Below are 230,686 nucleotides of genomic sequence, written 5' to 3' on the forward strand. Positions count from 1 at the left end.
TCTGACCAGTGATCCGGGAGATTATGCTTTGGCAGTAAAGGGCAAGCTAAGGGCGCAGGAGATCAAAGTGGATGCTCCTGCCAACTGGCCGGACTATGTGTTTGAGAAAGGTCATCAGAAAATGACATTGGAGGAACTGGCCGCATATGTCAAAGCTAACAAACACCTGCCTGGTATACCCGGTGCGGAAGAGGTGAAAGAAAAGGGGATTGATCTGGCAGAAATGAACAGGCTATTACTGGAGAAGATAGAGGAATTGACACTGTATTTGATCAAACAAGGCAAAACCATTCAGGAGTTAAAAAACACGCAATAAAAGCGTATACCAAGTTAAAACTGATATGGTATTGGTACAATTAGCACCAACAGTAGCAATTATGTGTTACGAAAGTGGTTGCAGTCAAAATACTGGATCTGTGGGGCCTGATGCCTATCTACTGAATAGTCACTTGGAGAGGTGCCAATCAGAAAAATAAGGCAAATATAAAATTACGTCGACAAGGAATGGAGCAGAAGAACAATTAATGTAAACGAGGAATTAGGGATTAGTTGTAAAAGCTTAAAAAATATTAAAGTATAAATTAAATTGTCGAACATGAAACATATGACAGATCGTATTTATTTTGATAAATTCAAATTGATTGTTCTATTTAGCGTATTTGTATTATTGTGTACAGGCAACTTTTTAAATGCGCAACAACCTAATTTAAATAATAGTTCCTATATCCCCGGAATAAATATCAAAAGTCCTGATGTGTCAGAAATAGTGAAATATATAGAATATCCGGTTGATGTGTCAACCGGTATACCTCAAAACAATGTCCCTTTATACACGATCAATACACAAAAGTTGACAGTTCCGATATCGTTAAGCTATCATGCGGGAGGAATAAAGGTAGATCAAAGAGCTAGTGTGGTTGGTTTAGGTTGGACTCTAAATGCGGGAGGAGTTATATCGCAAATTGTAAAAGACAAATCAGATATCGGGATGTTTTCGAACCATAATGAATATGGATTTATCCCTGATCTGGGGCAGAATGTTCTAGACTCTATGCTTTTTTCAGCGCCTTTTGGTCAATATTATCATGTTGTTAATAATAACGGGGTGAGTGATAGCTTAGGGATAATTGTAAATGATAGGCTTCGGAATTATGATAATGAACCTGACATATATTATATATTTGCTCCTGAACTTAATGGAATTATTTCATTAGATAATTCGAAAAAATTTGTGTCTTATGGCTTAGATACTCTTATTGTTATTAAAGGGCCACGGCGCTATGAGGATAACACTCAGCTCATTCTTAAGAGTAAATTTGGCACGATTTACACGTTTGGGAAAGCTATTTCAGGTAATAATATATATATTGACACAACTATCTCCAGTACTAGTAGTAATTTAATACCGAGACAAACGGATAGCTATAACTGGTATTTAAGCTCAATTATATCCAAAGATCTTTCTGATACAATACGATTTGAGTACCTAAGAATGCATGATGAGGATGGATTAGTAACAAATGTAGTTCAATCGCAAAATAGTAATCTTATCTATCCGGGTAACACCGTTGTCGATTTCCATAACAAAGATTTTACTTATGTTTCTAAAACTGTTAACGGAGAGTGTTTTATAAGTAAAATAATATTTAAGGATGGCCATGTGGATTTTAATTATATTTCAGATAGATTGGATGTCTATCATAAATTACGTCTTTCGGAAGTAGCTGTCTATAATAATGACGCGACTCTGATTCAAAAGATCAAGCTTCATAATAATAGTTATTTTAATAGAAATGGATGTTGTAGTCTTGATTTAGCGGGAATATATGGCGCCCAAAATATTGATCTTAAATCTCTAAAATTAGATGGATTACAAATCTTCAGGGAGCCTTCTCAAACTCCTTTGCAATATTATTTTTACTATGATACATTAAATGCACTACCACGAGTACATTCTGGGTCTCAGGACATGTGGGGATATTATAATGGTAAATCGGGAGGTGTTTCCCAGACTTTTTTCGTAGATAATTATAATAGACCTGTTATAGTTGGAGAAGATCGGACTCCTGATCCCAATTATATGAAAGCAGGTGTTTTAAATAGAATAGTGTATCCTACGGGTGGCTATACCACTTATGAGTATGAGCCTAATCAGTATCTTTCAACCCAAACACCTTTGCAGGGTAATTTGATAACTACAACAAAATCTTTATCAACCCAAGCCATGAGTTCAAATAACTGTTCAGGTGTATTCGCTCAATGGCCTTCTCAGACTATTCTTCGAGATACTATAAAAAATTTACCACAGAATCCTTATTATGCGAATTATAGCATAACATTCTCCGGGTATAATGTTATTGGGAACGGCCCCATGTATTGCACTGTTGATGGAACTCTTTACCAGTATTATCCCAATGCATCATCAAAAACAATCACGGGCCAATTGACTGTTTATAATGGAAGTGTTGTTACTTTTGAATTGAATACAAATGGCGCAACAGGAGGTGGACAGGGTACACCCGCTCAATGTCCCTACCCTTATATAAATGTTACGCTGTCGTATGACTACTTAACAACTCAGAGTAATCCAACTGATCACCCGCTCCTGGCAGGAGGGCTGAGGGTTAAAAGAATTAGCAGTATTGCTAACTCTTCAAACGAACCTTCATATGAGAAACTATATGAATATGATAATCCGCAACAAGCCAACGGTACAGGTGTCGGAATTTTGCTTACAGATCCATACAGTACAAATGTTTATTTTAGTGATTATCTAGGAACACGTGCTACTAATAATTATGAAGATATAATCACTTCTGCTATTAACATTTTATCGAACTCAACTTTAGAATTAGGAGAAAATAATGGAGCCTCGGTGTTTTATCCTAAAGTAACAGAGTATAATAATAGCAATGGTACGCCAAAAGATAAAACTGAATATTATTTCATGGCTATCAAACCATATAGGGATAATAAGCCTGCAACTTATTACAGATATGATGCTTTTTATTATCCATCTTGGCTATCTACACCACGAAATACAGAAAAAATTCTGTTTTCATATAGCAATGGAAACTTTGATACCATATCTAAAACCAGCAACTACTATACATTAAACTACAAATACCCGATTCGGGCACTAAAAATATTGACGATTGGTCCCGAGTGGACAATATATAATCATTACCCTCAAGGCCAAGGCACCGGTGGCTATTTTGGAGCTAATTATAATAGATACTGGGCATATCTTCAATATATTCCAAGAGGCGGTTATCAATTATCCGCTACTGCTACGAGTACTTATGATAATGATAGCTTAAAACTTACTGAAAGCGTAAGCTATGATTACAACAAGGCTAACGATTTAATTTCAAAAAAATATGTTAATAGTAGCGGTAAAAATATCAATACCTATATTCATTATACAGGGGATTTGTCTCTCAACGTTCTTTCGAAAAAAGGAATTCTTTCAACACCCGTTTCTATAGAAAATACGGTCAATAACCAATTGGTTTCAGGAAGTTTTTACAGTTTTGACACTTTATCAAATATAGTTAAGTCTTATGATTTCGAACGGACATTAGTTAGGGATGTAAGTACTAATATTCAATACAATGTACCTCCTGATAATTATAAACCAGTTTACCAATTATTATATGGCTTAAATAATAATTTGAATGAAAAACAGAAATATAATGACAATCGAGAGGTCTATCTATGGGGATATAAATCACAATATCCGGTTGCTAAAATTATAGGAAGTGATTATGCTACGGTAAGTGCTGTTGTAACTCAAGCCCAAATTGATGCGGCTGTGGCATCTGATCAGAATTTGCGAACCTTAATGAATACACTTCGCACTGATAGCCGGACGAGAAATGCGTTGGTTAGTAGCTATACCTACAAGCCATTGGTGGGTATGACCTCTGAGACAGATCCTTCCGGGCGTACCACTTATTATGAATATGATGGCTTTGGCCGTTTAAGTGTAGTGAAAGATGATACAGGCAAGGTGCTTAAAAAGTACTGTTATAATTACGCCGGCCAGCCGGTTAACTGCAATCAATAAACTCAAAGCCAAAACAAACGGATATGTACAACACTAAAATATTATTAACGATACTGCTGTTGATGGTTGGTTTTATAGCGGTGGCGCAAAAGCCAACGAACCTACCGACCTATACTTCATCAACCCCGGTCAATTATATCCGTACCTGGACGGCTACAGCGCCGGTAACAACACCAGAGGCCTTAATGCAGGGAGGGCTGCTGCAGAGTAAAATGACAACGCAGTATTTTGATGGTTTGGGTCGCCCTTTGCAGACGGTGGTCAAGAAAGGCGCGATGGTCACCACGACAACGGCAAGTGTGGGAACAGATACGGTTAATGCCAAAGACCTGGTAACTCCGGTATTGTATGATGAATATGGCAGGGAGCAGTACAAATATGCGCCATATGCAGCCCCAAGCTCCAATGGATCATTTAAAACGGACCCCTTTACAGAACATCAGGCTTTTATGACCAGCAAATATGGTACGCCGCAGGGAGAAGATTATTTTTACAGCCAGACGGTATTTGAGGCTTCTCCCTTAAACCGGGTAATGGAGCAGTTTGCACCCGGTAAAAGCTGGGCGGGGAGCTATGGAGCTACCACAGAGGCTACGCGCCATAGCATAAAAAGCAAGTACTGGATCAATACAGCCAGGGATAGTGTGCGGATCTGGGAGGTAACAGATGGAACGCCCGGCACAGGTGCGTCTTCAGTGCCTGCCACACTCACAGTCAGCCAGGCGCACCAGCCTGCTACCACGGAATACGTGGCATCCCAGAGCATCACGTTTGCGCCGGGGTTCAGCGCTCCATCAGGCAGCAACTTCCGGGCGTATATCAGTAATACGGGGGGTGCACCGGGAGCAATCATCACCAGTACCTATGCCAGTACAAGAGTGTATGATGCCGGCCAGTTGTACAAGAATGTAACGGTGGATGAGCAGGGCAGGCAGGTGATCGAGTTCAAAGACAAGGAAGGCCAACTGGTTTTAAAGAAAGTACAATTGGAAAGCACAACCCTGGATGATGGGCAGGGCAAAGGGCACTGGGGCTGGGTATGCACCTATTATATCTATGACGACCTTGGGAACCTGCGGTGCGTGATCCAGCCGGAGGGGGTAAAGACAATGAATGATGCAAAGAACTGGACGCTGACGCCGACTTTGCTTAAAGAACAATGCTTTCGTTATGAATATGATGGCCGTAACCGGATGAGGGTCAAGCAGGTGCCGGGCGCTTCGGAAGTGGTGATGGTCTATGATGTGCGGGACCGGTTGGTAATGACGCAGGACGGCAACCTTCGTAAGGATAGTATCTGGAACTACACGCAATATGATGGGTTAAACCGGCCGGTAAGAACGGGTTTGGTCATAGCCGCCAATAATCCCAATAGCCATTGGGCGGCTGCCATGGCCTTTAACAGTGATGATAATGCAGCCATCCAGTACCCGACCACCACCCTGCTGAACAATGGCAATGCCAGTATACTGACAGAGACGTTTTATGATGATTATAATTGGGTAAGTGCAGCGCCTTACTCAACAGAGCTGTCCGGCAAGCTGGCTTCCACCTTTACAGCGGCAGATACGGCCGGTAATTTACTGCCAGTGAGTAACACAGTATGGCCGTATGCGCAGAAACCAGCAGCAGACAGCCGTACCAAAGGGATGGTAACGGGCAGCCGGGTAAAAGTGCTGAACAGTACGGTGTATACGTATACCCTAACGCTTTATGATGATAAAGGGCGCCCGGTGCAGGTAAAGTCGCTGAATCATACAGGGGGAGTGGATGTAATGACTACCCAGTACAGTTGGAGTGGCCAGCCGCTAACCGTGATCAGTCGCCAGAGCAAAGGAGGTACCGGCAGCACTTCTCTGTTAACCGTAAGCAGAAATACCTATGATGCTTTAGGCAGGGTGGTAAAGACCACCAGGCAGGTTAAAAAAGATGCCGGCGCGTTGAGCACAGAAAAGATCCTGGCTGTCAATAAATATGATGAGCTGGGTCAGCTGGTGAGCAAAACGCTGGGTGCCACGGATGCCACGGGATCGGCTGGCGTGGAAAAGCAGACCTATGAGTATAATATAAGAGGCTGGCTACTGGGTATGAACCGGGGTTATGTGAACAGTGCCACAGCCGCCAGCACCAATTTCTTTGGATATGAACTCAATTACGATAAGGCTCCCTCTTTTGGAACAGGAACGGGGAGCGGTTTGCAGTATAATGGCAATATAGCAGGCATGAGCTGGCGGGGTCAGAACAACAGCGCCCCGATAAGAAGATACAGTTTCAGTTATGACAACACCAACCGCCTGCTCAAGGCAGACTTTGGCCAGTACAGCGGCAGTGCTTTTGTAAAGACCGCGGTAGATTTCACAAGCCAGATGGGTGATGGCAGTACAGCAGCCAGTGCCTATGACTACAATGGTAATATTAAAGGAATGAGCCAAAAGGGGATGTATAACAACGGGATCATTAATATGGATAACCTGGTGTACAGCTACCTGCCGGGCAGCAACAGGCTGGCAAAAGTCACAGAAACCGGTGTCAATACCAAAACCTACGGATTGGGAGATTTTAACGATGGAACCAATGGCACAACCGACGATTATGCCTATGACGGGAACGGAAATCTGACCAAAGACGAGAATAAAAGCATTAGTGCGATAACCTATAATATCTTAAATTTACCGGAGCAAATTACGGTAACCGGGAAGGGCATGATCAGTTACCAGTATGATGCAGCGGGTAATAAGTTACAAAAGAAGGTAACAGAGGGCTCAGCGACAAAGACAACGGATTACCTGGGTGGAATGATCTTTGAAAATAATGTATTGCAGCATATAGCGATGGAGGAAGGGCGTATCCGTCCGAATGGAACTGGGTTTGTGTATGATTACTTCCTGAAGGACCACTTGGGTAATGTGAGGGCGATGGTGCAGGAGGATAAGACCTTACTGGAAGAGACCCATTATTATCCGTTCGGGTTGGTACAAAGAGGAATATCCACTCAGGCTACAGGAGCTCTTGCCAATAAGAAGAAATATAATGGGAAGGAAGAACAGCGGCAGGAGTTCAGTGATGGATCGGGATTAGAGTGGTTAGATTACGGTGCCAGGATGATGGATAACCAAATCGGACGTTGGAATATGGTAGATAAAAAGGCTGAAATGTATTTTGCAACGTCGCCTTACGTATATGCTTTAAATCAGCCAACCAACGCTATTGACCCTGACGGGCATCTCGTGATTTTTATTAATGGGATGGCTCCCACTTATGAAGCAGGTAAGCCCGAGTATTGGCGCACCTATGAGAAATATGATGCCGGCACAAAATGGACTAAAGGCGCTTTTGGTAGATGGCAGGAGGAGCATTTTACCATGACTCGGGAAACATATGCCTTTGATAGAGCGGTGATGGATCATTTTAAAGATAATAATAGCCTATACAGAGACGGTAGCGTGGGAGGTACAACAGGTTTATTGTTTGATGGAAGCAGTGTTAATGTATCTGACAGGATTTCTGCGGGAAGCAAACAAGGGGCAAAAGATGCCGCTTCTATATTAGCCCATTTAGCAAGAGATAAGAATGGAAATATTATTGAATCTATAAAAGTCGTTACTCATAGTATGGGCGGTGCTTATGCTAAAGGGTATATTCAGGCAATAGTCGATTATGCCAAGAAACATCCTGATAAGGCGCAGGGGTTACAAATGACCGAGTATGATTTTGCAGCTTTTCAGCAGAATAAATTATCAGCGGTGCCAGGCGTTCCTCTTTTTCAATTAGATAATGAAGGAGACAAAGTCGTTGGAGGAACGATTGGTTGGTTTAACGGTAGTCATCATGCTAAGCAGAAAGGAAGAGAAGAAAACGGCAGCAATGATAATGTTAATCCCAATGGAGGGCATTCAATAATGGATTTTATATCTGCGATTGGGTCTCTGCAAGAAGGGACGTATAAATATATTAACGGACAGTTTGTTAGACAATAGCATCTATATGAAAAGCAGTGAAAATATCTGGTTAACGCCTCCCAAGATTTACTTTTTATGGGTACTACTTTATTTTTTGTTTTTGTTGATAGGAATCCCCGTATATAATAATGGGCATTCAGGGGGAGAGCAACGCCCTTTAACCCTTATTGCTTATTCTATAAATTATTTTTTATATGGTATAATATTCATTAGTTTCATAGTTATACCAGTCTTTTTCTTGAATTGGTTTAAAAGGCATTGGGTTGTACCCATCGCTATTGGAATATTGTTCCTTGTCTTTTTAATAGGAGGACTTACTAATAAATAACTTGCCACCAGTTAACGAGAGAATGAGATGTAAAGTATGATTTACTGCGCGTAAGCCTTTCTGGCTTTAGCGTCTCTTAGGAGGGCGTCAATAGTTTTAATAATAGCATTTTTATCCTCGTCATTCAGTTTTTGGATGTCGAGGATTTTTTGTGTGATGGTGTTATCGAGTTCATAATCTGCGAACCCCACGAGGTAATCTAAAGATACGCCGATGGCTTCGGCCATTTTAGTAGCTACTTCAATAGAGGGCTTTACCTCGTTACGCTCGCGGCCAGTGGAAATCGTACTGATCGCTTTAGCCGATCATTTTTGGCTCATTGTTTATCTTGAGAACATCGTTCAGTTAGTACCCTGGTTATTTTGGACTAAAAATTCTGGCCACTTTTATTGAATTTTAAATATTCGCTGTATCTTTAATATCTCTTGTAATAAACCTGATGTTGAATACAAAGAAGAACGAAAACCGTTTATGAATTAAAAACAAAACTATGATTATGAGAAAGGCAACCTGTTTTTTTACGTTGTTTTTAGGAATATCTCTCAGCGGCGTTAACGCTCAACTTCCATCTGCTGGTACGTATGTATGGAATGCCACAGATGCGCCCAAGGTTTTTAGCAATCAACTGCAACTTTCCTTTGTAAGCAGTAATGAGGGCTTTCCATCTTATGGAACGGTAATTGCCGGCGGTGGCTACATTAACAGCCAGGATGGTAGTGTGTTCCAGCTTTATATACCTTACAATGAGATATATGGCGGTATTGCCCCTATGATACGACTGGGAAAATACAATAACAGTGGATGGAGTGGATGGAGCACTTTTTATACATCGGCTAACGCGAATGTGTCAACTGCTAACTGGACTGCTAAAGATCTTTTTGCCTATGGAAATGTAGGCATCGGCACTACATCGCCACAGGCCCGATTAGCGGTAAACGGCAATATCCTGGCTAAAGAAATAAAGATAAAAACAGATATTTCAGTTCCGGATTATGTTTTTGACCCCGGTTATGAATTGCCTGCTCTCAGCGAGGTTGAAGCATATATAAAAAAATACCGGCATTTGCCGGAAGTACCCTCTGGAAATGATATCCGTCGGCAAGGACTTGACCTTGCGGCAATGAATTTATTGCTGCTTAAAAAGGTGGAGGAGCTGACCCTGCACCTGATTGAGATGGAAAAAAAGATGGAGCAACAAAAACAGATCAATAGTGAGCTGATGGAAGCTGTCGGCATACTGAAATAAACATGACGAAGCACCGGAGCATATCTGAAAGGTTACTTTAATGCCTATGATTGCCTAACTGGTAAGTATGGTGTAGCTGCAAAAAGTGATCGTCAACTCCCTCTAAGAAAAAATACGGCAGGCTATATTACAAACTGCTTTATATCTGATAAACGGATCAACACAAAATACTATCTGCCTGACCTTTATGCATTAAATTTTGTAACTAAAACTGTTAAAATAAAATAAAATGAAAAAAAGTCTGCTCTTTATTCTGCTCCTTTTAGGTACGGCATCCTTGTATGCCCAAACGCCCACAACAGCCAGCGCAACGGCAGGCTGGAAAAGAATTGCTTCTATATCATCGCTCGCCGGCCGGGGTTTTGGTAAAGTGACCGTATTTACCACCGGAGGGTCTTATGTACCTTATCAAACCGATATCCACTGGTTTAAAGATTGGGGGAACGCGGGTGGTATATCGGTTTACAGCAACAGCAAGTCTGCTTACTGGACCCAGGTACGGCTTACTGTTAAGAACGACACAGCTTATATTGAGGTCAACTTTTCCAGGGATGTGACCGATGTAAAAATCATGTCTGACACATATGGATGGAATAAGGCAACTTCATATTCCGGTGTTTTGCCGGATGGCGGCGGTGGCACAGTACTGGCATCGGCTAAAACCTCACGGCTTAATATCGAAGATAAACTGATGGTTGCCTTTAATGGCAATGTTGGTATTAATACGGCTTCGCCCGGCGAACAGTTGTCTGTAAACGGCAACATCAGGGCCAAAGAGATAAAAGTAGAAACTGCCAACTGGCCGGACTATGTTTTAAAGAAAGGATATCCATTAATGTCGCTGGATTCGTTGCAAAAAGAAATAAATACGCTGGGGCGCCTGCCCGGTATGCCTGCGGCGCATGAAGTTGAAAAAAATGGCCTGGCATTGGGCGAATGGAACCGGCTGCTGACAGAAAAAAATGAGGAACTGACCTTGTATATATTGGAGCTTTACAGGGAGATAAAAGCGCTGAAAGAAACACAGCGTAGAGTGGAACAAAGACTTCAACCTAAAGATAAGCGCCACAAGTACTGATCACTGGTCAGGTGAATAGATTTTGTATATGATCTGAACAGCGCCTTAAACCTCGGCAGGATAAACATCAGCGAAAAAGGCATGGGAATAAGCAAATGGCTTGCAATTGCAATAGCCCGGTTGTTTTGGGGTTAAAAATCCAGCAGCAGTTTTATTGGATTTTAGATATTCATTGTATCTTTGATATCTCTTGTAATAAACCTGATGTTGAATACAAACAAAGAGCTAAACCGTTTATGAATTAAAAGCAAAGCTATAATTATGAGAAAAGCAATGTGTTACTTTTCCCTGTTTTTAGATAAGCCCTTTAAATGGGCGTGATATGAGCTATACGACTGATCTCCTTAAACCTTAAAAGAAACAAAATGCAACTGCACGATTTAAACTGTCTAAACGCTTTACCGGTATTCTTTTTGGCATTATTGACGATGAATGCCAAGGCCCAGACTAATGATCTTTATTTTTTTGCAAAAGATTATTCAGTAAGCAGTACAATATTGCGGCCGATTACGGATAAGGATAACCTTCCGCTTAAGGCAGGCTCCGTGTACCGTGTAAAACTAACAGTACCTGCTACCGGTACGCATACCGGAGCAGAATACCTTGTATGGAAGTCAGATGCAAGCTGGAAGATCCGGCCGGTTACATTGGCCGGTAATAACAGCAATCATCCTTTACTGGTTGTTGACAGCAATACAGTAAAAGTAATGACCAATCATGCCAATAATTATACGGTGAGAGTTTATACGGAAGTGCTGCCGGCGGGTGCTGCTGCCGGGATGCCGGCAATCTTTGGTGCTTCAGATCAATGGCAGCGGCTTGGAAATAATCTTTTTTACGAGGATGGGAATGTGGGGATTGGCACTGATGCCCCTGCGCAGAAATTATCTGTAAACGGCAACATCAGGGCCAAAGAAATAAAAGTGGAAACAGCCAACTGGCCAGACTATGTTTTGAAGAAAGGATACCCGCTAATGTCGCTGGAGTCACTGCAAAAAGAAATAAACAGACGGGGGCATTTGCCGGGTATGCCTTCCGCAGGTGAAGTTGAAAAAAAGGGCCTGGCACTGGGCGAATTGAACCGGCTGCTGACAGAAAAAAATGAAGAGCTGACCCTGTATATATTAGCGCTTTACAAGGAGATAAAAGCATTGAAAGAAACACAGCACCGGATGGAACAACGACTTCAGCATTTGATGAAAGATTAGAAGCCGGAATATCCCTTGCATTCCTACCAAGGATGAACTGAACTAATAGCTGGAACCAATAAAATATAAACTATGAAGAAAATTGTATTAATAGCAGTAATCCTGCTTGGCACCTTTTATAACTATGCTCAAAGCAGTGATATTTATGAAACATCTGTGACCTTCCCGGCCAATTACCAGGCAGGTGATTATATAGAGTTCTTAAAAGTAACGCCTTTCAGCGCAGGTGCATCGGGCTATTATGAAATCTCCATCAGTTATACGCGTGGCAATATAGCAGCCGCAGCAACTTACCTGGCCAGTATAGGCCATAGTAATCCTAACCTATGGATGGAAGCTGGCTGTGTCAATGCGAATGATTATACCGCCGGTGCCCGCAGTTTTGTAGTGGATTGCAACCCCGCTTCTGGTAATGTACGTTTTCGTGTACGGGCAATAGGTACTTATGGCATTCAGGCAGACCTGCCCGTGCTGATCAAAGTCCGTTCCATTAATAAGACTGCTTCATGGACAGCCTTATCTGCCACTGGAAATGATCTTAGTGTAACCAAGCGTTTGCCGATGACCCGGGAGTGGAACCTATATACAGGCAATGGCTGGAAAGCAGGTAATACCGAACCGGCGTTGGCCATCCGGGTAATTGAGAACGGGAATGTTGGACTGGGAATTCCCAATCCGGCTGAGCGCCTGGCTGTAAACGGCAATATCAGGGCTAAAGAAATAAAGGTAGAAACCGCTAACTGGCCGGACTATGTGTTTAAAAACAGCTACCGGCTAAAGTCGCTTGACGAGGTGGCAGCATTTATAAAAAAGAATGGGCACCTGGATGGCGTCCCTCCGGCTGAGAAAGTTAAAAATGAGGGAGTAGCACTGGGGGCTAATCAAGCTGCTTTATTAGAAAAGATCGAAGAGCTGACCCTGTATCTGATTCAGCAAAATGAACAAATAAAACAGTTACAGGAAACCGTAAAGCGATTGGAAGTACAGAAAAGAACATTTGCAGGTCCCGCGAGTGCCACATGGCAGGTAAAGGATAAGAAGATGCTGAATTATTGAAAATTACTGAACTTAAATTGTTTATATCCTCGAAATGTCCTGAATTGGGCAGTGCTTCTGTATAAATGTCAAAATAAAATTTATCATTTAATAAAATTCTCCTACATTTAGCACAAATTGATCTGCTTTTAAGATGTTCAAACACCTGAAAATACAAGCCACTAAACGTTATGCTGCTTTTACCCTTACAGAAGTGCTCGTTGTGCTGATTATTATCGGGATCCTGGTTTTATTGGCTCTCCCAAGCCTGATGCCCTTGATTTCCAAAGCTAAAAGCACGGAGGCCAAATTGCAACTGGAGCATGTGTATACGCTGGAGCGCTCTTACTTCTTTGAAAATTCAGTATATTCAAACGACCTGAACGCCATTTCCTTTGAACAGCAGCCGCTGGTAACCAATGGCGGACAGGCCAATTATAAGATAGAGATCATTGATGCGTCTGCAAAGGGATTTAAAGCCAGGGCAACGGCCATTGTGGACTTTGACGGGGATGGGAACTTTAACCAGTGGGAGATTGATCAGAATAAAAAGCTGGTGGAAACAGTACCGGATTAATAGTATATGCTGCTGCTGAGTTTATTATTATTGATTATTATATTATCAGGTATGCTGATCCGGGATGTGCTGTACAGGCAAATAGAGCTTTCTTATTTCATCCTGTTGGGAGCTGGCATCCTGTTTTACTCGCTGTTGAGGTGTGACAGGCACACGATCCTGGTCAATTTTTTTGTAAACAGCCTGATAATAGCAATGATGACGGGGGCTTTGATCCTTGTGTACGCTCTGAAGAAAAAGAATAAAAATTTCTTTCATACAAAGCTGGGCGCAGGGGATGTGCTTTTCTGGATACTGGTAACGCCTTTGTTTGCTCCTGCCAACTTTATACTCTGGATGATCTTTTCCCTGTTGCTAAGTCTTTTACCGGCAGCAGGGCAAACACTTAAAAAAGGTACCGCCACAGCTATTCCGCTGGCGGGGTACCAATCAGGTATTCTGGTAGCTGTTTTACTTTTAAATAATTTTTTATTGCATTGTAATTTGTTTGAAGAACCCTTATTTTTACCGGCCCTTTAACCCATATGGCATCGATAACTGCAGATATTGAAAAACTAATCACCCCGGAACTGGCATGGAAATACCATGTGGCCTTTTCACATACAGAAGAAGACCGGTTGGTGTTCTGGATTGATGACCAGTTAAGTGGATCCGATCAGCAATTATACCGGGAAGAACTGGAACTGATCACCGGACATAAGATAGCCTTTGCAAAAACAGATGGAGTATTGCTGGCTGAAAAGATCAACAGGCAGTATACAAAAAAGGACTCAACGGATCATCGCCTGCAACACAGCTTTTATACCGGTCACCCGGATCATTTTTTAAATGATCTGATTGCCGAAGCAAAAAATCTGAAAAGCAGTGACATTCACATTGAAACGTATGAAAACGATTGCCGCGTGCGCATCCGGGTAGATGGTTTGCTGGTGCTGCGCTACCTGATCGAAAAAAAGCAGTATCCTTCGCTGATCAACAAGATCAAGATCAGCGCCAACCTGGACATTGCAGAAAAACGCCTGCCGCAGGACGGGCGTATCTTTTTCCAGCGGGGAAATGATAAATTTGATATACGGGTATCTATCGTGCCCACACTGCACGGAGAGAAAGTTGTGCTTCGCTTATTAAGCAATGATGCCACGGATATACAGCTGGAAACCCTGGGGTTTTCAGAAAACGATTTGAAAAATTACCTGGAGGGATTGAAAAAACCTTATGGCATCCTGCTGATCAGCGGTCCCACGGGCTCGGGGAAGACGACCACACTGTATGCTACGTTAAAGCTGCTCAATCTGTCAACAAAGAATATTCTGACGATCGAAGATCCGATTGAGTACACGTTGAAAGGTATTAACCAGGTGCAGGTAAAAGAAAACATCGGGCTAACCTTTGCTATGGCACTGCGTACTTTTCTGCGCCAGGACCCGGATGTGATCATGCTGGGGGAGATCCGGGATGCAGAAACGGCCAATATGGCGATCAGGGCCGCCCTTACCGGTCACCTGGTGTTATCGACCATACACACCAACTCTGCCTGGGGCACAGTTTCCCGGCTGATCGATATGAACATTCCGTCTTTTTTGATTGCCAATACGCTGAATACTTCCGTAGCGCAGCGGCTGGTACGCCTGCTTTGCCCGGAATGCAAACGCAGGGAAGCCTTTCAACAGGCCTATTTTCCCAAGAACTACCGGCCGCCGGAAGCGCTGGAAACGCATTATGTGCCGGTAGGATGTGCCGGTTGTTATAATACAGGCTATAAAAAACGGAAAGCCATATACGAGGTAATACCTATAGATGCCGACCTGGCGGATGAGATCAAAAAGGGAACTTCAAGAATTGATGAACTTTTAAAGGAAAAACAAATAAAGACCTTAGCTGACAATGCTTTTGAGTTGCTGAAAACCGGGGAAACCTCGCTGGAGGAAGTGTACCCTATGCTGCTAAACTAACGGTTGGGGTGCTGCAATTTTATGAATAACTATTTTACGAAAATACTGGTATTGATGGCCTGCTGCCTGCAGCTGACCGCGCAGGCGCAGGAGGACCGGTTGAGCCGTACCCGCAGCTACCTGAATACGCTTGCTATGGATCTTCCAGGGCTGAACCAGCCCATACAGATGGATGTAGCGGATATTGCCATAGCCGATTTTATGCGGAGCCTGGCACAATCCTACGATCTGAACATCAACATAGCGCCGGACGTCAATAAAAGGATGACCAACCATTTTGCCAATGCTGCTGTAAAGGATGTACTGCTGTTCATCGCAGAACAGTACAGCCTGGCATATGATTTCCAGGGTACCATTATTAATGTGCGCAATTACCGGGACCCGGCATTAGACCGGCCGCCGCCGCCCAAAGAGATAAAGGCCAGCTATGATTCTGTTAGTAAATTGATCACCCTGGATCTTTCAAACGACACCTTGTATGATGTAACAAAAAAGATCACACAATTGTCAGGCATTAATATTGCCGTAATGCCACAGATCATGGATAAGCTGGTATCGGGCTATTTAAAGGAGTTACCCGTTCCTGTTGCCCTGGAAAAGATCGTGGTATCTAACCGGCTGCGGATGTCATCCTCCGGCAATGATAATTTTATAATAGATGCGCTCGATGATAATGAAGAATATGTACTAAAGAATACAAGGCCTGCAGATAACGGCTATACCATTGCCCGCAAGACCGGGGGAAATGATAAAGCCGCTCCCGGCCGCCTGTCCGTTGATGCCAATATGGTAGGGGAGGAAAAGCTGTTAAATGTGAGCGCTGTAAATACGCCCCTGAAGGAGCTGGTCAGGAGCCTTTCAGAACAGGCCGGAGTTCCTTATTTTATTTATGCGGAGCTGAACGGGAATGTGACTGCAGAGGCCCATAATCTGAAATATGCAGATGTGCTGCAGAAGGTCTTATTGGGCACTCCTTATTCTTTTTCGCAGCAGGACGGCATTTTTATGATCGGCGAAAAAACGTTTGAAGGCATCAAAGGGCAACGGCTGATACAACTGCATCACCGGTCAGTAGATTCCCTGGCAAATTTTCTTCCGGATGAGCTGAGGAAAGACGTTACTATTAAAGAATTTAAGGAATTGAATGCATTCCTGGCCACCGGTTCAGAACCACAGCTGAATAAGATAGAACAACTGGTAAAACAAATAGACCGGAAAGTACCAATGATCACAATAGAAGTGATCATTATGGATCTGAACAAAGGATCGGTTGTGAAAGGCGGTTTGAAGGCCGGGATATCAGACAGTGTGCGCACCGGTGGTAATTTGCTGGGCGGTGGGCTTGATTTTACATTGGGGTCCAAATCGATCAACAATATTATTGATAAGATCGGGTTGAACAATGTCTTTAATTTAGGCCATGTAACGCCCAACTTTTACCTGCAATTGCAGGCAATCGAGAACCGGCAGAACGTGGAGATGCGGCAGACGCCCAAGCTCTCTACACTAAACGGTCATGCGGCAACGCTCTCTATTGGTAATACCCGGTATTACTCGGTGTCTACCCAGAATATGATGGGCTCGCTTTCTCCTACCAATGTGATCACCCAGCAGTTCTATCCCATAGAAGCCAACCTGGAGCTGAAGATCACTCCTTTTGTGTCGGCCGATGAAGATGTGACATTGAATATGGAAATGGATATTTCCAATTTTACTGCGGATACAAAAATCAATGAGCCACCGCCTACTGCTACCAGTAAATTTAAATCGATTATAAGGGTAAAGAATGAAGATATGGTATTGCTGGGTGGCATTGAACGAACGGAAAAAGGCGATAGTTATGATGGTATCCCCTTATTAGGCCGCATTCCGGTGCTAAAATGGCTGTTCAGTTCCAGGGATCGCAGAAATACAAAAGTGGTTTCAGTGGTGTTCATTAAACCAACAATTGTTTATAACTGACATGTTCACCGCAATAAAAAATAATATCATAACGATCAAAGAGGCAGTTGGCCTGGATGTGCACATTCAGCCGGATGATCGCTGGCTGTTCAGTGCAGTTTATGTAAAGATTACTAAAGGAAAGTTGATAAAAGCGGCAGACTATCCCGGTGTCAGAACAATAAAAGAGCTGAAAAACCGGCTTCCCCCAAATGTACCGGTAGCTGTTTGCATAAATGGAAAGGGCATCCTGATGAGGGAAACGGATACTACGGTTACCAATCTTGTTAACCTGTTATTTCCCGGCTCTAATCCCGGTGACTTCTATTCCGTTCCCCTGACAGCAAATGAAACCAAACAGTTTAATTTTATCTGTCGTAAAACGCTGGTAGAGCAGGTACTGCAACAGTTAAAAAATGCTGGCATAGAGCCCGTTGCTGTTTCAATAGGAGTGACCTTGTTTTTGAACATCCTGCCATTTTTAGCGGAAGAAGCGCTTGAGATTCCTGCTCCTTCATATACGATAACCGTTAAGAATAAAGCGTGTGCATCCATAATTTACAGGATAAACTCTGAAGAACATACTATTCCTTCATTAAACATCGGAGGCTTTTCTTATACCAGCCCGCAGGTAAACCTGCTAGCTACAGTGCTGGACCTTTTATTAAAGCCGGCTGACTGGCAGGGAGGAGCAATAGTTACGCCCGAGATAACGGCGGCCCGGCAAAACTATAAATATTATAAACTGTTCAGTTTTACAAAATGGGCCGTATTGTCAGTAACCCTGTTTTTACTACTGGTCAATTTTTTTGTGTTCAGCTACTATTTCAATAAAAATAAAGCAGTGGTGCAGCAGGGCAATTTAGTAAAGGAGACGAGCCAGGCAAATGCATTGGAAAGCGCAAGGTCCGATTCTTCTTATGCTTTTTTTGTAAATGCGGGATGGAATAAAAATACGAGGCACGGCTTTTTTATAGACCGTATTGCAGCGCTGGCGCCGCCTACGGTACAGTTTACCCTGCTGCAGACGGCTCCTGTACAGGAATCTTTAGGAACAGGCGACTTTCTTTTTTCAAATAACAAAATTATTTTAAGCGGGATTTCCTCAGATCCTACAGATCTGGAAATTTTTAGCAGGGCTGTTAAAAATATTCCCGGTGTTGTTACGGTTACATTAAATAATTATCTCTATAAAAGAGACCTTGCCGCGGCTGTATTCACCATAGAAATTACTGTAAAAGTATGAGTAAAGTAATCGACATAAAACCCGGGCGCAGTTACCGTCAGAAGTTGCAGGTATTGCTATGGTCCGTTATACCGCTGCTGTTGCTGTGCTATCTTTTAGGGTTCAAAAAAACGGGTGGGATTGTAAAAGATTATCATAATAATGTGCGTTTACAGCAGCAGGGAAGCCTTTTGGCAGATAGCATGGCGGTTTTTGAAAAAAGGCTTTCGGCTGTCGCAGCCTGGAAAAAACAGTACCTGGCAGACAGTTCAGGAATGGATGGTAAAACACTGGCGGCTATTAACAATCTTTGCAATTCCCTGGAACTGGAATTAAAAGAATACAAGCCATTGGGAAAAAGCAACCAGGGCATCTGGACAAGAATGGTAACGGTTTCAGGCCCCTTTCAAAAGATTTTATCATTGATCAGCCAGCTGGAGCAAAAGGAACGTTTGTGCCGGATCGCATCAGTAAAATACCAGAAGATAAAGGACGGTGAAAAAGAAGAGCTGGTCAGTACCTTATATATTCAAAACATATTGGAGAAATGAGAACCGGTATCATTTTAACAGGAACAGTATTGCTGGGCGTATTGATGACACAGACGTCGTGTGAAGCCATTTTTGATGACGATTTTTCTGCCTATTCTGTAAAGCTGGCAGCGCCGGCTGATAGTATTGTGCTGGCGGATACGGTGGTCCAGCTAAGCTGGAATGCTATTGAAGCCACGGCTGATTACCAGGTGCAGCTGGCGCAACCGGAATTTGATTCACTGTCTGTACTACTGAAGGATACGGTTACCCGCAATACGATGTTGCGTGTAACCGGTCTTGAAAGAGGCCGGCAATATCAATGGCGGGTCCGGGCCATCGGTAACAGCTCGGTAAGCCCCTATACCGAGCCCCGGACATTTGCAATACAAAATACAGAACCGTGAAAAATAACCCCAATATAAAGTATTTACTGATCGGACTGGTTGTTTTTATTTGGGGGCTGATCATCTACAAAGTGATCAAAGGGCTTTCAGGGGATGACGCGCCACCGCCGGTAACCAAAATAAAACCGCCGGTAATTGAAGATACGCTAACCGGCTATGCGCTGACAACCGCTGCGTATCCGGATCCGTTCAGTAATGATATTTTTGAAGAAGAGGATACAATTGAAGAAAAGGTCGCCAACGGGGCAGTTATAAATGAAGGCCAGCAAGCGGCTAACGGGGCACCAGGGCCTGCCCCCCTGCCACAGCCTGTAATGGAACCTCCGCCTGCCATCAAATACAGCGGATATATCTATAATCCGAAAACAAGACGGAAAACAGCGATGATCAGTTTTAACGGGCGGATAATGACGGTAGGGGTTAATGAGAAAATTGATGATAAAACAAAGGTGACGGATATTTCAGATCAGCAATTAACAATCCGTTTTAACGGGAAAAAGGTAGTGTACGTTCTGGGAGGATGAGTTTTGTATTATATAGGCTATAATTAAAGGGGCAATAATGTGTTGATTATAAAAAGCTGCTTAATTAAATTTAAAAATAAAGACTAAATTGTTATGAAAAAACTGTACTGCTTATTGTTAATGGGCATATCCTGGTATTGTGCCTGTGCTCAAACGAATACGTTCCCTGCCAGCGGTAATGTGGGAATAGGAATAGCATCTCCCAGATCTCAGCTACATATTTCGGGTGCTAACTTAATAAAACAACCCAATGGTACTATACTAATGTCCCGGTACTGGCAAAATGATTCTAATGTCAGGGCTTCAGCGCTTTTTCATTATTATGACAGTTATGATAAATTAGCAATTGCGGTATCAAGTGGAAGAAGTCCATTAGATTCTTCATATGTAAAAATGGTCATACAGTCTAACGGAAATGTAGGGATTGGAGTACTTATTCCTTCGGAAAAACTATCGGTCAATGGTAACATCCGTGCGAAGGAGATAAAGGTGGAAACAGCTAACTGGCCGGATTATGTGTTTAAACCCGGTTACCAGTTGATGCCATTGAACAGAGTAGAAAGTTTTATCCAGGAGCATGGTCATTTGCCGGACGTGCCTTCTGCCCGGGAGGTCGCTGAGAAAGGTATAGATGTAGGCGCTAACCAGGCAATATTATTGAAGAAGATAGAAGAACTGACTTTACATATAATTGAACTTGAAAAAACGGTGAGAGATCTGAAGCAGCAGCACCTGGATATGGAACATGGAAAGGATGACGACCGCTGACCCGCTTTCATGTAATTGAATTTAAAATAGTATTCCCGATTAAAAACAAATATATGAAACAAGCAATTTTATTAACCATCCTTGTTCTTGGTTCAATCCGGCTAAATGCCCAGATACAAACAGGCGTTTTTAGAAACCCGCCGACAAATACGGATTATAATTTTTTTGTAAGGCGGGGAGGTGGGGCTGCCTTATACGTTAACCAGGCCGATAGCGCTTCACCTATTCTAAGACTGGGCAGTAAAACAACCAGCCCGGGAGGTGGTTTGGTCTTTAGCGTAGAGAATAATGGATATGTGGGTATAAAAACAATCACACCTCAGGCGCCGCTGCATATTGCTGAAAATGATGCAAGCATCAATACTCCCCGGGCCGCAATTCTTTTGTCAAGATACTGGGCTTCGGCTACAAATGCACGTGCGGGTGCCATATTTGAATACTCTGATGGGGCGAAAGACAAATTGGTTCTTGCAGTGTCAGGGAATGGAGGAGCATTGACGACACCGATAGACATTAGCCAGGCAAAGATGACCATCCAGGCTGATGGCAATATAGGTATCGGCACAACAACGCCCGGTGAAAAGTTATCCGTTAACGGCAATATCCGTGCAAAAGAAATAAAGGTAGAAACTGCAAACTGGCCGGATTATGTATTTAAACCCGATTATCCGTTAATACCGCTGAACAAGGTAGAAAGCTTCATTAAAGAAAATGGTCACTTACCCGGCGTACTATCGGCAAAAGAAGTTGCTGAAAAGGGTGTAGCTGTAGGAGCCAATCAGGCAATATTGCTAAAGAAGATAGAGGAGCTGACGTTGCATATGATCCGGTTGGAAAAAGAGAATGCAACGCTGAAAAACAGGTTACAACTAATTGAAGATAAGATGAAGGATGAAGTTTCTTCTGATAAAAATTAATAAAAATGAATGCTAGAATTTTGACGCAATTAAAAGCGGGTATTGGTTTGCTCCTGTTGCTTTTTATCTCGGAAGGTGTTACGGGGTGTGCACTTAAGGATTATACCATACCTGCAGTGGATAGCCCCTGGGTAAACCTTGGTGCCGTGAACTCTGATGTTTCGGATAACTATGCACTATACCATTACAAGCTCCTGCAGGTAGCTGCGGCTGCTGATCCTTATGCAATGATCCTGGATATAAATGTATTGGGAGATGTAAATTACTATAATAGACAGGCTCTTTACAGGATCTATGTTACCAAATATACCGGAACGCAAAGCCGGTTCGATGGATTGGAAATTGAGTGTACTTCAGGCAACCCGGAAGCTGCTATTTTTTATGTATATAATAATGAAGTGTGGGTGCGGTCACGCTATCAATGGGGCAGTATACAATATAAGATCATCCGGAACTTTGCAGCAAAGAACCCGGTACCGGCTACAGTAACCCGGACGCTTACAGTACCCACCGGGTTCCTGGCCAGCACGCAGAACTATGGCCTGAAGTGCGACTTTGATAACAATGTGTTCATCAAACTGCCTTATCGAAACGCGGCCGGTAATTTTTTAGTGGACGGAAATATTCTGACTGGGAAGACTTCTCAGGCCAATGCTGCCTACAAACTGGATGTAAATGGGGATGTACGTGCCAATAAACTGGTAGTGAATACATCAGGGGCCGATTTTGTTTTTGATTCAGCATACCGGCTACGGTCATTATCTGAAGTAAAAGCATTTATCCGAAATAATAAACATCTGCCGGAAATACAGTCTGCTGCTGAAATGCAGGCGGAGGGACTGGATGTGGGAGACAGCCAAACAAAATTGTTGCAAAAGATAGAAGAGCTGACGATGTACCTGATTGAGCTGGAAGAACGCGCTGCAACGCAGCAAAAGCGATATGAAGAGAAACTTACTGCGTTACATAAACAGCTTAAGATACTACAGAAAGCTAAGTGAACATTAAAATAATTCAAAAAAATATTTGGAGATATTCTTTTGTATTGTAACTTTATCAATGATAACAATAATGAACCACTAAAACAAAACAAACCTCAAAGCCATACTGTTTTTGAAGTAGCACATAAACAAGGATAGATAAGACACCTGACTAAAATGATGTTGTGAGAAAGTCTCCGGTACAATCTGTTGCCTGGCTGGCAAAATATAGTGTAAGGAAATAATTAATATACATATTAAAGATGCGTATGCAGGTTCCTGTATACCCGGCTATTAGATAATGATTTAATTAATAGTGGAATTAGTGTATGTCCACAGATCGGATATCTAATGATTTTAGAGATAGCCCAATGGCCATTTTATGCCTTGGTTTTGAACCAGATGGTTCTGGCGTTTGAAAAAAAGAGAAAAATAATAAACGAATATGAAGAAACTAACTTTTACCAGTTGCTTGCTGTTGCTGTTACTTATCTGTAAAGGGCAAACAAATGTGTTTCCAACAACGGGAAATGTAGGAATAGGGACAACTACCCCTGTAACACCGATAGATGTAAAGGGTGATATAACAGTTGATGCAGCTAACCCCGCTTTACGATTAAGTACATCCTCTACCGATCAGAACCGATACCTGGCTATTCTCAATTCAAAAGCACTTGGTGCTGCCGGCGGTCTAAAAGCAGGTGGGGTTTTAATATCCGAATCTTACGCTTATGCAAATCCGGCAAAAGGTGATCTTGTAGTAAAGGGTAATATCAGTATTGGAAGAGCGACTCCAGTAAGTGGTTACAAACTTGCTGTTGCTGGCAAAGCCATAGCGGAAGAAATGAAAGTGCAGTTGCAATCCGGCTGGCCGGACTATGTGTTTAAACCGGACTACCAGTTAATGCCACTCAAAAACGTAGAAAGTTTTATTAAGAAGCATGGCCATTTACCGGAGGTGCCTTCAGCCAAGGAGGTGGCTGAGAATGGTATAGAAGTAGGTGCTAACCAGGCTGTGTTGCTAAAGAAGATTGAAGAGCTGATGCTGCATTTGATCGAGATGGAGAAGAAGGTAAAACAACAGCAGGAGGATACGGAGCGTAAGATCAGGGAGCTGGAAGGCATTATCAAACAGCAAACAGCAATAATTGAGCAACAAAACAAAACTGATAACCACTAAGAAACGAATCAAAATGGAAAAATACAGCATTGCCGTTTTTATAGCTTTGTTTTTCGCCGTGTTCTATATCCATGCCCAGGATGCTACCAGGCTTATTATGGCAGATACACGATATAAAGATTTGCCAGCGGCCAGTTATAACAGGGGGTTTTTTGGTGATTTCAGGCGTAGCGATAGCATCAGCGCTCCCGTGGGAGCTTCAAGTTTCGGAGGCTTGCTAACTATAGCTCCATGGCTGGATGCGACAGGTGGGAAGAAGCACCAATTATTTTTCAATATTGGCGGTATCTATTATCGCCAGGGAGTGCATGGACAACCCAACTGGGAAAAATGGCAAAAAGTGTTGGTTGAAGATACCTCCGGACGGGTGAGTATTGGAACAACGGCCATTCCTGCCGGTTACAGGCTTGCTGTAGCCGGTAAAATTATCGGCGAGGAAGTAAAGGTAAAATTGCAGTCCTCCGGCTGGCCGGATTATGTGTTTACACCTTCCTATCAGCTAATGCCGTTGGATAAAGTAGAAGCCTTTATTGAGGAACATGGGCATTTACCAGACGTGCCATCGGCTAAGGAGGTTGCTGAGAAAGGAGTAGAAGTAGGCGCGAACCAGGCAATACTATTAAAAAAAATTGAAGAGTTAACACTATATATACTTGAGCAGGATAAAAAGTATCAGGACCTGTATTCTAAATATATGACCCTCGAAAAAAAAATAAACAAATGAAAAAATTACTATTCGTCTTTTTGCTGATTTGCTGTTTTCAGAAATCCGAGGCACAGTTTTACCAGAATATATTGAATTATAATCCAAAAATTACGCCGGCAAATGGTGTTAAGATTAAAACAAACTTGATTTATCAAAGCAGCCCGTATCAGATGGTTACCCTGTTTATTGACGGGTACAGTTATGGCAGCAAAAAAACGATAGGGTTGAAACTAGTATACTATATTTATAATGGCGAATTTATTAATTACAGTGCTTCATCAACCGGAGCCCGTACGCCAAAAATTTTCCTGGCAAATGAGAATGGTAAAGTCGTGGTGTTCCTGGATGATAAAATATACTACCAGCATTTTACAGTAAGTGCCCTTTGCTTTGGTATAAGCGCGACCAGCTTCCAGGGTTGGTCGGCAGTGGATGAAGCCGTTACCGGTACCAATGTGAAAGAATTGACATATGAAAATGCGTTTTCCGGAAATGTAAATTTTTCTGGTGGAATATGGAATGCAGTCGGGAATGTAGGTATTGGAACAACTACTCCGAAAGAAAGACTGTCCGTTAACGGCAATATTCGGGCAAAAGAGATAAAAGTGGAAACAGCTAACTGGCCGGATTATGTATTCCAGCCTTCCTATCCGCTAATGTCGTTGGATAAAATAGAAAGCTTCATTAAAGCAAATGGCCATCTGCCGGATGTGCCTTCTGCTAAAGAGGTCGCTGAAAATGGCGTAGAAGTAGGTGCGAACCAAGCGATGTTGTTGAAGAAGATTGAGGAACTGACATTGCATTTGATTGAAACGAACAACACCATTAAAGAACTTCAAAGGGAAAATAAGGCCATGAAAGAACAATTATCAGATGGCCGAAAAAAAGTGCAATTAAAACATGAAAAACACCACGGACGTTTTGTATTGCAATAACTCTTAGGCAAACAATATTATTAAATAAGAAGTTTTCCTGATTTATAAATATATGTGCAATAAAATATTTCTTAAAAGTGAAAATATGAGATCCATCACTTTCTTCATTTTGTTTTATCTTTTAACTAATACTGGTGCTTTGAGTCTTAAAGGGCAGGTCATATCCAGCTCGGGAGGTACGTCGGTACTTCCAAAGGTGTATACCAACAGCCCCGAAGCAGCTTCTTTAGGCTCTTATTCGGAGCAAAAAATTAATATGTTTACTGGTCAACCTGATGTCAATATTGGATTATATACGTTGTCTGTCGGGAGTTATAAAATGCCTGTATCGCTGAATTATGATCTTGCAAGTGTCAAACCTGACGAACATCCTGGATTAATGGGCTTGGGTTGGCGTCTCGTGGTGGGAGGCATTGTTACAAGAAATGTTAGGGGTGGAGTAGATGAATACCTGTCATATACGTATGGTAATACATATTCATATTATGATCACTATTCAACATTGGATCGTAGCGATTGGTTCTCTTCTGCTTTTTTATCGGAGTTGGCGTCAAAAATGCGTACATATGCTCCTTCCGGAGGACCTGTTGCTTACCCGGCACCCGATGAGTTCAATTTTTCCATCAATGGTATTTCAGGATCTTTTTATAAAAATCATAAAGGTCTTTGGGTATTAGCATCAGGAAGCAATATGAACTTAAAGATCTCTGACACATTAACTCAGGATTATGTTATTAATATAAATGGATTTACCAGCCCCTCCGGAGAAATAACTTATCCCAAAAGTTTCAGTATAAAAAGAATTATTTACGGATTTACCATCACAGATGAAAACGGAGTAAAATATATATTTGGCAGTCAGCCCAATTCCATCGACTTTTCGGCTCAAGCTGATCCTGTAGCAGCCGTTGATACGTACCGGCCAAATTTTGTTGCAAAAGCCTGGCATTTAACAAAAGTAATATTGCCTGATCGCAGGGAAATGAATTTTACTTACTCATTCGATAATATGCCAACATTTAAAACCTTTAAAAATATTTATGGTGCTGCTTCCGGAGTGAATGCCGGGTCGATTGGGTCGTCATCTGCATCATCGGACAAAACGCCAAGCTTGATAAGAGATTTCTACGTCTACCCTGACAAGATAATAACACCTGAAGTTGAAGTAAAGTTTTATAAATCATTATCAGACGATCCGGATTATGATTTTCAATTTGCCCCCTGGGAGCAATATGCCAGCGATCATGGCGAATATATAAGCGAATATTATCCCAGTGTAAAACATTGGTATAAACTGAACCGCCTGGAAGTGAGGTCCCGCCTGACGAACAAGATTGTATATGCATTATATCCCATGTTTCCAGACACCAGCCCTTTAACAAGATTACACCTTTTAGGTATTGCGGAGTATGGGAATGAGGCAATAGTTGGAGATGAGACAAAAATTCACAGATTCGAATATGTTACGAATACCTTGCCAAGTTATGGCTCCGAGCGGGTTGATCACTGGGGATATTACAATAATCTTAATTATCTGACCAGTGTGACTTCCCCTTTTTCATATGCCAATTTAAAAAATGTTTATTCACAATATAGGGTGCCTTCAGCAGATTCTGTGATTAATCAGGCTGAAGTCCTGAAAAAAATAATATATCCAACCGGAGGATCAACTACATTTTTTTATGAACCACATCAATATTCCCAATATGTAAAAGGAAATCTTCAATCCGGTTTTTCGCTTATTAGTACGGCCAACGCACAAGCAGGGGGACTACGTGTAAAGAAAATTGTTTCCGATCCCGGGGACGTTGGAACTTCGTTAATCAAAGAATATTTTTATGTTCAGGATTATCTAAACGGTAATACCCTGTCTAGCGGGATTTTGTCAGGACGACCCACGTATTTTGAAGAGGGCTCGGATGGTGCAGCGCTTCGATTTTACAAAATGCAAAGTGCTGGTATTTTGCAACCCAATAATACGAATGGCAATCATATCACCTATTCAAAAATATATGAAAAAAATAGTGATGGAGGGATCACTGAAGTTGTTTTTTCTAATCATGATAATGGTTCTATTGACAAAAGTGCCAACGCTTACCTGAGCACCTTTTTATCGACCGATGAACTGTCGGGAAATGTATTAAATAAATTGGCTTTTAACTCAATAGAACAGGAAAGAGGACGGATCTTGTTAACGAGAACATATGATCGTACAAAAAAGCTATTAGAAAAAGTTCAGTATGTTTATAATGATGCTCCTGTAAGATTTGATGATAAAATCAGATCAATTGACTTTAAATCGGAAATCTTTGGAAATATAGTGAATGTACAAGGTTATCCCAGGTTAGAGGGGTCTACTGAAGTGATAAAGATGTCGGCATCCAATATTTATGCCTATTACCCTTATTTGAAGACAAAAACAACTACGACTTACGGAATATCGGCAAACGATTCCGTAAATCAAACGGAAGAATATTTTTACACAGACGCTCCTTATTATAAACTCAGGAGAACAGTGGCAACAAATTCAAAAAATGAGGTTGTGAAAACTGAGTACAAATATCCGTTTGATTTTCCCGGAACAGCGGTTTATCAGGAAATGGTCTCTAAAAATATGATTGCCCCGGTTATTAGAAAAACGGACAGCCTGGGCACCAAACAAACTTCGCTGAGTAGTACCAATTTTTTAAAATTTAATAGTACAAGTCCTCTTTACCTTCCGGGGTCCTATCAGGTACAGAATAGATCGTTTCCGCTGGATACTATATATAAATTCATAAAATATGACCGCCTGGGAAATATTATAGAAATGGGAAAAGCAAATAATGTAAAAGAAGTTTACTTATGGGGGTATAAGGGATTGTATCCAGTGGCTAAAATAATTGGTAATAAAAGCTTTGATGAAATAATAAGCCTGTCTGGTTTAGATACAGCACAGTTAAGTAATCCGGCGAGCGATGGGAGCTTAAGAAGTTACTTAGGTTCATTGAGAAATATTGCCGGTATTCAGGTGAGCATTTATACCTATCAATACCATATTGGAATGACGTCAGAAACCAATGTTGGAGGCCGTACTATCTATTATGAGTATGATAGGTTCGGCAAACTGAAGCTGGTGAAGGATGATACTGGAAAAGTGATTAAAAAGTATTGTTATAATTACGCAGGAAATTTAATTGATTGTGCTACGGGAGTGTCAACCGGTCCGAGTTGGACTCCTACCGGTCTTATACGTTGTGGGAAAGATGCAAATAACAATAATACAGGATACCAGGAAAGACAGGAAAGAGACATAAATGAAAACAGCATTACATTCGATCAACTGAGATGGGTGAATATTGGTATCAATTTGACGGCTTGCCCAGTAGCAAATCCCATTTACGCAAGGGGCCGAATTGAAAATACAACATCCAGTTCAGGTTCTGAGTTCGGAGATTTGTATGTAGACTTTTTTAGCGATGCTAATTACACAGTGCCGGTTTCTGTTACCAATTTGAATGTGAACTATGAACTAAGAAAGTATGCCTGTGATGATGAACATATCATTGCATCAGACCCTGGCACAAAATTGTGTAATGGTACATCCACTTTCGTTGGAAATGTGGAACTGCATCGTAATATTGGAGGTGAGTGTTGGGGAAGGGATTATTTTATCAGGCAGGGAAACGGTTATTTAACGAATGACTAAAATAACTCTTTAAATGAATTTGAGTGTACTCATTCACAGAAAATTGCAAAACTATGCTATATAGACTAGTATTATTATTTGCCATACTATTATGTATTACGGCTGGAATTAAGGCACAACCGCCAGTTAACTTACCCACTTATTCAACGTCCAATACGCCTGTAAATTATATCCGTACCTGGACGGCTACAGCGCCGGTAACAACACCAGAGGCCTTAATGCAGGGAGGGCTGCTGCAGAGTAAAATGACAACGCAGTATTTTGATGGTTTGGGTCGCCCTTTGCAGACGGTGGTCAAGAAAGGCGCGATGGTCACCACGACAACGGCAAGTGTGGGAACAGATACGGTTAATGCCAAAGACCTGGTAACTCCGGTATTGTATGATGAATATGGCAGGGAGCAGTACAAATATGCGCCATATGCAGCCCCAAGCTCCAATGGATCATTTAAAACGGACCCCTTTACAGAACATCAGGCTTTTATGACCAGCAAATATGGTACGCCGCAGGGAGAAGATTATTTTTACAGCCAGACGGTATTTGAGGCTTCTCCCTTAAACCGGGTAATGGAGCAGTTTGCACCCGGTAAAAGCTGGGCGGGGAGCTATGGAGCTACCACAGAGGCTACGCGCCATAGCATAAAAAGCAAGTACTGGATCAATACAGCCAGGGATAGTGTGCGGATCTGGGAGGTAACAGATGGAACGCCCGGCACAGGTGCGTCTTCAGTGCCTGCCACACTCACAGTCAGCCAGGCGCACCAGCCTGCTACCACGGAATACGTGGCATCCCAGAGCATCACGTTTGCGCCGGGGTTCAGCGCTCCATCAGGCAGCAACTTCCGGGCGTATATCAGTAATACGGGGGGTGCACCGGGAGCAATCATCACCAGTACCTATGCCAGTACAAGAGTGTATGATGCCGGCCAGTTGTACAAGAATGTAACGGTGGATGAGCAGGGCAGGCAGGTGATCGAGTTCAAAGACAAGGAAGGCCAACTGGTTTTAAAGAAAGTACAATTGGAAAGCACAACCCTGGATGATGGGCAGGGCAAAGGGCACTGGGGCTGGGTATGCACCTATTATATCTATGACGACCTTGGGAACCTGCGGTGCGTGATCCAGCCGGAGGGGGTAAAGACAATGAATGATGCAAAGAACTGGACGCTGACGCCGACTTTGCTTAAAGAACAATGCTTTCGTTATGAATATGATGGCCGTAACCGGATGAGGGTCAAGCAGGTGCCGGGCGCTTCGGAAGTGGTGATGGTCTATGATGTGCGGGACCGGTTGGTAATGACGCAGGACGGCAACCTTCGTAAGGATAGTATCTGGAACTACACGCAATATGATGGGTTAAACCGGCCGGTAAGAACGGGTTTGGTCATAGCCGCCAATAATCCCAATAGCCATTGGGCGGCTGCCATGGCCTTTAACAGTGATGATAATGCAGCCATCCAGTACCCGACCACCACCCTGCTGAACAATGGCAATGCCAGTATACTGACAGAGACGTTTTATGATGATTATAATTGGGTAAGTGCAGCGCCTTACTCAACAGAGCTGTCCGGCAAGCTGGCTTCCACCTTTACAGCGGCAGATACGGCCGGTAATTTACTGCCAGTGAGTAACACAGTATGGCCGTATGCGCAGAAACCAGCAGCAGACAGCCGTACCAAAGGGATGGTAACGGGCAGCCGGGTAAAAGTGCTGAACAGTACGGTGTATACGTATACCCTAACGCTTTATGATGATAAAGGGCGCCCGGTGCAGGTAAAGTCGCTGAATCATACAGGGGGAGTGGATGTAATGACTACCCAGTACAGTTGGAGTGGCCAGCCGCTAACCGTGATCAGTCGCCAGAGCAAAGGAGGTACCGGCAGCACTTCTCTGTTAACCGTAAGCAGAAATACCTATGATGCTTTAGGCAGGGTGGTAAAGACCACCAGGCAGGTTAAAAAAGATGCCGGCGCGTTGAGCACAGAAAAGATCCTGGCTGTCAATAAATATGATGAGCTGGGTCAGCTGGTGAGCAAAACGCTGGGTGCCACGGATGCCACGGGATCGGCTGGCGTGGAAAAGCAGACCTATGAGTATAATATAAGAGGCTGGCTACTGGGTATGAACCGGGGTTATGTGAACAGTGCCACAGCCGCCAGCACCAATTTCTTTGGATATGAACTCAATTACGATAAGGCTCCCTCTTTTGGAACAGGAACGGGGAGCGGTTTGCAGTATAATGGCAATATAGCAGGCATGAGCTGGCGGGGTCAGAACAACAGCGCCCCGATAAGAAGATACAGTTTCAGTTATGACAACACCAACCGCCTGCTCAAGGCAGACTTTGGCCAGTACAGCGGCAGTGCTTTTGTAAAGACCGCGGTAGATTTCACAAGCCAGATGGGTGATGGCAGTACAGCAGCCAGTGCCTATGACTACAATGGTAATATTAAAGGAATGAGCCAAAAGGGGATGTATAACAACGGGATCATTAATATGGATAACCTGGTGTACAGCTACCTGCCGGGCAGCAACAGGCTGGCAAAAGTCACAGAAACCGGTGTCAATACCAAAACCTACGGATTGGGAGATTTTAACGATGGAACCAATGGCACAACCGACGATTATGCCTATGACGGGAACGGAAATCTGACCAAAGACGAGAATAAAAGCATTAGTGCGATAACCTATAATATCTTAAATTTACCGGAGCAAATTACGGTAACCGGGAAGGGCATGATCAGTTACCAGTATGATGCAGCAGGTAACAAGCTAAGCAAGAAAGTGACGGAGGGTAGTACGCAAAAGATTACCAACTATGTTGGCAATATGGTGTTTGAGGGTACAAACGGGGAAGTTCTTTCATTTATTGGTATGGAGGAAGGGCGTATCCGACCCAATGGAACTGGATTTGTGTATGATTACTTCCTGAAGGATCACTTGGGTAACGTTAGAGCAATGGTGCAGGAGAATAAAACGTTGTTGGAAGAGACGCATTATTATCCATTCGGCTTGACACAAAAGGGAATATCCTACCAGAATACAGGCGTTGCGTTAAACAAGTTTAAGTATAATAACAAGGAGTTGCAAAGTGGTGAGTTTTCGGATGGCACAGGGTTGGATGCTTATGATTATGGGGCAAGGATGTACAATGCACAGATAGGGCGCTGGTTCCAACCTGATCCTTTAAGTGAGAAATATTTTAATGTAACACCATATAACTACACGCTTAACAATCCGATTAGTTTATTTGATGTTGATGGAAGAGACGCTATTATTACGGTTGAGCGAGATCGAAATGGAAATATTACAGGAATAACAATCACATCTACTATTTATTTGAGTCATGGCACTAAAGCTCAAAGGGATGAGTTTAAAAAACAAGCCAATGACTTTGTGCAAAATGGTAAAAACAAATATTTGTTTAGCAGCAAAGCGAATGGGGACGATGGAGTGAATATTAATATCAATTTAACGTATGAGAATATTGATGTTTTAGAAGGAAAAGCAATTGGAGAAGGTAATAATGAACTCAATTTAGATGAGCTGGATAATACAACGAAAGCATCGGAAGTGTGGTTAAGCCCTGTTAAAAATACTGATGAGAATAATCGTGTCCTAAGTCAAGGGCCAGATGTACTAACTTCCACAATTGGATACCTTAGGGCCGATGCTTTTCAAAATCCAGGAGAGACTATTGTCCACGAGAGTTTTCATTTTCTTGGTTTAATGGATCGATATTCAAGGAATAAATCTGAAGCTGCTAAAGGTTTTGTAAGAGGAGGAGGCGGAAAAATAAAGCCAAATGATGTTATGGCATATGGAACTATATATGCTTCACTTGGCCAAAAAATGAGTATGAGCTCACTGCATTTCCAAAATTGGCGTAACTATATTATTAGCCAACCGCAGGTACAGCAACAGGCGACTCAAAGCAAAACGCAGTTCACTTTAAAGTATTTAGTTGATGCAACATCTGATATTCACGGGAATATAAAACTCAAAAATTAACGATGAAATATCTTATTTTTACTATTTTCATTCAAATATATCCAAATTATTTGTTTTGCCAATCTAGTCATAAGTATAAAGGGTGGCTGGTTTTATTTAATAATGAACAAGTATGCATTCCAATTAAACCCGGTGAAAAAAAAATAAATGCATCAAGTTTTTTCGACTGTCAAAAACGCCTTAATGGGTTTGATGTAGCACATTCTTCAGTGAATTTATGCCTTCTTAAGATGCAAAGTAAACGATATTTAATTGAAATATATGGAGGCATGACAGATACAATGTATGTATTGCCTGTGATTTTTGAAACAATGAGTAAAGATTATTCTCAAAATCCGGCTTTAAAAGAAAGGAATAAAGCGGTTATCTATGAATTTAGACATAATAATAAAGTACATGAGGTTGGGTTTAATATTTTTGATTCGATTAAAACAACTCGAATTCACCCATATTTAAAAATTGATAGACGCCAAATCAAGCATAAAGAATGTGATGAATATTATGGGCCTTAAGAAGGTCCATAATTATATTGCTGGGATACACATCGCATTATTATCCGTTCGGGTTGACGCAAAAAGGGATATCCTACACGAATACAAGCGTTGTAATCAATCGGTATAAATACAACAGCAAAGAACTAAATAACCAGGAGTTCTCTGACGGTTCTGGTTTGAAGCCTGTGATTTTAATAGACGTTATTATGATCACCAAATAGGCAGGTGGCAGAGTGTTGATCCGCTTGCAAGCAGAAGCAGGCGTTGGAGCGTTTATAATTATGCATTTAGCAACCCTTTACGGTTTATAGATCCGGATGGAATGAGCCCGACAGATTGGGTGCGGTGGACGGATAAATATGGGGATCAGCATGCGGATTATGTTGCAAGTGTAAAAAACCAAAGTCAGGCTGAAGCCTGGGCAAAAAGCCAGGATGAGGATGCAAGCAAGATCAGCACTCAAAAAACGGGTATTGTTGAAAGAGGATATACAGATGCTGATGGTACAAGAAAAGGCTATCAGCTTAATGAGGATGGTACAGTAACAGCTTTAGCATATGGCAAGCCAACTTTTACGGAGCATGATAAGTCCAATGCTGAGCCGGGAGAGATAGAAGGTGGTGTGCCTGGTGGTGTTGAGGGAGGTAAAGTTGGGAGTGAATTAGGTGGTAAAGGAACAGAGGAGCCTAAGCCTAACGATCCTTTAGATATAGTGGATAAAGTAAATAGTGGCACAGGGATGACTAATTCCGTAATAGACACCGGAATTGAGGCTGCGGAGGCTGAAGCAAAGACTACGGGGGCAGCTATGAATGGCCTGAAGGTTGCTACTAGAGGGCTTGGCGGAATCTCAGCAGGTATAGATGCTGGCATAGCTATTAAACAAGCATACGATAATCCGACTGCGGGCAATATTACTAAAGCGGCAATTAAAGGTGCATTATTAGAGTTAGAAGTATTTGGAAAAGTAAATCCAGTTGTTGGAATTGTAACAGACGTATTAGACTTAACAGGAGCGACTGATGCATTATTTAGATGGTAGAGTTATAAACGTTTATGAAAAAAATCAATTTGTTGCCTGCAATTATTTACAGGATGTTTAAGGCAAAAGGGATAGATATTCCGCATTTGAGAACAATTATTATTTTAGTTTTTCTCTTGTTTTTTCATTTGGTTCAAATCGCATTATTGTTGAAAATTCCGTCTGTTTACATTATGCCGTGGAAATCAGATAGCCCAAAGAAGGAACAATGTTTTTTTGCAAGTATATATTTTGGGGTAATACTTCTAATTTTTTCTTTTCTGTTTTCAAAGAAAAAATTAGAAGAAATTGAGGTTACGGAGAACCAAATCAATAAGTGTAGGAAAATCTTGCCAATATACTTTTCAGTTAGTTTGGCCTTATTAATATTGCTTCTTATATTTAAGGCAAAATAATTTTTATTTGTGCGGACTGGAACTACGATTGACAAAATTATGTTGGAAGAAGTTCTTCACGTAATATTTCGTATGGCGTTTTTCCTTTGAGAGCTGCATTAGGTCGATGGCAGTTATAAAATATGTTTGCCATTGCAGGTGTTCCGCGTGCCGCCGTTGCTGTGTCTTTTGCCCAACAACTGAAGCTAGGCTGGAATGTATTATCATAACTAAAGCGCTGTTTGGCATAGGTTTTTGGCGGCATTAAGAGCAATCTCAATCAGCACCATAGCATATAATATCTTAAATTTACCGGAGCAAATTACGGTAACCGGGAAGGGAACGATCAGTTACCAGTATGATGCAGCGGGTAATAAGTTGCAGAAGAAGGTGACAGAGGGGTCAGCAACAAAGACAACGGATTACCTGGGTGAAATGATCTTTGAAAACAATGTATTGCAGCATGTGGCGATGGAGGAGGGGCGTATCTGTCCCAATGGAACAGCGTTTGTCTATGATTACTTCCTTAAAGACCACCTGGGCAATGTTAGGGCGATGGTGCAGGAGGATAAGACCTTACTGGAAGAAACGCATTATTATCCTTTCGGGTTGATATAAAGAGGAATATCCACGCAGGCTTCAGGCGCTTTAGCTAATAAGGATAAAACGTTCCAGGGACAAAAGTTCGATGATGATCTAGGGTTGAATTATTATAGCTTTAAGTACAGAAATCACGATCCACAGATCGGGAGGTTTATAGAGGTTGACCCATTGTCAGATAAGTATGTACACAATAGTACCTATGCGTTTAGCGAGAATAAAGTAACAGCGCATGTGGAATTGGAGGGCTTAGAAGCAGAATATATAATTGATAAGTTTAAACGAGCAATAGCAGCAGAGTTTCAGGATATTTCCAATAAGATAGATAATGCAGTTAGTTATTTTTCCAAAACCAGTACTTCTACAGAGGTATCATCTACTCCTGTTGCTACGATCAGCGCAGGAGGGACTGTTACTACAACAGCAAGTACTAACTTCGGAGGTAAGATGAACTATTTAATCTACAATAACACTTTAGACGGAAATAAGGAGCCATTTTTTAAAACGACCGTGAGCACTTCCGTAGATACAAAAACTGAAGCCAAAACGGGTAACACATCAATAATAGAGAAAACGAGTGTTGATACTAAAGGAACTGTTACACAAGAAATAGGGGGTAAGACTACTGTTAATGTCAAAAAAATACCTATGACTGTACAAGGGGCAGTATCAACGAGTACTTCTGGAGAAACAAAAACAACAGTTCAGGCGAGCGTTGGTAGTTCTACTACACAGGCAGTAGGTAATGTGCAAGTTGGGACAAATGGAAGAAGTCAAAGTATCTCCATAGGTGTAGGCGGGCAACAGAAAGTGGGAAAAACTACTTTTACACAAACATTTGGATTTAAGTTTTTATGGGAAAAATGATTAGCAGAATTATTGTTTTTTGTTGTGCCAATTTTTTTTTGTCACTTTCAACTTTGGGTCAATCAGAATGTACTGAGGTGAGAAATGGAAAGTTTTATTTCTATCCTCAAAACTCACGGCAGTCTTTTTTAATTATTCGCAACAGTTCTTTGCAAAGGGAAATCAACGTTGCTACCAATGATACCTCTTACTGGAAAGTACGTTGGAAAAGTCCTTGCATGTTTGATTTGATATTTTTAAGAACGACAAAGGTGTTGCCTGCAGAAGAGATGAAGTTTTACAAATTAAATTTTATAAGTGCACAAATACTCAAAGTGACAAAGGATTATTACATTTTCAAAGGTGGGATAAACGGTCTAGATGTAAATGCAGTTACGGATACGATGTGGCTTAGGAAGCGATATTAATTTTTATCACTACTGATTTTGCTAACCAGTCATGCAAAGCTCTTCTTTTGTTATTAGTAAACATTGTTACTAACTCTATTTCAATCCAGCTCAATGAGATGTAAAAACTGAGATTATTATATTTTTCAAGGGCAGTGTTGGTGTTATCTGTTCTATATACAAAAAGGATAAAAAATAGATAAACCAATGCAGCCATTGTAATAATAATCCAAGGGAACTCCCTTAGAATGGCTTTTTTGAATCCAATGGGTTTTGTTTCAGTTATATCGAAAATCTTAATGCTCATTATTTTTTTACCAAGCGTTTGGCCATATTTTCCCTGCAATACTACGAAGTAAAGAATAGAAAGAACAGACTCTGCTATTATACCTATATAAAAATAACCGTTGCTTGTGTTATATAGAAAAGTGAGTGGAAAAAGTATTATTCCATCAATAATAGCCGCTGCTAATCTTCTCCAAAAAGTGTGGTATTTACTCACGAAATATTTTTAAATTAATATGAGCTCAAAGGCCGTATCCGGAAGCCTAGCGTTCGCCAGGCTTTACTATTTACTATAAGCTTGTTTATTTTTAAAATCCCTGATAAGCGCATCAAGTGTGACAAAAATATATTCCTTGTCTTTATCGGAGAGTTTGGTTACTTCCTGAACGCGGTCGAGAGTATTTTTATCCAGTTCGATATCGGAGTTGCCGGTGAGGTAATCCAGTGATACTTCGAGGGCCTGAGCAATTTTTACCGCCATTTCAATGGTGGGTTTTACTTCGTTTCGTTCATAGCGGCCATAGGCGCCGTCATTAATACCGATCATCCAGATACTGGTATACAGCAACAAGCTGGCAAAAGTGACGGAAACCGGGATCAATACCAAAACCTATGGATTGGGAGATTTTAATGATGGAGCCAATGGCACAACCGACGATTATGCCTATGACGGGAACGGTAACCTGACCAAAGATGAGAACAAGAGTATTAGTGCGATAACGTATAATATCTTAAATTTACCGGAGCAAATCACGGTAACAGGGAAGGGAACGATCAGTTACCAGTACGACGCAGCAGGTAACATGCTAAGTAAAACGGTCAATGAGACCGGTCAGTCTCCAAAAGTAACTACTTACTTGAGTGGAATGATCTTTGAAAATAATGTATTGCAGCATGTAGCCATGGAAGAAGGTCGTATACGACCTAATGGAACATCGTTTGTGTATGATTACTTCCTGAAGGATCACCTGGGCAACGTTAGGGCGATGGTGCAGGAGGATAAGTCCTTACTGGAAGAAACGCATTATTATCCGTTCGGGTTGATACAAAAGGGAATATCCTCACAGGCTGCAGGTGCTCTAACAAATAAATATAAATACAACGGTAAACAAGAGCAGCGTAATGAGTTCAGCGATGGTTCAGGTCTTGAATGGTTAGATTATGGAGCAAGGATGTATGATAACCAAATAGGAAGATGGATGGTAATAGACCCATTGGCTGATAGAATGCGTCGTTGGTCGCCTTACAACTATGCGTTTAATAATCCGATTAGATTTATTGACCCTGATGGAATGGCTCCGCTAACCGATTATTATAATTTAAAAGGTCAGATGGTTAAACATGTCGAAGATGGAAAAACGGATAAGAAAGTAGTATTAACAACCAGTAAGAAGGAGGCAGATGTAAACAAAGCTATTGATGATGGTCATGTTGTTAATCAAATAACAGATGGGCAGGTAAAACAAATGGACAATATATATGCTTTTGCCCAAACCGATAAGACTAATACAGAGAAGGGGTTTATGTTTGGTCAGAACGGGCAGTCATCTAAAACAGTCACAGGTGAGAAAGAGGGGGAAATTGGAAATGATGCTTGGAGGGAAGCACGAGCTGATTTAACATCAAAAGGCGATAAGCCTGCATCAGATGCTCATTTGCATCCGTTGAAATACGATGCTGATGGGAATATAGTAGAATATGGATTGTCCAAACCATCCAGTACTGATAGTGACCCCAAGAATAACAGAGGATATACTCAACCCTCTATGGTATTAGGATTTAGAGAAGAAGTAAAACCATTGCCGCCCGGTCAGATAGGCGGAACACCTGAAAAAAGCTATATCCCCAGAGTTGGTTTTTACAATACCGGAGGAGTTATAATACAGATTGATTATTCTGATTTAAAAAGGGCGATTCAAAAAATTAATAAGTAATGAGATTAATATTTAAAATATTACTTGCAGTCCTATGTTTAATTAATATAAGCTCTTGCAGAACTTATTTAGATATTGAAAGAAATAGTATAGCATCGGACTACATGACTTTCAGGTATAACAAAGACTATAATGAATTAGACTATTTTAATAAGGTTAACGGTGTTGCGGACAAAGAGGTATTTTATACGACCCACTTTACTATTAGACTTCCGAAGAATATCGTTTACTGGAAACAGTTAGGTAATAAGTTTTATTTTGAGTATGCCTCTAAGCAAATCATTTATATTTATACTTCGTATAAAAATGAAGGGAAAGAATCTGATAATTGGGAAGTGAGAGACTTAGAGGAAGGAAAGGATTTTTCTTATCTGGATGAATATTGGACAAATGAGAGGGGTTATAATGAGGATGATTTGTATAAAAGGAATAAGGAAAGGATAACGAAATTTTACACTAATGGTAAGTATGCAATACTTCTGTATAACATAAAGGAGAAGAATTATCCTCCATTCCTTGAATCAATAAAAACCTTTAGAGTTAAATAACAAAGAAGCCCGGCACAACGCCGGGTTTTTACCGATTTTTTCTAAAAGTCAAATGCGAACTCTCTCTTTTAAATAGTGTTGAACTGTTGTGGTAGATGATAACCGTACAACGATTTCTTCATTCCAGTCAACGAGGATTAATTGAAATTGTTTTCCTAATATAGTTAGAGCTTGTAAAAGCTTAGAGTTACTCGTTTCTCTCGGGAGATCGGCTGATTGGCACATCCAAATATTATTAACAATATTAAGTTTTGTTTCAAAGAATAATACGAATCGCTCAAAGCCAAGGGTTATGGTGTTTTCTTTGAGAGATTCTTTATTGCCATATCCTGTGATAACAGTGTCAAATTTTTTAATTGTAAAGGGGCTTAAAGCGTTTTCTATAATATCTATATGAATTTTTAAAACTTCGGTTTTAACGGCTTGCTCTTTTGAGAGTATAAAATAAATTGTGTAAACAGATTAAGCGACTGCATTTAGAGGCGGCATCTGTTGTCAAAGATAGTTAAGAACTGATGGAGTATGAACCCCCAATTTTGGATGGGCATACTCCATTTTTTTTCGATATTAGTAATAGCCATGTAAACAGCCTTTAAGGCGGCCTGATCATCAGGTGGATATTTCACTGCAAAGTATACCAGTTATTTCACAGCAAAGGGTACCAGGATTTCACAGTAAAGGGTACCACTTTCGGATACTTTAATTTTTAAGGATTTCACTTCAAAGTAGACCAGAGGTTGTTAGTTTTTAAACTGACAATACGGCGCAAAGTATACCACCAGGGGTTACCTTAGTTTTGATGAGCTAAGGGCATTTTATTCACCCGGATTTGTTTTGTGTAAAAACAAGACATGTCCAACAAAGTGATTACAATGCACCAGGTTCGCTCTATTCTTCAATACCTGATCAAAGGATTTTCGCTACGCGCTGTTAGCCGGGAGTTGCGGATGTCCCGTAAGACTGTTACACAGTACACACGTCAATTCAAAAGCCATACTGCTTCCTTACAGCAACTGCAGCATCTAAGCGATGCCGAACTTGCCGGTATTGTCTACGCCCCGGTAAAACCGCCTGTTGAAGATACCCGCAGAGCGGAGTTTGAGGCGCAGACAGATTATTTCTTTGCTGAGCTAAGCCGAACGGGTGTTACGCGCTTACTGCTCTGGCAGGAGTATCGCAGCAAGTTCCCGAACGGCTATGGCTATACGCAATTCTGTATTTTACTGTCCAGGCAAAAGCATGTCGACACCCCCACTATGCGGTTTGATTACCGTCCCGCAGAGGTGGTTATGATTGATTTTGCAGGAGATCCGCTGTACTACACCGAGCGGTCTACCGGAGAGCTGATCACCTGCCCGGTACTCGTCTGTGTACTACCTTATAGTGGATATAGCTTTGTAAAGGCACTGCCCAATGCTACGTTAGTTCAGTTGATGGGTGCGCTGGGCGATTGCCTTTCATTTTTTGGCGGTGTGCCCAGGGAGCTTAAAACCGACAATATGCGGCAGATTGTTGTAAAACCATCCGCTATGAACCAGCCTTTACAGAAGCTTTTGCCCAGTGGGCACAACACTATAATATAGCCATTACCACTGTGCGTGTGGCCAAACCCAGGGATAAGGCCCCGGTAGAAAACGAGGTAAAAATCACCTATCGTCGTATTTATGCCCCGCTGCGCGACCAGGTATTTTTTAGCCTTGATGCTTTGAACAGGGCTATCAGTGAGCAACTGGCGATCCATCACGATAAACCCTTTCAAAGAAAAGACTACAACCGGCAGGACTGCTTTAATAAAGAAGAAAAACACTTGCTGCAACCGCTGCCTGCAACCCCTTTTGTAATAAAGCACCGGGTACAGGCTAAAGTGCAGCGCAACTATCATATCACTTTGGGCGAAGACTGGCACCATTACAGCGTACCATACGGTCATATCGGTAAAACAGTAATAGCGGTTTATGACGCCGATACAGTAGAGATTTATTTGCAGTTCCAACGGATTGCACTGCATAAACGCAGTTACAGGAAGCATGGCTATACTACTGTAAAGGAGCATATGCCTGAAGGCCACCGGCACTACCTTGAACAGCGTGGCTGGACGGCTGACTATTTTGTCCGGCAGGCCACTGCAGTAGGCGCATCCGCAAAGCAATACATTGAAAGACTACTACAGGCAAAACAGTTTACTGAACAAACATACAATGCCTGCCTGGGTATTTTAAGGCTGGGCAAACAATACGGTAACGACCGGCTGGAGGCGGCCTGTTTGCGCGCCCTAAAGGGCGAACAGTTCACCTATCGGACTATTGACAATATCCTTAAAAGCAACCTGGATAAGCAGCCCGCTTCACAGCAGGCTGAACTTTTCCAGACCCCGCCACATAACAATCTGCGTGGCCCCGAAGCATATCAATAATTTTCATTCATTCAATAAATCAAAAAAAATGAACACAAACACACAGGCAACACTTCAACAGTTACAAGCATTAAAACTCTATGGCATGGCTAAACGTTATGAAGCTGTGATGCAGTTACACAGTCATCAGCAGCCTGATGCCCATACCATCATTGCCAGCCTGGGCGAAGCAGAGTTGTCTTACAGAACCCACCGGCGTACAGAACTCTACCTGCGGTTATCCAAACTCCGTTACAATGCCACACCTTGAACAAATTAACTGTTCCGGCCAAAGGGGAATTACCAAAGAGCAACTGGCTATATTTTGCGATGGAACTTTTATTGACAAAAACGAGAACCTTCTTATCAGCGGTGCAACAGGGTGTGGAAAGTCTTACCTGGCCTGTGCTATCGGCAGACAAGCCTGTATGCTGGGCTACAGAACTATCTATTTTTCTATGAACCGGTTTATTGAAGCCCTTTCCTCGGCAAGGCTGGATGGCTCCTATATAAAATTGCTGAACCAGATCGCTAAAACACCTCTGCTCATCTTTGATGACTTTGGCCTGCAACCGCTGACACATGACATGAGAATTACCCTGTTACAGATACTCGAAGATCGCTACGCGAATGGTTCCACCATCCTAACCTCGCAATTACCGGTTAATAAATTTTATGAGTACATAAATGATCCCACATTGGCCGATGCAATTTGTGACAGGCTGACAGCTAACGCTCACAAAATAACACTCACAGGAGAGTCGCTGAGAAAAAGAAAAAAAGATTAGTTTTACACCGCTCTTAGCTCAGCAAAAACAATGGTATACTTTGCAATGAAATGGTGGTATACTTTCACTGAAATCTCCATCGTGTGGGCTGGTTGTGCGGTCTGTATTATGCAGATGCTACCAGCCTTTCGGTCTGTCACAACCGGCGCATTCAGAGCAATAAAGTTTTTTATGACAAAGCCAGGCGTGGCAAGACTTCCATGGGATGGTTCTACGGGTTCAAATTATTCCTTGTCGTCAATGTTTTTGGCGAAATCATCCGTGTGATGTTTACCACGGGTAATGTAGCCGACAATAATACAGAACAGATGCTCAAACTTTTTGATAAACTGAAGGGACAGGTGTTTGCTGACAGAGGGTTTATCAATCAGAAAGCTTTTGAACAATTATTGGGCAAAGGGTTACAGGTAGTAACCGGTACTAAATCCAACATGAAAAACAAACTAATGAACTTCAATCAAAAGTTATTGCTTAAAAAAAGAGGTATGATAGAATCTATTAATGATATTCTAAAAACGGTTTGTGATATTGAGCATACACGCCATCGTAGCCCCATCAATGCCTTGTTGAATGTTTTTGCCGGGCTTTGTGCTTATACTTTCCTGGAACGGTTACCTAACATCTTTGCATAGAAAGACACAAAACTCACGTTAATATAGGTTGTAGGTAAGCTCACCACATAAAATAGGATTCAGCGGCTTTATATAGTGTATCTTTTCGTTGGCTACTTCAAAACAGCATTCAATTACAGCAATATTACCGGTAACATAAATAGTGCAAGGCTTGCGTATATCATAATGACTGATCCATATATCAAAGTGTTTTCCCGGAATATGTTGAAAGGTGATGTTCCCGAAATCTTCATTAATGATATAGCAAACCGCACCTGGAATGTAAAGAGGATGCGTTTTAAATCGGTGTTTGCGGATACATTTAAGTTCTCCAATACCGGGCATGGAAAAATGCAACAGCTCATTCAGATAGGTTTTTTGGGGATGTTTTTTATACATAGTAATGGCTTTAAAGGCACATTACAAAGTTGTAGCTATTCTGTAAAAGTATTTTTTAAAAAAGGTATGAAAAAGGGGTAAAAAGTTATGCGAAACGGACTATTTTTTCGATATCCTGAGTTTATACCAAATTTTCTGTTTGAAGGCCCGCGAAATGCCGTAATTGAAAAATGCAATTTCAAAAAATACAATAGCTTCAAATGAATTAATCTGGCTTTCTGGAAAAAAGAACAGATTGCTTACACAGTAAAAAATGATTAACTTAGCTGCAATTAGTTCTTTCACACCTTCCCGGCAAAAATTTGTTTGCAAATTGTGTGCAAATAAAAAAGACCCACCAAGTGAGCCTTTTTCTAATTGATTGATAATCAAGTGCCCAGAACAGGAACAATAGTATTTGTTATTACTAATTGATTATCAATTGGTAATAAATTTTTTTATAGGTGTGTGGAACAATAGCGGAACAAAATTTTAAATTTTGCTCACTTTTGGAGTATTATGCCAGCTTTAGCAGCAGATTGCCATCTACGCCTAAATTCTGATTAAGCGACTTTAAAAATGCCAGGGTAGGCTTGCGCTTGTTGTGCATGATTTCGGATAACTGGGTACTGGTTGTATTAAGCACTTTTGCCAGGTCCTTTTGTTTTAACTGCTTCTCGTACATTTTGAGCTGTAAAATACCCTGAAGACTCTCTGGCATAGGAAGCACATAATTCTGTTCTTCATAGATCCGTACGGTTTCTGTATATCCATCCAGCAATTTGCTTTCTTTTGGGGTAAGCGCATCAAACCCGCCTTTAGCAGTAGCTTTTGCCAGCAGCTTTTCCATTTCAGCTTCCGCCTTTTTAAATTCCGCTTTTGTAATTGTCTTGCTCATATCATATTGTTTTACAGTCAATGGCATCATATTCTTTATGGGTACCCACAAACCGGATGTACAAAGTACGCCTGCTGAAGTGGATCATAGCAACCAACCGGTATTTATTGCCTCCGATATTGAATACAAACCGGTCGTTTCCAACAGCATCCACACTGTTAAAGGTCTTTTTGACGTCCGAAAAACCGCTCCAATCACTGCCCAGTACCTCATAGTACCATTTCAGCAATGGTTCCTTTGCCCGGTGTTCTGCATCGTAGAACTCAATTAACCTTGCTTTTGAAATGATAACCATGTGGCACAAAGATACTACAAGTTCACAAAAACGAAAAATAATTATCAAAAATAAAAATACTTAACTATCTTGGTTTCTTTAGTAAAATGCCCAAACGTTGAAATAAGGCTTTCTGTTTAGATCGACTGTACCGTTCGCCTCTACACATAAAACAGCTACATGGCTTACCGTGAGACCGGAGGCTATAGATGTTACCAGTTTCATTGCCGATTAACCTATAAATTTTTAACCGCCTTTTGTATTTGAGCATTTTTAGTTGATGGCGTCTGCCCTTATTGTTTTCCATATAGTGAAGTTAATAAAACTGGTGATTTTAATCAGGATGCCTTGTTTAAGGCATGAATCCTTATGGGGATATTAAAGGAGGTCGGTAATACCGACATCCCCCGGCAGGCATGCGGGCTGATGGTACGCGTAACTGACGTATGTATTGCATACGTCAGCTCTCAAACTGATAGTTTTTCTTCGGATGCTTTGTTTAAGAAGTACTCTTGTTGATCGGGTTCAAGTTGTGTTACAATATTGTGATGGCCGAAGGATAAATCTTCCTTACGTAAGGAACTGTCAACTTTTTCTGAAACATGTTTATAATTTTGTAGTGTTTTTCTTTCGTACCCCGTTATTTCCTCCAACTCATCATAAACAGCAGGAGCAATATACTTACCTGTAAACCCTTTTTTTTCAAATCTCGTCCAGTCAGCAATCCAGAATTGAACGCTTCAAATAGTTACATCCTCCTTTGTTTTAGGGAGTTTAATAGATAATGCTTTTTCAACATCATACATAACCACACCAAGGGGCGTCTCTACCTGAGCATCTTTAATATATTTTACTCGAGTTGAAAAAGTCGAACTCTTAATGCCCAGCACCTCGCACAGCTGCTGCCGGTTAATGAGGGTGCGCCCTTTAACCTTTACTCCGTGAATATGAATTACAGTTTGCATCATAATTATAAATTTTCTTCAATTTACATATCAACGTAATCTTATAGAATTATCGTTTTCTTATTGTGACCCTAAAGGGATCGAACCTGTAGCTCTTGAAACTTCTATAACATCCATCGTATAAGGAATTTATAATTCAATATTTCATTTTGAGCTACTTTTGAGCCACTATTTGAGCCATAAAAAGGATAATTATTTATAATTTCCATAACAAAAAACCGGAGCATAATCCCGGTTTTGTAAAAGTTATCATGGTAGATAAATTCCCCTTTTCCGTAACGCAAAATACTCTTCCGGTGTCCTTGCTTTAGGTAGATCAATCCATCCCTCATTTTCGTGCCACACTTTATTTGCAGGAATTTCTTCAGGTGTAAATATTTGACAACTGATATTCTTTACTCCATTATCATCAATATACGCCCTATAAAACTGGTAACCTCTGATCTTGATGTAATGCGCTGAAAGAAAACAAACATATGCTTCAAGATGGTTTTTAGCATAGTCATAGGCATCACCATCTCTTGTAACATTAGGGACATGTAACTCTATTTCCGAAGTAGAACCATCTAAATAAAACATCTTAACCCCGGCGATTTGCGTTTTAATATTAGGAGTTGGTGCAAAAAAATCAACAAACGGTATCGTATTCATTGCTTTAAATTTTATTATTTGAAAAATACATGCGTGGCAGGTCATGCGGCAGGTTCTAATTGTCTGACAACACTGGTAATGTATTCTACAAAGCAGAAATCTTCTGTATCCAGCCTGTTTTTGATAATACCGACTATTTCCTGAATTTGATACAACCCTTCAGCAGGAGTAATGTCTGAATTGGTGCCAGCTAAGATTGCTTCTGCAATGCAATATATTGACCCTAATAAAAGCCGTATTCCTGTTTGATAGTCGTTATGGTCTATTCGCTCAATCTTGTTTGCCCATTCAATAAGTTTATGATACAATTCTATATTTACGTTTTTCATTGTTGTAAAATTTTAAGATGAATTAATTGCAATAAACATGAGACAATTTCCGAATCCGTTCGTTGGTGACAAAAAGATAGAATTCGCTGCAATCTGCATCTTTTGGGCAAAAGTGTACTTCTTTTTGAGCTACCAAAGAAGACGCAGGGAAGACAAACGGACACCTATGTTGAAATCTACAATTTGCGCATTTATCGCAAAGTTTTACTTCCAGTGTTGAAACACCTTGTTTAGGAATAGGATTGACATTAAGTAAAGTCTTTTGAAGATTCGCAATATTTAGGTAAGCTTCACTCAACTTTTTATAAAGATTCATTTCCCTGTCTGTTAAAGGTTCAGATTTTTTCTTTCTTGGCATAGTAATAAATTTTGGGGGTGAATTAATGACTGTATACAATATGCAATGCATTGGCAAAGTAATTAGACACTCGTGTAACCCACCATAAATCCATATCATGGATGCCTGACATTGTACTGTTTCGCTCACCAAGAGCAAGAGTAGATTCATTCAGGGACTCTATAACATTCACAGCGTTTGGCATATCTTCGGAAGAATCCATAAAAGATGCTGAAAACAACTTGTACATGCGTAAAGCCTTGTTAATCATTTCCGGTTCTACTTCTTCAGGTAGTTGATCGTTAGTGAGTGAATCCACCTGCGCCATCAGTTTAGCCTTGTTTTCGGCAAGCTGTTCGGGGGAAAGATTTTGTTTCATAACATAAAAATTAAGAATACGCGCACTCGTCCTAACACACTTCAGAAAAGTGAGGTACAGGGCTTTCACCTGCCGCGTGCGCTTATTGTCAATAAATATGTATTCAGATTGCTCTGAAATGTGTTAGGACTTCAAAGATACATCCCGGGTTGAAACTACCAAAAAATATTTTTTACGGGATTCCGGAATGTTGGTAAACTTATAGTAACTTTCTTTGCGAACAAAACACAACTATTATGAAAAAAACATTAATTATCCTTGTGTTGCTACCAACAATAATTTTTGCTCAAAAAAATTATAAAAAGGGGATGGATAGTTTAATTACAACGAGCGGATGGGTGATACATAAGGGGGATACCATAACATTGGGAGCCGGGTCAAGACCTACAGGTGATTTCGCCTTTATAGCTCCATTGAGCCTTAGTGTTGCAGATGTATTAATGAGCAAACCCGCAGATGCTATGAGTAAGTTATTTTCCGGTTCAAAATTTATAGTTTCAATAATTGGCGGAGACAGGATTGTAATAAGTGGAGGAAAAAAGGATCGTATAAAGGCCTTTGTAATGGTTGAGCCAGCTATTCAAAAAGGTGAGATCGTTATTCCATATAAAAATAAAGATCAATCGCCTCTCACCCTTTCCAAAGCAGACGAACTGACCAAGCTCAAAAAATTATTGGATGACGGGGTATTAACGAAGGAGGAATTTGAGGCTGAGAAGAGGAAGATATTGGACAAAAATTAATCGCATCTGACATGAAAAGGACTTTTCTGGTAAGAAAAAGCCACCGGAAACGGTGGCTATGCTTAAAACAATCCTTTTATAAACTCCCATAACCTTTGAAGCCATGAAAGCTGCCTCCTTCAAGTATTGCCCGAGGAAGTTGTTTTAAAGTTCTCGTACATATCATTATTTTCATCAGGCATTATCTTGCTCCTGTAAGGTTTATACTCAGGATTCAATTGATAAGCTGTTAAACTCAATGCGGCCTTTTTTAGGTCGTAATTAGAGTGCATAATCATGTAATTACCGGGTATAAGGTCGGTACTTTGGGCCGCATTTGAAGAATACCTGAATGATAACAAATCTGACAGGCTTACCTCATTAGTTAAAATATCAGCATCAACCCGGTACCTGGGGGATCTTCTTACTGCCATTTTCGATGATAATAACCAATCCTGTAACCGGTTGGTTGTGGATGCGGTACCCCTGTAAACGCCAGATGAATAAGTACCATCCGACTTTAACAAGCATCCTGTAATACCATCATTAGTAAAATGACCCATGTATGTTTGTTTGGTATCCTCAATAATTGAGTACTTTCCGTTCTGCGTCAGATAAGTTTTTTCGCCGGTAACTTTTGATCCGTTTACGGATGTTGTTTTTGTTAATATTACTTCAAGAATATCAACAAACTGATCAGCCGTTGCAATTGCAACAGGTTGGCCATCTTCCCACACCGCACCCATTATTTGCACTGTTACGTACCCATCAAAAGGCATTTTGCCTAAGGATTTGCCGTATTCCTGGACATCTTCGGTTGAATCCACCCCAATAAAAATTTTAGGAGGTAAATAGATCTGCCCCTCAAAATTAGGTGCAAATACTATGCTGGGAAATGGCACCTCTTTATAATAATCCACCTTATGCATCTGGTCAGATTTATTCGTGTATTCCAGATCCTGCACATCGACAGCGAATTTTAAAGCAGGCCAACCACCCGGGTGGTTAATATCCGCATCCTGGAAAATAACATAAACAATTAACCACGGAATTTTAGTTTCATTCTGCGAAATACCGTACTTGGTTTTGTAGTCCTGATATCTAAACTTAATACTTAAATTAACATTATCGTCAGCCTTAAAATAGGCATCATCCCAAATACCCTGATTCACAGGCTCGTTGCTGGTAATGGATGATACATCGGGGCCGCCGTCTCCAATTAATCGCATTGCATAAGGGTCAATAGGCCGGCCTGATCCAACACGCACCACCGTAGAGGCATTATAAGACCGTACAACTACACCGGAATCATTTACTGCATCAGCATAAGACCAGTAAGGAAATAAGCCTGTATTCTGATCATAAATAACAAACCGGCCATTTGTAAGAAGTCCCGAAGCTCTTCCATAATCATAAGACGAACTGATTTCTTTTGAAGTGTAAACCTTCGTTATACTTTCAGTATTGCCTAACAAAATATTTCTATTGATGTCATGCGTCTTAATAAAGATGCTTTTTATCTGCCTGCTATCACTATAAAAAGGGTCTAATATTTTTAGTTTATTATTCTCCCAAATACAATAAAAGCCAAACGAAAGCATTGTTTTTTCGAGCATATCATAACAATACGGCGGCTTGCCTCCGTCATCATTAAAACCCTCCATTATAACTTTCAGGTCTTCAAACAAATCCGATACACCGGAGGAATCCGCTTCTGTATAATCTGAGTAAATTTCGTAAATCGGTTCAACAATGGATGGGAGAGATCTGCTTAACGCTGTTTCGATAATTATCTTTAGTGATTGTTGCCTGAATAACATTATCCCACTATCATTAAGTAATTGCTGACCCTTCATTATCGCGAAGGGAGATGTTACCAGGATAGATATATTGAAATTGTACTCATCAAATGACCGCTGTATCTGGTCGGGTAACAGCCATCCGGATGTAAACACTTCTCCGCTCCTGATGATCTCCACCCATAGATCCTGATCCTCACCACTCGTTATGTCATTATACAGATCAATATTAAATCGTGGCATCAAAATGTTGATGGTTGCTTTTGTCTGCCTGATCGGATCCATTGCCTCGTTTTCATCTCCATCGGTACTAATGGCAACAGGCGAAGCTGAGCCGGTCAACTGGGTTATATCGCCAGAATATGTACGATGCCTGAAATCAACTCTATACTGTTCACCTAAAATGTCTTTAAACAACATTTGATATTTTATATTCCATGTATCTGCCATTTTCTACCTCCTTGTTGTTTTTATCTTATGCCTGGTTATCATTAAGTCCATTTCTTCGCCGGTGACAGCTTTTTTAAGAGTAAACGTATAATCGTTGCCGCCTACACCTCCCATAATATCCGTGAGCTTATTCAATGGTGCTATCACCTCAGGGTTACTTGAAGCCCCGGGGTATTCCCCTACTAAAGCCTGTGTAGGCCCGTAAACAATACCTCCGTTAGCGAAAGCCCGACTACTGCCACCAATATTTACAGACTTTAATACGTTACCTCCCACAATCAACAATCCGCCCGCAATCATATCTTTTACGCCTTTTTTAACCAAAACACCGCCGCCAAACTCAGATAACAATGAACCCGCAGTAACTAACAAGGTCCCCATTTCGACCAGCTTTTTACCGTAATCTGCAATCCACTGACCCATCATGTGCAATAGATCATTCAATATGTCTTTAAACCCTCCTTTCTTTCCTATAGCAGCCCCGATTGATTCACCCAATCCCTCTATTGCAGAAACACCCAAATTCTTGTATGCATCAGATATATCCTTCGACAGGCTATTAGTTTTAGCGATCATATCCTGTAAACTGTCCTTTGTTATATTAAACTGATCATTGATACTCTTTGTAAAGGCCTGGAGCTGCTCAGGAACCTTAGCATCAATAAGCGCTTTGGCAGGGTTAAACTGAATTGATGTTTCCAACTGAAGCATCGGGTTCTCCTTAGCCGTCAGATCCCTCATCTTAGCCAGACTTTGATATAGGCTTTCAGACGCTCTTTTACCCAACTCGGGATCCATACGCCGGGCTTCGGCGTTGAATGCCATAACCGCATTTTGGGCGTCCCTTAGTTGCTCTGCTATTTTCTTTACAAATGGTGATTCCGGATTCTGCTTTAGGTCACCGGTTAGCTTTTTGTAATAGTCATTTAATATTCTAACCTTTTCTTTTGTAGCATCTAATGGAGATATTAATCCATTTTCTATTTGTGCTTTCAGCGCATCCAGGGAATCCCTAAAATCGTCATTAGCCTTTTTTGCATCGGAAATCTTATCCGGCTTTATCTTGTCGAGCTTAATCCCTAAATCATCATATTTATCAACTAACTGAAGTGCGGGCTTTAAACTATCCATCAATGCCTGCTTTATCGCCTGCTGCCTTGCCTCGAATGAGGATTGCGTTTGTATTTGCGCATTCATTACATTATTGGATGCAATCTGGGCCAAAACTCCATCTCTGACAATGCGTGTAACATCAGCCCCCTGTTGAATCTTTTGTTCATTATAAGTCTTTTCTGCTGCGGCCCTTTTCTGCGCTGCGTTTTTTCCGGCTTCTTCGGCTTGCTGTCTCTTTTTCTCCTGCAGTTCGAGTTTTATTAATTGCTTGGCCGTTTCTTCAACCTGCTTGGATATTTGATCCTGCAATCCTTTTACAACGGCCTGCCTAAGCATCTGATCTATTACCTGGTTATAAGCCTGGGTGATATTATCAAGCGTGGCCTTTTCTTTTCCTAAATTCGTCAGATACTGCCCGTATTCCTGGTTTACCGCCTGTACCGCCTTCTTTTTGTCCGATAGCGATGTATTATGATTCTGTGTGATCCCGTATAAGGCGGTCAGTTTTACCAATGAATCAGCATAAGTTTTTGCTAATGATTCCAGTTCCTTCTCTGCCTGCTTTTCTGCTTCGGTGGCTTTTTTATGGCCGGTAATGAAGTCCACCAGTTTAGGCCCGTAAGCGGTAAGAGCGGTTACACCTGCTAATAATAGTGTATTCCAGCTAAATAAAGCACCACCAACGGCGCTTAATGCTGTTTGGGTCGGCTTGCCTTGCGCCGCCAACTCTTTATTTTTGTTCTTTAGATCGGTAAGCGCGTCAGCCAGAGGCGCAATATTATTTGAAATTGCCATAAAGCCCGTCTGCATGCTATTAACAAAGGCGGGCATTTCCCTGGTAATCTGGTTTATGCTGTTCTGCACAGGGTTCCAGGCCGAAGCATAGTTGCCGACATTGCGGAAGTTACGGCCAGTGGCAGCATCAATATCCTTTAGCTTTTGCGTTAGATTGTCAGCCCTTTTGGATGCATTTAAAAATTGCTCTGAAGTCTCACCGTACCGGGCACCTAACTGTTGTGCCCACCGGGTGGCTTCATTAGCTAACTGTGCTAATCTGGCATACGCATCCTGTGTGCCTTTAGTTGTACGGTTGATCTTTTGAAGTTGTTCATTTAGCTGATTGTAGGTGTCTGCCAGTTGTTTACCGGTAGCAGAGGAAACACTACCCCCGCCCGCTAAAAATGACTGCAAATTATCTTTTGCGTTCTTTACTGCTTCTTTTAATTGCTGTATTGCGGATTTAGCCGTATTTATACTGCGCACCGCCCCACTGCTGTCAACAGATAAGTTAGACAACCCTAAATTATCTAATGTTTTTTTCAGCTTCGCAATCCCTGCCTGCACTTCTTCATCGCTCCATTTAGCTACTATATTAATTCCTGCTTGTTGCATAAAATATTATTTATTGAATGTTTATAATTTGATGCTCTGAAATGATTCCATGAGAGGTACAACCTCATCATTATAACGTTCCAGAAATTCCGGGCTGGGCTGACACCCTGCCTGTGAAAGTGAACTGATCTCGCTTGTTGTTTTTCGCATCTCTGATACAACGGCTTGTATAGCCTTTACAAGCATTGATAAGCGCTGATTGGTATGCAAAAGGTATCTTTCTTTGTCTGTCATTTGATTTCGTTTTATAGTTTAATAAATATTTTATGAATGGTTAGCGACATCAGCAGGTAGGTTAACGTTGTTAAAACGCCCATCCCGAAAATTATGCGGCATCTTAAAAACAATCTGTTTGCCCCCGGTGTAGTGGTTAAACTCGTCTTCAGTCATTACCCGGTCTTCAAAATTCAGATAGTATAACCCCTTATGTTTTACATAGTCTATAAATAGGGGCTTTTCCTGGCTGTCCAATATATCCCGCAGCGGATACGGATCCCCTTTAGAAAAGGCGGTCAATGCCTTGATTTTATCTTTTCTGTTCATTGTAGAAGTTTTTTGGATTTGTTTTTAAGTGCTCCAATTCTTGCGCAGTTACATTTATCTCCGGATATATTTTAGACTTTTCGATAAAGATTACTTGATACAGGTCATTATCTCCACCTCCTATAATTAACATGCCGGTAATTGGTTCCGGGCCTATAATCCGTTTAAACCGGTTGTAATTGCCTTTGGACAACTCCCGTAACGCTGTTATTTTATCTTCTCGATTCATATTTCAACAAATATTACAGGATCGTTAGGATGGTTTGCCTTTTCCTCGGCAACTCTTTTATCTATTACCTCTTGTGGTATTTTTTGATCATTACGGACCTCAATCCAAACCAACTGTTCTGTCATTCTCTTAAAAGGTTGATCATTGCCCTTTGCCAACTCGGCAAGGGCATTTATCTTTTGTTCTCTTGTTCCCGGGTTTATCATTGTATTTGTTGTTTTAATTGTTCAATAATAATATCTAACTGCTCATCTGTTAGCTGCTCAAAGTTTGTGGTAAGGCTGGTAGCCTGTAGCTGAGGTAAAGAATACTTTAATAACCTCTCAAACAATACAATCCGGTCTTTTGGCTCTAAAGCCAACCAATCCTGCTGTATCTGCCCCCGGTTATTTTCTATAAAGGCAGTAATCCACTCTCTTAGGTTGCCTGTTACCTTATTGGGCGTTCCCGCAATCCGGCCGCCCGTCTTGGGTGTTCCTTTTTTTCTTCCTTTCATTATCTATAATTTTCTACAGTAGAAATCTCCTTTGCGCGCGCGTACATCTCGGAAAACTCACAATACCAGGTAAAAAACTGGTCCATATCCTTAACTACGATATAAACACCCCCGGCAGCTTCAACTCATGCGGTCCCTTCCTATTTTTACTTCGATCTTAACCGGAGTTCCGTTTATGATAGCGTCAATATCAGCCGTTCCCTTTCGGGTGCTGCCCTTTGTCCAGGTCATTTTACCGTTAATCTTTCGCATCTGCCCGGTAGTATTGATCCGGTTGGCATAATGCCCGTGATACTTCAGGAAATCCATGATACAGTTTGTCAGACCGTTAGCGGTGCGGTCGCTGTATCGCTTAGTGGGCACCCCAAAATCACGCGCAGCAGCATAATGCTCCAGGTAATATTCTTCTCTCGCTTTTAATAAATCGTCTTTCCAATTCATAGTTATAATGGTTTTTGCACACCGGCCGCATAACAGTCGGCAGCACACTTCAGATATTTATTTTCTTCGCCATGGAATGCGGGGTTTTGTTGGATCGCCTGCTGTATTGCGTCCAGCCCGGTATTTACACCGCCTAACGTGTAGGCGGCTTGCTGTATAGTTAGCCACCGCTGCCCGATTTGAGCGGATAGTATTTTTTGTACCTGCTGGTTTATAAGGCCGCTATGATTTCCATTAAACCGCCTTGGTGAGGCAACTGCATGGTTTGCGGGGAGGGTGGCTGTATTCGTCTTAAAATGCGTTACACGCAATGGCTCCACTTCATCCTTCCAGTCCATGTTTGAATCATAAGAAACATAACGAAGATCATTGTAATTTCTGCCTTTGCTCCGGTCGCAACTGATGCTATAAGTTTGTAAAACGTCAAATATGTGTAATGCATATTCTTTTTGCCTCTCGGGTTCTGCAATCAGCGCCAGGGCATAAAATCCACACCCTGAGCAAGACAAGGAAACAAAGCACACAAACGGCAGGGTGAATACAGCCGCTTTTAATTCATCAATATCGTAATCCTGAATATCTACTGCATCAAAGTCGATTTGTATAATGCCGGAATAACTAAGGACGTCTTTACGATCAGCAAGTAAAGCAGATGGTGCGAAACATTGTAGCCGGCTTTTTATGTCCCGTTTGCGTTGCTGGTAATCCGGAGCGTCATTGTCAAGGCTGCGCAGCGCAACTATATCGCTTATGTTCTCCGCGAACCGGGAGCGGAGCACTTCGCCTATGGGTACCACCTCACCCGTGCGGTCGCCGTGCGAAGAATATAAACTAACCTGTTGTTGTTGCCATTTCATTTTTTACCTGTTTTTTTTATTAAAATCGGTATCAAAACGGGTAGTATCAAAAACCAGTATCAAACCGCTATAATATATTAGCGGTTGATACCATGATACCGGTTTAGGTTTGATACTGATTGATACCGGTTGATACTGATACCGATTGAGCAAGCCTATACTTGCCATCCTCTCCTTTTGAAACCCATTTATTAGCCTCTGCTACGCTAATGTAGCGTTTGGCGGTAGCCTCGCCACAAGCAGTAGAGCCAACTATTGAACGTACTAAATCCATGTATGAAGTGGTATCAAGTGGCTTCAATACCGTTTTGATACTGGTTTTTATGCGTTCAAGTTTTGAAGCCTGAGCATCATTAACAGGTGCTTCCACCTCAACATGATACCCGTATTCGCTGCTGTATTTAAAGCAGATTGTCTCAAGTTCTCCGGCTTTGCGGCTAAATGAGTTTTTGGCGGTGCTGATATCACCGTCTTTAGTGATATTTATAATACCATAGCATTTGCGCTGTATCTCGCTTCCTAAATGCCCGCGTTCTTTATTGGATCCCGGGTTTTGATGAATAACCAGGATCACAGGGCATTGATACCGAATAGACAAAAGGGTAAAGTATTCCCGTATCTCGGTAGCCTGTTCAACGCTGTTGACATCCTTAATATAATCTGCCACCCCATCAATATAAATGCTGTGTATGCCCCCAAAATGACTGTTAGCAGCCTCACAAATGGCATCAGTGGTTTGTCTGTATTCGCTTAATTGTAACTGCCGAATATTGTATGACAAGAGATGATCAGGCGTGTTGGATAATCCAGCGCGCTTCAGAGTAGTCCTGACATTGTACTGTTGATCAGCTTCAGCCTGTTCGGTATCAAAAACAATAACAGCTTTACGACTATCATTCACAAGAACGTTGATCTGACCGAAAAGGTCGCAAAATCCGCCTGTGCTGATGGCACCAGACAGCAGCATTGTGACAAATGCCGTTTTCCCGGCTTTGGCCTGTGCGCTTATGGCTGTAATATTACCAGGAGCAGCTATGCCGCTGCCATCCCATGTAATAACGGGTTCATTGTTGGGATAATCCTTTTCCGAAGTAATACGTAAATGCTCGAAATTAGATAACTGTCTGGGGTTTGAAATGTCGGGGGGCGGATTTGGAAGGGATTCACCCATAAAAGCATCCAGAGCCATCACGGGCGCTTTACGCTTCGCCTCCTTCTCATTATCCAGCCTGGCATTTAGGCTGCGTAACCTATCGGTTTCTTTGCGTATCTGTTCATCGGTAGCCTTATGCATTTGGCTTGCCCCCCTGCTTGAGTAATATCTTTAAGGCGACCAGGCTATTTTTATGGCACAAAGCCAGGAACATAACTCCGCCAGTACCTGTAACGGGACATACCCCTACATGATGCACGTACATAGTACGTTCGCGTCTCCATTCAGATGTAAATCTGCACAGGTGGTCTCTAACTATGCCAGTGGCCACCGATACCTGTTTCATGGTTTGCGGACCTTTACTCCATTGTTCCCTGGCTATTTTTTTGAGGGTTGTAAAGCACTCATGCTGTCCTTTTTTATTGTATCTTTGCGGTATAGTTTTGCGAATATTATTTACCGCTTTTTTCATCTTATTCATGATTTAAGCGGTTTTTTAATGTGAAGAAATGTAGTTGGCTGCTGCGGTTTGCTGATTCTTGTAGGTTTGCTTTGGCTTTGATAGCAGCCAATCCTCCAATATCTCCCTATCAAAAAAACAGGTTTTGCCGGTAGGTTTGCTACACCCGGGTATCATCCCTAATGCATTTAATTTATCAAAATAGCTTTCCTTAAAACCGGTTAGCTCTAATGCTTGTTTTTTTGATAAAACTTTGTTTGATATCATTTCCATCGTAAAAAGATTATTGATTAAAAAATCAATAGCGCTATTGTAATTACGATGTGAAAGTAGTGTGAGAGTAAGCGTGTATCCAAATAAAACGACCGAGTATGAACCACCGATAATACTCGGTAAAAAATAACAAAAACCGCTACTGTTGCGGGTTGTACTAAAAATAAAACACTCGGTAGGAAATCCTATACAGGGGCACACTGTTCTATTATGAGGTACCCTTTCTTTTCCATTCTTTTAGTTAGGTGATTGTCTTTGAGTTTAGTTTCAACTTGGAATATTTTTTTTGCAAAGCTAACGTGCTTCTTTTCATCTTTAAATATGAGTGTCATAAAATAAAGCAATTCTGGATTTGTGCCCAACCATTTGGCTGGCGCCAAATCTTTATGCCTTTCACCTGCGAGTAACATGGCTATAAGCCTATCAGCATCTTGTTTAAGAATACGCCTACAAACAATAAGGTTATTTACAAACGTTGTTATATCTTCGGATGAGTATTTTAAACTGGGGTTATCAGATGTTGTTTTTTGCGAGGTATCAGGTTTAGTATTCAAACCCTGCAAGCACTTATCTATCTCTGATGTAACTTCATTAAAAAACCGCTGTACCCGGAATATAAAAACAGCATAAGCATTATTATAAGAATATATTTCAGTGTCCAGATTTATATAATCTGCATACTGCGAGATAGATTGGGGCTGTACAGCACTATTTATTAGCTGGCTCAAATCTCTTAAATATTTTTCATCTTTGTTTTTCGGATACTCGAATAATTCATCAATGAAAGTCGAATTAGGAATACTTTTAAAAAAAGATGTTAGGGCCTCTTCTGCATAAAACATATTGTTTCCGGTTTTTTTAACGATGAGCTTTCCCATTGGGTATGGTATGGTTGTCCCATCATCGCTCAGGTAGTACATTCTGTATTCTTTATCCAAAGAATGCCCCCACGCATCCCAGTTTATAAGTCTTTCAAGTTCGGCTAATTTTCGTTTTAGTTTTCTCATAACTCAATATTCAATTTATCGGTTTCCCTTCTTTTCATCTGTTCGGCCGCGTGTATGTACCGCTGGGCATGCTTTACGCTTGCCTGGGCCAAAACCTTTGAAATGCCCAGGACATCTGTACCGGATAGTGCCAGGTTGGTGCCGGCGGAATGACGTAGGTTATGCCATGTTATTTTTTTCTCAATCTTTGCACGGTCTACCCACGCCTGCAATGTTTTATTTGCCCCGTTTGCGGTTGGTAATACAAATACCAGATCATCAGGGTTACCCGGCTCACCCATCAGCTTTATGGCAGTATCATTTAGTGCAACCGTTATTGCTTCTTTTGTTTTGGTACGGGCATACCTACGGATATTCTTATTCTTCAGATCGATATTGCGCCACCTCAGATTTTTCACATCGATCCATGCAAGGCCGGTAACGGAGCTGTATAATGCCGCACGCCGTAACTGATCGTTCTGGCATGGGGTTCCGGATAAAACCTTTAGTTCCTCTAATGTGAGTATCTCTTTTTCGGCGGCCTTTCCTTTGGGCTTCTTTTCGACAAAATCCAGCGGGTTTTCTTTTAGCAGCCGCTTTTTGTATGCGGTCTTTATTGCCCGTTTAAAACGGGCATAATAGGAACTGGGCCCTTCACCCTTATGTAAATCATTCAGGTAATCTATAAAGCCCTCAATAAGCGCAGGGGTAAGCTGAGGGAAGGTGATCTGCATTTTTCTTTCAGCCTTCAAATATTCCTCAAACCGATTGATCACCCCGGAAACATTCCGTGCGTCCTTTTTCTTGTAGTTTTCTGAGTATGACTTTAACCATGTGATCACCACCGTTCTTTTGCCGGCATCTGATACCAGATTATAACCACCTGCCTCCAGTTCGGCAGCCCGGGCCACCCGGATAGCTTCTGCCTGCCTGAGCAGGTCTTTATTATTCTCCCTGGCAAGTGGGGTAGATGGCTTTTCCAGCTTCAGGTGTGAAAGCAGTTCATAGGATCGCTGTCCATTGTTATAAATGTCCAAACGTAACGATGTTGACCCGTCTGCATTCTTCCGTTTCCGTAACGTTACACTCATAATATTTTGGTTTCCTTTTAGTGGATTTTCATTGCTAAGGTATGAAAAATACAAATACAATGTTCCATACGCGGAACACAGGCGGAACAAAATTTAGTCAAATCAAAGTATTTTGAAAGGAAACGAAAATCTGTAAATCGGCTGTAATGCGTATCAGTATTGCGTTTTCAGGCATAAAAAAACCACCTTAAAAAGGTGGTGTGGTGCCCAGAACAGGAATCGAACCTGCACTCCGTTGCCGAAACCAGATTTTGAGTCTAGCGCGTCTACCAATTCCGCCATCTGGGCAAATGCTTTAAATGATTATTGAACCATCAAAGCTATGTTTAAGAACTCTGCCTTTGGGCGTCTGCCACCCCGGTAACTATCGGGACCGCCGTCCGGTCAATTTGGGCTGCAATATTACAAAGTTTCAGATGAAAATAGAGAATTCCACAGTTTATTTTTTCTAATGGAAGCTTATTACTTGCAGCAACTCTTTTTGGGAATGAAGACCGCTTTTAGTACAGACAATATTTTACGAAGGACTTTCATGATGATGATATCTAAAATTACAATTAAATTGCTGCTTTGTTGAGAAAAGCTCGTTTTTATGAAAATCTTCAGGATCGGCCTTATCAGAGAAGGAAAAATTCCACAGGATAGCAGAGTGGCGCTGACTCCCGCACAATGCAAATGGCTGTTAGCACAGCGTTCAGATATTGCTTTTGCAATACAGCCTTCTGCCACACGCTGTTATAAGAACGAAGAATATGAACGTATGGGCATTCCGCTGACCGAAGATCTTTCAGATTGCGATATCCTCTTAGGTATTAAAGAAGTACCTGTTAAAGACCTTATTACCAATAAAACCTATCTGTTCTTTTCCCATACCAAAAAAAAACAACCACATAATCAAAAGCTTCTGCAAACCATTCTTGAAAAAAAGATAACACTGATCGACTACGAATGCCTGGAGCATGAAGACGGGCAGCGCATTATCGGGTTTGGCTTTTTTGCCGGGATTGTGGGAGCACATAACGGGTTAATGGCATATGGAAACCGTACAGGGCTGTTTCACCTGGACCGCGTATATAAGCAAAAGGATTACAGGAACCTGATCCACACGTATTTTGGGTTACGGCTGCCCAATCTTAAAATTGCTGTTACCGGCAGTGGCCGCGTGGCGCAGGGATTGCTGGAGGTCATGAACCTGGTTGGTGTGCATGAGGTGGAGCCGGATGAATACCTGGCCCGGCGTTTCAATTACCCGGTTTATACACAGCTGAAAAGTATGGATCTCTATGAGCGGAAAGATAACGGAAAATATAACCGTCAGGATTTCCATGAAACCCCAGGAAGTTATAAAAACAAATTCATGCCGTATACCCGGCAAACGGATATTCTGCTGAATGGGGTTTACTGGTCAGAAGGAGTGCCCCGGTTATTTGAACCGGAAGCAATCAGCGATGACCGGTTTATTATTGAAACGATTGCCGATGTTGCTGACGATGAGAACGGGTCAGTGCCCATTAATAAACGGACGCAGACAATTGAAGACCCGGTATATGGTGTAGACCGGTACACGCTGGAAATTACGGCGCCTTACCTGAAGAGCTCAATTGATATTATGGCGGTGGGCAATCTTCCGAATGAATTGCCCAGGGATGCCAGCCGCTATTTTGGAGAACAACTGATAAAATTTGTTTTCGATGACCTGCTGGGAAAGGGAAGTGAAACGCTGCAACGCGCCACTATTGCTGAAAACGGGAAGTTAGGGAAGCATTTTTCCTACCTGGCAGATTATGCAGCTCAAAAGCCGGAACAATCCTGAGCCCTGTTCAATTGTAGTTGCGCAATCGTTTTCATTACTGCTTTTTTTACGGAAACTTATTTTAATTTTGAAGGAAGCAGGGATAAAGGGGATTGCTGCTTTATTCTTCCTGAGAGATGATCATTTTTTGTAAACCAACAAGATTGTTTTGTATGCACATCGGATTGTTGAAATCCTTTAACCCGGCTCACTTTTTTAACCTGTATGTTTTATGGCGCAACAACAGGATGATATAATTGTAGAACGGTTGAAAAATAATGATGTTACGGCTTTTGACGAGCTGTACCTGAAGTATTTTAAGTTGCTTTGCGCAAGCGCCTATTTTTTTATAAAAGATGAAGGAGATGCCAAGGACCTGGTGCAGAATTTTTTCCTGGATATATGGGAGAAAAGATTGTTTGAACATTTTCATAAAGATGTAAAAGGATACCTGTTCCTGTCTGTTAAGAACCGCTGCCTGAATTTTATAAAAAGCCGTAAAGTAAAAGAACGGAGAAGCGATGCTTTCAGAGTGACACAGGAGATACAGACAGCGGGTACCGAAGAAGAAGCCGACCATCCACAAAGCAATGAGCGATTGCTGGATTTGCTGTCTGATATGAAAGGGCAGAAAAAAGCCGCGCTTACAATGGTCTATTTCAACGGCAAAAAATACCGGGAGGCAGCTAATGAAATGGGCATCGGCATTAATTCTCTCAAAACCCATTTGAAAAGTGCGTTAAAAATGTTAAGAATAGGCATGATGGACAAAAAAAATTAACCCTGTTTTCTGTTTTGTTGTATTTATACTGTAATGGCGATCGACTATAATAAAATATTTATGCTGTATTTAGAAAGCGTGGCAGGAACCATCAGCCCGGAAGATACCGCTTTTTTAAAACAGCAACTGGCCGCTGATATGCTGGCTAAAAAATTCTGGGAGCAGTTGGAGCAGGAGGGAAACATCATGGCATTACCTGTTTTTATTAACAGCATCAACCCTCAAAACGAACAGAAAAGTTTAAAAGAAATGATGGCCGCCCGTCTGCAGAAAAGAACAACGCGGTACAGGCGCATTCAAAGAATGGTTGCCACCGCTGCAGCCATTATGGTGCTTTTCGCCGCTGCATGGTTTTTCATGGCTAAGAACAAAAAGGTTACAGATACACAAACCATCGCTTCGCTCGTTCGTGAGAACAGGAGCTCGGTCAGTCTGAAGCTCGGCTCCGGGGAAACGGTTGATTTAAAAAGCCAGGCAGACAGAAAGATAGCGGTTGGGAACACGATACTGGATATGGATCCGAAAAGTCTTCATTTCAGTTCCGCCGATACATCTGTTAACCTCTTAACCATCCCACAGGGAGAAAATTACACCCTTACCTTATCAGATGGTACGGTGGTCACATTGAACGCGGAAACAAAGTTGAAATTTCCTTTCCGTTTCGGAGCCGCTACCCGGGATGTTTACCTGGACGGGGAAGCCTATTTTAAAGTGGCGAAAGACAGCAAACATCCTTTTATTGTACATACACCTCTTACAAAAGTAGAGGTGGCAGGAACCGAGTTCAATATCAATACCTATGCAAAAAGTACCGTGTCAACAGTGCTGGTAGAAGGAAAAGTGCTTACAGAAGCGCCGGGCGGCGGACCACGTATTCCCCTGCAGCCCGGTCATGCAGCCATCTACAATGTGCAAAAAGGATTTAATGTGGAAGCAATAGATACAGACGATGTTGTTGCATGGACCAGGGGCGTTTATTATTTCCATGACCTGCCCTTTTATGAGCTGGCAGAAAAAATGACACGTGTTTACGGTGTTCCTGTTAAGGCAGATAATCCTGCTTTGGCCGGCAGATCAGTATCCGGTATAATGGACAGGAACAACCTGCCGGAATTGCTGCAGGATTTAAAAGCTACAGTTGGGATTGATTTTTACTATACCGGCAAGGTCCTTCATATTCAATAACCGGTCAGCGTTGATAATGACAGGCGCTGTAAAATGATAATAAACAATAATGATAGGAGGTTACTCCGGGTTTTCCATTTGTAAAAACAAAATCATCCGAAAGTTCGGATGAGGCAATGACAATTATTCTTACGGGCCACCCTGCCCCGAATGTTCGGGGTGTTTCAGGGTCCAGGGGAGCGATAGATAGATGCCGAAACAATTCCGAACTATCGGAACGGCATGACAATAAGAAGGATTGATGTTCAAAACAATAACACATCTGTCATTGGCAGGCCCAAATAACCGCAGTCAGGTTCTTTAAGATGACAAATTATTTTGTGCCGTCACCCTGCGAAGCGCAGCATAGTCGAAAGGTCTCTCAAATTGAGGAGATTCCTCCGCTCATTCCGCTCCGCTCCATTCAGTTGGAAGGACGTTCTTTATATAGGCTACAATTTAGAGCACTTGTCATTAACAGGCAACCATAAAAACATTGCATTTAAGTTCATCCGGATGACAAGTTTTTTTAATCGTCATCCCGGGCGCAGCCGGGGGATCTCTGTATTCTCAGAGAGATTCCTCCGCTCATTCCGCTCTGCTCCATTCCTCCATTCGGAATGACGTTCCTTATGTAGATTCATTTCCAACAACTTACAACACTTGTTATTAACAGCCTGAAGAAGAGTGATTTTATAACCGGATCATGGTTCGTCAGGTTCAGCAAACTTTTCTGCAATAAATGCATAATACAGGTATTTCTGTGCAGATCTGTGTAGTGTGTGTGAAGCGGCATGCACAAAATTCCCCCAATATTATATACTGCTTTTTGCCCTGAGCTTCACCCGGTTTTTTGAAAAGTTGTTATTAAACAATAATGCTTCTTTTCAAAAAATTAAACGAATGCAAATGATTCGATTGATGCTGGGAATGCTGGCGGTAATTGCTGTAACTGCATGCAGCAAAGCATCCCATCTCCCTGCAGACTCTTCAAAAAAGAAAACCGCCCATACCTGGTATATAGCTGAAAACGGAAATGATGAGGCAGCAGGAAACCAAAATGCGCCCTGGAGGAGCATCAATACAGCGCTTGGCAGGATTAGTGGAGGAGATACGATATTCGTAAGGGCCGGGGTTTATTATGAAAAAATAAACTTTCCACGCTCCGGTACACCGGAGCATCCTGTGGTGCTGAAGGCATATCCCGGAGAACGGCCTATGCTTGATGGAACAAACAGAATCGTAAGCGGGTGGGAAGCCCTGGTTACCCTCACCAATGCACAGTATATCATTATGGATGGTTTTGATATCTGCAATTTTACCACTGGCGTTAAAGGCGCAGATCCGGAAGGAATTGCTGTAAACGGTAACTCGGGCCATATTACCATTAAGAATTGCAATATCTATAATATAAAGAATACGGCAACACTGGATAACTGGCGAAGCGGACATGCCATACTGGTGATCGGCAACGGAAAGCAGGCTATTACTGATATTGAAATAACCGGTTGCACGGTGCATAATACGCAAACCGGTACCAGTGAAAATATTACCCTCGCAGGTAATGTAGACGGATTTAGGATAACGCATAATAAAGTATTTGACACTGAAAATATCGGTATCATCATAGCCGATGGCGGAGGATTGAATAAAGGCGGCGATCCGGTTACCAATTTTGCACGTAATGGTGTGGTAAGCGATAACGAATTATACAACGTAAGCATGGCCAACAGCACAGCTATTTGGGGAATCAATAACTATGGGGCCATTGCCATTTACATATGTGGGGGGGCTAACACCATTGTAGAAAGAAATACGGTATACAATTGTGACCGCGGCATAGGGCTGGTGAGCGAGAATAATGATTATCCTACAAAAAAAGTGATCGTCAGGAATAATTTTGTATATAACAACTGGCGCACCGGTATTTACCTGGGTGATTACTTGAACTTTACTACAGCAGGCACTTATGATTGTTGTATTGTCAATAACACACTTTTTCAGAATAATAAGGTAGCAGGTGCATTTGGTGAAATAGAAGGGGAGATCCGGTTTACAGAACGCTGTTTTAATGATACGGTCCGCAATAATATTATTTACGCACGGCCGGTAGATGTGTTTATTCATAAATACACAGCAACCGGCGCCGATAATGTAATAGACAATAACCTGTATTTTACAACGGGTACCCCTCAATGGATATGGAACAGCGTCAATGAGCAGCCGGTAACAGACTGGAATGCCTGGAAGGCAGTCAGCGGCGGGGATCTGCATTCAACAATTGGTCAGGACCCGCTGCTGGTAAGTATTACAGACCCTGATCTTCATTTAAAGGCCGGGTCGCCGGCACGGAATACCGGAGTGGTAATCAGTACCGATATTAATGGCACTACGGACATTGACGGTAAGCCGCGTATCGTCAATAACAAGATCAGTAAAGGAGCCCAGCAATAACCGGAACTGCGGATAATGCGCAGTCCTGGTAAAATTTATTTAAAAAATAATGTGCATTTTTCACCCGTTTTGGTAATGATGTTGTTGCCCGTTTATAAAGCTTGTCATATTCTTTTAAAATCGAGCCCATTATTTTATGAGTAAAAATTGTAATCGAACCTTTATTTTCAGAAGCTGGCTGCTGAAAATAGTTATTAGTTGCTGTTGTCTGCACCTGTCCGCCCGGGCACAGGCACAAGATAATCCCGAACAGCATCGTGTGTCGGTCCGTCTTAACAGCGCTTCCTATTACCAGGTATTCCAGTTAATTAAACGGCAAACAGGCTGTGTTTTCTTTTACAGCAACCAGGTGCTTAATGATAAAGAGAAAGTAAGCCTTAATTTCCAGAATGCAAAGCTGGAAGAAGTGCTGGACTACCTGTTTCGTGATAAAAACATTTCCTACCGGATAAGGGGACAAAAGATCCTGCTCAGCGAGAAAAAAGCGGCGCCTGCCAAAACACCGGAAATTCCGGTGAAGCAGCTGACCCGCCGTGAAGACAGCACTTTTGTAAAAGGTACGGTAATGGATGAAGAGGGAAAACCCATGCCCGGCGTATCCGTAGTGCCCCGGGACCGGCCGGGTAGCGGGGTAACAACGGACGACCTGGGTATTTTTGTGATTACTGTAAAACCGGGTGAACTGTTAGATGTGTCAATGGTAGGCATGAACCCCCAGGAGGCGGTTGTGCCACAACGTGGCAATCTGAAAATTACCCTTACCGCCAAGTCGGATGCCATGAAAGATGTGGTGATAACGGGTTATGGAAAGCAATCAAAAATTACCGTTACCGGAGCTATTTCTTCCGTAAACATGAACGATATGCACACGCCGGTGCCCAATCTCTCCAATGCCCTGGCAGGAAAAGTGGCCGGTATCATTTCGGTGCAATCCAGCGGTGAGCCCGGCTATGATAATGCTACCTTTACCATTCGCGGTATTGGAACTTTTAATAACGTTGACCGCGGCACTGCTGCCCCTTTAATTATAGTAGACGGGGTGCAACGGGAAGATGTGAACAGCAGCTATGGTGGCTCTTTTAATAATATAGACCCCGAAGATGTAGCCAGCATCAGTTTACTGAAAGATGCATCTGCAACGGCTATGTATGGCGCTAAAGGCGCCAACGGCGTGCTGATCATTACTACTAAAAGAGGGATTGCTGGCAAACCCAGAATTTCATTGAAAGCCGAAACCGGCCTGACCGGTTTTACCAAAAGACCGGAGATGCTGGATGGAGTGAGCTATATGCAGCTGTACAATGAAGCCCGTACCAATATGGGGCTGACACCTTTTTATACGGATGAACAAATTCAAAAAACAGCCAGTGGACTGGACCCTTATTTGTACCCAAATGTAAACTGGGTAGATGAAGTGTATGGTAGATATGCCTCCCTCACCAATGCCAACGTAAATGTATCCGGTGGCGGTGAAGCCGTGCGGTATTTTCTTTCCGGTTCGTTTTACGATCAGGTAGGTCCCTATAACGTAAAAAAAATGAACGATTTTAATCCCAATCTTTCTTTTAAGCGTTATGATTTCCGCACCAACCTGGATGTAAATGTTACCCGTACCACGTTGTTGCAGCTTAACCTGGACGCAATGCTGGTGAATGCCCGCTACCCCGGTATTTCAGCGGGAGATCTCTGGTATCTGTCCTATGCTACTACCCCCGTGGGGTTTCCTGTGAATTATCCGGGCGGGAAATGGGCCGGGCCCGTCAATAACGGCGGTAACAACCCGCTGAACGAAGTGCAGAACAATGGTTACAGCACTGAATTCCGGCCTACCGTACAATCGGTATTTACGTTAACGCAAAAGCTGGATGCCATTACCAAAGGCCTTTCTGCCTACGGGCGTTTTTCATTTGACAGCTATGGCGAGTTTGACAACCGCCGCCGTCATACCAACGACCTGTTCCTGGCTACCGGCCGGGATGAGCAGGGCAACCTTATTTACACCCAAACCCGCGTAGGGCAGCAGTTCCTGGACTACTCACAGAGTGCCACCGGTGAGCGGGTGATGTACCTGGAGGGGAACCTGAATTATGACCGTTACTTTGGGGATCATCATTTCGGGGGTATGATTTTATACAATATGCGGAACCGGCTGGTAAGCACGGCAGGCGATGCCATCAGCTCCATTCCCTACCGGAATCAAAGCCTGGCCGGCCGGATCAACTATGGTTATAACGATAAATACCTGCTGGAGTTGAACGCCGGGTATACCGGTTCTGAGAACTTTGAAAAAGGAAAGCGCTTTGGGCTTTTCCCATCGGTTTCCGGTGGCTGGGTCATATCCAAAGAAAGATTCTTTGACGGGTTAAGCAATACCCTTTCCCTCCTGAAGCTGAGGGCCTCGTATGGTGTTGTGGGAAATGATAATATAGGTGGCTCAAGGTTTCCTTATCTCACTCAAATGGGCAGTGGTAGCGGAACCGGCTTTGGGCTCAATGGCAGCAATGCAGGAGGAATTACCGAAAACATCATCGGGGTGGAGGACCTTACCTGGGAGCGGTCTTATAAAACTGACATCGGGCTGGAGCTGGGGTTGTTTAAAAAACTGAATATAACGGCTGATTATTTTACAGACCGCCGTAAAGATATCCTGATCAGCAGGCAGACGCTTTCTTCCATTGCCGGTTATAATGGCGCACAGGTGTTTGCCAACCTGGGCGAGGCCCTTAACCGGGGTATTGACGGGAATATTGAATACAATGATCAGATCGGAAAAGTAGGATTGCGCGTATATGGAAATGTAACCTATGCAGTCAATAAAATTGTTTATCAGGATGAGCCTGAAAGAAAATATGCATATCAGCGCGGCACCGGGCGTATGTATGGTGAGTTTACCGGTTATGTTGCGGACGGGCTTTTTGTAGACCAGGATGATATTAACAGCCGCCCGGCACAGCAGTTTGGCGTGGTGGCGCCGGGGGATGTGCGCTACCTTGATCAGAATGGAGATCAGGTAATTGATGCCGGCGACTGGGTGTACCTTGGAAAATCCTGGTTCCCCAAATGGCTGTATGGTGCCGGCTTTTCAGTCAGTTATCACAATTTTGATCTTTCTGCCCTGTTCCAGGGCATCGCCGATGTGGGCATTATGGCTAATGGTTCCCGGATACTTGGTAATAATATGGGGGCGGATGGCGTGGGTGTAATTCCCTTCTCCGGAATCGGGCAATACCCGAATAATACCCTAAGCATTTTAAAAGACCGCTGGACGGCAGATGATCCGCGCCAGGATGCCTACTATCCCCGCATCACAATTGCCAACCTCGGAGATAATAATTACCTCAATAGCAGCCGTTGGTTAAAGGATGGTTCCTACCTGAGGTTAAAGCAGGCCTCACTGGGTTATAATTTTTCTACTGAAAAAATGAAGCGCTATGGGTTCAGTTCCCTTTATCTTTATTTATCCGGTCAAAACCTGCTTACCTTTTCCAAATTTAAACTATGGGATCCGGAACTGGGTTCCAATGGCGCCAAATACCCGATCACCAGAATGTACACTTTTGGCATCCGGGCGCTGTTTTAATTGTTTTACTAATAATCTAATGTACGATGAATAAATTTTATATCTGCTGTTCAGCTGTTTGCCTGCTTGCCATCGGTTTCTCTGGTTGTAGCAAATACCTTGATAAGAAGCCGGACAACCTGTTGACCTCGGAAATGATCTGGCAAAAAAGATCTACCGCGGAATCCTACCTGAACCAGGTATACAGTTATATACAGCAACCCGCTGATGACTATACTGTATTGGGTGCCAGCGATGAAACCTCCTGCAGTATATCAACCGTAAATGTGCGCAAAATGATCACCGGCAACTGGAGCCCGCAAAGCAATTACTGGAACAACTGGCCTGGTTATTATGCCGGGATCCGCCAGTCCTTTGTGTTGGAGCAGAATATTGATAAAGTGCCGGCTGTGGAGTTAAGCGATGATTTAAAAAGCCAGTATAAAAGTGAAGCGCTCTTTTTAAGAGGCTGGTATTACTGGAAACTGCTCCGCCAGTTTGGCCCGTTTGTGATCCTGGATGGAACCCTGAGTTTGACCGAAGACTTCAGTAAGTATACCCGCTCATCTTTTGAGGCTTGTGTGGCGGAAATAAACCGGTTGATGGATCAGGCAGCAAATGGCCTGCCGTTGGAATGGTCAAGTTCTTCCAATTACGGGCGGCCCACCAAAGGAGCCTGCTTAGCTGTGAAAGCGCAGGTGGCATTACTGGCAGCCAGCCCTCTCTGGAATGGGAATGCAAAGCTGGCAGGTCTTAGGAACCAGAATGGTACTGCCCTTGCTCCCGCAGCCTATGATGCCAGTAAGTGGAAGATAGCAGCAGATGCCGCAAAGGCCGTCATTGATTTAAACGAATACAAATTGTATTATAATACGGATGATGGTGATCCGGCTTTTGATCCCCTGCTTTCTTACCGCAATGTGTTTATATCCAACTGGAATAAAGAAATCATTTTTTCCTCCAACCTGGCCGGGGCTTACTGGTATTGGGGATGGGAAAAACGCTGCGCTCCCAATCCCGGTGGTATCAATATGCAGAATGCCACTCAAAATGTGGTAGATGCTTTTTATATGCGTAATGGCCGTACTATTGATGACCCTGCTTCGGGATATGTGGAAAACGGTTTTACGGATGATGATGACCCTGCGCATTGGGGTGTGGCAAAGGACGGAGTGAACCGCGGTTATGTTGCGGGCAACAGCAACATGTATGTGGGCCGGGAAGCCCGTTTCTATGCCTGCATCCTGTATAATGGAAAACCCGTTATTGCTGCCCCAACCAGTGATGACCGTAATTATTTTTCATCCGATGCCAACAGGGATGGCCGCGGGCGCTCAGAGTTTTACTATAGTGGTAAATCCGGAGCGTTGGCTTCAAACAGCGGTGATATTACGGGTTATCTTGTAGCAAAAGGAGTAAGCCCTGCAACCAATATCCGCAATGACCAGGCAGCATACCGGCCCTATATTCATATCCGGTATGCCGAAATTTTGCTGGACTATATAGAAGCACTGAATGAATATGCCCCCGGCAATTCGGATATTTTAAAATACCTCAATGCCATCCGCAGCCGTGCCGGTCTTCCTGGTTTTGAAACGGTGTATCCGGAAAAAATAAGCAGCCAGGCTGAAATGCGCAAAGTGATCATCCGGGAACGGCAGGTTGAGCTTTGTTTTGAAGGGGATCGCTACTTTACCCTTGTGCGCCGTTTAATGATGGGCGATGCAAATGTAAAAGCTGTTTACCGCATGAATGTAAATGCTAATGATAACGGGGAAGGCTTCAGCTTTACTCCCTTTTATAACCGGAATCTGTTGCAAACACGGTACTGGGCCGACAAAATGTACCTCTTCCCTATCTACCAGGACGACCTGGATAAAACAAAGGGCCTGGTTCAAAACCCCGGCTGGTAGCAGCAGGCACTCTAATTGATAATTGTTTTAAACAAGAACTATATGCACAAAAAGATTTGCGTTTTAATAATGATTGCAGGACTGTTGCTGGTAGGGATGGGCTCCTGTAAAAAAAAGGATAGCAACCTATCCGGCGCACCTGTTATCGAAGGCTTTTTACCGGCAGAAGGAAAAAGCAAAACAGAAATATTAATTAATGGTCAGAATTTCCCTACCGATACTTCCTTAATTGCTGTAACGGTAAACGGAATTCCACTAAAGATCGTTGGATCAAACGGGCATCAGATCATGGCGATCGTTCCCAAAAAAATGGGATCAGGCCCCATTGTGGTAACAGCAAACGGGCAAAGTGCCTCAAGTGCTTCTTCTTTTTCCTACCAGTATACGCGTACCGTTACAACGCTGGCCGGGAATGGTACTTACGGGTATGCAAACGGAAAGGGAACCGATGCCCGGTTTCACTTTACTGACCCTGCTAACGCCTGGTTAAGAAGTATGGGCATTGCGGTAGATCAGTCACTGAATGTCTATGTTGCGGACCCGGGTAATAACTGCATCCGCAAAATTGATTCTTCCGGTAATGTAACCCTGTTTGCCGGTTCGCCCGGCAAGTCTGGTATGGCTGATGGAAAAGGACCGTTAGCACAGTTCTCTATTCCTTATGGAGTAGCAGTGGATAAGAGCGGTAATGTATATTCAGTAGATCCGGGCAACTGGGATATCCGGAAAATAACGCCTGACGGAACAGCAACTACGATCGGCTGGGGTGCAGGCGCTCCCTGGGGCATTGCGGTGGATACGTCAGCAGGAACCATTTATTACACCTGCACAGATGCAGGAACGGTTTACAGCATGCCAACAAATGGCGGCAGCAGTACCAAAATAGTTGACGGGCTTTCTTATCCGGCGGGAATCACTGTAGATAAAGACGGTAATATATATGTAGCGGAAAACGGCCGGCATATCATTACAAAAATTGCAAAAGGAACCCGGACAACCTCCGTTATTGCAGGCCTGGCCGATAATGCCGGGTATGCGAACGGAGTTGGGGCTGCTGCAAGGTTCTCGTATCCATGGGGATTGGGGATAGATAAAGCCGGTAATTTATATGTTGCCGGTAATGGTACCTGGGATGGCAATGCCTCCAATCCTGATCAGTCTGTTCGTATGATCATTGCAGGCACCTGGGAGGTGATTCCCTTTGCCGGTAGCGGCTCGGCCGGTTACCTGGATGCGCTGGGCACCGCAGCAAAGTTTGCCGCACCTACCGGTGTTACGGTGGATAAAGAAGGAATCGTATATGTTTTGGACAAGAATAATAATGTTGTCCGGAAAATTGTGTCTGAATAATGTAACACCGCATATCAGCAATAGAAACAGATCCTGCGTGGATAGGGTTCGTTGATGGCACAAAGTCAAATTATATGCGGTTGTTAAAAATAACATGCCCTGTTTTTTACTTTTATTGCTAACGGCTGCCCGGCCTGTAAAAGCCATGGAGCAAAAAATAAAAGCGCCTCTGAAAAGAAGCTACTGCATTCCTGGATCTGACTGAACAGGCAGGCTGCTAAATACGGCTGCCAGCTGTAAGCTCAGTACCTGCCTCCTGCAATCAAAAGCCGGTAATACGGCAATAGAAAAGTATGATAATTTTTTAAATGCGTTAAGGCGGATCGCTTACTGGGGCAGTGATAGCCCCAAAGAGCATAACCTGCATGAATAGTCATATAAAGAATGGCGGCCTGATGAACAGCCTTTATAAAAAACGCCGGAGCTCGTTTTTGATCAGTTCTCCAGCCAGCAGGCCGGTAAAACAACAGCACCGGTTGATTTCTTTGCACGGGAACGCCGTTGGGAACAGCTGCAATATGCCAGGGCAATCCGGGGCGGTACCTGGTCCGATACACTTTTGAATAGGTGCTGCACCAGATTCGCCTAACTCTATGACTGCATAGTCTTGTACGTGTTTTTTGTGAGCGGGGATATGCTTACCTTGCAGTAGGTGTGCGGTTAGCGCACCGGTTTCTTATTGAATGATAATAATATGATTCGCTTAAAATTTTTTTTTATCCTCGTTTGCTGGATGCTTATGATCCCTTCCTTTGCCCAGCAATCGCGGCAAACATTCTCCATAGGTACAGAGGCCTTTTTATTAAACGGCAAGCCGTATCTGATACGTTGTGGCGAGATGCATTATGCGCGTATGCCTAAGGCTTATTGGCGGCACCGGCTCAAAATGGCAAAGGCCATGGGGCTGAATACTGTATGCGCCTACCTGTTCTGGAATATCATTGAGAAAGAGCCGGGTAAATTTACCTGGGCGGGACAATCGGATGCTGCTGCATTCTGCCGTATGGCACAGGAAGAAGGGTTGTATGTGATTTTAAGGCCGGGACCTTATTCCTGTGCGGAGTGGGAATTTGGTGGTTTCCCCTGGTGGCTGTTAAAGGATAAGAGTATGAGTGTTCGCACCCAAAACCCGCATTACCTGGAAGCTTGCAGAACATACCTCCGGGAAGTGGGACGTGAGCTGGCGCCTCTGCAGATCAGTAATGGCGGAAACATCATTATGGTACAGGTAGAGAATGAATATGGAAGTTTTGGGAACGATCGGGAATATATTGGTATGATACGTGATGATCTGAAAGATGCCGGTTTTACTGTTCCGTTTTTTACCTGTGACGGACCGGTACAGTTAAAAAATGATACACGGCCGGATATTTTTGCAGCAGTAAATTTTGGCGGTGGCCCGGAAAGCGCTTTTAAAGCCTTGCGCGAAGTACAACCACACGGACCTTTGATGTGCGCCGAGTATTATCCCGGATGGTTCGATAGCTGGGGTCGGCCGCATCATACCGGGTCTGCTCAAAAAGTGGTTGATGAATTAAAGTGGATGCTGGATCATAAAGCTTCTTTTAGCATATACATGGTACATGGGGGCACTACTTTTGGCACTTATAGCGGTGCCAATGCGCCACCCTACCTGCCACAGACCAGCAGTTATGATTATGATGCCCCCATTGATGAATCAGGAAATGCTACTCCAAAATATTATGCGATCAGGGATCTTTTGAAGCAGTACCTGCAGGAGGGGGAAACGCTTCCGGAGGTACCGGAGGCCACTCCTTCACAAAAGATAAATAATATCTCATTTACCACAGTAGCGCCTTTATGGAAAAACCTGCCTGCCCCGGTGGTATCTGACACGGCATTGCTGATGGAAGACCTGGATCAGGGTTTTGGTGCAGTGCTTTACCAGTCTGCGATTCCGGCAGGGAGCAAAGCAACCCTTCAGTTTGAAGAGGTGCATGATTTTGCACTGGTGTACATGAATGAAAAGCTGATAGGAACAATGGACCGGAGAAAAGGGATTTTTTCCGTAGCAGTGCCGGCCCGCAGTAAAACGGCACGTCTGAGGATTTTGGTAGAAGCAACGGGGCGGGTCAATTACGGTCACCTGATGCATGACCGTAAAGGCATACATGGCAAAGTGGTGCTGGATGACGGCCGAACAAAAAACGTGGTAAAACATTGGGCGCAGTATCCCATTACGCTGGGTGAAAAAAACATACCGGTATCTTATGAGCCGCTCACGCAGCAAAAAAGGGCAGCTCCCGGTTTTTACAAGGCACAATTTAAGGCAACCGCGCAAACAGATACCTACCTGGATCTGAGTAAATGGAATAAAGGACTGGTATGGATCAATGGTATTTGCCTGGGCAGGTACTGGAATATAGGCCCTACACAAACAATGTACCTGCCGGGCTGCTGGCTGAAAAACGGGAAGAATGAAATAGTGGTGTTTGATGTTTTTGGTGTGGAGAAACCCAAACTACAGGGGCTGGAAAAGCCTGTGCTCGACAGCCTGAACGAAAAGAAAGAACAGGCGCATAAAAAGCCTTTTCAGGAATGGTTGCCTGGAGAGGCGGATGCCTGGTACAAAGGCGTATTTGCAAATAGTAAAGAATGGCAGACTGCAACGTTCAAACCTGTAACTGCCCGGTATTTTTGTCTGGAAGCGTTAAGCGAGGTAAATGGGCAGCCATTCACATCAATAGCAGAAATTCAGTTGCTGGATAATGAAGGCACGGAAATACCCCGCAATGCCTGGAAAGTATTGTATGCTGACAGTGAAGAACTTTCGGGAGATGATGGGAACGCCGCCAATGTATTTGACCTGCAGTTTACCAGCATCTGGCATACGGAATGGCAAAGCAAAACACCGGGTCAACCGCACCAGATTGTTATAGACCTTGGCAGAAGTTATAATATAAGCGGCATAAAGGTGCTTCCGCGGCAGGATAATATGAATGGGCGCATCAGGGATTACCGGCTTTACTTTTCCGATAAAAAATTTAAAGGAATATAAGTCTTCTTGCTGAATACCGGAAGCCTGCTACGGGATGTTTTTCCCATAGGTAATACCGTTTAGACTTTTAAATTGCACCAGGTGAAGGCATGTCAGGCCAGGTTTTTTATTTGTAAAAACAAAATCATCTGAAAGTTCGGCCTGAAATAAAAACAGATCCGGGGATGATATCTTCAGGGTGACCATAAGCGTGTTTGTCATCGCCTCATTGATTTGGGCCGCCAGTAGTTTACCCTGGGTGACAGTGTTCTTTTAATGTCGAAACAGTATAAGATACGTAGCATGCCTCTTTCAGGTTAGTGTAAAAAAGGGCCGGATTCGCATCCAGCCCTTATATGTGAACTTGCCAGAAATTGTATTAGCGCATAAACAGCAATTCCCTGTATTTTGGTAAATACCATTCTTTGTCATCCACCAGCAGTTCCAGTTTATCTACATGATAACGGATCTGGTCAAAGAACTGTGCTTTTACCTGGCTTTCATATGCAATGGCTTTGGTTCGTGTATCTTCAATAGCATTGCATATTTTTCTTGCTTCAATCATCTTTTCTACCAGGTCACTGGCTTTGTTAATGTGCTCAGAGATCTTATCCAGGATCTGCTTTTGATTGGCATAAGCCGATTCCGGCAGGCCGGCTTCCTTCAGGCCACGGATATTCTGGCTCAGCAGGTTCTGGTAACGGATAGCAGGAGGAAGAATAACGCTGGTAGCCATTTCACCCATGATACGGCCTTCGATCTGTACTTTCTTGATGTATTTCTCTAATTCGATCTCGTGCCTTGCTTCCAGTTCAGAATGCGTATAAATGCCATTATCAACAAACAGCTTTGTATTCTTTTCGCTTACCATTGCATCCAGCGCAATAGGAGTGGTCTTTAAGTTGGGGAGCCCGCGCTTTTCCGCTTCTTTTTCCCAGGCTTCACTATAGCCATCACCTTCAAACAGGATCTTTTCGCTGGAAAGAATGTATTCGCGGATAATCTGCATAATAGCGATTTCTTTTTTCTCGCCTTTTTCGATCAGTGCATCTACTTCTTTCTTAAACTGTTTTAAGGTTTGGGCCATAATGGTATTTAAAACCGTCATGGGGCTGGCGCAGTTGGCAGAAGAACCCACGGCCCTCAACTCAAATTTATTGCCGGTGAAAGCAAAGGGAGAAGTACGGTTACGGTCGGTATTGTCCTGGAACAGTTCCGGGATGGTCTTATGAATGTCCAGCTTCAGCATGCTTTCATCCTGCTCATCCATTTTATCGGATACCCGCTCCTTTACTTCGTTCAGCACCTTGGTAAGGTATTCCCCGATGAATACGGAAATGATCGCAGGCGGCGCTTCGTTGGCTCCCAAACGGTGGTCGTTGGGGGCTGAAGCAATAGAGGCCCTTAATACATCTGCATAATCATGAACCGCCTTAATGGTATTTACAAAGAACGTCAGGAACATTAAGTTGGTCTTTGGCGTTTTGCCGGGGGCCAGCAGGTTTACGCCGGTATCTGTAGCCATGCTCCAGTTATTATGCTTACCGCTTCCGTTAATACCTGCAAACGGTTTTTCGTGAAACAGCGCCCTTAAGCCATGCCTTGGGGCAATACGGCTCATGGTATCCATCAGCAGCGTATTATGGTCTACCGCCAGGTTGATCTCTTCATAAATAGGAGCGCATTCAAATTGTGCAGGTGCTACCTCGTTATGCCTTGTGCGCAGCGGAATGCCCAGTTTATAGCACTCGTGCTCAAAATCGCGCATAAAAGCATAAACCCTTTCAGGGATCGCGCCAAAATAATGGTCTTCCAACTGCTGGTTCTTGGCAGAGTTATGCCCGTAAACGGTTCTGCCGGTCATTACAAGATCCGGGCGGGCATTAAAAAGCCCTTCATCCACTACAAAATATTCCTGCTCCCATCCCAGCGTAGCAGTAACCCGCTGTACATTGCGGTCAAAGTAATTGCAAACATCAACGGCTGCCTTGTTCAGCGCATCAATGGATTTTAATAAGGGCGCTTTATAATCTAAGGATTCGCCGGTATAAGAGATAAAAATAGTAGGAATGCAAAGTGTTCTGCCATAACCGATCTCCACAATAAAAGGAGGCGAGGATGGGTCCCATGCCGTATAGCCTCTTGCTTCAAAAGTAGCTCTCAGGCCGCCATTGGGGAAAGAAGAAGCATCAGGCTCCTGCTGGATCAGGGCGCCTCCGTCAAATTCTTCAATAGGAGTACCATCCCCTTTCAGCGTAAAGAAAGAGTCATGTTTTTCCGCAGTAGTTCCGGTTAAAGGCTGAAACCAGTGCGTGTAATGCGTTACACCCTTTGCTTCGGCCCATGCGCGCATACCGGTAGCGATCTGGTTGGCTACATTGCGGTCAATTTTCTGGCCGGCGTTAATAGATGCCTTAAGGCTTTTATAAGCTTCATCGCTTAAAAATTTCCGGGCAGTGACTAAATTAAAAACATGTGATCCGAAAACCTCGGTGATTTTTGGTGTGATCTTGCCCACATCCGTATTATAGGTATGCAGGTCAGAAATTGCGTTAAATCTTAATGACATTTAGAATAGTTTTTACAAAAATAAATGCAAAATTACATTTATGGAATATATATTTTATATTTTTTAATAAAATTGTTGATAGATTTTTAGTAAAAAATGAAAAAAGGGCTTTTGTGGGCTACAAAATATAATATATTAATTATTTTATATTTATTTTTTTGATTAGTTTTTGCCAATCAGTACAGCAAAGAACAGGGGCTATAATAAAAGGAAAAAGAAAGGCCCGGTACCGGACAACAGCGCCTATATTATTAACCGTATACCCGATCATCAGGAGCATGCTGATACAAAATGCCAGCAAAAACAGGCTGAAAGGCTGGTACTGTTTTTTTTGCTTTGGGAAAATAAGGCAAAGCACTATACAGCCCCAGGCAAGCAGGAGCTCTGTAAATGCAGGAACAATAATCAGTTTATTGATATCGCCGGGCAAAGGCCGGAACAGGGAAATGCCTGCTGCCTGGGGCAATAACTGTACAAAACCGGCAAAGTCTGGCTGCAGTTTCTTAACAGCTATTTCCGATTCTCCTCCCAGGTTCATAAAGGCTTCCTGTTTGCTCAATACAATAGCCGGCAGGTCAAGAGCAGGATCAATATATTTCAACATAAAAAAGCAGGCAATAGCCAGTATATAAACGGCTGTAAATATTTTTATACGTTGCCGGGGAAATTTTTGGGCAAGCAGCCAGCAGAACAGGGCAGGTAGCAGTACCATTAACACATGGTTTCTGAGCACAAACAGCAAAACCATCATGGCTGCTAAAATTAAATAAGCGGTAACGGGTTTTCTGTATTGCACCCGGAAGTAAAAGATATAAATAATAGCAGCCAGTGCAAGATAGGTAAGCCCGTCCTTATGCAAACCACTGGTCCAGTACAGGAAGGAGGGAGCCAGGAAACAGGCAATGATGAGTAAAAAGGACCTGCTGTTTAAATGGTGGCGCATAACTTTATAAACAGCCACAACACCAAAGAACGTGAGATAAGAATAGAACAGGGCATTGATGAAATAACTGCCAAAGCTGAAACAGTTAAAAAGGGATTCAATGCGGATAAAGCTGTTATCCTTTAGATTGTTCCAATAGGAGGACCGGGATGCAAAAAGCCCGGAAAACCCATTGCCATAAGGATCGTAAAAGAAGCTGGTAACGTACCGGATGGGGTTGGTCATTAATATCCGGGTTTCTTTGAGGCTTTCCTGGTACAGGCGCCAGGTATCTCCTCCCTGCCGCCAGAAAACCCATCCGTAAAGCAGCGCCGCAACAACTTTTAAAAGGAACAGCAGCACCAGCTGAAAGCGGGACAGGCCGCTGGACCTGAGGAAGCGGGTCTGGGTTATGGCCCAGGAAAATAAAAACAGATATAAGGCAAAAAGAACAATTTCCAACAAACGGCAATTTTTGATTGCAATGATAACCCATTAATAGCGAAAAGCCATAGAAGCAGGGTGGGCGCACAAGGTGAACGCATAAATCTGTAAACGATTATGTCACAGATTCACGAATCAATAAGATACGTTTTTTCTTTTAAAATGGGCACCAATAACGCCCAATGGCGCTTATTCGTTCATTCGGGACACTAATGCGCCAGGGTCGCCTGTTTGTGAATATTGAATTGCAGATTGCAGCGCCTGGTTATTCTGTTAGGATATTGAGGCATGCCTGTTTTGTGCGTGCGGATGACTACAGAAGGTTTATCCGTTATAATGGCAGTTGTTTTGTAAATTCGCTGCAATTTTAAAAAACGTCTAAATCAGCTATAAAAGAATAATGGAAATTACAGTAAAAACGGCAGAGCAGCTGCGCTTAACAAAAGAGGAATTTGAATTAATAAAACAAAAGTTAGGGCGCACGCCTAACTTTAATGAGTTATGTGCGTTTTCCGCTATGTGGAGCGAGCACTGCAGTTATAAAAATTCCATTAAATGGCTGAAAACGCTTCCGCGTGAGGGAGGCCGTATGCTGGTAGCTGCCGGTGAAGAAAATGCCGGTCTTATGGATATTGGCGATGGATTGGGCGTGGTATTTAAAATAGAATCGCACAACCATCCATCCGCGCTGGAACCGTTCCAGGGCGCGGCAACAGGCATGGGAGGCATTCACCGCGATATCTTTACTATGGGCGCCCGCCCCATTGCGGCGCTGAACTCCTTACGTTTTGGGAAACTGAACGAAGCAAGGACCCAGCACCTGCTGGCCGGGGTAGTGCACGGCATCGGCCATTATGGCAACTGTTTTGGAGTGCCAACGGTGGGTGGTGAAATTTATTTTGATCCCTGTTATCATACCAATCCCCTGGTAAATGCCATGAGCGTGGGCATTGTAAAAGCGGGAGAAACGGTTTCCGCCACTGCTGAAGGCACCGGCAATCCGGTGATTTTTGTAGGCAGCGCCACGGGTAAAGATGGCATTGGAGGCGCTTCTTTTGCTTCTGCCGACATTACTTCGGAAAGCGTGCAGGAACTGCCTGCGGTACAGGTAGGCGATCCCTTCCAGGAAAAGAAATTACTGGAAGCCTGCCTGGAAGTGATCCGGACAGGAGCCGTGGTGGGCATGCAGGATATGGGCGCCGCAGGCATCATTTGCTCTACTGCTGAAATGAGCGCCAAAGGCGGTGTGGGCATGCGCATTGATTTAGACAAAGTGCCTACAAGAATGGGAAACTCCACCGCTTCCGGAGGGGGCCGGGGGGAGGCTATGAAAGCCTGGGAACTGCTGTTAAGCGAAAGCCAGGAGCGGATGCTGCTGGTAGCTCAGAAAGGCAGGGAAGAAGAGGTAATAGCAGTGTTTGAAAAATGGGACCTGCCGGCCGCAGTGATCGGCGAGGTAACAGACAATGGCCTCCTGGATTTTTATATGAACGGGCAGATGGAAGCCTCCGTACCTGCAGATGAACTGGTACTGGGAGGAGGCGCTCCGCAATATGACCGGGAAACCAGAGTGCCTGCTTACCTGGAAAAGATCAAAGCTTTTGATGCGGCGGCAGTGAAAGAACCGGAAGATCTCAAAGCGGTGGCTGAGCAAATAGTAGCGTTGCCTTCTATTGCCTCCAAACGCTGGATCTATAATCAGTATGACAGCATGGTAGGAACGGTCAATACCTCTACCAATGCGCCCTCTGATGCTGCAGTTGTTACCATAAAAGGAACAAAGAAAGGACTGGGCGTTACAACAGACTGTAACAGCCGGTATGTGTATGCAGACCCTTATAAAGGGGCTATGATAGCGGTAAGCGAAGCCGCCAGGAACCTTGTCTGCAGCGGGGCCCAGCCGTTGGGAGTGACCAATTGCCTGAATTTTGGGAATCCGTACGACCCTGAGGTATACTGGCAGTTTGTAAATGCCATTAAAGGCATGGGCGATGCCTGCCGAAAGTTTGATACACCTGTTACCGGGGGAAATGTAAGCTTCTATAATCAGAATCCTGACGGACCGGTAAACCCCACCCCAACGATCGGTATGGTGGGACTGCTGGAAGATATCAATAATAAAATGACGCTCGACTTTAAAAACGAAGGCGCTGTTATTTATGTGCTGGGCAAACAACCGGAAGACCTGGGATGCTCGGAGTACCTGTATCATATACACGGCATTACTCATTCTGCCGCTCCATATTTTGAGCTGGAAGAAGAATTTGCGCTGCAACAATCCCTGGCTGAGCTGATCAGCAACCGGGTTATTTCATCGGCGCATGATGTCAGCGAAGGTGGTTTGCTGGTCACCCTGCTGGAAAGTGGCTTCAACCGTGATCTTGGATTTGCGATTACCACCAATGCCTCCCTGAGAAAAGATGCAGCATTGTTTGGCGAAGCGCAAAGCCGGGTGGTGGTAAGCGTTGCTGCTGAAAAGGCCGCGGAACTGGAACAGCAGGCCGGTGTTCCTTTTGAAAAAATAGGAACCGTTACATCCGGCGCCATTATCATAAACGGGGAAAACTGGGGATCAATAGCCGACTGGAAGCTGAGTTATGATACCGCTATTGAACAATATCTTTCCAGAGAAACGGCAGTGGAGGCTATGGGAGGATTATAAGCGGACATGAAGAGGCACTGCATACAAAGCTGTGGAAAGTCAATAACCAACTAACTTAATAAAACAGACACAAAATGCAAAGGGTAACTGTAACGCTGCTTGTTTTTTTATTGGGCGCTTTGCTGAATGTTGCTTGCGCACAGAAAAAAGGGAAAATTATAAAAGTGCCTTCAAAGCCGGAGATTGTTGAATTCCCCGTAGCGGAAATAAAGGTCTTTCAGGCTGTACCAGACAGCAGCTATTTGGGCTACGCTCAAAAGGGCCTGGCTAACAGTGTGGTGCGGGCTTATCCTGATGGACCTTTGACCCCGTTTATACAACGTTATTTTGATAACAGCATCCATTACTCATCCGATTCAGGAGCAAAGAAGTTTTTTATTGTTATTAAAGAGTTACGGATTAATGAACGGACCTTTGCAATGAAAGAACGGGCATATGCGAGATTGCAGGCAGATGCCTGGGTGGGTGCTGCTGCGGATAAATATTATCTTGCAGCATCGGTTGATACCTGCATTATGCATGGCGGAATGGACGTAACCGCTTCTCATGGCCGCAATATCGGAGACTTGCTGTTTCTGTTGATTCATAAAGCTGCCGCATCACCCGATACAGCCGGTGAACATACCCAGTTACTGACCATTGAGGAGGTGAGGCGAAAGGCAAACGAGCGGTTTACGGTACCTGTTTTACTTACAGATCATTATCAGAACGGAATTTACCTGACGTACAATGAATTCCTGCAAAATGCCCCTTCGGTACGTCATTATTCCACGCAATTTAATAAGAAGAAAGGGGCTCGTTTCTTTATTAAAGACAGCACTGGTAACGAGCAGGAAATCATCCCCTGGGGTCTTTGCAAAGACGATGAGCTTTATAAGTACAAAGAGCATAACCTCATTCCTATTGAGCGGGTAGCTAACGGTTTTTTCATTTCCTCCTATCTGGAAAATAAGCGGAGAAGGAATAACGCGGTTTTTTGGGGCGCTCTTGTTGGTGGAATTGCAGGAGGCGTTGCCGCAGGTGCCATTTCCGGCGGTCAGGTTACTTATATTGCTGTGCCCTATTATGGAGCTAATGTACAGGCATTTATGCAAACCAATATACCTGCATTGAAAAAGTCGCAGGCGGAGGCTTCTTCTGTTGATTTTTCTACGGGGGAGTTATATTTTTGAAAAATAGTTTATAATTATAAGTACAGTTGCGTTATGAATAGTAAAATAGCCATTATCGGCGGTGGCAACCTGGGTACCGCTATTGCACAGGGCCTTATCAAAAGCGATTTTTCGATTCCTTCAGATATCATCATTACTAAAAGGAATATATCCAGCTTAAAGGGAGAACTTCCTGCAGGTGTAAAAGTTTCTGACGACAATGTAAAAGCCGTTGTTGCAAGTAATATTATTATATTAGCCGTAAAACCCTTTCAGATAGCGGGGGTAATGGAAGCAATAGCTCCGGTGCTTACCAAAAAACAGGTACTGGTTTCCGTAATAACCGGTGTAACACTGTCGGATCTGAAAGAAATGGCAAAGATAGATCTGCCGGTTTTCAGGGCAATGCCGAATACGGCGGTGGCTATTGAGCAAAGCATGACCTGTGTCAGTTCTGATAATGCATCGGATAAGCAGGTGCAGCTGGTTACCAGAATGTTTTCAACCGTAGGAAAAGTGGTTACAATAGACGATAAGCTGATGGATGCGGCAACCGTACTGGGCGCCTGCGGAACGGCATATGCCATGCGCTATATCCGCGCCAATATACAGGCGGGTATTGAAATAGGCTTTGATGCAAAAACCGCCAACCTCATTGCCGCGCAAACGGTAAAAGGAGCAGCAGAATTATTGCTGAAGAATGGCAGCCATCCTGAACAGGAAATTGATAAAGTAACCACACCCAAAGGATGCACTATTGTAGGGCTGAATGAAATGGAGCACCGGGGTTTCAGCTCTTCTTTGATCCGGGGGGTCATTGCCAGCTATAAAAAAATAGCAAAAGACTGATTATTACTACGTATTATTAAAAATGATCAGTACGCCAATTTTTTATTATTCAGTTCCACATTAAAATTCACTTTTGCTCCTAAGGCATCAAAAACTTTTAAAATGGTTTCAAACCGTGCATTTTTTACACTGTTTTCAATTTTTGAAATTTGAGCTTTTTGCACTCCTACAAGATCGCCTAATTGCTCTTGTGTGAGGTTGCGTTCTTGTCTTGCTCGCTTTATGGCCAGCCCTAACAGGTCAATTCGCAACTCGTTTTCAAATGCCTCACGTTTTTCAGTACCACGTTTTCCAATGTGTTTGTCAATCATTGTGTCAATTGAAACCGTTTTGAATTTATTTGCCATAACTATTTATTTTTGTATTGTTGTTGAAACCTGCCTGCCGGTAGGCAAGGTATTGCTTCCTGATTTTTTCTGCTTTCCTGATTTCCTTTTGTGGAGTTTTCTGTGTCTTTTTTAAATACCGTGTGTCGCAATTACCAATGTCTCGTTTCTCTCCGTCTTGCCCAAAAAGAAAAGAGCCTGTATGCTTTATTATTGTACAACGTTCTGAATTCCCAAATGAAGACATTCAGTTTTTTGAATAGCTCATTGTCGTTTACGAATTGAGATTTTTTGATGTTGTAATAAATTTTCTCTCTTGCTTTGGCATCAATTTTTTCCAAAAACTCGATCGCTTCGGGCAATAACTCTATGTCAAAATTTGGCTTCATTCATAAATTTCCTTATTGGGAAACAATTATTCCGGTAATATTTTTGAGTCAGGATCCTGGCAAAGCTGGCGCTAACGGCCGGGAGCGCCGGTGCGAGATAATCCGTGGGGTCATTGGCAGCTATAAAAAAATAGCAAAGGATTAAATTGCTCCTTTGCTATTCAATATCCTAAAGTGTACTAACTATTTTTTAAAAACTTCCGCTGCCTTTTTAAAGGCCGCTGCCTGCTTTTGCAAATTATCTTTAGCCGCACCGGTTGCACTTGCAGCGGCCTGTGCTTTTGCCGCGCTCATATTTTCATACGCAGGTACCAGCTGGCTGGCAAATACATTTTCAATTTTTAAACGTTTTGCCGCAGCAGCAAGATCTTGTAATCCTTTTTCAGTGATCGCGGGGTTTTCATTTTTGAATAAGTACTCAATATAAGGCCCGATGACAGGGTAGGCCTTTGAAGGGGAAGCTGCTGCAGCCAGGGCTTCAGTAAAATGGTGCTGATATTCGTCCTTAGGATCTGCCCCATAAAACTGGAACAGGGCATTTTGTATGTGCTTTTTAGTGTCAGCATCCAGCTTGCTGATGGCTGCTGTGCCTGCCTGCGGATTTAATTTGGCCAGCCCGCCAATACTTGCTCCAATTACGTTGTATGATTTATCATTGATGCCCGCTTCCATTAAAGGCAGATATTCCGTATCTCCGGTTAGTGCCAGTTTGGTAATAGCCGCAGCCCGCGCCCGGGTTGCCTTATCTGTTTTTGCAATGTTTAGCAAGGCGGGGATGGCAGCGGCCTTAATTTCAGGATTTGCTAAATCCAGCGCTTCAATACTGGTGGCGCGGATCTCTCCATCAGCGTCCTTCAACATGGCCAGTAATAATTGCTGGGCTTTGTCGCTTTTATCATGACTTGCAAATTTTAAAGCATTGACACGGTTAGCAAAGGAAGGTGCATTTTTATACTGGAAAGTATAATCGTCAATGGTTTTATTTTCCTTTATTTCACCAACAATGATCTTGTCTGCATCAAAATCAATAAAGTCCGGTTTTGCGCTCATATCAAAACTAAAGTCCTGTTCTCTTTTGTTAATGAGGAGGGTTTTTGACACTTTATTCTTACCGGTATAAAGATCCACTTTTACCGGAAGGATAAAGGTCTGCACAGCATTGTCCTGTATTTGTTTTACATGAACTGTGGCTTTGCCGTTATTGTACCCGTATGTTACATCCAGTACCGGGTGACCGCCATAATACCACCACTGGTTGAAATACTGGCTCAGGTCACGCCCGCTTACCGCTTCCAGGGCAAGCCGTAATTGCTGCGGTTCTCCGTTTTGATAAGCATTGTCCTGCAAATACTTCTGCAGTCCTTTATAAAAGGCATCATCGCCCAACAGGTTCTTTAATGCATAAAGGATTATGGAACCTTTGGAATAGGTAACTGCGTCAAAAACATCTTCTTTATCATTATAATAATAACGTGCCAGCGCGGGGCTGATGCCGTTTTTGGTGCCCCGGAGATAAGCTGCTAATTTTTCATAACGGGAACGGTCTTCTCCCTCTTTTCCTTTATCATGGCCATTCCAGATGATCTCTCCAAAGGTGGCAAAACTTTCGTTCATCGTAAGGTTGCTCCAGCTTTCAGCCGTTACATAATCGCCAAACCACTGATGAAAAAGCTCATGTGCAATGGTTCCCTCTTCATTGCCATCCAGCAGTTCCCTGTCTGTTTTTTGAATGTGCTCCCCATGCAGGGTGGCAGTGGTATTTTCCATGGCGCCGGAAACATAATCCCGCACAACCACCTGTGCATATTTTACCCAGGGAAAATCAACCCCTAATGTTTTACTGTAAAAACGGATCATCTCGGGTGTTTTACCAAATATCTGTTTTGCATAAGGCGCATATTTGGGTTCCAGGTAATAATTGATCTCCTTTCCTTTCCAGGGCATGTCTTTATAGATCTTAAAATCACCGATGGCCATCATGAACAGGTAGGGAGAATGAGGCTGATCCATCTTCCAGGTATCTGTACGCGTTCCGTCACCATTGTTTTTCTGCGCCATCAGCTTCCCGTTGGAAAGGGTGGTGTATTTGCCCGGAACGGTCATGGATATTTCATCTGTTGTTTTCTGGTTGGGCTTGTCAATGGTGGGGAACCACACTGAGTTGGATTCCGTTTCGCCCTGTGTCCATATTTGCACGGGTTTATTTTTATCCGTTCCGTCAGGATTGATAAAATACAATCCTTTTGCATCGGTTATGGCGGCACTTCCCTTCACCTTTAATTCATCGGGTTTGGCGGTATATTCAATATAAAGGGTATATTTTTCATCACGTGTGTATGATTTGTTTAACCGTATGTGCAGCTGTTCTTCGTCATAGGTATATTTCAAAGGCGTTGTGGTTTTCCCGTTTACCAGTGCAACGGTTTTAATGTCCATGCCTTTTGCATCCAGCGTCAGGCTGTCGGTAGGATAGAACTGGGGTTTTAAGGTTACCCATTCTTTACCGTATAAATACCTTTTACCATAGTCAAAACGTACATCCAGCTTGGTGTGCACCAGGTCATTGATCTTTGTAGGCGTGGCCCTGTAAACTGAATCCACGCCGGGGGGAATGGTTTCTGTGACCTGTGCTTTTAAAGGCTGCAAACCAGCGGCAGTTGCCGTTGCAATAGCCATACATATTGTCAGAAAATACTTATTCATGTATAAAAATTTGGTGCGAAAATAATAATGAAGGCCAATTTGTGCCAGGAAATTCTTAATAAGAGTGTGTTTTTTAACAGCTTGCTCCGGTAAATGTTCCGGGATAAAAAATGTTATGCACCATGCGTTTTTATAAATATGAAAAATCCTATCTTTGCATGACCTCTCAAAGTTTTTCATTGGATTTTATTGGTCACAACAGCTTTTTTACTTTCCGGAGATAAAAATGGGGTTGGATTTGTTGAAACAGGTTGAGTTTTTTTGTGAAAATGATTCTTGTTAACGAGTAATTTATTGATTTTAATATATCATTATGGCTAAGTATGTATTTGTGACCGGTGGAGTTTCCTCCTCGTTGGGTAAGGGTATTATTGCAGCATCGCTGGCAAAATTGTTACAGGCAAGAGGCCTGCGGGTTACTATACAAAAGTTTGATCCTTATATTAATATTGACCCGGGCACTTTAAACCCGTATGAGCATGGAGAATGCTACGTAACGGAAGATGGTGCAGAAACTGACCTGGACCTGGGGCATTATGAGCGCTTCCTGAATATTTTTACTTCCCAGGCTAATAATGTGACCACAGGTCGTATTTATCAAACGGTTATCAACAAGGAGCGCGAAGGTGCTTACCTGGGCAAGACGGTGCAGGTAGTACCACATATCACTAATGAGATCAAACGCCGGATGATGGAGCTGGGCACTACCGGCCAGTATGATGTGGTCATTACAGAAATCGGCGGTACCATTGGCGATATTGAAAGCCTGCCTTTTGTGGAAGCGATCCGTCAGTTGCAATGGGAACTGCCGGATGAAGATACCGTGGTGATCCACCTGACGCTGATTCCTTACCTGAAAGCCGCAAAGGAACTGAAAACCAAGCCCACACAGCATAGTGTGCGCATGCTGAGCCAGGAAGGCGTGCGCCCGGATATCATTGTCTGCAGAACGGAGAAACCGCTGACGCCGGAGCTGCGCCGCAAAATTGCATTGTTCTGTAACGTGCGCCAGGAGGCGGTTATTGAATCGGCCGATCAATCTACCATTTATGAAGTGCCGATGGCCATGCTGCGGGAAAAGCTGGATCTTACCGTGTTAAAGATCATGGGCATTACCGAATACCATGAACCGGAACTAAACAAATGGCGCACTTTTTTAGATAAGCTGAAATATCCGAAATCCATTATCCGCATCGGGCTGATCGGCAAATACCTGGAGCTGCAGGATGCTTACAAATCCATCCTGGAGGCATTTGTGCATGCCGGTGCCGTTAATGAATGCCAGGTGCAGATCGTAAATGTGCATAGTGAATACATTACCCCTGAAAATGTAGCAGAGAAATTAAGCGGGCTTGATGGCCTGCTGGTTGCCCCGGGTTTTGGTTTAAGGGGGATTGAAGGAAAGATCACGGCGGTAAAATATGCACGTGAGGACGGGTTGCCGTTCTTTGGTATTTGCCTGGGTATGCAGATGGCTGCTATTGAGTACGCGCGCAATGTATTGGGCCTGGCCGGAGCCAATTCCACGGAAATGGATGAGCATGCTGAAGATCCTGTGATTGACCTGATGGAGAGCCAGAAAAATGTAACGGAAAAAGGCGGCACCATGCGTTTGGGCGCCTATGACTGCGATTTAAAGGAGGGGACTTTAGCGGCTGCGATCTATGGCACGCAGCACATCAGTGAGCGGCACCGCCATCGTTGGGAGTTTAACAATAAATACCTGGAAGCGTTTGAAAAAGCCGGGATGGTTGCCAGCGGTAAAAACCCGGAGAGTGGTCTGGTAGAAGTGATTGAGCTGCCCACACACCCGTTTTTTATAGGCGTTCAGTTTCACCCCGAGCTGAAGAGCACGGTTGAAAACCCGCACCCCATTTTTGTAAAGTTTGTAGAAGCCGCGTTAAACTATGCTGCAGAGCATAATGTTACTGTAAAGAAAAGCGATACAGTAAATGTTGATTTATAATTGGTTATAATATTTTTTCAATAAAAGTCGTCTTTCTGCAGGGCGACTTTTTTTTATGCCGGATCAAAGGGCAAATCCGGTGCTTTGTCTTATCTTTGCGGCCTTAAAAAATACACGTAAGTAATGAATTTTGACCGTAATACGATCATAGGGTTTGCAATTTTAGCGGTGCTCTTTTTCTTTTATTTTTACTATAATAATTTACAGCAAGGCGAATATCAAAAGGAAAAAGCCAGGCAGGACTCTATTGCCAATGCCCTGAAACCTAAAGTGGATACCGCTACACTGCGGTTAGATTCATTGCGGGCAGATTCACAGCGCCATGCAACCAGCGCAGGCATGTTTGTAAATGCTGCCAATGGTACAGAGCAACTGGTATATGCAGAAAACCAGGTATTTAAAGTGGCTTTCAGCAACAAGGGCGGGCAGCCGAAATATATAGAACTAAAGAAATTCAAAAGCGCAGTAGACAGTCAACAGGTAAAACTGGCCGGAACTGATTTTAACAGGATCAGTTATGCCATAAATACGGCTTCCAACCAAAGCGCCCAAACCGGCGACCTGTTTTTCAGCAACGGAAAAGTGACCCCGGGCCCCGATGGCGCGCAGATCGTAACTTTTGAATTAAAGGGCGGTGACAGCACGTCTGCCTCGGGTTCTGTTATCCATCAGTTTATTATTTACCCGAACGATTATAAGATCGACTTTAATATTACCCTGGCCCGGCCGGGCACAATGCTTTCGCAGGGTACTATGAACATGGTTTGGCAGTATGATGCCAAGCAACAGGAATCAGATATCGACTTTGAAAAGCAAAACACCCAGATCGGCTACATGGAAAATAATGATTTTGATTACCATACTATCAGCCGCAAAGATCATGTTGATTTTGAAAAAAATGTAGAGTGGATCGGTGTGCGCCAGCGCTTTTTTAATACCTTCCTCTGGGCAAGGGACAAGTTTTCCGGTGGTAAGATCAACTGGACGATTCCCCCGGATGCAGATCATGACATCGTACGGACAACAGCCAATATGCAATTAAAAGTACCGGCAGGAAATGCTGCGGCTACGATCCCTATGAGCATTTATTATGGTCCTTCAGACTACAACATCTTAAAGAAATATGATAACGGCTTTAGCAAGATGGTGAACCTGGGCCAGGGGATGTACGCATTTGTGCGCCCGCTGAACCAGTTTGTTATTATACCGGTATTTAATTTTATGAAGAGCATTGTAAGCAGCTATGGTCTTGTAATTGCCCTGCTTACACTGGTGATCAGGTTACTGATTTCCCCGCTTACCTACAAAAGCTATTTAAGCGGTGCTAAAATGAAGGCATTGCGCCCGGAAATTGCGGCGCTGAAGGAAAAACTGGGAGGCGATCAGCAGGCCATGAGCATGGAACAGATGAAGCTGTTCCGCGAAGCTGGTGTAAACCCCCTGGGTGGTTGTATCCCGGCCCTGTTTCAGATACCGATCTTCTTTGCGCTGTACAGTTTCTTTAATTCCAGCGTGGATCTGAGAGGGGCAGATTTTCTTTGGTCGCATGATCTCTCTGCTTTTGATGCACCGATCCGGTTTGGCGTGAACATTCCTTTGCTCGGCAATCACTTAAGCCTGTTTACGATTACAGCAGTGCTGACCAGTTTGCTGATCTCTTTATACAGTATGAATATGACGCCGGATCAGAGCAACCCGATGATGAAGTACATGCCGTACATCTTCCCGGTGTTCCTGTTGTTTATATTTAACAAGCTTCCCTCTGCGCTTACCTGGTATTATACAGTATCCAATATTGTTACGCTGGCATTACAGTTTGTGATACAGAACTATATTATTGACCATGAAAAGATTCTGGCAAAAATTCAGCAGAACCGGAAGAAGCCCAAGACAAAATCCAAGTGGCAGGAACGGCTGGAACAAATGCAGCAACAGCAGCGCCAGTTACAGGAGCAACGCAATAAAAATAAATGATACCAGATCATCTTATTGATCAGGCACCGGTAGCTGACCGGTGCTTTTTTTATTACAGCTTATATAAGGGGCGTTTTTCCTGTATGGCGGTAGTACCGGATCTTTGAAAGGAATAAAATAGCCATTTTATCTGCACGCCATCTGGCTTCGTCCGCAACCGGGCCTTTAAAATGTTCATCAACGGTCTCCTGCCACAATCGCAGCCAGGTATCAAAATGCTCTTTGTCTGCAGGAAGTTGTGCATGTGGCGGAAAAGGAGCACCGAAATAGGTTTTATTGCCAAGCAATAATGTTTCCCAGAACCGGTACATTTTTTCAAGATGCACGGGCCACTGATCTCTGATCACTTCATTAAAAACAGGGCCGATCAACTGATTGACTCTTACCTTTTGGTAAAAAGAATTTACAAGAATGCGGATATCATTCAGATTGCTTATATCCTGTAACGGCTGTTTCATAAAAAGTCCCAACCTGTCAAAGGTATGTAAAACCCACGGCAGCAGAATTTTTTGTACCTTGAAGAAACAATTTTTTGTTATGCCGGTAATCAATCTGAAACGTATATATGACGTACCCGCCAGAACAGATGGGTACAGGGTACTGGTTGACCGCCTGTGGCCGAGAGGGGTTAAAAAAGAAGCAGCGGATATTGATGAATGGGCGAAAGACCTGGCGCCATCTGATGAATTGCGGAAATGGTTTCATCACGAAACAGCCAAATGGAAGCCATTTCAGAAAAAATACCTGCGTGAGTTGCATAATAATCCGGCCGCCGTATTATTTATAAAAGCGCATACCCGCACTCCAACACTAACGCTCCTGTTTGCCGCAAAGGATGAAGAACACAACCAGGCGGTTGTGCTGAAGCAGTTTCTGGAAGCTGCGTTTTCAAAAAAATGATCCGGGCCCTTGCTACAGGATCCGTATTTCCACAGGGCAGCGGTACTATCGGCCTGTTATTACTCATTTATTCCCTGCAGTCATACAGCAAGCCGGATCCGTCAAAATTTTTCATAGGGTATAACAGATCCATTAAAATTATTCTAAAAATGGATAAACGGTAATAATGTTTCAAGAAAGCGTATAATTATTCTTTAGCTTTGCGCAGGAATTTTATTGCAAATGAGACAGAGCAAGATGGAAGGCAGATTTTTCAGGGCATTACTGCTGATGCTCTATGCCTGCTTTTTTATTGTTCAGTTTAATACCAGAACCATCAGCGCAAAAGCGTTCCAGTGGCATCCTGTAAACAGTATCACCCCGGGTTCAAAAGAAAAAGTAGTTAAAGCTGCCCATAACCACTCAAAGCCTGCAAAACGGTTGAACAAACGGTTCCAGATACAGCAGGTATTGCTGATAGCTGCTTTTGTATTATTATTGGCATCTATTCCTTTTTTTATAATCAGGAAGAAGTACGGGATCTGCACCGCTTTGCTTTATTCCGTAATACATTATCCCTGGTCATTGCGGGGCCCTCCTGAAACAGCGTAAACTTCCTTAATGTTGCGTCAATGATAAAATGCCGGATAAATGATCCGGCTGTTCCGGAGTTCCGGAAGTGCTGACAAACGCAGAAAAGTAGAATCATCCGTTCCGTTCTGCGTTATGAAGCCCGGAACTGCGGGAGGGCTTATACGATACCTACAATTAACGTGATACCCACGTTTTAATTTTTCTTTTAATTAAAGACATTTACATGTGTACTTTCTTACAAAGAAGGTGCCTTGCTGTTGTCAGTGTTGTGCTGTTCTTCTTATTTTTCAGCATCCCTGCTTCGGCGCAATCGCACCTTACCCTATTGAACCTGATCGATTCTTCAAAGGCCAATCTTCCCCTGTTCCGGCAAAAGCTGGCCCTGATAAAGGCAGCACAGGCAAGGATTACGGCAACCAGGCATTCTTTTTTGCCGACCCTCCAGGGCGCGGAACAGCTTAATATAGGAACAGACAATTCCCTTTCAGGAGCGGTTTTCGGATTGGGGCTGCTTCCTTCTGCGTCAGGAGGCATTAATGCCGTTAATAATATGGATCCTGCCACGGGCAATGTAGCCGTGCTCTCCGGCGATTATGAGCTGGTGAATTTCGGGCTGAACGGAGCCAGATTAAAAGCTGCCCGGGCAGACCTGGCTATTAATCATGCAGATTTTAATAAAGACCTGTATGCTGTAAAGTCAAAAGTGGTGCTGCTATACCTGAACCTGCTGAAGTATGAAATTAAATTAACAACGGATCAGCAGAATATAGATCGGTATTCCAGCATTTGCAAGGTGATCCGCGCTTTAAGCGGCAGCGGGCTGATTGCCGGTGCAGATTCTTCGATGGCCAATGCCGAACTGGCAAAAGCGCGCATCGGGTATAATCAGACACAGGGCATCATTAACCAGTATAAAGAGCAACTGGCATTTGTAACCGGCATCCCCTCACAGCAGATCATTGTAGATACTTCCTTTTATGGCCACCTGCACCCGATACCGCCGGTTATGAATTTTCCGATTGATTCCATCCGTAATCCTTTACTGGACTATTATAACGCAAGGAAAAATATTTTCAGGACAAATGAACTGCTGATCCGGAAGAGCTATTTGCCAAAGATTCACTTAATGGCCAGTGCATGGGCCAGGGGCTCCAGTATTCAGTATAATAACAGCTATCAGCCGCTTTCCACGGGCCTTGGCTACCAGCGGTATAATTACCTGGCTGGCCTGGCTTTAACCTATAATTTCCTGAATGGCATCTACAGGAAAGATCGGCTGGCAGAAAACAGAAATGAACTGGAGGCCAGTGAGCAGGAACTGGAGCAGGAGCGGCTGGCATTACAGTCGCAAACCTTACAGGCGGATAATGATCTGCAGATATCCCGGGCCAACCTCAAACAGATCCCCGTTCAGTTAAGCTCGGCAGAAGTGGTATACAAACAAAAGCTGGCACAGTATAAGGCCGGGCTGATCTCGCTGATCGACCTGACCAATGCATCGTTTGTGCTGTACCGCTCACAGATAGATTATATAGAAGCCAATACAGACTGGTACCTGGCTTTGCTGAACAAGGCGGTATCCACCGGAACGCTGGATCAATTTATTCAATCTTTAAACCTGGAATACTAATGATAAAGGCTGCACTCAAAAGGCCGATAACCGTAATAGTGCTTTTTACCGGGCTCTTACTGTTTGCTGTTATGGCTTTAAAAACAATACCCATTGATATTTTTCCCAAATTAAATTTACCCACCATCTATGTTATTGAATCCTATGGTGGCATGAGCCCGCAGCAGATGGAAGGCTTTTTTGCCACGCGTTTGCAGGATCAGTTCTTATATGTAAACGGGATAAAGAATATTGAGAGCAAAAATATACAGGGGCTTACTTTAATTAAATTATCCTTTTATGAAAATACCAATATGGCCGAAGCATCGGCCCAGGTGGCTTTACAGGTAAACCGGGCATCCAAATTCTTTCCGCCTGGCGCGTTGCCCCCGCAGGTGATCCGTTTTGATGCTTCTTCACTGCCCGTAGGGGAGCTGGTGTTCAGCAGCAAAACAAAATCGCTGAAAGAGATCTACGACCTGGCTGTGACCCGGGTGCGCCCGATGTTTGCCACCATTCCCGGGCTGTCTGCACCGCCGCCGTTCGGGGCTAATTCCCGTTCAATTGTGGTGAACGTAGATCCTGAAAAACTGCGCCAGTATAATATTTCACCGCAGCAGGTGGTTGACGCGATCACCAAAAATAATAATATGAGTCCTTCTGGCAATCTGCGGGTAGACAGTTTGATGTATGTGACAACAGTAAATACCCTGGAAGATAATGTGGAATCGTTCTCAAAAATACCGGTGGTGACCAACGGAACGGGCACTGTGTTCATGAACCAACTGGCAACGGTTGCGGATGCTGCGGATATTACGGTAGACTATGCGTTGATCAATGGAAAGCGGTCTGTATATATCCCTGTTGTAAAAACAGCAGATGCATCTACCTGGTCCGTAGTTCAGGCACTGAAAAAGGAAATACCGGAAATGAAAAGTCTGCTGCCGGAAGATATGGACATCAGCTATGCCTTTGACCAGTCCGTTTTTGTAATGAACTCGGTAAAGAGTTTAATGACGGAAGGGATATTAGGCGCATTGTTAACAGGATTAATGGTGCTGCTCTTCCTCCGCGACTGGAGAAGCAGTATTGTGGTGATCATTACGATACCGGTATCGGTTCTGGGTGCCGTCATGTTCCTGAACCTTTCCGGGCAGACCATTAATATTATGACCCTGAGCGGACTGGCATTGGCAATTGGTGTACTGGTAGACCAGGCAACGGTAACCATAGAGAATATACACCAGCACCTGGAAATGGGCAAGCCGAAACGCCAGGCCATACTGGATGCCTGTGCGGAGATCTCATTTCCGTTATTGCTGATCCTGTTGTGTATCCTGGCCGTATTTGCACCTTCCTTTGTAATGACAGGGGTGCCCAAAGCCATGTTCCTGCCGTTGTCCCTGTCTATCGGGTTTGCCATGATCGTATCTTATGTGGCCGCGCAAACACTGGTGCCGGTTATTTCCAACTGGCTGCTGAAGGCAGAAAAATTCCAGTATCACCATAATAAAGAGCATGCCCACGCGGGGCTGGCGCTGGATCCGGCTGAGAACCGGCAGGTAGAGCAGCACCAGCAGCAGGATGAGCAGCACCCGGAAGAAAATCATTTTTTTGAGCGGATAAAGATACAATTCGGAAAGCGGCTGGACCGGCTGATGCCCCGTCGCAAGGGAGTGGTTTTAGGTTACCTGGCGGGATGCGTTCTTTTAGTGGCTTTAGGCTTTTTTATGATCGGTAAAGATCTGTTACCAAAAACGAATAACGGCCAGTTGCAGCTGCGCATCCAGGAGCCCGATGGAACCCGGCTGGAGGTAACCGAACGGGCCGTAAAGGATATTCTGAACCTGATTGATTCTACAACAGACGGCAATGTGGCGATCAGTTCCGCTTATGTAGGCCTTGTGCCCAGCAGCTATGGTACCAGTAACCTGTATGTGTTTAACAGTGGCACGCATGAAGCCGTAATGCAGCTGAACTTAAATGAGGACTATAAAGTAAACCTGGATCGGTTGAAAGACCGGCTGCGGCAAGCGATCCGGAAAAAGTACCCGGATGTGATGATCTCGTTTGAACCGATCGAATTAACAGAAAAGATCATGGCACAGGGCGCCTCCACACCCATTGAGGTACGGGTGGCCGGTAAAAATTTCCGGGATATTACAAAATACTCCAGCGACCTGATCACAAAATTAAAACGGGTATCTTATCTGAGGGATGTGCATATTGCTCAGCCTTTAAAATTTCCTACCATACAGATCACCGTAGACCGGCTGGCCCTGGCACAGATGGGGCTAAGCCTGGATGCTGTTTCCAAAAGCATTACGGATGCTACCTCCTCCAGCCGTTTTACTGAAAAGATCCAGTGGCTGGACCCGAAAGTGGCGTATACCTACCAGGTACAGGTGCAGGTTCCCGAGTACCTGATGAACTCACTGGAACAACTGAAGTCAGTGCCCCTGGTGCACGGGCAGCCAAGACCCGTGCTTTCGGATATAGCAAAATTTTCAGTAGAGCACCTGCCGGGGGAATATGACCGCTCCGGTCCGCGGCGGTTCTTAACCGTGAGCGCCAATATTTACAGGAAAGACCTTGGCACGGCAACAGAAGCGGTAAGCAGGGCCATTAAAGAACTGGGCACGCCGCCCCAGGGCCTTGTAGCCAAAATAACCGGTATGTCTTTATTGTTAACAGAAACCCTCAGTTCGCTGCAGAGCGGGCTACTGGTGGCTATCGTGGTGATCCTCCTGCTGCTGACGGCAAATTTTCAGTCGTTCAAACTGGCTATAACCGTGCTTGCAACGGTGCCCGCGGTATTAATGGGCGCGCTGCTCCTTTTATTGATAACGGGCGCAACACTGAACCTGCAGTCTTATATGGGCATCATTATGGCAGTGGGGGTGTCTGTTGCCAATGCGATTCTGATTGTTACCAATGCCGAATCCTTAAGGCAGGAATACCGCGATCCGCTGAAGGCGGCAAGAACTGCGGCCAGCATTCGTTTGCGCCCGATCTTTATGACCAGCTTTGCAATGATCGCCGGTATGATCCCTATGGCCAGCGGACTGGGGGAAGCAGGAGATCAGTCGGCGCCCTTGGGCCGGGCGGTTATCGGCGGTATCATTGCTTCCACCGTTGCGGCCCTCTATATTGTTCCGCTGGTATACGGGTGGGTGCAGGAAAAAGCTTCCTATAAAACACCTTCATTATTACCCAACCAGCAATAAAAATAAATATATGAAACAAATGAATATCCATTTTTTCAAAGAAAAAAAAGAAGCCGCTGATCACCGGTCATCCATCAGAAAAATAAAAACGGTACAAATGAAACAGTATTCTATATATGCAGCTATTGCTTTTTTCCTGTTGTCCTGTTCAGCAAATGCTGGAAAAAAACAGCGGAAGGCAACCAAACAGGAACTGGAACATTACCCCTTAAGCACTGTAGTTACTGGCGGCATTGCAACGCAATTAAAATTGCCCGCGCAGCTGGCCGCTTACCAGGAAGTAAGTATTTTTCCCAAAGTGAACGGCTATGTAAAATCCGTACTGGTAGATATCGGATCACAGGTACGTACCGGGGATCTGCTGATGACGCTGGACGCACCGGAGCTGGAGCAGGCATCCCTCCAGGCCAGGGAAGAGTTTGAGCAGTCCAAAGCGGCTTACAGTATTGACCAGGAGCGCTATAACCGCCTGCAGGAGGCGGCCCAAACGGAAGGAGCCGTTTCTCCGCTGGACCTTTCTACCTCAAAAACCAAGGTAAGCGCTTCTCTTGCCGTAAGCAATGCAAAGAGGAATAACTGGCAGATGCAGCAGACCATGCTTTCTTACTTAAAAGTGCGCGCGCCTTTCTCCGGCGTTATTACACAAAGAAATGTAAGCGTAGGTGCGCTGGTAAGCGCTTCTGTAAAAGATATACCCATGCTGGAACTGAAGCAGGTAGACCACCTGCGTTTACAGATAGATGTGCCCGAAACAGTGGCGCCGAACCTGAACAGCAGGGATTCGATCAGCTTTTTTGTAACCTCCCTGCCTGGTAAACGCCTTACGGGAATCATCAGCCGCAAGTCTATGAACGTAGATCCAAAACTGCGCAGCGAGCGTATTGAAATTGATGTGCCCAACCGTGCGCATCTCCTGTCGCCGGGCATGTATGCAGATGTGATGATCGATGCGCCGGGCAATGCTAACAGCCTGCAGGTGCCCAGAACGGCGGTGGTCACCTCAACAGAGCGTAAGTATGTGCTGGCTATAAGAGATGGCAAAACCGTAAAGGTAGACGTAAGCACGGGTAATGACGGAGGCGGAAATATTGAAGTGTTCGGGAATCTTAATCCGGGAGAAAAGGTGATTACACGAGCCAATGATGAAATAGAGGAGGGCATCCCCGTAAAGTCTTAGTAGGTTGGGTTTTATCTGAAAGGAAAGAGGTGGTCGCTTTGTACCGCCTCTTCCTGTTTAAGAAAATTGTATGATTTGTGGTAAGGGCAAATAAAAGCATTGCATTTAAATTCTTTGAAATGGTCTTCATCTGAATAATCAGATCATTCCCGCTTTCGGCTATCGTGTGCGCACGACTATTTTCTTCAAAACGATATTGCAGGCAGCAACATACCGGAGGATAAATCTGAAATGGCGGAAACGCATATTACGCCGCGCTGCGGCTCTGTGATTACTGGATAGATTTATACATAGTACCTGTGCGCTGCACCTTTATCATTGCGCCATGCAGAAAGCATAGTTGCGGAGCAGCTAAATATCCGTAGCAGCAAATAATCCAGACCTCAAAGGCGCGTGGCGCCGCAATATGAAAAATGCGGCGGAAAAGGACAACCAATGACCAGGGGCAATATTTCTGACAGAGCTGAAACCTGATGCCTGTTGTTATCAGAACTCTTTTCAGAGATCTGTTCACATAACAGGCGATAGCACAAGTGCGCAGGGAACTCATCTGTTATAGAGCTTCTCCACGCACTATTGGATCACTAATAGCCACCCCCTGTGTTTTTGTACCGGGATCTTTTCTCCCACTTTAAAACTACGGGCCTCCTGGAAATTCCTGACTGCCGGGGCCGTAATGGTGGCTTTTGACGGATCTATGCCCAGTTGCTGCCAGTTGATGTTTAATGTGATATTTATATCGGTTTCATTCCAGCTTCCGATGGAAACCAGGGCTTTCCCTTCTTTTTTGTATACCGTGGCTTTTACTTTTTCATTATCTGTTTTTACAGGATTGCTGCTAACCCAGTAGCCGATCATTTTTGTATCCTGCATCCCAAAATCATCCCAAAGCTTCCAGATGCCTGTAGGGTCGGCATTTTCAGTCCAGGGAATCCTGCAGGTCATACCGTAAACCATACCCCTCCAGGCATTACCACCATCCTGCAGCATTTCTCCCATTAAGCCAAAGGGAATGCCGCTGACTTCAGTAAGGAAAAAATCGGAGCTGTTGTTTTCGTAATCAAAGTACTCTCCAAACCAGAGCCTGTTCAGATAAGGAAAGTGCTCCATGTATAAATTGGCACTGTTAATAAAGCCATCCCTTTTATTATACTGGTTGGCTGAGTGCAGGTCAATAATACCGGGATGACCGTTTGCGGTCAATACCCTTTTGATCCGCTTCATCGTAACACGGTCAAAAGCTACATCGTCCAGGTAAATACCATCAATGCCTACATGCTGCGTTAACCAGTTCATGCCCTCCACGTAGTAATTATGCCAGCGGCTCATACCACTGTTAATAATGGCTGCATCCTTTACTTCCGGTACAAACCATGCAGCAATATAGTCCGTATCCACATGCTCCTGCAGCCAGTTGACCCCCCCACCTTTACCGGGCGAGTACACTTCATGACCCAGGCTTCTGAGCGGAAACAGTTCATAAGCATGGTTGGACAGTTCTCGTACAGTGTTATAGATCTTTACTTTCAGGCCATTCTGATGCGCTTCATCAATATACTGTTTCATTTTTTGCCATTCAATGAACGGGTAGTTGATCCAGGGGTTGATGGCAGTACCGTGGTGGATATTGATAACTGTAGCGCCAATGTTTTTTATTTTCTGAATACTATCGTATTTATGATAAAAACGGGTGGCCCATTGGAAATTGGTGTTCAACGTATGAAAAGGAGTGATCAGCAGGTTGAAATTATAATACAGGGTGTCTCCCTTTTTCAGGTGGCGTTCGCCGGAGTAATTATCTGCAAGGATGGATTTGCCTTTTTGCGCAATGATGATGCCGCCTTTGTTTTCATTGCCCCATGAAGCGGGTAACAGCAAAGGCTTTTGCAAATAGAAGTTAGTGTTTAAAGGGCGCACATATTTTTCATCACGCAGGGTATATTGCAGTCCCACGTTTACATTCCCGATCCATATGGCGTCCTGGTTCTTATGCGCCACATCCCATTTCCAGGAAAGACTGTCCGGGCGCAATTCTCCTTTTTCACCCAACCCCATCAGGTAGCGGGCTGCTTCTTTGGTAAAGGGAATGTGCAGGGTGGTGTTTTTCAGATCCACATCCTGTAAGGCGGTAACTTTTACCGTATAAGATACAAAACCGTCAAATTCCAGGGAAGCATGCACTTCCATCCGGAGCTGATCGTTGCTGTTGGTATTGCTCCATTGTATGGTGCCGGGCGATTGTTCGGTGTATTGCAGACCCCCGTTGCCCAGCTTCAGTTCTTTGCCATCTGCTGCAATAAAATGAAAATGGATGGGTTCTGTTAAAAGATTATTGGGCGTAGCTTTGAGGCCGGTCATTTCTTCTGTAAAAAAAGTCTGTATCTGTGCGGGAAAACCTGATTTGTCGATGGTCACCTTTCTGCCCAGCAGCTCAATGACATTGTCTTTTAAAGTTAACGGCGTATAAGGCGCAATCACCGTGTTTTCCTGTGCCATGGTAGAGTTCAGCCATTTTAAACGGGTTTGTTTCCAGGGCTCTTCAATATTGCCGTTCTTTGCAAGTGCGCCTGTTACGGTTAGCTGAACAGGAACTATTGACGGTGCAGCGTTTGCTGGTGTAATGGTTACGGTGCCTTTATAAACACCGGGCCTGATGCTGACAGGCACATCCAGTAAGCACCATAATGGCTGTATGCTGTCTTTGGCAACCTGCACGATCTTTGTAAAAGGCGTACCGCGGTAGTCAACCCCGGTTACGTTGATACAGCTTAGTGCACTTGCCGTAATAACACTCCCTTTTTCATTTTTCAGGTCTGAAAAGCGGATGGAAATGTTCTGCAGGTTTTGCAGGGCATAAACAGCCAGTTGGAACGCGTAGTTCTCTCCCCGCATTGCAGATCCTTTAAAGGCTGTAACAGGGCCTCTTTTCACCCAGCGGTAAGGAATACGGTCGAATAGCTTTACCGGGTACCGGCGGTCTTCGGGGAATACAACATAATCTGTCCGTTTATATTTTTGGACCAGGCTGCGTGCTTCTGCATCTGTAGCAATCACTTCCATCGGATAAAAGCTATTAAACGCATCAATGGATTCGATGCCCTTTACTACCGTGTTGGTTTTGATAGATGCAGGAAGGGCATCCAGCCAATCCGGGGAAGCGGTATTTTCAGGTGGCAGATAATGAACTACCGGATAGTTAGGAGAGCCGGAGCTTTTTGAAGGGAGATAGTAAATATAATAAGTTCCTTTTCCTGATACCGGCTCAAAGATCAAAGTGCCTTTCTCATTATTGATAGTTACTGTCTTTACATTCCGTATTTTATGACCGGTTTGTGCGTCCTGTACAATGATCCTTTTTTGCTCCGGGTGCCGGTCCCTCCGCCGCCATTCCACAATTGTTTTGGCATACCGGCCTGTTCCGTTAAATTGTACAATTGCGCGGTGATTGCCGAGCGAATCGGCATCCCATTGGTGGTGTTCTTCTGAATACGTTAGTTCCTGGGCATGGAGCCGGCTGAAGCCAAGCACCGGCAGCAGTAAAAAAAGATACTTCATTGATTGTTGTTTGAGCAAACAAACGTACATGAAATTTTTCATTCATAAATTACATAAAGGATGAATGAAAAATTTTATGGGAGTTCCTCCTGGCAAAAAAAATAATAAATATTCAGGATAAATCTAAAAAAAAGCAGCAAGAGTTCCGTGGCTTTTTGCGCAACCGATTGCTCTTTTGCAGATCACCGGCCCGTCAGAAAATCTTTAAGATAAGAGCACCTGGTAAGGGTTTCTTTATAAAAACGGGTGTTTGAATAGTCTTTAACATATTGTGGAAAATAGCTATTGGCCTTAAATTGCGCATAATAGGCATTCATTGTTTTTTGATAGTTCTTATAATCATAATTATCCCCGAAATCTTCATACTGTGGCTTGTGCACCTGCTTTTGGCTGCATCGTGCTATCATGAACAGGCATTTTGCCCTGAACTCCGGATCTGAAGCGGCATTCAGCGCTTTTTTAAAATAAGCTTCTGCTTTATAGCATCCGTAATAGTCTTTCTCAAAAGGAGATGCGTTTGCCGGGACATAATAGCCATCTGAACCGCTTCTGAAAAAAGTGGCCAGCTCCCAGGCATAACCATAATAGGTAATATTATAATAGCCCAGTGCCAGTTTGTATAAAGCTTCGGGGTCGGCAGGCTTGGAAAGCAGGGCCTGCATTTCTTTTGCATAGGCCAGCTTGGTAGTAGTAACCCGGTCATCTTCCAGGCGCTCCTCCCGGTCAAAAAGCAATTCCTTAAACGGGTCTTTTAATATAGTTGCCTGCTTTTCTTTTGAAAACCATTCGATGGCTTTGTTGTAATCATAGTTCCGTAAATGAACGGTGCCAATGTAGTCTGCAACAGCGCTCTTTTTTACAGAAGTGATCTTTAAGAGAAACTTCTCGTAGGGCGTGAAATCTTTTTTAGAAAGAAACCGGTAAAGCGATCCGGCTTCTGTAAGATCAAAGGAATCCCTGACGTAATTAATGCCGTTGGGATATTGCCAGCTGATGGAATCAGTGCTGCCATAGGCCAGCACTTCCCTGTTCAGATCCTGCTGTGCTGCATAGCGGCGTGCTATTACATTGGTCATTACATTTTTAAAGAATTGTGACCATTGGTAATCCTTCTCCCCGGGCTGTGTTGCGTCTTTGGCAGCGTTTGCTTTTGCATACAGCCATTGCAGGGAAGGGAGGATCTTTTGCTCCGGCTGGGCGTTTATTTGCGGGCTTTCATTGATGGTTACCAGCAGGCTGGTAAGCATCCATTGATCCTGTAACCGCCTGGAAAGGTTCATTTTTTTAGCTGCTGCCAGCAACCGGTTGGCCTGCGCATAGTCTTTTAGCAGCAGGCTTATATAAGCGGCCCCAATGGCATACAACCCTTTCTGTTGATCTTTTTTATCGTTGTTCATTGTTTCCAGCAGGGAAACAAAAGATTTCAGCTCCGCTTTCCTGTTTGCGGAAATGGTATCAATATCCTGGTAAAGATCTCCCGTGTTTTTTGATATGCGGAAGCCGGGCAAATAGGCAGACTCAATACTGTTGATCTGTTTTACCACCAGGGCAGGCATCATTGCTGAGCCAGGGTTCAGTTGATGAATTTCTGCCAGGGTGGCAATATCAATGGAATAATCGTTAAGGCTGTATAACGCCAGCATGTTGGCCCGTTCCGTGTTGTTTTTACAAAGCGGCAGGTAATTGCTCCTGAAGCCTGAATCATCCTGCAGCGACCAGGAAAAGCTGTTAAAATTGGAGATCTTTTTGATGTCGGAAGCTGCAAAGAGCCCGGAAAAAATATAGGCAGCTTCCGGCTTGCGCCCTAAACGGTAAAGAGCGCCGGCTTTTAACCCAAGGCTCAGTAATTGCAGGATGCCGGGTGTTTTGTTGGGGCTGATCAGCTCATCATAATATTGAACGGCGTCCTGGTACTGGTGGTTGTAATGCGCCAGCCGTACCACCTGGTACGCGTACTTCAGCTGAAAAAGCGGCGATTTTGCAGCCCTGTATAATTGCAGCCCGTTTTTCAGCAGGCCATTCATTTTTAAGCTGTCCCTGGGTGTTTCATCCCAGCTGTTATATTCCCGGGTTACATAGGGCTCTACCTGTTTGGCATACATCAGGTATCCCAGTGCTTCCAGGTCTTTGGTGTCCATAAAGAACCGGGTCATGCTATTGTTCTTTACGGAATCCGGAATGTTCAATGGCTGATGCTCCTCGAGGTAATAATAAATGTTCGCAAGATCTTTCCGGGGCAGCTGCATTACAAACTGGTGGGCGTCTTTGCGGGAAACTTTGTTGCCGGTAAAATCCACCCACTCTTTTACAAGGGCCGCGGCTGTGGCGGGTTGTTCTTCATCGTCTCTTAAAAACTGGATGTCGGAATAGTAAAAGGGTTTATAAACGGGCGTTTCAGCGGCATATTTATCAAAGAAGGCGGCAAAGGAATCATAAGAATCATCTACATCAGCGCAGCTGAAAATGTTTTTGGGCACCAACGCAAGCAGGATACTAATGCAGGCTATTATAGATGTTTTCCAGTTCATGCAGGGAATATTTCTTTAAAGTTATTGAATCTAAATGATACAGTGCCACGTTTAGCTTTGCAGAACGGATCCTGTCAGCCAGCAGCCGGCCTGCGGCTTCCACTGTTTTATAATTGCTGGTTTCCAGTCGTACAAACCGGCCCTGTTGCAGGAGCCTGCCATCAATAAGGGTGTCCTTCAGCACACGGTAGCCAACTCCTTCCTTTTTAAAGGCCGCCAGTTGGTCCGGGGTTTCCGGCGGGTTTCTGATCAGCCCGTTAAAACGGTTGCCGGAAAAGATGACCATCCATGAAAACAGGGGCAGGCCTGCATCCAAATGGAGCGGATACTGCGCCAGGTGATCAATGTATTGCCGGAAAACGGGGAGGTCGATGATCGAGTTGGTCACATCGGGTGCCTGCAGATCGCCCATGTTATAGCACATCAGCAATCCTTTATCAACCGGCGGCACACCGGCCGATTGCCGGTATTTTACCTGGTGCAGGCGTATGGTAGCGGAAAGGATCTTATCGGGATGTAATGCTTTTATCTTTTGCAAAAGGCGGAAATAAGTGGCCTTTGTGCTTTTTGTCCAGTCGCAGTCGATCTGCAACTCCTGATAAGCTGCGAAATGATGCTGGCCGGCGATCTTATTAACAAGCCCGTAAATATTCCCGGCCAGCTGGTCTGTTTGTGCACTGTCAAGATGCTGCAGGCTCTCATTGGTGATGAATACCACGGGGATGGTGCTTTTGGTCTGCAACCATGCAGAATCCCTCACCAGTAATTTGGCAGCAGGCTCAGGCAACCCGTTTGCCGGATTCCATACCACATCAAAGAGCTTTATGTAAAGCGTATGAACGCCCAGGCTGTCGGCTTTTTGTTTTTCTGAAGCGGAAGGGGCAAAAATGGTTTTCCAATAGTAAAGGCACCGCCACGGCTCCTTTGGACGCCGGATGGCGCTTTTACAGGCAACCAAAAACAAGAGTAAAAAATAAACGGTTACAACAGGTCTGCGCATTCCATTTTTCTGTTGGCACAAAAATAATTCATTTGTAAGCAGTTCTCAAAGGCTTCTGTTGCAGGCCACCACTATCATAGAGCCCGGTCCGGATCTCTTCCTTTCCTTTTATAAACGTTTTTTGCCACTTACTGATTTTTGTGTTTTGCTGTATCAGAATTGGTTAGATTTGTTGCATGTTTAGAGGCAAAAAAAGCTATTGGTGGTTCCAGTTGCTGGGCTGGGGAGGATTCTTCCTGATGCACCTTTTTTTTGCCTGGTTTTATGGAAAGCTGGATGATACAGCGGAGCGCTCCCTGTTTTTTGCACGTGCCCTTAGCTTTGTTTCTATTGGAATAATAATGACGCATGTTATGCGCATCTTTATCCGGAAGCTTAATTTGCTGAACCACAATATTGGCATACAGGTAGTCAATTTTATGCTGCTGTCTTTTATTACGGCGCTGCTTTGCGGCCTGGTGGAGCATCAGCTGTTTGACTATTTTTCTTTATTTACGTCAAGGGAAATAGAATTGCTGAAAAAAAGAGGCGTGTGGCTGATGTCCTTTAACAGCACGATTTCCTGGTGTATCTATATGTTCTTATGGAATGCGGTTTACCTCATTTATCATTATGAAAGAGATTACCAGCAGCAGCAGATTGACACACTGCAACTAAAGGCAGTAGTAAGGGAGCTGGAATTGAAAACGATCAAATCCAATATTAACCCGCATTTTATATTCAATGCCCTGAACAGTATCCGCGCGCTGGTAGATGAAAACCCCGAACGGGCCCGCGAGGCAATAACGGAACTGAGCAATATTTTACGCAGCAGCATTACCATGCACAGAACAGAAACCGTAATGCTGAAAAATGAGCTGGATATTGTGGAAGATTATCTTGCGCTGGAACAGGTGCGTTTTGAGGACCGGCTGGCGGTAAGGTTTGATATTGACCATACGATTCTGGACAAGCAGATCCCGCCCATGATGTTGCAGACACTGGTAGAAAATGCCATCAAGCATGGCATTGGCCGGGAGGTAAAAGGCGGCGTGGTTTCTATTGGAGCATCGTTAAAAAACAACCTGATAGAGCTTTGCGTCCGGAATACAGGCAGATTAACAAATAATAACGGGCATACAGGCTTTGGGCTGAACAGCATCCGCGACCGTTTAAAGCTGCTGTATCCCGGCCGCAGCGGATTTGAAATAAGGCAGCTAACGCCTGAAATGGTTGAAGCAAAAATAGAATTACCTGCTTAACCCCAATAAAAACATGAAGATCATGCGCACTATTGTAATTGATGATGAAAGGCTGGCCCGTACAGAGTTAAAGAAATTGTTACAGGAATTTCCTGAAATAGAAGTGGTGGATGAGGCCAGTAATGCCGAGGAGGGCATACGGAAGATCAACAGCCAGCAGCCGGACCTGATCTTCCTGGACATTCAGATGCCCGGAAAGTCTGGTTTTGAAATGTTGCAGGAGCTGGAATATACCCCTTTGGTGATCTTTACCACCGCCTATGATGAGTATGCGTTAAAAGCATTTGAAGTAAGTGCACTGGATTACCTGCTAAAACCGGTAGACAATAAACGGCTGGAAGATGCAATTAAAAAACTGAACATACCGGAACAGGAAGAGGAAAGCACTTCTTTTGTGAACCAGGGCCTGCTTACGGAAGACAGTCACGTGTTTGTAAAGGACGGCGATCGTTGCTGGTTTGTGAAATTAAGCGATATACGGCTTTTTGAAAGCGTGGGCAATTATGCCAAAGTATTTTTCGGTAATAATAAACCGCTGATCTTAAAATCGCTGAACGCCTTAGAAGAACGCCTCGACCCGAAATCCTTTTTCCGGGCCAACCGCAAACATATTGTGAACCTGCGCATGATCGAAAAAATCGAGCCTTATTTCAATAATGGCTTGCTGATCGAATTAAAGGATGGGGAAAAAATTGAGGTCAGCCGGAGGCAGGCCGTAAAGTTCAAAGAAATGATGAGCTTTTAGAAGCAGTCAGCAGGAAGTAATCAAATAGTAAGTAGGGCTTCCTGCCAGCTACCCGTCATTCCCTATTCGCTTCGCTAAACCTTCGCTGCCCTGGAAGAATGCACCGCATTGCTAAGCTCTGTAATAAGAGAACTATCTTTTTCAATAGCGTTGCCAACAACGATCACATCCGCGCCCGCCTTACAGTTTAAATAGGCCTTTTCCGGATCTGTAATTCCTCCACCAACAATGACCGGCACTTCCACGTTCTCGGCAACAGCGCTGATCATAGACTCTGTAATGGGGTTTTTTGCCCCGCTGCCGGCATCCATATAAATCAGTTTCATACCCAGCATTTCACCGGCCATGGCCGTGCAAAGGGCAATATCATTCTTATCGGCAGGCACCGGTGCCGCATTGCTGATATAGGAAACAGTAGTGGGGGCTCCACCGTCAACAACAATATAACCGGTAGGGATCACTTCCAACCCGCTTTTTTTCACAAAGGGAGCAGAAACAACATGCTGACCGATCAGCAGTTCCGGGTTCCTGCCGGAGATGAGGGATAAATATAAAAGCGCATCCGCGTACCTGCTAACCTGGGACGGGCTGCCGGGAAACAGCACCACCGGGATGTCTGTTATCGCTTTTATCTGCTGAATGACCTCATCCAGGTGGGTAGACAGCACAAGGCTTCCCCCAACAAAAAAATAATCTGCCTTTGCTTTTTCAGCCAGATCCACCAGGCTGTTCAATGAAGAAGGCAAAACAGAATCAGGATCAATCAGTACCGCAAATGACTTTTGGGCATTCTTTTTCTTTTCAACTAAGCCATTATAAATTTTTAGCTTCATCAGGATTAGGGAAGGTTTCCTGCAAAAATGCAAAAGTTTTTTGAAAAAACCCTAACTTGACCAAATATGCAGGAAAGGAGCTCCGGGTGAATGGCTTTGCCGGCATATAAATCGTGGTACTGATAATAGCGATTTTTAACGCTACGAATGTACGAATAAAGGGCCTTGCAATAGTGCCGTCCTGTTTCGTGTCTCCACAAAAACAAACTCCTGAGCGGTAGGAGCCGGATACCGGGTTTAATGCCTCTGATGCACAGACAAGTACCAAGAAGAACCTTCATTGCAGATACATAAACCATCCTTTATAAAATACGTTTTTTTGAAGTAAATAAGGCTGTTTTTAAGTAATTTCACAACAAAAATACTGTTGCCGCCCCGCATCCTTATAATAAAAGGTAAAGCTATAAAACAAAGCGGGAATAGTTTATTCCATACAACCGGCTTCTGCAAAAGCAGCAGTGCCCTCCGGCATGCTACCCAAGCGTTCGGCTGTCTGGGATCTCCGTCTGATCCGATTGTATCAACAATAAAAATACTTCCAAATGAAATTAATGATATACACCCTGGCCGGTCTTTTCCTCTCAAATTGCCTGTATGCGCAGTCCGCTGAAGAAAGTGTTGTCAAAACAAAAATAGGCAGTGTTGCGCTGCCGGCTCCCAATCAGGCTGCATCTAAAACGAAGTTCAGTAAAGTGATCGGCTGGCCCGGAGACAAAACCCCGGTAGCGCCGGAAGGGTTTAAGGTGAACCGTTTTGCAGAGGGTATGAAGAGCCCCCGGAACATCATTCTTACACCCGACGGAGATGTGCTGGTAGCGCTTTCCAATTCCCAGCGAACAAAAAAAGAAGTGCAGCAAAATGAACGATCGGGGAAGGCCGGATCTGAGGTGCCGGGTAAAAGTGTGAATGAGATCCTGCTTTTGCGGGATGCAGATAAGGATGGCGTTGCAGAAACCAGAACGCTTTTTCTTTCGGGGCTGAACCAGCCTTTCGGAATGCTGATCCGCGGCAACCGGTTTTTTGTGGCCAATACAGATGGCGTTTGGGTATATCCCTATAAGAGGGGAGACACGGTCATCAGGGGAGAAGGAAAAAAGATCATTGACCTGCCGGCAGGCGGGTATAACAATCACTGGACGCGCAACCTGATTCTAGACCCTGTAAAGAACAAACTGTATGTTTCTGTGGGTTCCGGAAGCAATGCGGCAGAGCATGGGATCGGCAATGAAAAAAGAAGGGCAAATATCCTGGAGTTAAACCCCGATGGAACAGGAGAGCGCATTTACGGAGCCGGGCTCCGCAACCCTGTTGGGCTGGCCTGGGCGCCGGGCACGCATACGTTATGGACCGCCGTAAATGAAAGGGACAACCTGGGCGATGACCTGGTGCCCGACTATATCACCAGTGTAAAACCCGGAGGTTTCTATGGCTGGCCCTGGTATTATTTTGGCCAGCATGAAGATCCGCGCCTGGCAGGCCAGCGGCCGGATCTGAAAAATAAAGTTTTAATACCGGATGTGCCGATGGGTGCGCATACAGCCTCATTAGGCTTGCTGTTTTATACCGGCAGCCAATTTCCCGCAAAATACCGGGGAGGTGCCTTTGTAGGCCAGCACGGCTCCTGGAACCGGTCTGAATTTTCCGGTTACAGGGTGGCCTTTGTTCCCTTTAAGAACGGACAACCGGCAGGGCCTCCGGAAGACTTTTTAACCGGGTTTGTTGTGGATAAGGAAAGCCGGAATGTTTACGGGCGCCCCGTAATGCCCCTGCAACTGCCGGATGGTTCCTTACTGGTAACAGATGATGTCAGCGGCATCATCTGGAGGGTCAGCGCACGATAAGCAATTTTATTACAGATCAAGACAAAGCATTGCGCCTTATAAGGGTGTGCGGCGGCCGTTATTGAACAAGCGCTGAGAAGCAAAGAATATCCTCTGGCTCATTCAGCACTTTGATCTTCAGGGAAGGATCTTCATATAAAAAACCGGCCTCGTACATTTTTTGGATGTGCATTAATAAATGCGTATAAAAGCCATTCGTGTTTAAAACAAAGATCATCTTATCATGGATCGCTAAATTATTCCAGGTGATCATTTCAAAAAACTCGTCCAGTGTTCCATAACCACCAGGTAAGATCACCGCGGCGTCGCACAGCTCATACATCCTTTTTTTGCGCGTGTGCATATCCGGAACAATTTCCAGTTGCGTCAATCCTTTGTGTGAGCGTTCCCTGTCTACCAGCAGTTGCGGAATCACCCCGGTTGCTTCGCCGCCGCCGCCCAGCACCGCATCTGCTATAACCCCCATCTGGCCTACATTTCCGCCACCATACACCAGCTGGATGTTGTGCCGGCTCATGATGACACCCAGTTGCCGGGTATGTTCTGTAAATAACGGATCCCTTCCTTCTTTTGACCCGCAAAAAACCGCTAATGCTTTTATTGGCATCTTTAAATAACTTTTGTTGCAAAAGGAAATCAAATTTTCCTATCTTCAAAAAGTAATTTGGCATTTAACACAAGCATCATACAGGGGGGAGTTGCTGAGATGGTTATTTTATTTGACAACTTGACAAGAAAAAGGTATTTTTACTGAAAAATAATCAGAATGGAAACTATGAGCGTCGGAGATTTTAAAACGCATTTTTCAGAAGTGCTGAAAAAAGTAATGGCCGGAAAAGAAATTGGCATTGCGTACGGTAAGAAAAAGGAAATTGTTGCCAAACTGGTACCCAGGACCCAATCACAACAAAAAAGAAAGATCGGGATCCTGGAAGGAAAAGCCAGGGTTACATTTGCGAGGAATGCAAAGCTGTCTGAAGCTGAATTTATAGGCTTATGACGTATTTGCTGGATACTCATTACGTACTTTGGGCAATTGCCGAAACAAAAAAGATACCCGCACGGGTTAAAATGGTACTGACAGATCCTGAAAATACAATTCTGGTAAGCGCCGTCAGTTTCTGGGAAATAGCGCTGAAGTCCAGGTTGGGAAAATTAACCCTGAACGGGTTTCAGCCACAAGATACTCCCTTACTTTGTGAGCAAATGGGTTTTGAATGTATTCCATTAGCTGCGGCTGTTAGCAGCAGCTATCATCAGCTGGCAGGAGATCATCACAAAGATCCGTTTGACCGCATGCTGATATGGCAGGCGATCAGCAACAATTATATTTTAATAAGCTCTGATAAAGCAGTAAAAAAATACGCTAATGCAGGGCTGAGTGTTTTATGACTTATACCTACTGTTTCGTCAACAACACAATTTCTATAAGAACTGTCAGGCTGAATCTGACGGAGCCGTTTCGTAGTCAGTTCCGATAGGAGCAATCGGGGCTGGCTGGACGGAAAAACTACGTTAGCTTATATGTGACAGGGTACTACCATGTTTCAAAAAATAAAATTTTAGTTTAACACAAGCATCATTTATGAACGCAGGTATTTTGTTTGCCATCATTATTTTTTATTTCTTATTGCTGCTTACTGTTGCATGGAAAACCGGTAAGAACAGCAATAATGAGTCGTTCTTTATCGGGAACAGGAACAGTAACTGGATGCTGGTGGCTTTTGGAATGATCGGCACCTCGCTCAGTGGCGTTACTTTTGTAAGCGTGCCCGGTGCGGTTGGTAAAGATGCTTTTGGCTATATGCAGGTGGTGCTGGGCTATATGATCGGGTATCTGCTGATCGCTTATGTACTGCTGCCCCTTTATTACCGGCTTCAGTTAACCTCCATTTACGGTTATCTGAAAACCCGTATGGGCAACCTGTCTTATAAAACGGGGGCATGGTTCTTCATCATCTCCCGCCTGGTAGGCGCCACGGCAAGATTGTACCTGGTGGTGCATATTCTGCAGATCACCATACTGGATAGCTTTGGTGTTCCGTTCTGGGTTTCCACGCTCATCATCCTGGTAATGATCATCCTGTATACCTTTGAAGGCGGTGTAAAGACCATTGTATGGACAGACACCCTGCAAACCACCTGTATGCTGCTGGGCCTGGTTATTTGTACCGTTTATCTGTTGCAGCACATGCATATGGGGGTGGGGGAAAGTCTGGATGCGATGCGTGAAAAAGGGCTTTCAAGGATTTTTAATACAGATGTGAGCTCCAGCGGCTATTTTATAAAACAGATCCTTGCCGGTATGTTCATTACCTTAAGCATGACGGGTATTGACCAGGAAATGATGCAGAAAAGCATTTCCGTAACCAACCTGAAAGACTCCCGGAAGAATATGGTTTCACTGGCGTTTATTATGGTGGTGGTTATTGGCCTGTTCCTTTATTTGGGAGGCCTGCTGCATTTGTATGCAGGGCAGGAAAACTTAACTGCCCGGGGGGATGCGCTGTTCCCGGATGTAGCGATCCATCATATGCCGGCTTATATTTCCATCATTTTTATTGTGGCGCTGATCTCGGCACTGTTTCCAAGCGCCGATGGGGCCATGACGGCGCTGACCTCTTCCTTCTGCATAGACATTGCCGGCCTGCAACGCCGCACCGATATGGCCGAGCCGGAAAAGAAGAAATTCCGCCAGAAAGTGCATTTACTGGTTGCTTTATCCTTTTTAATACTGGTAATGGTCTTTTACTGGATCAATGACAACAGCATGATCGGCATTATTCTGAAGCTGGCCGGTTATACATACGGACCTTTGTTAGGTTTGTTTGCCTTTGGTATTTTTACCAAACGGCGCCCGGATGATCGCCTGGTGCCCATTGTTTGTTTTATAGCGCCGGTAATCTGCTTCCTTATTGATTATTACCAGGCGGCTCTTTTTGGAGATTTTAAAATCGGGCTGGAGCTGATACTAATTAATGCAGCTTTAACGTTTATAGGATTACTGATAATTTCGAAGCCTGTTGCAGACCTTTCCCAACTGGAGCAGGATTCCGTACACTAAAACAGCAGAACCGGCAAATGGAGCTATTACCCGTTGAATTAGAACAGTTTGCAGCCAGGTATACCACAAAAGTAGACCCACTGCGGCAGGAAGTGGATGATTTTACCCAAAAAAATCACCAGGAAGCGCATATGCTCAGCGGTCCGGTACAGGGCAAGCTGCTGGAAATGATCAGCCATATGCTGCGCCCGCGCCGCATACTGGAAATAGGCACTTTTACCGGTTACAGCGCACTGAGCCTGGCAGAAGGGCTTACAGAAGACGGGTTGCTGCATACCCTTGAATTAAGGGAAGAAACGGCAGAAATCGCCCGGAATTTCTTCAGCAGGTCGCCTTTAAAAAATAAGATCCGGCTGCATGTGGGCAATGCAGCGGAGCTACTTCCCACCCTTAATGAAACCTGGGACCTGGTCTTTATTGATGCGGATAAGCCGGGCTATATTTCCTATTTTGAAACAATTATTGGGCAGATTCGGAAAAATGGCTTTATCTTAGCCGATAACATTTTTTTCCACGGCCAGATTTTTGATGAAAACCCCAGGGGAAAAAGTGCCAGAGCCATTCAGGCATTTAACGATTTTATCAACCGGAGAAATGATATTGACAAGCTGGTGTTAACCATCCGCGACGGACTTTATTTAATGCGAAAACTGTAATTTTTTTGATGATGCGCAGATCTTTTTTGGCCCTAATCCTTTTTATAACGATTACGGCTTCCGCTCAGCAATCAGATAAGATAGTTGCTTATATTAACCAGTACCGGATAATTGCTGTTGAAGAGATGCAGCGGACCGGCGTGCCCGCTGCCATAAAACTGGCGCAGGCTATCCTGGAATCCAGCGCCGGTGACGGGGAATTGTGCAAACGGTCCAATAACCACTTTGGCATTAAGTGTAAAACAGGCTATACCGGCCCTTATGTGTTATATGACGATGACCGGCCCCGGGAGCGGTTTGTAAAATATGAGCACCCGGAATCCTCCTTCAGGGATCATTCTGATTTCCTGAAGAACCGCGATCGGTATGCGTTTCTTTTCAGGCTGGATCCTACTGATTATAAAGCCTGGGCCTACGGGCTGAAACAGGCCGGCTATGCCACCAATCCCCAATACCCGCAGCTGATCATCGGGTTAATTGAACGGTATAACCTTGAAGAGTATACGCTCATTGCGCTGGGCAAAAAAGAAATGCCGGAAGATATGAAAGCATTAATGGCGGCTGAAAAAGAGGAACTAACGCCCCCTCAGCCGGCTAAGCTGTACCCCAGCGGGGATTTTATGATCAATCAGACAAAAGTGATCTTTGCAAGAAAAGGTACGGACTATGCAGCTATTGCGCAGCAATACAATGTTCCTGTAGCAAGGCTATACCTTTATAATGACCTGCCTGAAAACCAGCCGCCCCGGAAAGATGCCCTGGTATTTTTGCAACTGAAAAGAACAGAAGGGCAAAAAGCACTGCATGAGGTAGCAGCGGGAGAAACCCTTCATGATATAGCCCAGGAAGAAGGCATTCGCCTGGAATCCTTATTAAAATACAATAACCTTACAAAATTTGCTTCTCCGGCAATCGGTGCTAAACTATATTTGCAGGATATGAGCGCTGAAAAGAATTCAGTAGCGCATAATTAATCCTTCAAATAGCATGACAGACATTCAGGTACATGATAAGCGGTTCTCTATTTACTTGACAGAAGCAGTACTGCAAAAAAGAATCAAAGAGCTGGCAGATGCTGTCAATAAGGATTATTCCGGAAAAAAAGTGTACTTCATTGCCATCCTGAACGGCTCCTTTATGTTTGCTGCCGATTTTTTCAAGTACCTGACCATTGACAGCGAGATCTGCTTTATAAAGCTGGTTTCCTATAAAGGCACCAAGTCTACCGGCAATGTGACCACTGCCATTGGCCTGGAAGATGATCTTCATGGAAAGGACGTGATCATCCTTGAAGATATTATTGATACCGGCAAAACACTGCACTACTTTTTACCGCAACTGCAGCACCAGCAGCCCCGTTCCCTGAAAATTGTTGCCCTGCTGCACAAATCGGAAATGACCCGGTATGAAGTGCCTATTGATTATACCGGTTTTGTAATTCCCAACAAATTTGTGGTAGGCTATGGTTTGGATTATGACGGGCTGGGCAGGAACTATAAAAATATTTACCAGCTGGCTGAAGAAGTATCCTGACAGGGGTTGTTGCCGGTCCTGGCAGTCATAAAAAGGTTTCAGGAAGGTTTAAAGAAAGGAACACAGGCATATTGCTGCGGTTACCAATGATTACCGGAGCGGTTTATTAATGATCAGGATTCCTTTCTGCCAAAACACCGATTTTTGCGGAATTAAATAAAGCAAGATTGCGTCTTTTAAAGGGCATACTATTTTTTATCTGTATTCTTTATTGGGGAAACCAGGCAAAGGGGCAGGAACCGCTTCCTGTAAGACTCTTATCCAACCTCCGTACAAAAATCATTTCAACCCAGTTCCCGCAGATCCTGTTGGATACACTCAGCATCATCCCGTCAAGCTTTGGAATAGAAGGCATTGATTCAGCGGCTTACCGGCTGGATTATGTAAATGCCCGCTTATACTGGAAAAAGAAACCGCCGGCACAGGAAGTAAGGGTTACTTACCGCGTTTTTCCAATGAAGCTGAATGCACCAGTGCAGCGGATGGATTTTGACAGCCTTGTAATGAACTCTGCTGCGCCTTTACCCGCGCCTGTTGGCCCGGATCGTACAACAAGGCCATTGATCAATTTTGGGAACATCAATGCGCAGGGAAGCTTTGGCCGGCAGGTAGGGTTTGGAAATAATCAAAGCCTGGTGCTGAATTCCAACCTCAACGTGCAACTGAACGGAATGCTTGCGGACAGTATTGAGCTGCAGGCGGCTATTACCGATAATAATATTCCTATTCAGCCGGAGGGAAATACACAGCAGCTGAACCAGTTTGATGAGGTCTATATCCGCTTTAAAAAAAAGGACTGGCAGCTGAATCTGGGGGATATTGACCTGCGGGAAAACCGGAGCTATTTTCTGAATTTCTATAAGCGCCTTCAGGGGCTGTCGTTCCAGACCATTACTGGTCTTTCAAAAAGTGTTCAATCCAATACACTGGTAAGCGGTTCCATTGCCAAAGGAAAATTTAACCGCAATGTGTTCCAGGGGCTGGAAGGCAACCAGGGGCCTTACAGGCTGCAGGGGGCCAATAATGAATTATTCTTTATTGTGCTGGCCAATACAGAACGCGTATTCATTGACGGGGAACTGCTGCAGCGCGGGGAAGACCAGGATTACGTGATCGACTATAATACTGCTGAAATAACCTTTACGCCCAAAAGGATGATCACAAAAGACAGCCGTATACAGGTAGAGTTTGAGTATGCCGACCGGAATTACCTGAACACGAATATTTATGCAATGCAGGAAGTGAGCTTTAAGGACCGTGTAAAGATAAGGGTAGGGTTTTATAATAACAGTGATGCCCGGAACGCTCCCATTAACCAGGTGCTGGACAATAAGCAAAAGCAGTTCCTGTCGCAAATAGGCGATAGCATTCAGAATGCATTATACCCTTCCGCTGTACTGGATACCTTTGCAGCAGGCAAGATCCTTTATGAAAAAGTATACGTGCAGAACGGCAATGCCCTGGATTCTTTTTACCGGTATTCCACAAATCCTGATTCTGCAAAATACAATGTGGCTTTTACAGAGGTAGGCTTTGGGAATGGCGATTATATAACAGATAACAGCAATGCCAATGGGAAAGTATTCCAGTATGTGCCGCCGGCAGACGGAAAAAAGCAGGGAAATTATGCAGCTGTTGCGCTCCTGGTTACTCCCAAAAAGCAGCAGATCCTTACCCTGGGCGTTGATTATGCCATCAATAAAAGTACGCTGCTGAAAACGGAAGTGGCCGCAAGTGATTATGATGTAAACACCTATTCCCGGTCGGGCAGCGGCCAGAAAGGGTTTGCCGCAAAAGTGAACCTTTCCAATACAACACAGTTGCGGCAAAAAAACAAACTGCAGCTGATCTCCTCGCTGGATTATGAAATGGTGCAGGCCCGGTTTCAGCCGGTAGAGCGGTTACGGAGCGTGGAGTTTACGCGCGACTGGGGCTTACCGCTGGTTACAAACCCCGCAGACGAAAACATCATAAAGGCTTCTGCCGGCTTGGCCGATGATAAAGGCAACAAACTGGTCTACAATTTTACTAATTACAACCGGAGCGATCATTACAACGGCTTTCAGAATTCATTGACCCAGTTTGCACAATGGCGCAACTGGATCTTTAATAATGATTTTACGATCACGAATTATACAGGTGTTCTGAACAAAGGCTATTTCCTGAGGCCAACAATCGACATCAGCAAAAAAATGCCGGCGCTGGATAACTGGAGCATTGGCGCCCGGTATACGCTGGAGCAAAATGCGGATCGTGATGTGCAAACAGATACCCTGAACGCAACGGCTTACTCTTTTGATACCTATACGTTCTTTTTGAAATCCGATGAATCCCGGCAAAACCGCTATGGAATTAATTTTTATACCAGGAATGACCGGTATCCCGTAAACAGCGGATTTGGAAAGGGCGACAAAAGCTATAACCTGAATTTTAATGCAGCGCTTTTGGCCAATAAGAACCGGCAGCTTTATTTTAATACAACGCTTCGGAAATTAAAAGTGCTGAACACCAACATCAGCCATGAGCAGGAAGAGAATTCGATCTTATCCCGGATCGAATATAACATGAACGAGCTTAAGGGGTTTGTGACCGGTAATGTATTATATGAAGTAGGGTCCGGGCAGGAGCAGAAAAGAGCCTATGCCTATATGGAAGTGCCGGCAGGAACAGGACAATATGCCTGGATCGACCTGAACCACGACAGTATCCAGCAGTTGAATGAATTTGAGCTGGCAGCGTTTCCGGATCAGGCAAAGTTCATCCGCATCAATACGCCCACCAATGAATATATAAAGGCTAATTACAATACGCTCAATTACAGTCTGGGACTGAATCCTAAGCTTCTTTGGAATGATAAGGCGCTCAGCCATCTTCAGCAATTAATAGCCCGGTTCAATTTAACAAGCTCCCTGCAGGTATCCCGTAAGGCCCAGGCTACAGGGCTGGTAGAACTGAACCCCTTCCGGTACAACTTAAATGACACCAGCCTCATCAGCATGAGCTCAGTTCTGGTAAACACGCTTTCATTCAACCGTCAGAGTACGGTATGGGGCATTGACATCAGTAATTTGCAGAACATCGGTAAATCCTTGCTTACCTATGGATATGAAACAAGAAAAACAACAGAATGGTCTGTAAAATACCGGCAGTTCTTTGGCAGCAGTTTTACTTTTAACCTGGATGCCCGTAATGGTTTGCAGTTGCTGAACTCAGACAATGCCCAGTTTGATAACCGGAATTACCTGATTCATAAAAGCAGCGCCGCTCCATCCGTAAGCTATATCAGCGGAACCACTTTCCGCGTTACGGGGGGGTATAAATACGAGGTCAAAAAGAACAAAGACATTTACGGTGGTGAAAGAGCCGTGTCCAATGAGCTTAACGCAGAGACCAAGTATAATATTTTACAGAGCGCTTCCATAACAGCACGTTTTACCTTCAATAACCTTGGGTATAGCGGGGCCAATGACAATACCACCACCATTAGCTATACAATGCTGGATGGATTGCTTCCCGGTAAAAATTACCTGTGGAACATTATGCTTACGAAACGCTTGCTCAGTAACCTTGAGCTGAACTTCCAGTATGACGGGCGCAAGCCCGGTAATTCCAAAACGGTGCATACCGGTAAGGCATCGCTGACAGCGCTATTTTAACCTGGCTATTGTGGTTCAAACGGTGGCATTCGCCTGACCTGCAGTCAGGAATTTACAGGTGTTCCTGAGAGCGCGGTTATTGCACCTTTTTATGCTGTGGAAGTATAATTTTGTAAGCATTTAAACAATCTGTGCAAATACCTGTTTCAATGAATGTGAACCATCCGCGCCGGTACCAGATCAATACAACCTCCTTTGAGCATTACTGGAAAAAAGGGGCGGGAGTGCTGCTTTTAAAAAAGCTGGGATTTACGCCGGATATCCGCAATGCAGATCCGTTCAAACCCTATTTATTTGAGTTTGACCGGGAGGGAGATAAGGTGATAGAACAACTGTATGAGCCCATCGGTTTTCAACGTGCCCATGAAGTCTTAAAGGCCTATATGAACCATCAGCCGATATGCCGGGAGCACCAGGATATCCTGGATGCTTTTTTCAAAACGGTTGAGCTGGACCCTCCTTGGCTGGATCATCAGAAAATAGATAAAGGCATTGAATTGAGCCAGCGATCAGGTGTTCCCGGCCTGCTGGTATTAAGAGATTATTGCCTGATGGGAGGATATGAATCAGCGGCGATTAATAAACCCCTTATTTATACCGGTATCTTAAAGAAGGGGGCTGCAAAGCGGCTTACAGATACAACTGTTTTTTGGGTCAATATTACCCGCACCGGCGCCTTCCGGAAAGAAGGTCAGGGATTATGGCATGTCATCAGTACCCGGCTCATCCATTCCTTTTCAAGAACAGGTATTTTAAAAAAAACGGATTGGAAGATTGAACAATGGGGCATTCCGCTGAATACCTGGGATATGCTGGCTACGCAATTAGGTTTTTCATTGGTATTCCTTACCGGGTTAAGGCGCATGGGTTTCAACCCTTCAGAAGAGGAAGTAGCAGGGCTTTTTCACTTATGGAAGTATATAGGCTATCTGCTGGGGATCCCATTGGAGCTGTTGCCTGAAAATGAACACCAGGCAATTGAGGCGCTTTATTACTGGACAATGACACAAGCGCCCGGTGATGCCGACTCTGTTGCGCTGGCAGACGCCTTAATGAGAGAAACAATGGAATCCGGCTTCCCCAGGTCATGGTTCGCCCGCAAATTAATGCAGCAGATGCACCTGTTCTATAATCATTATTTTTTAGGCCGCTACTCCTGCCGGCTGCTGCGGATCCCAAAGCCTTTTGTCAGAGGAATTTTCCGTATTTTCTTATGGCGTATTAAAAGACTGGAAAGAAAAATGAGTAACCGGAAACTCCGTGCAAAAGCGATCCTTGACGGAGGGGCGCGGCAGCTCAGTGCCCTGAATATTTATTTAAAATACAAATATCATTAATCCTTCAGCTCCTGTTGCATATAGGCCGCAACCAACTGCTCCATTGTGTTACGGCTGCCGGCAAGTGTGTGGATGATCTGCTCCTGCTCCTTCCTTGTTTTATTCTGACTGAGTTTTTTCTTGGCCTGGATGTCTGTTACGTCAACTTTAAAAGCAACGATCCCGTTCATCATCTTTGTTTTGAAATTTTCCGGCAATGCCGCATGTTTCGCTTTTTGGGCAGGTTCATAAGTTTCAATAGTCTGATTCAGCAGATCGGTTACCTGCTGTTGCCCGGTAATCAGTTCACCCCGGCCATAGAGATGTACAGCTATATAATTCCATGTAGGAACGTTTAGTTCCTTCTCATAGTTGGATGGGGAAATATAGGCATGCGGCTCGCTGAAGATTACGAGGATGTTTTCGTTCTGTCCGATCGTTTTCCATTGGGGATTGGCTTTTGCAAAATGAGACAGGAGCGTGAGGCCATTATCCTTTTCTTCTGCTAAAAAGGGCAGATGAGTGGCTGCAGGCCTGCCTGCTGCATTCATAGTAACAACCATTCCAAATGAGAACCGTTTGATAAAAGAAAGGATCTCTTCCTTATCGGTCATTTTATTAAAAGCGGGTATATACATTCTGTTCTCTTTACGGGTATCCGTTGATAACCATCCAAAAATACGATCATTCAATGCATTCCCGCCTGAAAAGTTTTCCGTAGAGAGGCAGGTATTTTCACGCAGACTTTGCGGACCAGCGCAGAGAAAGGGCATAAATCATCAGCGAATTCTGTGCATTTCGCGGGAGATCTCCCGTGTAGCGGATTATCCTTAATTTAGATGACCATACAATCAGTTATTTAAATATCCTAATGATGAAGCAGCAACCACAGTTAGAAGAGCATTATATAAACAGGAGCGGCTGGCTAAGGGCAGCGGTTTTAGGTGCCAACGATGGCATCCTGTCTACATCCAGTTTGGTAATAGGGATTGCCGCAGCTACCGATCTGAGAAGCCCGATCGTTCTGGCAGCCCTTGCAGGAATTGTTGCCGGTGCTTTTTCAATGGCAGCAGGGGAATATGTTTCCGTAAGTTCCCAATCCGATATAGAATCAGCAGACCTTAAAAGAGAAAAGAAGGAATTGGAAACCATGCCCGACATTGAGCTGGGTGAGCTTGCCAGAATTTATGAAGGCCGCGGGCTTCAGCCAGCGCTGGCACTGGAGGTAGCAAAAGCATTAACAGCGCATGATGCCCTGGAGGCCCACGCAAAAGATGAGCTGGGGATCAACGAAATAACCCAGGCAAAACCGCTTCAGGCAGCATTGGCATCCGGGGCTTCTTTTATTTCCGGGGGGCTGCTGCCCTTATTGGTGGCTTTTTTTGCTCCTGTAAAAAGTATGGTATTGTTTGAATATGGCTGCGCCATTCTGTTTCTGGCGGTGGCCGGCATGGTGGCTGCCCGCGCCGGCGGATCAAATGTTGTAAAAAGCGTGGTCAGGGTTTGCTTCTGGGGAACGCTTGCCATGGCCGCAACAGCGCTGGTAGGCTATTTATTTGGCGTACATGCCATCTGATGTTTCCTGGGTAGCAGCCGGCGATTCCTGTAGTGAGATTATCTTTTGAGAATTATGAGTACCGGGCTGAAGCTGGAATAAAATAAACCGTGCTGTTTTCCGGGCTGCAGTCATTTGCCCGGTTTTTCTTTCAGGGGGCACAGCCGGGAATTTACCGGCCGTTGCAGATTGCCGGGATATTACCGGCGAACGTACAATGGTCCAGTTTAGTGAGCTATGCCCGATGATGTGTTCCAGCTCATGATGCATTTTATTGGTTTTTCTTCTGGCGCCGGATAATTTGTGAATGAGTTGTTTGACCGTGGAGAACGGGTGCTCTTTATCCGGTATAAAAGAAGTATGGCAGAGCAAACGGTTTACGCCGGCAACCGTCATCGCGTTGATGATATGCCGGGTGCCCTGTACCCTGACTTTATGCAGGCGATGACTGCCCTCGATTACATTAATGACAATATCTTTGCTTTTTATGGCTTTCAGGACTGCATCCGCATTCATGATATCATCCTGAAAAAAGCTGAGATGATTCTGCCTGAGGTGATTGATTTTTTCAACGCTTCTTGTAAAAGCGGTTACATAATGCCCTTCCTGCAATGCAAGCTGGGTTATTTCCTGTCCAATGCAACCGGAAGCTCCAAAGATCAGAATGTTCATTTTTGAGGGTGTTTGAATTACAAACTTAGTGACGAGGTTGATGAATCCCTTGAACAAAACCGACAAAAAAAGCTATAGTGATCGTCTTTTTAAAAGAAACCCTGTGGGCGATTGCCCGGTGAACCGCTTGATGGTTCTTGAAAAATGGGCCGGATCTGCAAAGCCTTTTTCATACGCAATGTCAGCAATCCTCTTCTGATCTTCGGTTGTAAGTGTTTGAAAAGCATAGTGAAAATGAATAATCCTTGCAAAACGTTTGGGAGGAATGCCCATTTCAGCAAGAAAGTAGCGCTGTAAAGTACGCTCAGACAGGTTGAATGCTTCCCGCAGCTCTTTCATGGAAATAGTACCATGCTTTTTAATGATCAGCTGAGTGCATTTTTTTACAATTTCATGAATTTTGTGCCCATTGGTATTAGTGCATTCTTTAATGAATTGCTGCAATATCCGGATAATGGCTTTTGAGTTTTTTGCATCATTGAGTTTTGCAAGAACAGCGGGGAAATCCTGCTCAATAGACATGCAATAAGGCCCTATTTCTTTAGAGGTAATCGCAAACATGTTTTTTAATGCATAGGGCCTGAGCTTTGCAGCGATCCATATAAACCTCCCCGGTATCTTGATAAATGTGGGATGCATGTTTTGCCCGGAAATATAAAAGCAGGTCGGCTGTTGCACAGGAGGGGTCTGATAAATGCCGTTATCTCCTTTAAAAAAAATGATCCCCGGATGCCCGTCGGGGAAAACCGATATATGAGTGCTGGCCTGTTTATTCTTTGTTTCATAAACCAGAAAATGTTGTATATATTCAGTCAGTTGCTTATCTGGTAAAATCACCTGAGGGTTCATAAGCTGAAATCTTTTCAATAAGTTAAAAATAAGCGTACGGGTCTCTGAGCCGGCGCTGTGCTATACAGGTCCCCTGGCCGGCAGTACACCGGTACAAATAAGCACTCCATACCGGTTGTAATGTATACAATACAACTGTACAGGCTGTAACCAGGATGCACCTGCATCCGGTGCATTAAAAGCAGTAAAGGGTTTCGTGGGTTTTATAGATGCTGAAGCTGGCATTGATTCTTTATAATATAGAACAGGTTGGCTGTTGAAATAAATCCGTTTCCCTGTTGATACAGACAGTATTGGCGAAAAGGAATAGGCCGACTGACCGCTGTATAATCGGGAGGCTTAAAATTTTTAACAGGCAATTCAATGATTGTGTGTGTTTCAAATGCAACAATTTATTCTTTTTGAAATTAACGATTAACTTTTAAAATAAAAGTTAATAAATTATTCTATAAATCCGAAAGAATTTTTACAGCAGCATTTAAAACGGCATCATTTTTTGCAAAACTGAGCCTTATCTGAGGAATGTGAGGCTGAGTTTTGTAGAAGGCACTAAGGGGTATAGTAGCTACCTTATGGTTGATCGTCAGCCATTGGGCAAATTTCACATCCGGCAGCGGACTGAGTGTGCTGTAATCAAATAGCTGGAAATAGCTTCCCTGTGTGGTAAAACGGGATCGGAATTTTGAGCCGGCCAGCCCGTTCAGGAGCAGATCCCGTTTTTCCTGAAGAAACAGGGATGCTTCGTTGTCAGCCTTCGGTAAATTGATATAGGCTGCCAGTGCATATTGGGCAGGAGTGTTTACACTAAAGCTAAGGTATTGGTGAACAGACCGGAAAGCGGCGGTAATGGCAGCACCGGCAATGCAGAAACCGATTTTCCACCCGGTAATATGGTGCATCTTTCCAAATGAATAAACAGAGATGATCTTTTCCTGCAAATCTTCCTGCAAATAGCCGGGAATATGCCGGTGCCCGTCAAAGAGAATGGTGTTGTACACTTCGTCCGCAACAACATAAATGTCTTTCTGACCAATGATGCCGGCAAGCTGATCCCAGTCTTCCTGCTGCCATACCCTTCCGGTTGGGTTATGCGGTGTGTTAATAAGAATGGCTTTTGTTTTTGAAGTGATGGCGTCTTGTATTCGTTGCCAATCCACTTCAAAATTCTTTTTTTCATCCAGTCGCACACAAACAGGAATGCCCCCGTTTATTTCAATGGCCGGCACATAGCAGTCAAAAGCCGGCTCCAGATAAATGACTTCATCTCCTTTTTCCAGGAGGGCGGCAAAAGCGGTAAAGATACCATAAGTAGCGCCGGGGATAATAGTAATATTGTGCTCCGTGCAGTAATCCGACTGGTAAATACGGTTAAAGTAAGTGGCAATACTTTGCCGTAATTCCATAAGACCGGGCATGGGGGCATATTGATTGTATCCTTTTGCAACGGCTTCCTGTAGTAATGTGCCCAGCTCCGGTGCAACAGGATAATCCGGCAGCCCCTGGGATAGGTTATAGGCCTGCGTTTCCTTTGCCAGGGAAGACATGGTTGTAAAAATATTCAAGGGTGCGGCGGAATGTTTTGCTTTAAGTGTCATGCATGATTTTTTTCAACGTTCACCATTCCATTCTGCCAGGAACTGTTCTGTAAATCCTTCCATATAACGATGGCGGTCTTCAGCCAGCTGCCTTCCGGTTGCTGTGTTCATTTTATCCTTTAGGAGGAACAGCTTTTCATAAAAATGATTCAGCGTAGGGGCTTCATTTTTTTTGTAAGCTGCTGCTGTTTGGTAGGCAACCGGTTTTATTACCGGGTCATAGAGCTTCCGGTTCTTAAACCCTCCGTAATTAAAGGCCCTGGCAATGCCAATGGCGCCCATGGCGTCTAACCGGTCAGCATCCTGCACAATATCCAGCTCGGGTGTTTTGTAAGATGAGCCGTTATAGCTTCCTTTAAAGGAAATGTGTCTGATAATATTTTCAACTGCGCTAATCGTCGCCTCATCTACCTGTTCTTTTTCCAGGAACGCTCTTGCCCGTTTCGGGCCCACTGTTTCATCACCATTATGGAATTTTGCATCGGCAATATCATGGAGCAATGCGCCCAGTTCTACTATCAACCGGTTGGCCTTTTCATGGGCTGCTATATGTCTGGCCGTTTTCCAAACGCGCTCAACATGAAACCAGTCATGCCCGCCCTCGGCATCCTGTAACTGCTGTTGTACAAAAGTGGCTGTATGATTAATGATTTGTTGCTCCCGTTCCATTGTGTTCAATTCCTCAACGAATATATTCATTTCAGGGCAAAGCCGCCGGGGGTGAACGCATCAATTTATTTTCACTGTGACTGGCCACTAATAATGTTCATTATATAAAGAACACGGATAAATGCCATTTGGCGCTTTTTCGTGTTCATTTTGAAAATAAAGAATAGTCTTTTATTCATTCATGCCTGCCTGCACCGGAGTTTCGGTCCGATCAGGCGGGTATCCGTGGCAAAATATCTTACAGATTTATGTGCTCACACTGCAACCAGCCGGTGATATTGAAAACAAACCTTATTTTTATAAGGGATAAAATATGGATAATTTAAAAAGTTTAATAAAAGAAGCAGCATTTTCTGTAAAGGAATGGGTGCTGGCCAACCGGCGGCACCTGCACCAACATCCTGAGCTTTCTTTCAGGGAATGGAATACCTGCGCTTTTATAAAAACCCAACTGGATGCGCTGGGAGTAAATTGGGAACCGGTTGCTGATACAGGCGTTATAGCGGTTATAAAAGGAGAACATCCTTCAGAAAAGGTAATAGCGCTGCGTGCAGATATTGACGCGCTGCCTATTACGGAGGAAAATACGGTGCAGTACCGGTCCTGTAACGAAGGGGTGATGCATGCCTGCGGGCATGATGTGCATACGGCTTCCTTATTGGGGGTAGCCAGGATACTTCAGTTCCTCCGGAAAGAATTTGCAGGAACGGTGAAGCTCATTTTTCAGCCGGGCGAGGAAATGCTGCCGGGAGGCGCTTCAAAGATCATTGCAGCCGGTGGTCTGAAAAACCCCGATGTGCAGGCAGTGCTGGGGCAGCATGTAATGCCGGCGATCCCTGCGGGAAAGATCGGGGTACGGTTGGGATTGTTTATGGCATCCATGGACGAAATAAAAATAGAAGTGACCGGAAAAGGAGGGCACGGGGCGGAACCGCATAAATGCATTGACCCGGTAATGATCACCTGTACCTTGCTGCAGGCTTTGCAGCAACTGGTAAGCCGGAATGCAGATCCGCTGATGCCTTCGGTGCTTTCTTTTGGAAAGCTAAGAGCAGATGGGGCTATCAATATTATTCCTGATAAAGTGCTGATAGAAGGTACGTTCAGGACCCTGAATGAAGGCTGGCGGGATGAAGCGCATAAAAAAATAAAAGAGCTGGCTACAGCACTGGTTGCCGGAATGGGAGGGGAGTGCCTGGTTGAGATACGTAAGGGATACCCGCATTTAAAAAATAATGAGGCCTTCGGGGATGCGATAACCGGCTACCTGGGTGAATATGCCGGCAGGGAAAACATTGTTCCTCTGGAGGTATGGATGGCTGCGGAAGATTTTGCTTATTATGCACAGGAGCTTCCTGCGTTCTTTTATTTACTGGGAGTGGGCAATGCGGCAAAGAACCTTACTTCATCCCTGCATACAGCTACTTTTAATATTGATGAAGCGGTGCTGGAGCTGAGCTGCGGCGGAATGAGCTATGCTGCCCTGCGGTGGCTGGGCAATCAGTGACCTATTCTAATGTCAACCCCATTATGTGGTTATCCGTAAAGCTGCCGTTGGTTTCCCGGATGAAATTTCGCTGAACACCTGCGTCTGTGAATCCCATTTTCCTGTATAAAGCAATGGCCGGTTCATTGGTTGCATGCACATTCAGCCAGATGTTTTTTAAAATGCATTTTTCTTTTGCCCACCGTATAGCAGTTTGCATCAGTGCCGTTCCCAGTCCCACCCGCTGCCATTCCTTGCGTATTGCAATGCCCAGTATGGCATTATGCCGCACTTTTGTTCTGGCTTCACCTCTCAGGTCCAGGCTCCCCACTATTTTTGAATGGGCAACCGCCACGATCAGGAGGCCGTTCTCACGCTCATTTAATGAGCGGATCCAGGCTTCCTCCTGTTGTTTTGTAAAGTTGAACTCGTCAGCCATAGTGATCAGGAACTCGCTTTCCTTCAGGTAACGCCAGCCAACATCCAGCAGGGCTGCTGCATCTGTCTTTACTGCGGCTCTTATCTGAACGGTAATCCTGTTCTTTAAAGTAACCGTTACGGGATCCATTTTCATGCTCAAACCTACGTGAAATTTCTTAATTCAAGATTCCGGGGAAAAAAAGGAGCCGGAGCCGTATGGCCTAAAAATGCTTCCCGGAAATTTAATAGATCCCTATTAATGAAAACTGATTTAATCAATACATTTGTCTGGATGAAGCTGATCAGGTTTGTCAGAAAACATAGGGCATGGGTCATAATAGCTGTGCTGGCTGTAGTGATCAAAGTAGTTTCCTTTTTTCCGGATGTTGTTGAAAAATATTACGCGCACGGTGTCTATATTTTCATATCCAGACTGCTGCGTTTTTTGTTTGGCTGGCTCCCCTTCAGCATCGGGGATATTGTTTATGCAGGTGTTATCACAGGACTGATCATCTATATTGTCCGGGTTATAAAAAGGCTGTTCAAAAAGAAGGCGCACCTCATCCGGTGGAAAAAATACCTGGCGGCATGCCTGTTTACGATCCTGTGCATTTATGTGATCTTCTATTCTTTCTGGGGGCTCAACTACAGCCGGCAGAGCATTGAAGAACAGTTTGGGTTAAATACAAAAAACATTACAGCCCGGGATCTGGATACCCTTGCACAACTGCTGCATGACCGTATTAACAGGGAAGCATCGGAAATGTCGCTAGCCGGCAGGGATTCTTTGCTGGATAATGATTTTCTTTTTAAGCAAAGTCAGGATGCCTACCGGCTGGCGCAGCAGCAATACCCGTTTCTGAACAGCCGGCCGGCCTCTGTTAAGTCTTCTTTGTTTGGCGAGCTGATGAATTATTCAGGGCTTCAGGGCTATTACAATCCTTTTTCCGGGGAGGCCCAGGTCAATACAACGATCCCCGTTTTTTTGCTGCCCTCTATAGTAACACACGAGATGGGGCACCAGGTGGGATATGCAAAAGAAAGCGAAGCAAATTTTTTAAGCTTTTTAACCAGCCATACATATCCTTCTGTTCATTTCCGGTATTCAACAGATTTTGTAATGTATGCATATGCGGTTAATGAGCTGTACCTGTATGACTCCATGAAAGTGAAAGCATACGACAGCACGCTGCATCCCAGGGTTAAAAGGGATTTTCAGACCTACCGGGAATTTTACAGGAAATATGAAAACCGTATAGAGCCGGTCATTCACTGGATTTACGGAAATTACCTGCGCGCGAATAACCAGCCTTCCGGCAACCGTTCTTATGACGAGGTGGTGATCTGGCTTATCGGCTGGTACAGGAAATACGGGCGGGCGGCGATATGAAGTAGGATTAAGGAATAAAAAATTTGAACTAAGGAATAAGGAAGGAGTGGCTCTTTTACATTGAAAGGATAGGTACTGACTGAGCACTGATAACTGAATACTGAAATTTACCCGTTAATTCCGATGTCCAGATCTCAATCCTTATCCGATAGGTATCGGACTGCAGCCGCATCCTGAAAGGTTTCGTAGTTTTAAAGCTTTGCAAAGATTTTCAATTTGACTTTATTTCAACATCTGATTCTTTAAATTTGATAAAATTTCAGATCGATGGACGTATTGATTCGGGCAGAACGGACAGAAGATTTTGAGGCCATTGCTCATGTAAACGAAGAAGCCTTTGGCAGAACAGAGGAGGCGATGCTGATCGATCAGCTCAGAAGCAGCGAAGCCTTTGTTCCTGAGCTTTCTTTGGTAGCAACAAAAGGCACTGAAATTTTTGGGCATATCTTATTTACAAAAATCAAGATCATTGACAGCCTGAGCCATTGCTATGAAAGTCTTGCATTAGCGCCCATTGCTGTGCGCACTGCTTACCAGCACCAGGGCATTGGTTCTGCACTGATACGGGAAGGGCTGCACCGCGCAAGGGAAATAGGATATCTTTCCGCCATTGTTTTGGGGCATGATGATTATTATCCACGCTTTGGGTTTACGCCTGCATCGCACTGGAATATTACAGCGCCTTTTGACGTACCGGATGAGGCTTTTATGGCTGTTGAGCTGGTGGAGAACGGGCTCAAAAATGTTTCGGGCATAGTTATCTATGCCAAAGAATTTGAAGCAGTATAAGGCTCTTTATTGTTCTTTTTCCATAAACAGATACAGACAGGGCAGGTTCCTACATATTTCAGGCACCGGGGTCTTATTCCCCGGGCATTAAAAACTGTTAGAACCGCAGTGCAACAGTAGCCGTTATATTTCTTAGCGGCTGTGGGTTTGCTGTAAAGGACTGCGACCAATATTTCTTATTGGCAATGTTGTTCAGCGGGCTTTACGTTTTTAAGCAGGTATGCTCTTTGTTCATTAGTTTCTGTAAACCGTTCCCGTTTATCTTCCTGAAGCCGGATGGTTAGATAGGCAACCGGTTTTCCATCGGTAGTGGTCACCCTGTCTTTTACAGCACCACCGGTAATATCAAAAGTCAGCACGTGGTTGGCACAAACAGTTATCATCAGCAACAACAGGTACTTTATCTTTTTATGCATGTCCGTTTTTGGGCGCAAAGTTGCTGCCGGAAAGAACCTGTATGATTACGAGATACGGAATTGCTGTTTTCGATATGCGGAATTTGTAATCTTGACAATAGGGCCTGCAGCTTAAAGTTTGAGGTTTCAGCCCCGGATCTCAATTCCCAATGATGTACAGGCTCACCGGGCCTGCTGTGTAAAATAAGCTTCCCAGAATTGAAAACGCTGGTCTGAAGGAACTGTTTTTTTGCTGTTGGTGTTGATGTTCATTACCGGTGGCTGCTCCTCATTGGCCTTTACAGCGGGCCATTCCGGTAGTCCTTTGCCATTGGGATCGCTGCTTTTAATAAAGTTGGCAAAATAGTTCAGGAAGGTTTCAGATGTTTTGTAGTCCTCTACGGTCCATTTTATTTGGGGCAGCAGGTACAGGTTACCCATACAATAGGGGATATCGCTGGCATGGCTGGCGCCGATAGGCTGTTTGTCTGCCGGAAGGTTGTTGGGGTTTATTTTACTGAAAAGATACCGGTATACTTTCTGGTTACTGTTTTTCCGGTGCAGGTCGAACCATTTCCAGGTACTGTAAACAATAAAGCGGTCGGATGCAATGTTGGCGGCGGATTGCCTGATTTCATCGGCGTTATTATGCGGAAAAACAGAAAGCACTTTTTCAAAATCAGCAGGGAAGTTTTCCTTCACTGCATTCGTGAAATTTTCTTTTGTTGGCGGCAGGCCTTTCAGAAATGCCCCTTCACCCGTTTCGGCTGAGTTCCAGCCCACCAGCAGCGGCACCATTGCCTGCCGGCGTGCTTCAAAAACCTGGGGCAGGGTATTGGGCAGAAAATAACCATCCAGTACCACCGGGAACCCGAAGCGGTGGGCGTCATTATACAACTGGAACAGCGCTGCTGTTGAAAGGCTCCGCAGCTCTTTTAGGGTCGGGTAACCTGCCTGATCGGCAAAGGTTTTCCCGATGGCCTCCGCGGAGTCCAGCGGAACGGGCGGCAGTGTAGGGTAGATGGCTGCGCCGCTTTCCCCGATAGCTCCGGCAAACAGACCCTTTGATAAGGGAGAAGCCATTTGCGCGCTTACAGAAATAGCGCCTGCAGATTCCCCGGCAATTGTAACGCGGTCAGGGTCACCACCAAATGCAGCAATGTTGTCATGTACCCATTGCAGCGCAGCCTGCTGGTCCAGCAGCCCGTAATTGCCGGATGCTTTGTAGTCTGCTTCCCTGCTCAGTTCCGGGTGGGCAAAGAAACCAAATATATTCAGGCGATAGTTAACGGTAATCGCTATAATTCCCTTTTGAGCCATTGCAGCACCATCATAACGTGGCTCGGATGACTCCCCTGCAACAAAACCGCCGCCATAAAAATAAACCAGCACCGGCAGCCGGCTGCCCTTATTATAGGGCGCCCAGATGTTTAAATACAGGCAGTCCTCGCTCATACTGTCGGAACGGTAGATCATGTCTCCGAAAACATTGGTCTGCACCGGCCTTGGCCCGAATTTTTTTGCAGAGCGCGTTCCGGTCCAGTTGTGCAGGGGTTGCGGCGCCTTCCATCTCAGATCACCTGTGGGCGGTTGTGCAAAGGGAACGCCCAGGAAAATATTCAGGCCCGTTTTTGCATCGCGGTAGCCTTCCAGCGTTCCATTCTTTACAGTGGTCAATACCGGTGGCTGCTGTGCAGATAATGCGGCCGTAAGAATCAAAAAAGAAAGGAGCACAGAAATATTTTTGAACATGAGCGCAGGTGTTATAATGGCTATGAAGATACATTATTTTTACCAGGCTGCAGTGGGTGCATCTTTATAAATGGTTGTAAAAATTTATCTTTGAGCGGTTAACACAGGTACAATGCGGTCCTGTTAACAAACCTTGAACAAGATCATTACTCAGAAAGAAAAGAGGGTTGTTATAAAAGAGCTTCCCGTTATTACGGGGGCAGACGGGTCTGCCACAGTGAGCCGTATCTTATAAGAATCGTTTGTGTCGCAGATCTGCAGGGAAAAGATCGGGAGCTTTTATATGAGCTTTCCAACAAATAAGCAGGTACAAGGCCATATTCCAGCCTGCATTCTGTTTTCAGGTGTGCGTTCTGTTTTGTCAATATACCTGAAAGGAAAAATTAAAATGAGGGCACTGGAAAAAGCATCGTATTGAGAAGTAAAAATAAGATAAATGCAACGTTTAATCGTGGATATGGATGGTGTGCTGGCAGATGTTTATAGTCAGTTCCGGAAATATGAAAAAGAAGAATCGGGTATAAACCAGGAGCCCCATGCGATTATAGGGAAAAAAGAGGGGGAAGCCTATAAAAATGTGCGTATTTATGTAAATACGCCGGGATTTTTTCTGGAGGCGCCGGTAATACCCGGGAGCATTGAAGTGATGGAGCAGCTGAACAGGGAGTATGAATTGTTTATTGTTTCTTCTGCGATGGAGTTTCCGCTGAGCCTTTATGAAAAATACCAGTGGCTGCAACAGCATTTTCCGTTTTTAAGCTGGCAGCAGCTGGTATTATGTGGTTCCAAGAAAGTGGTTTCCGGTGATATTATGCTGGATGATCATTTTAAAAACCTGGATCATTTTAACGGTAAAACTATTTTGTTCACACAGCCGCATAATCAGCTGGCTGATCCCGGCAGGCACGAACGGGTGAATAACTGGAAGGAAGTGGCGGAACTGTTGCTGCCACAGTGGTAGGATATCAAAACACCTGTCAGCAGCTGTTATTCTTTTCCCAGGATCACCTTTCTTAATAGCAGGAGTGCCTGTATGGTGGCAATTTCAATATTCTGTTCACGCTCAAAACGGAGCTGCAATAAACGGGTCACTATTTTTTCTTCATTGCCCGCTGCGATCCATACGGTGCCCACAGGTTTACGGTCGCTGCCCCCGTCCGGCCCCATAATACCGGATGTGGCTACGGCATAATCCGTTCCTAGTTGTTGCAGGGCTCCCTTTACCATTGCTTCCACGGTTTCACTGCTTACAGCACCCTGCGCCTGTAATATGCCTGCCGGCACCTGCAGCAATGCTTCCTTTATGGTATTGTCATAAGATACAATACTGCCCCTGTAATATTTTGAGGAACCGGGTATGCGCGTAATGGCATGGGCAATATTGCCCCCGGTGCAGCTTTCGGCGGTTGCCATTGTTTTTCCCTGTTGCAGCAGCAGGTGACCGATAACCGCTTCAACCGGCTCATCTTTTTTTGAAAGCAGGATGTCTTGCAGGAGGAATGTCATTTCCTCAAACAGCAGGTCTGTTTCTTCTTCCATCTTCCGGATATGGGTACCCTGGCAGGTGAGCCGCAGTTTTACCATTCCGTAGCTGGGCAGGTAGGCCAGCTTTATCTGTTTGGGGAGTTTTGCCTCAAAGTCAATTAACCGTTCGGCCACATAAGATTCACCCATGCCTGCGGTCACTGCTGTACGGTGAAGGATATGTGGGAATTTAAAATGCTGTAATAATCGGGGGATGACCTCATCTGAGAGCAGTCCCTTCATTTCATGCGGAACGCCGGGCAGTGCAATAAAAACGGTTTTCCTGTTGTTAATCATTTTCTCAAACCACATACCCGGCGCAGAACCGTTTGCGTTATGCAATACCTTTGCCACGTCCGGTACTTCCGCCTGTTTTTTATTTCTTTCCGAAATAGGCCCCGGCCTCCGGTAAACTTCCCGGAAAAGGTATTCAATGTGTTTGGCCACACCGGGATCAATGACCATTTTACCGTTAAAATAGTGATTCAGCAAAGGTTTGGTAATATCGTCAGCGGTCGGTCCCAGACCGCCTGTAAGGATAATGATTTGTGATTGCTGCGCCTCCTCATCCAGGGCATGCTCAATATCTGCAGCCACATCGCCGACGGCAACACGGCGTTTCACCCAAATGCCCACCTTATTAAATTCCTGCGCAATAAAAGCGCTGTTGGTATCAATGGTCTGGCCGATCAGTAATTCATCTCCTATCGTAATAATGGATGCGTTCATAATTGTTGTTCAATGAGGAGCAAATATCCTGAATTTATTCGATTTGAAGGATGTCTGGTGCAGTAATGGAAACTTTTGGGATGGCACAAAAGTAAATCATCAGCTGTTTTCTCAAAATCAGCAGTATTGAGGGCTGAAGATGTATTTATAGCTTCTGTCAGCCTTTATTTTAGCATAGCGGATCAGCTTCGGGTCTGCAGGTTATGAGCTCTCAGGTCTTTTATCAGGCCAGGTGTTTTCAGTTTTTTATTTTTTATTAAATATTCAAGATCATATTTGTTGTCGATCATTATCTGTTTGACATAATAATTGATATACTCAAGAATCCCCATCAGGTTAGCGATGATTCCATACGCGGTTAAATTTTTTGAGAGTAGCGTCCGGCCGGAATAATAGAGCTGAATTGATAAAATGACCGGTATAAAACAGATGAGCAGTAAATTGGTTTGTCTGGCCCTTTTGAACAGCGCAAGATTTTTTGCCTGTTGAATCTTAACCCCCTTTAAACTTCTTAGTTTTAATTTCCAGTAATGCTGTCCCTGCCACAGGATAAATGAGAACAGGAAAAGCCCGTAAAGAAGAAAGAGCGCATTTACAACAGGAAACAGAGTAAGAACAAGAAGAAAACAACATGAAAAAGTAATGGCTCCGGAAAGCTCTGCCGGATAATACCAGGTTAATCGTTTTATGAGTCTTCTTTTTGTCATTCGTAAGCGTATCCGGTTTATATGCTTATACTCTTTATAATTCTTAAAGTGGTGTATGCCTGCCGGGAAATCGCGTTCTGCCCGGCAGGCAATAGCACTATTCGTGCATTCGCGGCAGCTTTACCGGCGATATCAGTACTCAAATTTTCTCAGTGTGGGCGCCTTGAACCAGGTGGTAGCTACAACGGCTATGGTCATGCACCCGCCAAACAGCACAGAGGGGATCACGCCCATAAGGCGGGACATAACGCCACTCTCAAACTGGCCCAGCTCATTGCTGCTGGTTACAAACATACCGCTGACACTGCTGACACGCCCCCGCATATGATCTGGCGTCAGCAACTGCATTACAGTGCCTCTTACCACTACACTGATGCCATCCAGGATGCCCGAGATCATCAGCGCAAAGAAGGAGAGCAGGAACCATTTTGAACTGCCAAAAAGGATGATGCAGACCCCGTAACCTGCAACAGCGATCAGCATTTTTTTGCCCTGGGCTTTTTTCATAGGCGACAAGGTAAGAATGATTACGATAATGATCGCGCCGATATCTGAGGCTGCATTGAGCCATCCAAACCCGATCGGGCCGATCTTTAAGATATCACTGGCAAATACGGGTATCAGGGCAACGGCACCCCCGAAGAGTACAGCAAACATATCCAGGGCCATGGCCGCCAGCAATGCCTTTGTACTGAATACAAACTTCAGCCCTTCTTTAACGCTTTCCCAGGTTTTCTTTTCAAAATTGCCTTTAAATGGTGGCTTGGGCTTTAACTGGGTAAGCGCCAGCAAAGCCAGCAGGATAAAAGTGGCTATTACTGCCAACGTATTGCTGATGCCAACAAATGCTATTAAAAAACCGCCCAGTGCATGCCCTGTAACAGAGGCAGAAAGCCAGGTGCCCTGGTTCCAGGTGGTGGCATTCTGTAATAGTTTTTTGGGCACGATGGTAGCGATCATTGAGGTAAAAGAAGGCCCCACAAATGATCTTAAGATACCGGTGCAGAAGAAGGTTCCGTAAATGAACCACTCAATATGCCTGGTATGAAAAACGGCCTTTGCGGAGCCGGAAGAAAGAAATAATAAGAAACAGGCCGCCGCAAAATATCCGGAAATAGAACGAAGCAGCAACTTTTTTTTATCGCTGATATCCACCTTGTGGCCGGAATACAGCGCCAGCGATAAGGCTGGTATCACTTCAGACAGGCCGATGAGTCCGATTGCCAGCGGATCCCTGGTTAACTGGTAGATCCACCAGCCCACAACCGTTGTGATCATACGCATAGCGCATACGAATAAAAATCTTCCGGTCATCAGATTCCTGTATTCAGGGATGCGTACCGCAGCCAGCGGGTCATTTGTTATTTGTATTGAGGGTTGTTGTTCTTCTTCCATCGGGGCCACAAAATTAGGAATTGTCCGTCTTATGGCAAGTAAATAGGGTGGATGCCGCGGTCATAGGTCTGATCAAGCGCATCAATGATCACAGTCAAATGCCGGTCGGTATTGATAAAATCGGCATGTGATGCATCTATAAATAAAATGGGAAATGGCAGCTGTTTTATGTATTGCAAATAGGTTTCCTGGATATTATATAAATAATCATCAGGAATTTTCTGTTCATAGGAGCGTTGTCTCTTTTTTATGTTTTCCTGCAGCTTTCTTACCGGGGCGTGCAGATAGATCAGCAGCTGCGGCTGAACCAACTGCTGCTGTACAATTTCAAATAAACGCTGGTATAATTTATATTCGTCTTCAGACAGGGTCACTTTTGCAAACAGCAAAGACTTTGTGAACAGATAATCGCTGATGGTAAGCTTTTGGAAAATGCTTCTTTGCGCCAGCAGCTCCTGTAACTGCTTATACCGCTCTGCCATAAAGAACAGTTCCAGGGGAAAGGCATATTGCTGCGGATGTTCATAAAATTTGGGCAGGAATGGGTTGTCTGCAAAAGCTTCCAAAACCAAACGGGCATTTAGCTTTTTGCTTAAAGCGGTAGCCAGCGTTGTTTTGCCGGCGCCGATGTTGCCCTCTATGGTTATGAAATCATACTGCATAATAAGCGGTGCAAGGTACCTACAAATTTGAAACCTTACTGTTTTTTTACAAAAGAAGTATCCGGGCAGGCTTCCAGCAACCGGCTGACGGATTGATGAAGGAGCGGGTGCATTTTATCCGGGGCGATTTCATGCAGGGGCTCCAGCACAAATCTTCTTTCCGGAATGCGGGGATGGGGAATGGATACAATATTGCTGTTATAAACGAGATCATTATACAGTAGCAGATCGATATCAATGATCCTGGGGCCATACCGTTCCCTCCTTATACGGCCCATCTCATTTTCTATACCCAATAAGGCGCGCATTAACGGTTCCGGCTGCAGCTCCGTTGTTACCAAAAGAACCTGGTTGTAAAAGTCCGGCTGATCAGTAATGCCCCAGGCTTCGGTTTCATAAACAGAGGAGGCCCGTACAATCGGACCGATCCGCTCACCGGTCAAAATCCGTGCTTTTTCCAGGTTTTTTGACCGGTTACCTAAATTTCCACCAATTAATAAGTACGCTTCATTCATTTATGTAATATGGAGGCCAAATATCTTTAATTTTGGCGTTTCATCAAAGGATGTAATACTAAAGAATAAAAGATAGAGGATGCAGTATAGCCAGTCAAGAGCTTTGTGGGCCATTACCAAGGCAAGTTTTAAAGCCATTTTCAGTCAGCCGTCATCAATTTTTTTCAGCTTGCTTTTTCCCATTGTTTTTATTCTGATCTTTGGGGCTTTTGGCGACAGAGCACCGTCACCGGCTAAAGTAGCGGTCGATCCATCCAGTGATACCACTGTGGCTATTTTTGACAGCCTGAAACACAGCGCTTTTATGAAATTTGTAGCGTATGCGGATACGGCCTCAAGAAATGCTGATTTGCGCAAGGGAAAGCTGGATGCTGTCATGCTTATTAAGAAAAGTGCTGATACAATGCATCCTGTACAGGTACTGTTGCAATCGACCGAAGCCAGCGCCGGCGCTTTGCAGGGTTTAACGCATTCCATAGATTATGCAGCACTGCGCATGCAGCTGAAAGAGGCGCATATGAACCGGGAATATACGATCAGCACAGCAATAATCCCCGGCAAAAAATACCGGTCTATTGATTTTGTGCTTCCGGGACAATTGGGTTTCTCTGTCCTGTTCTCTACATTGTTTGGTATTGCGTTTATTTTCTTCAATCTGCGGGAGCAGTTGGTGCTAAAGCGCTTTTATGCCTCGCCGGTAAAAAAGATCAATATCCTGATTGGGATTGGCGCCAGCCGTTTATTCTTTCAACTGATCAACCTGGTTGTGCTGATCCTTCTGGGGCATTTCTTTTTGAACTTTACACTGGTTCACGGAGCGCTTACCTTTTTTGAGATGTTGCTGCTGTCCGTTATTATGCTCTTCCTCTTGATGGGAGTGGGCCTCATCATCAGCAGTATTGCAAAAAATGATACCATGATCCCGCTGATGATTAATGTATTCGGATTTCCGCAAATGCTGCTGGCAGGCACTTTCTTTCCTATAGAGGTATTTCCCGGCTGGATGCAGACGCTCTGCGAATTATTACCGCTGACCCAGTTCAATGATGCTATGCGGAAGATCTCTTTTGAAGGGCTGCATTTATACGACTGCTGGAGGGAGATCGGTTACCTGGGTATATGGATCGTTGTAACGTATTTTATTGTTTCAAAAACCATGCGGTGGGAGTAAGGTATGTAAAATAATAAATAAGAAAGAGTGGAAATGGTAAAATGTAGCATATTGGATCAGGAATGCAGAATGGAAGGGACTGAATTGTGGTTGATGGTTTATTCCAATGCTGATGACTGCGTCTGAAAACTGATAATAATAAATTAAGAATGAAGAGATCATTGTGGAAACAGGACGTACTATGTGAATCTGAAAACTGATCCCGATAGCCATCGGGACTGAAGACTTATAATGAAATATATCCGGTTATTACTGATCAGTATTGTTGCGCTGGCATTTTGCATGTGTGGCGTTACGCTGCTTTTACCCTCAAACGTAAAAGTGTCCAGGGCCATAAATCTGTATGCAGGCTCCGATGCTGTTTTGAACAACATCAGCGATCTTTCAAAATGGAAAAACTGGTACCCGGGGTTTGACAGTCTGGAGCTGACAAATACGGAAAGCCGTAACGGGAAAATGATAACAGCGGAGGTAAAAGGCGTCCGGCTTCGGATAATAACAGATAATGATTCCCTGGTAACGGTTGAAATGAAAAAAGGCGCCCGGCCGGTATATAATAACTGGAGACTGATCCGTTATACGGCTTCTGATTCGCTAACCTTGCAGAATTATATGGATTTCCATTTTAAATGGTATCCCTGGGAACGCTTTTCGGGCCTGTTGCTGGACCGGTCATACGGGGCAACCATGGAGCAGGGGTTAAAAAATTTAAAGACACTTTATGATAAAACGGCAGCGCTCCGGTAAAACCGGTCATCAGGGAAGGTTGTTATAATTCTATAAATTTCAGGTTCCTTTGTAAGCCCTTTAATTTGGCCCTTTTAATGGGAGAGTGTTTGAATATTCTGCGGAACTGCTCCTCGGAAAATTGTTCCCATTCTTTTGTGGAAAAGTTCAGTACTTCCGGCAATGGCTGGAAGTCCGCTTCCTGTGTAGGTTTGCTAAACCGGTTCCAGGGGCATACATCCTGGCATACATCGCAGCCAAAGGCCCAGTTATCAAACCGGCCCTGCATTTCACCGGGAATGAGCGCATCTTTCAATTCAATGGTAAAATAGGAAATGCATTTACTGCCGTCTATAACTTTATCGGGCAATATTGCATTTGTGGGGCATGCATTGATGCACCGGGTACAGGTGCCGCAAAAATCCTTTGCATAAGGATCATCATACAGCAATGTCAGATCCGTGATCAGGGTTGCAATAAAAAAGAAGGAGCCGGCATCCCGGGTAAGGAGGTTGCCGTTCTTGCCGATCCATCCCAGCCCGCTTTTTTTTGCCCAGGCTCTTTCCAGTACGGGGGCGGAATCAACAAACCCCCTTCCCTGCACCTCACCGATGTTTTCATTGATCAATGCCAGCAAGGTTTTCAGCCGGCCACGGATCACTTCATGATAATCATTTCCATAGGCATATTTGGAAATTTTAGGCCCGTCTGTTTGCTGTTGTTGCCCGGGAAAATAATTCATCAGCAGCGTAATGACCGACCGGGCACCGGGCACCAGCCTGGTAGGGTCAATTCTTAGCTCAAAATGGTTTTCCATATAACCCATCTGGCCATGCATTCCCTTTGACAGCCATTTTTCCAGCCGCCGGGCATCTTCATCCAGCCGTTCCGCTTTTGCAATACCGCAATAATCAAAACCCAGCTCTTTGCTGAAGCGTTTAATCAGTTGTGTATAGTGCAAAGCTGTGTTCACCCGGTAAAATTAATTGCTTGATTTTAATTACGGGGTTAAATTTACTCTGAGAAAAATGCAGTATATAAGGTGTTAATGGGGCCGGGGCTCTTTTACCGAATATTATGCTATGGATTTCAGTGACGACGTGGTGCTGATGGGCACGACGGGCCGGATCATACAGCCATAGCCGAAGGGAAGATTGTTGTGTGTAGTATATCATGGAAAAGCAGGAAAAGGGTTATCTGTTGAAATGAGTGTAAAGCATGGCCCTGTAAAGCTGTTGTCGGTTTTGGAAACAAAAGACGGAAAATTAAAATTACTGGTAGCTGAGGGCGCATCTGCGCCCGGGCCTGTATTAAAGATCGGGAATACCAACAGCCGGTATCGGTTTCCGATTGGCGCAAAGAGTTTTGTAAACGGATGGAATACCAATGGACCGGCACACCACTGTGCTGTGGGAGTAGGGCATATTGCTTCAAAAATAAAAAAAACGGGCGCTTGCTGAATATAGAGGTCACCAAAGTATGCTGAGATACCGGAATACAGGCCGGCTATTGCTGCGGACCATGCACCTGCTTGTGAACTGTAAATTCGGGAACAGGTCCCGGGTTACCGTTTTTATCAAATGCAAAAATAGTGCGCAGCCCCTGTTGGGCCTCACTGATTACTATTCAGTTCTTATTTTATTACAGGATACCGGTTCCACAGGGTGCAAAAGATTATCATAAAACCGGCATCTGTTGGCAATATAACATCCGGCAGGCATCCTTTAAATTCCCTTATGACACTATAGTAAGCAACTGAAAATTAAAGATGGACGTTTCAGATTCCTGCAAACACGGGCGCCCCGTATTTCCTGCCCGGCAGGCAACATCCTGTACGTGTAGGAGCCGGGCTGACACCCGGTACAAACCGGATGAGGTTAAGACGCAGGACACTCATTTAATAAACCTGCTAATTTTTCATAAATCATTTATAATTACTGAATTATAGTCATGCTGATATGAGGCGAACTGACAAATTTTCCTAAAAATCCGGCCTGGATTTTGATTTGCTATAAAGATACCGGATACAGGCAACTGATCCGGGATGCCAGAGGCATTCAGAATCCAAAATCAGTAAACCTGTAACTACTAACAAATACAATTATGAATTTAGGAAATTTTACAATTAAAGCAGCGGAGGCATTTCAACAGGCCCAGCAGTTGGCTTTTAATGCTAAGAACCCGAATATAGAAACAGAACATATTTTAAAAGCATTATTAGAACAGGAAGATTCCCCGGTGGATTTCCTGCTGAAGAAAAATAATGTGACGGTTAACCTCGTCCGCAATAAGCTGGATGAGCTGATCCACAAACTGCCCACTACCAGCGGAGAGCCCGCACAGCAGATCAGCAGGGAGGCCAATAATGTGGTTTTAAGGGCCGGGGCAGATCTGAAGCAGTTCAACGATGAGTTTATTACGCCGGAACATTTGCTTTTGGCCATTGTTCAGGGAAATGATGTGGTTGCCAAACTGCTCAAAGACGCAGGGCTTACAGAAAAGGGCCTTGTTACAGCCATCAAAGATCTCAGAAAAGGAGGCAGCGTTTCTTCCCAGACCCAGTCGCAGGAGTTCAATGCCTTGAATAAATATGCAAAGAACCTGAATGAACTGGCCCGCCAGGGAAAGCTGGATCCCGTTATCGGGCGTGATGAAGAGATCCGCCGTACCCTGCACATATTAAGCCGCCGTACAAAAAATAACCCCATTCTGGTAGGTGAGCCGGGCGTAGGTAAAACCGCCATTGTAGAGGGGCTGGCCCATCGTATTATAAACGGTGACGTGCCGGAAAATCTGAAATCCAAGGTGATCTTTGCCCTGGATATGGGCTTGCTGATTGCCGGTGCAAAATATAAAGGAGAATTTGAGGAACGCCTGAAAGGAGTGGTGAAAGAGGTAAGCAGCAGTGACGGGGAAATTATTTTGTTTATTGACGAGATCCATACCCTGGTAGGCGCCGGGGGCGGAGAAGGCGCCATGGATGCAGCCAATATCCTGAAACCGGCTCTGGCCCGCGGCGAACTGAGAGCTGTTGGGGCCACCACCTTAAATGAATACCAGAAATTTTTTGAAAAAGATAAGGCCCTGGAACGCCGTTTTCAGAAAGTTACAGTAGATGAGCCTTCAGTGGAAGATGCCATTTCTATTTTACGCGGGTTAAAGGATAAATATGAAACGCATCACCATGTGCGCATTAAAGATGAGGCAATTATAGCTGCGGTTGAATTGTCGCACCGGTACATAACAGACCGTTACCTGCCGGACAAGGCCATTGACCTTGTAGATGAAAGCGCGGCCAAGCTGCGCCTGGAAATGAACTCAATGCCGGAAGAGCTGGACCGGCTGAACCGCCATATCCGCCAGCTGGAAATTGAAAGGGAAGCCATTAAGCGCGAAAATGATGAAGATAAGCTCAGACAACTGAATACGGATATAGCCAACCTGGCCGTTGAACGTGATACCATAACAGCCAAATGGCAGGAAGAAAAAGAACTGGTAGAAAAGATCCAGAACGGAAAAGCACAGATTGAACAGTTAAGGGTGGAGGCAGAGAAGGCAGAACGGAATGGTGATTATGGCCGGGTAGCCGAAATCCGCTATGGTAAGATCAAGGAAGAAGAAGAAAACATTGTGAAATACACCAAAGAGCTGAACGAGACTACGGAAAGCAGGCTGCTGAAAGAAGAGGTAGATGCTGAAGACATTGCAGAAAGTGTGGCAAAGGCAACCGGCATTCCTGTAACCAAAATGCTGCAAAGCGATAAGGAGCGTTTATTGCACCTGGAAGACCATTTGCACCAGCGGGTCATAGGGCAGGATGAAGCCATAACAGCAGTAGCTGATGCGGTGCGCAGAAGCAGGGCCGGTCTTCAGGATCCCCGCAAGCCCATCGGCTCCTTTATCTTCCTGGGCACAACGGGCGTGGGAAAGACAGAGCTGGCTAAAGCGCTGGCAGAATTCCTGTTTGATGATGAAAGTATGATGACGCGCATTGATATGAGTGAATACCAGGAAAAACATACAGTGAGCCGTCTGGTGGGCGCCCCTCCGGGATATGTGGGGTATGAGGAAGGCGGCCAGCTGACGGAAGCGGTGCGCAGGAAGCCCTACAGCGTGGTATTGCTGGATGAAATTGAGAAAGCGCACCCTGATGTATGGAATGTGCTGCTCCAGGTGCTGGATGACGGCCGGCTGACGGATAATAAAGGCCGGGTGGTAAACTTTAAAAATACCATCATCATTATGACCAGCAATATCGGAAGCCATTTGATACAAAGTGCTTTTGAAGGGGTTTCTGAGAAAAATGTGGATGAAGCAGCTGAAAAAGCCAGGGTAGAGGTAATGAGCCTGCTGCGTGAAACCATCCGCCCCGAGTTCCTGAACCGGGTAGATGAGATCATCATGTTCCATCCATTACTGAAAAGAGATATTGTGGCCATTGTAAAGCTCCAGTTGAACGACCTTAAAAAGCTGGTGGCACAGAACGGGATCCAGCTGGAATTCAGCGATTATCTGCTTGAGTTCCTGGCAGACCAGGGGTATGACCCACAGTTTGGGGCCCGTCCGCTGAAAAGGCTCATTCAGAAGGAAATTGTGAATCAGCTGAGCAAGCGGATCTTACAGGGAGACCTGGATCGGAGCAAGCCGGTTCTGGTGGATGTATTTGATAATAATGTGGTCTTTAGAAATGAGCAAAAGACCGCTTAAATAAAGTGCAGGAAAGATCCCCGGAACACGGGGATTTTTCTTATAAAGGGTTGCAGGGGGGCAGTTTTTAAACTATTGCCGGTCAGTGGCTTGAAGGGATGGCTTTTTGAACCGGAAGAAAAAATTTGTCAGATCAAAAAAAAAATTATCTTCAACCGCTTTTTTGAAATTTTTGTTGTATTTATGTGTTGATTTTTAAAAGTTTAAAGTTGAAAGCACTCCCCTCTAAACCAGAAAAATGAATTAATAGTATGAGCGTTAAAAAAGATGCTGAGGAAATAATTGAACCCAAAGATGTGTTTGTGGGCAAAAAAGATGCGCCCATAACCCTGATGGAATTTGGAGAATATGAAAGCGAAGAATGTGCCAAAGCAAATGAAGTTGTGAAGCAGATCCTGGAGGCTTATGAAGGAAAAGTAAAATTCAATTTCCGGCATTTTCCACAAACAAGAATTCATCAGAGAAGCCTGAAGGCAGCTGAGTCTGCCATTGCCGCCGCCCAGGAGGGAAAATTCTGGGAAATGCATAACGTGCTGTTCCAAAACAGGAGGAACCTCGGCACTACCAGTTTAAAATTGCATTCCAAGGATGCAGGCGTAAAGAATAAAAATTTCCTGGAGGAACTGGTGAATGGTACTTATGGCTGGCAGGTGCAGGATGATTTAAAATATGGTTTGGATCTGGGGGTAAAAGAGGTGCCTACCTTCTTTATAAACGGAGTAATGATAAAAGGCAAAACCACTTATGCGCTGTTGAGCGGAGCCATTGAAGAAGCATTAAAAGGAGTAAAGAAAAAAGCAGCCGCAAAAACAAAAGCAAAGCCTAAAACTGCTGCAAAAACACCAGCAAAGACTAAAGCAAAATCAAAGTAAGTATCTGGTAAAAGATTAAATGCCAGATGTTTTATTGCGCTATATATCTTAAGCGTCACAATAGCATCATTAAATTGTAAACTTTTTTATACGTCTCGTGAAACCCTTTGCTGTAAAGGGTTTCACGCTTTTATATACCCCGGCCTGCCGCTTAACTATTAAGCAAACGGCTGTTGTTCCGCCCGGTGCCGGGTATAAAAAATAAGAGAACGAGGCGAAAAGATTTTTTTTCTGCATACGAAAAAAAAATAGCGGATTAAATTTTTTTTATGTTGAATAAATGTGGATATTCGCTGTCCCGCGAAACCTTTTTTGTCACTATAGAGAAAATGATTTTTGCCGGACCTTTAAGAGAAACTTATCTAAATGAACATATAAATTACGTAACTTCTGATGGAGAAAAATGTCGAAAAAATCTGGTCTAATTGCTTAAAGATTATAAAAGACATTGTTGAATGGCAGCACTACAAAACATGGTTTGAACCTATTAAAGCGATCTCATTAAAAAATAATGTACTGGTCATTCAGGTGCCCAGTCAATTCTTTTTTGAATATCTTGAAGAACATTACGTAAATTTATTGGCAAAGACATTAAAACGTGAGCTAGGAAAAGAAGCACGCCTGGAATACCGGATAATGGTAGACAGTGGTAACAGCAAAAACAAACCGCTGACAATGGACGTAACAGGCACTGGTTACAAAACCTATTCTAATAACGAAATGGACTTTCCACTCGTGATTAATAATCCTGTAAAAAATCCGTTTGTTATTCCCGGCATTAAAAAAATGCAGATTGACCCCCAGTTGAACATCAACTATACGTTTGATGCTTATATTGAGGGGGATTGTAACCGTGTGGCCCGCCGTGCTGGTAAAACGGTTGCCGAAAAGCCGGGCGCGAACTCTTTTAACCCGTTGGTCGTATACGGCGGGGTGGGGCTTGGAAAAACACACCTGGTGCAGGCCATTGGGAATGAGGTAAAGAAAATGCACCCTAATAAGATCGTACTTTATGTAAGCTCTGAAAAGTTCATCAACCAGTTTATGGATCATAGCCGAAACAACGCGATCAATGATTTTATTCATTTTTACCAGTTGATCGATGTTCTGATCGTGGATGATGTACAGTTTTTCAATAAAGCTGAAAAGTCGCAGGATGCTTTTTTTGCCATCTTTAACCATTTGCACCAGTCCGGAAAACAACTGATCCTTACTTCAGATAAATCTCCCAAAGACCTGGAAGGGGTACAGGAGCGCCTGCTGAGCAGGTTTCGTTGGGGCTTAAGTGCTGATTTACAGATACCGGATTATGAAACGCGTATTGAGATCCTGGAGCGCAAGATGAAGGCCGACGGACTGGAAATGCCCAGGGAGGTGGTGAAGTATATTGCTTATAATATTAATAGTAATGTAAGGGAACTGGAAGGAGCTTTGATCTCTTTGTTAGCACAATCTTCGCTGAACAGGAGGGAAATTGATCTTGACCTGGCAAAGAAGGTCTTACGCAATTTCATCAAGTCATCCAGCAAGGAGATCACCATAGACACCATCCAGAAAATGGTGTGCGATTATTTCAATGTGCCCTATGATAAACTGCTGCAGAAAACCCGTAAACGGGAAATTGTGCAGGCCCGCCAGATCACTATGTACCTGGCCAAGTCATTTACCAAGAACAGCCTTAAAACAATCGGGGAGCATTTTGGCGGAAGAGATCATACAACCGTGATCCATTCCTGCCAGACGGTAAAGGACCTGATGGATACAGATGCTGTTTTCCGTGAAAATGTGCTGGAACTGCATCAGAAAGTACAGTTAGCGGCTATGTAATAAAAGCACCGTTCTTTTTAAAATTATTTTCCTGAATTCGGGGTATTTTTTAGTTTATATAATTGAGTTTCTCTATTTTTGCAACCCCTGTAAGGAATTCAGCCGGTGAGGTGGATGAGTGGCTGAAATCAGTAGTTTGCTAAACTGCCGTACGGGTTAAACTGTACCGCGGGTTCGAATCCCGCCCTCACCGCAATTAAGATGATCAAATCTTTGTAAAAAGCTCGGAAATGCAGTGTTTTCGGGCTTTTTTCTTTTCCTGCCCTATCAAAATTGCATAAAAAATCTCTATTTTAAAGCGCGTAAATCGTTGAGTCTTTGAACCTCCAAAAAAGTACTCAACGGATTCGGCGCAAACCCGCTCCCGGTAAGGGTTCAGCGGATGAACATCTTGTTTTGGAAAGAGCTCATTTCGACATTTGTAAACCTTAAAATGAGCAATTATGTTAGAAAAAGGTACCAGGCTGTTTTTCTTATTAAAAAAGCCCCCAAATTGCCAGAAAGGTAATTCCAAAAACGTTTATTTAAAAATTACAGTAGATGGCATTCCCAAAGAGCTTTCCTGTAAGCGGAAATGAGGCCCCCGGCGCTGGAATGTGCATGCTGGCCGGGCCTCTGGTACTTGTACACTTTGCAAACGATGCCTTTGATCCAAAGGGTAATTGCCGGATCGTGGAAAAATGGTAACAGCCATCGTCATTCATGACGAGATTATTGTGGGGAAGAACATCGCCGGAAATTGCAGCTTCACCAGATGCGATCTCCAGGATTGGCGCTTAATTTGTTTTGATCTTAACAATATCCCCGTTCTTATTTCTTGAACTAGTTCAAGAGAGATAATGTGGCGAGTAAATAACTTGCATGAAAAATTATGAATAATCAAATACTGGGCCTGCATCATATTACTGCGATCGCCGGTAATGCAAAAAGGAACCTGGATTTCTATACCAGGGTGTTGGGCATGCGCCTGGTCAAAAAAACGGTGAATTTTGACGATCCGGGCACCTACCACTTTTATTTTGGTAATGAAACTGGTACGCCTGGGACATTGCTGACATTTTTTCCCTGGGAGAACGCAGGACCGGGATCACCTGGCGACGGTATGGCTACACATATTGGTTATGCTGTTCCTGTCAGCAGCCTTGGATTTTGGAAGAAGCGGCTGAAAGAATATGGTACTCATTTTGAAGAAGCAGAGGTCTTTGGTGAAAAGCTGATTGAGTTTAAAGATCCGGATGGCCTTCAATTACAATTTATAGAACCGGGCAAACCGGATCCCAGGACAGCATGGCTGGTAAACGGTATTGATGAAAGTACGGCCTTAAAGGGGTTTCATAACGTGACGTTGACACTTCGAAGATCAGATGCCACTGCAAGGGTTTTGACAGATATTCTCGGGTATCAGCTAATGCAGCAGGAGGCGAACCGCTACCGGTTTGTAACAGCTGCCATTGATACGGCCGGTATAGTAGATATTATCGAAGACGCGAATGCTCCTTACGGTCGCAGTGCTGTGGGAACGAATCATCATATCGCATTCAGGGTAAAGAATGAGGATGTTCTAATGGAATACCGTGAAAAAGTAGTTGCCGCCGGCTTAAACATCACTCCAAAGATTGACCGGGACTACTTCTTTTCACTATATTTCCGGGAACCGGGTGGGGTGCTCTTCGAAATAGCAACTGATAATCCCGGATTTACCCGGGACGAACCGCTGGAGGCATTGGGAACCCGGTTAAAGCTGCCAAAGCAGTATGAGCTGATGCGCGCAGAGATTGAGCGGGCGCTGCCGGATTTATAGAACGTGCACCGCCGGATTCTATCAGTAAATTTGAAAAAGGAGAGCGCGTTCAGTTCAGCGCTGTTTATAGTAAGATTTACAAAATGATTCATCTGTTAAATATCAGGCCTGCCGGCGCCTACCTTGAAAAAGCGAAGAAGTGCAGATCCGGCTTCACGGCCAGGGGCTGTTGCCACAGATGTACTTGGAGTAGCACCGTTCCTGAATGTAAAGCGGTATACGCTGCTGAATGCGGCGGTTATAGAAAAAGTATATAAGGGTGTGGCGCACGCGACCATTACGGATGAGATTGAACAACCCAAAAATCATTTTTAAGTAAGATTATGAAAATAACCCGGATTTATTCTGACGAGCAGGGGCATTCATATTTTGAAGATGTGGAAATTCCTTTGGAATACCAGGGAGCGATCGGCTCGCTTTCGGAGAGATTCCCCGTAAAGATATTACAGTTTAGAAAAGTTCCTGCGGATTATGATTATACCTTTCATTGTGCACCGCAGCGGCAGTACATTGTATTATTAGACGGCGGAGTAGAAATAGAAACATCGTTGGGTGAAAAAAGACGGTTCCATACCGGTGAAATTTTGTTGGTGGAAGATACGGAAGGCCGGGGACATAAAACCAGGAATCTTGAAAACAGGGAAAGGACTTCTTTGTTTATTCACCTGGATTAAAACCGGTGGATTATTGCTGACAGCAAAAGTACTTGGTTAAGGCACGGAAAGCTGCTCTTACTATCGGGAGTATCATTTCTGTTATATGAACCGTTTTGTTTCCCGGAATACAGGCATATGCAATCTTGAAAACTTCCGGTTTCATTAATGAGGTTATTCCTGATCATAAAGATGCGTTATTTCATTAATTCAAGGCTGGCAATCAGATGCTGATTCATGGTTTAAATGTATAGTTATGAAAAATAAACAATTCCTGTTTGTCAGAAATGGAATACTGGCATTAGTATTAGCAGCTTTTACAACAGTTGGTTTTGCACAGCAACCCACCACTGCAACAACTACGGCAACCGGCACTTCTAAAACCTGGGGTACCGTTGACGGCGTAAAACTGACTGGATGGGTTCAGGGGCCTGCTGCTGCAGCTGCCGATTTACAGATTGCCTGTGTGTTTGAATATACCGAAGGTGATATTTTCAATTCGCCACCGGCCTTACCCCCAGCCTTAAACGGATTGATACATTTGGACAGGGCCTTGAAAGGGCAATTAACCAAAATCAGGAAAAGCGGAAAATTTGACGGGCATTATCTGGAAACGTTTTACCTCAATCTTTCCAAAGGAACCATTGCCGGAAGAAAATTATTGTTGATTGGTTTAGGAAACCGAAGCAATTTTAATGAAGATATTATGATAGCCGTCGGCAAAGTAGCTACAAGAGAAGCCTTGAAGTTGGGTGTAAAAAATTTTGCATTTGCCAGCGATATTAAAGATGCCGGAATTGACTCCAAAACAGCTGTCGTTGCGGGAAATGTTGCTAGAGGTGTTATCAACGAATACAAAGCACAGAACCTGTTGAAATCACAGGGGCTTACCAAATTCAAGCCTTTGAAAGAAGTGTTCCTGTTGGCTGGCCCGTCCTTTTTTGAAGTAGCCGGTGCCGGTATTTCTGAGGCAATAACAGAGGCAGATAAAATGGTTAATTAACCCGGATACTGTTTAAATAAAATCTATCTTATAATTTAAATTTTTTAAAATGAGCAGCATTAAACCCATCAGAGATCCCAAAACAGACCATTTGATCTCACCTGAAAATTCGGCGCTTATCCTTATTGACTACCAGCCTTTACAGGTAAACTCGGTAAGGTCTATGGATCACGTGGAATTGGTAAAGAATATAGTAACCGTTTCTAAACTGGCCAAAGGATTTAATATTCCCATTATTCTTACTACGGTGAATGTAGAAAGCGGTATCAATAAACCTACTATCAAACACATCAAAGAGATTTTGCCGGATATTAAAGAAATAGACAGAACCACGGTAAATTCCTGGGAAGACAAAGAATTTCAGGATGCCGTAAAAGCATTGGGCAAAAAGAAATTGGTTATTTGTGCATTGTGGACAGAAGTATGTTTATGCTTTCCTGCTTTAGACCTTATTAAAGAAGGATATGAGGTTTATACCCTTGTAGATGCAGTTGGCGGCACTTCTGCCATTGCTCACGAAACGGCATTACGCAGAATGGAACAGGCTGGAGTACAGCTGTCTTCAGTAACACAATATGCATGCGAACTGCAAAGAGACTGGAATCGACTGAATACCAAACCCGTATTCTTTGACGCGTTAATGGAAAACGGATCTTTCTTTGTAGAAACCCTGCGTTGGTAATATTGCTGCTGTATTTTGATGTCTGTGGTTGCAGCGGGCCTGATAAGTGAAGATTGTTATCGGTTCGCCTGATCCGGAGCATCTTTATTTTATAGGGTCTTTTATTGAACCAGTTCAATAAAAGGGCCTGTATGCACTGTTTTTTTTATGAAAAGCGATCTTATTTCGTCATTCTATTTACCTTGGTACAAGAAGTACTGTATAGTACGGTTAGAGAGCAAGGCTGGGGTGTCTACCTCAGCCAGTAGGAGAAATAATATTTAATTTTAATATTCTTACGCGTATGAAATGTTTTGAGGCCTTTGTTTTTGAGAAATGGAACTTTTTATTAAATTGAGCCATACAACAGTGGCCGCCCTTTTCAAAATTAATCACCCTGGTTTTCTGTTCAGAACATCATAACAGACCTCTTCTTATCGCAATGTTTAAATGCTATGTTTAAGAACATCATCAAAAATGCGAGTAAATGGATTCACCTCGACAGTGATGAAAAAGAGCTGTTCATCAATTTTTTGCAGCCGGCTTTTGTGCCCAAAAAAACGGTACTGTTGCGGGAAGGTGAGATTTGCAATTTTGAAGCGTATATTCAAAGAGGATGCGTGCGCACTTATTATGTGGATCAATATAAAACCGAAGTTACACTGCAGTTTGCGGTAGAAGATTGGTGGGTGAGTGACATTGCGTCCTTTCATGAGCATCGCCCGTCCAAAATGTTTATTGAAACGATCGAGGACTGCACCTTATATATGTTATCTCCCAAATCGAAAGAGGAGTTGCTTCGGCAAATACCGAAATTTGAAAGGGTATTCCGGATGCTCGTACAACGGAACCTGTCTACCTATCAGTTTCGCCTGTTCAATATGGCAACACAGGATACGGTGGATAGATACCTGAATTTTATCAGTCTCTATCCGACCATACCTGAGCGGGTACCTCAATATCATATTGCCTCTTACCTGGGTGTTTCACCTGAGATGGTCAGTAAAGCAAGAAAAAAAATTGCCAAGAGACGAACAGGAAGATCTCAGTAATTACCGGTTATTCGTCTATGAGCACTTTTACTACCTTTGAGTAGGACCGGGTACCTTCTTTATCTACCTGAACGATTCTTATGTATTGACGCTCGCCCTGCCTGGCACTGATATCCTTAGTGCCCTTATTACAGGCAGCCAGCGTAATGATATACAACGCAAACAGCCATTGTGGCAAAGATGTTTTTCTGCCGGATCTTGAGAAGCCGGTTAACAGAACCGCCATCAGAACGGAGGCTGTAAGTATCACATCGTATGGCTTGTTGTACGAATAGGACAGGGGGGTATCTGAGGAGCCGTCAATGGCTTTGGACGGAACACTTGCCAGCCATTGAAATTGCCTTCCATCCCCGGAAGTTTCGATTTCAAAGTGATCGTTATTTTTTTCAGTGAGGGTCGTCCATGATACCTGTAGCTGGTTATTGCGGACGAGTCCCCGGATCACGCCAAAGGATACCGGTAAAGCAATATCACAGGAGGCTGGTGGTGCTGTTCCGGGTGTGCCCCCACCGATATTGCCTCCTGCACCTGTGCTGTTGATATTATAAACAATGTTGCCGGCTCCGGCACTGATCAATGCATTGCCGTCACCGATCAGCACGTCTCTGATTTCAATATAGCCGCTCCCGTCCAGCGGCGGCGCTTCTGATTGCACATTGAATGTATCTGAAATGATGGCGCCACAATCCAGGATAATTCCTGGTTCATGGAACATGATCATGCCGGAGGCTTCAACAGTTCCGGCAATGGTCGAATTGGCGTGATGGAAATGCAGGTCCCCGGTAACTGTTACCAGGCTTCCCGCATCCATAAACAGGCTTCCGCCATTGAGGTTCACAAAACCACTCGCAACGATTTTGGCGTCTTTTTCAAGATGCAGCGTGGAACCGTTGGTTGCAACGATGTTATTATTATATCCTTTCGGTAAATTAGAGGTGGCACCTTCTCTGAGTGTTACATTTACATCCGACACGTTCAGTAAACTGTTTACAGTTAAGACAGAATATTTTCCGAGATCTCTCGGCCCGTTGAAGGCTACATGATCAGAAGCATTAATCGTAAATCTGGCACTGTCGCCAAGGGTAAGGTATCCCCCATAAACGAGTTCTACCGCGTTAAGGCCATTGAGGGTCAGCGTTCCGTTCACCAGCAGGGCATAACCGGTCATATTGGATTGTGTGGATGTGATCGTTACGGTTTCACCTTTTGGAATGGTAAGTGTAACACCATATCCCCATCCCTGGGCTGTGTAATCTCCTGAATAAAGGGTCCTGTCCGAACTGATGTATCCCAGATCAGTCTGCGGGAAACAATTAACCGGACCGATAAAGCAAAACAGCAAGGTCAGGTATGCGAGGCAGGCGCGGGGCTGAGGTAGATCGTTCTGCATGGCTATAGCGTTTAAAGAGGATGATTGATGATGTAAACCTAACAAAAAGGCGGAAGATATATTTGTGTATGGCCATAGGTATCCTTTTTATTGAAATAGTTCAATAAATTTCCATTTGAAGATTGTTTTTCCTTAAAAACTGGGTGTAATTGAAAGTAGTGTTTAATTTGGTTCCCGAAAGTAGTATAGGACTTAGAGACTTTAGGGCCGGGGTGTCTACCCCGGCCACATTTTTGAATGAAGAGCTATGTGGTTTTACTGATCCTGCTGGTGGCGGAGCGCCTGGGCATACTTAACCAGTTCTTTCTCCTTTTTCAGCGCAGATCCTTTAAGGGCTTTAAGTAGCTGCCACCTGTCTTTGTTTTTTTGTAAGACCAGTACTTCGTTTCTGGCGTTAGAAATGACGCACAGATCCGGTTCGTTATCCGAACTATAGAAAGCAAAATGATATTCGGTGTTGCCTATTTCTTTATCAGCAGTGATTTCTTCAGCCGGTTGTTCCTCTGTATCTTTTGTAACTTTTTCTTTTTCCGGCTTTAACCGTACCCCGGTTCTTTTAGGAGCATGCAACTTAACTGAATCCGGATCATAATCCGGCACCATCAGACTGATCGTCCTGGTCAGATCTCTGCCCAAAACATCTTCTTCCTTCGCATATTTGTCTTTAAATTTCTGAAGCACTGTTCCCGCGGAAGTTTGTTTGATAATAAACCGGCCTTTAAGCCGCTTCCCATTAAGAATGAATGAGAAAGACTTTTTCTTTACCCCCTCTTTCAGCTTTTTTTCAGTATCAGCCTTGTCATCGTCTTTGTTTACAGTATAAGTGCCTTTATCGTAAATGTTGGGTATTTGTTTCGGTATGATCGCTTTCAGCCGGGTAACCTTACGTGCAAACCGGTTATCCTGCGTTGGCGGGTAGTTGCCCGACCAGATATAATAAACAGTGCCGGCTTCCAGGCAGATACAGAACTCCTTTGGATTGGGTTGGTAAACAATAAACTGTGCCTGGTCTTTCTTTGACCGGGTCTTACTTTTAGGAGCCATCCTGCTGTAATGCAAGAACTATTCCATCCCTGTACATCCGGGCTTTTGGTAAGGAACCTGTAAGCATCTTCAATTAAAGATGGCTTCTTGCACAGTATTTGCAGCCATTAACAAGCCCGGCATGACAAAAAAGAAAGACTGATTTTCAAAACAATAACACATCTGTCATTGGCAGGCATTAAAGCGTTGGGGAATGACCGGCATAAAACAAAACAATAGCGTATTTAACCTTAAACAAACGGTAAACCATGCCAGAGCTACCCGATCTTCAGGCTTTTAGCCGCAATCTGACCAGGTCATTAAAAGGTAAAATTGTAGAAAATATTACCCTTACCGTTGACCGGAGAACTAATGTGTCTGAAAAAGACTTAAAAGCAGCCCTTAGTGGTAAAAAATTAAAGCAGGTTGAACGAATCGGAAAACAACTATGCTGGGATTTCGGCAAGAACGCCCGGCTTTGCATGCATCTGATGTTGCATGGAAAGCTTGTTTTAATGAAAGACAATGAAGACCCGCCCAAAAATAGAATCGCCTCACTCAAATTTGACGACCAGACATTATATCTTACCGATTTTCAAAAGGCGGCTCACCTGATCCTGAATCCGCCCGAATCCGGGGCTGTAGACGCTCTGTCCGCACAAATTACCGGAAACTGGCTCGCCGGGCAACTGAAAGGCAGCCGCGCAAAGATTAAGGCTGTTTTGATGGACCAGCACATGATCGCAGGTATTGGTAATGCCTATGCAGATGAGATCCTGTGGGAGGCGGGGATTGCCCCGCAGTCCATTGCAGGGAAGATTCCCCCGGCGGCGGTTAACAAACTGGCTAAATCAATTGGTAAAGTGCTCAGGGATGCAGAAAAGCAAATCCTGAAGTCAACTCCTGATATAATTGCCGGAGAAATACGCGATTTTTTAAAAATTCACAATGCTAAAAAGGATAAAAGCCCTGGTGGCAGCAAGATTCTTAATACAACCCTGGGTGGCAGAACTACTTATTACACAGAAGAGCAGATCCTGTATAAGTAGCCCGGTCTTTTTTTCCACCAATGCTGTTTTATCCGGTACCTGTTAACATAAGCTGTTTTATCCTTTGCGAATGCTGGCGCGAACCGGTCTTTCTTTTGTTTTAACAGATTGACAATGTTGAGCGGAACTTCAGGACTGGTTTTTGTGCCTGTATGAATAGAGATATTTTCTATAATTGTTGAACCACAAAAAATAAATTTATGAAAAAAAGAATTGCCATCCTTGCCACGCATGGCTTTGAAGAAAGTGAACTGAAATCGCCTAAAGAACATCTGGAACAACAGGGCTGGGAAGCTTTGATCATCAGTCCCGAAGCCGGTACCATCAAAGCATGGGCGGAAAAGAATTGGGGAAAAGAATACCCGGTAGATCAAACGGTTGGCGAAGCTGATGCCTCCGGGTTTGATGCCCTGGTATTGCCCGGAGGAGTTATGAACCCGGATAAATTACGCACCAACGAAGAGGCGCTGGACTTTATCCGCGACTTTTTTGATCAGCAAAAACCTGTAGCTGCTATTTGTCATGGTCCGCAGCTACTGATCAATGCAGGTGTGGTGGACGGCCGGAGAATGACATCTGTGGCCGCGATCCGCGTAGATCTGGTCAACGCTGGTGCTGATTGGGTAGATGAGGAAGTTGTGGTTGACAATGGCCTGGTAACCAGCCGCACGCCGAAAGATTTACCTGCGTTTAATAAAAAAATTGTAGAGGAGATCCAGGAGGGCATACACGCAGGTCAGGCCTCATAAAGCCGGCAAAGAACCTCCGGGTTATCCGGCTCAGGACTGAAGGGGCCAGAAAACCATTGATTTTAAGGCGGGCTACAGCTCGCCTTTTTAGCAGTTATGTCCTAATGGAATGCTATAAATCCTTTCTGTACTTACTTCTTTTGAAATAGTGATTCCGGCTGGTTACACTTTATACATCCTGTTGGCGGAATTGATATACTCCAGCGGGTCAAATGTTTTGTCGAATGATTCCTGTAATTCCTTCATCTTGATCTCAAGATCCTTGATCCGGCTTCCCAGCTGAGGATCTGCCCTGTATTTGTCAAAAAGGTCTTTGTATTTCAGCAGGTTCTGGCTGATGCGGAAAGTGACCTGCCCAAAGCGTTGTTTTAAAGACTGCACATCGTTCATCTGGATATATGCAGTCTGGCGCCAGTCTTTGGGGTTTTTGATTTTTTCATTGGCTACGAACTGCGCGGCAGCGTCCCTTAACTTGGTCAGGTACTGGTATCTTTTATCAGCATCATTCTCTTTTGAAAAATTACTTTCAAAGTCAGCCTGTGCCACTTTTATAATTGCCAGGTTTTCTTTCAGAGATTTTTCATATTTGCCCTGCAGGTCTTTCAATTCTGTGGTAATGGATTCCCACTCATTCTCGATCTGGTTATTGTCATAATTGAACTGGCTTATCTTCATAGTAAGCGTAAGCATTTCCTGGCTTTGCTCCTTTAATGCCTTTTCTTTTTTACCGATATTATCAATATAGGTAGTCATGCTGGTGAACAGGGCCGAGGTAATAGGTCCTGTAACGGGCACGCCTTTACTAAAACCGCTTGCAAAGTTGAGGAGGTTATTGGTTACATTTAAAACCGGGCTTTCTGCTTTTTTTTCTTTTACAAAAGCCGTAAAGGAATTGTACCATTTGGTAAAACCGTCATAATTCATCGGGTTTCCTGTTTCGCTCAGAGAATTAAAAAACGCCTTGGTGGAATTAAACAACATAAGAGGTTTGATTTCCCGGTCCATTGAAACAAGGTTGACCATTGCAGACTGGTAATTGGCCTGGAAGATGTTCAGCTCATTTTGTTCAATAGCCTTTTGCTTTTCTTCAACCGCCTGTACACGCTGTACCAGTTTATCCGCCTTTTCCCTGACGTCTTTCGACTCATTGATCGATTTGTCCAGAGCAGACATCCGCTGATCCAGTTGGGTAACCGTGGAATCGAATGATTTTGTTTTCAGCGCAAAATTCTTCTGGATATCGTCCAGCACTTTGTCTTTTAATGATTGGACCTGTACGGTTTGCGTATCCTGCGCCTGTATTGCCATCATTGAGCACAGCATTCCCGTCAAAAAAAACAATTGTTTCATCTGTATAATTAAGATTTTTTTGAAAGACCTCAGTTGTAACCGGTTCCTGATCCTCATAAAAGGATCTGCCCATAAAAACACAAATAACCCGCCAGTTTTAGGTGTTTTTAAGAAAAAATAATCAAAATAAACCAGGCTGATCTGAAAATCAATCGTTTATATAAAGGTAGGAAAAAAGCAGCATTTTGTTAAGACAGTAATGACTGTCTTAATATAAATTCCATTTGCCGGTTGTTTTCTTCCAGCTTTTCGGCAATTTCCTTTTTGGTCTTATTGAGGGTATACAGTTCCAGCCCCTCCAGAATGGTTTGTCTCAGCTGGTCTTCCTGCCAGGGCTTTTGGATGTATTTGAACACCTGCCCTTTATTGATGGCATCAATGACTGCCGCTATATCTGCATAGCCTGTCAGCAGCATTCTTACAGGTTCAGGATGGTCTTTAATAATGGATTCCAGAAATTCAATGCCTGTAGTTTCAGGCATCCGCTGATCTGTAATGATTAGATGAATTTCCTGTTCATTTAAAATCTTCAGGCCTTCTGCTACATTCGTAGCTGTAAAGACTTTGAAGTCTCTTCTGAAACAGGCTTTAAAGGAATTCAGATTATGAATTTCGTCATCAACATACAAAACATTGTAATATTGAAGAGTTTTTGACATAAATGTAATTGGAATTAATATTTCAGTAAGTTTGTAAGAAACAAAGTCAAAAATACTCATTATTTATGAGAAAAGATGCAACTGCTGATAATTTCGAAAACATAACGGCAATTCAATCATTACAGCACCCCTATCGCCCGGTTTTTTTGAGACTGGAGAACCCGGATGATAAAAACACCTATGATTTTATAAAAGAAAATATGGCGGGGGTTGAAGTTATAGATACTATTTTACGGCAGCTTAAGGAATTAATAAAAATAAGGAACGCCGGTATCCGGACAGAAGAAGCGCTCAACCGGTTATTAAAAGAGCAGTCAGAGCAGCTCATTCTGGAAGAATATGGTGTATGGGTTTTTTATCCCTGGTCAAAAAAATTAGTTCATTTACTTGATAAAGAAGATTTTATAGAGGTCCGAACCAACCGGAACCTGTATAAAATTACCCCGGAAGAGCGGCAGGTGCTGCGATCAAAGACCATCGGGGTTATTGGTTTGTCTGTTGGGCAGTCAGTGGCCTTTATGCTGGCATTGGAAAGGGTATGCGGGGCATTGCGGCTGGCCGATTTTGATACGATAGATCTAAGCAATATGAACAGGCTTGCCGTTGGTGTACAGGATATTGGTGTTAATAAAGCCATTCTGGCCGCCCGTAAAATAGCAGAGCTGGATCCTTATATTGACATAACTTGCTATACGGATGGGCTAACAGACGGGAATATAGATGATTTTTTTACAGGAGGTCAGCGGCTGGATCTGCTGGTTGAGGAATGCGATAGCCTGCCGGTCAAGATCAAAAGCAGGATAAAGGCCCGCAGCCTGAAGATTCCGGTAATAATGGATACGAATGATAAGGGGCTGCTGGATGTAGAGCGGTTTGATCTTGAGCCTGACCGCCCGGTTTTGCATGGCAGAATGAAATTGTTTGAAGGGCTGACCGATGAAGCCGCGGTTGCAAAACTGGATCAGTTAACGCCCCGGGAGCGTTTTGACACAACCATTGATATTGTGGGAGCAGAAAATATTTCAGAAAGAATGAAGCAATCATTAAAAGAGATTGGCATTAGCATTACGGGCTGGCCGCAATTAGGGTCTGCCGTTGGCCTTGGAGGCGCCATGGTAACGGATGTCAGCAGAAGGATCCTGTTGGGACAATACAACGCATCCGGCCGCTATCATGTTGATTTTTATGACCTGATAAATTAGTTTCCCATTGATAAGCAAGATACAGATAAGAGTGTTCAGGGCCGTTGATGATCCGGAAGCCTGTGAAAAATTCATTTACGGGCATCGCAAGATACTGGAAATCTATTATGGTATTATTAAGATCACTTCCGACAATAACGCCTGGGTAAAAGACCCGAATACCGTGGTGATCGTTGCGGAAGACCCGGAAACAAAAAAAGTTTATGGAGGCGCAAGAGTGCAGGTATTTGATGGCCAGACACCCTTACCTATAGACAGCGCGGTGAGCAAGTATGATCAGTCGGTAACCGATTATATACAGAATGAATATAAGAGAGGAGGCACCTGCGAACTGTGCGGGGTTTGGAATTCAAAAGAGATTGCCGGCATGGGTGTAGGCAGCCATATACTTACCAAAGTGGCTGTTGCCATAACCAGCCAGCTGCATGTAAAAAGCATATTTGTGCTTTGTGCCCCCGGCACAGTAAGGATTGCTAAAAAGCATGGATTTGAGGTTGTTACTTTTTTAGGGAATAACGGGTTATTCTATTATCCGAAAGATGATTTTGTTGCTACCGTAATGGAATTTAAAGATGTTTTTGATTTTCAGAATGTTCAGGAACCCGAATTGAGCAAGATCCTTCTGCTGAGAAATAACCCTGATATTGTTGTAAATGAAGCTGGGCCAAAAGGAACCTTTGAGGTCATCTATCTTATGAATGTAGCTAACTGGGAAAAACTACCTGCAAAATAATCAAAAAAATAAACAGAGGTAAAAGTGGCGGGCAGCACATATCATAGACATCTATTTCTATTATGTCTTTATCTCATTGCCCTGGCTGGAAAGCTGTCAGCGCAGATAGCGCCAGGGCCGGATACTTCGGGAATTACTACCGTTTGGGATTTTGAGGTGTTTGAAGACAAAACCAATAGCTACCAGATTGACCAGGTTATAAACTCCGGCGGGTTGTTTAGGAAAAGCAACGGGAACAGCCTTCCGGTAGCCAATGCAACCTTCTGGCTTAAGATCAGATTAAAGAATTACCTGAAGCCCTGGCCGCTTTTTTTACAGGTGGAGAATCCATCGCTGCAGCGTGTATTTTTTTATTCAGCAGTACAGGGGCGCGTCATTGATTCCATACACATGGGCAGGGAGTACCAGACAAAATATACGGTGGATGAGTTTGTAAATTTTACCTATAAGATCCCTTTTCCTGCCACTGATGCTACGGTGGTTTATATTAAGATCAAATCGGTATCCCAGATGCAGATCCCGATCCTGATCGGGTCAAAGGACCGCTTTTATGAAAAGGAAAACCTGGCCAGTCTTTTTTTCGGGATCTATGCGGGCATTTTTGCAATAATGGTTTTATATCATGTGGTCATCAGCTTCAGTGTAAAAGATAAAAGCTATGTTTATTATGTATTTTTTATTTTCTTTGTCGGGCTTACGCAGGTTGTTCTAAAAGGATACGGGGCTGTTTATTTATGGCCTGATAACCGGTTTATATTAATGAACAGCACTGCGTTGAGTGGCTTTCTGTCCGGGGTTGCCACACTTGTCTTTACCCAGAATTTTTTGCATACCCGGCTCAATACGCCGCGGGGGCATAAAATCATAAACGGGATCATTGTATGCTTCGTTATTGCAATGGGCATTTACTTTTTAGGAAATGAGTACCTGGCCTTTAATATCATTAATTTTCTTGCGCTTTCCGGTTCTATTATTGTGCTCATAATAGGGATGGCCGCTTATAAGAATAAAGTGCCTACCTCTTTTTATTTTTTGCTTGCTTTTTCTATTTTTTTAGGGGCTGTAGTGATCTATGTGCTGCGGTCGAACGGGTTTGTTGCTTATAACCTGCTAACGGCTAATATTCTTGAGATCGGTTCTTCTATTGAAATTGTGCTGCTTTCCCTGGCACTGGCAGATAAAATCAATATTTACCGGAAAAACCAGGAAATAGCCCGGAAAGAGGCGTTGCGGGTATCAACGGAAAATGAACGGTTGATCAAAGAGCAGAATATTATTCTTGAAAAAGAGGTCCGGAGCAGAACAGAAGAGCTGCAGTATGCCAATGAGGAGCTGCAGGAAGCCATGAACCAGATAAAGAACACCCAGGCAAAGCTGGTTGAAACGGAGAAAATGGCGTCGCTGGGCCAGCTTACGGCCGGTATTGCGCATGAGATCAATAATCCTATTAACTTTGTTACGTCTAACATCCGCCCCCTGGAGGCGGATGTGGCAGACCTGACTGAGGTCATTAAAATGTACGAAGGGCTTGATCTTTCTAAAGACATCAAGCCGCAGATCGATCAGATTGAGCAATTCAAAAAAGATATCGACCTGAATTACCTGAACGAAGAGATTACTACTCTTTTATCAGGCATAAAAGAAGGGGCCAGCCGCACCTCCGAAATTGTAAGAGGGCTCAGGAGTTTTGCCCGTGTTGATGAGGCCAACTGGAAACATGTAAACATCAATGATGGCCTTGAGTCAACCATTCTGCTGGTTAAAAATTCATTCCCTAAAAACTTTGAGTTGATCAAACAACTGGGGGATATACCCAAGATTGAATGCGCCGCAGGCAGTATCAATCAGGTGTTTATGAATATTATAACGAACGCGGTTCAGGCAATTAAAGAGGAACAGCAAAAAAGCAATAAAACCGGCCGCCTTGAAGTTACAACAGCTGTAGAGGATGCATTTGTGGTCATAAAGATCAGAGATAATGGCCCGGGCATGCCAGAGGAAGTGAAAAGCAAGATCTTTGATCCGTTTTTTACTACCAAGGATGTGGGAGAGGGAACCGGTCTTGGTCTGTCGATTGTACAGGGGATCATTGAAAAACATAATGGCTTCATTGAAGTAGTAACCGGGTTAGGAGAAGGAACTACCTTTATAATCGGGCTGCCGGTCCGTTAAATCAGTTTGGTTATGTCAGCAATTAATGTGCTTTATGTTGATGATGAACAGCAGAACCTGAATTCGTTCATGGCTGCGTTCAGAAGAAAATGCAGGGTTTTTTTGGCCACCTCTGTATTGGCCGCCTTTGAAATCCTGCAGAAGGAAGAGATCCATGTACTGATCTCTGACCAGCGCATGCCTGAAATAACCGGTGTTGAATTTTTAAAACAGGCAAAAGAAAAATATCCGGATATTCCCCGTATCCTCTTAACAGGCTATACAGATATTGAGGTTTTGGCGGATGCTGTTAACCAGGGCGATATTTACCGTTATATTACAAAACCCTGGAATGAACTGGAACTGCTGAATGGTATTCTGAATGCATATGATCAATACAGGGCGGGCAAAGCATTAAAAGAAAAAGTAGAAGAGCTGCAAAAGACCAATGACGGGCTCAACCGGTTTGTATACAGTATATCTCATGAGCTAAGGGCTCCGATAGCCTCGGCAAAAGGCATAATGGACCTGGTGAAGATGGAAGGCTTTTACGAGGAATCGGACGGGTACTGGAAACTGATGAATGCCTGCATACAAAAGCTGGACTATTATGTGACCCAGACGGTACAGTTTTATAAGACGCTCCGGTTTAACGTGAGTTATGAACAGATCCGGTTTAAAGAAATGGTCAACACGCTGATCAGCCTGTACCGCACCTCGGCTAATGCAAAAGACATCCATTTTAACATAGCCATAAATGAGCAGCAACCGTTTTGGGGAGATGCTTTCAGGCTGGAAATTATCATTGCCAACCTTTTATCCAATGCCATCAAATGCCAGCGTGCAGATGAGCCGGATAAATGGGTTGAAGTGAGCATTACTACCACCCCGCAGGAGGCTTTGATCACTGTTGCAGATAATGGTATTGGAATAGCCGGAGAAGATCTTGGAAGGATCTTTGATCAGTTCTTCAAAGGTGCAAATCTGGATGGCCTGGGTCTTGGTTTGTATATTCTCAAGGAATCGCTGGATAAGCTAAACGGCACTATTGATGTGCAGTCTGGCCTGGGTAAAGGAAGCGTTTTTAAAGTAACGGTTCCTAATAAAGAGTCTGCTATGAATACCTGAAATAATGCGGCCTGTTCCGTTCATTTACAATTCTAAAAATTGAATCTTATGAAATTGCATTTTATTCCATTTATTGCTATCTTAATCATTACATCCTGTAATATGCCAAACAGTTCTACCAACCAGCCAGGCACAGCCGATACGGACAACCCTCTATTAAAAGAAAGTACATTGCCTTATCAGACGATCCCTTTTGATAAGATCAAAGAAAAGGATTTTGTTCCTGCTTTTGAGCAGGGAATGAAGGAAGAAATGATGGCCATAGATAGTATTGCCAATAACCCCGAGGCTCCTACATTTGAGAACACCTTTGTAGCGCTGGAAAAATCAGGGCAGCTATTGCACAGGGCCAGCCATGCATTTAATGCACTGACAAGCGCCAATACCAACGACCAGTTGCAAAAGATACAGGAGGAAATGGCGCCAAGGCTTTCTGCTCATTCTGATTCCATTTTTATGAATGCAAGGCTGTTCCATAGGGTGGATACCCTTTATAAGCAACTGGATCAGCTGTCGCTTGACCCTGAATCAAAACGGCTGATAACGTACTACCACCAGCAGTTTATGATGAGCGGCGCCGCGCTTCCGGATTCAAGCAAGGACAAGCTCAGGAAATTAAATGAAGAAGAAGCCACTTTAAGCACCCGGTTCAGCAATCAGCTACTGGCAGCCGCCAAACAGGGCGCGCTGGTGGTTGATTCCAAAGACCAGCTTGCAGGGCTCACTGATGCAGAAACAGAAGCGGCAGCAGAAGCCGGGAAAACAGGCGGGCATGAAGGAAAATACGTGCTTCCCCTGACGAATACAACACAGCAGCCCGCATTGCAATCCCTTAAAAACAGGGAGGTACGCAGCCGCCTTTTTGAAGCTTCCTGGACAAGAGCTGAAAAAGGCGATTCCAATGATACCCGTAAAAATATCCTGCGCATTGCACAGATCCGTAAGGAAAAAGCGCTGCTTTTGGGGTTTCCCAATTATGCTGCCTGGAAATTACAGGACCAGATGGCAAAGACACCTGCTGCGGTAACTGCTTTTTTAAACAAACTGGTGCCCCCTGCTCTTGCAAAAGCAGCTTCCGAAGCGCAGGATATCAAAACAATGAAATTACAGGAAAAAGACACAACAGCATTAGAACCTTACGATTGGGATTTTTACGCGGAGAAAGTGCGCAAGGCAAAATATGACCTGGATGAAGCACAGGTAAAACCTTATTTTGTACTGGATAGTGTTCTGAAAAATGGTGTTTTCTTTGCCGCTAACCAGTTGTATGGGATCACTTTTAAAGAGCGTACGGATATTCCGGTTTACCAGGAAGATGTAAAGGTGTATGAAGTGTTTGACAAAGACGGTACCCCGATGGCCTTGTTTTATACTGATTATTTCAAACGGGATAATAAAAGCGGTGGCGCCTGGATGGATAATTTGGTAACACAATCGAAGCTGCTGAACACCAAACCGGTCATTGTAAATGTTTGCAACTTTCCAAAACCTGTAAAGGGGCAACCGGCACTGCTGAGTTTTGATGATGTTACCACCATGTTCCATGAATTTGGTCATGCTTTGCACGGGCTGTTTGCCAGCCAGAAGTATCCTTCTTTATCCGGTACCAGTGTGTCAAGAGATTTTGTGGAAATGCCGTCCCAGTTCAATGAGCACTGGGCGCTGGATTCAGCGGTGCTTAAAAATTATGCAAAAGATTATAAGACCGGGAAACCAATTCCCCAGGAACTGGTAGATAAAATTAAAAATGCCGCTACGTTTAACCAGGGCTATGCCATGACAGAGCTGCTGGCTGCTGCAGAACTGGATATGCAATGGCATTTGCTGGGCGCCAGGGACAGCACGGTAGCGGATGCAGATGCCTTTGAGCAAAAAGCCCTTGAGAAAACAGGTACGGCTGTTTCTTATGTACCGCCGAGATACCGGTCTTCTTATTTCCTGCATATCTGGGCTAACGGCTATTCCGCCGGGTATTATGCGTACAGCTGGGCTGAAATGCTGGATCATGATGCTTTTGCATGGTTTAAAGAGAACGGGGGGCTCAAAAGGGAAAACGGTCAGCGTTTCAGGGATATGATCTTATCAAAAGGTAACTCAGAAGACCTTGCAACCCTTTACAGGGCATTCAGAGGCAAAGAGCCAAGTATTACCCCGTTGCTGGAGAACAGGGGGCTGATTCCACCGAAGAAATAAAGGTTTACAACCGGTTTTTTCATGGAAGAGTGGTTTCCGCTACCTTTGTTTTCTTTCAAATTTTTAGTTATGTCAGTGAAAGCCGATTTGTTCCAAAGCCCGGATTATTTTAAAGTAGATGAGCTTTTAACAGAGGAGCATCTGATGATCCGTGATGCGGTGCGCTCCTATGTAAAAAAAGAAATCAGCCCCATTATTGAAAAGTATGCCCAGGAAGCCACGTTCCCGGAGCATATTGTAAAGCAACTGGGGGCATTGGGCTGCTTTGGGCCAACGGTTCCTGTGGCATACGGTGGCGGCGGCTTAGACTATATCAGCTACGGGCTGATGATGCAGGAGCTGGAAAGGGGCGACAGTGGCATTCGTTCCACGGCATCTGTACAGGGCTCGCTGGTCATGTTTCCCATTTACGCTTACGGCAGTGAAGAACAAAAACAAAAATACCTTCCCAGGCTTGCCAGTGGCGAATGGCTGGGCTGCTTTGGTTTAACAGAGCCGGATCATGGCAGTGACCCGTCCAGTATGGTAACGCATTTTGAGGAAGACGGGGATCATGTTATTTTAAATGGGGCTAAAATGTGGATCAGTAATGCGCCCTTCTCCCAGGTCGCAGTAGTATGGGCAAAAAATGAGGAGGGTGTGGTGCAGGGCCTGATCGTAGAACGTGGAATGGAGGGATTTTCAACACCCACCACACACGGTAAATGGAGCCTGAGGGCTTCTGCAACCGGGGAGCTGGTTTTTGATAACGTACGCGTTCCCAAACAAAACATCCTGCCAGGTGTTAAAGGAATGAAAGGCCCGTTAAGCTGTCTGAATAAGGCGCGTTATGGAATTGCATGGGGGGTGGTTGGCGCTGCTATGGATTGCTATGATACTGCATTGCGGTATGCAAAAGAACGGACTCAGTTTGGGAAGCCCATTGCAGGATTTCAGCTGCAGCAGAAAAAGCTGGCAGAGATGATCACGGAAATTACCAAGGCGCAGCTGTTGAACTGGCGGCTGGGTGTGTTGATGAATGAAGGAAAAGCTACCCCGCAGCAGGTAAGCATGGCTAAAAGAAATTCCTGTTATATTGCCACGCAAATTTGCAGGGATGCGCGTCAGATGCTGGGCGGAATGGGCATTACAGGAGAGTATCCGGTAATGCGGCATATGATGAACCTGGAAAGTGTGATCACTTATGAAGGTACTCATGATGTGCACCTGCTGATAACCGGCATGGATGTTACCGGGATCAATGCTTTTAAATAAGGAATAAGAAATGAGCAATAAGAGGTGAAATGAATTATAGCGCAGACAGGGAAAGGAGGAATCAGCAGTTCGTTGATAAATGGCAGGAGCGTTGTTTTTGAGGATTTTGTAAGAGCCACCGATAGCGATGCGGACAAAGATGCTACCTGTATTGCAGGCAATAAAAAATACAGAAGAAACATGCGGGTTTATTTGATCGGGTTTATGGGTGCCGGAAAAACACATTGGGGAAAAATTCTAAGCAAAAAGCTGGAACTGCCTTATTATGACCTGGATGACCTGGTGATCCAATCTGAAGGGAAATCCATTGCCAGAATTTTTGAGGAAGACGGCGAAGAATACTTCCGGGTAAAAGAAAAAGAGATCCTTTATATGATCACAGACAGCCATCCCAATTTATTGCTTTCCTGTGGTGGGGGCGCTCCCTGCTATTTTAATAACATTGATTACATGAACCGGCATGGCAGCACAGTTTGGCTGAATACGCCTCTTGATATTTTACTGGGCAGGTTACGGCAGCAGAAAGCGCACCGGCCTTTATTAAAGGACCTGGATGATGAACAATTAAAAGCCTATATTGTTAAAAAAAACAATGACCGGCGTATTTATTACGAGCAGGCACGGCTAAAAGTGAACGATACCCATATTCAACCGGAAGAATTTGTAAAAAAGATCATCGATGCATAAATTATATCTGAGCGCAGGAGCAGCAATTGCAGGTTTAGGCGTTATCCTGGGTGCCTTTGGCGCTCATAAATTAAAAGAGATTGCACCGGATACGGTACCTGTTTTTCAAACGGGTGTCCAATATCAGATATATCATGCCATTGCCCTTATTTTGGTAGCAATCGTTTATGAACGCTTCCCTGTAAAAATGCTGTCATGGGCGGGTGTCCTGTTTTTGATCGGTATTCTTTTTTTCTCCGGGTCTCTTTATGCGTTAACGGCTTTAAAAGCCACGGGTAAAGTGGGTTTGGGCGGTGTAGGCATTATTACGCCAATCGGTGGGCTGTTTTTTATAGCCGGCTGGATCTGCTTTTTACTGGGCGTGCTGAAAAAATAAAAAAGAAATATTCCTTTTTAATGGTTGTGGGTGCACAAATAAACCTGCCGGCCGGTCACCGGTGGAGAAGTGGGGCTGCTCTATGGAATGACAAATAAGCCGGACATTATTAAAAGCAAATGTCACGGTGATCCTGACGAACCATAATTCGATTGTAATTTTACCCTTCGTCAAGCTGCCAATGACAGATGTATTATTGTTTTGAAAATCAATCTCTCTTTTTGTCATCGCCTCATTGATTAGGCTCAAAAACTCAGAGCGACATACCTTCTCCTGGTGCCATTTAAAATCTATTATTCAGCAGCGTGTATTGTTTTATAAATTACAATCAGTTCGTTAATGATGGCTTCTGTAGGTTTGGCAGGAGCGTATCTTGCATTTTGCCCGGCCCAGAAATTCATAAAACCGGCATCTCCATGCTGTTTGGCCAGTTCCCGCATTTTCGTTGTAAGTAGATTCTGAATCGGGTAATCAGGAATCGGAAGCTGGCTGTTTTCAATCAACTCCATAAAATTATTTCTTATACCACGTGCCCAGCGTCCCGTATAGCTCCGGGTTAATTGCGTAGCTGTATCAGTAGCCCTTTTTAATAAATTACGGTAAACGTCCGTAGCGAGGCTCTCTTCAGCATTTATAAAATAACTGCCGATCTGTACAGCGCCGGCCCCAAGATTGAAAGCTGCCTGCATGGTTCTCTGGTCACAGATGCCGCCTGAAGCAATCACGGGGATCTTTACCGCATCAGCAATCTGGGGAACAAGAGCAAAAAGACCTGTTTGTGGTAGTGCTCCCGGCAAAAAAGTGCCCCGGTGACCACCCGCTTCAATCCCCTGGGCCACCACTGTATCCACACCTGATTTTTCAAGCATAACTGCTTCACTGACACTGGTGGCGGTTCCTGTTAATATAATTCCATTTGATTTTAGCTTTTGAATACATTCATCATCGGGTACTCCAAATGTAAAACTAACAAAACGAATGTCTTCTTCAATGATCAGGTCGATCAGGTCCTGGTAGGGATAGAACTGATAACAGAACCCGGTATTTTCTGCCCAGTTCTTTTTCTTCAGTATATTTTGAATAAAAAGCAGCATCTGGCCGGTTGCCTCTTTATTTTTTTCTACATCAGGAGCGGTATTTGCAAAAAAGTTCACCGCAAATGTTTTACTGGTCAGCTGCCTGGTTTTCCGGATCAGCTTCCGGGAGGCTTCAACAGAAAGACCGCCTAAAGGTAATGACCCCAGTCCGCCCGCTTCGGCAACCGCAGCCACCATCTCCGGTGTTACCACGCCTAACATGGGTGCAAGAATAATCGGATACTGTGTGTATGAAATTACCGGGTTCATAAAGAAATATGTTTTAAAGCTGCGGACCGCTTTTCTTTTCAAAATTATAAAAAGGAACGAAATGCCGGCTGCCGGTCTGATCTCAACAATAAAAGCACCAGGAAAACGATGGGTGTTTTTCCATTCCGTTGCTTCAGAAGCCTTTGGCTTTGCCCCGGTTCCGGGATAAATATTCGTTTCCGGAGGTTCATTTTTCTCCGGGGGTAAATAGTATCTTTGCCCCATGGCGAATAAGAGTAAATCGAAGAACAAAAGACCAACAGCCCGGACAAACACAAAGAAAGCCGCCACAGGAACCTGGAAGGTTGAAAAAGAAGAAAAAGTACAGCTAAAGGCGCTGGCAAAGGATGAACGTACCTGGAAAATTGCAGGAACAACCTTTCTGCTGGTTGCTGTTTTTTTAATTATTTCTTTTGTATCCTATTTTTTTACCTGGAAACAGGATTTTACACAAATATCCAGAGGCAGTGCCATCCTTTGGGACTTTGATGTAAGCGTCAACAACCTGCTTGGAAAATTAGGAGCGCTTGCTGCTCACTTCTTTATCTATAAATTATTTGGTGTTGCTGCTGTTCTGATCTGCACGTTCTTTTTTGTGGTAGGGGTAAACCTTATGTGGCGGCGCAGGGTTTTTTCTGTTTGGAGAAACCTGAAATATGTAACGCTGGGAATGCTGGCCGGGTCGGCCATCCTGGCCTATTTACTGCCCAATGAAGAGTTTCGTTATGGAGGAGGAGTAGGAAATATGATCGTGCACTGGCTGGTGGCATCATTAGGACAGATCGGTGCCGGCGCTGTTTTGGGATTGATCGTGATCGCCTACTTTATCTGGCAGTTTAACCCTGTGTTCAGCTTTCCCGGGAAGCTGAAACGCGTGAATGGCGCTCCTCCTCCGGAACCGGTAACTGCCGGAGCCGGAGATGAGCCGGAAGTAAAAGAACCGGAAGCCGTAGAAAAAATAGCCCCGGTACAGGAAGGCGCAAAGCTGATCATAGATGTTGACGTTGAAAAGCCAAAATATGATATTAAGCTGGTGAATAAAGAACCGGAGGTGCACGCAAAAGAAGAAGAGGAAGGGTACGAACGTATAACCGTTTTAAAACCCGGCATAAAAAAGCCGGACCCGGTTATTGAAAAGGCTGATGCTGCCGCTGCTCAGGAGCTGAACATACCGGCTGCCGAAAAAACAGGCTCTGTAAAGCAGGAAGAGGATCTGAAGCTGGAGATCAACTCAGACCCGATTGCCCCGGTACAGCCCGCTGTGGCAGATGAAAAAAAGAAGCCTTATGAACCCGCGCTGAATCTGCGTAATTATAAAAAACCCACCACCGATTTACTGGAAACGCATGGGAGTGAAAAAGTGGTGCAGGATCCGAATGAGCTGGAAAATAATAAGAACCAGATCATTCAAACGCTGCGGAATTATGATATCGAGATCCAGAAAATAAGCGCTACCGTTGGGCCAACTGTAACCCTTTATGAGATTGTGCCCGCGGCGGGAGTGCGAATTTCCAAGATCAAGAACCTGGAGGATGATATAGCGCTGAGCTTATCAGCATTGGGCATCCGCATTATTGCGCCCATACCCGGCCGGGGCACTATTGGTATTGAAGTGCCCAACGCGCGGAAGACCATTGTAAGCATGAAGACCCTGCTGGCTTCTGAAGAATTTACAAAAAGCAGTCATTCTTTGCCCATTGCATTGGGAAAGAGGATCGATAATAAAAACTTTATAGTAGACCTTGCTACCATGCCCCACCTGTTAATGGCGGGCGCTACCGGCCAGGGGAAGTCTGTTGGCATTAATGCGATCCTTGTTTCATTATTGTACAGCAAGCATCCCTCGCAATTAAAGTTTGTTCTGGTCGATCCGAAAAAAGTAGAACTGAGCGTTTACAGCCAGATCGTGAACCATTTCCTGGCGCGGTTGCCAAACGAGGAAGATGCTATTATTACAGACACCAAAAAGGTGATCAATACATTGAACGCGCTTTGTATAGAAATGGATAACCGGTATGATCTTTTAAAAGACGCAGGTTGCCGGAATATAAAGGAGTACAATGCAAAATTTGCTGCGCGCAAGCTGAACCCGGAAAGAGGGCATATGTTTATGCCGTTTATTGTACTGGTAGTAGATGAATTTGCGGATCTGATCATGACAGCAGGTAAAGAAGTGGAAATGCCGATTGCGCGCCTGGCCCAGCTGGCACGTGCGGTGGGCATACACCTTATTATTGCCACGCAGCGCCCGTCAGTAAATATAATTACGGGCATTATTAAAGCCAATTTTCCCGCACGTATTGCCTTTAAGGTGAGCAGTAAGATTGACAGCCGTACGATACTGGATGCCGGCGGGGCTGATCAGTTGATTGGTAAAGGGGATATGCTGATCAGCCTGAACGGGGAGATCTCCCGTTTACAATGCGCGTTTGTAGATACCCCGGAAGTGGATAAAGTGGTGGACTTTATTGCATACCAGGAAGGCTACCCCGAACCTTTCCTGCTGCCGGAATATATAGATGAAAAGGACCTGGAAGCTGCCGGTGATTTTGATCCGGATGACCGGGATTCTTTATTTGAGGATGCCGCCCGATTAATTGTTGCCAACCAGATCGGTTCTACCTCTTTGCTGCAGCGCAGGATGAAGCTGGGCTATAACAGGGCTGGCAGGTTGATGGATCAGTTGGAACAGGCAGGTATTGTTGGCCCCAACCAGGGCAGCAAGGCCAGGGAGGTGCTGATAAAGACAGAGGCGGAATTGCAGCAGCACCTGGACATGCTGGGTTAAAATCTGTTAAAATCTGTTAAAGGCTGCAACTATGCACCATAGCTGACGTCTAACCGATGTAATAATTATCAAAACAAATTCAATACAACATGAAGAAATTATATGTAAGCGCATTTTTTTTATTAGTAGCGGTATGTTCATTTGCACAGCAAAGGGACGCGAGGGCAAAGGCGATACTTGATGAAGTAAGCGCAAAATTTAAAACCTACCAGACCGTTACGGCCAATTTTGCTTATTCTATCCAGAATGCACAGGGCAAGATACTATCAAAAAAGACGGGTATTGTCAATATGAAAGGGCCAAAGTTCAATATCTCTTTCGGTAGTAATAAAATTATCAGCGACGGAAATACAGTATGGAACTATGATCCTTCCACCAAAGAAGTTACAGTAAACAATGCCAATAAATCAGAGAGCACCATTACTCCTCAAAAACTGTTTACCGATTTCTATAATAAAGACTTTATGTATGTAATGGGCAATGAATCAACAGTAAACGGCAAGCCCGTAAGCGTGATCATTATGCAGCCCATTGATAAGAACAAACCGTTTAGCCGGTTATATGTAGCTGTTGATAAAGCCTCCAAAACAATAGTAAGCACAACCGTTGTAGAAAAAGGCGGTAACCGGTATGTATATATGGTAAGCCGGCTGAAGCCGAATGCACCTATACCTGATGACCAGTTTACATTTGATAAAGCAAAGTATCCGGGGGTAGAAGTGGTGGACTTAAGATAATGATATAACCTGTTTTTTTTATATAATCCCGCCGCAATAATCATGTGGCGGGTTTTTTATCTGGGAAATCAGAGCAGATTTTCCTTTTTAAGCCGGATCTTACGGCAGGGTACCCGGTCTTTTATCCGCAGCGGGTCAGTGTATATGATCCGTATACAGCCCTGCGTCAACATTTATAGCCCAGAAGCAGGGACCTGCTATTATGGATTTTAAATTCATAATAGGTTTATTCACAGGCTTTATGAAATAAAAATACCACCTGTGCTTTACAACTGTATGACCTGTTTTGTGTTTGGGAATCTTTTTTTACTGATTGTTGCTTAATTTAGCCCTTAAGGATTGTTTAAAAAAATTGACTGTAAAAACAACTTTGGCTCATTTTATAAATTAAAATTAAAAAGTATTTTTGCTGATGGATTGCAGGCATTAACGATTTTTGCACTTGATTTTTCAGCGGACTCTTATTGAAAAAAATGTATTCAATATGCTTGTTTCACAGGTGATTTTAAGACGGTCCGGCACCTTTTCATTTTTAAAGTTACAGTAAGGGCAACTGTATATATTTATTCCATTAATTGAATTTAAATAAAATGGAGCGCAATGAAGAAATAATAATCAGGCAATTGAGAGAAGGTTCGGAAAGAGCGTATAAATATTTGTATGACCATTATTATACAACGTTGTGCCATACTGCAAACGGATATTTACAGGATCCTGATCAGTCGGAACTGATTGTGGGAGATCTCATTTTTCATTTATGGGAGATCAGGGAATCTTTGCAGATAGAAACCTCTTTGCTGGGCTATCTGGTCAGCGCGGTCAGGAACAGGTGCATCAATTATTTGTCCTCGTCGCGCATAAGACATGAAGTGCCGGTTTCTTACCTGCTGCAAAAATCGGCTTTGGGAATGGCCGCTTTTGATTATGCCACGCCAAAGGATTATGTAATGAACGGATTGTTAGAGAAGGAGTTAGATGGGGAGTTTGCCAATGCAATCAATGCTTTGCCGCCCGAATGCAAAATCGTTTTTGTAAAGAGCCGTTTTGAAAAGAAGAAATACGAAGATATTTCACAGGAATTAAGCATATCCGTCAACACCGTTAAATACCATATGAAGAATGCCTTACGGTTGTTGAGGGAAAAGCTGGAAAAATATGTGGCCATTCTTCTTGTCCTTTTTTTCTTTAAATAACCGCCATTTTCTTTAGATATATATATTTCCAATTGATCTGATCTGCTGATGGGCAGCCTGTTTAAATCTTAAAACCAGGTATTTATAAACAGGAAGTTCTGTTTTCTTCTTTTTTTATAAAAAACTCTTTTTTTGACTACCCTTTTTTCCTGTTTTCCTGTCTTATCTAAAAGATCATAAAATAGAACATACGAACAGCCATATAGATGAATTGATTGCTGCATTTTTATCCCGGCAACTGGACGAGAGTTCAATGAAGGAACTAACAGAATGGGTAAATGCCACGCCTGCCAATAAATTATATTTCCGGCAGCAGCTGGAAGTATGGTCTGCTGCAATTGAGCAAAAAAACGCCCATTTATATAATAAGGACAAGGCTTTTAAACGGTTTAAGAACAGGGTGCGACGTGTAAAAGCAGCCGGCAATAAAGAACCTTTACGCCCGTCTATTATTATGGCTGCCCATAAGCGCGGGTTCTATTATAAAGTTGCTTCTTATGCCGCTATCCTGGTTATAATAGCAGGTATGGTGCTTTTTCTTCGTACTACCCGTTCCGGACCAGGTGCTGCTTCCGGCAGGGAACGGGTATCATTTATTCAGATAGACGTTCCCTTGGGAGCAAGAAAAAAATGTATACTGCCCGATAAAACGGTGGTATGGCTCAATGCGGGCTCTGTTTTCAAATACCCCTCTGGTTTCAGCGGCAAAACCAGGAAAGTATTTTTAAACGGAGAAGGGTATTTTGAAGTGACCAAGGATGCCGGGCACCCTTTTATTGTAACTACTTCCAAAGGTACTATTACGGTTACGGGAACAACTTTCAATGTGTATGCATATGCAGCAAAGCCCCGTTTTGTTACCGCATTGCTTGAAGGGCATGTGAGCGTTATTGCTAAAAACGGTAAAGCTGTAAATCTTTTACCGTTACAAAAAGCAGAATTGAACAATGAGGCGTTAACAATTTCTTCCATATCTGACCCTGACGAATACAGATGGAAGGATGGTTTGATCTCGTTTGATAACGAACGGATCACTGATGTACTGGAGCGCCTGGGGATCGCGTTTGGTCAGAAAATAACTATTCAGCACCTGGATAACCCCAACCTGTTACTGACAGGGAAGTTCAGACTTAAAGACGGATTGGAATATGCGCTGAAAGTGCTGAGCGAGAGCTATGACATTACCTATAAACATGATGCTAACGATAAGGGATATATCATTATAAACTGACCAAATTACGAGAGCGAAGCATTTATGGGAATAAGGACATAAACGATTTAAAACATTGCTGTCATCAAATTCAATCGCTGTTATAAAATAATTGCGGGCATTTATTTGTCATTGAGAATAATAATAAACATTCAATCATACATGAATATAAAATCAACATCAGTTTCCCCGTCCGGTAATTTTAAAAAACGGGGTTTGAAGACGTATCTGATAAAAGGGATTTGTGTGCTTCTTATGCTCTTATACTGCGTGCATAATATAAGTGCGGCCGTTTATCAAACCCGGACCGTATCGCTCAATATACAGAATGCGCCGTTAAAAGAAGTACTGAGGGCCATTGAGGATCAGACGGATTATCTTTTTATCTATTCAAAGGATATAGACGTTGCCCGTAAAGTGTCGTTAAATGTGCAAAACGAAACCATTCCCAATGTGCTGAAAACATTGCTTACCCCTCTTAAGCTGGTATATAAAACTGAAGGGCAGCATATAACGATCATAAAAGAGAACCCCGTGGCACGGAATAACCCGTCATCATTGGCATCGAGAATGCTGCGTGGTACGGTAACAGATGCCAAGACTCAGAAACCGATAGCCGGTGCCAGCGTTACTATTTCGGGCACAGCCATTGGTACCACAACAGATAAAGATGGTTTTTATCAATTACGGACCGATCAGAAAGAATGTATCTTAAAGATCACCTATGTTGGGTATAATGATCTGGAAATAAAAGTAAATACAACTGAAAACATCTATGATGCAGCCCTGTATGAAAAGGAAAATTCCTTAACGGAAACGGTTGTGATCGGCTATGGCACGCAACGTAAAATAAGCAATATAGGCGCACAGTCATCATTAAAACCGTCTGATATAAAAATCCCGTCTTCCAACCTGACGGGAGTGCTGGCTGGAAGGCTTGCCGGGGTTATCTCTGTACAACGTACGGGAGAACCGGGCAAAAACTCTGCGGATATCTGGATCAGGGGGATTTCTACACCCAACACTTCATCTCCTTTAATTCTTGTAGATGGTGTGGAACGCCCTTTCAATGATGTTGACCCCGAAGACGTAGAATCGCTTACCATCCTGAAAGACGCTTCAGCAACGGCTGTTTACGGGGTACGTGGCGCCAATGGTGTAATCATTATCAAAACAAAGCCGGGAAGGATAGGAAAGCCGACCATCAACGCGGATTATTACGAATCGTTTATCCGGTTTACAAAAAAGGCAGACCTGGCAAATGGTATCGGATACATGAACGCTGCCAACGAGGCTTTGCGCAACGACGGGCTGGCCCCTAAATATTCACAGGAATACATTGAGAATACAAGGCTGGGAAAGGATCCCTATTTGTACCCGAATGTTGACTGGTTGAAAGAAGTATTCAATAACTGGGGGTACAACAGAAGGGCAAATGTGAACGTACGCGGGGGAAGTGAAAAAGCTACTTACTATGCTTCCGTAAGCTACTATAACGAAACCGGAATGACGGCCACAGACAAAAGCATTACAGCCTATAACTCTAAAATGAAATACAGCCGCTATAACTTTACTACGAACGTAGCTATTAATGCAACGCCTACCACAAAGGTAGAAATAGGCGCACAGGGTTATTTGGGCGAAGGGAACTATCCGGCCATTTCCTCTCACGACATTTATGCTTCTGCTATGTCCATTTCTCCCGTGGATTATCCCAAAATGTTTTATGTGCGGGGGCAGGCCTATGTTCCCGGCATCAACCCGAACGGGGGCTTCCGGAATCCTTATGCCGATGCCACCCGAAGGGGCTATGATAACCTCACAAAGAACCAGGTATATTCAAATCTCAGGGTTACCCAGGACCTGGCGATGCTCACACGTGGTTTAACATTCTCGGCAATGTATGCCTATGACGTGTATAATGAAGTAGATCTTCACCAGACCCGCAGGGAATCTACCTGGTACCTTACCGATATAAACATACCTTATGATATGGATGGATACCCGATATTGACCAAGACCTATACAGGATCTGATGTACTGGATTATAGTCAGTCCTCGTCAGGTAACAAGAAAACATATCTGGAGACCTCATTTAATTATGACAGGGCTTTTGGTGATCATCGTGTAAGCGGGCTATTGCTGTATAATCAGCAGCAAAGATTGGTTTATCCGCAGAGCACGCTGGAAAATGCCATTCCGTACAGGATGCAGGGCGTTGCTGGACGTGCCACCTACTCATGGAAGGACCGTTATTTTGCGGAATTTAATATAGGATATACAGGTGCAGAAAATTTTTCTCCCAGGAAAAGATACGGTACGTTCCCTGCCTATGGCGCAGGATGGGTTGTATCTAATGAAAAATTCTGGGAACCGTTTCATGATGTGATTTCTTTCCTGAAATTCAGATATACCGACGGGAAAATAGGGAACAGCAACGTATCGGACAGGCGCTTTATGTATCTGGATCAAATAGCAGCAAACGGTTCCTATGGATATATTTTCGGATCGAACGGTACCAGGTATGGTGGTTATGAGATCATCAATAATGCGGTAGATCTCGTATGGGAAGAATCGCGAAAGCAGGACCTGGGTGTTGAGCTGAAAACATTGGGAGGCGATCTGTCCATTATTTTCGACCTGTTCAGGGAAAGACGTAAGAACATTTTATTAAAACGTGAAAACTCAATCCCGTCCTTCATCGGGTACAATATGGCTTCACCTTACGGTAATGTAGGTATTGTAGAAAACAAGGGCTTTGACGGAACAATAGAATATAATAAACGCTTTAACCAGAACTGGACGATTAATCTTAGAGGAAATATGACCTATAACAACGATAAGTGGATCAAGGGAGATTTACCGGAGCAACGCTATCCGTGGATGAACCAGCACGGACAAAAGATCCTTGCTCAAACCGGCTATATAGCCGAAGGCCTGTTTACGCAGTCGCAAATTGATGATATGACCCGCTGGGAAGCGCTTTCGGACGAGGATAAGCTCATAACCCCCAAGCCGTTTGCCACCCAGTTTGGCAAAGTAAAAGCCGGCGATATCCGGTATAAGGATCTGAATAACGATGGTAAAATTGATGCTTATGATAAAACGTATATCAGCCGGGGCGACGTTCCTGCAATGGTGTACGGGTTAGGGTTTACTGTTATGTGGAAAAACTTATCCGTCAGCGCTCTTTTCCAGGGAACTGCACAGGCAGAGCGTATATTGAGAGGCAACAGCATACAACCGTTTAACGGTGGTGGCGGAGCCGGAAACCTGTATAGCAATATCAATGACAGATGGACGGAAGAAAACCCCAGCCAGAATGTATTCTATCCCCGGCTTTCCTATGGAAGTGAAACACCGGATAATCAGAATAACTTTCAGCCAAGCACCTGGTGGCTGCGTGATGTGAGTTTCCTGCGCCTGAAAACATTACAGGTTTCTTATAACTTACCTAAAAGCTGGGCTCAGAAAATATCGCTCACCAATGCAGCCGTTTATATGATGGGATACAACCTGTTGACCTTTTCCAAATTCAAATTATGGGACCCCGAACTGAATTCGGACGACGGCAGCCAATATCCGAATACGTCCTCACTTTCTATAGGAATAAACTTTACATTTTAAATTTAAAAGCGATGAAACGCCCATATAAAAATTTTTCACACACAACCTGTTCCGCCAAAGCGGGCGGCAGCATACGAAGCCTGACATTGAAATGCATGATCCTGTTACTGGTGCTGTCAGCAGGGGCATGTTCTAAATATTTTGACCAGGTGCCGCAGGATCGCTTGTCAACGAATGAAATATTTCAGACAAGATCCGGTGCATTGGGCTATCTGGCAAACGTGTATACGTATATACCGGATGAATTTAACCAAAGACAGGTTCATGAAACCGCCCTGTACAGAACGCCTGGCCCGTGGACAGCGGCCAGCGATGAGGCTGAGTATGTACTATCTGATAATAAGGCAAAACTGATAAACAATAACACCCTTGATGCCACAGACCAGACTATGGTAAAATACCGTTGGAAAAGCTGGTTTACGGGAATCCAGCAGGCAGAAGCGTTTATAGCCAATATTGATAAGGCTCCGGCAGATCAGGTGAGCACGTCGGAAAAAATACAGTGGAAAGCGGAGGCCAAGGCGATGCGCGCCATTTATTACTTTTATCTTGTACGTACCTATGGGCCCGTGCCGGTTCTGAAAGAAAACTATACACAGGATACCCCTACCGATGAATTACAGTTGCCCAGAAGCACAGTAGACGAGTGTTTTAATTATATTGTTGAACAATTGAAAGAAGCACAAAACGAAGGGCTTTTAGATAATGCGGCCACAGATGCTGTTTCCGGATTAGGGCGCATTGATAAGGCCATCGCACAGGCTTTCATTATTGAAGCGCTTACATTCAGGGCAAGCTGGTTATTTGACGGGGAATGCAGCTATTATGCCGGTTTGGCAAACAACGACGGGCAAAAGTTATTTCCCGAAAAGCCCAGTGCTGCAACCATTAGAAGTAACTGGCAAAAAGTGGCTGATGAATGTGCAACGTTCCTGAATACGTATGGAACACGCTACAGGTTAATGTACACCAATAAGAACGGAACGGTTGTGGGCAGCGCTGATGCTGCGGACTTTGATCCGTATGAATCTTACAGAAGGGGAGTGCGCACACTGAGAAGCGATATGGCCAGCAATACAGAAATGATCTTCTATCGTATAGATAATTCCGCCGGTACAATGGAATATGACCGCATGCCCAATGATCATCGCATTAGTGATGGAAACTATAAAGGCGGGAGTTTGTTAGGTGCCACGCAGGAGCAGGTAGACGCATACTTCATGAATAACGGAATGTCGCCAATCACGGGTTATAAGGCCAACGGGATCACACCGTCAATTAATGAGGCATCAGGCTATGTGGAAGACGGGGTCAGCAAAGCTGATTATACATCGGCAACCGGGCAGGTATATGCCCCCGCAGGAGCCCGTATGATGTATGTAAACCGGGAGCCGAGGTTCTATGCAGATATTACTTTCAGCGGGCAGAAATGGTTTGCAGGTACAAACGGCGGAAATATTACCGATTTTACATACAGCGGCGCTTGTGGCAAACTATACGGAGTGAACGACTATAGCAGCACAGGATATCTTGTGCGCAAGCATATGGGGGCGGGCGATCGTAATCAAAGCCTGATATGCATCCTGCTTCGGCTGCCGAACATTTATTTTAATTATATGGAGGCACTTTGCCATATTGATCCGACAAGTGCTGAACTATGGAAGTATATGAATGCCATCCGCAAGCGGGCAGGTATACCTATGTATGGAGAAGGCGCAAATGCATTGCCCCGTCCTGCTGATGCAAACAGCGTAATGGATTTGATACGTAAAGAAAAAAGAGTGGAACTGGGCTTTGAAAATACCCGTTATTTTGACCTGCGCCGCTGGGGGCTTGCAACTGAATTTTTCAATAAAGCCGTACATGGTATGAACATAAATGCCGACGGGAACGATTTTTTTGTTCGTTCAAAAGTTATTGACAGAAGCTTCAATCGCCAGTATTTCTTCCCCATTCCGCAGGGCGAAATAGATATTGATAAGAATTTAGTTCAGAATACCGGGTATTAATTAAACAGACACATGGAATATTCATTTTCATACCCCAGGGCTGAATAGGTTCCTTCTGTAAAAAGACTATATGATTTAAGATAATAAAATATACACATGAAAAATTATATAACCGCAATAATGCTTATTATCGGTGCCATTTATACAAACGCCTGCAATAAGTCCGATAATAAAGAATATGTTCTTGATTACGACATTGTGCCTCCCTATACCAATGCAGATGCCTGGATTGCCTATGACGCTTTCAATCAAAACCTGTTTGACAGTCAAACGCACGTTTACAAAGTAAATACGGATACAGAGGAGGGTGCCAATACCAAAGCCACAATAGGCGCTGTATGGACCCAGGCAATATACTGGGATATGGCGATGAATGCCTATAAAAGGGCAGGAGCAGAAAAAAATGCAGAGAAGCAGGCAAAATATAAAACCCTGGTAAACCAGATCTATCAGGGCTGCAATGATCATTATGTAAACTTTGACTGGCACAACCAGGATCCCCAGAACGGGTGGTTTATATATGATGATATTATGTGGTGGACTATTTCCTTTTCCCGTGCCTATGGCATCTTCAAAGACACTAAATACCTTACCCTTGCTGATGAGAGTTTTTGCCGGGTGTGGCACGGCTCGTATAGCTTAAAAGACAGGGGCTCCTATGATAAAGAAAACGGGGGGATGTTCTGGAAGTGGAACAACAGTAACCCGCCGGATAACAGTGATAACGGTAAAATGTCCTGCATCAATTTTCCGGCAGTGGTAGCCGCAGTAACATTGTATAACAATATTGATCCCGCAGATGCGCAGCATAAGACTGACGATAAAACCGGCTTCAACGGTGATCCGGACTATCCGAGATGGCATAGCCGCGACACCTACCTGAAAAACGCAAAGGAGATCTATGAATGGGCTGTAAATAATCTTTTCGACAAAAATACAGGCAATGTTGCCGACAGCCGCCATGGGAACAGCGTAGACTGGAACGCAACACTGTATAACCAGGGTACCTTTATCGGGGCTTCCTGTTTATTGTATAAAGTTACCGGCCAGCAGGAGTACCTGGATAATGCCATAGCAGCTGCGAATTATGCCATGAACACAATGTCTGCGCCGCTTTATATTTTCCCTTACGGGAACGGAGAAGAGCAGGGAATTTATACAGCCATTTTTGCACAGTATATGAATATGCTGATCTATGATTGCGGTCAGACCCAATTCCTGAAATGGGTAACGCGCACAATCGGGTATGGCTGGAGCCACCGGAACGACCGGAACCTTACGGGGAAAGATTATACAAAAGCACCTGGCTCAACCGTTTCCTGTTATGACGCTTCGGGCATTCCCGCGCTCATGTTGTTATTTCCTGCAGATAAATAATTAAAAACCGTACAATAAATGAACAAAATAATCAGCTTGTTTTTATGTATCTGCTGTACATTGGTACTGGTACAATTCACGTCATGTTCTGAAGAGAAGCACAAGTTTGTGGAAACGATCGGGGTCCAGGATGAGTACATCACCCAACTGGACACGCTGATAGCTTCCATGAACCGGCTGGCAAATAATTCTGATTACGGAACAAGAGAAGGGCAATATCCTGCCGAAAGCCGGGCCATTCTTACGGATGCCATCAGTAATGCGAACCGTTATGTATTGCTGATAAGATACCAGACCCCTTCTCCTTCAGAAAGCGAAAAGCAACGTTATATTTCCGAAATCAATAATACCATTGAAAAGTTCAAAAACAGTAAACGCACCGAAGATGCGGAAACGATTCCCGCAGAATTATTTGTAGATGGCAAAACCACCCAATCCTATATAGATTTTGGAAGAAGTAAAGATTATACGGTATTTGGAACAACCGGCAATCAGTCCTTTACCATAGAATTTTGGGTAAAGATCAAAGAACGCGGCCCGTATGACAACAGCATTTTTATGTCCACCTTCTTTTCAAACAGTGATAATCAGTGGCGGAATGGCTGGATGATGTACTGGCGCAATGTCAATAACGGTATTTACCGCGTTACCTGGGGCGGCATACTGTCAGGCAATCGCTGGGGATTATGGGAACCTTCGTATCCTGCCCCGCAGGAGGACGTATGGCAGCATTTTGCTTTTGTTTACAGTGATAAGGGGCTGGATGGCAACAGCGCCCTCCGGGCGAAGCTCTATCTGAACGGAACGGTTGCAGCTACACAGAATAACAGTAATGCTTCCGAAGTATATAATTCTTCGGATTATGATAATTATGATAAACCGATGACCGCATTCTGCCGCTGGGTAAACAATGACAAAATGGAAGAAGGCTTTTCCGGTTATATGAAAAAAATCCGCATCTGGAAAGAAGCTAAAGACGATGCTTATATTCAGGCATCCTTTAAAGAAGAAACGGAAATTATCGGTAGGGAAAATAACCTGGTTGCTGCATGGGACTTTACCTCAAAGCCTTCCGGCGCCGATAATACGGTTTTGGATTTAACAGGAAAACATGAAGCAAAAATTATAGGAACCTATAAATGGGAACAGACCCAGTAATTCACTTTAAGCGCATTATTAAAATGAGAAAAACAATATATCACCCTCTGCGATCCGCCCGGCTGCTACAACTGGCTTGCCTTATACTGGCGCTCTATGCTGTTATGGGCTGCTCCGGTAATAAAGAGGACCTGTTCATTACAGATACGAATCTGAGCATTTTGGAAACCAATAAAAGCAATCTGGAATCTTTGCTCACCAGTTCAGCCTACGGAACGGCTGCGGGGACGTATCCCGAAGATAGCCGGGCCATACTGACAACCGCCATTTCAAAACTTGAAACGGTCATCAGTGGATTGAAATCGGGCAACAACATGTCTAAAGATGAATTGGAACAGCAGTTGGCTGCGGTTAATCAGGCAATTGATGAGTTTAAAAACAGTCGTTTATATAACCTGTCTCCCCAGGCGCAGCAATTTGTGGAAAACCTGAAGGCAAAGGCCCGGGAGTATGCGGCTATCCTGAATGATGCACCCAAATGGGGCAATCATAAAGGGCAATATCCGGTTGACAGTAAAGAAGTTTTACAGAATGCCATTACCGCTTTATACACTTTTGCCGAAAACATTTTATCCGGTTCTGTAACCAATGTAACGCAGGCGTTATATGATGATGCGATACAGGCTGCAGAAGAAGCTATGCAAAAAGTGGAAGATTCAAAATGGCAGGAAGACCATATCATATGGAACCTGTTTGTTGACGGTAATAACGGGGGATACATCGACTTTGGTTATAGTCCCGATTATGTGCAGTTCGGGAATAATAATAAGCAGGCATTTACGGTTGAGCTTTGGGTAAACGTGACTTCCTATTGCAAAGAGCCCGGTCAGGATAACAGCACTTTCTTATCCACGATGACACAAAAAGATTACTGGAGTGGCTGGAGAGCCCAGGATCGTAACAAGGGATTACTTAGAACAATGGTAGCTCATTGGCAGGATAGCGGTCCTTCGAATCCCCAGGAATGGGAACCCGGTTATAAAAAGTCAGACAACTGGACGCTCAACAGGTGGACGCATTATGCTTTTCTGTTCAGAGATGAAGGCCTGCCCGGATTTGATACGCCTACGGATGTAAAATGTTATTCAATGGTTGACGGGCAGCGCCAGGGAGAAGTAATCCGGGTAGGAGAACCCTGGAGAACTTATATCAACGACAACAGTATCAAATACCAGGTGCATATGACAGGTTTCTGCTCCCTGGACAACAACGGGAACAGGCAGGAGGCGTTCTCCGGATATATAAAGAAAATAAGGATCTGGAAAACGAACCGCACGGAAGATCAGGTCAGAAGTGCCTACCTGGGTACTGAAACAGGTGTAACAGCAGATAACCCTGATCTGGTGGCGGCATGGGATTTTGAAACTTTAGGCAATAGGCCGGAAGGCACGGAATTTAAAGACCTGACGGGAAGACATACTGCTACACTTAAAGGCGCTTTCAAATGGGTGGAATCGTCTGCTGTGCCCCAATAGGAAGCTGCTTACCGGACAGGCAGGTTTAATGCAATGCTTATTACTGGTGCCTGTCACAGCTTTTTAAATATGTTAAAGTGTAAATACCTTAGAGCTTCACTCTCCCCTGTCATCGGATAGCCCGGAGGGGCTTTATATCGGTAACAGGCAGCAGCCCTGAATGATGGTGAGCGCCGCAGGTGCGGCCTGTTTGGGAATGATAATGCAATTGCTGAAAGGATAAGCATTTTTTACCCGGCAGTAGAGAGCCACTTTGCGGCACACGGGGCATCATCAGTTCAGGCATGTACGATTACAGCAATCCCTGCCATTACATAAAGCCAGGATACAGACTGCATGAGTTCCGGTAGCTGACCCTGATAGAAGGGCCCAGGAGGGGCTTTATATCGGTAACAGGCAGCAGCCCTGAATGACGGTGAGCGCCGCAGGTGCGGCCTGTTTGAAAATGATGATGCAATTGCTGAAAAAGATAAGCATTTTTAGCCGGATCTTATGGCAGGTACGATGCACAATATTGGCCTATTTTCTACCCTGTTAAGCGGCGGGCCGGGGGCATTGCTCTTGCCTTGCGACGGCCAAAGTTGCTGATTTAAAAAACTACATTTATTTTTATAGCGCACTACCTGAAAATAATTTGTTTATTTTTATTTTATAAATGCTGATTAATGAGTGATTTTGATATTAACGGAAAAATAATTGTTGTAACCGGCGGAACGGGCATTTTGGGAAAAGCTTTTGTTGAAGGAATTGCTGCTGCAGGAGGTATACCTGTTATAGTAGGCAGAAATGAACAGGTGGCCAGGGAAAGAGAAGCGCAGATAAAACAGCAGGGAGGCAGGGCTTTGGCTGTTATTGCTGATGTAACAGATGAAAAGCAGCTCATAGCCGGTCGTGATAAAATAGTACAGGAACTGGGCCAGATTGACGGGCTGGTAAATGCAGCGGGGGGCAATATAAAAAATGCGGTTATTGAAAAGGATAAGGATCTTTTTGATCTGGATCTTTCAGCATTGCAGGCTGTAATGAATCTGAATTTGTTTGGCACTGTGCTGCCTACGCAGGTTTTTGGAAAAGAAATGGCCCGGCAGGGAAAAGGAAGTATTGTGAATATTTCTTCAATGGCGGCGCAGAGGGCTATAACAAAAGTGCTGGGGTATAGCCTGGCCAAAAGCGCTATTGATGCGTATACAAAATGGTTTTCTGTTGAGCTGGGCAACCGTTATGGTGATTTGATCCGTATGAATGCGATCGCTCCCGGATTTTTTCTTACTGAGCAGAACAGGGAACTGCTGACAAATGGGGATGAAAGTCTTACCGAACGCGGTAACCTGGTGGTACGACATACGCCTTTCCGGCGTTTTGGGGCTCCTGAAGAGCTGACCGGCGCGTTGATCTGGTTGCTGAGCGATGCTTCAAAATTTGTAACCGGAACCGTTATAACTGTAGACGGCGGCTTTTCTGTATTCAGCGGTGTTTAACCGGCTGATGCCGCATCGGTTATGACCGGAATAAGAACTGTTTACGGGAAAATGGTCAGGAACAGGTATGTCGCAAAAATAGTCAGCAGCACCACACCATACAGCACATTGGTCTTTCCTGTAACCAGGGACAACATCACTGTAAAAATAGAAAGGATCAGCAGCACGGTTGATGTAGTATCAATACCTAATAAAACTGGTGTGCGGCTGAATAAAGTGTAAATAGCCACTGCCGGGATCGTCAGCCCGATACTGGCCAGTGCCGAACCCAGCGCAAGGTTCATGCTGGTTTGCAAACGGTTTTTACGTGCAGCCTGTATGGCTGCAATACATTCAGGCAGTAATACCACCATTGCAATGATAATACCTACCAGTGAATTGGGCGCACCGATGGCAGCCACCCCTGTTTCAATAAATGGCGATAGCATTTTGGCTAATAATACCACAGCCCCCAAACAGGTGATCAGCAGGATCAGGCTGACAATGGTAGTCTTTACTGTCGGTGGTAGGGCATGCAGGTCTTCCTCTTCGCCTGGGTTTCCGTTCTCATCTTTAGGTAAAAAATAATCCCGGTGCCGTACCGATTGGATCATGATAAAACTGGAATAAATAATAAGGCTCACCACAGCTATAAAAACCAGTTGTGGTTGTGTGTACTGCGGGCCGGGCTGGCTGGTGGTATAATTGGGCACTACCAGCGTAAGTACTAATATGGCGGTAAGCGCTACCAGTGCAGATGTGGCCGCGTGCTTGGTCACAAATTGCTCTCTGAATTTGGCGCCGCCGATGAGGATACAGATGCCGATGATAAATGTAAGGATGATCATGATCGCCGCAAAAACGGTATCCCTTGCCAGTGCTGCAGCTTTTTCCCCTCCGGAAGACATCAGGGAAACGATCAGTGACACCTCAATGACCGTTACTGCCAGCGCCAGTATGATGGTACCAAAGGGCTCTCCCACCCGGTGCGCTACCACTTCTGCATGATGCACAGCAGCAAGAACGCCTGCAATCAAAACAAAACAGAGAATAACAACCGGAAGGGTGCCTGTCCTTCCTCCCATGGTAAAATAGGCGATCCAGGCTAAAACGGGCGATAACAGCGTCCAGGTGGGTAACGACAGGCTGAATTTCATAAAATGGGTTTAGGTGGAGATAATGGCTTCCCGGATCTTTACCAGTTGTTCCAGCAAAGGCTCCAGGTAATCCAGCTTCAGCATATTGGCGCCGTCGCTTTTGGCAATTGCCGGGTTGGGGTGTGTTTCTATAAACAGGCCATCCGCCCCTGTGGCAATAGCAGCCTTGGCGATGGTACCAATCAGTTCCGGGTTGCCCCCTGTTACACCACTGGTCTGGTTGGGCTGCTGCAGGCTGTGCGTGCAATCCATTACAACCGGCACACCATGTTCCTTCATCCAGGGAATATTTCTGAAATCGACTACCAGGTCCTGGTAGCCAAAGGTATTTCCCCGTTCTGTTAAAATAACTTTTTCATTTCCCGCATGCTTTACTTTGTCTGCCGCAAATTTCATAGACGGTCCGCTAAGAAATTGTCCTTTCTTAATGTTCACTGTTTTACCTGTCCGGGCGGCAGCTTCCAGCAGATCGGTCTGTCTGCTCAGGAAGGCCGGTATCTGCAGCATATCCACGTATTCAGCAGCTAAAGCAGCTTCTTCATGTGCATGAATATCGCTTACAACAGGAATGTGATATGTTTCTTTTACCTGTTTTAAAAGCTGTAATGCATTTAGATCACCTATTCCCGTAAACGAATCAATACTGGTCCTGTTTGCTTTTTTATAGGAAGATTTAAAGACATAGGGAATGCCCAGGTTTTTGCAGATGCCGGAAACTTTTTCTGCCACGCCCATTACCAGGGCTTCTCCTTCCACCACGCAGGGGCCGGCTATAAGAAAAAAAGAATCGGGATGGTATTGCTGGCCTTCAAAAAGGTCTTTTAAGAATTGTTGCATAGCTACAAACCTACATAAAATTTTCGTGCGAAAAGCGAAGAACCTGTCCCGGATGGTGCGGGTGAACGGTATGCCACCTGCATTATACTGCCGGAGCTCCGGTACCTGCCGTATATAAAATACGGCGATCAGGGACAGGCCCCCGGTGTTACGGCTACAATCGATTGCACTATGCAATACAACCAGTAATTTATAAAGTTATATTTGCACTCTAAAAATTGCAAAATGACGAAAGAGAAGATCCTGGTTATCGGCGCCTCCGGGCAGATCGGTGTGGAACTGACAATGGCGCTTCGGGAAATCTATGGAAATAATAATGTGGTAGCTTCAGACCTGAGGGAGGAGAACCCGTTATTGAAAGGTTCCGGGCCTTATGTGAGCATTGATGTAATGAATAAGGAAATGCTGCATGTGCAGGTGATCCGCCAGGGTATTACCCAGATTTATTTACTGGCAGCCATCCTGTCTGCCACAGGTGAGAAAAACCCGGGGCTGGCCTGGCATTTGAATATGCAGGGTCTTTTGAATGTGCTGGACATTGCGCGTGAGGAAAATATCCATAAAGTATACTGGCCTTCATCCATAGCAGTTTTTGGCCCCACTTCCCCTAAGCAGAACTGCCCCCAGCAAACGATCATTGAACCTACAACGGTTTATGGCATCAGCAAATATGCGGGAGAGTTCTGGTGCAACTATTATCATATGAAATATGGGGTAGATGTCAGGAGTATCCGTTATCCCGGTCTGATTTCTTATAAATCGGCGCCGGGCGGGGGCACTACAGACTATGCTATAGAGATCTTCCATGATGCGCTGGAAGAGAAACGCTATGTAAGCTTCCTGGAAGAAAACACTTACCTGCCTATGATGTATATGCCGGATGCCATTCGTGCAACCATTGAATTAATGGAAGCGCCTAAAGAAAGAATTTCTGTACGTACCTCTTACAATGTTGCCGGCCTCAGTTTTTCGCCAAAAGAAATTGCGGCTGAAATCAAAAAGCATATTCCTGATTTTGAGATTATTTATCAGCCGGATTACCGCCAGGAAATAGCCGGCAGCTGGCCCCGGAGCATTGATGATGCTGTTGCGCGCAGGGACTGGGGATGGAAGCATGAATATGACCTGGCTGCAATAACGGAAGATATGTTAAAGAACCTGCCTTCTGTCATGAAATAACAGAGCAGGTTATGCAAGAAAAAAGCCGCTTAATAACAAGCGGCTTTTTTAGGGTGTATATAGTTTTGTAAAATTATTTCTGCCACCACAGCTGGGTGCCTTTTGTGTCTCCGCCGATGGCTGCAGCTGCGGCGTCTTTGTTTTTTGCGTTGGTATTGGTTTCCACTACCGGATAGGTAAGCCGGTTGGGCACCATGGTAACATTAGGATCCAGCGAACCTGCAATGGGGGCAATAAATAACGGGGTGCCATCTGTTTTTGTGAACTTTAAACGCAGCCGCTCATACCAGGATTGTAATCCCTGCATATACATCGCAATCCATTTTTGGGTACCGATTATATTTTTCCAATTGCCGGCATTATAGGGCACAGATTTGATATATGTTGCAGCAGCTGCATCCGGTATTTGCCAGAATGTCATATTTGATTTTATAGCTGCTTCATAAAAGGATTGGGCGCTGCCTCCTACATTCATACCTCTTGCAGCAGCTTCTGCCAGTAAGAACTGAACTTCAGAGGATGTCATCAGTATACCGGGGAAGTCAGGTGCATAAACGCGTACTCCCGGGGTAGAGTATTTCTGGGCATCGGCCGCGGAATTTGTTCCGATGCCATAGGGCTTGCCAAGAATGGTCCCCGAATTTGTTGCCGGACGGGCGTATACTTTAAGACGCGGGTCCTTTAATGAATCCATATAATTGACCATTGTTTCACTAACCACAAATTCCACCTGTGGTCTTCCAAAATCATTATAGGGGTACTGATTGGGTGCCTGGCTGGTATACGGGAAAAGGGCATCATCTGTACTGTCTGTAATAACGCCATTTTTTACCGCAGTTTCAATAGCTGTTTTTGCCTCTGCGGGTTTTACATCGCTCATACGCATGGCAATGCGCAGGATCAGCGAATTGGCTAATTTTTTCCATTTTGTTACATCCCCGTTATAGAAAGCATCACCGGAGGGGTAACTATCTTTGGACGAATCCAGGGTGTTTTGGTATTCATCCAGCCTTTTCAGAAAATCTGTATACATCGTAGCCGCATCATCATAAACCGGTGCGGGAATGCTGTCAAACAGGGCATTGGAATAGGGAACATTACCATAGGCATCCGCCAGTGTTTGATACATCCATACCTCTAAGATGCCTGCGATGGCATTCTGATTGGGCACAGGGTCCTGTACTTCGGCAGCCCGGTTAAGATCCATAAGCGTCTGCAGGTCTTTCAGCGGGCGATTGTAAAGCGACCATAATGTGGAGTTGCCCGCTTCGCTAAGGCTGTACCGGCTGTCTTCCTCTTTGTCCGATGCGGCCCAGTACTGCGCATAGTGCATCCCGATCCGGTTATTTACTACGGAATTATATAAAATATCCATAGCGTTTTTTTCCGCTGAAAGAAGTAATTGCTCCGGCGTAACCGTGGAAGGCAATACCGGATTCGTATTCAGTTCATCAAATTTGCTGCATGAGCAGATGTATAGCACCAGGAATAATAACAATATTTTATTTATAAACGATTTCATTTTACGTGTTTTTTAGAATCCGACATTGAGGTTTAAGCCAAAGGAGCGGATCGATGGAAGGGCGCCTCCTTCCAGGCCCTGTATATTACCGGTTCCATTAGCAATATTGGAAGGATCAACATTCGGAGCGTTGGATTTGATCAGCCACAGGTTACGTCCATACAAAGAAAGTGTAATATTGCTGGCACGTATTTTCTCGGCCCAGGAATTGGGCAATTGGTATCCTAATGTTACCTCGCGCAGGTAAATATAGCTGGCGTCATACACATTGGCGGCATTGATATTTTTACCGAAATTGTTCTTGAAATGATCCATTGTGGTAATGGTCTTTGAAAAAGGCGTTCCATCGGCTAATACGCCCGATACTTCCACGCCATTTTCTCTTACATTTCCTTCCGCGGTTTCTTCCAGCAACCCTGAGGCCAATCCATACATGTTGGTATAGGAGAAAAATTTACCGCCTTTGCTGTAGTCAATGAGCGCGTTCAACGAAATATTCTTGTAAGTAAAACTGTTGGTAATACCTCCAACATAATCAGGATAAACACTACCCAGGGGAACCACCTGATCTGTTTTTACATAATGCCCGGATTCATCAATGATTTTTTGTCCGTTTTTGTAAGTATAATCAAAACCGTATAAAGTTCCCAATGGCTGCCCTTTTACAGCTACTACCGAAACCTGGTTCAATCTCCGTTCGGTACCAATATTGATCTTATCAATCACTTCATTACCGTTTTGGGCCAGATCCAGTACCTTATTCTTGTTTCTTGAAAAATTAAACCCGATGTTCCATTTGAAGTTTTCAGATTGTACTGGTGTTCCGTCCACGTGAAGCTCAATGCCCTTATTGCTGATGCTTCCTGCATTCAACAGGTATTGTGTGTATCCGTCAGTAGGCGAAACGTTCACCGGGATGATCTGATTTTTGGTGACGCGATCGTAGTAGGTGAAGTCAACGCCTACCCGGTTATTGAACAGCTTCAATTCAATACCGGCTTCTTTTTCAGTGGTCTTTTCCGGCTTCAGTACAGGATTTCTTTTCAGATCATCTACAGATACATACGGTACACCATTAAAGAGCTGGGGCATTGTATACGTCAGGAAAATATTAAAGGGATCCGTATCGTTACCTACCTGCGCAATACCAGCCCGCACCTTACCGAAGTTCAGCCATTTAACATCTTTTAGCCAATCTGAAAAAATGATCGAGGTAGATGCCGATGGGTAGAAATAGGATCTGTTTGCAGCAGGCAGCGTGGAAGACCAGTCATTCCTTCCGCTTAATTCCAGAAAGATATTATTGTTGTAACCGATAGTAGCGGTTCCAAACAGGGAATTGATCTGCTTACGCGGACGTGCCTCTGTTATGGTGGGTGGTGCTGAAATGTTGGCCAGCGTGTATACGCCAGGTGTAATCAAACCGGCTCCGGCAGGTGTGGCGCCTGTAAAAAGGCGTGTATCCTGCTTCATAATGTTGCCGCCAATAGTGGCACCGAGGTTGAATTTGTCACTGATATCTTTTTTGATATTGGCGGTGAACATATAATTCATTTCTTTGAAATCAATGGTATTGCGCGTATAACTCCCCAGGAAATAATCTTTGGCCGTTCTTTCTTCCTGCAATGTGTTATAGCTGTCCATAAAGGCCTGTGCGTTAAAGGAAAGCCAGTCAAGCGGTTTATACTCCAGGCCTACTGAACCAAAGAGCCGGTTCCGGTCGTCGTTCTCGTATTCCATATAACGTGTCCAGTAAGGGTTATTGGCAAAGTTGGGCGTGGGGTCGTCAAAAGTTTTCCGGTTCCAGCTGATCTGGCTTCCATCCGCATATTTGTAATCTTTCATACGGCTCATGTCCCACTGACGCTGGCCGTATTCACTAAACAGGTTCATCATATTCTGTCCTGTAAAGCCTGTGCCCGGGCGACCTTTGGCTTTTGTATAGGAATAGCGCACGCCGGCGCTTGCGGTTAACTGATCGGTAATTTTATAGTTACCATTAACGCCAACATTGGTTCTTGAAAGATGGGAGTTGGGTAATACGAAACGCTGGCGGGTATCTGCCATGCTTATCCGGATGGAACCTTTATCACTGCTGCCTCCTACACTAACACTGTTGGTAACGGTTACACCTGTTTGAAAAAAATTTTTAATATTGTCGGGCTGTGGCGACCACGGAGCGGTTTGCCCGAAATAAGGATTATCCTTGTTTTTGTCAAAAGACCAGTAATGCCGCACCAAACGACCATCAAGCGCGGGTCCCCAGGATTCATCTACTGCAAATTCAGGGATCAGGTCATAACCTCCTAAAACCGGATCCTGATACGCAGGAGAGGAACTGCTTAAAAATTGTTCAGGGTTTTTATTATAAAAGAGCGTGTCAAATGTGGGTTTGGAACCACCGCCATATTTATTCTGATATTTGGGCAGCACATATACTTTATCACTTTGCACATTCAGGCTGTAGTTCACACCAATTTTCTTTCCGCCTCCGTTCGATTTTTTTGTGGTGATCAATACCACGCCATTCTGCCCGCGGCTTCCGTAAAGTGCCGTAGCGGCTGCGCCTTTTAGTACAGATATCTGGTCAATATCATCGGGGTTAATATCCTGCACAGGGCTGCCATAGTCAAAACCGCCACCACCGATCTGCTGGCTGTAAGAGTTGGTGTTCAGGTTGCTGAAAGGAATTCCGTCTACAACAAACAAGGCATTATTATCGCCTAAAACGGATTTTGGTCCCCGGATGGTCACCTTGCTGGAACCACCCATAGAACCACTGTTTGTGGTTATACTCACACCTGGCACCCGTCCTGCCAGGTTGTTAACGAAATTCACTTCCTTAGCCGTTTGGATTTCTGAACCTTTTACTTCCGATATGGCATACCCAACTGACCGGCTTTTCTTTGAAATCCCCAGTGCCGTTACCGTAACCTGCTCCAGTTCCTCTGAAGATTTTTTGCCGGACAATACTATTTTTAATGGCGTATTGGGGTTGTTCAGCGTCACATTCACACCCGCTACACCAACGCCGGAAAAAGAGACCTGCTGCCCCTGCATGAATGGAATAGAGAAAACACCGTTTTCATCGGCGGTATACAGCTTACCATCCGGATAGGTAATGCTGGCACCTGCAACAGGCTGGCCTGATGAATTGACCACTGTTCCCTTTACAAATACGGTATCTCCCTTTGCTGTTGTTGTAACAGTCTGGCCCTGGCGGGCCGTATCTGTTTGTTTGGGAACTGTATCTGTTGCAACTGATTTCTCGGTGCCGGAGGATATTGAATCCTTTAACCCTCCTGCTGAGCTTTTCCATTCTCCAACGCTCAGCTTGTCGTCTCCAAAAGTGACCAGCAGGCTGTCGTATGCGGGAATAGCAATAATAGCAGGTTTTGTTAATGCCGGGTGCTCTATCAGTAACGAGTCTCCGGTCTTTGCCTTAATAGTAAATTTACCATCGGGGTCCGTGATAGCAGTGTCTCCTGCCGGCTGTAGCTTTAATGAGCTGTTGCTCAGGCCAAGGCCCGATTTACTAATGATTTTTCCGTAGATAGTGTGTGGATTGGTTTGTGCATGCAACTGATTGGTGTAAGTAACAATAAGTAGCATGACGAAGATCCATGCGGGTCTGCAAATCATAAATTGTAGTAATTAGGTTTTGTGCGTAAAACATCAGCTCCGAAATTGGAGCAGACAATTAAATGTTATATACCAGCTAAATACAATAACGATGCCGCAAAAGAAAGATGGGTATTATAAAAGTTAAAATTTGCTTAAAGCGTTAAGCACTGGTGTTGATCGCTTTTGGAACTGCCTTCTTTATAAAGCCTATGTTGTTCTTTTGTGGCAGGGTGAGCGGTTGCGCAACAAACAATAGATATTTCTTTATTCTCATAATAACTGTGTAAAAGATTACCCATAATTTTTACAGGTGAGTTGTTGCTGCAGTTCCTGCGCTAAAAATATTTTACACCGGTGGTTTCATTATCTATAATTGTACTACCTGCTTATCTGTAGTAATAACAATGTATATAACATTCTGAAACGTGCTAAATAGGGCCTGCCTGAAAATGAGGGGACGACAGAAATTGCATCCCCCTAAAACTTATTGGGACTACTTTGGAAATTTTTAATTCCCGCCCGTTAAATGCCTTTCATTTTTAAAAATGAACCTGTATAAACTTTTGTAAGCCACGCCACGGAGTTTTTTAATCCGTATGGGATATTACCATACGCGCATACCTGGCTGAATGCCGCTAAAGAACTGATTCCCGGTTGAAAAAACAGGTCTCATAAGAGCGGCTCGTTTTAAGCATTTTAATGGTGATTGAAAAATTGCTACGGATCCGGAAGAAAAATATTGGTATGAAGATTAATAGTACCTCAAAACAGGATATTTGATAAAAAACACATTTAGCAGCCAGCAGTTTTTCCTGAAATAATGCCTGCCTGTATTTCATATTTTCCGGGAACCCTTAAATATAAAACAGGCCGTTCAAGGGAACGGCCTGTTTCGGAAAGAATAATATTATTATATGATTAAGCAACTGCTTTTTTTACCAGGTCGGCTGCTTCACTTAACAGTATAGCAGATTCAACCTTCAGCCCGCTTTCATCAATTAATTTTTTGGCTTCTTCGGCATTGGTGCCCTGTAAGCGTACAATAATAGGGATCTGGATATTGCCCAGGTTTTTATAAGCTTCAATAACCCCTGCAGCAACACGGTCGCAACGAACAATACCACCAAAGATATTGATCAGGATCGCCTTAACCGCCGGGTCTTTCATAATGATCTTAAACCCGGCCTCAACAGTTTGCGCATTGGCCGTGCCGCCTACGTCAAGGAAGTTCGCAGGCTCACCGCCGCTTAATTTGATCATATCCATAGTGGCCATTGCCAGGCCCGCACCATTTACCATGCAGCCAACATTCCCATCCAGTTTTACAAAATTCAGATTGTATTTACCGGCCTCTACTTCTGTAGGATCTTCTTCTGTTACATCTCTCAGAGAAGCAAGGTCTGCATGGCGGATCATCGCATTATCATCAATGTTCATTTTACAATCCACTGCAATGATCTTGTCATCAGCCGCCTTAAACAAAGGGTTAATTTCAAGCATGCTGCAATCCAGGCCCACATAAGCGTCATAAAGATTGGTAACAAATTTCACACAGTTTTTGAAAGCTGCTCCGGATAGCCCCAGGTTGAACGCGATCTTTCTTGCCTGGAAGCCCAGTAAACGGCCAGATGGGTGCACCCACTCCTTAAAGATCTTTTCAGGAGTTTCATGTGCCACATCTTCAATGCTCATGCCGCCTTCGGTACTGTACATTATTACATTCTGCCCCTTGCTTCTGTCTAAAAGAATAGATAAATAGAACTCCTGCCTTTCAGACGGCCCGTCGTAATACATATCCTGCGCTATAAAAATCTTGTTCACCGTTTTACCTGCGGGGCCGGTTTGTACGGTTACCAGTGTACCCCCCAGCATTGCTTTTGCAAATTCCTCAACCTCCTCCAAGGACTTGGCTACTTTTACCCCGTTAATACCGGTTTCCTTTATGGTTCCCTTGCCCCTGCCACCTGCATGAATTTGGGCTTTAATAACCGCAAATTTGCTGCCTGTGTCTGTTTTGATTTTACGATATGCCTCTTCTGCTTCCTGTACAGAGCTGCAGGCATAACCCTCCTGCACCGGAACATTGTATTTTTTTAATAATTCTTTGGCCTGATATTCATGAAGATTCATAATATATAAACTTTTGCTACGAAGATAAGGATTCAGCCGAAACTTCCGCAGGCCTTTTAAAAACGTTGGGCTGAAAGGGGGGCGATCCCGGTAACCGCAATGCAGGTTCATTCATGCAACAGCGGATAATAGCAGGGTGCTGCCCGTCTTATAGAAAAGAAGACGGCCCGGTAGCTATAATAGATTCTGCCCGCCACCGCATCAGCTAAATTCGTACAGCATACCGCAAAAAGGAATGGCTAAAACCAGTACATTTGCCGAAATTAATTAATATGAAGAAAAGTATTCTGCAACCATTATTCTTAATGATGACATTATTTCTCGTTGTAAGCACCTATGCACAATCCGGAGCATCTAAAAAAACATCAAAAAACGCCAGGCAAATTGAAAAGCTCACCAAACAGATGGATAAGGAACAAAAGAAGCTGAAAGGTTATGAAGCGGATCTGGAGCAGGAAAGGAAAGCGTTGGCAAGTGCCAACAATGATGCTTCAGGCGCTGCAAACAGGGCCCGGAAATTTTCCCGGAAAATGGACCGAAACCCGGGAAATGAAAGACTTGCAAGAAAAGCAGAAAAGGCGGTGGACAAAACTGCCAGAAATAATGAAAAATCAGTGAAGCTTACCCGCAAACTGAACGCTACGCAAAGTAACATTTCAAAGAGCAACAGGAGAATTGCCGATTTACAAAAAAAGCTTGATAAACTGAATGCAGAAGGATAATACAGCCTGCAGGACCGTGTGGCTGATGCAATAAAGCCAGCCGGAATGTTAATAGTTTTAAAAGATGGATGCCCGTGCTTTTTCAAAAGTGCGCATACCTGTTAGTTTCATTATATTTGTCCACATTTAAGAGATAAATTATGTCGAATTCGGTGGTGCAGCAGGTGCAGGAAACTGTGACTTTTTTACAAGAGCAGTATTCTGCCGTTCCGGAAGTGGGAATAGTGTTGGGTAGTGGGCTGGGCAATTTTGCGCAGCATATTAAAATTGAAAAAGAAGTACCTTATGCTGAAATTCCTAATTTTCCCGTTTCTACGGTAAAAGGGCATTCCGGCAAACTGATCTTTGGAGAGCTGGCGGGTAAAAAAGTAGTAGCCATGGCAGGCCGCTTTCATTTTTATGAAGGGTATACACCACAGGAGGTTGTTTTTCCTGTAAGGGTTTTGAAACTACTGGGCATAAAGCTGTTGTTGCTGAGCAACGCTGCCGGTGGTGTAAACCCGGCGTTTTCAGTGGGGGATATTATGATCATTACAGATCATATCAGCTTTGGAACGCTCAATCCCCTGATCGGTAAAAATATTGATGATTGGGGTACCCGTTTCCCTGATATGAGCGAGCCTTACAGCAAGCACCTTATTGCCAGGGCAAAGAAGATCTGTGCAGCAGCCAACATTGCTGTACGTGAAGGCGTTTACTATGCGGTAACAGGACCTACTTTTGAAACCCGTGCTGAATATAAAATGATCCATACATTAGGAGCTGATGCAGTAGGGATGAGCACGGTTCAGGAAACAATCGTTGCCAATCATATGAGCCTGGAGGTATTTGCTGTAAGCATCATTACAGATATGGGTATCCGCGATGAGCAAAATAAAATAACACATGAAGAGGTGCTGGAAGCGGCGAAGAACGCAGAACCCAAATTAGCGCATTTATTTACTCAGATGGTAGCCGGCGCATAAAATAAATAAATGAAGTTTTACCTAATTCTGCTGTTTGTTGTACTGGGGTACTGTGTACAGGCACAGGATCCGCTGGGAAATATCAGCGGGCGATTCCGGGGCATAAAGAATGCCGGAACCGGAAATGACAGTCTGGCAAAAAGAAACAAGTTTGAGGATTCCATTACGATCAGCTACCGGTACCTGGATACATTAAGGAACTATAAGCTGGATTCCTCTATTAATGACCTTACCCGGTATTATCCCATTCCCGCCGAATACAATTACCTGGGCAATTTTGGGAACGCCGCACAATCTTACATTTTTTCACCAATGCTGAAATCAGGATGGGACCCCGGTTTTCATGCCTATGATATTTATAAATATACCGTAGACAAAGCGCGTTTTTTTACAACCACCCGGCCCTATTCGGAACTGAACTATCTGTTAGGACCCCGGTCGGAGCAGTTTATTCATATTCTGCATACCCAGAATATTAAACCAAACTGGAACGTGCATTTTGAGTACCAGTTACTCAATTCACCGGGTATGTACCAGAATCAGAAAACGGCGCACAACAACTACCTGTTCACCAACTGGGTGCAATCTAAAAATAAACGCTACAGCAATTATATAATTATTGTTGCCAACAAATTACAGGGATCGGAAAACGGTGGTATCAGCGATCGTACGCTCTTGGACAGTGCATCTTACAGCCAGCGCGACTTTGTTCCGGTAAGGCTGGGCGGCAATACAGGGTATTCTGCCAATTTCTTCAGCACAAATATTACTACCGGAACCAAGTACACAGATCTTCATTTATTGATGCGGCAGCAGTATGATTTTGGGAAAAAGGATTCTCTTGTGACCGATAGTACCGTAGTGCCGCTTTTTTTTCCGAGGATCCGGCTGGAACATACCATTCAATACAGCAAGTACAGCTATCAGTTTACTGATGCTTCGCCGGATACCGGTTATTACAGGCAATACTATAACCTGAACCCCGACCCGGATGCGGCCTATAATAAAGAAGACAACTGGAAGGAACTGATTAATGATTTTTCAATTTATACCTATCCTGATGCTAAAAATACCCAGCAGTTTATAAAACTGGGCGCAGGAGTACAGAACCTTTCAGGACTGTTTGATACCCTGGCCCGCCAGTCAAATCTGGAGCCCTATGGTTACCGGCAATCTGCAACTTACTATAACATCTTTGGTCACGGGGAATACCGCAACCGTACCAAAAATCAAAAGTGGGACATGACCGCTTATGGTAAGATCTATTTTGCCGGGTTGAATGCCGGAGATTATGAGGCCGGTGCCAGCATACAGAGCCTCCTGGGAAAGAAGATCGGCAGTCTTACGCTGGGCGCACAGAACGTAAACCGGTCGCCCTCCTTTATTATGACCTATGCTAACAGTGCATTCAATTATATGAAAGCGGCAACACCGGATCTTAAAAAGGAAAATATAACCCATTTATACGCCGATATTTACCAGCCGCTGTTAAAACTGGGATTAACAGGCCATTATTATTTGATGACCAATTATACCTATTACACGGATTTTTACAGGATCAACCAGTATAACTCACTGTTCAATGTATTGCAGATAGGTTTGAATAAGGTATTTGAGACTGGTAAAACAAAACAGTGGAAATGGAGAACCGAAGTATATTTCCAGCAGGTGGTAGGCGGCGCGCCGTTGAATATTCCCACCATCTACACCCGCAACAGGCTTGGGTATGAAGGGAAGCTGGGCTATCCTAAGTTAAACCTGGCGGCAGGCTTTGAAGTAAAATACAGAACCAATTATAAGGGAGATAACTATTCCCCGTTATTAGGGCAGTTCTTTTACCAGGATGCTGTTACTGTTCCTTATAAGCTGCCCGACATAGCAGCGTATGTGAATTTCAGGATCAACTCTTTTAAAGCGTTTGTCCGTGCAGAAAACCTGAATACGTTCCGCAATCTGAACGGCAACTGGGGCTTTACCAATAATAATTTTGCAGCGTATGACTATGCTTATCCCGGGTTGTTAATAAGGGTGGGGATCTTCTGGGGATTTGTGAACTGACGCCCGGATGTATTTTAGTAAAGGAACTACAGCCAGGAGCCCTGCTTACGCCCGTATGATCAAAGCAAAGTGTATGAAGCAATGTATCATTACCGTCCTTTTTGTCTGCAGCCTTTTAAACGGCCATACCCAGGAAATGGTGACCCCGTTTCCTGCCCCGGATTTTGTGCTGCCATCAGCAAAAGGAGATACCCTTCACCTCAGCGATTTTAAAGGCAAGACCGTACTTCTTAATTTTTGGGCCAGTTGGTGCGAACCATGCAGAGAGGAGAACAAAAAGCTGGCAAAGCTGTACCATCAATTTAAAAATGAATCTTTAGTCATCATCAGTATTTCCGAAGATACCAGCGGCGTAAAATGGAAAAAAGCGATTGTAAATGACCAGATGAAATGGATACAACTGCTTGATTATACAGACTGGAACAGGAGCACTGCACGCAGGTGGAATGCTTCCGTATTGCCTGCTTCATTCCTGATCAACCGCTACGGTATGGTCATCGTCTCGGATGCTGCTTATTTACTGACTGATGATCCTGAAGGATTTAAAACGGTGTTAAGGCATCTCGCCAGCCAGTAAACTTTTTTTAAAAGAAATTCCCGATTTCGTAAATACCCATTCGGTGGCGGCCGGTATTTTTGCCGGTAATAACAAAAGGCGCTGTTCATTTATTATCAGGCAGGGAATAAAGCGCTGCTACAATCTAAACGGTTTAATAATAAAATACAATCATTTCAATCTTACGTGCGGGGTTTCTACCCTGCACTTTTTATTGCCATTTCAGGAAGATAAATGATCGCGCCCGTATATTTTCTTATCTTCATTGCAAAAATACAGATCGTACGGTGAGCAATGGAACCAATTAATTTAAAGAAACTGGCATCTCTCCTGCATTTATCCATCAGCACTGTTTCAAAAGCCCTGAGGGATAGTCATGAAATAAGTGCCGATACAAAAAGGCGGGTTATGGAGCTGGCACGGGAGCTGAATTATGAGCCCAATCCTTATGCGGGAAGTCTGCGCAAGTATAAGAGTAAGACCATAGCAGTAGTACTGCCGGACATCATCAATAACTTTTTTATCTTTGCAATAAAAGGCATACAGGAAGCCGCTTATTCAAGCGGTTATCATGTGCTGATTTATATAACAAATGAGAACCCGGATTATGAAAAAGAAGTAGTGCGCCAACTTACAAATGGCAGGGTTGACGGGCTCGTGATTTCTCTGACCAGTCCCATTGATGATACAGAACATATAAAAGCCTTAAGGGAAAAAGGATTGCCCATTGTTTTTTTTGATCGGATAACAAAGGACTTTGACAACACAATCATAACAACCAATAATTATGAAAGCGCCTATAAGGGCACTACCTACCTCATCCGGCAGGGCTGTAAACGAATAGCGCATTGCCAGGTATCAGACAGGATCTCCATTGGTATTGACCGGCTGAACGGATATAAAAAAGCGCTGGAGGATGCGGGGATTGTACCTGACCATGACTGGATCCTTACAAGCAGGAAAGACCCGGCTTATGACGCACAGTTAATTGAAAAAGCGCTTACACGAAAAGATGCACCGGACGGGCTTTTTACCTCCGTGGAAACACATGCGTTAATTACCTATGATATTTGCAGAAAGCACGGGATCGATATTCCCGGGAAGCTGAAATTGCTAAGCTTCAGCAACCTGCCTACTGCTCATTTAATGAAACCTTCCCTGTCCACGATCACCCAGCCTGCTTATGAAATGGGACGTGCGGCAGTGAGTCAGCTGATCACGGCTTTAGAGAAGCCCGCACGGTTTCAGCCGGAAACTATTCAGATGGATTCCGTTTTAATGGAACGGGAATCAACGGCAAGGTAAACGTATGCAATCTGTAAAAGCGGGTAGCTTTTAATTAAGTCCCCCTTTGCGCTCCGGCTCCTTCATTTCGGGCCAGTTTGATTGTTGTCCGTTTATAACCGGCATAATGCGCTTTTCGCGATTCGTAAACTCAGGGTCTTCTGATGCCTCATAAGCCAGTATCGCCGTCAGGATCACGTTATTTTTTACTTCATCAAAAACGATCTTATCATAAGTATCCCTGTTGGTATGCCAGGTATAGCCGCCATATCCCCAGCTTAGTGAGCTTAATGAAAATGCGGGGGCGCCTGCAGCTACAAAAGATGCAAAATCCGAGCCGCCGGTGCCCGGCATGCCCGGGAAGCTGGTCTGGATTTCTGAGCTGATGTCTTTGGGCACGGCATCCAGCCACCGGCCAATATAACTATAGGAGTTTACAAATCCCTGCCCGCTGATATTGGTAATACGCCCGGTTCCGTTGTCCTGGTTAAAAAGAACCTGTATGCCCTTTACAATTTCAGGATGATCCTTTACAAAGGCCCGGGATCCGTTTAATCCCTGTTCTTCGCTTCCCCAAAGGCAGATGAGTATCGTACGCTTATTGTTGGGGTATAATTTTTTCAGTACGCGGATTGTTTCCAGCATGGTCAAAGTACCGGTACCGTTATCGGTGGCGCCCTGTGCCCCGTCCCAGGAATCCAGGTGGGCAGAAAGGATCACATATTCATTGGGCTTTTCTTTTCCTTCAATACACCCGATGGTGTTGTAGGTTTTTACAGTGCCTAAATTTTTTGACTGAACATTGATCCGGATCTTTGGCCCCTGGCCATTGACAGCCATGCGGTACAACAGGCCGTAATCTTCAACAGAGATATCAATGGTAGGTATTTTTTGTGTCCTTGCACCAAAAATGCGGTTGGCGCCCATAATGCCCGTCCAGTTGGAAATGGCAATGGCGGCAGCACCGGCCTTTTCCAATGCCTCAGGCAGGGTGGCAGTAGTATATCCGGTCCTGGCGATCCGTTGCTGAAAAGCTGCTGCATCGTCAGCGCGTTCTTTCATCAGCTTATCGTAAAGCTCGGGTTTTGCAAATTCTTTGATCTGGTAATCGGGCCGTCCGGAACGCTGGTACTGGGAGATCAATACAATTTTTCCTTTAACGGTTTTCAGCCACTGATTAAATTCATCCGGTCCGCTTACATTGGGCAATACAACTACATCGCCCTGTACCGGTTTTTTTGTAGCCGGGCTCCAGGCAAGCTGTGTAGCATCAAGGCTTTTGATACGGGGCGCGATCATTGTGACCTCAGAAGTGCCCCGCTGCCAGCCCCGCCATTCTCCGAATTGCTGTTTTTGGGCGCTGATGCCCCAGCTTTCCAGTTTGGCTACCGACCAGTCGTTCGCCTGCTCCATTTCAGGCGTTCCCACTAGCCGGGGGCCAATACCATCCAGCAACTCGCTGGCCATTTTTTCCAGTTGTGAATTGTGGTTTACTTCGTTAATTACGCTTTCTGCAAAGGGCGATAGTTTTTGCCGGGATGCAGGTGGCTGCTGAGCATATAAGAGCTGGCTGCCCAATAGAGCAGTTACGTACAAAATGGCTGTATATAACTTCATACTGTCAATTTAATTTTGATTGATGCCAATATAGCTCCTTTATTATTAAAAGCAAAGGAAAGCGTATTCCGGTGATTTACTTTGGCACATATACCATATACTTTTCTTCAAAAAAGGGTTCGGTAAACAGGTCGCTGATGGCCAGCAGGTGTGGGCGGGTGCCGCTTTCGGATATTTCCTGCGCCAGGTCGCCCCCTTTCAGGCAAATCAGCCCCGGGGCATGCACTCCCTGTTCGATCAGGTTGGTAGTATGTGGGGTATTGTCTTTTTTGATCAAAGGCCTGCTCCATTGCCAGAGGTTTTTCAAGGGTGCTACTGCACGGGACACCACAAAATCAAACTGCCGGTCTTTTACTTCCTCAATACGGCTGTGCCGGGTGCTGATGTTCTTTAAGCCGATGGCTGCTGCAATACCATCGGCCACCTTTAATTTTTTGCCGATACTGTCTACCAGTAAAAATTCCACTTCCGGGAAAAAGATGGCAAGGGGTATGCCCGGGAAACCTCCGCCGGCCCCAAGATCTGCAATCTGTGTGCCTGCGGTAAAGCTAAAGACGGCAGCAATGCTCAGGGAATGCAAGACATGTTTTTCATAAAGACCTGCAATATCCTTACGGCTGATCACATTTATTTTCTCATTCCATTCCCGGTAGAGGCCCTCCAGTGCTTTCAGCTGTTCCAACTGTTGAGGCGTAAATGCATCAAAATATTTTAATACAATATCCATGCTGCAAAGAAATAGATTTTGCCTGAGGTCTGTGGTTTAAAGTTTGTGCGGTTGTTTATGGGCCATCAGCCTGGCTGCCCTGTGCACTGCCTATAAACTGAGCGTAGCAAGACCGATGCCACGTGTACTGAAGCCGGTTGTCAAAAAACGGTTCATGGATCATAGGTCATTGTTCATAGTTGCAAACAAAAACCAGTTAAATACTGAAAACTGAATGCTGATCACTGACAGCTATATAGTAGTTCCTGGTACATAGTCCATGGTCGATGGTTTCATCTTGATTTTTGCTACCGGACATCTCAGTTCTTGCTTTTACATTTCTTATTTCATATTCTCCTTACATTCCCCGGGTCAACGTTGAATGAAGCGAGTGGGTAGACGCAAGTAGTGAGCAGGGAATAAGATCTGTTATCTCAATTCCGACATCTCAACGCTCACTTCTACATTTAAAATTTCTTATCCCTTATTTCGCATTCCCCCTGTGAATAACCCTGTTAATAATTCGTACACAAATAAAGATTTTTTTCTACCCGCTTAAGGGTCTAAATTCGCCGTCTGATTTCATGGGAAGGTAGCAGTAGTTGCGCCAAAATTAAGTATATTTAAGGTTGAGATATTGCCCCGGAATCATTGGTCAATAAGGAATGATGTCATCTTTTTTGCTTTAACAGGCAGAAAAACAGTTGTTTTGATATAATGGATTTAACAAATATTAATAAAGACAGGAAGCAGAAACGCAGAACGGCGGTTGATTTGGGCAGCATGGTCTATGGGAAAGTGCCGCCACAGGCAAGGGAACTGGAAGAGGCAATTCTGGGAGCAATTATGCTGGAGAAAAATGCCTTTGACGCTGTTATCGAAATATTAAAACCGGAGTGCTTTTATGTGGATGCCAACCAGCGTATTTTCCGGTCGATGCAATCGCTGGCCAATAAAAGCCAGCCCATAGATATCCTTACCGTAGTAGAGGAACTGAAGAACCGGGAAGAGCTGGAAATGGTGGGCGGAGCGTATTATGTAACCAGGCTGACCAACGCAGTGGTATCGGCTGCCAATATAGAATCGCATGCGCGGATCGTATTGCAGAAATTCATTCAGCGGGAACTGATCCGCATCAGCGGTGAAATTATCAATGACGCATTTGAAGACAGCACTGATGTGTTTGAATTGCTGGATGATGCCGAGTCCAAGCTGTTTGAAATTACCAATTCACACCTGCGCAGTACCATTCAGCCTATAGATTCGGTACTGGTGCAAACCATCCAGCGGATCGAGGATCTCCGGCACCGCAATGAAGATATTACGGGTGTGCCCAGCGGGTTTAAGATGCTGGATAAAGTCACCTACGGCTGGCAGAACAGCGACCTGATCATCCTGGCCGCAAGGCCTGCTGTGGGTAAAACCGCTTTTGCACTCAACCTTGCCCGCAACGCGGTAATGAGCAAAATGAGGGGGCAGGCCACTCCCGTAGCGTTCTTTTCACTGGAAATGAGCGCCGCACAGCTGGTACAGCGGGTACTGTCTGCAGAAAGTGAAATTATGCTGGAAAAGATCTCCCGTGGTAAAATGGAAGATCATGAAATGAAGCAGCTATATACCAAAGGGATCCAGCGGCTTTCACAGGCCCCTTTGTTTATTGATGATACTCCGGCGCTGAATATTTTTGAGCTGCGTGCCAAATGCCGTAAGCTCAAAAACAAGCACAATATCGGCATGATCATTATTGACTACCTGCAGCTCATGAGCGGAAACGGGGATAGCAAAGGCAACCGCGAGCAGGAGATCAGCACCATCAGCCGGAACCTGAAAGGGCTGGCCAAAGAACTGAATGTGCCCATTATTGCGCTTTCACAGCTTAGCCGGGAAGTGGAAAAACGGGGCGCCAAAGACGGCAGCAAGGTTCCACAGTTAAGTGACTTACGGGAATCAGGAGCAATTGAGCAGGACGCCGATATGGTCATGTTCCTTTATCGGCCGGATTATTATGACATGAACACCAATGCCGAGGGAGAAGACCAGCGCGGGCTTACCGAAGTAAAGATTGCCAAGCACCGAAACGGTTCGCTGGAAACCATTAAGCTAAAGGCCCTGCTGCACATCCAGAAATTTATCAGTTGGGAAGAAGACCCGTATAATATCATGAGCGCGCCGGGCAGCAGCTGGAAACGGATTGAGGAAGAAGAAGGCGGTGCCAAGTTGTTCCAGGTAGAAAGCAAGATGAACAAAATGAAGGATGATGAGTTTGATGATATGGAGGACGCGCCGTTTTAGCCGATAGTGTATGATTCATGGTCGATGGTTCATAGTCAATGGACAGAACTGATAACTCATAACTGAATACTGATAACTGATTTCTTCCCTACATGCAGCTCCCTTTTTTCTACATCAGTGAATATTTACCGGAACAAAAGACCGCTGTCCTGGATGAAAACAATTCCCGCCATATAGTACAGGTATTGCGTATGGAAGCTGGCGCACGTCTGCACCTGACCGATGGATGCGGGCATTTGTTAACAGCCGTTATTGCCCAACCTCATAAAAAATATTGCGAAGTAACCATCGAACATGTGGAATTTATTCCGCCCCGGCATCCGCAGGTAACCATTGCGATTGCTTTACTGAAAAATGCCGGTCGTTTTGAATGGTTTTTAGAAAAAGCCACAGAAATAGGCGTGCATACAATTGTACCGCTGATCAGTGAACGTACCGAGAAAATAAAAGCCAGAACCGACCGCTTACAGCAGTTGCTGATCAGTGCCTTGTTGCAAAGCCGGCAGGTTTGGCTGCCGCGGTTTCCGCAACCTGTAAAATTTGCGGATTTTATAAAAGATCCGCAATGGGAGGCAATACCGCAGAAATTTATTGCGCATTGCCTGGAGCAGGGGCGAATTTCTTTAAGAGAACAATCCGTTACGGAAAACGCCATCATCCTTATTGGGCCGGAGGGAGATTTTACTACCGATGAAATAGGCCTGGCTCTGGAAAAAGGCTATAAGGCAGTAACATTGGGCATCACCCGCCTGCGCACAGAAACAGCGGGTGTTGTGGCAGCGGCGTTGCTGGCAATAAAATGATAGGTCTTAAGAGCAAGACAGTATAGTAAGGACGTTGAAACAAGGTTCTCAGGACTCCCGCAGGTTGCGCTCCTGCCTGCCGGAGAGTTACCCTGTATATATATCTTTTACTAACAGGTATAAGGATTGCTGATTATTATGCGCTGCTTTTTCCTTGTTTTCCAATTCCAGAACACAATTGCAACTACTACAATCAACCGGCTTCGTAGCGCCTCTTTTTTTACGCAACGGATGTTTTTTCTTATCAAATAAAAAGAGCATGTAAAAAAGCAGCGCAGTAAGAAGGCTACAACAGTCAAACGGCCGGAGGCATTCGTTTGACGAAGCCTTTTTGGCAACCTTTTTTGGCGACAAAAGGTTGAAAAGAAAATAGAAGCGTTGAAGGTCTTTCATTGTCTCAATAACTCAGCAACTCATCCGAAAGTTCGGATAAGACAACTTTGTACCTTTGTTGGTGTTGCGCAATGGCTTTGCAGCAATAGCAGAAACACCAACAAAGGTTATTATGCTGTTGACACCTTTTCTTCGCAGATAAACCGTACTCAACACCGGAGGCTCATTCCTGAATCCGTGGCAGCATATTTTACAGATTTACATGTCTGCCTCCTATATGGTTAAATGATTAGCTTTACATCCTGTAAAAAGATAAACGGTATGCACTATAAAGACTGGGATCCTGATCTGTATCTGAAATTTGGTAAAGAGCGCCTTCAGCCGTCTGTTGACCTGGTTGCAAGGATCCGTATAGAACAACCCCAATCCATTATCGATATCGGGTGCGGCCCGGGCAACAGTACGCAAATACTGCGGCAGCGGTGGCCCGGCTCTAAAATAACAGGGCTGGATCATTCTGTTGCAATGATTGAAAAAGCAGAACAGGACTACCCTAATCAGGAGTGGATACAGGCAGATGCCGGAAAAGACCCGATCCCCGGACAGTATGATATTGTTTTTTCAAATGCAGCAATCCAGTGGATCCCGCATCATGCTGATCTGTTAGCAAAATTAAAAGGGCTTTTAAATTCGGGTGGTGCTCTGGCTGTACAACTGCCATTAATATTTGATATGCCGGTAGAGTACGCTATTGAAGAAGCGCTGGAAAGAACGGGACTCCGGGAAATAAGGCAAGCGGTAAAGGCACTGTTAACGGTTCATTCAGCTACGGAATATTATGATATCCTTGCAGGGTTGTTTGACCCGGTTGAAATATGGCAGACGGATTATATGCATGTAATGGAGAACCCTGTTGCCGTACTGAAAATGATCCGCAGTACAAGGCTGAAACCTTATCTGGAACGGATGCCGGATGCTGCCAACCGGTCCTTATTTGAACAAAATGTACTGGAGGGCATTCAAAAGATCTACCCGGTGCAGCAAAACGGGAAACTGCTGTTCCCGTTTAAGCGGTTATTTTTTATCGGGTACAATTATTAAGAGGACAAATTATTTTATAGCCGCTGCAATGGGAGCATGTACAGGTAATAACATTCTTAAGCCATTAATTATTTGAGTGCCACGAATGCACCAATTAATAGGATCATTATTAGAATTTATTTCAAAATGGTGCGCAAATGGGCGTTAAAGGCGCATTATTGGTGTTGCTTTGAAATCTTCATTTTTATTCTTATTCGTGTATTGGTGGCGAATTTTTATATATTCGCCTCATCTGAATACTTTTTAATCCGGATATTTTCCGATACTTTGTAAAAATAAAACGGATCGGATGAAGCAACTGGAGGAACTGATCAATACAAAAGAGCCCGGATGGGAGTTGGTAAAAGAATGGATAGCTGCTGCAAAAAATCCCTGCCGGGTTTTAGAGGCAGACAAAGAACGTGCAGCGCAGGAACTGGTACACGCCCAAGTTACCACCCGTTCGCCGATGGGTGCCATCATCTATGAAACAGGCGGTATATTGATCAACGATGGCTGGCTGCGGATCCTGGGCTCCGGTCACCCTGAGCTGGACAGGGGCCTCGCTGAATGGAATAAAGGAAAAAGCTTTGAAGCCTATGGTGATCAGCCGGCTTTTTACCTGGTAGCGGATGATGTTATTGGCGGTTATTTTGCCATAAACGGCGGCGCCCTGGGCGATCAGCCGGGGAATGTGTATTACCTGGCACAGGATACCCTGGAGTGGGAAGACCTGGGATGCGGATACTCCGGTTTTGTAAACTGGGCATTGTGCGGAGATGTGCATAAATTCTATGCAACTTTTAAATGGCGCACCTGGAAAACAGACCTGGCGGCCATTTCCGGCAATGAAACGTTTGCTTTTTACCCGTTTTTATGGACGCGGTATGAAGATATTAATGACCTGACAAGAAAAGCGGTATCTGCTGATGAGCATTTTCATTTTACGATGGATATGATGCGGCAGTTGGGAGAGCAGGATACCGCAGCAGCAACCACCTGAATAGTAACAAATGAAATTTCCCGTTATAAGCGGTATTATTGAAAGGCGTCTGCTGATCAACTATATTGCTGATCCGGATGTAGTAGCACGGTTTTTGCCAGTGCCCTTTCAACCCCAGCTTTATAAAGGCAGGGCCGTTGTTGGTATTTGCCTGATCCGCCTTAAAAAGATCAGGCCAAAAGGCCTGCCGGGCTTTATAGGTATTTCTTCTGAAAATGGTGCGCACCGGTTTGCGGTTCAATGGGAAGAAAAAGGGGAACTGAAGGAAGGTGTTTATATACCAAGAAGAGATACCTCCTCCAAACTGAATTCCTTAGCAGGTGGCCGGATCTTTCCGGGAAAACATTACCATGCCCGGTTTCATGTAAAAGAGAGCAACGGCCATTATCACCTGGACTTTGTCAGTGCTGATCATCTGTCTGTTGCTGTTGATGCCGTGCTTGCTGATGAATGGAATCAAAACTCGGTATTTGAGGACCTGGAAGCGGCATCCGCCTTTTTTGAAAAGGGTTGTATAAGTTATTCGCCAAAAGGAAAAGGATTTGAAGGGCTGCAACTGGGAATTGATTCCTGGAAGGTGAAGCCTTTGAAGATCACTCAGCTCCGTTCGGATTTTTTCGAAAATGAAACGGTTTTTCCAAAGGGCTCTATAAAGCCCGATCATGCTTTGCTGATGGAAAATATTGCACATGAATGGCGGGGAATAAGCGACATGGCTGGTTCTCCAGAGCCGAAATAATGATCGGGCGTTAGCAACCTTATTAAAATCGCCCAAACTTCCCGGTCAATGCGGGCACTATTACTGTCAACTTATAGTCCGGGCTTATGGCTCCCGGCTTTTATTACTGTCTTTTTAATAACGAACGGAAGTTTCTTGTTCCACACATTCAACCGGGGTTTTGCTTCTATACTCACTATTATAGCAATTCCCAGGCAATGCTCTGGTGAACTTTTGAATCCAGGAAGGCAACGGCCTGATTGCATAAAACAACTCCGGAATTTATTCCGGGAGTTAAGGAATCCTTATGAAGCATTGAGCGACATAAGGACGATGGATTTCTTTGGCAATAAGAAACGCTCCTGACAGTGACACACAGAACGGCGCTTCCACTCATAAACTATTGGCTATGGCGCGGACACAAACCGGAAAATGAACTTACTATTTTTGATCCCGGTTCATTATAAAGGGCCAGGGTGAACGCATAAATCAGTAAACGATTATGCCAATAAAATACGTTTTTTCTTTTAAAATAGGCACCCATAGTGCCAAATGGCGCTTATTCGTGGCATTGAGAATTGACCTTATTTATAGCCCATTTCAGTAAAAAATAAATTGATGCGTCTGCCCTTGTATAAAGGGCTGTATTCGCACAATTGATGTTATTTTGCCGGTATGAAAAAGGCCTTATTCGTATTGGGTTTTGTGGGTGCACTTTTATTGACGCTGCCCGCACAAGAGATAACTTCCATGTCGGCGTATGCGGTTAATCCCGTACGCACTCCTGATGCTTTATTGAATAACTGGCGCCGGGCAAAGACAATTGAAGACCAGTTTAAGGCAGCAGCGGATCTGATCCGCTTTCACGAAGCTTCCGGAACCACCGATTCTGTGCTGTTTTATGCAGCAGCTATGCAAAGTACCCTGCAACAAAAAAATATAAATACAGCGCAAAAACTGAAATATACTTCCAGTCTGGATTATTCCATGGCAAAGGCTTACCAGGATCAGGGCCTGTATGATGAAGCGCTTCGTTACTACCTGCGTGGGATTAATGACGGGGAGCAATTGAAGGACCCTTCCATTATTGACAGGAATCAATTCGGACAGGCAACGGTGTATTATCTGCGGGGCGAAAATAAGGAAGCCATACGGCTTTATAACCAGGTGCTGTATTCCAGCAGGGACAGTAATCTGGTGCACCTTATTCATAAACAGCTGGGCATCCTTTACCTGGCACAGCAGGAGCTGCCGAAGGCAAAGGGCTATTTTACTGAAGCACTGGGTTATTTCCGGCAAACAGGCCAGCTAAAAAATGAGCTGGAAACCCGGCTGAACCTGGCTTTTATTATGGAGCTGGAGCATCAGCTGGACACAGCCTATTCCGCTTTTGCCGCCATAAAAGATGAGGCACAGGCCAGCCAGTTTTATGATCTGTACATAAAAGCGGGCCAGCATATCGGAGACATCCTGTTTGCAAAGAAGGATTATGAAAATGCCCAGATCACGCTTTCCATGGTGTATATGAACGCGGTGCAGTGGGGCGACCTGGAAGCGCAGCGAAGGGCCATCCGCAGTCTTGAGAAACTGTATGTGGCGCAGGGTGATTATAAGAATGCCTATGCCCTGGGAACACAATACATTGGTGTGATGAACGACATCACCTCCCGGCAGAACAAAAAAGAGGTCAATGAGCTGGAGATCCGGTACAATACAGCCCGGAAAGAAAAAGAGCTGTTACAGAAGGAAAACCAGCTACAGCATCAGCGTACGGTTAAGTACGGGCTGCTGATTGGTTTTATTGCGGTTCTGCTGCCTGTCATAGGCCTGTTGTACATGTATTATCAGAAGCTGCAGACCCAAAGCCGGTTAAATGCCAGCAGGGAAGAGGCCAACCGGCAAAAGATCACCGCGATGCTCAAGGAAAAAGAGCTGGAAGTTCTGAAGGCTTCTGTGGAAGGAGAGGAAAATGAGCGCAGGCGCATCTCAAAGGAATTGCATGACAGCATTGGCGGAAACCTTGCTGCTATTAAGATGCAGCTTTTTAATAAACAAAATGAAAAGCTGGACGCCATAGTGCATCAGATAGATGCTACCTATCAGCAGGTACGGGACCTGTCGCACAACCTAGCCCCCAAAAGCTTTCATAATACAGCGTTTACAGAACTGATCCGGGCATATCTGCAGCGGTTCAATACAGGCGGGAAGCAGGAACTGCGTTTTCAGGCTTATCCGGAAGCTGTAATGAATGATATGGATCTTGATCTGAAAGTGGAGTTGTATAAGATTATACAGGAATTGATGACCAATGCACAGAAATATGCACAGGCATCGGCAATAGAGTTGCAGCTGACGCTTGTAGATCATGCATTAAAGCTGATCTTTGAGGATAACGGACGTGGCTTCCCGACAGATAAAACACCTCCGGGGATCGGCTTACAGAATATAAGGGAACGTTTGAAATCATTTAACGGTACCCTTTCCATAGATTCTTTCCCCGGCAGGGGCACAGTTGTTGATATTGAAATACCATTAAACCGGAAATCAGATGAAACATAATATTATACTGGCAGATGACCATAAATTATTTTTAGAAGGCCTGATACAGTTGCTCAATAAAGAGGAAACGCTGCACCTGCTGTATTATGCACAGAACGGAAAGCTGGTGATGAATTACCTGAAAGCCCACCCGGAGCTGGACGTAGACCTGGTGATTACCGATATTGCCATGCCCGATGCGGACGGTATTATGCTGAATAATTTTATAAAAGAGACCCGGCCTGCAACCAAAACAATGGTAGTAAGTATGCACACCGATACGAATATGGTGGATACGCTGGTACAGAATGATGTAGATGGCTATTTGTCTAAAAACGCTGCTGCTGATGAATTCCTGGAAGCGATTCAAACCATTCTGAAAGGAGAAAAGTATTTTTCAGAATCGGTAAAGCAGGCATATATGAACAGCGTGTTCCGTAAGGAAAAAGATACCATGGAAATGCTGAGCACACGGGAGAAAGAAGTGCTGAAGCTGATTGCACAGGAATACACCACACAGGAAATAGCGGATAAGCTGTTCCTGAGCAAACATACCATTGAAAGCTACCGGAAAACCTTATTGTCAAAGCTGAAAGTGCGCAACCTGGCAGGACTGACCCGGTATGCCATCAGGCTGGGCCTCCTGGAAGACTGATGGAAGCATATAATGCTGTTTAAACAGTTTGCACTTTTGCCGGTGTTGCGCGCCGGCTTCGCAGCGATAGCAGGAACACCAACAATTCTGTTATGCCGTTGGTGGTTTTCCCTTGCGCATAAGCTGTGCTCAACGCCAACGGTGGCGGAAAATAGTTCTGATAACAATGAGTATTCGGTTTTCAGTTCTGTCAGAGGCATTCTTTCCGTTCATTGACCACGTCCTCTCTGCCACATTTTTAATATTGCGGCGCTACGCGCCTTTTGGGGTTGTGGTGGTTGTTAGCTGCTATGGATATCCGGCTGCTTTGCAGCTATGCTTTCCACATAGCACATAGTAAAGGTGCAGCGCACCAATACTATTTATAGATCTGTCGCAAACAATTACAGAGCCGCAGCGCGGCGTGATATAAGTTTCCGCCGTTTGCACTTTTGCCGGTGTTGTGCACCGGCTTCACAGTGATAGCAGGAACACCAACAAACGCTGTTATGCCGTTGGTGGCTTTCCTTCGCACATAAGCCCGTGCTCAGTACCAACGGTGGCGGAAAGACGTGCACGTTCAGCTCACTCGAAATCTTCAAGCAGCCGGGGTATCATTGCCTATCCCTGAAAACAGGGTATTCAGTTTCATTGAAAACAGTGTTGGCCCCGCTTGCCGGAAAGCCCATCTTTGTTCCGGAATTCATCAGTAATGATAGTATTTGGAATCAGAGAAAAACGGACAGGCTTTAAAATAGTGGCAGGTCATTCCTGTTGCAATTGTTCTTCAAAGGAAAGCCTCTTTGTACAGGTCATTAAAAAAGGATTTTATCTGTCCGGCCTGCGGGTGTTTACACTTTCCGGCAAGATCTGTACAGTTTGTGCACACTGTCAGCATCAGCTGGAGGAATGCCAGATGCCGCCGGATCTTAAAAAGAATGCCATGGCTGCAGCGCGCGCAGACGCCTCTTCAAAACGCTACTCCATCTGTCTCTTTTTATTCCGGTTATTCGTTGCTGTGGCCGTTGTTAACTATCACCAGTAATTTTTAAAACTATTTAATTATGATCTACGGAATTTCATTGATTTTACTAAGTGTAATTGCAGTGCCTTCTTTACTGCTGTCAAGAAAACCTGATGCAAAAGAAGTACTTGAAAAAGTAGCGCCTTACCAGGGCTGGATAGGGATCGTCTGTTGTTTTTGGGGGCTTTGGGGAATTATACAGGCTGTTTTGCATATCGGATGGCTTACCTCAGCACCCGTTTGGTTCCTGACATTATTAGCTGGCAGCGTGGTGGAAGCCGGCCTGGGGTTTTTGCTGGGCTTCCCGCTTATTAATAAATTTTTTGCATCCAATAATACCGGTACGCAGGAAAAGGCTGCCTTGCTGCGTACAAAAGTGGCCGCCCGCCAGGGACAGCTGGGAATACTGGGCATTTTAGTGGGAATATGGATGATTGTAGCTTCGTTTCTGTGGTCCGTTGCCTAACCTAAAGCACCTTGCTTAAAACAGCACCAATGGAACACCGGTGATCCTGTAAGCAGGCATATTGGATCATTCTGGTAATTATTAAAGCAACATCCGGCGAAAGACCTGTTCTGAATGGCGGGCACCTGTATAAACCAGGCCCGTCATTGCAGGTGGGAAGATCCGGTTTTTAAATTATTTTGGCATTTCCGGCCAAGCCGGATATACATTGTAGGCTGAAGGCAATGAATGTTAAAATACTATTACAATCAGCTAAAAGGGCCGTTCATTTCATTGGGAACCCTGCCTTGCTATGAATGATAAAAATGAAAACAGAGGTCAGTTATATCAAAAAGGATAAGATCAGAACGTATCTCAAACTGGGAAAAAAACTGGTGCAGTTTGCAAAGTGGGATCGCTTTTTTGGCCGGCCTACTTTTGACTGGATACAGCTGGAAGCCTGTAAAGATGGGTTCAGGGCTACGCTGATGCGCTCCCTGGATGAAGGGAATGCTGTTTTTAATGATGTGTATGCCTTTCATACCTTAAATGAAGAGTGGAGCACCTATGATGAGTTGGAAAATCCTTTCTGTATAGGCAGTTGGGAGGAAGTATGGAACTGGATGCAGCAATACAACATAGAAGTCGGTCAGTTTGTAAAGCCGGAGGATCTTTCCAGGATCTATCAATCCTATAAATGACAGGTTGAAACGGATTAATTATTTTTGTTGGGTATTTGTCCTTTTAATACGTGTCTGTTTGCCGGCACTGTTTTAACAGAAAACTTTATGGCCTATAACGAAAGAATTGCAGATAAGATCAGGCAGGCTCTGGCGCCTATAACGCAGGTTAAGGAGCAGAAAATGTTTGGTGGTCTTGCTTTTATGGTCAATGGTAAAATGTGCATTACAATTGGTAATGACCAGGTAATGTGCCGCATTGATCCTGCAATGCGCGACCAGTTGCTCCGGCAGAAAGATTGCCGCACAGTAATCATGGGAGGCAGGGAATACAAAGGCTATCTGGGGGATCAATGGCGAATGTATCAATAAAAACGGGAGCTGGATTTCTGGGTACGGCTTGCGCTGGAATACAATGCAACACTCTGATAGTTGTTATGAGCACTGCATGGCACCGGAATGACTGGTCTGTTTTCATCTGCACAAGCAGGCTGAAGCGCTATACCTGGTCCTCACTGAATGAGAGCACTACCTCGCTGGTGCCGGGTATGATCTTTCGCAGGGTTACCCCCGCTGTCTGCAGCATTTTCCTGGATGCGATGGAGCTTTCTTTCGCCGCATGCTTGTCAGACAGGTAAATGACCTCCTTGATGCCTGATTGAATAATGGCCTTACTGCATTCATTGCAGGGAAACAGGGCCGTATAGATCTTGCAGCCTTCCAGGTTAATACCAATGTTATTCAGGATCGCATTCAGCTCCGCATGGCATACATAGGGATATTTTGTATCCAGGTAGCTTCCTTCTTTTTCCCAGGGGAACTGGTCGTCACTAACACCAATAGGCAGGCCGTTATAACCAACCCCAACAATTTTATTCTGTGTGTTTACAATGCAGGCGCCCACCTGTGTGGAGGGATCTTTGCTGCGTTTGCCGGAAAGCAGGGCCACGCCCATAAAATAATCGTCCCAGGAAATATAATCGGCTCTTTTTGGCATACAAGAATCTCTTTCTGTATTATGCAGGACAAAGAATGACCGGTATGCTGATCTTAACCGGCCCCGCCATTAGTGGTATTTCTATTGCTCAGCGGGCTACCGGGCAAATAGCCGGGAATAAGATCAGCCGGCATTATTTCCTGTTCTGTTATTCAAAACATAAATATACAGCAAGCACTGAATATTAAAAAATCGCTGCTATATTGCAGTTGTTAAATACAATGCCATGCAGGTAATTACCAACGCAGTAATCTATACCGGGGAAACAGTGCTGAAGGGCTATTGTATCCTTGTCGACAAAAACAAAATCATAGCTGTACAACAGGAGCTGCCCGGTGATGCAGAAAGGATTGACCTGGCAGGAAAAAATATTTCGGCAGGGTTTAATGATCTTCAGTTAAACGGCGGGTTTGACCTTTATTTTTCAAAGCAGCCGGATCAGCGATCGCTTACAGATCTGTACCAGGCAGGTGTTGCTTTTGCCACACCCTATTTTCTGACTACCTTAATATCCTCGCCCCGGCAAACCATTCTTGAAGCAATAAAAGCTGTACGGGAATTTCATCAGCAACACCCAACCATGCTGGGCATGCATCTGGAAGGACCGTTCATGAACCCCGGAAAACGCGGGGCCCATAATCCTGATATCATCCGTAAGCCAACGGACAGCGAACTGGATGAGATCATTGACCTGGGGGCTGACATCATTAAAGTAATGACTATTGCGCCGGAATGTTTTACAGATGCACAGCTGGAAAAATTGCTGAAAACAGATATTGTATTGTCGGCAGGTCATTCCATGATGACCTATGAGCAGGCTCAGAAATATTTTTCAATGGGCATTACCCTGGTTACCCATTTATACAATGCCATGACGCAGATGGGGCACAGGGAATGCGGTACTGTGGGCGCTGTGTTTGATAATGATGCCGTATACGCGCCTATTATTCTTGACGGAGGCCATTGCAGCTATGCAGCAGCCCGTATTGCACATCGCCAGAAAGGCGATAAGTTATTTCTGATCAGTGATGCGGCATTCCTCGGCCGCCGGAAGAAAGCAATGGAATGGGACGGGCTTTCTATAAAACTGGTTGACGGATTTTACAGGGACAGCGCGGGGAACCTGGGAGGGGCTGCTATTTCAATGCCGGAAGCCATTAAGAACGCGGTTGATTTTGCGGGCATCTCCTTACAGGAAGCCGTGGAAATGGCTACCAGCCGTCCTGCTGCTGCTATTACAATGGAAGACCGGATTGGCTTTATAAAACCAGGATATCCTCCTGTTTTTTCAGTATTTAATAACGACCTTTCAGAATATGAAACGCTGGATCTGGCCGGGTAACGCTGCTATAACCCGGAAAAGGTTGCCACAAATACCCGCCTGAACGGCACGGCCCGGGTTCCGAAGCTTTGAAACGGGATCCGGGCGGCTAGGAATAAATAAATTGTCTGATCAGGGAAGTTGGAGTGTCATCTCGTGCGCCAATCCTGCAAACAGGCCCGATAAAGGCATTAATTCATTATTTTTGTAAGATAATTGTATCTAATGGCTATTACTCCTGGTCCGCTGCTGCAAACCGTAAATTCCCCGGATGATCTGAAAAAGATACCGGAAGAAAAGCTGCACGAGTTCTGCGAAGAATTAAGACAATACATCATTGATGTGGTCAGCGTACATGGCGGGCATTTTGCAGCCAGCCTGGGCGTGGTAGAATTAACCACTGCCTTACATTATGTGTATAATACACCCGGGGATCTGCTGGTGTGGGATGTAGGGCACCAGGCCTACGGGCATAAGATCATTACCGGCCGCCGGGATCGTTTTGAAACGAACCGTAAATACGGAGGACTGAGCGGCTTCCCGAAGATCGCTGAAAGCGAATATGACACTTTTGGTGTGGGCCATTCTTCTACCTCTATTTCAGCCGCGCTGGGAATGGCCATAGCCGCGAAATATAAAGGAGAAAAAGACCGTAAAGTGGTGGCCGTCATAGGGGATGGCTCCATGACCGCTGGAATGGCTTTTGAAGGCATGAACCATGCCGGTGTTTCCAATACAGATATGCTCATCATTTTAAATGACAATGGCATTGGTATCGACCCGAATGTGGGTGCCCTGAAAGAATACCTGACAGATATTACGGTTTCTCCCAAATACAATAAGTTCAAGGACGATGTCTGGAATGCGTTGAATAAGCTGCCGGTAGGGAAACGGATCTCCAGGGGCATTGCCCATAAGCTGGCAGACGGACTTAAAGGCATGATCAACAGCAATGCCAATTTCTTTGAATCGCTGAAACTGCGTTATTTTGGCCCTATTGACGGGCATAATATTACCAAGCTGGTAGATACCCTCAAAGATCTGAAGCAGATACCCGGCCCCAAGATCCTGCACATTATTACCACCAAAGGCAAGGGCTATGCACTGGCAGAAAAAGACCAGACCAAATGGCATGCGCCTGGTTTGTTTGATAAGGTAACCGGTGAAATTTTAAAGAAAACATTTGATACCCCGCAGCCGCCCAAATACCAGGATGTATTTGGGAAGACCATTATTGAGCTGGCGGAAAAAAATGATAAGATTTTCGGAATTACCCCTGCAATGCCTTCCGGCAGTTCTTTAAAATACATGATGGAAGTAATGCCGGACCGTGCGCTGGACGTGGGCATTTGTGAACAGCATGCGGTTACACTAAGCGCTGGTATGGCTACACAGGGCTTAAAGGTATTCTGCAATATCTATTCCTCTTTTATGCAAAGGGCTTACGACCAGGCCGTGCATGATGTGGCCATACAGCAACTGCCCGTTATTTTTTGCCTGGATCGCGCGGGCCTGGTAGGGGATGACGGGCCTACCCATCATGGCTGTTATGATATTGCCTATTTCCGCTGTATCCCCAATATGATCGTCAGCGCTCCGATGAATGAGTCGGAACTGCGGAACCTGATGTACACAGCACAGCTGGAAAAAACAAAATGGCCTTTTGTGATCCGCTATCCGCGCGGGGAAGGTGTTTTGCCTGAGTGGCGAACCCCTATGGAAGAGATTACAATAGGAAAAGGCAGAAGGCTGAAGGAAGGCAAGGACATTGCTATTCTAAGCTTTGGCCATCCCGGGAACTTTGCCGCAGCCGCTATCCGGACCCTGCACCAGGATGGTATTTTACCCGGCCATTATGATATGCGTTTTGCAAAGCCACTGGATGAGGAGCTGCTGCATGAGGCCTGCCGGCAATATCCCAGACTGATCACTGTTGAAGACGGCACGGTTTTGGGCGGTTTTGGTGCTGCTGTTTTAGAGTTCATGGCAAAGCATGGTTATAAGAACGAGGTAAAGATACTGGGTATTCCCGACCGTATTGTAGAGCATGGTACTCCAAAGGAATTGCAGCGGGAGTGTGGTTTTGATGCAGAAGGCATCTTACAGACCGTGCGGGAGCTAATGAATGAAAAGCTGGTGGTTACTGAAGGAAGCATCTCTGCCTGAGCCGGTTATCGCTGGGCTGACCAAAAAGGAATGTCAGCCTGAGCCACTCATAAAAGCAAAATCATCCGAAAGTTCGGATGAGGCAATGACAATTATTCTTACGGGTCACCCTAAAGATGCCTTCCCGGACCTGTTCCGGGATCTGTTTTTGTTGCAGGGTCCGGATTAGCGATCAATAGATGCCAAGACAAGTTGCCAATGACAGATGGAATTATGTATTGAGGATTAATGATACTTTCGTCATCCAAAAGTTCGGATCCGAGCGAAGCCGGGGAGTCTCTGAAATATTGAAGTGTTCGATGATTGAGAAATCCTTCGACTTCTTCCGCTATTGCGGAATGCGCTCAGGATAACGATAGGAAGATTTGTCATTGCCATATTGTTTTTGTAATATAAACAAGAAACCCGGCATGACAAAAAGAAAGATCGATTTTCAAAACAATAACACATCTGTCATTGGCAGTGGAGCAAAGCAAAACTGAAGGACGTCTAATTTTTTGTAGCGATTTACCTTCGGTGAAATTGTTCTCCGCTCCGCTTCGCTACGGTATGACGTACTTGTATATTGTTGATTATTACAACAATACAGCACTTGTCATTAACAGGCAATCATAAAACATTGCATTTAAGTTCATTAAAATGACAAGTGGCGCTGTCAGGCAGAGCTTGACGAAGCCTTGAGCGATGGATATTAATGTCCTTCATCAGGATGACAATACTTTTTTAAAGAATCTAATTGGTATTAATGGTTCTATATTTTTTACAGACTGGCTCTTCAATGATGATAATTCCCCGGATTCATATTACCGTTAATTGAGCCCAGTTGATTCCTTTGGAGTAGCAGACAACGGCGTTTTCTTCTTATCATCAGGCGTTACCGGCTCTACCCGGTTCTGCAAAGTATCCGATGCGGGTTTTTTCGTGGAATCCGGCACCGGTACCGAAGCAGGCTGCAGCGTCCTTCTCTGCAGCGCTCTTCTCCGCGCATTTCTGAAGATCTCTCCTATGGTATTGAATTCCTTCCGGAAGGAAATACCCACTCCCGACCGTTTTAATTTGGCGGCGCCGGTGCTGGAAGCGGTAAGATAGTCCAGGTTCTCCCTGTAAAATAAATTCAGACGAATGGTTCCGCTGGCGTTCAGCAACCACTCTGCTGTTACGTCCGGAAGAAACTGAACGGATTGCTGGATGGTGGATGCAAGCGGTACCTCCATGGAGCTTCCCAGGGAGATCACAAACCGGTCTTTAAATATCGGCACAAGGATGGCACCGTTTACATTGGCCTGGTTGATCTCAAAATTATTGGTGGGCATATTCAGAATGCTCCGGTTGTATACAGAGCCGCTGAATACCACGCTCACATTGGATCCCAGGATCTTGGCAAGCTCGTTGTTCAGCTTTTTATTGATCTCGTTAAAGAAGAGACCGGATAAGCTGGAAATGGTATTATAAGTAAATTCATTTACCGTGCTGCCAAAGTTAGAACCCGTTTCCGGTGGTGCAAAGCTGTTGAAAACAATCAGGTAGGTGACCTGACGGGTCACTTCTGTCTGGTTGTTTTCTATCTGTTGCAGCATGTTGGTTACATTAAAATCGTTTTTATATTTACTGTTGGGATCCAGCTCCAGCTGGAATTTAAACTCCGGTTTAAATAAGTGTCCTGTCAATTGTGTAATGACATACACATTTTCACGGGTGCTGGCATAGCTCTGATCGATCTGGAATTTGGCCAGGGGCGCAAAGCTTACGCGTTCTGCCTTATACTGCGCTTCAATATTGATATTGGCATTCAGCGGATCCCCGTTCCAGGATATATAGTTCTCCCCGCCTTTTTTTATTTCAAACGGCTTTTTAAAGAAAGACTGGAAGGTATAATTGTAGCTCCCTTCATCAATATCTAAACGGCCCTTTATGTTGAGCGGCTCGTTAGTGCCTGACCGTACGTTCAACGTGCCGGATCCCCTGCCTTTTATTTCATCTCCCGTAAGGTTATCCATTACAAATTTCATTTGTACTTTGGGGTTGGCTGTTACATCCAGGTCATAGGTGACGTTATTGGCTTTCTTTTTATAAATGCTGTCGGACATTGCTTCTCCGTACTTGCGTTCTACCAGCCAGTCGGGCATCTGGCCTGCCTTGCTGTTGCTGGAAGCAATGGTAAAAGAGCTTTCATCGCGGTAAGAAGCAATGGCGTCAATTTTCATATATAGATTGTCTTCCGGCCCGACCAATGCAAAGGAGCCGGTCGCTTTTACATTACCATAGAAAACTTTGTTATCGTTATAAGTGGTATTTAATACCTGAACCGGCCGGTTGTTGGCAGCATCTGAGGTGCCCGGTTTACGTGTGGAAACGTTCAGGTCAAAGAACATGTTTTTAAACCCGCTGTGGGTAATGTTTCCCATCAGGTACACGGGGTTTTTGGTGATGGTGTCTTTCAGTACAATGCCATCAAGGTTGATCTCATTCTCCTTTAGTTCAATATCATTGTCTTCTATGGAATAGAAACATTGGGTAAAGTTGACTCTTAGCCCCGCATTGTGCAACCTGCCTTTTCCTACAATGCTTAACTGGTCAAAAGGGCCTTTAAGATCAAATTTCCCTGTTATTTCGCCTGTCATATCCGAGAACAGGAAGCCGAGGAACCGGTTAATATATTTCAGATCAAAATTAGTTGCATCCAGTGAAATGATATTGTTGGCCTGACTTTCTTCATTTTTCAGGAAAAGGTGCAGGTTATAGGCCAGGTCTTTTTTCTGTGGATTCAGTGTGGTACCGTTAACCGTCAGTTCCCGGGTAGGCAGATCAAAAACAACTTTGGCAGAAAGATCCCCGATGGAATCATTGTCCAGCCGGATGGCCCTGCCCATGAAATTGTCAGAAGAGATCTTCATGTTCCTGCCCGGGTTCTCTAAAAGAAAATCACCGGAAACCAGCCCTTCCAGGCGGTTATTGGGAACAAGATATTTGGAAAGGTCACCAAGGTTGATATCCTTTAATGTTACGGCAATATCATTCCAGCTGCCCAGGTCAGAAGGCAGTGTATGAATACGTACTTCCTGGTTACTTTCCCTTAAAACCAGTTGCCCGTGGGCAGGTACATCTTTCCGGAACTCCAGTTCCCCGTTCCGTTCAATGTTCCAGGTTTTTCCGTTCAATATAAAGGTTGATGGTGCAAAGTCAATCTTAACGCCATTGCTGTACGTATTTACAACCGCGTTCAAACGTGCCTGGTCCACTGCGCCGGTGCCCCCGGAATAGATCATCACTCTTGAAACATCATTCCGGGCTGCAATGTTAAAGAGGGCCAGCGGCACATTTAAACTGTCGCCGACCTTAATATTGGTAGTGCGTCCTACAAGGGAAAGACTGTCGTAATTGCCGCGCCCTGTTACCGTAACGTCATTAAACTGGAACCGGTCATAGCTGAAGAAAGGCACTTCCGCATCTAGTGTTAAACTGTTGGTATAGGTATTGATACTGCCCCTGATATGTGCATTGTTGAAGCCACCCAGGCTGCTGTCTATAATGGGAATAAAGCTGTCAAAATTCTGTGTCTGAATTTCAAAAGAAAACGCCTGCTCCTGCACCTGTCTTGTAGGAGGCTTTATATAGGCAGGATAATACCGGTTCAAAAAACTGACAACAGAGTTGGGCAGGTCCCTTAAGTTAAAGGTACCGGAAATATTCGCGGAAAATTCATTGGAAGCAAGGGTCAGCCGTTTCCTGTCACCTTCAATGGCGGAGTTAATGGCCAGTGAATCAAAAGAAAGCGGCGCCTGATTCCGTACCAGTGTGGCATCGGTTATAGTGGCATTCCCCAGGAAGTTATCAATGGTTTTACCTGTAAAATGCGCATTGATCTTACCGGTAAGTACCACGCTGTCCTGTAAAAAGTTCATAGCCTTGAAATCGATCTTCCGGATGTCAGAAACAAAATTAAATACGGGCGCCTCCGGTTTGCTGAAATCAACGAGGCCGTTAAGGTCAAGATCCGCATTGGGATCATTGATGACGAGCTTCCCATTAAATACCTTTTTGTTCAGCTCTCCGTCTACCGTTACATTGTTATAGCGGTATTGATTATAATCAATATACCGGATGGCAGCAGATAATGCAACGGCCCCGCTTTGAGGGTCAAACCCTGCGCCTTTTAATTTTGCACTAAAGCTGACGTTGCCCAGTTTCTCATCCTTTAACAGGGGGCCAAGGTTAAAGTTACCGGTGGCAACGGTACCGGAGTATACCGGGTTGCCGCCCCGCGGTATTTTCATGTTGACGTCCGTTGTAACAGTGCCAAGCCCTGTGGTAAGGGTGCCATAGGTTACAAAGTCCCTGATGAACCCTGTATAGTTGCCCACAAAATTCAGGTACTGCAATTTGGAAAGATCCGGGATGTCTATTTTGGTAAGCGCCGGTGCAAAAGCTATGGCATCAGCATAAGTGGTTTTAAAGTGATTCGCCTTTATATCCATAAAGGTTTCGTCAATATCCGGAAGCCCGGTTAAGGAAGCATCTCCCGAAAAATAAGTGTTATTGCCCGCCTGTATTTCCAGTTGTTTGGCTACTAATGAAGCTACCGGCCCTTTAATATCACCGCTTAAGATAATCTGTTTCTTCCAGGTGCGCATAGCTGGTGCAAAATAGGCAATATCGTCACTGTTTATTTCTGCTTTTGCAAAATGGGCCTGCATGGTCACATTGGTAATATAATCATCCATACTGGCAAAGCTGGCAAACCGCATACTGTAATAATCGGTTAAATGGCTGTCGTTGGTGCGCAGGTCAAGGTGGTTAAAGGTCATTTCCTTTGGAGTAACCTTTACACCGGCTGCCAGCTTTTTTACTTCAAAGCCGCTTTTCTCTTTTGTGCTTAAGGTCATATTGGTGGTAATGGTATCCATCCACCAGCGTACCTGTTTAAAATCTGCATTGATCTTTGCAAACTCAATATGTCTTCCGTCAAAAGTGTTTTTGTCCAGTGTATCTGCCGGGTGGGCATCATTATCCGTTTTAAATGTCCCGTTCCGGATGCTGGCGCTTCCAGCCAGGAACTCCCATTTGCCGGCATTCCACTCCAGTTCAGCCGTATCCTTAGCAGAAGCCGCAGCGGGATGTTTGGGCGCGGCTTCCTGGTCTCCGGTTTCCGGTCGCCTGCCCTTATAATTCCGGATGGCAAAATAGGGCTGGTTAATAGTAAGCGTATTGATGTTGATGACCTTTTTTGCAAAGTCGATGTTTTTCGGATCCACTCTTAATGAGGCCAGTGCTGCCGTCATGTCCTGTCCTTTCCATCCGTCTTTTTGAATAAAGCGTATGTTTTCCAGGTCTACCTTCCGGAAAGCGATGTTAATAGTTCCTTTCTTCTTTGGCTTTGAACTTGCAGGGGCGCTGAAATAGTCCAGCAAAAACTGGTGCCGCCAAATGGAGTCACTTCGCTGCAATTGAATATAAGCGTCTTTAAGCCCGATGTATTTCAGCTCAATATCTTTTTTTACAAAAAACCAATCTGTAATATTAACGGTAACAGCGCCGGCACTTAGAATGGTGTCCTTTTGCCGGTCCAGCACCAATACGTCTTCCAGGTGCATCTTATTGAACAGGGAAAAATCTACATGCCGGATCGCTATCTGGGTTTGCAGTTCTTTGGATAACCGCTTGGTCACTTTATGAATTAACCAGTTCTGAACACCGGGTACCTGTATGGTCAGCCAAAGTAAAATGACCAGTCCCAGAATGGACCCAAGGGTGATGAACGATATCTTTCTTAGTTTCTTCAGGTAAAAAGCTGAATTTTTTGTGTGTAAAAGTAATTTATTAAGGGAGTACCTGCAAATTTGTAGAGTATCTGGTCATAATTTTATATTTTTAATAAAACATCCCCTGGGAAAACGTTGCAGATATAACGTACCTGAGAACTGTATATTCAAAATGGGAAACATGATCAGGCCTTTGTGTTTGATGGCACTCGTCTTTTTGGCGCAAGTTACAAATGCCCAGCAGTTTGGAGGAAACCCGCCCTCTGTGCATTGGAGGCAGCTTTATTCAGATACGGCGCGCATTATTTACCCGGAAGGACTGGACACGGTGGCGAGCCGCGTAGCTACCATTGTGAACAAGATCGCACAAAATAATTATCATGCCCTTGGCAACCAGGTGAAGCGGATTGATATTGTGCTGCAAAACCAACCCATTACCTCTAATGGTTATGTGGGGCTGGGACCTTTCCGGAGTGAATTTTACCTGATGCCGCCTTCAGATAATTTTGACCAGGGCACCACGCACTGGGCAGACCAGCTGGCGCTGCATGAATTCCGACATGTGGAGCAATACAATAATTTTAACCATGGGGCAAGTAAAGTAATGCACTGGCTGTTTGGGCAGGATGGTTATGCCGTAGCCATTAATGCCGCTGTGCCCAACTGGTTTTTTGAAGGAGATGCCGTATACCAGGAAACTTATCTTTCTCCGCAGGGAAGAGGAAGGCTGCCATCTTTTATAAATGCTTACCCGGCCTTATGGCGTTCCGGAAAAGAGTACAGCTGGATGAAATTGCGCAACGGGTCGCTGAAAGACTATGTGCCCAATCATTATGACCTGGGTTATCTTTTGGTCAACTATGGATATACCCGGTATGGAAGCGATTTCTGGAGAAAGGTAACTACAGAAGCGGCAGCTTTTAAAGGATTAATCTATCCTATGCAAAAAGCAATTAAAAGAAATACCGGTCTCAGCTATTCCCAATTTGTGAATGCCGCTTTTGATGATTATAAAAAACGTTTCGGGATCCGGTCTCAAAAAAACATCACCGATTCGCTTGCGGGTAATAATAAAGTAATGCCGGTAAATTATACAACGCTGACCCATTACTATTATCCCCAGCAGATAGATGCCGGCTCAATGGTCTATTTAAAGACTTCCGCAAAACAGAGGCCGGCGTTTTATTTCCGTGACAGGGTGGGAGAACATTTTGTGCGTTACCGCGACATCAGCAGCGAAACCCAGTTCAGCTATTCCAACGGGAAGATCGTATATGCAGCGCTGGAAACAGATCCGCGCTGGTCATGGAAAACATACAGCTCCTTACGGGTACTGGATCTGAGATCAGGCATACAAAAAAAAGTGACGCGGCATACCCGCTATTTTTCTCCCGATATTTCTGTTGACGGAAAGTTTTTAGTAGCTAATGAGGTTGACCTGCAGGAACGGTCTTCTTTGGTATTACTTGACGCGCAAACCGGAAAGCCGCTGAAAACATTTTCACAACCCGGTATTGACTATTTTGCAAATCCGAAGATAAAGAACGCACACCAGATAGTAGCGGCAGTTCGCCAGCGGGATGCTGCCACTTATATCGGATTGATCGATCTTGATAAAAAAACGATCGAACAGTTGACACCACCCACAGTAAAACCGGTTGGGCAGATCAGCCTTTACGGGGATAAAGTATATTTTATCGGTTCTGCAGGTTTGAAGGATGCTGTTTTCTGTGTGGATCTCCGGTCGCACCAGATCCAAAAGCTGGCACAGGATGAATTTACCGCCTACTTTATCAATGCAGCGGCCGGAACCCTTAACTGGAGCAGCTTTACCGCAGACGGGTACCAGCTGCGCCAAAAGCCATACCGTGATGCGGTGTGGACGAACCTGAGCAGGGAAGATTTTGTAAAAGGTAGTTCCGGCATCATTAATGATTCTGTGCATTTGTCCGAAAGTCCGGTAAATGCGGCCATGCCTGTATTACCATCCGGGAAATATGCACAGCTGACCGCACCGTTAAATTTTCATAGCTGGCGGCCTAATTATGATAACCCCGAATACAGCCTCACGGTTTATGGCAATAATATTTTAAATACGACCCAGACACAGCTCTATTATTTATATAACCGGAATGACCGGAGCAGCGCCATTGGCGGAAGCTTTACCTATGCAGGATTATACCCGTATATCGGCCTGGGATCGAGGTATACCATTAACCGGCAATTGCATCTTAAAAATGAGATAAGAAGCTGGAACCAGTGGGATAATTATTTATCGGTATCCGTTCCCTTAAACTGGATCGATGGCAGGCGGTACAACTACCTGAATACAGGCACCAACCTGGGCTACAGGATTGATTTTAACCGGGGCGCAGGCTATGCGCCTTCCGATCATTTTGGCTACCTGACTCATAGTCTCAGCTTTGGACAGCAGGTACAAAGAGCTGCACAGGATATTTACCCAAAATGGGGCTACGGCATCAGCCTGCAATATACATATGCCATTAACAAATGGCACAGCAATCAGCTTTACGGGCGCGCTGTTTTCTATGTTCCGGGCTTCCTGCCCACTCATAATTTTGTTTTTTCATTAACTGCACAACAATCATCTGTAAAGTATCAGCTTTTTTCAAACAGCATCAATTTTGCCCGCGGCTTTAACGGAATCGATTCAACCCGTATGGGAACGGTTACCATCGACTATCATTTGCCCTTATGGTACCCTGACTGGGGCTTCGGGAACCTGCTCTATATCCAGCGTGTCAGGGGCGCAGCGTTTTATGATTATACAGGAATAAAAGGGCGCAGCTCCGGCTTTTATACCAGCCTGCAAAGCGCGGGGGCAGAAGTATACCTGGATACGCAATGGTGGAACCAGCATCCGCTTACATTTGGCCTGCGGGTTGGCCGCCTGCTGACAAAAGACCCGGTTGCTCCGGGCCGTAACAGGCTGTTTTATGAATTTATTTTACCGGTAAGTATTATTCCTAAATAAAAGGGAGTGTTTATTTATATTCCTGTTTTTTTGCTACTTCCAGTAATGTACGGATTCCCGGATTCCGGTTTTTTAAATTCCAGATCAGCGATAGTTGGCTGCGTTGCGGAATTTTGTTGAGCTCAATAAAATTTACAGGTATGGAATAGCCTTGTTTTAATGAGGTGGGAACAATAGCAATTCCCATACCCTTTTCTACCAGTTTAAAAATAGTCAGTGCATTTACGGTTTTGTGATGAACACGCGGAGTAAAACCACAATCGCTGAAGATGCTCATCATCAGCTGGTAATATTCATTGCTGTAGTCTCTTGTAAATAAAATAAAGTTTTCCTGCTCCAGCTGCTTCAGCGATTTGAAATTACGCGCCTGGATCCGGTGTGTTTTAGGCACCACAAGAGAAAAGGTTTCTTCCGTGATGACGC

190 protein-coding genes, 2 tRNA genes and 2 pseudogenes (2 of these 194 running past the window's edge) are annotated in these 230,686 nt (G+C 44.3%); 126 read left to right on the forward strand and 68 right to left on the reverse strand.

Going from position 1 to position 230,686, the window contains the following annotated elements; genetic code table 11:
* The 3 genes from A8C56_RS02705 to A8C56_RS02715 form a co-directional block, all read left to right on the forward strand.
* Window positions 1–316: the 3' portion of a hypothetical protein gene (locus A8C56_RS02705; RefSeq protein WP_067751711.1), read on the forward strand. Its footprint begins 734 nt before the window's first position; only the last 316 of its 1,050 coding nucleotides appear in the window; its start codon lies beyond the left edge, outside the window; the stop codon is at window positions 314–316.
* A 279-nt stretch (window positions 317–595) separates the two neighbouring features.
* Window positions 596–4,069 (forward strand): RHS repeat domain-containing protein, encoded by a 3,474-nt coding sequence (locus A8C56_RS02710; protein WP_084489959.1) that lies wholly within the window; start codon window positions 596–598, stop codon window positions 4,067–4,069.
* Window positions 4,070–4,092: 23 nt separating this feature from the next.
* Window positions 4,093–8,046: a DUF6443 domain-containing protein gene (locus tag A8C56_RS02715; RefSeq protein ID WP_084489961.1), complete on the forward strand. Its 3,954-nt coding sequence runs from the start codon at window positions 4,093–4,095 to the stop codon at window positions 8,044–8,046.
* A 351-nt stretch (window positions 8,047–8,397) separates the two neighbouring features.
* On the opposite strand, the gene A8C56_RS02725 is transcribed toward A8C56_RS02715, so the two are convergent.
* Window positions 8,398–8,583 carry a DNA-binding protein gene (locus tag A8C56_RS02725; protein WP_157097844.1) on the reverse strand — a complete coding sequence of 62 codons (186 nt, stop codon included), beginning with the start codon at window positions 8,581–8,583 and terminating at the stop codon, window positions 8,398–8,400.
* A 269-nt stretch (window positions 8,584–8,852) separates the two neighbouring features.
* On the opposite strand from A8C56_RS02725, the gene A8C56_RS02730 reads away from it, so the two are divergent.
* From A8C56_RS02730 to A8C56_RS02850, 25 genes and pseudogenes are all read left to right on the forward strand, one after another.
* On the forward strand, window positions 8,853–9,602 hold the full coding sequence (locus tag A8C56_RS02730; RefSeq protein WP_067751722.1) for a hypothetical protein: 750 nt from the start codon (window positions 8,853–8,855) through the stop codon (window positions 9,600–9,602).
* Window positions 9,603–9,831: 229 nt separating this feature from the next.
* Window positions 9,832–10,680 carry a cell division protein ZapB gene (locus tag A8C56_RS02735; protein WP_067751725.1) on the forward strand — a complete coding sequence of 283 codons (849 nt, stop codon included), beginning with the start codon at window positions 9,832–9,834 and terminating at the stop codon, window positions 10,678–10,680.
* A 365-nt stretch (window positions 10,681–11,045) separates the two neighbouring features.
* On the forward strand, window positions 11,046–11,888 hold the full coding sequence (locus tag A8C56_RS02740) for a hypothetical protein (protein WP_157097845.1): 843 nt from the start codon (window positions 11,046–11,048) through the stop codon (window positions 11,886–11,888).
* A 72-nt stretch (window positions 11,889–11,960) separates the two neighbouring features.
* Window positions 11,961–12,944, forward strand: a complete 984-nt coding sequence (locus A8C56_RS02745) for a hypothetical protein (protein ID WP_067751731.1) — start codon at window positions 11,961–11,963, stop codon at window positions 12,942–12,944.
* Window positions 12,945–13,077: 133 nt separating this feature from the next.
* Complete coding sequence (locus A8C56_RS02750; protein WP_067751734.1) at window positions 13,078–13,500, forward strand: prepilin-type N-terminal cleavage/methylation domain-containing protein; 423 nt, start codon at window positions 13,078–13,080, stop codon at window positions 13,498–13,500.
* Window positions 13,501–13,551: 51 nt separating this feature from the next.
* Entirely contained in the window at window positions 13,552–14,019 is a 468-nt protein-coding gene (locus A8C56_RS02755) for a hypothetical protein (RefSeq protein WP_157097846.1), read from the forward strand.
* A gap of 5 nt (window positions 14,020–14,024) precedes the next feature.
* Entirely contained in the window at window positions 14,025–15,452 is a 1,428-nt protein-coding gene (locus A8C56_RS02760; RefSeq protein WP_067751741.1) for a GspE/PulE family protein, read from the forward strand.
* 21 nt (window positions 15,453–15,473) lie between these two features.
* Window positions 15,474–17,414 carry a type II secretion system protein GspD gene (locus A8C56_RS02765; protein WP_067751744.1) on the forward strand — a complete coding sequence of 647 codons (1,941 nt, stop codon included), beginning with the start codon at window positions 15,474–15,476 and terminating at the stop codon, window positions 17,412–17,414.
* A gap of 1 nt (window position 17,415) precedes the next feature.
* Window positions 17,416–18,639, forward strand: coding sequence for a hypothetical protein (locus A8C56_RS02770; RefSeq protein ID WP_067751747.1), 1,224 nt, complete (start codon window positions 17,416–17,418; stop codon window positions 18,637–18,639).
* A complete protein-coding gene (locus A8C56_RS02775; protein WP_067751750.1) occupies window positions 18,636–19,169 on the forward strand; it encodes a hypothetical protein in 534 nt (177 codons plus the stop codon). The genes A8C56_RS02770 and A8C56_RS02775 overlap by 4 nt, the downstream gene beginning before the upstream one ends.
* Window positions 19,166–19,555: a fibronectin type III domain-containing protein gene (locus tag A8C56_RS02780; protein WP_067751752.1), complete on the forward strand. Its 390-nt coding sequence runs from the start codon at window positions 19,166–19,168 to the stop codon at window positions 19,553–19,555. Before A8C56_RS02775 ends, A8C56_RS02780 begins: the two co-directional genes overlap by 4 nt.
* The gene (locus A8C56_RS02785; protein WP_067751754.1) at window positions 19,552–20,079 is read left to right on the forward strand and encodes a hypothetical protein; all 528 of its coding nucleotides are present in this window, start codon (window positions 19,552–19,554) and stop codon (window positions 20,077–20,079) included. Before A8C56_RS02780 ends, A8C56_RS02785 begins: the two co-directional genes overlap by 4 nt.
* Before the next feature lie 93 nt (window positions 20,080–20,172).
* Complete coding sequence (locus A8C56_RS02790) at window positions 20,173–20,847, forward strand: hypothetical protein (RefSeq protein ID WP_157097847.1); 675 nt, start codon at window positions 20,173–20,175, stop codon at window positions 20,845–20,847.
* Window positions 20,848–20,900: 53 nt separating this feature from the next.
* Window positions 20,901–21,764: a hypothetical protein gene (locus tag A8C56_RS02795; RefSeq protein WP_067751757.1), complete on the forward strand. Its 864-nt coding sequence runs from the start codon at window positions 20,901–20,903 to the stop codon at window positions 21,762–21,764.
* A 5-nt stretch (window positions 21,765–21,769) separates the two neighbouring features.
* Window positions 21,770–22,765, forward strand: a complete 996-nt coding sequence (locus A8C56_RS02800; RefSeq protein WP_157097848.1) for a hypothetical protein — start codon at window positions 21,770–21,772, stop codon at window positions 22,763–22,765.
* Between the two features lie 424 nt (window positions 22,766–23,189).
* Window positions 23,190–23,924, forward strand: coding sequence for a hypothetical protein (locus tag A8C56_RS02805; protein ID WP_157097849.1), 735 nt, complete (start codon window positions 23,190–23,192; stop codon window positions 23,922–23,924).
* A 13-nt stretch (window positions 23,925–23,937) separates the two neighbouring features.
* On the forward strand, window positions 23,938–24,648 hold the full coding sequence (locus tag A8C56_RS02810) for a hypothetical protein (protein ID WP_218917231.1): 711 nt from the start codon (window positions 23,938–23,940) through the stop codon (window positions 24,646–24,648).
* Between the two features lie 71 nt (window positions 24,649–24,719).
* The gene (locus A8C56_RS02815; RefSeq protein WP_157097850.1) at window positions 24,720–25,565 is read left to right on the forward strand and encodes a hypothetical protein; all 846 of its coding nucleotides are present in this window, start codon (window positions 24,720–24,722) and stop codon (window positions 25,563–25,565) included.
* 85 nt (window positions 25,566–25,650) lie between these two features.
* Window positions 25,651–29,253, forward strand: coding sequence for a hypothetical protein (locus A8C56_RS02820; RefSeq protein WP_157097851.1), 3,603 nt, complete (start codon window positions 25,651–25,653; stop codon window positions 29,251–29,253).
* A 53-nt stretch (window positions 29,254–29,306) separates the two neighbouring features.
* Window positions 29,307–33,263 (forward strand): DUF6443 domain-containing protein, encoded by a 3,957-nt coding sequence (locus A8C56_RS02825; protein ID WP_084489963.1) that lies wholly within the window; start codon window positions 29,307–29,309, stop codon window positions 33,261–33,263.
* A 2-nt stretch (window positions 33,264–33,265) separates the two neighbouring features.
* A complete protein-coding gene (locus A8C56_RS02830) occupies window positions 33,266–33,775 on the forward strand; it encodes a hypothetical protein (protein WP_067751780.1) in 510 nt (169 codons plus the stop codon).
* A gap of 199 nt (window positions 33,776–33,974) precedes the next feature.
* Window positions 33,975–34,022: pseudogene (locus tag A8C56_RS25445) on the forward strand (hypothetical protein); the annotation flags it as partial.
* A 57-nt stretch (window positions 34,023–34,079) separates the two neighbouring features.
* On the forward strand, window positions 34,080–34,799 hold the full coding sequence (locus A8C56_RS02835) for a hypothetical protein (RefSeq protein ID WP_067751783.1): 720 nt from the start codon (window positions 34,080–34,082) through the stop codon (window positions 34,797–34,799).
* A 629-nt stretch (window positions 34,800–35,428) separates the two neighbouring features.
* A complete protein-coding gene (locus tag A8C56_RS02845) occupies window positions 35,429–35,791 on the forward strand; it encodes a hypothetical protein (protein WP_067751790.1) in 363 nt (120 codons plus the stop codon).
* An 84-nt stretch (window positions 35,792–35,875) separates the two neighbouring features.
* A complete protein-coding gene (locus tag A8C56_RS02850; protein ID WP_067751794.1) occupies window positions 35,876–36,640 on the forward strand; it encodes an RHS repeat-associated core domain-containing protein in 765 nt (254 codons plus the stop codon).
* A 390-nt stretch (window positions 36,641–37,030) separates the two neighbouring features.
* Here A8C56_RS02850 and A8C56_RS02860 read toward each other — a convergent pair whose 3' ends face one another.
* On the reverse strand, window positions 37,031–37,528 hold the full coding sequence (locus A8C56_RS02860; RefSeq protein ID WP_067751800.1) for an RDD family protein: 498 nt from the start codon (window positions 37,526–37,528) through the stop codon (window positions 37,031–37,033).
* A gap of 66 nt (window positions 37,529–37,594) precedes the next feature.
* Complete coding sequence (locus A8C56_RS02865) at window positions 37,595–37,918, reverse strand: helix-turn-helix domain-containing protein (RefSeq protein ID WP_218917232.1); 324 nt, start codon at window positions 37,916–37,918, stop codon at window positions 37,595–37,597.
* 10 nt (window positions 37,919–37,928) lie between these two features.
* Here A8C56_RS02865 and A8C56_RS02870 point away from each other — a divergent pair, with 10 nt between their 5' ends.
* Window positions 37,929–39,245 (forward strand): RHS repeat domain-containing protein, encoded by a 1,317-nt coding sequence (locus A8C56_RS02870; RefSeq protein ID WP_157097852.1) that lies wholly within the window; start codon window positions 37,929–37,931, stop codon window positions 39,243–39,245.
* Window positions 39,245–39,793 carry a hypothetical protein gene (locus tag A8C56_RS02875; RefSeq protein ID WP_067751806.1) on the forward strand — a complete coding sequence of 183 codons (549 nt, stop codon included), beginning with the start codon at window positions 39,245–39,247 and terminating at the stop codon, window positions 39,791–39,793. Before A8C56_RS02870 ends, A8C56_RS02875 begins: the two co-directional genes overlap by 1 nt.
* Before the next feature lie 476 nt (window positions 39,794–40,269).
* Here the strand turns inward: A8C56_RS02875 and A8C56_RS25595 are convergent.
* Window positions 40,270–40,407 (reverse strand): annotated as a pseudogene (locus A8C56_RS25595) (IS256 family transposase); the annotation flags it as partial.
* Between the two features lie 237 nt (window positions 40,408–40,644).
* Here A8C56_RS25595 and A8C56_RS24050 point away from each other — a divergent pair.
* From A8C56_RS24050 to A8C56_RS02890, 5 genes are all read left to right on the forward strand, one after another.
* Complete coding sequence (locus tag A8C56_RS24050; RefSeq protein ID WP_157097853.1) at window positions 40,645–41,376, forward strand: hypothetical protein; 732 nt, start codon at window positions 40,645–40,647, stop codon at window positions 41,374–41,376.
* Between the two features lie 11 nt (window positions 41,377–41,387).
* On the forward strand, window positions 41,388–42,206 hold the full coding sequence (locus tag A8C56_RS24055) for a Mu transposase domain-containing protein (RefSeq protein WP_157097854.1): 819 nt from the start codon (window positions 41,388–41,390) through the stop codon (window positions 42,204–42,206).
* Window positions 42,207–42,234: 28 nt separating this feature from the next.
* Window positions 42,235–42,456, forward strand: a complete 222-nt coding sequence (locus A8C56_RS25225) for an ATP-binding protein (protein WP_218917233.1) — start codon at window positions 42,235–42,237, stop codon at window positions 42,454–42,456.
* Entirely contained in the window at window positions 42,443–42,973 is a 531-nt protein-coding gene (locus tag A8C56_RS02885) for an ATP-binding protein (protein WP_218917234.1), read from the forward strand. Before A8C56_RS25225 ends, A8C56_RS02885 begins: the two co-directional genes overlap by 14 nt.
* An 83-nt stretch (window positions 42,974–43,056) precedes the next feature.
* Window positions 43,057–43,605, forward strand: a complete 549-nt coding sequence (locus A8C56_RS02890) for an IS982 family transposase (RefSeq protein WP_084489973.1) — start codon at window positions 43,057–43,059, stop codon at window positions 43,603–43,605.
* Between the two features lie 18 nt (window positions 43,606–43,623).
* Here A8C56_RS02890 and A8C56_RS24300 read toward each other — a convergent pair whose 3' ends face one another.
* From A8C56_RS24300 to A8C56_RS02940, 8 genes are all read right to left on the reverse strand, one after another.
* Window positions 43,624–43,983, reverse strand: coding sequence for a hypothetical protein (locus A8C56_RS24300; protein WP_157097855.1), 360 nt, complete (start codon window positions 43,981–43,983; stop codon window positions 43,624–43,626).
* A 496-nt stretch (window positions 43,984–44,479) separates the two neighbouring features.
* Window positions 44,480–44,860 carry a helix-turn-helix domain-containing protein gene (locus tag A8C56_RS02905; RefSeq protein ID WP_169818740.1) on the reverse strand — a complete coding sequence of 127 codons (381 nt, stop codon included), beginning with the start codon at window positions 44,858–44,860 and terminating at the stop codon, window positions 44,480–44,482.
* A 1-nt stretch (window position 44,861) separates the two neighbouring features.
* Window positions 44,862–45,155 carry a type II toxin-antitoxin system HigB family toxin gene (locus A8C56_RS02910; RefSeq protein WP_067751822.1) on the reverse strand — a complete coding sequence of 98 codons (294 nt, stop codon included), beginning with the start codon at window positions 45,153–45,155 and terminating at the stop codon, window positions 44,862–44,864.
* A gap of 719 nt (window positions 45,156–45,874) precedes the next feature.
* On the reverse strand, window positions 45,875–46,102 hold the full coding sequence (locus A8C56_RS02920) for a hypothetical protein (RefSeq protein WP_067751828.1): 228 nt from the start codon (window positions 46,100–46,102) through the stop codon (window positions 45,875–45,877).
* Window positions 46,103–46,348: 246 nt separating this feature from the next.
* Window positions 46,349–46,750 carry a hypothetical protein gene (locus A8C56_RS02925; protein WP_157097856.1) on the reverse strand — a complete coding sequence of 134 codons (402 nt, stop codon included), beginning with the start codon at window positions 46,748–46,750 and terminating at the stop codon, window positions 46,349–46,351.
* Window positions 46,751–46,791: 41 nt separating this feature from the next.
* Entirely contained in the window at window positions 46,792–47,079 is a 288-nt protein-coding gene (locus A8C56_RS02930; RefSeq protein WP_067751834.1) for a hypothetical protein, read from the reverse strand.
* 22 nt (window positions 47,080–47,101) lie between these two features.
* On the reverse strand, window positions 47,102–47,437 hold the full coding sequence (locus A8C56_RS02935; protein WP_067751837.1) for a hypothetical protein: 336 nt from the start codon (window positions 47,435–47,437) through the stop codon (window positions 47,102–47,104).
* 22 nt (window positions 47,438–47,459) lie between these two features.
* A complete protein-coding gene (locus A8C56_RS02940; RefSeq protein WP_157097857.1) occupies window positions 47,460–47,795 on the reverse strand; it encodes a hypothetical protein in 336 nt (111 codons plus the stop codon).
* Between the two features lie 236 nt (window positions 47,796–48,031).
* Here A8C56_RS02940 and A8C56_RS02945 point away from each other — a divergent pair, with 236 nt between their 5' ends.
* Window positions 48,032–48,538 carry an SHOCT domain-containing protein gene (locus A8C56_RS02945; RefSeq protein WP_067751843.1) on the forward strand — a complete coding sequence of 169 codons (507 nt, stop codon included), beginning with the start codon at window positions 48,032–48,034 and terminating at the stop codon, window positions 48,536–48,538.
* A 119-nt stretch (window positions 48,539–48,657) separates the two neighbouring features.
* Here the strand turns inward: A8C56_RS02945 and A8C56_RS02950 are convergent, their stop codons facing one another.
* From A8C56_RS02950 to A8C56_RS03020, 15 genes are all read right to left on the reverse strand, one after another.
* Entirely contained in the window at window positions 48,658–50,766 is a 2,109-nt protein-coding gene (locus A8C56_RS02950) for a hypothetical protein (RefSeq protein WP_067751846.1), read from the reverse strand.
* 3 nt (window positions 50,767–50,769) lie between these two features.
* Complete coding sequence (locus tag A8C56_RS02955; protein WP_067751849.1) at window positions 50,770–53,271, reverse strand: hypothetical protein; 2,502 nt, start codon at window positions 53,269–53,271, stop codon at window positions 50,770–50,772.
* Window positions 53,272–53,292: 21 nt separating this feature from the next.
* Entirely contained in the window at window positions 53,293–53,505 is a 213-nt protein-coding gene (locus A8C56_RS02960; RefSeq protein ID WP_067751852.1) for a hypothetical protein, read from the reverse strand.
* Window positions 53,506–53,535: 30 nt separating this feature from the next.
* Window positions 53,536–53,814 (reverse strand): hypothetical protein, encoded by a 279-nt coding sequence (locus A8C56_RS02965; RefSeq protein WP_067751855.1) that lies wholly within the window; start codon window positions 53,812–53,814, stop codon window positions 53,536–53,538.
* On the reverse strand, window positions 53,798–54,043 hold the full coding sequence (locus A8C56_RS02970; RefSeq protein WP_067751858.1) for a hypothetical protein: 246 nt from the start codon (window positions 54,041–54,043) through the stop codon (window positions 53,798–53,800). Before A8C56_RS02970 ends, A8C56_RS02965 begins: the two co-directional genes overlap by 17 nt.
* Window positions 54,040–54,249 carry a hypothetical protein gene (locus A8C56_RS02975; RefSeq protein WP_067751862.1) on the reverse strand — a complete coding sequence of 70 codons (210 nt, stop codon included), beginning with the start codon at window positions 54,247–54,249 and terminating at the stop codon, window positions 54,040–54,042. Before A8C56_RS02975 ends, A8C56_RS02970 begins: the two co-directional genes overlap by 4 nt.
* Window positions 54,246–54,539, reverse strand: coding sequence for a hypothetical protein (locus A8C56_RS02980; protein ID WP_084489977.1), 294 nt, complete (start codon window positions 54,537–54,539; stop codon window positions 54,246–54,248). The genes A8C56_RS02975 and A8C56_RS02980 overlap by 4 nt, the downstream gene beginning before the upstream one ends.
* Before the next feature lie 120 nt (window positions 54,540–54,659).
* Complete coding sequence (locus A8C56_RS02985; RefSeq protein WP_067751868.1) at window positions 54,660–54,980, reverse strand: hypothetical protein; 321 nt, start codon at window positions 54,978–54,980, stop codon at window positions 54,660–54,662.
* 2 nt (window positions 54,981–54,982) lie between these two features.
* The gene (locus A8C56_RS02990; protein WP_067751871.1) at window positions 54,983–55,837 is read right to left on the reverse strand and encodes a BT4734/BF3469 family protein; all 855 of its coding nucleotides are present in this window, start codon (window positions 55,835–55,837) and stop codon (window positions 54,983–54,985) included.
* A gap of 103 nt (window positions 55,838–55,940) precedes the next feature.
* Window positions 55,941–57,131, reverse strand: a complete 1,191-nt coding sequence (locus A8C56_RS02995; RefSeq protein ID WP_067751874.1) for an AAA family ATPase — start codon at window positions 57,129–57,131, stop codon at window positions 55,941–55,943.
* Window positions 57,124–57,471 carry a hypothetical protein gene (locus A8C56_RS03000; protein WP_067751877.1) on the reverse strand — a complete coding sequence of 116 codons (348 nt, stop codon included), beginning with the start codon at window positions 57,469–57,471 and terminating at the stop codon, window positions 57,124–57,126. Before A8C56_RS03000 ends, A8C56_RS02995 begins: the two co-directional genes overlap by 8 nt.
* A 15-nt stretch (window positions 57,472–57,486) precedes the next feature.
* A complete protein-coding gene (locus tag A8C56_RS03005; RefSeq protein WP_067751880.1) occupies window positions 57,487–57,723 on the reverse strand; it encodes a helix-turn-helix transcriptional regulator in 237 nt (78 codons plus the stop codon).
* 185 nt (window positions 57,724–57,908) lie between these two features.
* Window positions 57,909–58,730: a hypothetical protein gene (locus A8C56_RS03010; RefSeq protein WP_067751883.1), complete on the reverse strand. Its 822-nt coding sequence runs from the start codon at window positions 58,728–58,730 to the stop codon at window positions 57,909–57,911.
* Window positions 58,727–59,800 (reverse strand): tyrosine-type recombinase/integrase, encoded by a 1,074-nt coding sequence (locus A8C56_RS03015; protein ID WP_157097858.1) that lies wholly within the window; start codon window positions 59,798–59,800, stop codon window positions 58,727–58,729. The genes A8C56_RS03010 and A8C56_RS03015 overlap by 4 nt, the downstream gene beginning before the upstream one ends.
* Window positions 59,801–60,001: 201 nt before the next feature.
* Window positions 60,002–60,088: transfer RNA gene (locus tag A8C56_RS03020), tRNA-Leu, on the reverse strand.
* Window positions 60,089–60,392: 304 nt separating this feature from the next.
* Here A8C56_RS03020 and A8C56_RS03025 point away from each other — a divergent pair.
* The 8 genes from A8C56_RS03025 to A8C56_RS03065 all read left to right on the forward strand — a co-directional run bounded on the left by A8C56_RS03025 (window position 60,393) and on the right by A8C56_RS03065 (window position 75,832).
* The gene (locus A8C56_RS03025; protein WP_067751889.1) at window positions 60,393–61,613 is read left to right on the forward strand and encodes an NAD(P)-dependent oxidoreductase; all 1,221 of its coding nucleotides are present in this window, start codon (window positions 60,393–60,395) and stop codon (window positions 61,611–61,613) included.
* Window positions 61,614–61,824: 211 nt separating this feature from the next.
* On the forward strand, window positions 61,825–62,373 hold the full coding sequence (locus A8C56_RS03030; RefSeq protein WP_067751892.1) for an RNA polymerase sigma factor: 549 nt from the start codon (window positions 61,825–61,827) through the stop codon (window positions 62,371–62,373).
* Between the two features lie 60 nt (window positions 62,374–62,433).
* On the forward strand, window positions 62,434–63,558 hold the full coding sequence (locus tag A8C56_RS03035; protein ID WP_169818741.1) for a FecR family protein: 1,125 nt from the start codon (window positions 62,434–62,436) through the stop codon (window positions 63,556–63,558).
* Window positions 63,559–64,446: 888 nt separating this feature from the next.
* Window positions 64,447–65,991, forward strand: coding sequence for a right-handed parallel beta-helix repeat-containing protein (locus A8C56_RS03040; protein WP_245645721.1), 1,545 nt, complete (start codon window positions 64,447–64,449; stop codon window positions 65,989–65,991).
* 136 nt (window positions 65,992–66,127) lie between these two features.
* Window positions 66,128–69,571: a TonB-dependent receptor gene (locus tag A8C56_RS03045; RefSeq protein ID WP_067751899.1), complete on the forward strand. Its 3,444-nt coding sequence runs from the start codon at window positions 66,128–66,130 to the stop codon at window positions 69,569–69,571.
* A 26-nt stretch (window positions 69,572–69,597) separates the two neighbouring features.
* Complete coding sequence (locus tag A8C56_RS03050) at window positions 69,598–71,463, forward strand: RagB/SusD family nutrient uptake outer membrane protein (RefSeq protein ID WP_067751901.1); 1,866 nt, start codon at window positions 69,598–69,600, stop codon at window positions 71,461–71,463.
* A 42-nt stretch (window positions 71,464–71,505) separates the two neighbouring features.
* On the forward strand, window positions 71,506–72,813 hold the full coding sequence (locus A8C56_RS03055) for an IPT/TIG domain-containing protein (RefSeq protein ID WP_067751904.1): 1,308 nt from the start codon (window positions 71,506–71,508) through the stop codon (window positions 72,811–72,813).
* A gap of 694 nt (window positions 72,814–73,507) precedes the next feature.
* The gene (locus tag A8C56_RS03065; RefSeq protein WP_067751910.1) at window positions 73,508–75,832 is read left to right on the forward strand and encodes a beta-galactosidase; all 2,325 of its coding nucleotides are present in this window, start codon (window positions 73,508–73,510) and stop codon (window positions 75,830–75,832) included.
* 358 nt (window positions 75,833–76,190) lie between these two features.
* Here the strand turns inward: A8C56_RS03065 and A8C56_RS03070 are convergent, their stop codons facing one another.
* Window positions 76,191–78,380 (reverse strand): glutamine synthetase III family protein, encoded by a 2,190-nt coding sequence (locus tag A8C56_RS03070; RefSeq protein WP_067751913.1) that lies wholly within the window; start codon window positions 78,378–78,380, stop codon window positions 76,191–76,193.
* Between the two features lie 139 nt (window positions 78,381–78,519).
* Entirely contained in the window at window positions 78,520–79,767 is a 1,248-nt protein-coding gene (locus A8C56_RS03075; RefSeq protein WP_157097859.1) for a hypothetical protein, read from the reverse strand.
* Between the two features lie 379 nt (window positions 79,768–80,146).
* Here A8C56_RS03075 and purL point away from each other — a divergent pair, with 379 nt between their 5' ends.
* From purL to proC, 3 genes are all read left to right on the forward strand, one after another.
* Window positions 80,147–82,408 carry a phosphoribosylformylglycinamidine synthase subunit PurL gene (gene purL, locus A8C56_RS03080; protein WP_067751919.1) on the forward strand — a complete coding sequence of 754 codons (2,262 nt, stop codon included), beginning with the start codon at window positions 80,147–80,149 and terminating at the stop codon, window positions 82,406–82,408.
* Between the two features lie 74 nt (window positions 82,409–82,482).
* Complete coding sequence (locus A8C56_RS03085; protein WP_067751922.1) at window positions 82,483–83,580, forward strand: hypothetical protein; 1,098 nt, start codon at window positions 82,483–82,485, stop codon at window positions 83,578–83,580.
* 33 nt (window positions 83,581–83,613) lie between these two features.
* Window positions 83,614–84,408 (forward strand): pyrroline-5-carboxylate reductase, encoded by a 795-nt coding sequence (gene proC / locus A8C56_RS03090; RefSeq protein ID WP_067751925.1) that lies wholly within the window; start codon window positions 83,614–83,616, stop codon window positions 84,406–84,408.
* Between the two features lie 26 nt (window positions 84,409–84,434).
* Here the strand turns inward: proC and A8C56_RS03095 are convergent, their stop codons facing one another.
* The 3 genes from A8C56_RS03095 to A8C56_RS03105 form a co-directional block, all read right to left on the reverse strand.
* Complete coding sequence (locus A8C56_RS03095) at window positions 84,435–84,755, reverse strand: helix-turn-helix domain-containing protein (protein ID WP_067751929.1); 321 nt, start codon at window positions 84,753–84,755, stop codon at window positions 84,435–84,437.
* Window positions 84,756–84,886: 131 nt separating this feature from the next.
* A complete protein-coding gene (locus tag A8C56_RS24935) occupies window positions 84,887–85,123 on the reverse strand; it encodes a type II toxin-antitoxin system RelE/ParE family toxin (protein ID WP_245645723.1) in 237 nt (78 codons plus the stop codon).
* 183 nt (window positions 85,124–85,306) lie between these two features.
* Entirely contained in the window at window positions 85,307–87,826 is a 2,520-nt protein-coding gene (locus A8C56_RS03105; protein WP_071609365.1) for a M1 family aminopeptidase, read from the reverse strand.
* A 313-nt stretch (window positions 87,827–88,139) separates the two neighbouring features.
* Between A8C56_RS03105 and A8C56_RS03110 the strand changes: the two genes are divergently transcribed.
* Both A8C56_RS03110 and yidC read left to right on the forward strand, forming a co-directional pair.
* Complete coding sequence (locus A8C56_RS03110) at window positions 88,140–89,792, forward strand: CTP synthase (protein ID WP_067751935.1); 1,653 nt, start codon at window positions 88,140–88,142, stop codon at window positions 89,790–89,792.
* Between the two features lie 123 nt (window positions 89,793–89,915).
* Window positions 89,916–91,766, forward strand: coding sequence for a membrane protein insertase YidC (yidC, locus tag A8C56_RS03115; RefSeq protein WP_067751938.1), 1,851 nt, complete (start codon window positions 89,916–89,918; stop codon window positions 91,764–91,766).
* A 59-nt stretch (window positions 91,767–91,825) separates the two neighbouring features.
* Here the strand turns inward: yidC and A8C56_RS03120 are convergent, their stop codons facing one another.
* Window positions 91,826–92,224 (reverse strand): group III truncated hemoglobin, encoded by a 399-nt coding sequence (locus A8C56_RS03120; protein ID WP_067761525.1) that lies wholly within the window; start codon window positions 92,222–92,224, stop codon window positions 91,826–91,828.
* A gap of 79 nt (window positions 92,225–92,303) precedes the next feature.
* Here A8C56_RS03120 and A8C56_RS03125 point away from each other — a divergent pair, with 79 nt between their 5' ends.
* The 6 genes from A8C56_RS03125 to A8C56_RS03145 all read left to right on the forward strand — a co-directional run bounded on the left by A8C56_RS03125 (window position 92,304) and on the right by A8C56_RS03145 (window position 99,252).
* Complete coding sequence (locus A8C56_RS03125; protein ID WP_067751941.1) at window positions 92,304–92,666, forward strand: DUF488 domain-containing protein; 363 nt, start codon at window positions 92,304–92,306, stop codon at window positions 92,664–92,666.
* Window positions 92,663–92,830 (forward strand): hypothetical protein, encoded by a 168-nt coding sequence (locus A8C56_RS24305; RefSeq protein WP_157097860.1) that lies wholly within the window; start codon window positions 92,663–92,665, stop codon window positions 92,828–92,830. The genes A8C56_RS03125 and A8C56_RS24305 overlap by 4 nt, the downstream gene beginning before the upstream one ends.
* 73 nt (window positions 92,831–92,903) lie before the next feature.
* On the forward strand, window positions 92,904–93,257 hold the full coding sequence (locus tag A8C56_RS03130) for a hypothetical protein (RefSeq protein ID WP_067751944.1): 354 nt from the start codon (window positions 92,904–92,906) through the stop codon (window positions 93,255–93,257).
* A gap of 205 nt (window positions 93,258–93,462) precedes the next feature.
* Window positions 93,463–94,869, forward strand: a complete 1,407-nt coding sequence (locus A8C56_RS03135; RefSeq protein ID WP_084489980.1) for a TolC family protein — start codon at window positions 93,463–93,465, stop codon at window positions 94,867–94,869.
* Entirely contained in the window at window positions 94,869–98,075 is a 3,207-nt protein-coding gene (locus tag A8C56_RS03140; protein WP_157097861.1) for an efflux RND transporter permease subunit, read from the forward strand. Before A8C56_RS03135 ends, A8C56_RS03140 begins: the two co-directional genes overlap by 1 nt.
* Before the next feature lie 10 nt (window positions 98,076–98,085).
* The gene (locus A8C56_RS03145) at window positions 98,086–99,252 is read left to right on the forward strand and encodes an efflux RND transporter periplasmic adaptor subunit (protein ID WP_084489982.1); all 1,167 of its coding nucleotides are present in this window, start codon (window positions 98,086–98,088) and stop codon (window positions 99,250–99,252) included.
* A gap of 573 nt (window positions 99,253–99,825) precedes the next feature.
* Here the strand turns inward: A8C56_RS03145 and A8C56_RS03150 are convergent.
* The 3 genes from A8C56_RS03150 to A8C56_RS03160 form a co-directional block, all read right to left on the reverse strand.
* On the reverse strand, window positions 99,826–102,807 hold the full coding sequence (locus tag A8C56_RS03150) for a glycoside hydrolase domain-containing protein (RefSeq protein ID WP_067751954.1): 2,982 nt from the start codon (window positions 102,805–102,807) through the stop codon (window positions 99,826–99,828).
* Between the two features lie 182 nt (window positions 102,808–102,989).
* Window positions 102,990–105,335, reverse strand: a complete 2,346-nt coding sequence (locus tag A8C56_RS03155) for a hypothetical protein (RefSeq protein WP_067751957.1) — start codon at window positions 105,333–105,335, stop codon at window positions 102,990–102,992.
* Entirely contained in the window at window positions 105,301–106,335 is a 1,035-nt protein-coding gene (locus A8C56_RS03160; protein ID WP_157097862.1) for a hypothetical protein, read from the reverse strand. The genes A8C56_RS03155 and A8C56_RS03160 overlap by 35 nt, the downstream gene beginning before the upstream one ends.
* A gap of 176 nt (window positions 106,336–106,511) precedes the next feature.
* On the opposite strand from A8C56_RS03160, the gene A8C56_RS03165 reads away from it, so the two are divergent.
* Window positions 106,512–107,576 carry a sensor histidine kinase gene (locus tag A8C56_RS03165; RefSeq protein WP_067751962.1) on the forward strand — a complete coding sequence of 355 codons (1,065 nt, stop codon included), beginning with the start codon at window positions 106,512–106,514 and terminating at the stop codon, window positions 107,574–107,576.
* A 22-nt stretch (window positions 107,577–107,598) separates the two neighbouring features.
* The gene (locus tag A8C56_RS03170; protein WP_067761529.1) at window positions 107,599–108,321 is read left to right on the forward strand and encodes a LytR/AlgR family response regulator transcription factor; all 723 of its coding nucleotides are present in this window, start codon (window positions 107,599–107,601) and stop codon (window positions 108,319–108,321) included.
* A 74-nt stretch (window positions 108,322–108,395) separates the two neighbouring features.
* Here the strand turns inward: A8C56_RS03170 and A8C56_RS03175 are convergent, their stop codons facing one another.
* Entirely contained in the window at window positions 108,396–109,154 is a 759-nt protein-coding gene (locus A8C56_RS03175; RefSeq protein ID WP_067751966.1) for a geranylgeranylglyceryl/heptaprenylglyceryl phosphate synthase, read from the reverse strand.
* Window positions 109,155–109,696: 542 nt separating this feature from the next.
* On the opposite strand from A8C56_RS03175, the gene A8C56_RS03185 reads away from it, so the two are divergent.
* Complete coding sequence (locus tag A8C56_RS03185) at window positions 109,697–110,995, forward strand: PQQ-dependent sugar dehydrogenase (RefSeq protein ID WP_067751972.1); 1,299 nt, start codon at window positions 109,697–109,699, stop codon at window positions 110,993–110,995.
* A gap of 58 nt (window positions 110,996–111,053) precedes the next feature.
* Here A8C56_RS03185 and A8C56_RS03190 read toward each other — a convergent pair whose 3' ends face one another.
* Window positions 111,054–111,602 carry an LOG family protein gene (locus A8C56_RS03190; RefSeq protein WP_067751975.1) on the reverse strand — a complete coding sequence of 183 codons (549 nt, stop codon included), beginning with the start codon at window positions 111,600–111,602 and terminating at the stop codon, window positions 111,054–111,056.
* Between the two features lie 159 nt (window positions 111,603–111,761).
* On the opposite strand from A8C56_RS03190, the gene A8C56_RS03195 reads away from it, so the two are divergent.
* The 8 genes from A8C56_RS03195 (at window position 111,762) to A8C56_RS03230 (ending at window position 121,241) form a co-directional block, all read left to right on the forward strand.
* Window positions 111,762–111,995 (forward strand): type II toxin-antitoxin system Phd/YefM family antitoxin, encoded by a 234-nt coding sequence (locus A8C56_RS03195; RefSeq protein ID WP_067751978.1) that lies wholly within the window; start codon window positions 111,762–111,764, stop codon window positions 111,993–111,995.
* Window positions 111,992–112,387 carry a type II toxin-antitoxin system VapC family toxin gene (locus A8C56_RS03200; RefSeq protein WP_067751981.1) on the forward strand — a complete coding sequence of 132 codons (396 nt, stop codon included), beginning with the start codon at window positions 111,992–111,994 and terminating at the stop codon, window positions 112,385–112,387. Before A8C56_RS03195 ends, A8C56_RS03200 begins: the two co-directional genes overlap by 4 nt.
* A gap of 193 nt (window positions 112,388–112,580) precedes the next feature.
* The gene (locus A8C56_RS03205) at window positions 112,581–114,059 is read left to right on the forward strand and encodes a sodium:solute symporter (RefSeq protein WP_067751985.1); all 1,479 of its coding nucleotides are present in this window, start codon (window positions 112,581–112,583) and stop codon (window positions 114,057–114,059) included.
* Window positions 114,060–114,076: 17 nt separating this feature from the next.
* Window positions 114,077–114,715, forward strand: coding sequence for an O-methyltransferase (locus A8C56_RS03210; RefSeq protein ID WP_067751988.1), 639 nt, complete (start codon window positions 114,077–114,079; stop codon window positions 114,713–114,715).
* Window positions 114,716–114,723: 8 nt separating this feature from the next.
* Window positions 114,724–115,689: a glucosaminidase domain-containing protein gene (locus A8C56_RS24625; RefSeq protein ID WP_169818742.1), complete on the forward strand. Its 966-nt coding sequence runs from the start codon at window positions 114,724–114,726 to the stop codon at window positions 115,687–115,689.
* Between the two features lie 13 nt (window positions 115,690–115,702).
* Window positions 115,703–116,248 (forward strand): hypoxanthine phosphoribosyltransferase, encoded by a 546-nt coding sequence (gene hpt / locus A8C56_RS03220; RefSeq protein ID WP_067751995.1) that lies wholly within the window; start codon window positions 115,703–115,705, stop codon window positions 116,246–116,248.
* 167 nt (window positions 116,249–116,415) lie between these two features.
* Complete coding sequence (locus tag A8C56_RS03225; protein WP_245645725.1) at window positions 116,416–119,904, forward strand: hypothetical protein; 3,489 nt, start codon at window positions 116,416–116,418, stop codon at window positions 119,902–119,904.
* 149 nt (window positions 119,905–120,053) lie between these two features.
* A complete protein-coding gene (locus A8C56_RS03230; RefSeq protein ID WP_067751999.1) occupies window positions 120,054–121,241 on the forward strand; it encodes an oxygenase MpaB family protein in 1,188 nt (395 codons plus the stop codon).
* Here the strand turns inward: A8C56_RS03230 and A8C56_RS03235 are convergent.
* Window positions 121,238–121,993 (reverse strand): FMN-binding negative transcriptional regulator, encoded by a 756-nt coding sequence (locus tag A8C56_RS03235; protein ID WP_245645727.1) that lies wholly within the window; start codon window positions 121,991–121,993, stop codon window positions 121,238–121,240. The genes A8C56_RS03230 and A8C56_RS03235 overlap by 4 nt on opposite strands.
* Window positions 121,994–122,091: 98 nt before the next feature.
* Between A8C56_RS03235 and A8C56_RS03240 the strand changes: the two genes are divergently transcribed.
* Entirely contained in the window at window positions 122,092–122,796 is a 705-nt protein-coding gene (locus tag A8C56_RS03240; RefSeq protein WP_245645729.1) for a VIT1/CCC1 transporter family protein, read from the forward strand.
* Here the strand turns inward: A8C56_RS03240 and A8C56_RS03245 are convergent.
* From A8C56_RS03245 to A8C56_RS03260, 5 genes are all read right to left on the reverse strand, one after another.
* On the reverse strand, window positions 122,773–123,447 hold the full coding sequence (locus A8C56_RS03245; protein WP_067752005.1) for an NAD(P)-dependent oxidoreductase: 675 nt from the start codon (window positions 123,445–123,447) through the stop codon (window positions 122,773–122,775). The genes A8C56_RS03240 and A8C56_RS03245 overlap by 24 nt on opposite strands.
* 72 nt (window positions 123,448–123,519) lie before the next feature.
* Complete coding sequence (locus A8C56_RS03250) at window positions 123,520–124,296, reverse strand: AraC family transcriptional regulator (protein ID WP_157097863.1); 777 nt, start codon at window positions 124,294–124,296, stop codon at window positions 123,520–123,522.
* Window positions 124,297–124,356: 60 nt separating this feature from the next.
* A complete protein-coding gene (locus A8C56_RS24315) occupies window positions 124,357–124,521 on the reverse strand; it encodes a hypothetical protein (RefSeq protein WP_157097864.1) in 165 nt (54 codons plus the stop codon).
* A 221-nt stretch (window positions 124,522–124,742) separates the two neighbouring features.
* Entirely contained in the window at window positions 124,743–125,891 is a 1,149-nt protein-coding gene (locus A8C56_RS03255) for a methionine aminotransferase (protein ID WP_067752008.1), read from the reverse strand.
* 12 nt (window positions 125,892–125,903) lie between these two features.
* Window positions 125,904–126,560 (reverse strand): HD domain-containing protein, encoded by a 657-nt coding sequence (locus A8C56_RS03260; protein WP_067761535.1) that lies wholly within the window; start codon window positions 126,558–126,560, stop codon window positions 125,904–125,906.
* A 313-nt stretch (window positions 126,561–126,873) separates the two neighbouring features.
* Between A8C56_RS03260 and A8C56_RS03265 the strand changes: the two genes are divergently transcribed.
* Window positions 126,874–128,067, forward strand: coding sequence for a M20 metallopeptidase family protein (locus A8C56_RS03265; RefSeq protein WP_067752012.1), 1,194 nt, complete (start codon window positions 126,874–126,876; stop codon window positions 128,065–128,067).
* A gap of 1 nt (window position 128,068) precedes the next feature.
* Here the strand turns inward: A8C56_RS03265 and A8C56_RS03270 are convergent, their stop codons facing one another.
* Window positions 128,069–128,620 (reverse strand): GNAT family N-acetyltransferase, encoded by a 552-nt coding sequence (locus A8C56_RS03270; protein ID WP_067752015.1) that lies wholly within the window; start codon window positions 128,618–128,620, stop codon window positions 128,069–128,071.
* Window positions 128,621–128,725: 105 nt separating this feature from the next.
* Here A8C56_RS03270 and A8C56_RS03275 point away from each other — a divergent pair, with 105 nt between their 5' ends.
* Both A8C56_RS03275 and A8C56_RS03280 read left to right on the forward strand, forming a co-directional pair.
* Window positions 128,726–129,856 (forward strand): DUF3810 domain-containing protein, encoded by a 1,131-nt coding sequence (locus A8C56_RS03275; protein WP_245645730.1) that lies wholly within the window; start codon window positions 128,726–128,728, stop codon window positions 129,854–129,856.
* 267 nt (window positions 129,857–130,123) lie between these two features.
* Window positions 130,124–130,645: a GNAT family N-acetyltransferase gene (locus A8C56_RS03280; protein ID WP_067752018.1), complete on the forward strand. Its 522-nt coding sequence runs from the start codon at window positions 130,124–130,126 to the stop codon at window positions 130,643–130,645.
* 176 nt (window positions 130,646–130,821) lie between these two features.
* Here the strand turns inward: A8C56_RS03280 and A8C56_RS03285 are convergent, their stop codons facing one another.
* Entirely contained in the window at window positions 130,822–131,061 is a 240-nt protein-coding gene (locus A8C56_RS03285; protein ID WP_067752020.1) for a hypothetical protein, read from the reverse strand.
* 162 nt (window positions 131,062–131,223) lie between these two features.
* Window positions 131,224–132,792, reverse strand: coding sequence for a carboxylesterase/lipase family protein (locus A8C56_RS03290; RefSeq protein ID WP_067752023.1), 1,569 nt, complete (start codon window positions 132,790–132,792; stop codon window positions 131,224–131,226).
* Between the two features lie 436 nt (window positions 132,793–133,228).
* Here A8C56_RS03290 and A8C56_RS03295 point away from each other — a divergent pair, with 436 nt between their 5' ends.
* Window positions 133,229–133,753, forward strand: coding sequence for a 5' nucleotidase, NT5C type (locus A8C56_RS03295; protein ID WP_067752026.1), 525 nt, complete (start codon window positions 133,229–133,231; stop codon window positions 133,751–133,753).
* Between the two features lie 26 nt (window positions 133,754–133,779).
* On the opposite strand, the gene A8C56_RS03300 is transcribed toward A8C56_RS03295, so the two are convergent.
* The 5 genes from A8C56_RS03300 to folK all read right to left on the reverse strand — a co-directional run bounded on the left by A8C56_RS03300 (window position 133,780) and on the right by folK (window position 138,324).
* Window positions 133,780–135,045 (reverse strand): CinA family nicotinamide mononucleotide deamidase-related protein, encoded by a 1,266-nt coding sequence (locus tag A8C56_RS03300; RefSeq protein WP_067752029.1) that lies wholly within the window; start codon window positions 135,043–135,045, stop codon window positions 133,780–133,782.
* A 182-nt stretch (window positions 135,046–135,227) separates the two neighbouring features.
* The gene (locus A8C56_RS03305; RefSeq protein WP_067752033.1) at window positions 135,228–135,752 is read right to left on the reverse strand and encodes a hypothetical protein; all 525 of its coding nucleotides are present in this window, start codon (window positions 135,750–135,752) and stop codon (window positions 135,228–135,230) included.
* 132 nt (window positions 135,753–135,884) lie between these two features.
* Window positions 135,885–137,147, reverse strand: a complete 1,263-nt coding sequence (locus A8C56_RS03310; RefSeq protein WP_067752036.1) for an MFS transporter — start codon at window positions 137,145–137,147, stop codon at window positions 135,885–135,887.
* A gap of 29 nt (window positions 137,148–137,176) precedes the next feature.
* Entirely contained in the window at window positions 137,177–137,809 is a 633-nt protein-coding gene (locus A8C56_RS03315) for a deoxynucleoside kinase (protein WP_067752039.1), read from the reverse strand.
* 35 nt (window positions 137,810–137,844) lie between these two features.
* Complete coding sequence (folK, locus tag A8C56_RS03320) at window positions 137,845–138,324, reverse strand: 2-amino-4-hydroxy-6-hydroxymethyldihydropteridine diphosphokinase (RefSeq protein ID WP_067752041.1); 480 nt, start codon at window positions 138,322–138,324, stop codon at window positions 137,845–137,847.
* Window positions 138,325–138,403: 79 nt separating this feature from the next.
* Between folK and A8C56_RS03325 the strand changes: the two genes are divergently transcribed.
* On the forward strand, window positions 138,404–139,495 hold the full coding sequence (locus tag A8C56_RS03325) for an ABC transporter permease (RefSeq protein WP_067752043.1): 1,092 nt from the start codon (window positions 138,404–138,406) through the stop codon (window positions 139,493–139,495).
* Window positions 139,496–139,726: 231 nt separating this feature from the next.
* On the forward strand, window positions 139,727–140,242 hold the full coding sequence (locus tag A8C56_RS03330) for an SRPBCC family protein (RefSeq protein ID WP_067752045.1): 516 nt from the start codon (window positions 139,727–139,729) through the stop codon (window positions 140,240–140,242).
* A gap of 22 nt (window positions 140,243–140,264) precedes the next feature.
* Here A8C56_RS03330 and queG read toward each other — a convergent pair whose 3' ends face one another.
* Complete coding sequence (gene queG / locus A8C56_RS03335) at window positions 140,265–141,194, reverse strand: tRNA epoxyqueuosine(34) reductase QueG (RefSeq protein WP_067752047.1); 930 nt, start codon at window positions 141,192–141,194, stop codon at window positions 140,265–140,267.
* Between the two features lie 232 nt (window positions 141,195–141,426).
* Here queG and A8C56_RS24940 point away from each other — a divergent pair, with 232 nt between their 5' ends.
* The 12 genes from A8C56_RS24940 (at window position 141,427) to A8C56_RS03400 (ending at window position 152,797) form a co-directional block, all read left to right on the forward strand.
* On the forward strand, window positions 141,427–141,681 hold the full coding sequence (locus A8C56_RS24940; protein ID WP_245645732.1) for a hypothetical protein: 255 nt from the start codon (window positions 141,427–141,429) through the stop codon (window positions 141,679–141,681).
* Window positions 141,682–142,324: 643 nt separating this feature from the next.
* Window positions 142,325–144,928, forward strand: coding sequence for an ATP-dependent chaperone ClpB (clpB, locus tag A8C56_RS03350; RefSeq protein ID WP_067752053.1), 2,604 nt, complete (start codon window positions 142,325–142,327; stop codon window positions 144,926–144,928).
* A 251-nt stretch (window positions 144,929–145,179) separates the two neighbouring features.
* The gene (locus tag A8C56_RS03355) at window positions 145,180–145,800 is read left to right on the forward strand and encodes a DsbA family protein (RefSeq protein ID WP_067752055.1); all 621 of its coding nucleotides are present in this window, start codon (window positions 145,180–145,182) and stop codon (window positions 145,798–145,800) included.
* A 393-nt stretch (window positions 145,801–146,193) separates the two neighbouring features.
* Complete coding sequence (gene dnaA / locus A8C56_RS03360; protein WP_067752057.1) at window positions 146,194–147,627, forward strand: chromosomal replication initiator protein DnaA; 1,434 nt, start codon at window positions 146,194–146,196, stop codon at window positions 147,625–147,627.
* Between the two features lie 104 nt (window positions 147,628–147,731).
* Window positions 147,732–147,820, forward strand: a tRNA-Ser gene (locus A8C56_RS03365).
* A 347-nt stretch (window positions 147,821–148,167) separates the two neighbouring features.
* On the forward strand, window positions 148,168–148,314 hold the full coding sequence (locus A8C56_RS24320) for a hypothetical protein (protein WP_157097865.1): 147 nt from the start codon (window positions 148,168–148,170) through the stop codon (window positions 148,312–148,314).
* A 184-nt stretch (window positions 148,315–148,498) separates the two neighbouring features.
* The gene (locus A8C56_RS03375) at window positions 148,499–149,428 is read left to right on the forward strand and encodes a ring-cleaving dioxygenase (protein ID WP_067752061.1); all 930 of its coding nucleotides are present in this window, start codon (window positions 148,499–148,501) and stop codon (window positions 149,426–149,428) included.
* A 123-nt stretch (window positions 149,429–149,551) separates the two neighbouring features.
* Entirely contained in the window at window positions 149,552–149,743 is a 192-nt protein-coding gene (locus A8C56_RS03380) for a hypothetical protein (protein ID WP_067752063.1), read from the forward strand.
* 8 nt (window positions 149,744–149,751) lie between these two features.
* On the forward strand, window positions 149,752–150,102 hold the full coding sequence (locus A8C56_RS03385) for a cupin domain-containing protein (protein WP_067752065.1): 351 nt from the start codon (window positions 149,752–149,754) through the stop codon (window positions 150,100–150,102).
* Window positions 150,103–150,337: 235 nt separating this feature from the next.
* On the forward strand, window positions 150,338–151,084 hold the full coding sequence (locus A8C56_RS03390) for a M17 family peptidase N-terminal domain-containing protein (protein ID WP_067752067.1): 747 nt from the start codon (window positions 150,338–150,340) through the stop codon (window positions 151,082–151,084).
* Between the two features lie 49 nt (window positions 151,085–151,133).
* Window positions 151,134–151,766, forward strand: a complete 633-nt coding sequence (locus A8C56_RS03395) for a hydrolase (RefSeq protein ID WP_067752069.1) — start codon at window positions 151,134–151,136, stop codon at window positions 151,764–151,766.
* Between the two features lie 434 nt (window positions 151,767–152,200).
* Complete coding sequence (locus A8C56_RS03400) at window positions 152,201–152,797, forward strand: Crp/Fnr family transcriptional regulator (RefSeq protein ID WP_067752071.1); 597 nt, start codon at window positions 152,201–152,203, stop codon at window positions 152,795–152,797.
* 7 nt (window positions 152,798–152,804) lie between these two features.
* Here the strand turns inward: A8C56_RS03400 and A8C56_RS03405 are convergent, their stop codons facing one another.
* Window positions 152,805–154,187: a hypothetical protein gene (locus A8C56_RS03405; RefSeq protein WP_157097866.1), complete on the reverse strand. Its 1,383-nt coding sequence runs from the start codon at window positions 154,185–154,187 to the stop codon at window positions 152,805–152,807.
* A gap of 255 nt (window positions 154,188–154,442) precedes the next feature.
* A complete protein-coding gene (locus A8C56_RS03410; RefSeq protein WP_067752076.1) occupies window positions 154,443–155,231 on the reverse strand; it encodes a hypothetical protein in 789 nt (262 codons plus the stop codon).
* 248 nt (window positions 155,232–155,479) lie between these two features.
* Here A8C56_RS03410 and A8C56_RS03415 point away from each other — a divergent pair, with 248 nt between their 5' ends.
* Window positions 155,480–156,259, forward strand: coding sequence for an Fpg/Nei family DNA glycosylase (locus A8C56_RS03415; RefSeq protein ID WP_067752078.1), 780 nt, complete (start codon window positions 155,480–155,482; stop codon window positions 156,257–156,259).
* A gap of 200 nt (window positions 156,260–156,459) precedes the next feature.
* On the forward strand, window positions 156,460–157,008 hold the full coding sequence (locus tag A8C56_RS03425) for a type 1 glutamine amidotransferase domain-containing protein (RefSeq protein ID WP_067752087.1): 549 nt from the start codon (window positions 156,460–156,462) through the stop codon (window positions 157,006–157,008).
* 162 nt (window positions 157,009–157,170) lie between these two features.
* Here the strand turns inward: A8C56_RS03425 and A8C56_RS03430 are convergent, their stop codons facing one another.
* Window positions 157,171–158,358, reverse strand: a complete 1,188-nt coding sequence (locus A8C56_RS03430) for a hypothetical protein (RefSeq protein WP_067761539.1) — start codon at window positions 158,356–158,358, stop codon at window positions 157,171–157,173.
* Window positions 158,359–158,546: 188 nt separating this feature from the next.
* Window positions 158,547–159,017 carry a response regulator gene (locus tag A8C56_RS03435; protein WP_067761541.1) on the reverse strand — a complete coding sequence of 157 codons (471 nt, stop codon included), beginning with the start codon at window positions 159,015–159,017 and terminating at the stop codon, window positions 158,547–158,549.
* Window positions 159,018–159,082: 65 nt separating this feature from the next.
* On the opposite strand from A8C56_RS03435, the gene A8C56_RS03440 reads away from it, so the two are divergent.
* From A8C56_RS03440 to A8C56_RS03475, 8 genes are all read left to right on the forward strand, one after another.
* A complete protein-coding gene (locus A8C56_RS03440) occupies window positions 159,083–160,219 on the forward strand; it encodes a ThiF family adenylyltransferase (protein WP_067752090.1) in 1,137 nt (378 codons plus the stop codon).
* A 7-nt stretch (window positions 160,220–160,226) separates the two neighbouring features.
* Window positions 160,227–160,952, forward strand: a complete 726-nt coding sequence (locus A8C56_RS03445) for a GNAT family N-acetyltransferase (RefSeq protein WP_084489986.1) — start codon at window positions 160,227–160,229, stop codon at window positions 160,950–160,952.
* 24 nt (window positions 160,953–160,976) lie between these two features.
* Window positions 160,977–163,124: a sensor histidine kinase gene (locus A8C56_RS03450; RefSeq protein ID WP_067752092.1), complete on the forward strand. Its 2,148-nt coding sequence runs from the start codon at window positions 160,977–160,979 to the stop codon at window positions 163,122–163,124.
* 12 nt (window positions 163,125–163,136) lie between these two features.
* Window positions 163,137–164,231 carry a hybrid sensor histidine kinase/response regulator gene (locus A8C56_RS03455; protein ID WP_067752095.1) on the forward strand — a complete coding sequence of 365 codons (1,095 nt, stop codon included), beginning with the start codon at window positions 163,137–163,139 and terminating at the stop codon, window positions 164,229–164,231.
* 48 nt (window positions 164,232–164,279) lie between these two features.
* Complete coding sequence (gene dcp, locus A8C56_RS03460; protein ID WP_067752098.1) at window positions 164,280–166,424, forward strand: peptidyl-dipeptidase Dcp; 2,145 nt, start codon at window positions 164,280–164,282, stop codon at window positions 166,422–166,424.
* Window positions 166,425–166,493: 69 nt separating this feature from the next.
* On the forward strand, window positions 166,494–167,678 hold the full coding sequence (locus A8C56_RS03465) for an acyl-CoA dehydrogenase family protein (protein WP_084490390.1): 1,185 nt from the start codon (window positions 166,494–166,496) through the stop codon (window positions 167,676–167,678).
* 72 nt (window positions 167,679–167,750) lie between these two features.
* Window positions 167,751–168,365 carry a shikimate kinase gene (locus A8C56_RS03470; RefSeq protein ID WP_245645734.1) on the forward strand — a complete coding sequence of 205 codons (615 nt, stop codon included), beginning with the start codon at window positions 167,751–167,753 and terminating at the stop codon, window positions 168,363–168,365.
* Entirely contained in the window at window positions 168,358–168,741 is a 384-nt protein-coding gene (locus A8C56_RS03475; RefSeq protein ID WP_067752101.1) for a DUF423 domain-containing protein, read from the forward strand. The genes A8C56_RS03470 and A8C56_RS03475 overlap by 8 nt, the downstream gene beginning before the upstream one ends.
* A 293-nt stretch (window positions 168,742–169,034) precedes the next feature.
* Here the strand turns inward: A8C56_RS03475 and A8C56_RS03480 are convergent, their stop codons facing one another.
* Window positions 169,035–170,312: an NAD(P)H-dependent flavin oxidoreductase gene (locus A8C56_RS03480; protein ID WP_218917236.1), complete on the reverse strand. Its 1,278-nt coding sequence runs from the start codon at window positions 170,310–170,312 to the stop codon at window positions 169,035–169,037.
* Here A8C56_RS03480 and A8C56_RS03485 point away from each other — a divergent pair.
* The 10 genes from A8C56_RS03485 to A8C56_RS03535 all read left to right on the forward strand — a co-directional run bounded on the left by A8C56_RS03485 (window position 170,311) and on the right by A8C56_RS03535 (window position 187,139).
* The gene (locus A8C56_RS03485) at window positions 170,311–172,875 is read left to right on the forward strand and encodes an FtsK/SpoIIIE family DNA translocase (RefSeq protein ID WP_067752105.1); all 2,565 of its coding nucleotides are present in this window, start codon (window positions 170,311–170,313) and stop codon (window positions 172,873–172,875) included. The two genes, A8C56_RS03480 and A8C56_RS03485, sit on opposite strands and share 2 nt — an antisense overlap.
* A gap of 89 nt (window positions 172,876–172,964) precedes the next feature.
* Complete coding sequence (locus tag A8C56_RS03490; protein ID WP_067752108.1) at window positions 172,965–173,612, forward strand: LolA family protein; 648 nt, start codon at window positions 172,965–172,967, stop codon at window positions 173,610–173,612.
* Between the two features lie 575 nt (window positions 173,613–174,187).
* Window positions 174,188–174,805: an RNA polymerase sigma-70 factor gene (locus A8C56_RS03495; RefSeq protein ID WP_218917237.1), complete on the forward strand. Its 618-nt coding sequence runs from the start codon at window positions 174,188–174,190 to the stop codon at window positions 174,803–174,805.
* Between the two features lie 253 nt (window positions 174,806–175,058).
* Window positions 175,059–176,036 carry a FecR family protein gene (locus tag A8C56_RS03505; protein WP_067752114.1) on the forward strand — a complete coding sequence of 326 codons (978 nt, stop codon included), beginning with the start codon at window positions 175,059–175,061 and terminating at the stop codon, window positions 176,034–176,036.
* A 195-nt stretch (window positions 176,037–176,231) separates the two neighbouring features.
* A complete protein-coding gene (locus tag A8C56_RS03510) occupies window positions 176,232–179,642 on the forward strand; it encodes a SusC/RagA family TonB-linked outer membrane protein (protein WP_218917238.1) in 3,411 nt (1,136 codons plus the stop codon).
* Window positions 179,643–179,653: 11 nt separating this feature from the next.
* Entirely contained in the window at window positions 179,654–181,651 is a 1,998-nt protein-coding gene (locus A8C56_RS03515) for a RagB/SusD family nutrient uptake outer membrane protein (RefSeq protein WP_218917239.1), read from the forward strand.
* 96 nt (window positions 181,652–181,747) lie between these two features.
* The gene (locus tag A8C56_RS03520) at window positions 181,748–183,028 is read left to right on the forward strand and encodes a glycoside hydrolase family 76 protein (protein ID WP_067752120.1); all 1,281 of its coding nucleotides are present in this window, start codon (window positions 181,748–181,750) and stop codon (window positions 183,026–183,028) included.
* A gap of 18 nt (window positions 183,029–183,046) precedes the next feature.
* Window positions 183,047–184,186 (forward strand): DUF4972 domain-containing protein, encoded by a 1,140-nt coding sequence (locus A8C56_RS03525; protein WP_067752123.1) that lies wholly within the window; start codon window positions 183,047–183,049, stop codon window positions 184,184–184,186.
* A 23-nt stretch (window positions 184,187–184,209) separates the two neighbouring features.
* Window positions 184,210–185,661: a DUF4972 domain-containing protein gene (locus A8C56_RS03530; protein ID WP_084490392.1), complete on the forward strand. Its 1,452-nt coding sequence runs from the start codon at window positions 184,210–184,212 to the stop codon at window positions 185,659–185,661.
* A gap of 665 nt (window positions 185,662–186,326) precedes the next feature.
* Window positions 186,327–187,139 carry an SDR family oxidoreductase gene (locus A8C56_RS03535; protein ID WP_067752126.1) on the forward strand — a complete coding sequence of 271 codons (813 nt, stop codon included), beginning with the start codon at window positions 186,327–186,329 and terminating at the stop codon, window positions 187,137–187,139.
* Window positions 187,140–187,180: 41 nt separating this feature from the next.
* On the opposite strand, the gene A8C56_RS03540 is transcribed toward A8C56_RS03535, so the two are convergent.
* Together A8C56_RS03540 and kdsA are read right to left on the reverse strand one after the other, a co-directional pair.
* Window positions 187,181–188,275: a calcium:proton antiporter gene (locus A8C56_RS03540; RefSeq protein WP_067752130.1), complete on the reverse strand. Its 1,095-nt coding sequence runs from the start codon at window positions 188,273–188,275 to the stop codon at window positions 187,181–187,183.
* Between the two features lie 9 nt (window positions 188,276–188,284).
* Window positions 188,285–189,112, reverse strand: a complete 828-nt coding sequence (gene kdsA, locus A8C56_RS03545) for a 3-deoxy-8-phosphooctulonate synthase (protein ID WP_067761556.1) — start codon at window positions 189,110–189,112, stop codon at window positions 188,285–188,287.
* A gap of 225 nt (window positions 189,113–189,337) precedes the next feature.
* On the opposite strand from kdsA, the gene A8C56_RS03550 reads away from it, so the two are divergent.
* On the forward strand, window positions 189,338–190,291 hold the full coding sequence (locus A8C56_RS03550; RefSeq protein WP_067752133.1) for an NAD-dependent epimerase/dehydratase family protein: 954 nt from the start codon (window positions 189,338–189,340) through the stop codon (window positions 190,289–190,291).
* Window positions 190,292–190,364: 73 nt separating this feature from the next.
* On the opposite strand, the gene A8C56_RS03555 is transcribed toward A8C56_RS03550, so the two are convergent.
* The 3 genes from A8C56_RS03555 to sucC all read right to left on the reverse strand — a co-directional run bounded on the left by A8C56_RS03555 (window position 190,365) and on the right by sucC (window position 197,567).
* The gene (locus A8C56_RS03555; RefSeq protein ID WP_067752136.1) at window positions 190,365–191,813 is read right to left on the reverse strand and encodes a SusD/RagB family nutrient-binding outer membrane lipoprotein; all 1,449 of its coding nucleotides are present in this window, start codon (window positions 191,811–191,813) and stop codon (window positions 190,365–190,367) included.
* A gap of 12 nt (window positions 191,814–191,825) precedes the next feature.
* Window positions 191,826–195,455: a SusC/RagA family TonB-linked outer membrane protein gene (locus A8C56_RS03560; RefSeq protein WP_084489988.1), complete on the reverse strand. Its 3,630-nt coding sequence runs from the start codon at window positions 195,453–195,455 to the stop codon at window positions 191,826–191,828.
* Window positions 195,456–196,355: 900 nt separating this feature from the next.
* A complete protein-coding gene (gene sucC / locus A8C56_RS03570) occupies window positions 196,356–197,567 on the reverse strand; it encodes an ADP-forming succinate--CoA ligase subunit beta (protein WP_067761558.1) in 1,212 nt (403 codons plus the stop codon).
* A gap of 272 nt (window positions 197,568–197,839) precedes the next feature.
* On the opposite strand from sucC, the gene A8C56_RS03575 reads away from it, so the two are divergent.
* The 5 genes from A8C56_RS03575 to A8C56_RS03595 all read left to right on the forward strand — a co-directional run bounded on the left by A8C56_RS03575 (window position 197,840) and on the right by A8C56_RS03595 (window position 203,173).
* Window positions 197,840–198,289, forward strand: coding sequence for a hypothetical protein (locus tag A8C56_RS03575; protein ID WP_157097867.1), 450 nt, complete (start codon window positions 197,840–197,842; stop codon window positions 198,287–198,289).
* Window positions 198,290–198,429: 140 nt separating this feature from the next.
* The gene (locus A8C56_RS03580) at window positions 198,430–199,254 is read left to right on the forward strand and encodes a purine-nucleoside phosphorylase (protein ID WP_179946958.1); all 825 of its coding nucleotides are present in this window, start codon (window positions 198,430–198,432) and stop codon (window positions 199,252–199,254) included.
* Window positions 199,255–199,263: 9 nt separating this feature from the next.
* Complete coding sequence (locus A8C56_RS03585; RefSeq protein ID WP_067752145.1) at window positions 199,264–201,312, forward strand: putative porin; 2,049 nt, start codon at window positions 199,264–199,266, stop codon at window positions 201,310–201,312.
* 73 nt (window positions 201,313–201,385) lie between these two features.
* Window positions 201,386–201,889 carry a TlpA family protein disulfide reductase gene (locus A8C56_RS03590; RefSeq protein WP_169818743.1) on the forward strand — a complete coding sequence of 168 codons (504 nt, stop codon included), beginning with the start codon at window positions 201,386–201,388 and terminating at the stop codon, window positions 201,887–201,889.
* A gap of 273 nt (window positions 201,890–202,162) precedes the next feature.
* On the forward strand, window positions 202,163–203,173 hold the full coding sequence (locus A8C56_RS03595) for a LacI family DNA-binding transcriptional regulator (RefSeq protein WP_067752151.1): 1,011 nt from the start codon (window positions 202,163–202,165) through the stop codon (window positions 203,171–203,173).
* Between the two features lie 30 nt (window positions 203,174–203,203).
* Here A8C56_RS03595 and A8C56_RS03600 read toward each other — a convergent pair whose 3' ends face one another.
* Both A8C56_RS03600 and rsmG read right to left on the reverse strand, forming a co-directional pair.
* On the reverse strand, window positions 203,204–204,769 hold the full coding sequence (locus A8C56_RS03600) for a M20/M25/M40 family metallo-hydrolase (RefSeq protein WP_067752154.1): 1,566 nt from the start codon (window positions 204,767–204,769) through the stop codon (window positions 203,204–203,206).
* A gap of 76 nt (window positions 204,770–204,845) precedes the next feature.
* Window positions 204,846–205,496: a 16S rRNA (guanine(527)-N(7))-methyltransferase RsmG gene (gene rsmG / locus A8C56_RS03605; protein ID WP_067752157.1), complete on the reverse strand. Its 651-nt coding sequence runs from the start codon at window positions 205,494–205,496 to the stop codon at window positions 204,846–204,848.
* A gap of 696 nt (window positions 205,497–206,192) precedes the next feature.
* Between rsmG and dnaB the strand changes: the two genes are divergently transcribed.
* From dnaB to A8C56_RS03665, 11 genes are all read left to right on the forward strand, one after another.
* Window positions 206,193–207,767, forward strand: a complete 1,575-nt coding sequence (gene dnaB / locus A8C56_RS03610; protein WP_067752160.1) for a replicative DNA helicase — start codon at window positions 206,193–206,195, stop codon at window positions 207,765–207,767.
* A gap of 92 nt (window positions 207,768–207,859) precedes the next feature.
* Window positions 207,860–208,570, forward strand: a complete 711-nt coding sequence (locus tag A8C56_RS03615) for an RsmE family RNA methyltransferase (RefSeq protein ID WP_067752163.1) — start codon at window positions 207,860–207,862, stop codon at window positions 208,568–208,570.
* Window positions 208,571–209,224: 654 nt separating this feature from the next.
* Window positions 209,225–210,004, forward strand: coding sequence for a methyltransferase domain-containing protein (locus tag A8C56_RS03625; protein WP_067761562.1), 780 nt, complete (start codon window positions 209,225–209,227; stop codon window positions 210,002–210,004).
* Window positions 210,005–210,293: 289 nt separating this feature from the next.
* Window positions 210,294–210,986, forward strand: coding sequence for a DUF2625 domain-containing protein (locus A8C56_RS03630; RefSeq protein WP_067752169.1), 693 nt, complete (start codon window positions 210,294–210,296; stop codon window positions 210,984–210,986).
* A 10-nt stretch (window positions 210,987–210,996) separates the two neighbouring features.
* On the forward strand, window positions 210,997–211,725 hold the full coding sequence (locus tag A8C56_RS03635; RefSeq protein ID WP_067752172.1) for a DUF2071 domain-containing protein: 729 nt from the start codon (window positions 210,997–210,999) through the stop codon (window positions 211,723–211,725).
* A gap of 654 nt (window positions 211,726–212,379) precedes the next feature.
* Entirely contained in the window at window positions 212,380–214,263 is a 1,884-nt protein-coding gene (locus tag A8C56_RS03640; RefSeq protein WP_067752176.1) for a tetratricopeptide repeat-containing sensor histidine kinase, read from the forward strand.
* Window positions 214,253–214,897: a response regulator gene (locus A8C56_RS03645; RefSeq protein WP_067752179.1), complete on the forward strand. Its 645-nt coding sequence runs from the start codon at window positions 214,253–214,255 to the stop codon at window positions 214,895–214,897. Before A8C56_RS03640 ends, A8C56_RS03645 begins: the two co-directional genes overlap by 11 nt.
* Before the next feature lie 691 nt (window positions 214,898–215,588).
* A complete protein-coding gene (locus A8C56_RS03650) occupies window positions 215,589–215,921 on the forward strand; it encodes a hypothetical protein (RefSeq protein WP_067752182.1) in 333 nt (110 codons plus the stop codon).
* A 19-nt stretch (window positions 215,922–215,940) separates the two neighbouring features.
* Window positions 215,941–216,366: a hypothetical protein gene (locus tag A8C56_RS03655; protein WP_067752185.1), complete on the forward strand. Its 426-nt coding sequence runs from the start codon at window positions 215,941–215,943 to the stop codon at window positions 216,364–216,366.
* A 305-nt stretch (window positions 216,367–216,671) separates the two neighbouring features.
* Window positions 216,672–217,046 carry a hypothetical protein gene (locus A8C56_RS03660; RefSeq protein WP_157097868.1) on the forward strand — a complete coding sequence of 125 codons (375 nt, stop codon included), beginning with the start codon at window positions 216,672–216,674 and terminating at the stop codon, window positions 217,044–217,046.
* Window positions 217,047–217,133: 87 nt separating this feature from the next.
* Window positions 217,134–217,397, forward strand: a complete 264-nt coding sequence (locus A8C56_RS03665; RefSeq protein WP_067752191.1) for a TfoX/Sxy family protein — start codon at window positions 217,134–217,136, stop codon at window positions 217,395–217,397.
* A 127-nt stretch (window positions 217,398–217,524) separates the two neighbouring features.
* Here A8C56_RS03665 and A8C56_RS03670 read toward each other — a convergent pair whose 3' ends face one another.
* Entirely contained in the window at window positions 217,525–218,022 is a 498-nt protein-coding gene (locus tag A8C56_RS03670; protein ID WP_067752194.1) for a deoxycytidylate deaminase, read from the reverse strand.
* Between A8C56_RS03670 and A8C56_RS24325 the strand changes: the two genes are divergently transcribed.
* The 3 genes from A8C56_RS24325 to dxs all read left to right on the forward strand — a co-directional run bounded on the left by A8C56_RS24325 (window position 218,016) and on the right by dxs (window position 221,509).
* The gene (locus A8C56_RS24325) at window positions 218,016–218,210 is read left to right on the forward strand and encodes a hypothetical protein (RefSeq protein ID WP_157097869.1); all 195 of its coding nucleotides are present in this window, start codon (window positions 218,016–218,018) and stop codon (window positions 218,208–218,210) included. The two genes, A8C56_RS03670 and A8C56_RS24325, sit on opposite strands and share 7 nt — an antisense overlap.
* Before the next feature lie 38 nt (window positions 218,211–218,248).
* Window positions 218,249–219,364: an N-acetylglucosamine-6-phosphate deacetylase gene (nagA, locus tag A8C56_RS03675; protein WP_067752197.1), complete on the forward strand. Its 1,116-nt coding sequence runs from the start codon at window positions 218,249–218,251 to the stop codon at window positions 219,362–219,364.
* A 204-nt stretch (window positions 219,365–219,568) separates the two neighbouring features.
* Complete coding sequence (gene dxs, locus A8C56_RS03680; protein WP_067752200.1) at window positions 219,569–221,509, forward strand: 1-deoxy-D-xylulose-5-phosphate synthase; 1,941 nt, start codon at window positions 219,569–219,571, stop codon at window positions 221,507–221,509.
* Window positions 221,510–222,318: 809 nt separating this feature from the next.
* On the opposite strand, the gene A8C56_RS03690 is transcribed toward dxs, so the two are convergent.
* Window positions 222,319–227,175, reverse strand: a complete 4,857-nt coding sequence (locus A8C56_RS03690; RefSeq protein ID WP_245645736.1) for a translocation/assembly module TamB domain-containing protein — start codon at window positions 227,173–227,175, stop codon at window positions 222,319–222,321.
* 274 nt (window positions 227,176–227,449) lie between these two features.
* Here A8C56_RS03690 and A8C56_RS03695 point away from each other — a divergent pair, with 274 nt between their 5' ends.
* Window positions 227,450–230,263 (forward strand): hypothetical protein, encoded by a 2,814-nt coding sequence (locus A8C56_RS03695; RefSeq protein WP_084490393.1) that lies wholly within the window; start codon window positions 227,450–227,452, stop codon window positions 230,261–230,263.
* 10 nt (window positions 230,264–230,273) lie between these two features.
* Here A8C56_RS03695 and A8C56_RS03700 read toward each other — a convergent pair whose 3' ends face one another.
* Window positions 230,274–230,686: the end of a LysR family transcriptional regulator gene (locus tag A8C56_RS03700; RefSeq protein WP_067752209.1), read on the reverse strand. The gene runs 484 nt beyond the window's last position; the window shows 413 of its 897 coding nt (coding positions 485–897); its start codon lies beyond the right edge, outside the window; its stop codon occupies window positions 230,274–230,276.

Origin of the sequence: Niabella ginsenosidivorans, assembly GCF_001654455.1 — a bacterium.
GTDB classification, from domain to species: Bacteria; Bacteroidota; Bacteroidia; order Chitinophagales; family Chitinophagaceae; genus Niabella; species Niabella ginsenosidivorans.

What these genes read in the sequence shown, in the direction of transcription:
- A8C56_RS02980 (WP_084489977.1), bottom strand. Translation starts at nt 54,539, where the DNA reads ATGAAAGGAAGAAAAAAAGGAACACCCAAGACGGGCGGCCGGATTGCG.
- A8C56_RS24935 (WP_245645723.1), bottom strand. Translation starts at nt 85,123, where the DNA reads ATGAAGCCAAATTTTGACATAGAGTTATTGCCCGAAGCGATCGAGTTT.
- A8C56_RS02825 (WP_084489963.1), top strand. Translation starts at nt 29,307, where the DNA reads ATGCTATATAGACTAGTATTATTATTTGCCATACTATTATGTATTACG.
- A8C56_RS02945 (WP_067751843.1), top strand. Translation starts at nt 48,032, where the DNA reads ATGAAAAAAACATTAATTATCCTTGTGTTGCTACCAACAATAATTTTT.
- A8C56_RS03185 (WP_067751972.1), top strand. Translation starts at nt 109,697, where the DNA reads ATGAAATTAATGATATACACCCTGGCCGGTCTTTTCCTCTCAAATTGC.
- A8C56_RS03040 (WP_245645721.1), top strand. Translation starts at nt 64,447, where the DNA reads ATGATTCGATTGATGCTGGGAATGCTGGCGGTAATTGCTGTAACTGCA.
- A8C56_RS02930 (WP_067751834.1), bottom strand. Translation starts at nt 47,079, where the DNA reads ATGAAAAACGTAAATATAGAATTGTATCATAAACTTATTGAATGGGCA.
- A8C56_RS03190 (WP_067751975.1), bottom strand. Translation starts at nt 111,602, where the DNA reads ATGCCAATAAAAGCATTAGCGGTTTTTTGCGGGTCAAAAGAAGGAAGG.
- dnaB (WP_067752160.1), top strand. Translation starts at nt 206,193, where the DNA reads ATGGATTTAACAAATATTAATAAAGACAGGAAGCAGAAACGCAGAACG.
- A8C56_RS03520 (WP_067752120.1), top strand. Translation starts at nt 181,748, where the DNA reads ATGAAAAATTATATAACCGCAATAATGCTTATTATCGGTGCCATTTAT.
- A8C56_RS03480 (WP_218917236.1), bottom strand. Translation starts at nt 170,312, where the DNA reads ATGGGGCAAAGATACTATTTACCCCCGGAGAAAAATGAACCTCCGGAA.
- A8C56_RS02795 (WP_067751757.1), top strand. Translation starts at nt 20,901, where the DNA reads ATGAAACAAGCAATTTTATTAACCATCCTTGTTCTTGGTTCAATCCGG.
- A8C56_RS03515 (WP_218917239.1), top strand. Translation starts at nt 179,654, where the DNA reads ATGAAACGCCCATATAAAAATTTTTCACACACAACCTGTTCCGCCAAA.
- clpB (WP_067752053.1), top strand. Translation starts at nt 142,325, where the DNA reads ATGAATTTAGGAAATTTTACAATTAAAGCAGCGGAGGCATTTCAACAG.
- A8C56_RS03550 (WP_067752133.1), top strand. Translation starts at nt 189,338, where the DNA reads ATGACGAAAGAGAAGATCCTGGTTATCGGCGCCTCCGGGCAGATCGGT.
- A8C56_RS03645 (WP_067752179.1), top strand. Translation starts at nt 214,253, where the DNA reads ATGAAACATAATATTATACTGGCAGATGACCATAAATTATTTTTAGAA.
- A8C56_RS03280 (WP_067752018.1), top strand. Translation starts at nt 130,124, where the DNA reads ATGGACGTATTGATTCGGGCAGAACGGACAGAAGATTTTGAGGCCATT.
- A8C56_RS03210 (WP_067751988.1), top strand. Translation starts at nt 114,077, where the DNA reads ATGGAGCTATTACCCGTTGAATTAGAACAGTTTGCAGCCAGGTATACC.
- A8C56_RS03300 (WP_067752029.1), bottom strand. Translation starts at nt 135,045, where the DNA reads ATGAACGCATCCATTATTACGATAGGAGATGAATTACTGATCGGCCAG.
- A8C56_RS03000 (WP_067751877.1), bottom strand. Translation starts at nt 57,471, where the DNA reads ATGAATAAGATGAAAAAAGCGGTAAATAATATTCGCAAAACTATACCG.
- A8C56_RS03650 (WP_067752182.1), top strand. Translation starts at nt 215,589, where the DNA reads ATGATAGTATTTGGAATCAGAGAAAAACGGACAGGCTTTAAAATAGTG.
- A8C56_RS02740 (WP_157097845.1), top strand. Translation starts at nt 11,046, where the DNA reads ATGCAACTGCACGATTTAAACTGTCTAAACGCTTTACCGGTATTCTTT.
- A8C56_RS03235 (WP_245645727.1), bottom strand. Translation starts at nt 121,993, where the DNA reads ATGCCCTTTCTCTGCGCTGGTCCGCAAAGTCTGCGTGAAAATACCTGC.
- A8C56_RS03390 (WP_067752067.1), top strand. Translation starts at nt 150,338, where the DNA reads ATGAAAAATAAACAATTCCTGTTTGTCAGAAATGGAATACTGGCATTA.
- A8C56_RS03475 (WP_067752101.1), top strand. Translation starts at nt 168,358, where the DNA reads ATGCATAAATTATATCTGAGCGCAGGAGCAGCAATTGCAGGTTTAGGC.
- A8C56_RS03435 (WP_067761541.1), bottom strand. Translation starts at nt 159,017, where the DNA reads ATGTCAAAAACTCTTCAATATTACAATGTTTTGTATGTTGATGACGAA.
- A8C56_RS03025 (WP_067751889.1), top strand. Translation starts at nt 60,393, where the DNA reads ATGAAAATCTTCAGGATCGGCCTTATCAGAGAAGGAAAAATTCCACAG.
- A8C56_RS24050 (WP_157097853.1), top strand. Translation starts at nt 40,645, where the DNA reads ATGTCCAACAAAGTGATTACAATGCACCAGGTTCGCTCTATTCTTCAA.
- kdsA (WP_067761556.1), bottom strand. Translation starts at nt 189,112, where the DNA reads ATGCAACAATTCTTAAAAGACCTTTTTGAAGGCCAGCAATACCATCCC.
- A8C56_RS03140 (WP_157097861.1), top strand. Translation starts at nt 94,869, where the DNA reads ATGATAAAGGCTGCACTCAAAAGGCCGATAACCGTAATAGTGCTTTTT.
- A8C56_RS03200 (WP_067751981.1), top strand. Translation starts at nt 111,992, where the DNA reads ATGACGTATTTGCTGGATACTCATTACGTACTTTGGGCAATTGCCGAA.
- A8C56_RS03015 (WP_157097858.1), bottom strand. Translation starts at nt 59,800, where the DNA reads ATGAGTGTAACGTTACGGAAACGGAAGAATGCAGACGGGTCAACATCG.
- A8C56_RS02940 (WP_157097857.1), bottom strand. Translation starts at nt 47,795, where the DNA reads ATGAAACAAAATCTTTCCCCCGAACAGCTTGCCGAAAACAAGGCTAAA.
- A8C56_RS03630 (WP_067752169.1), top strand. Translation starts at nt 210,294, where the DNA reads ATGAAGCAACTGGAGGAACTGATCAATACAAAAGAGCCCGGATGGGAG.
- A8C56_RS02965 (WP_067751855.1), bottom strand. Translation starts at nt 53,814, where the DNA reads ATGAACAGAAAAGATAAAATCAAGGCATTGACCGCCTTTTCTAAAGGG.
- A8C56_RS03045 (WP_067751899.1), top strand. Translation starts at nt 66,128, where the DNA reads ATGAGTAAAAATTGTAATCGAACCTTTATTTTCAGAAGCTGGCTGCTG.
- sucC (WP_067761558.1), bottom strand. Translation starts at nt 197,567, where the DNA reads ATGAATCTTCATGAATATCAGGCCAAAGAATTATTAAAAAAATACAAT.
- A8C56_RS03585 (WP_067752145.1), top strand. Translation starts at nt 199,264, where the DNA reads ATGAAGTTTTACCTAATTCTGCTGTTTGTTGTACTGGGGTACTGTGTA.
- A8C56_RS02910 (WP_067751822.1), bottom strand. Translation starts at nt 45,155, where the DNA reads ATGGTTATCATTTCAAAAGCAAGGTTAATTGAGTTCTACGATGCAGAA.
- A8C56_RS02800 (WP_157097848.1), top strand. Translation starts at nt 21,770, where the DNA reads ATGAATGCTAGAATTTTGACGCAATTAAAAGCGGGTATTGGTTTGCTC.
- A8C56_RS02750 (WP_067751734.1), top strand. Translation starts at nt 13,078, where the DNA reads ATGTTCAAACACCTGAAAATACAAGCCACTAAACGTTATGCTGCTTTT.
- A8C56_RS03295 (WP_067752026.1), top strand. Translation starts at nt 133,229, where the DNA reads ATGCAACGTTTAATCGTGGATATGGATGGTGTGCTGGCAGATGTTTAT.
- A8C56_RS03085 (WP_067751922.1), top strand. Translation starts at nt 82,483, where the DNA reads ATGCAAAGGGTAACTGTAACGCTGCTTGTTTTTTTATTGGGCGCTTTG.
- A8C56_RS03270 (WP_067752015.1), bottom strand. Translation starts at nt 128,620, where the DNA reads ATGAAAATGGATCCCGTAACGGTTACTTTAAAGAACAGGATTACCGTT.
- A8C56_RS03595 (WP_067752151.1), top strand. Translation starts at nt 202,163, where the DNA reads ATGGAACCAATTAATTTAAAGAAACTGGCATCTCTCCTGCATTTATCC.
- A8C56_RS02885 (WP_218917234.1), top strand. Translation starts at nt 42,443, where the DNA reads ATGCCACACCTTGAACAAATTAACTGTTCCGGCCAAAGGGGAATTACC.
- A8C56_RS02990 (WP_067751871.1), bottom strand. Translation starts at nt 55,837, where the DNA reads ATGAAATGGCAACAACAACAGGTTAGTTTATATTCTTCGCACGGCGAC.
- A8C56_RS24315 (WP_157097864.1), bottom strand. Translation starts at nt 124,521, where the DNA reads ATGCCAGCTTCAGCATCTATAAAACCCACGAAACCCTTTACTGCTTTT.
- A8C56_RS24305 (WP_157097860.1), top strand. Translation starts at nt 92,663, where the DNA reads ATGATCCGGGCCCTTGCTACAGGATCCGTATTTCCACAGGGCAGCGGT.
- A8C56_RS02780 (WP_067751752.1), top strand. Translation starts at nt 19,166, where the DNA reads ATGAGAACCGGTATCATTTTAACAGGAACAGTATTGCTGGGCGTATTG.
- rsmG (WP_067752157.1), bottom strand. Translation starts at nt 205,496, where the DNA reads ATGGATATTGTATTAAAATATTTTGATGCATTTACGCCTCAACAGTTG.
- A8C56_RS03065 (WP_067751910.1), top strand. Translation starts at nt 73,508, where the DNA reads ATGATTCGCTTAAAATTTTTTTTTATCCTCGTTTGCTGGATGCTTATG.
- A8C56_RS03575 (WP_157097867.1), top strand. Translation starts at nt 197,840, where the DNA reads ATGAAGAAAAGTATTCTGCAACCATTATTCTTAATGATGACATTATTT.
- A8C56_RS25225 (WP_218917233.1), top strand. Translation starts at nt 42,235, where the DNA reads ATGAACACAAACACACAGGCAACACTTCAACAGTTACAAGCATTAAAA.
- A8C56_RS03485 (WP_067752105.1), top strand. Translation starts at nt 170,311, where the DNA reads ATGGCGAATAAGAGTAAATCGAAGAACAAAAGACCAACAGCCCGGACA.
- A8C56_RS03655 (WP_067752185.1), top strand. Translation starts at nt 215,941, where the DNA reads ATGATCTACGGAATTTCATTGATTTTACTAAGTGTAATTGCAGTGCCT.
- A8C56_RS03555 (WP_067752136.1), bottom strand. Translation starts at nt 191,813, where the DNA reads ATGAAATCGTTTATAAATAAAATATTGTTATTATTCCTGGTGCTATAC.
- A8C56_RS03325 (WP_067752043.1), top strand. Translation starts at nt 138,404, where the DNA reads ATGCAGTATAGCCAGTCAAGAGCTTTGTGGGCCATTACCAAGGCAAGT.
- A8C56_RS03425 (WP_067752087.1), top strand. Translation starts at nt 156,460, where the DNA reads ATGAAAAAAAGAATTGCCATCCTTGCCACGCATGGCTTTGAAGAAAGT.
- A8C56_RS03415 (WP_067752078.1), top strand. Translation starts at nt 155,480, where the DNA reads ATGCCAGAGCTACCCGATCTTCAGGCTTTTAGCCGCAATCTGACCAGG.
- A8C56_RS03035 (WP_169818741.1), top strand. Translation starts at nt 62,434, where the DNA reads ATGCTGTATTTAGAAAGCGTGGCAGGAACCATCAGCCCGGAAGATACC.
- A8C56_RS03135 (WP_084489980.1), top strand. Translation starts at nt 93,463, where the DNA reads ATGTGTACTTTCTTACAAAGAAGGTGCCTTGCTGTTGTCAGTGTTGTG.
- A8C56_RS03330 (WP_067752045.1), top strand. Translation starts at nt 139,727, where the DNA reads ATGAAATATATCCGGTTATTACTGATCAGTATTGTTGCGCTGGCATTT.
- A8C56_RS02730 (WP_067751722.1), top strand. Translation starts at nt 8,853, where the DNA reads ATGAGAAAGGCAACCTGTTTTTTTACGTTGTTTTTAGGAATATCTCTC.
- A8C56_RS02710 (WP_084489959.1), top strand. Translation starts at nt 596, where the DNA reads ATGAAACATATGACAGATCGTATTTATTTTGATAAATTCAAATTGATT.
- A8C56_RS02790 (WP_157097847.1), top strand. Translation starts at nt 20,173, where the DNA reads ATGAAAAAACTGTACTGCTTATTGTTAATGGGCATATCCTGGTATTGT.
- A8C56_RS03170 (WP_067761529.1), top strand. Translation starts at nt 107,599, where the DNA reads ATGCGCACTATTGTAATTGATGATGAAAGGCTGGCCCGTACAGAGTTA.
- A8C56_RS02805 (WP_157097849.1), top strand. Translation starts at nt 23,190, where the DNA reads ATGAAGAAACTAACTTTTACCAGTTGCTTGCTGTTGCTGTTACTTATC.
- A8C56_RS03385 (WP_067752065.1), top strand. Translation starts at nt 149,752, where the DNA reads ATGAAAATAACCCGGATTTATTCTGACGAGCAGGGGCATTCATATTTT.
- A8C56_RS03625 (WP_067761562.1), top strand. Translation starts at nt 209,225, where the DNA reads ATGCACTATAAAGACTGGGATCCTGATCTGTATCTGAAATTTGGTAAA.
- dcp (WP_067752098.1), top strand. Translation starts at nt 164,280, where the DNA reads ATGAAATTGCATTTTATTCCATTTATTGCTATCTTAATCATTACATCC.
- A8C56_RS03130 (WP_067751944.1), top strand. Translation starts at nt 92,904, where the DNA reads ATGGAAGGCAGATTTTTCAGGGCATTACTGCTGATGCTCTATGCCTGC.
- A8C56_RS02985 (WP_067751868.1), bottom strand. Translation starts at nt 54,980, where the DNA reads ATGAATTGGAAAGACGATTTATTAAAAGCGAGAGAAGAATATTACCTG.
- A8C56_RS03670 (WP_067752194.1), bottom strand. Translation starts at nt 218,022, where the DNA reads ATGCCAAAAAGAGCCGATTATATTTCCTGGGACGATTATTTTATGGGC.
- A8C56_RS02725 (WP_157097844.1), bottom strand. Translation starts at nt 8,583, where the DNA reads ATGGCCGAAGCCATCGGCGTATCTTTAGATTACCTCGTGGGGTTCGCA.
- A8C56_RS03465 (WP_084490390.1), top strand. Translation starts at nt 166,494, where the DNA reads ATGTCAGTGAAAGCCGATTTGTTCCAAAGCCCGGATTATTTTAAAGTA.
- A8C56_RS02920 (WP_067751828.1), bottom strand. Translation starts at nt 46,102, where the DNA reads ATGATGCAAACTGTAATTCATATTCACGGAGTAAAGGTTAAAGGGCGC.
- A8C56_RS03600 (WP_067752154.1), bottom strand. Translation starts at nt 204,769, where the DNA reads ATGAAGTTATATACAGCCATTTTGTACGTAACTGCTCTATTGGGCAGC.
- A8C56_RS03005 (WP_067751880.1), bottom strand. Translation starts at nt 57,723, where the DNA reads ATGGAAATGATATCAAACAAAGTTTTATCAAAAAAACAAGCATTAGAG.
- A8C56_RS02820 (WP_157097851.1), top strand. Translation starts at nt 25,651, where the DNA reads ATGAGATCCATCACTTTCTTCATTTTGTTTTATCTTTTAACTAATACT.
- A8C56_RS03275 (WP_245645730.1), top strand. Translation starts at nt 128,726, where the DNA reads ATGAAAACTGATTTAATCAATACATTTGTCTGGATGAAGCTGATCAGG.
- A8C56_RS03635 (WP_067752172.1), top strand. Translation starts at nt 210,997, where the DNA reads ATGAAATTTCCCGTTATAAGCGGTATTATTGAAAGGCGTCTGCTGATC.
- purL (WP_067751919.1), top strand. Translation starts at nt 80,147, where the DNA reads ATGGAAATTACAGTAAAAACGGCAGAGCAGCTGCGCTTAACAAAAGAG.
- A8C56_RS03355 (WP_067752055.1), top strand. Translation starts at nt 145,180, where the DNA reads ATGAGCGTTAAAAAAGATGCTGAGGAAATAATTGAACCCAAAGATGTG.
- A8C56_RS03310 (WP_067752036.1), bottom strand. Translation starts at nt 137,147, where the DNA reads ATGGAAGAAGAACAACAACCCTCAATACAAATAACAAATGACCCGCTG.
- A8C56_RS03525 (WP_067752123.1), top strand. Translation starts at nt 183,047, where the DNA reads ATGAACAAAATAATCAGCTTGTTTTTATGTATCTGCTGTACATTGGTA.
- A8C56_RS03455 (WP_067752095.1), top strand. Translation starts at nt 163,137, where the DNA reads ATGTCAGCAATTAATGTGCTTTATGTTGATGATGAACAGCAGAACCTG.
- A8C56_RS03095 (WP_067751929.1), bottom strand. Translation starts at nt 84,755, where the DNA reads ATGGCAAATAAATTCAAAACGGTTTCAATTGACACAATGATTGACAAA.
- A8C56_RS03410 (WP_067752076.1), bottom strand. Translation starts at nt 155,231, where the DNA reads ATGGCTCCTAAAAGTAAGACCCGGTCAAAGAAAGACCAGGCACAGTTT.
- A8C56_RS03265 (WP_067752012.1), top strand. Translation starts at nt 126,874, where the DNA reads ATGGATAATTTAAAAAGTTTAATAAAAGAAGCAGCATTTTCTGTAAAG.
- A8C56_RS03030 (WP_067751892.1), top strand. Translation starts at nt 61,825, where the DNA reads ATGGCGCAACAACAGGATGATATAATTGTAGAACGGTTGAAAAATAAT.
- A8C56_RS03175 (WP_067751966.1), bottom strand. Translation starts at nt 109,154, where the DNA reads ATGAAGCTAAAAATTTATAATGGCTTAGTTGAAAAGAAAAAGAATGCC.
- nagA (WP_067752197.1), top strand. Translation starts at nt 218,249, where the DNA reads ATGCAGGTAATTACCAACGCAGTAATCTATACCGGGGAAACAGTGCTG.
- A8C56_RS03375 (WP_067752061.1), top strand. Translation starts at nt 148,499, where the DNA reads ATGAATAATCAAATACTGGGCCTGCATCATATTACTGCGATCGCCGGT.
- A8C56_RS03540 (WP_067752130.1), bottom strand. Translation starts at nt 188,275, where the DNA reads ATGAAATTCAGCCTGTCGTTACCCACCTGGACGCTGTTATCGCCCGTT.
- A8C56_RS02950 (WP_067751846.1), bottom strand. Translation starts at nt 50,766, where the DNA reads ATGGCAGATACATGGAATATAAAATATCAAATGTTGTTTAAAGACATT.
- A8C56_RS02755 (WP_157097846.1), top strand. Translation starts at nt 13,552, where the DNA reads ATGCTGATCCGGGATGTGCTGTACAGGCAAATAGAGCTTTCTTATTTC.
- A8C56_RS03240 (WP_245645729.1), top strand. Translation starts at nt 122,092, where the DNA reads ATGATGAAGCAGCAACCACAGTTAGAAGAGCATTATATAAACAGGAGC.
- A8C56_RS02770 (WP_067751747.1), top strand. Translation starts at nt 17,416, where the DNA reads ATGTTCACCGCAATAAAAAATAATATCATAACGATCAAAGAGGCAGTT.
- A8C56_RS02925 (WP_157097856.1), bottom strand. Translation starts at nt 46,750, where the DNA reads ATGAATACGATACCGTTTGTTGATTTTTTTGCACCAACTCCTAATATT.
- A8C56_RS03405 (WP_157097866.1), bottom strand. Translation starts at nt 154,187, where the DNA reads ATGCAGAACGATCTACCTCAGCCCCGCGCCTGCCTCGCATACCTGACC.
- A8C56_RS02830 (WP_067751780.1), top strand. Translation starts at nt 33,266, where the DNA reads ATGAAATATCTTATTTTTACTATTTTCATTCAAATATATCCAAATTAT.
- A8C56_RS02975 (WP_067751862.1), bottom strand. Translation starts at nt 54,249, where the DNA reads ATGATAAACCCGGGAACAAGAGAACAAAAGATAAATGCCCTTGCCGAG.
- A8C56_RS03530 (WP_084490392.1), top strand. Translation starts at nt 184,210, where the DNA reads ATGAGAAAAACAATATATCACCCTCTGCGATCCGCCCGGCTGCTACAA.
- A8C56_RS02810 (WP_218917231.1), top strand. Translation starts at nt 23,938, where the DNA reads ATGGAAAAATACAGCATTGCCGTTTTTATAGCTTTGTTTTTCGCCGTG.
- A8C56_RS24320 (WP_157097865.1), top strand. Translation starts at nt 148,168, where the DNA reads ATGGCATTCCCAAAGAGCTTTCCTGTAAGCGGAAATGAGGCCCCCGGC.
- A8C56_RS03400 (WP_067752071.1), top strand. Translation starts at nt 152,201, where the DNA reads ATGTTTAAGAACATCATCAAAAATGCGAGTAAATGGATTCACCTCGAC.
- A8C56_RS03050 (WP_067751901.1), top strand. Translation starts at nt 69,598, where the DNA reads ATGAATAAATTTTATATCTGCTGTTCAGCTGTTTGCCTGCTTGCCATC.
- A8C56_RS24300 (WP_157097855.1), bottom strand. Translation starts at nt 43,983, where the DNA reads ATGTATAAAAAACATCCCCAAAAAACCTATCTGAATGAGCTGTTGCAT.
- A8C56_RS02995 (WP_067751874.1), bottom strand. Translation starts at nt 57,131, where the DNA reads ATGCATAAGGCTACCGATGAACAGATACGCAAAGAAACCGATAGGTTA.
- A8C56_RS03560 (WP_084489988.1), bottom strand. Translation starts at nt 195,455, where the DNA reads ATGATTTGCAGACCCGCATGGATCTTCGTCATGCTACTTATTGTTACT.
- A8C56_RS03695 (WP_084490393.1), top strand. Translation starts at nt 227,450, where the DNA reads ATGATCAGGCCTTTGTGTTTGATGGCACTCGTCTTTTTGGCGCAAGTT.
- A8C56_RS03615 (WP_067752163.1), top strand. Translation starts at nt 207,860, where the DNA reads ATGCAGCTCCCTTTTTTCTACATCAGTGAATATTTACCGGAACAAAAG.
- A8C56_RS02775 (WP_067751750.1), top strand. Translation starts at nt 18,636, where the DNA reads ATGAGTAAAGTAATCGACATAAAACCCGGGCGCAGTTACCGTCAGAAG.
- A8C56_RS03105 (WP_071609365.1), bottom strand. Translation starts at nt 87,826, where the DNA reads ATGAATAAGTATTTTCTGACAATATGTATGGCTATTGCAACGGCAACT.
- A8C56_RS02760 (WP_067751741.1), top strand. Translation starts at nt 14,025, where the DNA reads ATGGCATCGATAACTGCAGATATTGAAAAACTAATCACCCCGGAACTG.
- A8C56_RS03580 (WP_179946958.1), top strand. Translation starts at nt 198,430, where the DNA reads ATGTCGAATTCGGTGGTGCAGCAGGTGCAGGAAACTGTGACTTTTTTA.
- A8C56_RS03505 (WP_067752114.1), top strand. Translation starts at nt 175,059, where the DNA reads ATGAAGGAACTAACAGAATGGGTAAATGCCACGCCTGCCAATAAATTA.
- A8C56_RS03165 (WP_067751962.1), top strand. Translation starts at nt 106,512, where the DNA reads ATGTTTAGAGGCAAAAAAAGCTATTGGTGGTTCCAGTTGCTGGGCTGG.
- A8C56_RS02970 (WP_067751858.1), bottom strand. Translation starts at nt 54,043, where the DNA reads ATGAATCGAGAAGATAAAATAACAGCGTTACGGGAGTTGTCCAAAGGC.
- A8C56_RS03160 (WP_157097862.1), bottom strand. Translation starts at nt 106,335, where the DNA reads ATGCGCAGACCTGTTGTAACCGTTTATTTTTTACTCTTGTTTTTGGTT.
- A8C56_RS03110 (WP_067751935.1), top strand. Translation starts at nt 88,140, where the DNA reads ATGGCTAAGTATGTATTTGTGACCGGTGGAGTTTCCTCCTCGTTGGGT.
- hpt (WP_067751995.1), top strand. Translation starts at nt 115,703, where the DNA reads ATGACAGACATTCAGGTACATGATAAGCGGTTCTCTATTTACTTGACA.
- A8C56_RS03120 (WP_067761525.1), bottom strand. Translation starts at nt 92,224, where the DNA reads ATGAAACAGCCGTTACAGGATATAAGCAATCTGAATGATATCCGCATT.
- A8C56_RS03640 (WP_067752176.1), top strand. Translation starts at nt 212,380, where the DNA reads ATGAAAAAGGCCTTATTCGTATTGGGTTTTGTGGGTGCACTTTTATTG.
- proC (WP_067751925.1), top strand. Translation starts at nt 83,614, where the DNA reads ATGAATAGTAAAATAGCCATTATCGGCGGTGGCAACCTGGGTACCGCT.
- A8C56_RS03195 (WP_067751978.1), top strand. Translation starts at nt 111,762, where the DNA reads ATGGAAACTATGAGCGTCGGAGATTTTAAAACGCATTTTTCAGAAGTG.
- A8C56_RS03305 (WP_067752033.1), bottom strand. Translation starts at nt 135,752, where the DNA reads ATGACAAAAAGAAGACTCATAAAACGATTAACCTGGTATTATCCGGCA.
- A8C56_RS03150 (WP_067751954.1), bottom strand. Translation starts at nt 102,807, where the DNA reads ATGAAGTATCTTTTTTTACTGCTGCCGGTGCTTGGCTTCAGCCGGCTC.
- A8C56_RS02960 (WP_067751852.1), bottom strand. Translation starts at nt 53,505, where the DNA reads ATGACAGACAAAGAAAGATACCTTTTGCATACCAATCAGCGCTTATCA.
- dxs (WP_067752200.1), top strand. Translation starts at nt 219,569, where the DNA reads ATGGCTATTACTCCTGGTCCGCTGCTGCAAACCGTAAATTCCCCGGAT.
- A8C56_RS03250 (WP_157097863.1), bottom strand. Translation starts at nt 124,296, where the DNA reads ATGAACCCTCAGGTGATTTTACCAGATAAGCAACTGACTGAATATATA.
- A8C56_RS03440 (WP_067752090.1), top strand. Translation starts at nt 159,083, where the DNA reads ATGAGAAAAGATGCAACTGCTGATAATTTCGAAAACATAACGGCAATT.
- A8C56_RS03145 (WP_084489982.1), top strand. Translation starts at nt 98,086, where the DNA reads ATGAAACAAATGAATATCCATTTTTTCAAAGAAAAAAAAGAAGCCGCT.
- A8C56_RS03290 (WP_067752023.1), bottom strand. Translation starts at nt 132,792, where the DNA reads ATGTTCAAAAATATTTCTGTGCTCCTTTCTTTTTTGATTCTTACGGCC.
- A8C56_RS03125 (WP_067751941.1), top strand. Translation starts at nt 92,304, where the DNA reads ATGCCGGTAATCAATCTGAAACGTATATATGACGTACCCGCCAGAACA.
- A8C56_RS24625 (WP_169818742.1), top strand. Translation starts at nt 114,724, where the DNA reads ATGATGCGCAGATCTTTTTTGGCCCTAATCCTTTTTATAACGATTACG.
- A8C56_RS03260 (WP_067761535.1), bottom strand. Translation starts at nt 126,560, where the DNA reads ATGGAACGGGAGCAACAAATCATTAATCATACAGCCACTTTTGTACAA.
- A8C56_RS03315 (WP_067752039.1), bottom strand. Translation starts at nt 137,809, where the DNA reads ATGCAGTATGATTTCATAACCATAGAGGGCAACATCGGCGCCGGCAAA.
- A8C56_RS02905 (WP_169818740.1), bottom strand. Translation starts at nt 44,860, where the DNA reads ATGAGCAAGACAATTACAAAAGCGGAATTTAAAAAGGCGGAAGCTGAA.
- A8C56_RS24940 (WP_245645732.1), top strand. Translation starts at nt 141,427, where the DNA reads ATGAGTGTAAAGCATGGCCCTGTAAAGCTGTTGTCGGTTTTGGAAACA.
- A8C56_RS02935 (WP_067751837.1), bottom strand. Translation starts at nt 47,437, where the DNA reads ATGCCAAGAAAGAAAAAATCTGAACCTTTAACAGACAGGGAAATGAAT.
- A8C56_RS02955 (WP_067751849.1), bottom strand. Translation starts at nt 53,271, where the DNA reads ATGCAACAAGCAGGAATTAATATAGTAGCTAAATGGAGCGATGAAGAA.
- A8C56_RS02715 (WP_084489961.1), top strand. Translation starts at nt 4,093, where the DNA reads ATGTACAACACTAAAATATTATTAACGATACTGCTGTTGATGGTTGGT.
- A8C56_RS03070 (WP_067751913.1), bottom strand. Translation starts at nt 78,380, where the DNA reads ATGTCATTAAGATTTAACGCAATTTCTGACCTGCATACCTATAATACG.
- yidC (WP_067751938.1), top strand. Translation starts at nt 89,916, where the DNA reads ATGAATTTTGACCGTAATACGATCATAGGGTTTGCAATTTTAGCGGTG.
- folK (WP_067752041.1), bottom strand. Translation starts at nt 138,324, where the DNA reads ATGAATGAAGCGTACTTATTAATTGGTGGAAATTTAGGTAACCGGTCA.
- A8C56_RS03490 (WP_067752108.1), top strand. Translation starts at nt 172,965, where the DNA reads ATGAAGAAATTATATGTAAGCGCATTTTTTTTATTAGTAGCGGTATGT.
- A8C56_RS03395 (WP_067752069.1), top strand. Translation starts at nt 151,134, where the DNA reads ATGAGCAGCATTAAACCCATCAGAGATCCCAAAACAGACCATTTGATC.
- A8C56_RS03055 (WP_067751904.1), top strand. Translation starts at nt 71,506, where the DNA reads ATGCACAAAAAGATTTGCGTTTTAATAATGATTGCAGGACTGTTGCTG.
- A8C56_RS03430 (WP_067761539.1), bottom strand. Translation starts at nt 158,358, where the DNA reads ATGAAACAATTGTTTTTTTTGACGGGAATGCTGTGCTCAATGATGGCA.
- A8C56_RS03010 (WP_067751883.1), bottom strand. Translation starts at nt 58,730, where the DNA reads ATGAGAAAACTAAAACGAAAATTAGCCGAACTTGAAAGACTTATAAAC.
- A8C56_RS03535 (WP_067752126.1), top strand. Translation starts at nt 186,327, where the DNA reads ATGAGTGATTTTGATATTAACGGAAAAATAATTGTTGTAACCGGCGGA.
- A8C56_RS02735 (WP_067751725.1), top strand. Translation starts at nt 9,832, where the DNA reads ATGAAAAAAAGTCTGCTCTTTATTCTGCTCCTTTTAGGTACGGCATCC.
- A8C56_RS02875 (WP_067751806.1), top strand. Translation starts at nt 39,245, where the DNA reads ATGAGATTAATATTTAAAATATTACTTGCAGTCCTATGTTTAATTAAT.
- A8C56_RS03660 (WP_157097868.1), top strand. Translation starts at nt 216,672, where the DNA reads ATGAAAACAGAGGTCAGTTATATCAAAAAGGATAAGATCAGAACGTAT.
- A8C56_RS03255 (WP_067752008.1), bottom strand. Translation starts at nt 125,891, where the DNA reads ATGACACTTAAAGCAAAACATTCCGCCGCACCCTTGAATATTTTTACA.
- A8C56_RS02745 (WP_067751731.1), top strand. Translation starts at nt 11,961, where the DNA reads ATGAAGAAAATTGTATTAATAGCAGTAATCCTGCTTGGCACCTTTTAT.
- A8C56_RS03245 (WP_067752005.1), bottom strand. Translation starts at nt 123,447, where the DNA reads ATGAACATTCTGATCTTTGGAGCTTCCGGTTGCATTGGACAGGAAATA.
- A8C56_RS02765 (WP_067751744.1), top strand. Translation starts at nt 15,474, where the DNA reads ATGAATAACTATTTTACGAAAATACTGGTATTGATGGCCTGCTGCCTG.
- A8C56_RS03665 (WP_067752191.1), top strand. Translation starts at nt 217,134, where the DNA reads ATGGCCTATAACGAAAGAATTGCAGATAAGATCAGGCAGGCTCTGGCG.
- dnaA (WP_067752057.1), top strand. Translation starts at nt 146,194, where the DNA reads ATGGAGAAAAATGTCGAAAAAATCTGGTCTAATTGCTTAAAGATTATA.
- A8C56_RS03590 (WP_169818743.1), top strand. Translation starts at nt 201,386, where the DNA reads ATGAAGCAATGTATCATTACCGTCCTTTTTGTCTGCAGCCTTTTAAAC.
- A8C56_RS03230 (WP_067751999.1), top strand. Translation starts at nt 120,054, where the DNA reads ATGAATGTGAACCATCCGCGCCGGTACCAGATCAATACAACCTCCTTT.
- A8C56_RS03155 (WP_067751957.1), bottom strand. Translation starts at nt 105,335, where the DNA reads ATGAACTGGAAAACATCTATAATAGCCTGCATTAGTATCCTGCTTGCG.
- A8C56_RS03205 (WP_067751985.1), top strand. Translation starts at nt 112,581, where the DNA reads ATGAACGCAGGTATTTTGTTTGCCATCATTATTTTTTATTTCTTATTG.
- A8C56_RS03285 (WP_067752020.1), bottom strand. Translation starts at nt 131,061, where the DNA reads ATGCATAAAAAGATAAAGTACCTGTTGTTGCTGATGATAACTGTTTGT.
- A8C56_RS02835 (WP_067751783.1), top strand. Translation starts at nt 34,080, where the DNA reads ATGAGCCCGACAGATTGGGTGCGGTGGACGGATAAATATGGGGATCAG.